Annotated in this window: 214 protein-coding genes, 3 tRNA genes, 1 pseudogene and 1 riboswitch (2 of these 219 only partly in view); of the genes and pseudogenes, 93 read left to right on the top strand and 125 right to left on the bottom strand. The window is 55.0% G+C overall.

Annotated features, from left to right (window positions below):
* The 7 genes from ETG88_RS01365 to hinT all read right to left on the bottom strand — a co-directional run.
* A protein-coding gene (locus ETG88_RS01365) for an NAD(P)/FAD-dependent oxidoreductase (RefSeq protein ID WP_100780570.1) crosses the window boundary here: on the bottom strand, positions 1–840 show its 5' portion. It extends 465 nt beyond the left edge of the window; the window shows 840 of its 1,305 coding nt (coding positions 1–840); it begins with the start codon at positions 838–840; the stop codon falls past the left edge of the window.
* Positions 841–1,077: 237 nt separating this feature from the next.
* Entirely contained in the window at positions 1,078–1,620 is a 543-nt protein-coding gene (gene ycfP / locus ETG88_RS01360; protein ID WP_107703870.1) for an alpha/beta hydrolase YcfP, read from the bottom strand.
* 35 nt (positions 1,621–1,655) lie between these two features.
* Positions 1,656–2,681 (bottom strand): beta-N-acetylhexosaminidase, encoded by a 1,026-nt coding sequence (gene nagZ, locus ETG88_RS01355; RefSeq protein ID WP_102103453.1) that lies wholly within the window; start codon positions 2,679–2,681, stop codon positions 1,656–1,658.
* Positions 2,682–2,692: 11 nt separating this feature from the next.
* Positions 2,693–3,517 (bottom strand): thiamine kinase, encoded by an 825-nt coding sequence (gene thiK / locus ETG88_RS01350; protein ID WP_129034388.1) that lies wholly within the window; start codon positions 3,515–3,517, stop codon positions 2,693–2,695.
* Positions 3,498–4,148 carry a penicillin-binding protein activator LpoB gene (gene lpoB / locus ETG88_RS01345; protein ID WP_100780574.1) on the bottom strand — a complete coding sequence of 217 codons (651 nt, stop codon included), beginning with the start codon at positions 4,146–4,148 and terminating at the stop codon, positions 3,498–3,500. Before lpoB ends, thiK begins: the two co-directional genes overlap by 20 nt.
* Before the next feature lie 10 nt (positions 4,149–4,158).
* Entirely contained in the window at positions 4,159–4,533 is a 375-nt protein-coding gene (locus tag ETG88_RS01340) for a YcfL family putative periplasmic lipoprotein (RefSeq protein ID WP_100780575.1), read from the bottom strand.
* A 1-nt stretch (position 4,534) separates the two neighbouring features.
* Complete coding sequence (gene hinT, locus ETG88_RS01335; protein ID WP_006809243.1) at positions 4,535–4,894, bottom strand: purine nucleoside phosphoramidase; 360 nt, start codon at positions 4,892–4,894, stop codon at positions 4,535–4,537.
* Positions 4,895–5,243: 349 nt separating this feature from the next.
* Here hinT and fhuE point away from each other — a divergent pair, with 349 nt between their 5' ends.
* A complete protein-coding gene (gene fhuE / locus ETG88_RS01330) occupies positions 5,244–7,454 on the top strand; it encodes a ferric-rhodotorulic acid/ferric-coprogen receptor FhuE (protein WP_129034387.1) in 2,211 nt (736 codons plus the stop codon).
* A 193-nt stretch (positions 7,455–7,647) separates the two neighbouring features.
* Here fhuE and ptsG read toward each other — a convergent pair whose 3' ends face one another.
* From ptsG to yceD, 14 genes are all read right to left on the bottom strand, one after another.
* The gene (gene ptsG, locus ETG88_RS01325) at positions 7,648–9,081 is read right to left on the bottom strand and encodes a PTS glucose transporter subunit IIBC (RefSeq protein ID WP_100780577.1); all 1,434 of its coding nucleotides are present in this window, start codon (positions 9,079–9,081) and stop codon (positions 7,648–7,650) included.
* Between the two features lie 297 nt (positions 9,082–9,378).
* Positions 9,379–10,173, bottom strand: coding sequence for a metal-dependent hydrolase (locus ETG88_RS01320; protein WP_123429098.1), 795 nt, complete (start codon positions 10,171–10,173; stop codon positions 9,379–9,381).
* Positions 10,174–10,183: 10 nt separating this feature from the next.
* Positions 10,184–11,188, bottom strand: a complete 1,005-nt coding sequence (holB, locus tag ETG88_RS01315; protein ID WP_129034386.1) for a DNA polymerase III subunit delta' — start codon at positions 11,186–11,188, stop codon at positions 10,184–10,186.
* Positions 11,185–11,826, bottom strand: coding sequence for a dTMP kinase (gene tmk, locus ETG88_RS01310; RefSeq protein WP_100780580.1), 642 nt, complete (start codon positions 11,824–11,826; stop codon positions 11,185–11,187). The genes holB and tmk overlap by 4 nt, the downstream gene beginning before the upstream one ends.
* Positions 11,816–12,838: a cell division protein YceG gene (gene yceG / locus ETG88_RS01305; protein ID WP_129034385.1), complete on the bottom strand. Its 1,023-nt coding sequence runs from the start codon at positions 12,836–12,838 to the stop codon at positions 11,816–11,818. The genes tmk and yceG overlap by 11 nt, the downstream gene beginning before the upstream one ends.
* Positions 12,839–12,840: 2 nt before the next feature.
* A complete protein-coding gene (gene pabC, locus ETG88_RS01300; protein ID WP_129034384.1) occupies positions 12,841–13,650 on the bottom strand; it encodes an aminodeoxychorismate lyase in 810 nt (269 codons plus the stop codon).
* A 123-nt stretch (positions 13,651–13,773) separates the two neighbouring features.
* Positions 13,774–15,015, bottom strand: coding sequence for a beta-ketoacyl-ACP synthase II (fabF, locus tag ETG88_RS01295; protein ID WP_100780583.1), 1,242 nt, complete (start codon positions 15,013–15,015; stop codon positions 13,774–13,776).
* Positions 15,016–15,106: 91 nt separating this feature from the next.
* A complete protein-coding gene (gene acpP / locus ETG88_RS01290; RefSeq protein ID WP_003857954.1) occupies positions 15,107–15,343 on the bottom strand; it encodes an acyl carrier protein in 237 nt (78 codons plus the stop codon).
* A 154-nt stretch (positions 15,344–15,497) separates the two neighbouring features.
* Positions 15,498–16,232 carry a 3-oxoacyl-ACP reductase FabG gene (gene fabG, locus ETG88_RS01285; RefSeq protein ID WP_100780584.1) on the bottom strand — a complete coding sequence of 245 codons (735 nt, stop codon included), beginning with the start codon at positions 16,230–16,232 and terminating at the stop codon, positions 15,498–15,500.
* A gap of 12 nt (positions 16,233–16,244) precedes the next feature.
* Positions 16,245–17,174, bottom strand: a complete 930-nt coding sequence (gene fabD, locus ETG88_RS01280) for an ACP S-malonyltransferase (protein WP_129034383.1) — start codon at positions 17,172–17,174, stop codon at positions 16,245–16,247.
* A gap of 13 nt (positions 17,175–17,187) precedes the next feature.
* Positions 17,188–18,141 (bottom strand): beta-ketoacyl-ACP synthase III, encoded by a 954-nt coding sequence (locus tag ETG88_RS01275; RefSeq protein WP_102105540.1) that lies wholly within the window; start codon positions 18,139–18,141, stop codon positions 17,188–17,190.
* A gap of 6 nt (positions 18,142–18,147) precedes the next feature.
* Positions 18,148–19,182, bottom strand: coding sequence for a phosphate acyltransferase PlsX (gene plsX, locus ETG88_RS01270; protein ID WP_206732569.1), 1,035 nt, complete (start codon positions 19,180–19,182; stop codon positions 18,148–18,150).
* Between the two features lie 132 nt (positions 19,183–19,314).
* Positions 19,315–19,488, bottom strand: a complete 174-nt coding sequence (rpmF, locus tag ETG88_RS01265) for a 50S ribosomal protein L32 (protein WP_071844907.1) — start codon at positions 19,486–19,488, stop codon at positions 19,315–19,317.
* Between the two features lie 16 nt (positions 19,489–19,504).
* Positions 19,505–20,026, bottom strand: a complete 522-nt coding sequence (gene yceD, locus ETG88_RS01260) for a 23S rRNA accumulation protein YceD (RefSeq protein ID WP_100780588.1) — start codon at positions 20,024–20,026, stop codon at positions 19,505–19,507.
* 140 nt (positions 20,027–20,166) lie between these two features.
* Between yceD and ETG88_RS01255 the strand changes: the two genes are divergently transcribed.
* Positions 20,167–20,751: a Maf family protein gene (locus ETG88_RS01255; RefSeq protein ID WP_100780589.1), complete on the top strand. Its 585-nt coding sequence runs from the start codon at positions 20,167–20,169 to the stop codon at positions 20,749–20,751.
* Between the two features lie 56 nt (positions 20,752–20,807).
* Here the strand turns inward: ETG88_RS01255 and rluC are convergent, their stop codons facing one another.
* Positions 20,808–21,755: a 23S rRNA pseudouridine(955/2504/2580) synthase RluC gene (gene rluC / locus ETG88_RS01250; protein WP_181827608.1), complete on the bottom strand. Its 948-nt coding sequence runs from the start codon at positions 21,753–21,755 to the stop codon at positions 20,808–20,810.
* Positions 21,756–22,325: 570 nt separating this feature from the next.
* On the opposite strand from rluC, the gene rne reads away from it, so the two are divergent.
* Positions 22,326–25,493 (top strand): ribonuclease E, encoded by a 3,168-nt coding sequence (gene rne / locus ETG88_RS01240; RefSeq protein WP_129034381.1) that lies wholly within the window; start codon positions 22,326–22,328, stop codon positions 25,491–25,493.
* Between the two features lie 53 nt (positions 25,494–25,546).
* Here the strand turns inward: rne and ETG88_RS01235 are convergent, their stop codons facing one another.
* Positions 25,547–26,521 carry a LysR family transcriptional regulator gene (locus ETG88_RS01235; RefSeq protein WP_420890800.1) on the bottom strand — a complete coding sequence of 325 codons (975 nt, stop codon included), beginning with the start codon at positions 26,519–26,521 and terminating at the stop codon, positions 25,547–25,549.
* 67 nt (positions 26,522–26,588) lie between these two features.
* Here ETG88_RS01235 and ETG88_RS01230 point away from each other — a divergent pair, with 67 nt between their 5' ends.
* Positions 26,589–27,803: an MFS transporter gene (locus ETG88_RS01230; RefSeq protein WP_129034379.1), complete on the top strand. Its 1,215-nt coding sequence runs from the start codon at positions 26,589–26,591 to the stop codon at positions 27,801–27,803.
* Between the two features lie 79 nt (positions 27,804–27,882).
* Here ETG88_RS01230 and flgL read toward each other — a convergent pair whose 3' ends face one another.
* The 11 genes from flgL to flgB form a co-directional block, all read right to left on the bottom strand.
* Positions 27,883–28,836, bottom strand: coding sequence for a flagellar hook-associated protein FlgL (gene flgL / locus ETG88_RS01225; protein ID WP_100780594.1), 954 nt, complete (start codon positions 28,834–28,836; stop codon positions 27,883–27,885).
* A 14-nt stretch (positions 28,837–28,850) separates the two neighbouring features.
* Positions 28,851–30,494: a flagellar hook-associated protein FlgK gene (gene flgK / locus ETG88_RS01220; RefSeq protein ID WP_129034378.1), complete on the bottom strand. Its 1,644-nt coding sequence runs from the start codon at positions 30,492–30,494 to the stop codon at positions 28,851–28,853.
* Between the two features lie 74 nt (positions 30,495–30,568).
* Positions 30,569–31,522, bottom strand: coding sequence for a flagellar assembly peptidoglycan hydrolase FlgJ (gene flgJ, locus ETG88_RS01215; RefSeq protein WP_100780596.1), 954 nt, complete (start codon positions 31,520–31,522; stop codon positions 30,569–30,571).
* Positions 31,522–32,619, bottom strand: coding sequence for a flagellar basal body P-ring protein FlgI (locus tag ETG88_RS01210; protein ID WP_100780597.1), 1,098 nt, complete (start codon positions 32,617–32,619; stop codon positions 31,522–31,524). Before ETG88_RS01210 ends, flgJ begins: the two co-directional genes overlap by 1 nt.
* A gap of 12 nt (positions 32,620–32,631) precedes the next feature.
* The gene (gene flgH / locus ETG88_RS01205) at positions 32,632–33,330 is read right to left on the bottom strand and encodes a flagellar basal body L-ring protein FlgH (RefSeq protein WP_100780598.1); all 699 of its coding nucleotides are present in this window, start codon (positions 33,328–33,330) and stop codon (positions 32,632–32,634) included.
* 55 nt (positions 33,331–33,385) lie between these two features.
* The gene (gene flgG / locus ETG88_RS01200; protein ID WP_064325681.1) at positions 33,386–34,168 is read right to left on the bottom strand and encodes a flagellar basal-body rod protein FlgG; all 783 of its coding nucleotides are present in this window, start codon (positions 34,166–34,168) and stop codon (positions 33,386–33,388) included.
* A gap of 11 nt (positions 34,169–34,179) precedes the next feature.
* Positions 34,180–34,935 (bottom strand): flagellar basal body rod protein FlgF, encoded by a 756-nt coding sequence (locus ETG88_RS01195; protein WP_100780599.1) that lies wholly within the window; start codon positions 34,933–34,935, stop codon positions 34,180–34,182.
* Between the two features lie 20 nt (positions 34,936–34,955).
* The gene (gene flgE / locus ETG88_RS01190) at positions 34,956–36,164 is read right to left on the bottom strand and encodes a flagellar hook protein FlgE (RefSeq protein WP_100780600.1); all 1,209 of its coding nucleotides are present in this window, start codon (positions 36,162–36,164) and stop codon (positions 34,956–34,958) included.
* A 26-nt stretch (positions 36,165–36,190) separates the two neighbouring features.
* Positions 36,191–36,901: a flagellar hook assembly protein FlgD gene (gene flgD / locus ETG88_RS01185; RefSeq protein ID WP_100780601.1), complete on the bottom strand. Its 711-nt coding sequence runs from the start codon at positions 36,899–36,901 to the stop codon at positions 36,191–36,193.
* 11 nt (positions 36,902–36,912) lie between these two features.
* Positions 36,913–37,317, bottom strand: coding sequence for a flagellar basal body rod protein FlgC (gene flgC, locus ETG88_RS01180; RefSeq protein ID WP_100780602.1), 405 nt, complete (start codon positions 37,315–37,317; stop codon positions 36,913–36,915).
* A 3-nt stretch (positions 37,318–37,320) separates the two neighbouring features.
* Positions 37,321–37,737: a flagellar basal body rod protein FlgB gene (gene flgB, locus ETG88_RS01175; protein WP_100780603.1), complete on the bottom strand. Its 417-nt coding sequence runs from the start codon at positions 37,735–37,737 to the stop codon at positions 37,321–37,323.
* Between the two features lie 158 nt (positions 37,738–37,895).
* Here flgB and flgA point away from each other — a divergent pair, with 158 nt between their 5' ends.
* The 3 genes from flgA (at position 37,896) to flgN (ending at position 39,368) form a co-directional block, all read left to right on the top strand.
* Positions 37,896–38,555, top strand: coding sequence for a flagellar basal body P-ring formation chaperone FlgA (gene flgA, locus ETG88_RS01170; protein WP_100780604.1), 660 nt, complete (start codon positions 37,896–37,898; stop codon positions 38,553–38,555).
* Between the two features lie 92 nt (positions 38,556–38,647).
* Positions 38,648–38,941, top strand: coding sequence for a flagellar biosynthesis anti-sigma factor FlgM (gene flgM / locus ETG88_RS01165; protein ID WP_100780605.1), 294 nt, complete (start codon positions 38,648–38,650; stop codon positions 38,939–38,941).
* Between the two features lie 4 nt (positions 38,942–38,945).
* A complete protein-coding gene (gene flgN / locus ETG88_RS01160; RefSeq protein WP_100780606.1) occupies positions 38,946–39,368 on the top strand; it encodes a flagella biosynthesis chaperone FlgN in 423 nt (140 codons plus the stop codon).
* 64 nt (positions 39,369–39,432) lie between these two features.
* On the opposite strand, the gene murJ is transcribed toward flgN, so the two are convergent.
* From murJ to rimJ, 4 genes are all read right to left on the bottom strand, one after another.
* Positions 39,433–40,968, bottom strand: a complete 1,536-nt coding sequence (murJ, locus tag ETG88_RS01155; RefSeq protein WP_107703883.1) for a murein biosynthesis integral membrane protein MurJ — start codon at positions 40,966–40,968, stop codon at positions 39,433–39,435.
* 120 nt (positions 40,969–41,088) lie between these two features.
* On the bottom strand, positions 41,089–42,012 hold the full coding sequence (locus ETG88_RS01150) for a Gfo/Idh/MocA family protein (protein ID WP_129034377.1): 924 nt from the start codon (positions 42,010–42,012) through the stop codon (positions 41,089–41,091).
* Positions 42,013–42,014: 2 nt separating this feature from the next.
* Entirely contained in the window at positions 42,015–42,665 is a 651-nt protein-coding gene (locus ETG88_RS01145; protein WP_100780609.1) for a YceH family protein, read from the bottom strand.
* A 9-nt stretch (positions 42,666–42,674) separates the two neighbouring features.
* Complete coding sequence (gene rimJ, locus ETG88_RS01140) at positions 42,675–43,259, bottom strand: ribosomal protein S5-alanine N-acetyltransferase (protein ID WP_100780610.1); 585 nt, start codon at positions 43,257–43,259, stop codon at positions 42,675–42,677.
* Positions 43,260–43,548: 289 nt separating this feature from the next.
* Between rimJ and mdtH the strand changes: the two genes are divergently transcribed.
* The 9 genes from mdtH (at position 43,549) to ETG88_RS01095 (ending at position 50,307) form a co-directional block, all read left to right on the top strand.
* Positions 43,549–44,757, top strand: a complete 1,209-nt coding sequence (mdtH, locus tag ETG88_RS01135) for a multidrug efflux MFS transporter MdtH (protein ID WP_100780611.1) — start codon at positions 43,549–43,551, stop codon at positions 44,755–44,757.
* 138 nt (positions 44,758–44,895) lie between these two features.
* Positions 44,896–45,456, top strand: coding sequence for a lipoprotein (locus tag ETG88_RS01130; protein ID WP_100780612.1), 561 nt, complete (start codon positions 44,896–44,898; stop codon positions 45,454–45,456).
* 141 nt (positions 45,457–45,597) lie between these two features.
* Positions 45,598–46,644 (top strand): dihydroorotase, encoded by a 1,047-nt coding sequence (pyrC, locus tag ETG88_RS01125; RefSeq protein WP_129034376.1) that lies wholly within the window; start codon positions 45,598–45,600, stop codon positions 46,642–46,644.
* A 74-nt stretch (positions 46,645–46,718) separates the two neighbouring features.
* A complete protein-coding gene (gene dinI / locus ETG88_RS01120; RefSeq protein WP_100780614.1) occupies positions 46,719–46,964 on the top strand; it encodes a DNA damage-inducible protein I in 246 nt (81 codons plus the stop codon).
* A 271-nt stretch (positions 46,965–47,235) separates the two neighbouring features.
* Positions 47,236–47,490 carry a biofilm formation regulator BssS gene (bssS, locus tag ETG88_RS01115; protein WP_095281565.1) on the top strand — a complete coding sequence of 85 codons (255 nt, stop codon included), beginning with the start codon at positions 47,236–47,238 and terminating at the stop codon, positions 47,488–47,490.
* 117 nt (positions 47,491–47,607) lie between these two features.
* Complete coding sequence (gene solA, locus ETG88_RS01110; protein WP_129034375.1) at positions 47,608–48,726, top strand: N-methyl-L-tryptophan oxidase; 1,119 nt, start codon at positions 47,608–47,610, stop codon at positions 48,724–48,726.
* Positions 48,727–48,785: 59 nt separating this feature from the next.
* On the top strand, positions 48,786–48,899 hold the full coding sequence (locus ETG88_RS01105) for a YceO family protein (protein ID WP_100780616.1): 114 nt from the start codon (positions 48,786–48,788) through the stop codon (positions 48,897–48,899).
* Positions 48,900–49,160: 261 nt separating this feature from the next.
* Entirely contained in the window at positions 49,161–49,727 is a 567-nt protein-coding gene (locus tag ETG88_RS01100; protein WP_102105598.1) for a cytochrome b, read from the top strand.
* A gap of 1 nt (position 49,728) precedes the next feature.
* On the top strand, positions 49,729–50,307 hold the full coding sequence (locus ETG88_RS01095; protein ID WP_102105551.1) for a YceI family protein: 579 nt from the start codon (positions 49,729–49,731) through the stop codon (positions 50,305–50,307).
* 41 nt (positions 50,308–50,348) lie between these two features.
* On the opposite strand, the gene trhO is transcribed toward ETG88_RS01095, so the two are convergent.
* On the bottom strand, positions 50,349–51,398 hold the full coding sequence (gene trhO / locus ETG88_RS01090) for an oxygen-dependent tRNA uridine(34) hydroxylase TrhO (RefSeq protein WP_100780618.1): 1,050 nt from the start codon (positions 51,396–51,398) through the stop codon (positions 50,349–50,351).
* Between the two features lie 220 nt (positions 51,399–51,618).
* On the opposite strand from trhO, the gene ETG88_RS01085 reads away from it, so the two are divergent.
* The 3 genes from ETG88_RS01085 (at position 51,619) to ETG88_RS01075 (ending at position 54,360) form a co-directional block, all read left to right on the top strand.
* Positions 51,619–52,545 (top strand): Kdo(2)-lipid IV(A) acyltransferase, encoded by a 927-nt coding sequence (locus ETG88_RS01085; RefSeq protein WP_102105553.1) that lies wholly within the window; start codon positions 51,619–51,621, stop codon positions 52,543–52,545.
* 127 nt (positions 52,546–52,672) lie between these two features.
* A complete protein-coding gene (mdtG, locus tag ETG88_RS01080) occupies positions 52,673–53,899 on the top strand; it encodes a multidrug efflux MFS transporter MdtG (protein WP_100780620.1) in 1,227 nt (408 codons plus the stop codon).
* A gap of 86 nt (positions 53,900–53,985) precedes the next feature.
* Positions 53,986–54,360, top strand: a complete 375-nt coding sequence (locus ETG88_RS01075; RefSeq protein ID WP_100780621.1) for a MysB family protein — start codon at positions 53,986–53,988, stop codon at positions 54,358–54,360.
* A gap of 6 nt (positions 54,361–54,366) precedes the next feature.
* Here ETG88_RS01075 and ETG88_RS01070 read toward each other — a convergent pair whose 3' ends face one another.
* The 3 genes from ETG88_RS01070 to mdoG are packed head-to-tail and all read right to left on the bottom strand — an operon-like array spanning position 54,367 to position 58,707.
* A complete protein-coding gene (locus ETG88_RS01070) occupies positions 54,367–54,594 on the bottom strand; it encodes a YceK/YidQ family lipoprotein (protein WP_100780622.1) in 228 nt (75 codons plus the stop codon).
* A 56-nt stretch (positions 54,595–54,650) separates the two neighbouring features.
* A complete protein-coding gene (gene mdoH, locus ETG88_RS01065) occupies positions 54,651–57,179 on the bottom strand; it encodes a glucans biosynthesis glucosyltransferase MdoH (protein ID WP_129034374.1) in 2,529 nt (842 codons plus the stop codon).
* Positions 57,172–58,707 (bottom strand): glucans biosynthesis protein MdoG, encoded by a 1,536-nt coding sequence (mdoG, locus tag ETG88_RS01060; RefSeq protein ID WP_100780903.1) that lies wholly within the window; start codon positions 58,705–58,707, stop codon positions 57,172–57,174. The genes mdoH and mdoG overlap by 8 nt, the downstream gene beginning before the upstream one ends.
* 272 nt (positions 58,708–58,979) lie before the next feature.
* On the opposite strand from mdoG, the gene mdoC reads away from it, so the two are divergent.
* Positions 58,980–60,134 (top strand): glucans biosynthesis protein MdoC, encoded by a 1,155-nt coding sequence (mdoC, locus tag ETG88_RS01050; RefSeq protein ID WP_129034373.1) that lies wholly within the window; start codon positions 58,980–58,982, stop codon positions 60,132–60,134.
* Between the two features lie 30 nt (positions 60,135–60,164).
* Here mdoC and ETG88_RS01045 read toward each other — a convergent pair whose 3' ends face one another.
* The 6 genes from ETG88_RS01045 to csgB all read right to left on the bottom strand — a co-directional run bounded on the left by ETG88_RS01045 (position 60,165) and on the right by csgB (position 64,003).
* A complete protein-coding gene (locus tag ETG88_RS01045; protein ID WP_164971750.1) occupies positions 60,165–61,649 on the bottom strand; it encodes a phospholipase D family protein in 1,485 nt (494 codons plus the stop codon).
* Positions 61,585–62,127 carry an O-acetyl-ADP-ribose deacetylase gene (gene ymdB / locus ETG88_RS01040; RefSeq protein WP_129034371.1) on the bottom strand — a complete coding sequence of 181 codons (543 nt, stop codon included), beginning with the start codon at positions 62,125–62,127 and terminating at the stop codon, positions 61,585–61,587. Before ymdB ends, ETG88_RS01045 begins: the two co-directional genes overlap by 65 nt.
* Before the next feature lie 108 nt (positions 62,128–62,235).
* Complete coding sequence (locus ETG88_RS01035) at positions 62,236–62,556, bottom strand: YmdA family protein (RefSeq protein ID WP_100780627.1); 321 nt, start codon at positions 62,554–62,556, stop codon at positions 62,236–62,238.
* A 114-nt stretch (positions 62,557–62,670) separates the two neighbouring features.
* The gene (gene csgC / locus ETG88_RS01030; protein WP_100780628.1) at positions 62,671–62,994 is read right to left on the bottom strand and encodes a curli assembly chaperone CsgC; all 324 of its coding nucleotides are present in this window, start codon (positions 62,992–62,994) and stop codon (positions 62,671–62,673) included.
* A 60-nt stretch (positions 62,995–63,054) separates the two neighbouring features.
* A complete protein-coding gene (gene csgA / locus ETG88_RS01025; RefSeq protein ID WP_100780629.1) occupies positions 63,055–63,507 on the bottom strand; it encodes a curli major subunit CsgA in 453 nt (150 codons plus the stop codon).
* 40 nt (positions 63,508–63,547) lie between these two features.
* On the bottom strand, positions 63,548–64,003 hold the full coding sequence (gene csgB / locus ETG88_RS01020) for a curli minor subunit CsgB (RefSeq protein WP_100780630.1): 456 nt from the start codon (positions 64,001–64,003) through the stop codon (positions 63,548–63,550).
* Positions 64,004–64,749: 746 nt separating this feature from the next.
* Here csgB and csgD point away from each other — a divergent pair.
* From csgD to csgG, 4 genes are read left to right on the top strand one after another with little or no spacing between them, the layout of a single operon-like run.
* A complete protein-coding gene (csgD, locus tag ETG88_RS01015; protein WP_100780631.1) occupies positions 64,750–65,400 on the top strand; it encodes a biofilm master transcriptional regulator CsgD in 651 nt (216 codons plus the stop codon).
* 4 nt (positions 65,401–65,404) lie between these two features.
* Positions 65,405–65,794: a curli production assembly/transport protein CsgE gene (gene csgE / locus ETG88_RS01010; RefSeq protein WP_100780632.1), complete on the top strand. Its 390-nt coding sequence runs from the start codon at positions 65,405–65,407 to the stop codon at positions 65,792–65,794.
* Between the two features lie 24 nt (positions 65,795–65,818).
* A complete protein-coding gene (gene csgF / locus ETG88_RS01005; RefSeq protein ID WP_102105558.1) occupies positions 65,819–66,235 on the top strand; it encodes a curli production assembly/transport protein CsgF in 417 nt (138 codons plus the stop codon).
* A gap of 26 nt (positions 66,236–66,261) precedes the next feature.
* A complete protein-coding gene (csgG, locus tag ETG88_RS01000) occupies positions 66,262–67,095 on the top strand; it encodes a curli production assembly/transport protein CsgG (protein WP_100780634.1) in 834 nt (277 codons plus the stop codon).
* Positions 67,096–67,140: 45 nt separating this feature from the next.
* On the opposite strand, the gene ETG88_RS00995 is transcribed toward csgG, so the two are convergent.
* The 4 genes from ETG88_RS00995 to ghrA form a co-directional block, all read right to left on the bottom strand.
* A complete protein-coding gene (locus ETG88_RS00995) occupies positions 67,141–67,626 on the bottom strand; it encodes a DUF1097 domain-containing protein (protein WP_206732568.1) in 486 nt (161 codons plus the stop codon).
* Between the two features lie 96 nt (positions 67,627–67,722).
* Entirely contained in the window at positions 67,723–68,277 is a 555-nt protein-coding gene (locus ETG88_RS00990; protein WP_129034370.1) for a TorD/DmsD family molecular chaperone, read from the bottom strand.
* 20 nt (positions 68,278–68,297) lie between these two features.
* Entirely contained in the window at positions 68,298–69,035 is a 738-nt protein-coding gene (locus tag ETG88_RS00985) for a phosphatase (RefSeq protein WP_100780637.1), read from the bottom strand.
* Positions 69,036–69,120: 85 nt separating this feature from the next.
* Complete coding sequence (gene ghrA, locus ETG88_RS00980; RefSeq protein ID WP_129034369.1) at positions 69,121–70,059, bottom strand: glyoxylate/hydroxypyruvate reductase GhrA; 939 nt, start codon at positions 70,057–70,059, stop codon at positions 69,121–69,123.
* 232 nt (positions 70,060–70,291) lie between these two features.
* Between ghrA and ETG88_RS00975 the strand changes: the two genes are divergently transcribed.
* Positions 70,292–70,379: transfer RNA gene (locus tag ETG88_RS00975), tRNA-Ser, on the top strand.
* 58 nt (positions 70,380–70,437) lie between these two features.
* Here ETG88_RS00975 and ETG88_RS00970 read toward each other — a convergent pair.
* The gene (locus tag ETG88_RS00970; protein ID WP_107703893.1) at positions 70,438–71,343 is read right to left on the bottom strand and encodes a LysR family transcriptional regulator; all 906 of its coding nucleotides are present in this window, start codon (positions 71,341–71,343) and stop codon (positions 70,438–70,440) included.
* A 111-nt stretch (positions 71,344–71,454) separates the two neighbouring features.
* Here ETG88_RS00970 and ETG88_RS00965 point away from each other — a divergent pair, with 111 nt between their 5' ends.
* Positions 71,455–72,315 (top strand): pirin family protein, encoded by an 861-nt coding sequence (locus tag ETG88_RS00965; protein ID WP_129034368.1) that lies wholly within the window; start codon positions 71,455–71,457, stop codon positions 72,313–72,315.
* A 131-nt stretch (positions 72,316–72,446) separates the two neighbouring features.
* Positions 72,447–72,534: transfer RNA gene (locus ETG88_RS00960), tRNA-Ser, on the top strand.
* 107 nt (positions 72,535–72,641) lie between these two features.
* On the opposite strand, the gene phoH is transcribed toward ETG88_RS00960, so the two are convergent.
* The 4 genes from phoH to efeU form a co-directional block, all read right to left on the bottom strand.
* Entirely contained in the window at positions 72,642–73,433 is a 792-nt protein-coding gene (gene phoH / locus ETG88_RS00955; protein ID WP_174348619.1) for a phosphate starvation-inducible protein PhoH, read from the bottom strand.
* Positions 73,434–73,931: 498 nt separating this feature from the next.
* Positions 73,932–75,215: an iron uptake transporter deferrochelatase/peroxidase subunit gene (efeB, locus tag ETG88_RS00950; protein ID WP_129034367.1), complete on the bottom strand. Its 1,284-nt coding sequence runs from the start codon at positions 75,213–75,215 to the stop codon at positions 73,932–73,934.
* 5 nt (positions 75,216–75,220) lie between these two features.
* On the bottom strand, positions 75,221–76,348 hold the full coding sequence (efeO, locus tag ETG88_RS00945; RefSeq protein ID WP_100780643.1) for an iron uptake system protein EfeO: 1,128 nt from the start codon (positions 76,346–76,348) through the stop codon (positions 75,221–75,223).
* Positions 76,349–76,392: 44 nt separating this feature from the next.
* Positions 76,393–77,226 carry an iron uptake transporter permease EfeU gene (efeU, locus tag ETG88_RS00940; RefSeq protein WP_129034366.1) on the bottom strand — a complete coding sequence of 278 codons (834 nt, stop codon included), beginning with the start codon at positions 77,224–77,226 and terminating at the stop codon, positions 76,393–76,395.
* A 251-nt stretch (positions 77,227–77,477) separates the two neighbouring features.
* On the opposite strand from efeU, the gene ETG88_RS00930 reads away from it, so the two are divergent.
* Together ETG88_RS00930 and ETG88_RS00925 are read left to right on the top strand one after the other, a co-directional pair.
* Positions 77,478–78,662 carry a NupC/NupG family nucleoside CNT transporter gene (locus tag ETG88_RS00930; protein ID WP_100780645.1) on the top strand — a complete coding sequence of 395 codons (1,185 nt, stop codon included), beginning with the start codon at positions 77,478–77,480 and terminating at the stop codon, positions 78,660–78,662.
* Positions 78,663–78,752: 90 nt separating this feature from the next.
* On the top strand, positions 78,753–79,172 hold the full coding sequence (locus tag ETG88_RS00925; RefSeq protein ID WP_129034365.1) for a DUF3574 domain-containing protein: 420 nt from the start codon (positions 78,753–78,755) through the stop codon (positions 79,170–79,172).
* A 57-nt stretch (positions 79,173–79,229) separates the two neighbouring features.
* Here the strand turns inward: ETG88_RS00925 and putP are convergent, their stop codons facing one another.
* A complete protein-coding gene (gene putP / locus ETG88_RS00920) occupies positions 79,230–80,738 on the bottom strand; it encodes a sodium/proline symporter PutP (protein ID WP_100780647.1) in 1,509 nt (502 codons plus the stop codon).
* A 424-nt stretch (positions 80,739–81,162) separates the two neighbouring features.
* Between putP and putA the strand changes: the two genes are divergently transcribed.
* Both putA and ETG88_RS00910 read left to right on the top strand, forming a co-directional pair.
* A complete protein-coding gene (gene putA, locus ETG88_RS00915; RefSeq protein ID WP_129034364.1) occupies positions 81,163–85,125 on the top strand; it encodes a trifunctional transcriptional regulator/proline dehydrogenase/L-glutamate gamma-semialdehyde dehydrogenase in 3,963 nt (1,320 codons plus the stop codon).
* Positions 85,126–85,195: 70 nt separating this feature from the next.
* Positions 85,196–85,591, top strand: coding sequence for a lysozyme inhibitor LprI family protein (locus ETG88_RS00910; RefSeq protein WP_100780649.1), 396 nt, complete (start codon positions 85,196–85,198; stop codon positions 85,589–85,591).
* On the opposite strand, the gene rutR is transcribed toward ETG88_RS00910, so the two are convergent.
* Positions 85,588–86,226 carry an HTH-type transcriptional regulator RutR gene (rutR, locus tag ETG88_RS00905; RefSeq protein WP_129034363.1) on the bottom strand — a complete coding sequence of 213 codons (639 nt, stop codon included), beginning with the start codon at positions 86,224–86,226 and terminating at the stop codon, positions 85,588–85,590. The genes ETG88_RS00910 and rutR overlap by 4 nt on opposite strands.
* Before the next feature lie 289 nt (positions 86,227–86,515).
* On the opposite strand from rutR, the gene rutA reads away from it, so the two are divergent.
* The 7 genes from rutA to rutG are packed head-to-tail and all read left to right on the top strand — an operon-like array spanning position 86,516 to position 91,959.
* Positions 86,516–87,607 (top strand): pyrimidine utilization protein A, encoded by a 1,092-nt coding sequence (gene rutA / locus ETG88_RS00900; RefSeq protein ID WP_129034362.1) that lies wholly within the window; start codon positions 86,516–86,518, stop codon positions 87,605–87,607.
* Positions 87,607–88,299 (top strand): pyrimidine utilization protein B, encoded by a 693-nt coding sequence (rutB, locus tag ETG88_RS00895; protein WP_129034361.1) that lies wholly within the window; start codon positions 87,607–87,609, stop codon positions 88,297–88,299. Before rutA ends, rutB begins: the two co-directional genes overlap by 1 nt.
* Before the next feature lie 11 nt (positions 88,300–88,310).
* Positions 88,311–88,697 (top strand): pyrimidine utilization protein C, encoded by a 387-nt coding sequence (rutC, locus tag ETG88_RS00890; protein ID WP_100780653.1) that lies wholly within the window; start codon positions 88,311–88,313, stop codon positions 88,695–88,697.
* 7 nt (positions 88,698–88,704) lie between these two features.
* The gene (gene rutD, locus ETG88_RS00885) at positions 88,705–89,505 is read left to right on the top strand and encodes a pyrimidine utilization protein D (RefSeq protein ID WP_129034360.1); all 801 of its coding nucleotides are present in this window, start codon (positions 88,705–88,707) and stop codon (positions 89,503–89,505) included.
* A gap of 9 nt (positions 89,506–89,514) precedes the next feature.
* Positions 89,515–90,105, top strand: coding sequence for a malonic semialdehyde reductase (locus ETG88_RS00880; protein ID WP_129034359.1), 591 nt, complete (start codon positions 89,515–89,517; stop codon positions 90,103–90,105).
* A gap of 9 nt (positions 90,106–90,114) precedes the next feature.
* Positions 90,115–90,609, top strand: coding sequence for an NADH-dependent FMN reductase RutF (gene rutF, locus ETG88_RS00875; RefSeq protein ID WP_100780656.1), 495 nt, complete (start codon positions 90,115–90,117; stop codon positions 90,607–90,609).
* A 21-nt stretch (positions 90,610–90,630) separates the two neighbouring features.
* Positions 90,631–91,959, top strand: a complete 1,329-nt coding sequence (gene rutG, locus ETG88_RS00870) for a pyrimidine utilization transport protein G (protein WP_102105575.1) — start codon at positions 90,631–90,633, stop codon at positions 91,957–91,959.
* Positions 91,960–92,052: 93 nt separating this feature from the next.
* Here the strand turns inward: rutG and ETG88_RS00865 are convergent, their stop codons facing one another.
* Both ETG88_RS00865 and ETG88_RS00860 read right to left on the bottom strand, forming a co-directional pair.
* Positions 92,053–92,958, bottom strand: coding sequence for a DMT family transporter (locus ETG88_RS00865; RefSeq protein WP_129034358.1), 906 nt, complete (start codon positions 92,956–92,958; stop codon positions 92,053–92,055).
* Positions 92,959–93,097: 139 nt separating this feature from the next.
* The gene (locus ETG88_RS00860; protein ID WP_100780659.1) at positions 93,098–93,274 is read right to left on the bottom strand and encodes a con-10 family general stress protein; all 177 of its coding nucleotides are present in this window, start codon (positions 93,272–93,274) and stop codon (positions 93,098–93,100) included.
* Positions 93,275–93,665: 391 nt separating this feature from the next.
* On the opposite strand from ETG88_RS00860, the gene wrbA reads away from it, so the two are divergent.
* On the top strand, positions 93,666–94,262 hold the full coding sequence (wrbA, locus tag ETG88_RS00855; RefSeq protein ID WP_100780660.1) for an NAD(P)H:quinone oxidoreductase: 597 nt from the start codon (positions 93,666–93,668) through the stop codon (positions 94,260–94,262).
* Positions 94,263–94,281: 19 nt separating this feature from the next.
* Positions 94,282–94,509 carry a YccJ family protein gene (locus ETG88_RS00850; protein ID WP_100780661.1) on the top strand — a complete coding sequence of 76 codons (228 nt, stop codon included), beginning with the start codon at positions 94,282–94,284 and terminating at the stop codon, positions 94,507–94,509.
* Between the two features lie 33 nt (positions 94,510–94,542).
* On the opposite strand, the gene agp is transcribed toward ETG88_RS00850, so the two are convergent.
* Positions 94,543–95,784 (bottom strand): bifunctional glucose-1-phosphatase/inositol phosphatase, encoded by a 1,242-nt coding sequence (agp, locus tag ETG88_RS00845; RefSeq protein ID WP_129034357.1) that lies wholly within the window; start codon positions 95,782–95,784, stop codon positions 94,543–94,545.
* 148 nt (positions 95,785–95,932) lie between these two features.
* On the opposite strand from agp, the gene ETG88_RS00840 reads away from it, so the two are divergent.
* Both ETG88_RS00840 and ETG88_RS00835 read left to right on the top strand, forming a co-directional pair.
* Positions 95,933–96,373, top strand: a complete 441-nt coding sequence (locus ETG88_RS00840; RefSeq protein WP_100780663.1) for a winged helix-turn-helix transcriptional regulator — start codon at positions 95,933–95,935, stop codon at positions 96,371–96,373.
* A gap of 158 nt (positions 96,374–96,531) precedes the next feature.
* Positions 96,532–97,326 carry an SDR family NAD(P)-dependent oxidoreductase gene (locus tag ETG88_RS00835; protein ID WP_129034356.1) on the top strand — a complete coding sequence of 265 codons (795 nt, stop codon included), beginning with the start codon at positions 96,532–96,534 and terminating at the stop codon, positions 97,324–97,326.
* 1 nt (position 97,327) lies between these two features.
* Here ETG88_RS00835 and ETG88_RS00830 read toward each other — a convergent pair whose 3' ends face one another.
* A complete protein-coding gene (locus ETG88_RS00830; RefSeq protein WP_100780665.1) occupies positions 97,328–97,687 on the bottom strand; it encodes a winged helix-turn-helix transcriptional regulator in 360 nt (119 codons plus the stop codon).
* Positions 97,688–97,787: 100 nt separating this feature from the next.
* Here ETG88_RS00830 and ETG88_RS00825 point away from each other — a divergent pair, with 100 nt between their 5' ends.
* Together ETG88_RS00825 and dgcJ are read left to right on the top strand one after the other, a co-directional pair.
* On the top strand, positions 97,788–98,537 hold the full coding sequence (locus ETG88_RS00825) for an SDR family oxidoreductase (RefSeq protein WP_129034355.1): 750 nt from the start codon (positions 97,788–97,790) through the stop codon (positions 98,535–98,537).
* Between the two features lie 146 nt (positions 98,538–98,683).
* A complete protein-coding gene (gene dgcJ, locus ETG88_RS00820) occupies positions 98,684–100,201 on the top strand; it encodes a diguanylate cyclase DgcJ (protein ID WP_233446105.1) in 1,518 nt (505 codons plus the stop codon).
* A 41-nt stretch (positions 100,202–100,242) separates the two neighbouring features.
* On the opposite strand, the gene ETG88_RS00815 is transcribed toward dgcJ, so the two are convergent.
* On the bottom strand, positions 100,243–100,764 hold the full coding sequence (locus tag ETG88_RS00815; protein ID WP_129034353.1) for a DedA family protein: 522 nt from the start codon (positions 100,762–100,764) through the stop codon (positions 100,243–100,245).
* Positions 100,765–100,922: 158 nt separating this feature from the next.
* Positions 100,923–101,092, top strand: a riboswitch (M-box (ykoK) riboswitch).
* Positions 101,093–101,152: 60 nt separating this feature from the next.
* Between ETG88_RS00815 and ETG88_RS00810 the strand changes: the two genes are divergently transcribed.
* The gene (locus ETG88_RS00810; RefSeq protein WP_129034352.1) at positions 101,153–102,154 is read left to right on the top strand and encodes a magnesium transporter; all 1,002 of its coding nucleotides are present in this window, start codon (positions 101,153–101,155) and stop codon (positions 102,152–102,154) included.
* A 257-nt stretch (positions 102,155–102,411) separates the two neighbouring features.
* On the opposite strand, the gene ETG88_RS00805 is transcribed toward ETG88_RS00810, so the two are convergent.
* Both ETG88_RS00805 and ETG88_RS00800 read right to left on the bottom strand, forming a co-directional pair.
* A tRNA-Ser gene (locus ETG88_RS00805) sits at positions 102,412–102,499 on the bottom strand.
* 145 nt (positions 102,500–102,644) lie between these two features.
* The gene (locus ETG88_RS00800; protein WP_107703911.1) at positions 102,645–104,273 is read right to left on the bottom strand and encodes an ABC transporter substrate-binding protein; all 1,629 of its coding nucleotides are present in this window, start codon (positions 104,271–104,273) and stop codon (positions 102,645–102,647) included.
* A gap of 266 nt (positions 104,274–104,539) precedes the next feature.
* On the opposite strand from ETG88_RS00800, the gene yccA reads away from it, so the two are divergent.
* Positions 104,540–105,199 (top strand): FtsH protease modulator YccA, encoded by a 660-nt coding sequence (gene yccA / locus ETG88_RS00790; protein WP_100780672.1) that lies wholly within the window; start codon positions 104,540–104,542, stop codon positions 105,197–105,199.
* Positions 105,200–105,286: 87 nt separating this feature from the next.
* Positions 105,287–105,616, top strand: coding sequence for a sulfurtransferase TusE (tusE, locus tag ETG88_RS00785; RefSeq protein ID WP_100780673.1), 330 nt, complete (start codon positions 105,287–105,289; stop codon positions 105,614–105,616).
* Here tusE and yccX read toward each other — a convergent pair.
* The gene (gene yccX / locus ETG88_RS00780) at positions 105,613–105,894 is read right to left on the bottom strand and encodes an acylphosphatase (RefSeq protein ID WP_100780674.1); all 282 of its coding nucleotides are present in this window, start codon (positions 105,892–105,894) and stop codon (positions 105,613–105,615) included. The two genes, tusE and yccX, sit on opposite strands and share 4 nt — an antisense overlap.
* A 94-nt stretch (positions 105,895–105,988) precedes the next feature.
* Here yccX and rlmI point away from each other — a divergent pair, with 94 nt between their 5' ends.
* A complete protein-coding gene (gene rlmI, locus ETG88_RS00775) occupies positions 105,989–107,179 on the top strand; it encodes a 23S rRNA (cytosine(1962)-C(5))-methyltransferase RlmI (protein ID WP_100780675.1) in 1,191 nt (396 codons plus the stop codon).
* Between the two features lie 60 nt (positions 107,180–107,239).
* Complete coding sequence (gene hspQ, locus ETG88_RS00770) at positions 107,240–107,557, top strand: heat shock protein HspQ (protein WP_100780676.1); 318 nt, start codon at positions 107,240–107,242, stop codon at positions 107,555–107,557.
* 35 nt (positions 107,558–107,592) lie between these two features.
* Here hspQ and ETG88_RS00765 read toward each other — a convergent pair whose 3' ends face one another.
* Complete coding sequence (locus ETG88_RS00765; RefSeq protein WP_100780677.1) at positions 107,593–108,006, bottom strand: CoA-binding protein; 414 nt, start codon at positions 108,004–108,006, stop codon at positions 107,593–107,595.
* 173 nt (positions 108,007–108,179) lie between these two features.
* Here ETG88_RS00765 and csgI point away from each other — a divergent pair, with 173 nt between their 5' ends.
* Complete coding sequence (gene csgI / locus ETG88_RS00760) at positions 108,180–108,842, top strand: curli synthesis inhibitor (protein WP_100780678.1); 663 nt, start codon at positions 108,180–108,182, stop codon at positions 108,840–108,842.
* A gap of 87 nt (positions 108,843–108,929) precedes the next feature.
* The gene (gene mgsA, locus ETG88_RS00755) at positions 108,930–109,388 is read left to right on the top strand and encodes a methylglyoxal synthase (protein ID WP_100780679.1); all 459 of its coding nucleotides are present in this window, start codon (positions 108,930–108,932) and stop codon (positions 109,386–109,388) included.
* Between the two features lie 42 nt (positions 109,389–109,430).
* On the opposite strand, the gene helD is transcribed toward mgsA, so the two are convergent.
* Entirely contained in the window at positions 109,431–111,485 is a 2,055-nt protein-coding gene (gene helD, locus ETG88_RS00750; RefSeq protein WP_129034351.1) for a DNA helicase IV, read from the bottom strand.
* Positions 111,486–111,608: 123 nt separating this feature from the next.
* On the opposite strand from helD, the gene ETG88_RS00745 reads away from it, so the two are divergent.
* Both ETG88_RS00745 and yccS read left to right on the top strand, forming a co-directional pair.
* A complete protein-coding gene (locus ETG88_RS00745) occupies positions 111,609–112,055 on the top strand; it encodes a YccF domain-containing protein (RefSeq protein ID WP_107703917.1) in 447 nt (148 codons plus the stop codon).
* 19 nt (positions 112,056–112,074) lie between these two features.
* Positions 112,075–114,237, top strand: a complete 2,163-nt coding sequence (yccS, locus tag ETG88_RS00740; RefSeq protein ID WP_129034350.1) for a YccS family putative transporter — start codon at positions 112,075–112,077, stop codon at positions 114,235–114,237.
* Here yccS and ETG88_RS00735 read toward each other — a convergent pair.
* Positions 114,194–114,820 (bottom strand): TfoX/Sxy family DNA transformation protein, encoded by a 627-nt coding sequence (locus ETG88_RS00735; protein WP_100780904.1) that lies wholly within the window; start codon positions 114,818–114,820, stop codon positions 114,194–114,196. The two genes, yccS and ETG88_RS00735, sit on opposite strands and share 44 nt — an antisense overlap.
* A 218-nt stretch (positions 114,821–115,038) precedes the next feature.
* On the opposite strand from ETG88_RS00735, the gene sulA reads away from it, so the two are divergent.
* Positions 115,039–115,548: an SOS-induced cell division inhibitor SulA gene (sulA, locus tag ETG88_RS00730; protein WP_129034349.1), complete on the top strand. Its 510-nt coding sequence runs from the start codon at positions 115,039–115,041 to the stop codon at positions 115,546–115,548.
* A gap of 357 nt (positions 115,549–115,905) precedes the next feature.
* Positions 115,906–116,961, top strand: coding sequence for a porin OmpA (gene ompA / locus ETG88_RS00720; protein WP_123429141.1), 1,056 nt, complete (start codon positions 115,906–115,908; stop codon positions 116,959–116,961).
* A gap of 63 nt (positions 116,962–117,024) precedes the next feature.
* Here ompA and matP read toward each other — a convergent pair whose 3' ends face one another.
* Positions 117,025–117,477, bottom strand: a complete 453-nt coding sequence (gene matP / locus ETG88_RS00715) for a macrodomain Ter protein MatP (protein WP_100780685.1) — start codon at positions 117,475–117,477, stop codon at positions 117,025–117,027.
* Positions 117,478–117,663: 186 nt separating this feature from the next.
* Between matP and ETG88_RS00710 the strand changes: the two genes are divergently transcribed.
* Both ETG88_RS00710 and fabA read left to right on the top strand, forming a co-directional pair.
* Positions 117,664–119,424 carry an AAA family ATPase gene (locus ETG88_RS00710; protein WP_129034348.1) on the top strand — a complete coding sequence of 587 codons (1,761 nt, stop codon included), beginning with the start codon at positions 117,664–117,666 and terminating at the stop codon, positions 119,422–119,424.
* Between the two features lie 68 nt (positions 119,425–119,492).
* The gene (gene fabA, locus ETG88_RS00705) at positions 119,493–120,011 is read left to right on the top strand and encodes a bifunctional 3-hydroxydecanoyl-ACP dehydratase/trans-2-decenoyl-ACP isomerase (RefSeq protein WP_064325594.1); all 519 of its coding nucleotides are present in this window, start codon (positions 119,493–119,495) and stop codon (positions 120,009–120,011) included.
* Positions 120,012–120,088: 77 nt separating this feature from the next.
* Here the strand turns inward: fabA and rmf are convergent, their stop codons facing one another.
* The 6 genes from rmf to rlmKL all read right to left on the bottom strand — a co-directional run bounded on the left by rmf (position 120,089) and on the right by rlmKL (position 128,014).
* Positions 120,089–120,256, bottom strand: a complete 168-nt coding sequence (gene rmf / locus ETG88_RS00700; RefSeq protein ID WP_100780687.1) for a ribosome modulation factor — start codon at positions 120,254–120,256, stop codon at positions 120,089–120,091.
* Positions 120,257–120,510: 254 nt separating this feature from the next.
* Positions 120,511–121,077 carry a membrane integrity-associated transporter subunit PqiC gene (pqiC, locus tag ETG88_RS00695; protein ID WP_129034347.1) on the bottom strand — a complete coding sequence of 189 codons (567 nt, stop codon included), beginning with the start codon at positions 121,075–121,077 and terminating at the stop codon, positions 120,511–120,513.
* A complete protein-coding gene (gene pqiB, locus ETG88_RS00690; RefSeq protein WP_129034346.1) occupies positions 121,077–122,714 on the bottom strand; it encodes an intermembrane transport protein PqiB in 1,638 nt (545 codons plus the stop codon). The genes pqiC and pqiB overlap by 1 nt, the downstream gene beginning before the upstream one ends.
* Positions 122,715–122,718: 4 nt before the next feature.
* Positions 122,719–123,972 carry a membrane integrity-associated transporter subunit PqiA gene (gene pqiA, locus ETG88_RS00685; RefSeq protein WP_100780690.1) on the bottom strand — a complete coding sequence of 418 codons (1,254 nt, stop codon included), beginning with the start codon at positions 123,970–123,972 and terminating at the stop codon, positions 122,719–122,721.
* 13 nt (positions 123,973–123,985) lie between these two features.
* The gene (locus ETG88_RS00680; protein WP_129034345.1) at positions 123,986–125,893 is read right to left on the bottom strand and encodes an ABC transporter ATP-binding protein; all 1,908 of its coding nucleotides are present in this window, start codon (positions 125,891–125,893) and stop codon (positions 123,986–123,988) included.
* Positions 125,894–125,905: 12 nt separating this feature from the next.
* Positions 125,906–128,014: a bifunctional 23S rRNA (guanine(2069)-N(7))-methyltransferase RlmK/23S rRNA (guanine(2445)-N(2))-methyltransferase RlmL gene (gene rlmKL, locus ETG88_RS00675; protein WP_107703922.1), complete on the bottom strand. Its 2,109-nt coding sequence runs from the start codon at positions 128,012–128,014 to the stop codon at positions 125,906–125,908.
* Between the two features lie 104 nt (positions 128,015–128,118).
* On the opposite strand from rlmKL, the gene ETG88_RS00670 reads away from it, so the two are divergent.
* On the top strand, positions 128,119–129,228 hold the full coding sequence (locus tag ETG88_RS00670) for a YcbX family protein (RefSeq protein WP_129034344.1): 1,110 nt from the start codon (positions 128,119–128,121) through the stop codon (positions 129,226–129,228).
* Here the strand turns inward: ETG88_RS00670 and zapC are convergent.
* Both zapC and pyrD read right to left on the bottom strand, forming a co-directional pair.
* A complete protein-coding gene (zapC, locus tag ETG88_RS00665) occupies positions 129,225–129,767 on the bottom strand; it encodes a cell division protein ZapC (protein ID WP_100780694.1) in 543 nt (180 codons plus the stop codon). The two genes, ETG88_RS00670 and zapC, sit on opposite strands and share 4 nt — an antisense overlap.
* Positions 129,768–129,932: 165 nt before the next feature.
* The gene (gene pyrD / locus ETG88_RS00660) at positions 129,933–130,943 is read right to left on the bottom strand and encodes a quinone-dependent dihydroorotate dehydrogenase (protein WP_102105596.1); all 1,011 of its coding nucleotides are present in this window, start codon (positions 130,941–130,943) and stop codon (positions 129,933–129,935) included.
* Positions 130,944–131,190: 247 nt separating this feature from the next.
* On the opposite strand from pyrD, the gene ssuE reads away from it, so the two are divergent.
* The 5 genes from ssuE to ssuB are packed head-to-tail and all read left to right on the top strand — an operon-like array spanning position 131,191 to position 135,417.
* The gene (gene ssuE / locus ETG88_RS00655) at positions 131,191–131,766 is read left to right on the top strand and encodes an NADPH-dependent FMN reductase (RefSeq protein WP_100780696.1); all 576 of its coding nucleotides are present in this window, start codon (positions 131,191–131,193) and stop codon (positions 131,764–131,766) included.
* Complete coding sequence (locus tag ETG88_RS00650) at positions 131,759–132,709, top strand: sulfonate ABC transporter substrate-binding protein (RefSeq protein WP_129034343.1); 951 nt, start codon at positions 131,759–131,761, stop codon at positions 132,707–132,709. Before ssuE ends, ETG88_RS00650 begins: the two co-directional genes overlap by 8 nt.
* Complete coding sequence (gene ssuD / locus ETG88_RS00645) at positions 132,706–133,851, top strand: FMNH2-dependent alkanesulfonate monooxygenase (RefSeq protein WP_129034342.1); 1,146 nt, start codon at positions 132,706–132,708, stop codon at positions 133,849–133,851. Before ETG88_RS00650 ends, ssuD begins: the two co-directional genes overlap by 4 nt.
* A 10-nt stretch (positions 133,852–133,861) precedes the next feature.
* On the top strand, positions 133,862–134,653 hold the full coding sequence (gene ssuC, locus ETG88_RS00640) for an aliphatic sulfonate ABC transporter permease SsuC (protein ID WP_100780699.1): 792 nt from the start codon (positions 133,862–133,864) through the stop codon (positions 134,651–134,653).
* On the top strand, positions 134,650–135,417 hold the full coding sequence (gene ssuB / locus ETG88_RS00635; RefSeq protein ID WP_100780700.1) for an aliphatic sulfonates ABC transporter ATP-binding protein: 768 nt from the start codon (positions 134,650–134,652) through the stop codon (positions 135,415–135,417). Before ssuC ends, ssuB begins: the two co-directional genes overlap by 4 nt.
* Before the next feature lie 109 nt (positions 135,418–135,526).
* On the opposite strand, the gene pepN is transcribed toward ssuB, so the two are convergent.
* Positions 135,527–138,139: an aminopeptidase N gene (gene pepN / locus ETG88_RS00630; RefSeq protein WP_129034341.1), complete on the bottom strand. Its 2,613-nt coding sequence runs from the start codon at positions 138,137–138,139 to the stop codon at positions 135,527–135,529.
* 265 nt (positions 138,140–138,404) lie between these two features.
* Between pepN and pncB the strand changes: the two genes are divergently transcribed.
* The 4 genes from pncB to ETG88_RS00610 all read left to right on the top strand — a co-directional run bounded on the left by pncB (position 138,405) and on the right by ETG88_RS00610 (position 144,234).
* Positions 138,405–139,607 (top strand): nicotinate phosphoribosyltransferase, encoded by a 1,203-nt coding sequence (pncB, locus tag ETG88_RS00625; RefSeq protein WP_129034340.1) that lies wholly within the window; start codon positions 138,405–138,407, stop codon positions 139,605–139,607.
* A gap of 164 nt (positions 139,608–139,771) precedes the next feature.
* Positions 139,772–141,172: an asparagine--tRNA ligase gene (gene asnS, locus ETG88_RS00620; protein ID WP_100776978.1), complete on the top strand. Its 1,401-nt coding sequence runs from the start codon at positions 139,772–139,774 to the stop codon at positions 141,170–141,172.
* Positions 141,173–141,778: 606 nt separating this feature from the next.
* On the top strand, positions 141,779–142,858 hold the full coding sequence (locus ETG88_RS00615) for a porin (RefSeq protein ID WP_100776981.1): 1,080 nt from the start codon (positions 141,779–141,781) through the stop codon (positions 142,856–142,858).
* 185 nt (positions 142,859–143,043) lie between these two features.
* Positions 143,044–144,234 carry an amino acid aminotransferase gene (locus ETG88_RS00610; RefSeq protein ID WP_100776982.1) on the top strand — a complete coding sequence of 397 codons (1,191 nt, stop codon included), beginning with the start codon at positions 143,044–143,046 and terminating at the stop codon, positions 144,232–144,234.
* Between the two features lie 57 nt (positions 144,235–144,291).
* Here ETG88_RS00610 and ETG88_RS00605 read toward each other — a convergent pair whose 3' ends face one another.
* The 7 genes from ETG88_RS00605 to cmoM form a co-directional block, all read right to left on the bottom strand.
* A complete protein-coding gene (locus ETG88_RS00605) occupies positions 144,292–144,939 on the bottom strand; it encodes an MBL fold metallo-hydrolase (RefSeq protein ID WP_100776983.1) in 648 nt (215 codons plus the stop codon).
* 15 nt (positions 144,940–144,954) lie between these two features.
* On the bottom strand, positions 144,955–145,506 hold the full coding sequence (mepK, locus tag ETG88_RS00600; protein ID WP_181827572.1) for a peptidoglycan L,D-endopeptidase MepK: 552 nt from the start codon (positions 145,504–145,506) through the stop codon (positions 144,955–144,957).
* Between the two features lie 175 nt (positions 145,507–145,681).
* The gene (gene ldtD / locus ETG88_RS00595; RefSeq protein WP_129034339.1) at positions 145,682–147,505 is read right to left on the bottom strand and encodes a L,D-transpeptidase; all 1,824 of its coding nucleotides are present in this window, start codon (positions 147,503–147,505) and stop codon (positions 145,682–145,684) included.
* A 180-nt stretch (positions 147,506–147,685) separates the two neighbouring features.
* Positions 147,686–152,134, bottom strand: a complete 4,449-nt coding sequence (gene mukB, locus ETG88_RS00590; RefSeq protein WP_100776986.1) for a chromosome partition protein MukB — start codon at positions 152,132–152,134, stop codon at positions 147,686–147,688.
* Entirely contained in the window at positions 152,134–152,838 is a 705-nt protein-coding gene (gene mukE / locus ETG88_RS00585) for a chromosome partition protein MukE (protein WP_100776987.1), read from the bottom strand. The genes mukB and mukE overlap by 1 nt, the downstream gene beginning before the upstream one ends.
* Positions 152,819–154,141, bottom strand: coding sequence for a chromosome partition protein MukF (mukF, locus tag ETG88_RS00580; RefSeq protein ID WP_100776988.1), 1,323 nt, complete (start codon positions 154,139–154,141; stop codon positions 152,819–152,821). The genes mukE and mukF overlap by 20 nt, the downstream gene beginning before the upstream one ends.
* Positions 154,142–154,144: 3 nt before the next feature.
* Entirely contained in the window at positions 154,145–154,924 is a 780-nt protein-coding gene (gene cmoM / locus ETG88_RS00575) for a tRNA uridine 5-oxyacetic acid(34) methyltransferase CmoM (protein ID WP_129034338.1), read from the bottom strand.
* Between the two features lie 124 nt (positions 154,925–155,048).
* On the opposite strand from cmoM, the gene elyC reads away from it, so the two are divergent.
* Entirely contained in the window at positions 155,049–155,828 is a 780-nt protein-coding gene (gene elyC / locus ETG88_RS00570; protein WP_129034337.1) for an envelope biogenesis factor ElyC, read from the top strand.
* Here elyC and ETG88_RS00565 read toward each other — a convergent pair.
* The 14 genes and pseudogenes from ETG88_RS00565 to ETG88_RS00500 form a co-directional block, all read right to left on the bottom strand.
* Complete coding sequence (locus ETG88_RS00565; protein WP_129034336.1) at positions 155,805–156,698, bottom strand: YcbJ family phosphotransferase; 894 nt, start codon at positions 156,696–156,698, stop codon at positions 155,805–155,807. The genes elyC and ETG88_RS00565 overlap by 24 nt on opposite strands.
* Positions 156,699–156,844: 146 nt before the next feature.
* Complete coding sequence (gene kdsB / locus ETG88_RS00560; protein ID WP_100776992.1) at positions 156,845–157,591, bottom strand: 3-deoxy-manno-octulosonate cytidylyltransferase; 747 nt, start codon at positions 157,589–157,591, stop codon at positions 156,845–156,847.
* On the bottom strand, positions 157,588–157,770 hold the full coding sequence (gene ycaR / locus ETG88_RS00555) for a protein YcaR (protein ID WP_129034335.1): 183 nt from the start codon (positions 157,768–157,770) through the stop codon (positions 157,588–157,590). The genes kdsB and ycaR overlap by 4 nt, the downstream gene beginning before the upstream one ends.
* Positions 157,771–157,815: 45 nt before the next feature.
* The gene (locus ETG88_RS00550) at positions 157,816–159,045 is read right to left on the bottom strand and encodes a winged helix-turn-helix domain-containing protein (protein WP_129034334.1); all 1,230 of its coding nucleotides are present in this window, start codon (positions 159,043–159,045) and stop codon (positions 157,816–157,818) included.
* A gap of 43 nt (positions 159,046–159,088) precedes the next feature.
* The gene (lpxK, locus tag ETG88_RS00545) at positions 159,089–160,066 is read right to left on the bottom strand and encodes a tetraacyldisaccharide 4'-kinase (RefSeq protein WP_129034333.1); all 978 of its coding nucleotides are present in this window, start codon (positions 160,064–160,066) and stop codon (positions 159,089–159,091) included.
* Positions 160,063–161,811 carry a lipid A ABC transporter ATP-binding protein/permease MsbA gene (gene msbA, locus ETG88_RS00540; protein WP_129034332.1) on the bottom strand — a complete coding sequence of 583 codons (1,749 nt, stop codon included), beginning with the start codon at positions 161,809–161,811 and terminating at the stop codon, positions 160,063–160,065. The genes lpxK and msbA overlap by 4 nt, the downstream gene beginning before the upstream one ends.
* 36 nt (positions 161,812–161,847) lie before the next feature.
* The gene (locus tag ETG88_RS00535; protein WP_129034331.1) at positions 161,848–164,112 is read right to left on the bottom strand and encodes a ComEC family protein; all 2,265 of its coding nucleotides are present in this window, start codon (positions 164,110–164,112) and stop codon (positions 161,848–161,850) included.
* Positions 164,113–164,326: 214 nt separating this feature from the next.
* Positions 164,327–164,614: an integration host factor subunit beta gene (gene ihfB / locus ETG88_RS00530; RefSeq protein WP_012016828.1), complete on the bottom strand. Its 288-nt coding sequence runs from the start codon at positions 164,612–164,614 to the stop codon at positions 164,327–164,329.
* 238 nt (positions 164,615–164,852) lie between these two features.
* Positions 164,853–166,526: a 30S ribosomal protein S1 gene (rpsA, locus tag ETG88_RS00525; RefSeq protein ID WP_100776997.1), complete on the bottom strand. Its 1,674-nt coding sequence runs from the start codon at positions 166,524–166,526 to the stop codon at positions 164,853–164,855.
* Between the two features lie 108 nt (positions 166,527–166,634).
* On the bottom strand, positions 166,635–167,318 hold the full coding sequence (cmk, locus tag ETG88_RS00520) for a (d)CMP kinase (protein ID WP_100776998.1): 684 nt from the start codon (positions 167,316–167,318) through the stop codon (positions 166,635–166,637).
* Between the two features lie 169 nt (positions 167,319–167,487).
* Positions 167,488–168,255: a metalloprotease LoiP gene (gene loiP, locus ETG88_RS00515; protein ID WP_100776999.1), complete on the bottom strand. Its 768-nt coding sequence runs from the start codon at positions 168,253–168,255 to the stop codon at positions 167,488–167,490.
* A gap of 154 nt (positions 168,256–168,409) precedes the next feature.
* Positions 168,410–169,693, bottom strand: a complete 1,284-nt coding sequence (gene aroA, locus ETG88_RS00510) for a 3-phosphoshikimate 1-carboxyvinyltransferase (protein ID WP_129034330.1) — start codon at positions 169,691–169,693, stop codon at positions 168,410–168,412.
* A gap of 70 nt (positions 169,694–169,763) precedes the next feature.
* Entirely contained in the window at positions 169,764–170,852 is a 1,089-nt protein-coding gene (gene serC / locus ETG88_RS00505; protein ID WP_129034329.1) for a 3-phosphoserine/phosphohydroxythreonine transaminase, read from the bottom strand.
* A gap of 162 nt (positions 170,853–171,014) precedes the next feature.
* A pseudogene (locus ETG88_RS00500) lies at positions 171,015–171,706 on the bottom strand (DUF421 domain-containing protein).
* Positions 171,707–171,844: 138 nt separating this feature from the next.
* Between ETG88_RS00500 and ycaO the strand changes: the two are divergent.
* The 4 genes from ycaO (at position 171,845) to pflA (ending at position 178,146) form a co-directional block, all read left to right on the top strand.
* Positions 171,845–173,605: a 30S ribosomal protein S12 methylthiotransferase accessory factor YcaO gene (gene ycaO, locus ETG88_RS00495; protein ID WP_100777003.1), complete on the top strand. Its 1,761-nt coding sequence runs from the start codon at positions 171,845–171,847 to the stop codon at positions 173,603–173,605.
* A 406-nt stretch (positions 173,606–174,011) separates the two neighbouring features.
* Positions 174,012–174,869, top strand: a complete 858-nt coding sequence (focA, locus tag ETG88_RS00490; protein ID WP_123429160.1) for a formate transporter FocA — start codon at positions 174,012–174,014, stop codon at positions 174,867–174,869.
* Positions 174,870–174,918: 49 nt separating this feature from the next.
* Positions 174,919–177,201: a formate C-acetyltransferase gene (gene pflB, locus ETG88_RS00485; RefSeq protein ID WP_100777005.1), complete on the top strand. Its 2,283-nt coding sequence runs from the start codon at positions 174,919–174,921 to the stop codon at positions 177,199–177,201.
* Positions 177,202–177,405: 204 nt separating this feature from the next.
* Complete coding sequence (gene pflA, locus ETG88_RS00480; protein WP_100777006.1) at positions 177,406–178,146, top strand: pyruvate formate lyase 1-activating protein; 741 nt, start codon at positions 177,406–177,408, stop codon at positions 178,144–178,146.
* Positions 178,147–178,197: 51 nt separating this feature from the next.
* Here the strand turns inward: pflA and ETG88_RS00475 are convergent, their stop codons facing one another.
* The 9 genes from ETG88_RS00475 to lrp all read right to left on the bottom strand — a co-directional run bounded on the left by ETG88_RS00475 (position 178,198) and on the right by lrp (position 191,708).
* The gene (locus ETG88_RS00475) at positions 178,198–179,346 is read right to left on the bottom strand and encodes an MFS transporter (protein WP_102105147.1); all 1,149 of its coding nucleotides are present in this window, start codon (positions 179,344–179,346) and stop codon (positions 178,198–178,200) included.
* Between the two features lie 272 nt (positions 179,347–179,618).
* Positions 179,619–180,482: a dimethyl sulfoxide reductase anchor subunit family protein gene (locus ETG88_RS00470; RefSeq protein WP_129034328.1), complete on the bottom strand. Its 864-nt coding sequence runs from the start codon at positions 180,480–180,482 to the stop codon at positions 179,619–179,621.
* Position 180,483: 1 nt separating this feature from the next.
* Entirely contained in the window at positions 180,484–181,101 is a 618-nt protein-coding gene (locus ETG88_RS00465; RefSeq protein WP_129034327.1) for a DMSO/selenate family reductase complex B subunit, read from the bottom strand.
* Between the two features lie 10 nt (positions 181,102–181,111).
* Entirely contained in the window at positions 181,112–183,556 is a 2,445-nt protein-coding gene (gene dmsA / locus ETG88_RS00460) for a dimethylsulfoxide reductase subunit A (protein WP_102105150.1), read from the bottom strand.
* A gap of 209 nt (positions 183,557–183,765) precedes the next feature.
* Positions 183,766–185,058: a serine--tRNA ligase gene (gene serS / locus ETG88_RS00455; protein WP_100777011.1), complete on the bottom strand. Its 1,293-nt coding sequence runs from the start codon at positions 185,056–185,058 to the stop codon at positions 183,766–183,768.
* Between the two features lie 91 nt (positions 185,059–185,149).
* The gene (gene rarA / locus ETG88_RS00450) at positions 185,150–186,493 is read right to left on the bottom strand and encodes a replication-associated recombination protein RarA (RefSeq protein WP_129034326.1); all 1,344 of its coding nucleotides are present in this window, start codon (positions 186,491–186,493) and stop codon (positions 185,150–185,152) included.
* 9 nt (positions 186,494–186,502) lie between these two features.
* Positions 186,503–187,117: an outer membrane lipoprotein periplasmic chaperone LolA gene (gene lolA / locus ETG88_RS00445; RefSeq protein WP_100777013.1), complete on the bottom strand. Its 615-nt coding sequence runs from the start codon at positions 187,115–187,117 to the stop codon at positions 186,503–186,505.
* A gap of 128 nt (positions 187,118–187,245) precedes the next feature.
* Positions 187,246–191,079 (bottom strand): DNA translocase FtsK, encoded by a 3,834-nt coding sequence (gene ftsK / locus ETG88_RS00440; protein WP_129034325.1) that lies wholly within the window; start codon positions 191,077–191,079, stop codon positions 187,246–187,248.
* A 134-nt stretch (positions 191,080–191,213) separates the two neighbouring features.
* Positions 191,214–191,708, bottom strand: coding sequence for a leucine-responsive transcriptional regulator Lrp (gene lrp / locus ETG88_RS00435; protein WP_000228473.1), 495 nt, complete (start codon positions 191,706–191,708; stop codon positions 191,214–191,216).
* 551 nt (positions 191,709–192,259) lie between these two features.
* Between lrp and trxB the strand changes: the two genes are divergently transcribed.
* The 5 genes from trxB (at position 192,260) to infA (ending at position 198,087) form a co-directional block, all read left to right on the top strand.
* Positions 192,260–193,228: a thioredoxin-disulfide reductase gene (gene trxB / locus ETG88_RS00430; RefSeq protein WP_181827557.1), complete on the top strand. Its 969-nt coding sequence runs from the start codon at positions 192,260–192,262 to the stop codon at positions 193,226–193,228.
* 113 nt (positions 193,229–193,341) lie between these two features.
* Entirely contained in the window at positions 193,342–195,108 is a 1,767-nt protein-coding gene (gene cydD, locus ETG88_RS00425) for a heme ABC transporter permease/ATP-binding protein CydD (RefSeq protein WP_129034324.1), read from the top strand.
* The gene (gene cydC, locus ETG88_RS00420; RefSeq protein WP_129034323.1) at positions 195,108–196,829 is read left to right on the top strand and encodes a heme ABC transporter ATP-binding protein/permease CydC; all 1,722 of its coding nucleotides are present in this window, start codon (positions 195,108–195,110) and stop codon (positions 196,827–196,829) included. Before cydD ends, cydC begins: the two co-directional genes overlap by 1 nt.
* A 46-nt stretch (positions 196,830–196,875) precedes the next feature.
* The gene (gene aat, locus ETG88_RS00415) at positions 196,876–197,580 is read left to right on the top strand and encodes a leucyl/phenylalanyl-tRNA--protein transferase (RefSeq protein WP_129034322.1); all 705 of its coding nucleotides are present in this window, start codon (positions 196,876–196,878) and stop codon (positions 197,578–197,580) included.
* Positions 197,581–197,868: 288 nt separating this feature from the next.
* A complete protein-coding gene (gene infA, locus ETG88_RS00410) occupies positions 197,869–198,087 on the top strand; it encodes a translation initiation factor IF-1 (protein ID WP_002211347.1) in 219 nt (72 codons plus the stop codon).
* A gap of 241 nt (positions 198,088–198,328) precedes the next feature.
* On the opposite strand, the gene clpA is transcribed toward infA, so the two are convergent.
* Positions 198,329–200,608 (bottom strand): ATP-dependent Clp protease ATP-binding subunit ClpA, encoded by a 2,280-nt coding sequence (clpA, locus tag ETG88_RS00405; protein WP_100777019.1) that lies wholly within the window; start codon positions 200,606–200,608, stop codon positions 198,329–198,331.
* A gap of 27 nt (positions 200,609–200,635) precedes the next feature.
* Positions 200,636–200,956 (bottom strand): ATP-dependent Clp protease adapter ClpS, encoded by a 321-nt coding sequence (gene clpS, locus ETG88_RS00400; RefSeq protein WP_025912927.1) that lies wholly within the window; start codon positions 200,954–200,956, stop codon positions 200,636–200,638.
* 320 nt (positions 200,957–201,276) lie between these two features.
* Here clpS and cspD point away from each other — a divergent pair, with 320 nt between their 5' ends.
* Positions 201,277–201,498 (top strand): cold shock-like protein CspD, encoded by a 222-nt coding sequence (cspD, locus tag ETG88_RS00395; protein ID WP_100777020.1) that lies wholly within the window; start codon positions 201,277–201,279, stop codon positions 201,496–201,498.
* Between the two features lie 104 nt (positions 201,499–201,602).
* Here the strand turns inward: cspD and macB are convergent, their stop codons facing one another.
* Together macB and macA are read right to left on the bottom strand one after the other, a co-directional pair.
* Positions 201,603–203,543 carry a macrolide ABC transporter ATP-binding protein/permease MacB gene (gene macB / locus ETG88_RS00390; protein ID WP_129034321.1) on the bottom strand — a complete coding sequence of 647 codons (1,941 nt, stop codon included), beginning with the start codon at positions 203,541–203,543 and terminating at the stop codon, positions 201,603–201,605.
* Positions 203,540–204,655, bottom strand: coding sequence for a macrolide transporter subunit MacA (macA, locus tag ETG88_RS00385; protein ID WP_100777022.1), 1,116 nt, complete (start codon positions 204,653–204,655; stop codon positions 203,540–203,542). Before macA ends, macB begins: the two co-directional genes overlap by 4 nt.
* 160 nt (positions 204,656–204,815) lie before the next feature.
* Between macA and ETG88_RS00380 the strand changes: the two genes are divergently transcribed.
* Positions 204,816–205,772, top strand: a complete 957-nt coding sequence (locus ETG88_RS00380; RefSeq protein WP_129034320.1) for a VirK/YbjX family protein — start codon at positions 204,816–204,818, stop codon at positions 205,770–205,772.
* Here ETG88_RS00380 and ETG88_RS00375 read toward each other — a convergent pair.
* The gene (locus ETG88_RS00375; protein WP_100777024.1) at positions 205,769–207,427 is read right to left on the bottom strand and encodes an ATP-dependent endonuclease; all 1,659 of its coding nucleotides are present in this window, start codon (positions 207,425–207,427) and stop codon (positions 205,769–205,771) included. The two genes, ETG88_RS00380 and ETG88_RS00375, sit on opposite strands and share 4 nt — an antisense overlap.
* A 366-nt stretch (positions 207,428–207,793) precedes the next feature.
* On the opposite strand from ETG88_RS00375, the gene aqpZ reads away from it, so the two are divergent.
* The 4 genes from aqpZ to hcr all read left to right on the top strand — a co-directional run bounded on the left by aqpZ (position 207,794) and on the right by hcr (position 212,342).
* Positions 207,794–208,495: an aquaporin Z gene (gene aqpZ / locus ETG88_RS00370; protein ID WP_256469555.1), complete on the top strand. Its 702-nt coding sequence runs from the start codon at positions 207,794–207,796 to the stop codon at positions 208,493–208,495.
* Positions 208,496–208,667: 172 nt separating this feature from the next.
* On the top strand, positions 208,668–209,567 hold the full coding sequence (locus ETG88_RS00365) for a LysO family transporter (protein ID WP_102105158.1): 900 nt from the start codon (positions 208,668–208,670) through the stop codon (positions 209,565–209,567).
* A 143-nt stretch (positions 209,568–209,710) separates the two neighbouring features.
* Positions 209,711–211,363 (top strand): hydroxylamine reductase, encoded by a 1,653-nt coding sequence (hcp, locus tag ETG88_RS00360; RefSeq protein WP_129034319.1) that lies wholly within the window; start codon positions 209,711–209,713, stop codon positions 211,361–211,363.
* Between the two features lie 10 nt (positions 211,364–211,373).
* Positions 211,374–212,342, top strand: coding sequence for an NADH oxidoreductase (gene hcr, locus ETG88_RS00355; protein ID WP_129034318.1), 969 nt, complete (start codon positions 211,374–211,376; stop codon positions 212,340–212,342).
* 104 nt (positions 212,343–212,446) lie between these two features.
* Here hcr and ETG88_RS00350 read toward each other — a convergent pair whose 3' ends face one another.
* A complete protein-coding gene (locus ETG88_RS00350) occupies positions 212,447–212,881 on the bottom strand; it encodes a DoxX family protein (RefSeq protein WP_129034317.1) in 435 nt (144 codons plus the stop codon).
* A gap of 152 nt (positions 212,882–213,033) precedes the next feature.
* Here ETG88_RS00350 and poxB point away from each other — a divergent pair, with 152 nt between their 5' ends.
* From poxB to ETG88_RS00330, 4 genes are all read left to right on the top strand, one after another.
* The gene (gene poxB / locus ETG88_RS00345) at positions 213,034–214,752 is read left to right on the top strand and encodes a ubiquinone-dependent pyruvate dehydrogenase (protein ID WP_129034316.1); all 1,719 of its coding nucleotides are present in this window, start codon (positions 213,034–213,036) and stop codon (positions 214,750–214,752) included.
* A 38-nt stretch (positions 214,753–214,790) separates the two neighbouring features.
* Complete coding sequence (gene ltaE, locus ETG88_RS00340; protein ID WP_129034315.1) at positions 214,791–215,792, top strand: low-specificity L-threonine aldolase; 1,002 nt, start codon at positions 214,791–214,793, stop codon at positions 215,790–215,792.
* 10 nt (positions 215,793–215,802) lie between these two features.
* Positions 215,803–217,239 (top strand): SDR family oxidoreductase, encoded by a 1,437-nt coding sequence (locus ETG88_RS00335; protein ID WP_129034314.1) that lies wholly within the window; start codon positions 215,803–215,805, stop codon positions 217,237–217,239.
* Between the two features lie 92 nt (positions 217,240–217,331).
* Positions 217,332–218,345, top strand: coding sequence for a 3-beta-hydroxysteroid dehydrogenase (locus ETG88_RS00330; protein WP_100777033.1), 1,014 nt, complete (start codon positions 217,332–217,334; stop codon positions 218,343–218,345).
* Here ETG88_RS00330 and ETG88_RS00325 read toward each other — a convergent pair whose 3' ends face one another.
* Together ETG88_RS00325 and ETG88_RS00320 are read right to left on the bottom strand one after the other, a co-directional pair.
* Positions 218,346–219,173, bottom strand: coding sequence for an N-acetylmuramoyl-L-alanine amidase (locus ETG88_RS00325; RefSeq protein ID WP_129034313.1), 828 nt, complete (start codon positions 219,171–219,173; stop codon positions 218,346–218,348).
* The gene (locus ETG88_RS00320) at positions 219,170–219,493 is read right to left on the bottom strand and encodes a heavy metal-binding domain-containing protein (protein WP_100777035.1); all 324 of its coding nucleotides are present in this window, start codon (positions 219,491–219,493) and stop codon (positions 219,170–219,172) included. The genes ETG88_RS00325 and ETG88_RS00320 overlap by 4 nt, the downstream gene beginning before the upstream one ends.
* Positions 219,494–219,722: 229 nt before the next feature.
* Here ETG88_RS00320 and ETG88_RS00315 point away from each other — a divergent pair, with 229 nt between their 5' ends.
* The 6 genes from ETG88_RS00315 to artJ all read left to right on the top strand — a co-directional run bounded on the left by ETG88_RS00315 (position 219,723) and on the right by artJ (position 224,232).
* On the top strand, positions 219,723–220,241 hold the full coding sequence (locus tag ETG88_RS00315; protein WP_100777036.1) for a lipoprotein: 519 nt from the start codon (positions 219,723–219,725) through the stop codon (positions 220,239–220,241).
* A 217-nt stretch (positions 220,242–220,458) separates the two neighbouring features.
* Positions 220,459–221,187 carry an arginine ABC transporter ATP-binding protein ArtP gene (artP, locus tag ETG88_RS00310; protein WP_100777037.1) on the top strand — a complete coding sequence of 243 codons (729 nt, stop codon included), beginning with the start codon at positions 220,459–220,461 and terminating at the stop codon, positions 221,185–221,187.
* A 19-nt stretch (positions 221,188–221,206) separates the two neighbouring features.
* Positions 221,207–221,938 carry an arginine ABC transporter substrate-binding protein ArtI gene (artI, locus tag ETG88_RS00305; RefSeq protein WP_129034312.1) on the top strand — a complete coding sequence of 244 codons (732 nt, stop codon included), beginning with the start codon at positions 221,207–221,209 and terminating at the stop codon, positions 221,936–221,938.
* A gap of 6 nt (positions 221,939–221,944) precedes the next feature.
* Positions 221,945–222,661, top strand: a complete 717-nt coding sequence (artQ, locus tag ETG88_RS00300) for an arginine ABC transporter permease ArtQ (protein ID WP_100777039.1) — start codon at positions 221,945–221,947, stop codon at positions 222,659–222,661.
* Positions 222,661–223,329, top strand: a complete 669-nt coding sequence (artM, locus tag ETG88_RS00295) for an arginine ABC transporter permease ArtM (RefSeq protein ID WP_100777040.1) — start codon at positions 222,661–222,663, stop codon at positions 223,327–223,329. The genes artQ and artM overlap by 1 nt, the downstream gene beginning before the upstream one ends.
* A 171-nt stretch (positions 223,330–223,500) precedes the next feature.
* A complete protein-coding gene (gene artJ / locus ETG88_RS00290) occupies positions 223,501–224,232 on the top strand; it encodes an arginine ABC transporter substrate-binding protein ArtJ (RefSeq protein ID WP_100777041.1) in 732 nt (243 codons plus the stop codon).
* Between the two features lie 46 nt (positions 224,233–224,278).
* On the opposite strand, the gene ETG88_RS00285 is transcribed toward artJ, so the two are convergent.
* From ETG88_RS00285 to potG, 7 genes are all read right to left on the bottom strand, one after another.
* Positions 224,279–225,751, bottom strand: a complete 1,473-nt coding sequence (locus ETG88_RS00285) for a sensor histidine kinase (RefSeq protein ID WP_129034311.1) — start codon at positions 225,749–225,751, stop codon at positions 224,279–224,281.
* Positions 225,735–226,442: a response regulator transcription factor gene (locus ETG88_RS00280; RefSeq protein WP_100777043.1), complete on the bottom strand. Its 708-nt coding sequence runs from the start codon at positions 226,440–226,442 to the stop codon at positions 225,735–225,737. The genes ETG88_RS00285 and ETG88_RS00280 overlap by 17 nt, the downstream gene beginning before the upstream one ends.
* Positions 226,443–226,569: 127 nt before the next feature.
* On the bottom strand, positions 226,570–227,697 hold the full coding sequence (gene rlmC / locus ETG88_RS00275) for a 23S rRNA (uracil(747)-C(5))-methyltransferase RlmC (RefSeq protein WP_129034310.1): 1,128 nt from the start codon (positions 227,695–227,697) through the stop codon (positions 226,570–226,572).
* Between the two features lie 40 nt (positions 227,698–227,737).
* A complete protein-coding gene (locus ETG88_RS00270) occupies positions 227,738–228,235 on the bottom strand; it encodes a YbjO family protein (protein WP_228483451.1) in 498 nt (165 codons plus the stop codon).
* 42 nt (positions 228,236–228,277) lie between these two features.
* Positions 228,278–229,123 (bottom strand): putrescine ABC transporter permease PotI, encoded by an 846-nt coding sequence (potI, locus tag ETG88_RS00265; protein WP_100777046.1) that lies wholly within the window; start codon positions 229,121–229,123, stop codon positions 228,278–228,280.
* On the bottom strand, positions 229,120–230,073 hold the full coding sequence (gene potH, locus ETG88_RS00260) for a putrescine ABC transporter permease PotH (protein ID WP_100777047.1): 954 nt from the start codon (positions 230,071–230,073) through the stop codon (positions 229,120–229,122). Before potH ends, potI begins: the two co-directional genes overlap by 4 nt.
* A gap of 9 nt (positions 230,074–230,082) precedes the next feature.
* A protein-coding gene (gene potG, locus ETG88_RS00255) for a putrescine ABC transporter ATP-binding subunit PotG (protein WP_100777048.1) crosses the window boundary here: on the bottom strand, positions 230,083–230,686 show its 3' portion. The gene runs 530 nt beyond the window's last position; only the last 604 of its 1,134 coding nucleotides appear in the window; its start codon lies off the right edge, out of view; its stop codon occupies positions 230,083–230,085.

The raw sequence follows: 230,686 nt of genomic DNA, 5'->3' as shown, positions 1-230,686 counted from the left end.
ATCAGGTGCTTTAATACCCGCCGCCCAGACCATCAGATCGGCCTGAATATACTCGCCGTCTTTGGTGTGCAGGCCGCCGGTATCGGCGCTGGTGACCATAGTTTGCGTCAGAACGCGCACGCCCATTTTGGTCAGCTCGTTATGCGCCGCGCCAGAAATACGGGGTGGCAGCGCAGGCAGAATGCGTTCACCCGCTTCGACCAGCGTCACGTTCAGCGCTTCGTTGGTCAGCCCTTTGTAACCGTAGCTGTGCAGCTGTTTCACCGCATTGTGCAGTTCCGCTGAAAGCTCAACGCCCGTCGCCCCGCCGCCGACAATCGCGATGTTCACTTTGCCGCTCGCACCGAGGTTGTTGGAGTATTTCAGGAACAGGTTCAGCATTTCCTGATGGAAACGACGTGCCTGATGCGGGTTATCCAGGAAGATGCAGTTTTCTTTCACGCCTGGCGTGTTGAAGTCGTTCGAGGTGCTTCCCAGCGCCATCACCAGCGTGTCGTACGGCAGCTTGCGCTCAGGCACCAGCAGCTCGCCTTTCTCGTCACGCAGCTCGGCCAGGGTGATGGTTTTGCTTTCGCGGTTGATATCCATCACGGAGCCCAGCTGGAACTGGAAATCGTGATTACGCGCATGCGCCAGATAGCTCAGGGCATCAACACCTTCGTCCAGTGAACCGGTGGCCACTTCATGCAGCAGCGGTTTCCACAGATGGCTGTGGTTACGATCGACCAGCGTAATTTTGGCTTTTTTGCCACGGCCCAGCTTTTTGCCGAGTTGCGTAGCCAGCTCCAGCCCACCTGCGCCGCCGCCTACAATTACTATCTTTTTCAATGGCGTAGTCAATGTGACCCCCTCAAATTATTAACCAATTGTTAATTAAAAGTTATGATAATAACCCTTAATTAACAACAGGTTACAGCACTGAAACCATTCAGGTGCATTGAGAATAACACGCCAGGCGCATTGGTCATACCAAAATTGATATGAATCAAGTTTTGATGATTTAAATTTGTACAATTGTAGCAAAAGACAAAGCCCGGCTCGCTTGCGCGGCCGGGCCTGGAGTCGTTCAGAGGGGGTTTAACCCAGGGTCTTGAAAGCTTTGATGCGCTGAAGATGCGGGGAGATATTTTTGAATTTGTGGGTCTGTTCTTCGTCCCAGACAATTTCATAATAGTGGTGCAGCAGCTCCGCCGCACGCTGGTTATCCAGCGCCTCGTCGTTGCGAGAGAGGATCGCCATGCAGCGGTCGCGGTTCTTCTCGCGGAAGTTACTGACGCATTTGGTGGCGATATCCACGTACTCTTCCGGGCGGTCGATCTTGCCTTCCATGTTCTCGTTAGGGAACAAATTCGGATTGAACACCACCTGGCGAATATCGCAGAGAAAGCCGATCCGCTCTGCCCAGTAGCCTCCGAGGCCCACACCGCAAATCAGCGGGCGATCGTCGACGTTGAGTTGCAGCATCTTGTCCACTTCTTTGAGCAGATGCGCCATATCGTGTTTCGGATGGCGCGTGCTGTAGCTAATCAGCCGCACGTCCGGGTCGATGAACTGCAGTTGCAGCACTTTCTCATGATTACCAGGACTGTTCGAATCAAAACCGTGCAAATAAATGATCATTGTTTCCTCACCACACGACGCCTTCCAGGAGGGGTTTATTGACCTGCTTTGTGTGCCTGCCAGCGCTCATTGAGTGCTTCAAGCTCAGCGTTCACCGTCTTCCAGCGAGCCGAGCTCATCAGCTCCTGACGGCTAAATGAACCTTTATGATACAATTGTGTAACACGTTCAGCATTGATCGGCGACAGGTTATCTAACACGCTAACCGCCCCTTTACGATTATTGCAGACCAGGATCATATCGCAACCCGCATCCAGAGACGCCTGACCGCGCTCGGCATAGCTGCCCATAATCGCAGCGCCTTCCATCGACAGATCGTCGGAGAAGATCACGCCGTTAAAGCCCAGCTCCTGACGTAACACGGTTTTCAGCCAGTGCGCAGAGCCGCTGGCCGGGCGCGGATCGACGTCGCTGTAAATCACATGCGCGGGCATGATGGCGTCGAGTTTGTTGTCAGTAATGAGCGAACGGAAAACGGACATATCTTTGGCGCGGATTTCCGCCTCAGGGCGCGGGTCGCGCGGTGTCTCTTTGTGGGAATCCGCCGTCACAGCGCCGTGCCCCGGGAAGTGTTTCCCGGTGGTTTTCATACCGGCGTCGTGCATTCCGTCGATAAAACGCGTTGCCATCGCCAGGGCGATCTGCGGATCTTCATGGTAAGAACGCTCGCCAATCGCCGCGCTGATGTGCCCGACATCCAGCACCGGCGCAAAGCTGATATCAATATCCATGGCGATCATTTCGCTCGCCATCAGCCAGCCTGCATCCTGCGCCAGCTTGCCGCCCTGCTCCGTTCCCAGCAGTGCAGCAAAAGATTGCGCCGCCGGCAGACGGGTAAAGCCCTCGCGAAAACGCTGGACGCGTCCGCCTTCCTGATCGACCGCCACCACCAGATGGTTACGGGACGCCGCACGGATCTGACGCACCAGCTCGCGCAGCTGCGCGGGATCGTGATAGTTGCGGGTAAACAGAATGAGCCCACCCACCAGCGGATGCGCCAGTATATCGCGCTCTTCCGCATCCAGTTCATACCCTTCGACATCCAACATTACTGGACCCACACGAACCTCTCTTATCCTTTAGTTTGTAACTGACGCCAGACGTCATCTGCCAGCGCGATAAATTGTTTGTCAGCCGATTGCTGAAAGCGTAATTCGAACCATCCGGCCATCATCATCAGTACCCAGGGCCGCCAGCGCTGCACCTGCTTTTTCAGTTGATGCGCATCGATGTTCGCCGTTTTGGCGTAGACATCGATAAACTCCTGGCGGGCGTTTTCCGTCGGCATCCATATGGACGCCAGCTCAAGCCCTACGTCGCCATCACCGGCATATTCCCAGTCGATCAGCCGCTCGCCTGCCGGCGTATGCACAATGTTTCCGGCATGAACGTCCATATGCAGCGGCACAAGCCGCAGGGGCTGCGGTTCGCCGCGCTGACGCAGACGTTTTAGCGTAGCCAGCCAGAACGGCGTGCGTCTGGCAGGATCGGCCCCTTGCCAGTAGGCATCGAGCAGCGGTAACAGGGTAATTCGCCAGCCCAGACGGGATTGCCGATGCAGATAATACAGCATGCCTGCGAGGGTTTGGGTATCAGGAAGCTCGCTTTTGATCTCGCCCACAAGATACTCCACCGCCATCCAGTCGCGATGAAAGCAGTGCGGCTTTGGCACCAGATCGGCAGGCAGACGGCATAAAGCGTGGTACTGACGGCGAAAACAGAAAGCAGGCCCGCTCGCATCGTGGCGCAGACGCAACACCAGACGGTGCTCGCCCTGTTCAATAATGCAACTCGCGCCGCTAAACCCGGCGTGGGTTTGCGGCGCGACAAGGCGATACTGAGGGAAGTAGCGCGAAACGATTGTTTCGCGCGTGACGTTATTGTTGTGTAACGGCACCTTTACCTGACCAGATAATCTCACCCGTTTGAACCAGCATCAGCTGCATTTGCAGGGCTGGCGTATTGACGTTGCCGGTGGCGTTGGAATAGAGCACATACTGCGCGCCAACGTTACGGGCGATACCAATCGCTTTGCTGCGCGAGCCCAGACTGTCCTGCGGTGACAGGCCCAGTTGCTGCTTCGCAACCGACAGTTGCTGCACGGAGACCAGTGTAAACTTGCCGTTATTCGCCAGCGCATTGCGCAGGGTTTCGGTAGCTTCACCGGCATTCAGCGAACCGTTGGTGCGGTTGTTCACGCTGTCCACCAGCAGCACGCTGCCTGCGGTAACACCCTGTGCTTGCAGCATTTTGCCGACCATCGGCTGCATCGCGCCGTTCCAGTCATAGTGGCGAACGCGTGGCGCAGGCTGCGAGGTTTGATCCGGATGTTCAATCGGCCCTGGCTGTTCAGGAATGGTTGGCACGGACGGCACCGTTGGAACCGGCTCCGTCGGGGTCACTGGCTGTTCAGTGCCCGGTTTGGCCTCATCAACGGGCGCGGGTTGCTGTTCCGTACGGGTGATACATCCCGACAGGAAGAGCGCAAAAGCGGTAACGAGCGCGTAACGGCCCAAATTCTTAATCAAGGTTCACCCCTTACAAATAAAGATAAAGTCTGACCTTATGCGCACCCAGATAATTAGCGCTGCCATAAAGCGTGACCGACGAATTCGCCGGAATAACGACGCTGCGCGGCGCTTCAAGTGGATGCATCTCGAGGCCTCTTACGTCATACCAGTAAAATCGATAGTGGACGGTGACAGGCTCATGTCGTTCGTTATAGAGCGTAGAGGACGCCGACGGCTGAATTTCACTGACCGTCAGCGACGGTGCTTCTGCGGTGATGCCCGCCGCCAGTACCGACGACTCCATCACCAGCGTCTGTTCGTCGCTGACCGGGATCGCGGGACGCGAGCTACAGCCCGCCATTACCATCGCCAGGAGCAGAACAGCGATACGCCCTCTTTGCATATTAAAGACCTTTATGCGCCAGCATCGGACCCAGCGGACGACCGCCCAGTAGATGCATATGAATATGATAAACTTCCTGCCCACCATGACGATTGCAGTTCATGATCAGACGGTATCCGTCTTCGGCAATCCCTTCCTGCTCAGCAATTTTCGCTGCTACCGTCAGCATACGGCCTAATGCCACTTCATGCTCAGTTTTCACGTCATTAACGGTCGGAATCAGAATATTGGGGATAATAAGGATGTGTGTCGGAGCCTGAGGCGAAATGTCGCGGAAAGCAGTGACCAGTTCATCCTGATACACGATATCCGACGGGATTTCACGGCGGATAATTTTACTGAAAATGGTTTCTTCAGCCATGACGTTTTCCTTTTTGGTTTAATCTGGCGTGGCGTGACCGGCAAAGGCTGACATACGGCAATTGCCCGTGACACAACACAAGAGTATGAGCGAGTTTCTCCTGTCCTTTCAACCTTATCCCGTTATTTCTTTCTTTAACGTCCAATGGATGGTCGCTGATTGACCATTCCCCCCCCGGAATGAACTGAAACATAATTTCAGTGGCAATGGTTACATCTGTTTACACGGTTAAATCAAATGCGTATATTTCGCATTTGCATTTTCATGCGCATTTTCAACATAGAAATGACCTCCGACCGTTATCGGGACTGGGGCAAAAAATTACCATTCACTCAGAAAGGGTTTGATAATGTCTTTCATTAATCACACCAGGGATGGGCAACGTCAGTCTGTCGCAACACCTTCGTTGCTGGCAGCCTGTATTGCTATGGCATTGATGCCGACCGCAAGTTTCGCTGAAACGAATCCAGAAGATACCGTTGTCGTTGACGGGGCTGATAACGCGCAAGACCAGAATAGCGCGCAGGATAAGGATTACAGCGTCAAAACCACCACGACCGGCACCAAATTACTGCTGGTTCCGCGTGATATTCCCCAGTCGGTCAGCGTCATGAGCCAGCAGCGTATGCAGGATCAGGAGCTGAACACCATTGGCGCGGTGCTGGATAATACCGTCGGTGTGAGTGCGTCTCGCATCGATACCAGCCGTACCAACTTCTATTCTCGCGGTTTCTTCATCAGCAACTTTGCCTATGAAGATATGCCCACTTTCCTCGATAACCGCTGGAATTTTGGTGATACCGCAGGCGACACGGCCATTTTCGACAAAATCGAAGTGGTGCGCGGCGCAGCCGGCCTGATGAGCGGAACGGGTAACCCATCCGCCTACGTCAATATGGTGCGTAAACACGCCGACAGCAAAGAGTTCAAAGGCAACGTCTCCGCCACCTACGGCAGCTGGGACAAACAGCGTTACGTGATGGATCTGCAGGCGCCGCTGACGGAATCCGGCAATGTGCGCGGGCGCGTGATCGCCGGTTACGAAGACCGCGACTCCTGGGTTGAACGTAACCATTACCGTAAGAAATTTGTCTCAGGGATCCTCGACGCAGACATTACGGACTCCACTACCCTCTCCCTGGGCTATGACTACCAGGAGAGCGAAGAGGACAGCCCGACCTGGGGCGGTTTCCCGTCCATGTTCAGCGATGGCAGCAAAACCGATTTCCGCCGCGGCTTTAACACGGCGGCCGACTGGACTTACTCCAACAACGACTCTACCAAGGTCTTCGCTAACCTGACGCAGCGCTTTGATAACGGCTGGGAAGCCAAAGTTAACGCCATGCATGCGGAAACCAATTTTGACAGCAAGCTGATGTACATCGACGGTTATCCGGATAAAACAACCGGTCTGTACGATGCCTCCAGCTGGTACGGTGCCTGGGGCGGCTGGAACCGGGGCGAACGTAAACAGGACTCTGTGGATGCGTTTGTGCGCGGCGGCTATGAGCTGCTGGGCCGTCAGCACGAAGTCATGTTTGGCGGCAGCTACAGCCGTCAGCGCAATAACTATGACAACTCCTATCCGGTTAACGATAACTATGGCCTGATGGATGTCGGCAGCATTTACGATTACAACGGCAAACTGGCTGACCCGAGCTGGTCCGGCTTCTCGCTCTATCAGCGCGATGTCATCCGCCAGAAATCAGTCTATGGCGCCACCCGCCTGTCACTGGCCGATCCGCTGCACCTGATCCTCGGCGCGCGTTACACCGAGTGGAGCGCGAAGTACAATCTGGAGCGTCAACCGAACGAAATCCGCAACGCGAAGTTCGATGACGTCACACCATACGCGGGCCTGATCTATGACATCGATGATACCTGGTCGGTCTACGGGAGCTATACCTCTATCTTCCAGCCTACGGGCCAGCGCGATATCAACAGCAAGTTTATCGATCCGACCACCGGTAAGAGCTATGAAGCCGGTGTGAAAGGCGACTGGTTCAACACCCGTCTGACCGCGACGGTTGCTGTCTTCCGTATCGAGCAGGACAACGTGGCCGTTAACACCGGAACGACCATCCCAGGCTCCGGCGGCCAGTCGGCGTATAAATCTGTAGATGGTACCGTCAGTAAAGGTATCGAATTCGAACTGAACGGCGCGTTGACCGATAACTGGCAGCTGACCTTCGGTGGAAGCCGGTACATTGCTGATGATGAGAATGGCGCCGCAGTAAACCCAGGCCAGCCGCGTACGTCACTGAAACTGTTTACGCGTTACCAGCTGCCCATGTTGCCTGAGCTGACCGTGGGCGGTGGCGCTCGCTGGCAGAACAAAACCTGGCAGGATATCGATAACGGCCCGAACGGCGTGAAGCAGATTACTCAGGACGGCTATACCGTGGTTGATCTCTTTACCCGCTATCAGGTCACCAAAAACTTCTCGGTTCAGGGCAACCTGAACAACGTGTTTGATGAAGAGTATTACGATTACCTGGGCACTTACGGTGTCTATGGCGCACCACGTAACTTCTCTGTGAGCGGAAGCTACAGTTTCTAAGTTCGCCGTGATTTTGCCGTGAATACGAAGGGAGCCGAAAGGCTCCCTTTTTTTATTCGGATAAACGTTGGGTGGTGCTTACTCTTACCCGATCTACACATCCCTTACGCCCGGTAAACGCAACGCCAGTGAGCGTAGGCTGGCCAATAAAAAAGGCAGCCATTCGGCTGCCTTAGTCTCCCCAGGTCACAACTTAGTTGCTGCGGATGTATTCATCCATTTCGGTTTTCAGGTTATCGGATTTAGTCCCGAAGATTGCCTGAACACCCGAACCTGCAACAACAACGCCCGCTGCGCCCAGTTTTTTCAGACCCTGCTGGTCAACTTTAGCCACGTCAGCAACGCTCACACGCAGACGAGTGATACACGCGTCCAGGTTAGTGATGTTTTCTTTGCCGCCGAATGCTGCAATCAGAGCAGGAGCCATTTCGCTGGTAGAGGTCGCTTTCGCATCGTCAGTAGAATCTTCACGACCTGGCGTTTTCAGGTCCAGTGCTTTGATCAGCACGCGGAAGATGGTGTAGTACGCCACCGCGTAGCACGCACCAACGATTGGGAACAGCCACAGTTTGCTGCTGTTACCGGACAGAACGATAAAGTCGATCAGACCGTGCGAGAAGGATGTACCGTCACGCATACCCAGCAGGATACAGATTGGGAATGCCAGGCCTGCCAGAATCGCGTGGATAACGTACAGGATCGGCGCAACGAACATGAAGGAGAACTCGATCGGCTCGGTGATACCGGTCAGGAACGAGGTCAGCGCTGCGGAGATCATGATACCGCCCACTTTTGCACGGTTCTCTGGTTTAGCAGAGTGCCAGATAGCAATCGCAGCAGCCGGCAGACCGTACATTTTGAACAGGAAGCCGCCAGACAGTTTGCCTGCAGTTGGGTCACCTGCCATGTAACGTGGGATATCACCGTGGAATACCTGACCTGCGGCGTTGGTGTATTCACCAATCTGCATCTGGAATGGAACGTTCCAGATGTGGTGCAGACCAAATGGTACCAGGCAGCGCTCAACGAAACCGTAGATACCGAACGCGACAACCGGGTTCTGGTAGGCAGCCCACTGAGAGAAGGTCTGGATAGCCGTACCAATCGGAGGCCAGATGAAGGACAGCACAACGCCCATGAAGATCGCAGCCAGACCAGAGATGATCGGTACGAAGCGCTTGCCCGCGAAGAAGCCCAGATACTCAGGCAGCTTGATGCGATAGAAGCGGTTAAACATGTAGGCTGCAATAGCACCGGAGATGATACCGCCGAGAACACCGGTATCCGCCAGGTGTTTCGCTGCGATCTCTTCAGCAGGTAAATGCAGAACCAGTGGCGCAACCACAGCCATGGTTTTCACCATGATGCCGTAAGCAACAACCGCAGCCAGAGCAGATACACCATCGTTATTGGTGAAGCCCAGAGCGACACCGATAGCGAAGATCAGCGGCATGTTAGCAAAAACAGAACCGCCTGCTTCGGCCATCACGTGTGAAACTACGGCTGGCAGCCAGCTGAAGTTTGCAGAACCGACGCCCAGCAGGATACCTGCGATAGGCAGTACGGATACTGGCAGCATCAGCGATTTACCGACCTTTTGCAGGTTAGCAAATGCATTCTTAAACATAATTGAGAGTGCTCCTGAGTATTTGTGCTTTTTTTACGCTTTCACGCATGGGCACGGGGGGAGAACCGCGCCGTGGACAGGACATCTAAGCGCCCTTTATTTATTACACAGAGTAAAATAAATCCCTGTGACTTTGTTTGACGGCTATCACGTTTCAGCCTAAGACGATCGAAAAACTTTCAGTAATTTACAAAAAGCATTTCCAGATATGTCTAAAAACACCGTCACCGCCCTAAATAAGGCGGTGAACTTTACTCGCTTTGTTTATTAATTACGAGCCTAAAAAAAACAGGTGTTTCAAACAGATTGCAGGCGGGCGGGGGCGATGTGGAACAAATTAGCGAAGTTTTCCGTGGTGGCACGTGCCAACGCTTCGAGGCTGACGCCCTTCAGGACGGCCATGTACTCGGCCACATCTCTCGTCATGGCTGGCTGGTTCTCTTTACCGCGATGCGGCACCGGTGCCAGATAAGGAGAATCTGTTTCCACCAGAATGCGGTCGAGAGGCACATAACGCGCGGCATCACGCAGTTGTTCAGCATTACGGAACGTCACGATCCCGGAAAACGAGATATAAAACCCTAAATCAAGCAGCTTGCCCGCTGTTTCTCTGTCTTCTGTGAAACAGTGTAGTACGCCACCGCAATCCGTCACCTTTTCTTCCTGCAGGATCGCCAGCGTATCGGCGCGTGCATCGCGGGTATGGACGATAACCGGCTTGTTCAGCTCGCGTCCGATGCGGATGTGGTTGCGAAAGGATGCCTGCTGGCGGGATTTCGTTTCCGGCGTGTAAAAATAGTCCAGCCCGGTTTCACCCATCGCGACCACGCCCTCTTCCGCTGCCATACGGCGCAGATCCTCTACGTTATACTCTTCATCCTGATTGAGCGGATGCACGCCACAGGAAAAGGCCACATTATCGCGCTCACCCACCAAATCGCGCATTGCGCGGTATCCCGGTAAAGTGGTGGCGACCGCCAGACAGAATTTCACATCGCGGGCGGCAGCTTTCGCCAGTACGTCGTCCACGTCTTTATGCAGTGATTGATAATCCAGGCCATCGAGATGGCAGTGTGAGTCGACTAAAAACATGATGTCTCTCTCAGAGATGGGAAGCAGGCAGCTGTGTGCCTGGTTGCAGGTAATGTTCCGTACGCAGTAACAGGTCCGTGAGTAACAGCTCGCGATTCACGCCGGTTACGGTTAAGAGTTGTTCGCGGCACACGCTGACGTCGTGGAAGATCGCACGCAGTATGGCCCCCGACAGCTGATTCGCCAGCGTATTGACCAGCGGCCAAACGTCGGTATTGCTCAGAAGCTGTGCGCCTTGCTGTAACTTGAGGGCGTCCAGTAGCAGGGATGCCAGCCACTGTAGCCGTGCGGGCGCGTGTTCGTGGTTCAGCGCGCCTAACAGACTTAGCCAGTCCCGGCTCTCCAGCGTGCCGCTCAGGGCATCGCAAAGCTGTACTCGCTGTGCCCAGGTCTCTTTTTGCAGCAGTTCGAGGGCGGCGGCAGGTGCGCCACTGCTCAGGCGCAGCGCGGTTAACGCTGCATCTTGTGACACCGTCACTTCCCGCTCAAGCCAGCTTAACGCCCATGATTCCTGGGGGGCGGCGAGGTGGTGAAGTCGGCAACGGCTGCGCAATGTGGCCAGTAATCGGCCCGGCTCACGGCAGGACATGAAGAACCAGGTGTTCACCGGCGGCTCTTCCAGCGTTTTGAGCAGCGCATTCGCGGCAGCTTCCGTCAGCAGCGCCGCATCCTTCAGCCAGACCACTTTCGCCCCGCCGAGACGGGCGTGCTCATACAGCTTTTCGCTGACTTCACGCACCGCATCAATCCCGAGCGAGCTTTTGCCCTTCTCCGGCTCCAGCGTGTAGTAGTCCGGGTGCGTCCCCGCCTGCATCAGCTGGCAGCCGCGGCATTTGCCACAGCTTTTACTGCCTTCCGGCTGCTGACACATCAGAAAACGCGTAATCGCATAAATCAGGGCGTCATCACCCATGCCGGGTAACGACTGAATCAGTAACGCATGATGCCCCCGACCGGACTGATAGCTGCTAATCAGCTGATCAAAGTGCGGACGCAGCCATGGGTACCATTTCATGCCTGCTGCTCCTGTACCCACGCAGTGACCGTTTCGCGGATCGAACGGGTGACATCCTCAAGGGATTGCGTCGCATCAATGGTACGAATCGAGCTGTCCTGCGCGGCCAGTTCGAGATAGCGCGCACGGGTGCGGTTAAAGAAATCCAGCGACTCTTGCTCAATACGATCCAGCTCACCGCGCGCGCGGGCGCGTTTCAGGCCCACGGCCGGGGTGACGTCCAGATACAACGTCAGATTGGGGCGGAAATCGCCCAGCACGGCATCGCGCAGCGTTGCAAGCATGGCCTGATCGATACCGCGTCCACCGCCCTGATAGGCCTGGGTTGAGAGATCGTGACGATCACCAATTACCCAGCGCCCTTCTGCCAGCGCCGGTTTGATCACCGTTTCGACCAGTTGCACGCGGGCGGCGTAAAACATCAGCACTTCGGCTTTATCGCAAATCACTTCGTCCCCGACGGATTTGATGTCCAGCACCAGGCTTCTCAGCTTCTCGGCAAGCACAGTCCCGCCCGGCTCGCGGGTGAAAACCATCTCCCCGATGCCCAGCTCTTTCAGTGTGTCGACCACCACGTTACGTGCGGTGGTTTTCCCGGCGCCTTCCAGCCCCTCTATGACGATGTAATTACTGCGCATTTTTTTCCTTAAGTGCCTTCAGATAGTCCTGAACAGAGCGATTATGGCTGGCAAGGTTGGTGTTAAAGGTATGTCCCCCTTTTCCGTCAGCCACAAAATAGAGATACGGTGTGTGTGCCGGATGTGCGGCGGCATCAAGTGATGCCTGGCTCGGCGTCGCGATTGGGCCTGGCGGCAAACCGCTAATCACGTAGGTATTATACGCCGTTGGCGTTTCCAGATCCTTACGGCTTATCTTCCCGGCGTAGTTCTCACCCATTCCGTAAATCACCGTCGGGTCCGTTTGCAGCCGCATGCCGATACGCATACGATTGATAAAGACCGATGCCACCTGATCGCGCTCGCTGGCGACGGCCGTCTCTTTTTCGACAATCGAGGCCATGGTGACAAACTGATTTTGATCTTTATACGGCAGACCTTCCGCGCGCCCTTCCCACGCTTTCTCAACGGCGGTAACCATTTTTTTGTGTGCGCGCTTGAGAATGGCGACGTCCGTAGTGCCTGCGGTATACATCCAGGTATCAGGCCAGAACCAGCCCTCCACCCACTCGGGGTGCTCGAGCTTCAGCACCTCGGCGACGGTCGCGTACTGGTCATCTTTCAGCGTATGGCTGATGTAGGGCGCATCGCGCAGCTGTTTGAGGTAGTCGCTCAGGCGCATGCCTTCGACGAATCGCAGCGGGAATTGCGCCTCTTTGCCGCTTTCCAGCAGTTCAAGCATTTCACGCACCGTCATGCCCGGCGTAAAGCGATAGGTCCCCGCTTTAAAATGCGAAAGCTCCGGCTCAAGACGCAGCAGCCACTCGAATACTCGTGGGCGGTTAATGATTTTATCGCCGTAAAGCTGATCGCCCAGCGCCAGGCGCCCGGTACCTGCTTTCAGCGTGAATACGGTCTCTTCTTTAATCAGAATGTGACTGTTCGCCATCTGACGAACTTTCCAGACTCCCACGCCGCCAGCGATAGCCATTACGACGATAAGGAGGAGGACAAAGCGCAACATTTTTTTCATGACTATCTTGTTTGCTCACACAGTGGGGCTAAAAACGAGTACAACTCACGCGACGACCATTGCTTCTGGGCATAAGCTCGAACCGGCACGACGGGCATTAACGCATTGCAGATGACGACCTCATCGGCATCCCGCAGTGCCTCTTCGCCTGCGTGAACTTCGACAACGCGAAAACCGGAGTGTGCCAGATGCTGCAAACAAAACTGTCGCATGATGCCATTCACACCGGCCTGATCCATCTTTGGCGTGAATACGTCATTACCCTGTCGCCACAGTAAATTGGCCGCACAGCATTCCGTAATGAGACCTTCGCTGTCAAGAACCAGCGCCTCATCGGCGTCTGACTGTTCAAGATGAGCGCGGATCAGCACCTGCTCAAGTCGGTTGAGATGTTTTATCCCTGCAAGCGAGGGGTTACGGCCCAGGCGAACCGGGCTGAGCGCCAGGCTGATGCCGTCGCGACGCCATATGTCGTAGTGCGCGGGATAAGTTGAAACAGAGAGGATTCGAGTGGGATTCAGGCAACTTGCCCCGCTGTAGCCGCGTCCGCCCGCCCCCCGGCTGATAATGACTTTCAGCACACCACGAGGGTTGCCTTTAGCCAGGTCGATCATTTCACGCTGAAGCTCTGCCCAGTGAGTGAACGGGATCAGCAACTTTTCGCAGGCCATTTGCAGACGCTGAAGATGTGCGGCGAGCAGACAGACCTCGCCTTCAGTAATGCGTGCCGTAGTGAAGCAGCCATCGCCAAACTGGGTCGCCCTGTCGCTCGCGGGAAGATAATCCTGCTGCTGGCCATTGATTAAGAACATGAAGGCTCCTTTTTCGTGACCCAATAGTTTGGCAGGATGAATAATGCAGGACAAGGGAAGAAAACCGAATAAAAAAGGCCCGACAAGCGGACCTTTTCATTTATCGCAACCGGGCAGCGGAACTTAGATCTTTTTGAAGATCAGAGAACCGTTGGTGCCACCGAAGCCGAAGGAGTTACACAGCGTGTACTCCAGACCGCTAACCTGGCGCGCTTCGTGTGGAACGAAGTCCAGATCGCAACCATCATCCGGGTTATCCAGGTTGATGGTCGGCGGAACAGCCTGATCGCGCAGGGCCAGGATGGAGTAGATGGACTCTACTGCACCTGCAGCACCCAGCAGGTGGCCGGTCATGGATTTGGTGGAACTGACCATAATACGGCTGGCAGCATCACCAAATACGGACTTAACGGCCTGAGCTTCTGCTTTATCGCCTGCAGGCGTCGAGGTGCCGTGGGCGTTAACATAGCCAATCTGGCCCGGCTCGAGACCCGCGTCGCGAATCGCGTTTACCATTGCCAGTGCCGCACCCGCGCCATCTTCCGGCGGAGAGGTCATGTGATAGGCATCGCTGCTCATGCCGAAACCAACGATTTCTGCATAAATTTTCGCGCCACGCTTTTTCGCGTGTTCGTACTCTTCAAGTACGATCATGCCAGCACCATCGCCAAGAACAAAACCATCACGGTCTTTGTCCCACGGACGGCTCGCAGCCTGGGGATTGTCGTTACGAGTAGACAGCGCGCGCGCCGCACCGAAACCACCAACGCCCAGCGGAGTACTGGCTTTTTCAGCACCACCGGCAACCATAGCGTCTGCATCACCATAAGCAATGATACGCGCGGCCTGACCGATGTTATGCACACCAGACGTACAGGCAGTTGCGATAGAAATGCTTGGGCCACGGAGGCCAAACATGATGGTCAAGTGACCAGCCACCATGTTAACAATCGTGGACGGAACGAAGAATGGGCTGATCTTACGCGGGCCACCATTCACCAGAGAGGTGTGGTTTTCCTCGATCAGGCCAAGGCCGCCAATCCCGGAGCCAATAGCGGCGCCAATGCGGGTTGCGTTCTCTTCCGTAATCTCAAGGCCAGAATCCTGCATGGCCTGAACGCCAGCGACAATTCCATATTGAATGAAGGCATCCATCTTGCGCTGTTCTTTGCGCGAGATGATCTCTTCACAGTTAAAATCCTTTACTAAGCCAGCAAATTTCGTTGCATAGGCGCTAGTATCGAAATGGTCGATTAGGCTGATGCCGCTCTGACCGGCAAGGAGAGCTTTCCAGGTGGACTCTACGGTATTGCCGACAGGAGACAACATGCCAAGTCCGGTCACAACTACACGACGCTTAGACACGTTTGTCCTCCAGGGAGGGATAAAAAAAAGGATTCGTGGGACTAAAAAAGATAAAACTCAGGCGGTCGAATGACCGCCTGGAGATGTTCACTTACGCCTGGTGACCGTTGATGTAATCAATGGCAGCCTGAACGGTGGTGATTTTCTCAGCTTCTTCGTCCGGAATCTCAGTATCAAACTCTTCTTCCAGAGCCATTACCAGCTCAACGGTGTCAAGAGAATCTGCGCCCAGGTCTTCAACGAAGGATGCGGAGTTCACAACTTCTTCCTGCTTAACGCCCAGCTGCTCGCCGATAATTTTCTTAACGCGTTCTTCGATAGTGCTCATACTCTTAAATTTCCTATCAAAACTCGCTTTCGCGATGGTTTTCGTAGTGTATAAAATGTTGAAAAATTTGCAACTAAATCCCGGCAGGTCTTACCACGATTTTACGTTATTTTGAGGCCATTCGCCCTAATAACGCAAATATTTTCGATCGTGGTTAAACCATGTACATCCCGCCGTTGACGTGGAGAGTCTCACCAGTGATGTAACTCGCTTCGTCAGAGGCTAAAAATGCAACCGCGCTGGCGATTTCCTGAGCGCCACCGAGGCGACCCGCAGGAACCTGCGCCAGAATACCCGCACGCTGATCGTCAGATAGCGCACGCGTCATGTCCGTTTCAATAAAGCCCGGAGCAACAACGTTTACAGTAATCCCGCGTGACGCGATTTCGCGCGCCAGCGATTTACTGAACCCAATCAGACCCGCTTTCGCCGCAGCGTAGTTGGCCTGACCAGCATTTCCCATGGTACCAACCACAGAACCGATAGTGATAATACGGCCATGACGCTTTTTCATCATAGCTCGCATTACCGCTTTTGACAGACGGAATACAGATGACAGGTTGGTTTCGATGATATCGTCCCACTCGTCGTCTTTCATTCGCATCAGTAAGTTGTCGCGAGTGATACCGGCATTATTTACCAGAATATCCACTTCGCCAAACTCTGCGCGAATATTTTCCAGAACAGATTCGATAGATGCAGCATCGGTCACATTCAGCATCAGACCTTTTCCGTTCGCACCTAAATAGTCGCTAATCGCCTGAGCGCCCTTCTCACTGGTAGCAGTACCAATGACTTTCGCGCCACGCGCGACCAGGGTCTCAGCAATTGCACGTCCGATACCGCGGCTTGCGCCCGTTACCAGCGCGATTTTTCCTTCAAAACTCATGGTAATCCTCTTTTATTGCGCGAGTGCCGCTGACAGGGCTTCTGGCTCATTAATGGCCGATGCCGTCAGGGTATCAACAATACGTTTGGTCAGGCCGGTCAGGACTTTACCCGGGCCTGCTTCATACAGGTGCTCAACGCCCTGTGCGGCCATAAACTCAACGGTTTTGGTCCATTGCACTGGGCTGTAAAGCTGACGAACCAGCGCATCGCGAATCGCTTCCGGCGCCGTTTCGCATTTCACATCAACGTTGTTCACAACCGGAACCGTTGGTGCGTTAAAAGTGATCTTTTGCAGCTCAGCCGCCAGTTTTTCAGCAGCCGGTTTCATCAATGCACAGTGAGACGGGACGCTCACCGGCAGTGGCAGTGCGCGCTTCGCGCCCGCCGCTTTACAGGCTGCGCCTGCGCGCTCAACGGCTTCTTTGTTGCCCGCAATGACAACCTGGCCCGGTGAGTTGAAGTTCACCGGTGAAACGACCTGCCCTTCGGCTGATTCTTCGCACGCTTTGGCAATCGAAGCATCATCCAGACCAATAATGGCGGACATCGCACCAGTCCCTTCCGGAACCGCTTCCTGCATGAATTTGCCACGCATTTCGACCAGACGCACGGCATCGGCAAAACCAATGACGCCCGCACATACCAGTGCAGAATATTCACCCAGGCTATGACCTGCCAGCATCGCAGGCGCTTTACCGCCCTGCTGCTGCCAGACACGCCACAACGCAACGGATGCGGTAAGCAATGCAGGCTGCGTCTGCCAGGTTTTATTCAGCTCTTCCGCCGGACCCTGCTGAGTCAGCGCCCAGAGATCGTAGCCCAGAGCGTCTGATGCTTCACGGAAAGTCGCTTCAATAATTGGGTACTGTGCCGCTAATTCAGACAACATCCCAACCGACTGAGAACCCTGACCCGGGAACACAAAAGCAAATTGCGTCATTTTTAATCCTTAATTAGAAACGAACCAGCGCGGAGCCCCAGGTGAAACCGCCACCAAAGGCTTCAAGCAAGACCAGTTGGCCTCGTTTAATTCGTCCATCGCGTACCGCTTCGTCAAACGCGCAGGGTACCGACGCCGCAGAGGTGTTGCCGTGACGATCGAGGGTCACAACAACGTTATCCATGGACATGCCCAGCTTTTTAGCCGTGGCGCTGATAATGCGCAGGTTCGCCTGATGCGGCACCAGCCAGTCCAGCGCAGAGCGCTCAAGATTGTTCGCTTCCAGCGTCTCATCGACGATGTGCGCCAGTTCCGTGACCGCAACCTTGAACACTTCATTGCCTGCCATGGTCAGGTAAATGGAGCTGTCCGGGTTCACGCGATCGGCGTTAGGCAGCGTCAGCAGCTCGCCATAGCGACCATCGGCATGTAAATGCGTCGAGATAATGCCCGGCTCTTCTGACTGACCTAACAGTACAGCGCCCGCACCATCACCAAAAATAATGATCGTTCCGCGATCTTCCGGGTTGCAGGTGCGTGCCAGCACGTCTGCACCAATCACCAGCGCATATTTCACCGCGCCAGACTTCACGTACTGATCGGCAACGCTCAGCGCATAGGTAAAACCTGCGCAGGCAGCTGCAACGTCAAACGCCGGGCAGCCTTTAATGCCGAGCTTGGCCTGAATCTCACAGGCTGCGCTTGGGAAGGCGTTAGGTGCTGACGTAGTCGCGACCACAATCAGACCGATCTCGTCTTTATCAATACCTGCCATTTCCAGCGCGCGAAGGCCCGCTTCATAGCCCATCGTGGTTACTGTTTCATCTGGACCGGCGATACGGCGTTCACGAATACCTGTGCGGGTGACAATCCACTCGTCAGACGTATCGACCATTTTTTCCAGATCGGCGTTGGTTCGCACTTGTTCAGGCAGAAAACTGCCGGTACCTAAAATCTTCGTATACATGTACGCTCAGTCACTTTTAGCTAATACAGATTCCAGGCGAGCGGCAATCCGCTGAGGGACTTGTCGCTGCACCGCCTGCACTGCCTGTTCAATCGCGACGGTAAAGGCTCGCTGATTGGCCGCACCATGACTCTTAATCACCGTGCCGCGCAATCCTAACAGACAGGCGCCATTATACTGGTCGGGGTTGAGGTGACTGAATCGCCGCGCCAGGCTTTTTTGTAACCAACGCTTTAATAAAATCAGCCACCAGGACCTTTTTTTGCCTTCGCCCTGCGATTTCAGCAAGGAAAGAAACATTCGAACCACCCCTTCCATCGTCTTTAACGTTACGTTGCCGGTAAACCCGTCACACACCAGAACATCGGTCTTTCCGGTCAATAATTCATTAGCTTCAAGATAGCCAATATAGTTGATTGACGGCATGGATTTTAGCAATTCTGCGGCATCACGGATGCTATCAAGACCCTTGGTCTCTTCTTCACCGATATTCAGCAACGCAACGCGGGGATTCACGATCCCCACAACTTCTTCTGCCAGCACCGAGCCCATAATGGCAAACTGGGCCAGCATCGTACTATCGCAATCGACGTTAGCGCCCAGATCGAGCACCACCGTTTTGCCCTTCTGCTGATGCGGCAACACCGTCACCAGCGCAGGACGCTCAATCCCCTCAATGGGCTTGAGCATTAATTTCGCCAGTCCCATCAGCGCACCGGTATTTCCGGCGCTGACGCAGGCCTCAGCCCGCCCTTCTTTTACCAGTTCCAGCGCAATTCGCATTGAGCTTCCGCGACTGTTGCGGATCGCATGCGAGGGCCGGGCATCACTGGCAATAACTGACTGCGCAGGGATAATCTGCAGACGTGAACGTTGTTCAAAGTCAGCTTTTGCAAGTAATGGCGTGATGGTGTCGGGATTGCCGACTAAAAGAAGTGTGAGTTGCGAATTAGAATTCAGTGCCTGCAATGCTGCAGGCACTGTCACGGAAGGCCCGAAATCTCCTCCCATGACATCTAACGCCAGGGTTAGACGTGTCAAGGTATCTTCGCTGCCCGGTTCGGTGTATCCCCCGCTTTCGCGGGGAATGCCTCACTAAGCTTCATCACGTTTACTCTTCGTCTTTCACGATGCAGGCGTCCCGCACGGTAAAATTCGTTGAGTAGCGCGTGATTACTTAGTGATTACCTTGCGGCCACGGTAGAAACCGTCGGCAGTCATGTGGTGACGCAGGTGTTTCTCACCAGAAGTCTTGTCTACAGACAGGCTGGTAACTGCAGTCAGCGCGTCATGGGAACGACGCATGCCACGTTTGGAACGGGTTGGTTTATTCTGTTGTACGGCCATGGACCTTACTCCTTAATTACTTACGCTTTAAGCTGGCTAATACGGCAAATGGGTTTGGTTTTTGCGCTTCATCAGGCAGTTCCCCAAAGACCATGTCCGCGTCGGACACTTCACAGTGTTCAGAATCATGCACCGGAACTACCGGCAAGGCGAGGATGATTTCATCTTCAACCACTGCCAGCAGATCGATTTCACCGAATTCGTTAACCTCAATCGGCTCATACGCTTCCGGGAGTGCTTCAGCCTGTTCGTCAGAACGAACCGGACTGAAACAATACGTTGTGTGAACATGACGTGTGAACGGTTTCCCGCAACGCTGGCATTCGAGCGTTACCGTGACCTTTGCATCACCGTTCAGAACGGCCAGGCGCTGGTTATCGATAGCGAACGACATGGAGCATTCCACATCAGTGTCCACACTGACCACAAACTCGGCGATACGTTCAGCCTGATCGGCGGTATAAATACCTTCGTAATCGAGGCGTTTTTGAGCCGTACGAACCGGGTCAAGAGTCAGGGGTAATTTTACCTTTTGCATAGGGCGCGCATATTAACTTTGTAACGTCATAGAGTCAAAGAAAAAGGCAACCAGGGCTGCCTTTTGCCAATTATTCGCACACATTGCGGCCTGTAGTTTAAAATGGCTGGCATCGATACGCTATATCTGGTGAAAAAAATATGCCAAATCTCGTGCTTGCTTCCACTTCGTCATACCGCCGCGCGTTGCTTGAAAAGCTGGGGATCCCGTTTGAATGTGCCGCCCCCGTCGCTGACGAAACGCCGCATCACGCTGAATCTCCGCGTCATCTGGTGTTACGTCTGGCACAGGAAAAAGCGCAAAGTCTGGCCGCTCGCTATCCCAACCATCTGATTATAGGCTCCGATCAGGTTTGTGTGCTTGACGGCGAAATCACGGGTAAACCTCACACCGAAGAGAACGCGCGCCTGCAGCTCATGAAAGCCCGAGGCACCATTGTTACCTTTTACACCGGCCTTGCGCTTTACAACTCCGCCACGGGCCATCTGCAAACGGAATGCGAACCCTTTGACGTTCACTTCCGCCACCTGAGCGATCAGGAGATTGAGGATTATGTGCGCAAAGAGCGCCCGCTTAATTGCGCAGGGAGCTTTAAAAGTGAAGGTCTGGGGATTGCGTTGTTTGAAAAGCTGGACGGGCGCGACCCAAATACGCTGGTCGGTTTGCCGCTGATTGCGTTATGCCAGATGCTCAGACGCGAGCACTTCAATCCGCTTTCTGCCTGATCGTAAACGGCCCTGTTTTGGTAAGCCGGGTAAGCGCAGCGCCACCCGGCCTATATTTAACCGCGCAACACTTTCAGACAGCGTTTCAGCTGGTCATCCAGCGGCGCTTCGACGCGCATCACTTCACCTGTGCCAGGATGGGTGAATTTCAAGGCCGCAGCGTGCAGGAAGAGACGCGACAGCCCCGTTCCGGCCAGCTGTTTATCAAACTCACGATCGCCGTAGCGGTCATCAAACGCAATGGGATGTCCGGCATGTTGCGTATGCACGCGGATCTGGTGGGTACGGCCGGTCACCGGGCTACAACGCACCAGTGTCGCAAACGCGTAACGCTCTTCTACTTTAAAGCGAGTTTCAGACGGTTTACCTTCGCTGTTCACCCGCACAATGCGCTCACCGCTTTGCAGAATGTTTTTCAGCAACGGTGCCTGCACCACTTTCACATGGGACTGCCACTGACCGCGCACCAGCGCCAGATAGTCTTTCTGCATGCCCTTTTCACGCAGCTGCTCGTGCAGCGAACGTAACGCCGAGCGTTTTTTGGCCACCAGCAACACACCAGAGGTATCGCGATCCAGACGGTGAACCAGCTCGAGGAAACGTGCTTCCGGGCGCAGGGCGCGAAGGCCTTCGATCACGCCAAAGCTCAAACCGCTGCCGCCGTGCACCGCTGTGCCGGAGGGTTTATTCAGCACCAGGATATGATCGTCTTCATAAAGGATAGCGTCAGTCAGCGCGGCGACTTTTTGCAGATGCGGCGAAACCGCCTCTTCTTCACGTTCAGCGACGCGCACCGGCGGAATACGCACTTCATCACCCGCTTCGAGTTTGTACTCAGGTTTCACGCGCTTTTTATTTACCCGCACCTCGCCTTTGCGCAAGATGCGATAAATCATACTTTTTGGCACGCCTTTCAACTGGGTGCGTAAAAAGTTATCGATTCGTTGCCCCGCTTCATCATCGGCGATAGCAACCATTTTTACGGATGGAGTCTCTGTTTTCATGGTTGGCGATTCTAAATATCGATACGCAATAGCGCCACTCATTTTTCTATGCTTATATTTACTTTTGCCCGGGCAGGTTTGTTCACGCGCAATCGATTTGGTGGTTATTAAACCAATCCTCTCGTTGAAGTGGAGAAACTGTGAGTAACCGGGTGATAAATGGTAAAAGTCATCTTGCTATAACCGGGTTAGCAATGGAATAATGAATCCGTTTTCCGTGTTAAATCCTGGTTAAGTAAGGATGTCGACGGAATGACCCATTTTGTCTGACCGATCATCCACGCAGCAATGGCGTAAGACGTATTGATCTTTCAGACAGTTAGCGGGCTGCGGGTTGCAGTACTTACCGGTAAATGGAATCTTCTCTGGAGAGTGTTCCCAGGCTGTTCCCCTGATAATTGCGCTGTATTTCCGTATGAAATACAGGCAACCGACACTTTGCGCCTCTTAAGCGAGCGACAACCGTGAGGTTGGCGACGTCAATAGTCACGAGGCCATCGGTTCAAACCCCGGAAAGCGTCACCTTGCCCGCAGCTTAGTCGTCAATGTAAGAATAATGAGTAAGTTACGATGAAAAGAATGTTAATCAACGCAACTCAGCAAGAAGAGTTGCGTGTCGCCCTCGTGGATGGGCAGCGTCTGTACGATCTGGATATCGAAAGTCCTGGACACGAACAGAAAAAAGCGAACATTTACAAAGGCAAAATCACCCGCATTGAACCAAGCCTTGAGGCCGCATTCGTCGATTACGGCGCTGAGCGTCACGGTTTCCTTCCTCTTAAAGAAATTGCCCGCGAATACTTCCCTGCCAATTACAACTCCCACGGTCGTCCGAACATCAAAGATGTGCTGCGCGAAGGCCAGGAAGTTATCGTTCAGATTGATAAAGAAGAGCGCGGCAACAAAGGCGCTGCGCTGACCACCTTTATCAGCCTGGCAGGCAGCTATCTGGTGCTGATGCCGAACAACCCGCGTGCGGGCGGTATCTCTCGCCGCATCGAAGGCGACGACCGTACCGAGCTAAAAGAAGCGCTGGCAAGCCTCGAACTGCCTGATGGCATGGGCCTTATCGTTCGTACCGCAGGCGTTGGCAAATCTGCCGAAGCGCTGCAGTGGGACTTAGGCTTCCGTCTGAAGCACTGGGAAGCTATCCAGAAAGCCGCAGAAAGCCGCCCGGCTCCGTTCCTGATTCACCAGGAAAGTAACGTTATCGTCCGTGCTTTCCGCGATTATCTGCGTCAGGACATCGGCGAAATTCTGATTGATAACCCGAAAGTGCTTGAGCTGGCTCGCCAGCACATCGCAGCACTGGGTCGTCCAGATTTCACCAGCAAAATTAAACTGTACACCGGTGAAATCCCGTTGTTCAGCCACTATCAGATTGAATCCCAGATTGAGTCCGCCTTCCAGCGTGAAGTGCGTCTGCCGTCCGGCGGTTCTATCGTTATCGACTCCACCGAAGCGCTGACCGCCATCGACATCAACTCCGCACGCGCAACCCGCGGCGGGGATATCGAAGAGACCGCCTTCAACACTAACCTTGAAGCCGCAGATGAAATTGCCCGTCAGCTTCGTCTGCGTGACCTGGGCGGCCTGATCGTTATCGACTTCATCGACATGACTCCGGTTCGCCATCAGCGCGCCGTTGAGAACCGTCTGCGTGAAGCGGTGCGCCAGGATCGTGCACGTATTCAGATCAGCCATATTTCTCGCTTTGGCCTGCTGGAGATGTCACGTCAGCGCCTGAGCCCGTCGCTGGGTGAATCAAGCCACCACGTCTGTCCGCGCTGTAGCGGTACGGGTACCGTGCGCGACAACGAATCTCTCTCCCTCTCTATTCTGCGCCTCATCGAAGAAGAAGCACTGAAAGAGAATACCAAAGAGGTTCACGCCATTGTTCCGGTGCCAATTGCCTCCTACCTGCTGAACGAAAAACGTGAAGCGGTGAGTGCCGTTGAAACCCGTCAGGGCGGCGTGCGCTGCATCATCGTACCAAACGATCAGATGCAGACCCCGCATTACTCCGTCCTGCGCGTGCGCAAAGGCGAAGAGACCAGCACCCTGAGCTACCTGCTGCCAAAACTGCATGAAGAAGAGATGGCGATGCCGTCTGATGCAGAACCGGCCGAGCGCAAGCTGCCAGAACAACCGGCGCTGGCGACCTTCATCATGCCAGAAGCCCCACCGGCGCCTGTTCAGGAAAAAGCGCCTGCGAAAGCCGCTGCACAGAAACCTGCGGAAACCAGTGATAAGCCTACTGAACCAGGTCTGCTGGGCCGCTTCTTCAGTGCGCTGAAGAAAATGTTCGCCGGTGAAGAGCCTCAGCCGGAGCAGCCAAAAGTTGCGCCGAAAGAAGAGAAACAAGAGCGCCCGCAGGATCGTCGTAAGCGTCAGAACAACCGCCGCGATCGTAACGATCGTGACCGTCGTGATAACCGCGATAATCGTGGCGACCGTGACAACCGTGGTGAGCGCGATAACCGTTCCGACAACAACGAAGGTCGTGAAGCGCGCGAAGATAATCGTCGCAACCGTCGCGAGAAGCCACAGCAGCAGAATGTGGAAGATCGCGAAATTCGCCAGCAGGCGGGCGATGAGTCTGAAAAAACCAGACAGCGTGACGAGCAGCAGCCACGTCGCGAACGCAACCGCCGTCGCAATGACGATAAACGTCAGGCGCAGCAGGAAGCGAAAGTTGTCAACACCGAAGCACCTGTTGAACAGGATGCCGATCAGGAAGAACGCGTTCAGGTGATGCCGCGCCGTAAGCAGCGTCAACTGTCGCAGAAAGTTCGCTTTGCATCTGAACAGGCCGAAGTGGCTACCGTTGCCGCCGCTGAACCGGTTGTTGAAACCGCTCAGAATACGCAGCTGGCGAAACTGGATCTGCCTGCGGTTGTCGATACGGTCTCTGAGCATGATGACAATGGCGAAGCGCGTGATAACAACGGTATGCCGCGTCGTTCCCGTCGCTCTCCGCGTCACCTGCGCGTGAGCGGTCAGCGTCGTCGTCGTTACCGTGACGAGCGTTACCCGACTCAGTCACCGATGCCTCTGACTGTCGCCTGTGCGTCACCAGAAATGGCGTCCGGCAAAGTCTGGATCCGCTACCCGGTTGCCCGTCCTCAGGAGCAGCAGGTTGAAGAGCAAAACGTCGCTGCAGAAGCCGTTGAGCCAATCGTTGCACCTGTAGCCGCTACCGAAGCCGCCGCGGTGGTCGTTGAAGAAGCACCGCAGATCGTGGCCGACGCCCAGCCCGTTGTTGACGTCGAGCCAGTCGCGGAACCTCAGCAGGTTGTGGAAACCGCTGAGATCGAGACAACTCATCCGGAAGTGATTGCCGCGCCTGTCGACGAGCAGCCTCAGTTCATTGCGCAAGAAGATGTTGTGGTGGCTGAACAGGTTGCAGAAGACGCAGAACCGGCTGCCGACGTGGTTGAAGAAGAGGTAGTGACTGAAGCGGTTGCTGAGCAACCTGTCGATGTTACTCCGGCTCCACAAGCACCGGCACCCGCTCCGGTTGTGAAACCAGAGCCTGCTGTCGCTGTCGTTGCTGAGCATCATCATGCAACCGCACCGATGACTCGCGCGCCAGCACCGGAATACGTGCCAGAAGCACCACGTCATAGCGACTGGGTACGCCCTGCGTTCGATTTCGACGGTCGTGGTTCTGCAGGTGGTCATAGCGCCACTCACCAGGCAACGGCTCCGGCGACTCGCCCGAATCCGGTTGAATAACCCGCCGTTCTGATGAAAAGCCGACCTTCGTGGTCGGCTTTTTTTTGGCTTTTTTACAGGAGGGGTTTTCGCATTCCGACGATTTGTGGCATCACCTCACGCATCATTTCCAGAAAACGCCTCAATCGTGCCGGGTAATAGCGCGACCACGGATAAACCAGGTGCACCGGCAGCGCAGCGGGTTGCCAGCCCGGCAAAAGAGGCACTAGCCTTCCCTCGCGGATGTCCTGTTCCACGGTCCAGCTCGAGACCACCGCCACGCCTAATCCATTCAACGCCATGGTGCGCGTTACATACAGGCTGTCAGTGCTCAGACGCGGCGAAATTGCCACTCGCGCAGGCTGCGGCGAAGCTCCGTCAAACAGCTCAATATGCTGATGATAAAAGGTATTGAGTGCAATCCAGGGAAGCGCCGTGAGATCGTCGGGGACCTCAGGCATGGCATGACGGGACAGTAGCTCGGGCGCCGCGACCACACAGCGCGGGACTTCGGCCAGCAGCACCGATACCGTATTAGGGTCGATCTCCGCCCCGACGCGGATCGCGCAGTCGATGTTATCACTCAGAAAATCCGCCGATCTGTCATATAGCATCCAGTCGACAGAAAGCTGCGGATAGCGCATTAAAAACTGGCTCAATGGTGCCAGAAGTTGTTCCTGCCCGAACGCATGGGGCGCCCGCACACGCAAGGTGCCGACAGGTTCATCTTCCGATTGCCCCACCTCATCCTCCAGCGCGAGCCAGCTGTCGATTACTTTTCTGGCATGCTGATAGCAGCGCTCGCCGTCATCGGTGAGCTTGGTGGCGTGGGTGGTGCGTAACAGCAAACGCACGCCGAGGAGGGTTTCCAGCGACTGCAGGCGTCGGCTGACGGTCGCCTGCGTGGTCCCCAGCTGCCGTGCTGCGGCAGAGAGCGATCCCGATTCCACGATACGCGCAAAGGTGCGCATCAGTTCCACTCTGTCTATACGCTCTGTTCGCTTCATGATTATTCTGATGATACGTTTAACGTATAACCGTTTTACCATCCCGCTGGCTACCGCCTCAAGCCTGAATGCACAAAAATAGTCTCACTCCATGAATGAGGTACATCAAATGAAAACTGCCCCCCTTACCCAGGCCACCAGCCGCTGGGTTATTTTTATCCTTGCCATTGGCGCCGGGTTTAGCGTTGCGTCCATCTATTATGCTCAGCCGCTGTTGCCGTTGATGGGCACCGATTTACACCTCAGTATCGAAGGGATGGGACTGGTGCCGACCCTGACGCAGACGGGCTACGCCCTTGGCATCCTTTTCCTGCTGCCGCTCGGCGACCGTCACGATCGCCGAACCTTAATTCTTGTTAAAAGCGCAGCACTGGCACTCTTTCTGCTGGGCTGTAGCCTGACCGGGCAGCTTCACTCGTTACTGCTGTCCAGTCTGCTTATTGGTATGGCGGCAACCATGGCGCAGGACATCGTCCCGGCGGCGGCTATTCTTGCTCCGGAAGGCAAACAGGGAAAAACCGTCGGGACGGTAATGACCGGCCTGCTGCTGGGTATTCTGCTGTCGCGTACTGTCAGCGGTGTGGTGGGTGAAGCGTTCGGCTGGCGGGTGATGTATCAACTTGCCGCCGTCAGTATCGCCATGATCGGTATGGTGATGTGGGCTGTGTTGCCGCGATTTGCGATTCACTCTACGCTCAGCTATCCGGCCCTGATGCGCTCGATGGAGCACCTGTGGCGCCGCTACCCGGCCCTGCGTCGTGCGGCGCTGGCCCAGGGTTTTCTCTCTATTGCCTTTAGCGCGTTCTGGTCAACGCTGGCGGTGATGCTGCTGGAACGCTACCACCTCGGTAGCGCGGTGGCTGGTGGATTTGGGATTGCCGGTGCCGCAGGTGCGCTGGCCGCCCCGCTGGCCGGAGGCCTGGCAGATAAACTCGGTGCGGGAAGAGTGACCCAACTGGGTGCCGCGCTGGTGACTATTTCGTTTGCGCTGATGTTTTTAATGCCCGCTTTGGGCAGCCACGGACAACTCGTTCTGATCGCGATTTCCGCGATCGGTTTTGACCTGGGGCTGCAGTCCAGCCTGGTCGCCCATCAGAACCTGGTCTATAGCCTCGAACCCCAGGCGCGTGGGCGGCTCAATGCGCTGCTGTTTACGGTGGTATTTATTGGGATGGCGCTCGGCTCGGCGCTGGGGAGCAAAGTGTACGCCCTGGCGGGCTGGCAAGGCGTAGTGATGCTGGCAACGGTGTGTGGTGCAGCGGCAGTGCTGATCCGCTTAATAGAAAGCGCGCGGCTGGTCAGCGTGCAGGCGCAAAATCGCTAAAAAAAAGCCCAATCCGGCACGCCGGGTTGGGCAGACAAAACATATCCAGTTTCAAGACATGTTCTAAAAGGTCAAAATGTTACTTGTTCAGCTGGAACAGAGACATCCCCTGCATATCACTGAACGCTTTATAAGAGGCCTGAAGTGCTGCTTGCTGCATGGTGTAAGACGAAATCGCCGCGTTCCAGTCCACGTCCACCAGATCGCTCATCTGCTGAGTCTGACCCAGCGCGCGGTCATCACCCAGTGCATCCAGCTTATCGAGTTCGTTCAGCTTGGTGCCAACATCAGCCAGGACGGTCAATACGTTGTTCTGCGTATTCTTAATACCCACCGCTGATGCCGTCACTATCTCCTTTTGGGCTTCAGCCGCAGCGGAATCATTGGCGACAGGCACCTTGAGTGCGGCTATAGCGTTATCAAGAATTTTGAACATATTGGTATCACCATAACCCCCACCCGGGATTTCTTGTGCATTGCTGGTGATACTTTCAAAAATCTGCTTACCCGTATGACTGACGTCCATATTTCTCGCGGAATCAACCTGCTGAGAGATAGGATCATCGCCGCCAGAATACGCACCGGTCGTAGAGTCAAACGGCGCGGATTCAGTTTTATAACCTGCGAAAATAAAGCGCCCATTGCCGTCGGTGGAGTTTGCCAGGTTCATCAACTGATCGCGGATACCCTGTAGATCAGTCGACAAAGAGAGACGGTCGTCGTCACTCAGCGTCCCGTTACCGGCATAAACCAGTTTTTCTTGTGCGCTGGTAATGGCCGTATTCACCTGGTTTAACACGTTATCTTCCAGGGACACTTTTTGCGTCGCAAACGTACGCGCGAGAGCGAACTGGCTATTCTGTGACTGGGCCTGAGACAGTACAACGGCCTGCGACGCGGCAATCGGATCGTCCGACGGACGGTTCACGCGTTTGCCGGTGGACATCTGCTCGCCATACCCCAGCCATTTGCTTTGGGACTCAGTGATCCCACGCATATTTTGCTGGTACATCATTTGGGTGCTAATACGCATCGTTCACCTCGGCCTTAGCGAATATTAATTAACGCATCAAAGAGCGTGCTGGCAGTCTGCAGAACCTGCGCATTCGCAAGGTAATACTGCTGGAAACGCTGCAAGTTGCCATACTCTTCGTCGAGGTTAACCCCGGAGATAGACTGCTGCTGATTGCTCAACTGCGTCACCACGTTGCTTTTGGTCGCTGCGCTGGTTTTCAGTGATGCAGTACTACTACCCACAGTACTGACCAGTGAGGCGTAAGAGTCGTTAAAGGTTTTATTACCCCCGACCACTTTGCTGCTTTGCAAAGCCACCAGCGCTTTCCCGTTGACGTTATCACTCTCACCGCCCGTCGCCGAACCTGCCATCGCCAGTTTGGATTCATCGCTGATCAGCAGATCCATGTTCACGATAGCGTCAACTACCGGTTTCACCGTAAAGCTGTCTTTCGTGGCTGCGCTACCGCTGACATTCACGGTGACCCCGTCAAACGTCATGTTGCCGCTGGCATCTGGCGTAGCCGTAAATGAGGTTTTGTCAGAACTACGGGTGACGGTCCAGTCAGTGCCGTTAAATTCAAGCTTATAATCCGTCGCCTGAACTTTAGAGCTGTCCGCGATAGTGGCCGTGACGGCCGCACCTGGCACGCTGTTTTTGCTATTGCCGGTCACCGCTGGAGAGCCGATATCGAACAATTTGCCGCCCGCATCACCATTGGCATCAAAGCCTTTCTCGTGCTGCTGGTTCATGGCGTCAGCAAACGAGAGCGCCAGCTGGTTCAGCGTATTACGCGCTTTATCCAGGTCTTCTGCGCGGAACGTTAACAGACCGCCCAGTGAGCCGGTGTTCAGCACCTTCTCGGGAATTTCGATATTACCGGCGAGGGAATCCACATACGCCACGGTGGTGCGCGCAGGATCGGCGCTCGACGGTACCGCCGCTAACTGGTTAGCCGTGCTGCCCTGAACCAGGGTGTAACCATTACCGAATGAGACGTTGTAGGTGCCGCCGTCCTGTACCGCGACCTCCACACCCACGATCTGGTTCAGTTCGCTCACCAGCTGATCGCGCTGATCGAGCAGATTGTTTGGGGAAGCCCCTGCGCCCACGCCGGTCAGACGTGAAATCTGATCGTTCAGATTCGCAATCTGTTTGGCATAGGAGTTAATCTGATCCACGCTGGTCGCAACCGCAGTATTTACCTGCTTGTCCTGATCGCGCAGGTACTGGTCGGTCGTTTTGAACTGATTGACCAGGCCATCCGCTTTGCCGAGAACAGTCTGGCGCGCCGCCGGATCTTCTGCGTTACTCACCAGTGTTTGCAGGCTGGTAAAGAAGCCCTGCAGCGTGGTGGACAGGGAGTTAGTGGTATCAGACAGCACATCGTCGATTTTCGACATCTGCTGATAACGCGTGGTCAGGCCGCTGCTCTGAGTCTGTGCTGCACGCAGCTGGTTGGTGATGAACGCATCATATTCGCGCTGTACGCCCGAAACATAAACACCATTGCCAACCCAACCACCGCCGGTCAATGTACTGTTCGCTGCACCCAGCACCGTGGTCTGACGGGTATACCCGGCCACGTTGTAACTGGAAATATTGTTGCTGACGGTGTTCAGTGCCGACTGTGCCGCACTGAGGCCACTCATAGCGCTGTTAATCAAACTGGACATTGAGGTTCCTTTTTAAACTTTCAGACACGAGTCCTGATTAGGATTATCGACATCGCGCGCGCAAACTTGAGTCCTTAGAACAGATTTTCGATATCGGTGCTGTAAGCCTTGCTGACTTTCTCACCCATCGCTTTAAGCTGTTGAATCATACCGGTCAGTTTGCGGGCATACTGCGGGTCGGTAGCGTAGCCTGCGTTCTGCAACGCCTGCGCCCCCTGCTCCGCCGTCGCGGCCTGCGTGACCGCAGCGTAGCGCGGATTGCGGCTCAACAACCCGACATAATCTGACAAGGCTTCAAGATAGGAGCTGTAAACGCGGAATTTTGCTTTGACCTTCACCGCCGCACCGTTTTCAAATTCGGTGGTGGTGATCTCCGTGGTCGGCCCTTTCCAGCCTGACGACGCTTTGACGCCAAAAATATTAAAGCTTGGTTCGCCGTTTTCACGGCGGATCTGACGCTGCCCCCAGCCGGATTCCAGCGCGGCCTGCGCCAGAATCAGGTGGTGAGGAACCCCACTCTGCTCACTGGCCAGACGCGCCGGGAGCGAAAGCTGAGCGAGGAAGTCTTTACTGTCGCCCGACAGCGGCTCATCGCTGCTGGCGGTCGGTTTCGGCATGGCTTTACGCACCATCTGCGTCAGCGCCTGGTTCTGATAACTGGTCACCGTTTCAAGATCAAACTTCATCGGCACCTGCTGGGTTTGCTCATCGGGCTGAACACCCTGCGCCGCCTGCATCTGTTTCACGATCATATCGGCGAGGCCAAGCCCCTTACCGGCGGTCATCTGCTGGGCAATCTGTTGGTCATACATGCTGGTGTAGAGTCGCGTCGAGTCGCTGCTGAACATGCCATCTTTCGGCAGCGCTTCTCGCATGCTTTTCAGCATCATCTGCACAAACATCCCTTCCACCTGGCGGGCAACCGGGCGGAGGTTCGCCGCCGGATCGGTGCCTGCTTTGGCTTTCAGATCATTGAGCGACTGGGCATCCCAGGCCGCACTTGCCATCAGTTTGCTATCGCCGAGCATCAGATGATTTCCAGTTTGGCGCGCAGGCATCCTGCACTTTGCATGGATTGCAGAATCGACATCAGATCCATCGGCGTCGCCCCCAGCGCGTTCAGCGCACGAACCACGTTGTTCAGGTTGGCGCTGGAGCGCACGCTTTGCAGCGAGCCGCCGCTCTGGCGCATATCAATCTGCGTCTGTGGCGTCACCACCGTCTGACCGCCACCAAACGGCGTATCCGGCTGGCTAACGTTAGCCGAGCGGTTCACGCTGATGGAGAGGTTGCCCTGCGCCACGGCGCAGCTGTCCAGCGTCACTTCGCGGTTCATCACCACGGACCCGGTACGGGAGTTGATGATCACTTTGGCATCCTGCAGCGGAACGTTGACTTCCATATTCTGGATATCCGCCAGCATGCGCACCTGGTTGCTGCTGCCCGTCGAGGTGCGGATCTGCACGGTACGTGCGTCAAGCGCCGTCGCGCTACCAAAACCACGGCTGCGGTTGATGGTATCGGCAATCTGCTGCGCCATAGTGAAGTCTTCATTATTCAGCTGCAGGTTGATGGTGTTCCCGGCGCCAAACTGCGTTGGCAGTTCACGTTCGATGATCGCCCCGTTGGTGATACGCCCGCCGTTCAGCTGGTTCACCTGCACGCTGCTGCCGCCCGCCGATGCACCCGCACCGCCGACCAGAATGTTACCCTGTGCAAGCGCGTAGACCTGGCTGTCCACCCCTTTTAACGGGGTCATCAGCAGCGTCCCGCCGCGCAGACTTTTGGCGTTACCCATTGACGAAACCACCACATCGATGGTTTGCCCCTGGCGCGCAAAGGCCGGGTAGGACGCGGTGATCATTACCGCCGCCACGTTTTTCAGCTGCATGTTGGTGCCCGTCGGGACGGTGATCCCGAGCTGGGACAGCATGTTGTTTAAACTCTGAGTGGTAAACGGCGTCTGGGTGGTCTGGTCGCCCGTTCCGTCCAGGCCAACCACCAGGCCATAGCCTATCAATGAGTTTTCACGTACGCCCTGTACACTGGTGAGATCGCGAATGCGGTCAGCCTGGGCGCAGGTTGCCACCAGGACCAACACCATTGCGAAGAGGGATTTAAACATAGGTCACCTCGCTTACATCGGCGATAAATTAAGGAAGAAGCGTTGCAGCCAGCCCATATTCTGCGCTTCGTTGATGTAGCCGTTGCCGACGTACTCAATGCGCGCATCCGCCACTTGGGTGGACGGTACGGTGTTGGTGCCACTGATGGTGCGAGGGTTAACCACACCGGAGAAGCGAATGAATTCAGTGCCCTGATTGATGGCGATCTGTTTTTCACCCACTACGTGTAAATTGCCATTCACCAGAACCTGGTCAACGGTCACCGTCAGCGTACCGCTGAAGGTGTTGCTGGCATTGGCGCCGCCTTTGCCGTTAAAGCTGTTACCGCCAGAGGCTTCCACATCGGCACGCGCATTGCCAAACAGGCCCTGCAGATAGCGTGGAACGGTATCGAAACCAAAGTTGGTTTTGCCGTCGCGGCTGGCATTCGCCGAGGAGCTTTTGCTCGCGCTGACGTTCTCCTGCAGCGCAATGGTCAGGGTATCGCCGACGTTACGCGGGCGACGGTCTTCGAACAGCGGTTGATAACCGTAGTTAATCGGCTGTGCGGACTGGAAAATGGAGCCGTTCACCACCGGCGTTGGGCCTGGAACGGGTTGGGCGGTAGTCGCACCCTCTACCAAAGGTTTTGACGGGATCAAGGCGCAACCGCTGAGGGTAACGGCCAGGACAGTCAGTATTGGATAACGAAACGCCGCGTTTTTTTGCATTGCCTTCATCTTCGAAAACAGGGAGCCGGTGCGGTTTACCGCACCGGACTACACCTTAGAGTTGCGTCAGTTTTTGCAGCATCTGGTCGGTCGTCGACACTGCTTTACTGTTAATTTCATACGCGCGCTGAACCTGGATCATGTTCACCAGCTCTTCCGCCACGTTGACGTTAGAGGTTTCAACATAGCCCTGATACAGCAGCCCGGAACCGTTCAGGCCCGGCGTACTTTCATTCGGCGCACCGGAGGACTGGGTTTCGGTGTAGAGGTTCTCACCAATGCTTTCCAGACCGGTATCGTTCATGAACGTCGTCAGGTTCAGTTGTCCAACCTGAACAGGCGCGGCCTGCCCTTGCTGGGTCACGCTGACCACACCGTCACGTCCGATGGTAATGCTCAGGGCGTTAGCCGGAATGGTGATCGCAGGCTGAACCTGGAAACCACCGGCAGTCACCAGCTGACCATTCTGATCCACCTGGAACGAGCCATCGCGGGTGTAGGCTGAGGTTCCGTCAGGCAGCTGCACCTGGAAGAAACCCTGGCCTTTGATTGCCACGTCTTTGCTGTTGTTGGTCTGGGACAGGTTGCCCTGGCTGTGCAGACGTTCGGTCGCAACCGGACGCACACCCGTACCAATCTGCAGCCCTGACGGCAGCGTGGTCTGCTCGGACGACTGCGCGCCCGGCTGACGAATGGTTTGATAAAGCAAATCTTCGAACACGGCACGCTGACGCTTAAAACCATTGGTGCTGACGTTCGCCAGGTTGTTGGCGATGACATCCATATTGGTTTGCTGCGCGTCGAGACCCGTTTTCGCGATCCATAAAGAGCTGATCATAAGAAATCCTGTTAACTCATAGACAGCAGTTGGTTAGCACGGCCGGCGTTTTCATCCACGCTTGTGATAACCTTCATTTGCATTTCGAAACGTCGGGCGCTGGCGATCATATCGGTCATGGCTGCAACCGGTTTGACGTTACTGCCTTCCAGCACGCCGGACATCACGCGAATGCTTGGGTCAGCCTGCAAGGTCGGGCCACGCGTTGCCTGTGCTGCCTGGCTCAGACGGAACATCCCGTCATCGCCGCGCGTCACTTCATTACCTTCCGCTTTGACCAGCTTCAGTCGACCGACCGGGGCAATGGTGTTCGCCGGATCACCGGGGTTCAGGGCCGAAATGGTCCCGTCCGCCGCGATGGTGATTTCCGAGCCTTCCGGCACCGTAATCGGACCCGCTTCGCCAATCACCGGATGCCCCTGAATGGTCATCTGACCGTTGGCATCCACCTGGATATTACCGTTGCGGGTATAGCCTTCTGAGCCATCAGCCGTTTGCACCGCCAGCCAACCGTCCTGCTGGAGTGCAACGTCCAGCGGACGCGAGGTGTAATCCATCTGACCAGGCGTCATATCGGCACCCGGCGTTGAGGCGATAACCAGCGTACGCGTTGGCAGCGACAGCCCTTCCACCGGCACAGCGCGTAGCGCATTCAGCTGTGCACGAAAGCCCGGTGTTGAGGCGTTCGCCAGGTTACTGGCGGTCACAGCCTGCTGATTCATCGTCTGGCTGGCTGCGCCCATCGCGGTATATATTGCGTGATCCATTACATCATCCCGTTAGACGATTAACGCAGGTTGACCAGCGTGTTGAGGATCTGGTCCTGAGTTTTGATGGTCTGCGCGTTCGACTGATAGTTACGCTGCGCGACAATCATGTTAACCAGTTCTTTACTCAGATCGACGTTGGATGCTTCCAGCGCGCCGTTGGTCAGCGTACCGAAGTTACCGGAACCGGCGGTGCCGAGCAGCGCCACGCCAGAGGACTGAGTGGAAGACCAGACGTTATCGCCTTCGGATTTCAGACCTTCGTTGTTGGCGAAGTTCGCCAGCACGATCTGGCCCAGAACCTGGGTCTGTTCGTTGGAGTAGTTACCCACGACAGTGCCGTCATCGTTGATCTGGTAGCTCACCAGGTCGCCCGGCTTGTAACCGTTCTGGTTAGTCGCCACGATGTTGTTCGCACCGGTGTTCTGCTGCATGGAGTTGGTGAAACTCATCGCGAAGGTTGCAGGGGTTGCGCCCGGCATGGTCGCGGTGGTGATGTTGACCTGGCCACCGCCTGTCAGCACGCCGCTAGCGTTAAAGGTCAGCGTGGTGGCCAGAGACGGGGTGCTGCCCGCCACGCTGCCATCCTGCGCATAGACTTTCCAGCTGTTCGCAGCGGTGTCTTTGACGTAGAACAGGTTCATGTTGTGCGCATTACCCTGGCTGTCAAAGACCGTCACGGTCCCTTTTTTGTTATAAGAATCGACGTTTGTCGGGTCGAACGGTGTCACCGTCGGCGTCGCATCAGTGGAGTTCAGGTTGATCTGCTGAGACGCGGTGGTGGTGGACTTCGCCGCCATCAGCGTGTTCGGAATTGAGATCGCCTGTGGGTTCGCACCGGTCTGTACCGTTGGCGGTGTGCCCGCAACCGGATAGCCCGTCAGCTGCAGACCCTGCATGTTGACCAGGTTACGGTTTTCGTCGAGTTTGAACTGACCGTTACGGCTGTAAAAAACAGAACCGTTTTCATCGACCATACGGAAGAAACCGTTCTGGCTGATGGCCACATCCAGCCCACGGCCGGTGTTAGTGGTGGTGCCATCGGTAAAGTCCTGGGTAATACCCGCAACTTTAACGCCCAGACCCACTTTGGAACCGGCGAACATATCTGCGAAAGATGCTGTGCCAGATTTAAAACCGTAGGTCGCGGAGTTGGCAATGTTGTTGCCAATGACGTCCAGGTTGGTGGCCGCAGCATTCAGGCCGCTGACCGCTTGAGAAAAGGCCATGACTTACTCCTGATAAGTGTTAAGGCTTAAATAATCTGCCGAACTTCGTCGAGCGTGGTGGTCCCAGAAGTACCCAAATCCAGTTTGTTACCATCAGAGCCGCGAATCACCCCCTGCACCAGAGCGAATTGCAGCGGCTGAGCCACCAGCTGAGTCGTCCCGTTGCTGGCAGAAATCGCCACTTTGTAAGAACCGTTCGGTGCCGTTGTGCCATCCGTCAGGCTGCCATCCCAGGTAAAGGTATGAACGCCCGCTTTCAGCTCACCAATGTCGATCGTGCGCACCACAACACCGTCTTTGTTGGTGATGGTGGCGGTGACTTTATCGGCCGGTTGCTGCAACTCAACGCCAAATGGCGTGGTCGTGGTGGTACTGCTTCCGTCGGTGGTGCTGGTCCCTGCCAGGATAGTGGTCCCTGGGATCATCACACCGTGGCCAATGAGATTGGCGGCCTGCAAAGACTGGCTGTTGTCGATTTGACCGGAAACGGAACCCAGCGTGGTATTGAGCTTTTCGATGCCGCTCACGGTACTGATCTGCGCAAGCTGCGTGGTCAGTTCGTTGTTCTGCATCGGGTTCGTTGGGTCCTGGTTTTTCAGCTGCGCAACCAGTAACGTCAAAAAGCTGCCCTGTAGATCGGCAGCACTGTTACCGGTCAGCGAGCTGGAGCCAGTGGCCCCACTGGTGCTGGCGACGCCGGAGTTGGTCGGGTCATTCACATTGACGGCGATGGACATTCGTGTCTCCTTTACTGGCCGAGAGTGAGCGTTTTGAGCATCATGCTCTTCACGGTATTGAGCACTTCAACGTTCGCCTGATAGCTGCGCGACGCTGACATGGTGTTCACCATTTCGCCGACCACATCGACGTTTGGCATTTTCACGTAGCCGCTCGCATCCGCCAGCGGGTTGCCTGGCTCATACACCAGTTTGTCCGGAGCCTGGCTCTCAACCACATCGGCCACTTTCACGCCGCCGGTTGCCGCGCCCGGCGCAGCATTGACCTGAAAGACCACCTGTTTGGCGCGATAGGGTTGACCATCGGGTCCGGTCACGCTGTCGGCGTTCGCCATGTTACTGGCGGCGACGTTCAGACGCTGAGACTGCGCGGTCAGGGCTGAACCCGCGATATCAAAAATATTCAGTAAGGCCATGAATTAGTTGCCCCCCTGCAGGACGCTCTGCATGCTTTTAATCTGTCCACCGAGCACGGTTAGCCCCATCTGATACTGCAGGCTGTTATCGGCAAACTGGGTGCGCTCCCGGTCCATATCGACGGTGTTACCGTCCAGGGATGGCTGGTCAGGAATGCGATAAAGTAAATCGGTGGACGGCGCAGTCATCGCCTGAGCGGGAATGTGGCGTGAAGAGGTCAGCGCAAGGGCAACACCCGTCCCTTCGGCCCGACCACGCTCCATCACTTTTTTAAGCTCAGTAGAAAAATCAATATCGCGCGCCTGAAACCCTGGGGTGTCGGCATTCGCGATATTGGCGGCCAGGATCTCCTGCCGCTGGGCGCGCAGATTCAGCGCTTCCTGTTGAAAACGTAACGCGGCGTCGAGTTTATCGAGCATGTCTCCTCCGCTGATGGCGAAATTTCAGCATGTAGCTTAAATCTCAACCCGTCTTCCTTATCGAAGGAATAAACGCAAAATGCGTCGCTATTTGTTGCGTTGATGGGAAAGCCTTAGGGGTAGAATCCTGTTAAATCCAGGAACCGCGGGAAAGTGAGATGCTGACGTTCAAAAATGGCCTTGCCGTTACCTTACTGCTGTTCAGTACCCAGTCTTCAGCGCTGGGGCTGAATGTGTTGCTGACCGCTTTTTTTGCTGAGCGTCTGGCGGGGTTAAGCGATGAGGTCAAAGTCGATATTCGAACGCAGCCGAATCTCCTGCCCACTTGCGAACAACCCTCGTTCAGCATCAGCGGCGGTGCCCGGCTGTGGGGTAATGTGAACGTGCTGGCCCGCTGCAATAATGAGAAACGCTTTTTGCAGGTTATGGTTCAGGCGACAGGCAACTATGTTGTCGCCGCTCAGCCCATCGCACGCGGCAGCGTTTTACAGCCCGCTCATGTAGAATTAAAGCGCGGACGCCTGGATCAACTTCCGCCGCGCACCATGCTGGATATTAACCAGGCACAGGATTCGGTGAGCCTGCGCGATCTGGCGCCAGGGCAAGCCATCCAGCTGTCGATGCTGCGTCAGGCGTGGCGCATTAAAGCCGGACAGCGCGTGATGGTGGTGGCGAACGGAGATGGCTTTAGCATTAATAGCGAAGGCCAGGCGCTGAACAACGCTGCCGTCGCCCAAAACGCACGCGTTAGGATGTCTTCAGGTCAGGTGGTTAGCGGAACCGTCGGTTCTGATGGGAATATTCTGATTAACCTATAATCTTTTTAAAGATATCGCGGCAGCTGCCGATAAATAATCATCAGATGATTATATCAGGCGCCAACGCCGCGAACCTCTATGAGGACAACACTATGAGCATTGATCGTACATCGCCCCTGAAGCCGGTTAGCACTGTACAACCTCGCGAAACGAACGACGCGCCAGCCCTTAAAGCGCGTCTGGAAAAATCGTCCACGGCCAACAGCACCAGCGTCACGTTAAGTGATGCACAGTCAAAACTGATGCAGCCAGGCACGAACGATATCAATATGGAACGCGTCGAAGCGCTGAAAACCGCGATTCGTAACGGCGAACTGAAAATGGACACCAGCAAAATTGCTGATGCGCTGATTAACGAAACGCAGAACTTCCTTCAGAGTAAATAACCGTATGAGTCGACTGTCAGAAATATTGGATCAAATGACGGTAGTCCTGAACGATCTGAAGACGGTGATGGATGCCGAGCAACAACAGTTATCCGCAGGCTATGTCAGCGGCAGCGCACTGCAGCGCATTACTGAAGATAAAAGCTCGCTGCTGGCTACCCTGGACTATCTGGAGCAGCAGCGCCGCGCGGAGCAAGATCCACGTCGCAGCGCCAACGACGATATCGTCGAGCGCTGGCAGACCATCACAGAAAAAACGCAGCACCTTCGCGATCTCAACCAGCACAACGGCTGGCTGTTAGAGGGGCAAATTGAACGCAACCAGCAGGCGCTTGAGGTGTTAAAACCTCATCAGGAGCCGGGGCTGTATGGCGCCAATGGCCAGACATCCAGCTCACGCGGTGGCGGGAAGAAGATTTCGATTTAACGCTTCAGTGAAGAGATGAAGTGGGAAACGGGGAGCACCCTTTGGTGAACTCCCCTTTAGTCGTTTATGCCGTCCGGCGAGCGAACTCTTTCACCTTAAAGCCGAGCACCGCAAGTGTAGCGAAGTAGGCAATAATCCCTACGACCACAACAGCCATCAGGCGCAGCAGACGATACGGCATGGTGCCCAGGGACCATTCCGGCATCACATACATCATCCCGACCAGCGCCGCCGCCATCACCACCACCGCAATCACCAGACGCACCAGGAAACTCATCCAGCCCGGCTGCGGGGTGAAAATCTTCTGCTTACGCAGCTGCCAGTAGAGCAGCCCGGCGTTCAGGCACGCCCCCAGACCAATCGACAGCGACAGACCCGCGTGCTTCAGTGGCCCGATAAACGCGAGGTTCATCAGCTGGGTCATCACCAGCGTCACAATCGCAATCTTGACCGGCGTTTTGATGTCCTGACGCGAATAAAAGCCCGGCGCCAGCACTTTCACCACAATCAGCCCCATCAGGCCGACGGAATACGCCACCAGCGCGCGCTGGGTCATTAATGCATCGAACGCGTTGAATTTGCCGTACTGGAATAATGAAACCGTTAAGGGTTTCGCCAGAATCCCCAGCGCCACGGCGCTTGGCAGCGCCAGCAGGAAGCACAGGCGTAAACCCCAGTCCATCAGGCGACAATATTCATCATGATTGCCGCTGGCAAAGCTTCGCGACAACGACGGCAGCAGAATCGTCCCCAGCGCCACGCCCAGCACCCCGGACGGGAACTCCATTAAGCGGTCGGCGTAGTACATCCACGACACGGAACCTGACACCAGGAAGGAGGCGAAAATGGTGTTAATAATCAGGGAAATCTGGCTCACGGACACGCCGAGGATCGCCGGACCCATCTGCTTGATCACGCGCATGGCACCCGCATCGCGGAAGTTAATGCGCGGGAGCACCAGCATGCCGATCTTTTTCAGATGCGGAAGCTGATAAGCGAGCTGCAGCACACCGCCGACGGTGACCGCCCACGCCAGCGCCAGCACCGGCGGATGGAAGTGCGGTGCCGCAAACAGGGCAAAACCGATCATGCTCACGTTTAAAAACGTCGGTGCAAACGCCGGAACGGAGAAGCGGTTCCAGGTGTTGAGGATCGCCCCGACCAGCGACGCCAGCGAAATCAGCAGAATATAAGGAAAGGTAATGCGCAGAAGCTGCGTCGTCAGGGCGAATTTATCCGCCGTGTCGGCAAAGCCCGGCGCGGTCACCATAATCACCCACGGCGCGGCCAGCATCCCGATCACCGTGACAATCGCCAGAGCCAGTGTCAGCAGGCCCGAAACATAGGAGACAAACACGCGGGTCGCGTCTTCGCCCTGCTTGCTTTTGTATTCCGCCAGAATCGGCACGAACGCCTGGGAGAACGCCCCTTCGGCGAAAATTCGGCGCAGTAAGTTCGGCAGTTTGAACGCCACAAAGAAGGCGTCAGTCGCCATCCCCGCGCCAAACACTCTCGCCACAATCGCATCGCGCGCGAAACCCAGTACGCGAGAAAACATGGTCATCGAGCTGACTGCTGCCAGCGATTTTAATAAGTTCATTAACGTGAATTTCCACAACCACACGGCAAAACGCCTGCATAGCAGGCGTGAAAAGTGCGCTTAGTCTACCCGTATTTAAGCGAATTACTATCCGCAGATGTTACAGGGGTTAAACAGTTCCTACTCGCTCATCGCCTCGCGCCAGAGCTTTTCAATGACGCGTTGCGCCAGAATCGCCTGTTCGCCCGATGTTTCAGGAACCGTCTGATTTTGCACGCACTCGATGAAGTGACGCGCACAACCGGCGAACCCGCGCTGCTCCAGCGTGCTTTGCCAGCCAGGGATTGGCCGCGTTACCACCCCGCTCCCTTTTTCCTCACGCCATTCGCGCATATCGGTCACATCAATGAGTGCGCCGTCGGTGATCGCCTGCACGGATTCGCGCTGACTTCCCGCACGACGATGCATGCTAGTGGTCACCTGAATTGTGTCCACCGCGAAATGGTGTTCGGCATACACCATCTCCCCCTGATCGTTGGTTTGCAGGGTGCCGCTTTTCAGTTGTGCATTACCGTTGGTCAGCCACAGGGCCGTATCGACCACATGCAGATAATCATCCAGCAGCGTAAAACGCAGATCGTTCGGGCCAATGCTGTCGGTGCGATGCTTATCCATGCGCAGCGATGCCGCCGCGCCAAGCCGGGATTTGAGATCCTGATACAGCGGCGAGAACCGGCGATTGAACCCGACCATCAGCGTCAGATTTTTGCGCGCCGCCAGCTCAATCAGACGCTCGGCGTCCTGCACATTCTCGGCCAGCGGTTTATCGACACAAACGTGAACACCGGCATTGAGCAATTCGCTCACCACCTGATAGTGCGTCGCGGTCGAGGTATGAACGAATACCGCGTCACAGTCGCGCGCCAGATCCACCATGGAGGCAGCATAAGGAATTCGCCAGGTATCGCAGATTCGCTGCGCTTTTTCCCGCGTCGGGGACCATGCGGTTTGCAGCGTCCAGTCAGTCGCCGCGCCCAGAACCGGCAGCCAGGCTTTCTGCGCGATCCCGCCGAGGCCGACCACGCCAATGCGTAATGTTGTCACCGTTAGTCTCCTAAATGCGCCAGCAGGGAGTCGAGGCGCTGCTTGAGTTCCGCCACTTCGTTTTCCAACGCGTCGACCCGCGCGGCAAGACTCTCGTCCTCGGCGGGCGAAACCGCTTCTACCACATTGATGAGGGTTTCAACGTCGCCACTGAAAAGATGCATATATCGGCTTTCGCGTTTGCCCGGCTCACGCGCCAGGCGCAGCACAAACGGGCCATCTTCGCGGGAGGCGAGATTTTCCAGCGTCTGTTCCACTTCCTGCATATCACTGAATTCATGCATTCGTGCGGCGCGGGAACGTAATTCACCCGGCGTTTGCGCCCCGCGCAGCAGCAAGGTGGTGATCACCGCCACTTCGGCGCTGTTCAGTTTCAGATCGCCAAATTCGGAATTGCAAAAACGTTGTTCATATTTAGTGACGCGGTTGCCAAACCCACTGACGGTGCGCAGATAGTGGCGTTTAACCAGCGCATCCAGTTGCTCTTGTACCTCGTGCTCGCTCAGGTTAAGCACCGGCTCACGGTTGGTTTTCTGGTTACAGGCCAGCGTCACCGCATTGACCGACAGGGGATATTGCTCTGGCGTCGTGACCTGTTTTTCCAGCAGGCAGCCAATCACCCGCGCTTCTGTGGCAGTTAACTGATATTTCATGGGTGCTCCTTAGCGACCTGCGGTCCATTCTTTGGTGGTTAACGCCGTCAGCACGTGGTCGCGCCACTCGCCGTCGATCAACAGATAATCTTTCGCGTAGCCTTCTTTTTCAAACCCAAGCCGCGCCAGCAAATCGCCGCTACGCTGATTGTGCGGCATATAGTTAGCCATAATGCGGTGGATGTGCTGAGAACGCTGCATATAGCGGATCGCGCTGGTCAGGGCTTCAAACATCAGCCCTTGGCCCTGCCATTTCTGGCCGATGGAGTAGCCGAGGTAACAGGCGTGAAACGATCCGCGTACCACGTTCGAGAAATTGGCGATCCCGATGATCTCTTTCTCTTCCGGGTCGAGCAACGCGAAATAATAGGCACTGCCCTGCTTGTGGAATTCGGCAATCATACTCAGGCGAGCCTGCCAGCCGGAGGGATAGCAGTGGCTTTCATCCCGAACGGGTTCCCAGGGCTTTAAAAACTGGCGATTCTCGGCGTAATAATCCGCCAGACGCCAGGCATCACGCTCATGCACCAGACGAACAACCAGTCTGTCTGTTGTCAGGCGCACTTTTGGCACGTTACTGCGATAGCCAAACATCGTTACCACTCCTTCCCGTTACTTCTGCTCTACCTGTTAGCTTTACTATACCTGCGCCGGTGCTTTCTGTGAAAACAGTGACATACCCTTTTTCACAGATTTCACAAAATTCGATTAAAAAGCTGAATCAAACCACCCTTTTGATAAAAAAATATTGTCGCTGGCGGTGTGGGAAAACGCCTCACAACCACGCAGAATATTAGCGTGCTCATCTTTTCCTACACTTAAGCCTTCAGACTGCCTTTTCGGGGCCGTCAGCAGGATGACGTGATTTTTCCCTGGAGGGAAAATGTCTCGCGTATCGCAAGCCCGGAGCCTGGGCAAATATTTTCTGCTCGTCGATAACATGCTGGTCGTGCTCGGCTTTTTTGTCGTCTTCCCACTGATCTCCATTCGCTTTGTCGATCAAATGGGCTGGGCGGCATTAATGGTCGGAATTGCCCTGGGCTTGCGTCAGTTTGTCCAGCAGGGACTTGGCGTGTTTGGCGGTGCGATTGCCGACCGCTTCGGCGCAAAACCGATGATTGTCACCGGCATGCTGCTGCGGGCCGCCGGATTTGCCACCATGGGCATCGCGCACGATCCCTGGCTGCTGTGGTTCTCCTGTTTCCTCTCCGGGATTGGCGGCACGCTGTTTGATCCGCCGCGTACCGCGCTGGTCGTGAAACTGATTCGCCCACAGCATCGCGGGCGTTTTTTCTCGCTGCTGATGATGCAGGATAGCGCCGGTGCGGTGGTCGGCGCCCTGCTCGGCAGCTGGCTGTTGCAGTATGATTTCCGTCTGGTGTGCGCCACCGGCGCGGTGCTGTTTATCCTCTGCGCGGCATTTAACGCTTGGCTGCTGCCCGCCTGGAAACTCTCAACGGTGAAAGCCCCCGTGCGCGAGGGGCTGGGCCGCGTGTTGGCCGATAAACGCTTCGTTACCTACGTGCTGACGCTGACGGGCTATTACATGCTGGCGGTGCAGGTAATGCTGATGCTGCCCATTATGGTTAACGATATTGCCGGTTCGCCTGCGGCCGTCAAATGGATGTACGCCATCGAAGCCTGTCTGTCGCTGACCCTGCTCTACCCAATCGCGCGCTGGAGCGAAAAACGTTTCCGCCTTGAGCATCGCCTGATGGCGGGCCTGCTGCTGATGACGTTAAGCATGATGCCGATTGGTCTGGTCGGCACTCTGCAACAGCTCTTTATTCTGATCTGCACTTTCTACATCGGGTCGATCATTGCCGAACCGGCGCGTGAAACCCTCAGCGCCGGGCTTGCCGATCCGCGTGCACGCGGCAGCTACATGGGCTTTAGCCGACTGGGGCTGGCCTTTGGCGGTGCGCTCGGATACGCCGGAGGCGGCTGGTTGTTCGATGCAGGGAAAGCGCTCAATCAACCGGAATTGCCGTGGGTGATGTTGGGCGTTGTAGGCTTTATCACCCTCATCGCCCTGTGGTGGCAGTTCAGCCCGAAACGCAGCGCGAGCGGTATGCTCGAACCCGGGGCCTGATGGTCTGAGCACGTATTCCGACGGGCGGAAGGTCCACTTTCGCCCCCGAATATCAGGTTTTTCTGCTGGTAACTGGTATACCCCCCTGACATACTGAGGCGTCAGGACAAGAGCGCCGACATCATGTTGAGGAACCCCATGAAAAAGATTGTCATTGCTGCTGCGTTAGTTATCAGCGGCCTGCTGGTCGGTTGTAACCAGCTTACGCAATACAGCGTTAGTGAGCAGGAAATTAATCAGGCGCTGGAAAAACACAATAACTTCTCCAAAGATATCGGTGTGCCCGGCGTTGCCGATGCCCATATCGTACTCAATCAACTCGTCAGCCAGATTGGCCGCGAAGAGCCGAATAAAGTCACGCTCTCCGGCGACGCCAAACTGGATATGAACTCCCTGTTTGGCAGCCAGAAAGCGAACATTAAGCTGAAACTGAAAGCGCTGCCGGTCTTTAACAAAGAGAAAGGGGCCATCTATCTTCAGGAAATGGAGATCGTGGATGCCGAAGTGACGCCGGAGAAAATGAAACCGGTGCTGCAAACCCTGATGCCGTATCTGAACCAGTCGCTGCGGAACTATTTCAATCAGCAGCCTGCCTATGTGCTGAGCGAGGACAGAAGCAAAGGTGAAGCGCTGGCGAAGAAATACGCCAAGGGGATTGAAGTGAAACCGGGTGAAATTATCATCCCGTTTACGAATTAACCGAGAGGGCGCCGTGTGCGCCCTTTTTTTACACTGCTATTTAACGGAAATGTGTGCAAACGAAAACGTTTCCCCTTATGATTTGTGTCCGGCAAAAACAGCCATCCTTATGACTGATTCCTGATAAGCCGGAGCATATCAATGACTGCACATCCCCAGGTTCTGAAAATCCGCCGCCCTGACGACTGGCATATCCATCTGCGCGATGGCGACATGCTGAAAACCGTTGTCCCTTACACCAGCGAAATCTATGGCCGCGCGATTGTCATGCCTAACCTGGTTCCACCAGTCACCACCGTTGATGCCGCAATTGCCTACCGTCAGCGCATTCTCGACGCCGTTCCGGCAGGCCATGATTTTACCCCGCTGATGACCTGCTACCTCACCGATTCGCTCGACCCGAACGAAGTCGAACGCGGCTTTAATGAAGGCGTGTTTACTGCCGCCAAACTCTACCCGGCCAATGCCACCACCAACTCCAGCCACGGTGTGACCAGCACGGATGCCATTATGCCGGTCCTGGAACGCATGGAAAAACTGGGCATGCCGCTGCTTATCCACGGCGAAGTGACGCACCCCGATATCGATATTTTTGACCGTGAAGCGCGCTTTATCGAGACCGTGATGGAACCGCTGCGCCAGCGTCTGCAGGGGCTAAAAGTGGTTTTTGAGCACATCACTACCAAAGATGCTGCCGAGTATGTGCGCGACGGCAACGATCTGCTCGCCGCGACAATCACCCCTCAGCACCTGATGTTCAACCGTAACCACATGCTGGTCGGCGGTGTGCGCCCTCACCTGTACTGCCTGCCGATCCTCAAGCGCAATATCCACCAGCAGGCGCTGCGTGAACTCGTTGCCAGCGGTTTTAGCCGCGCCTTCCTCGGAACCGACTCCGCCCCGCACGCGCGTCACCGTAAAGAGGCCAGCTGCGGCTGTGCGGGCTGTTTCAACGCCCCAACGGCGCTGGCCAGCTACGCCACGGTATTTGAAGAGATGGGCGCGCTGGAGCACTTCGAAGCCTTCTGTTCCCTGAACGGCCCGCGCTTCTACGGCCTGCCGGTGAATGAAACCTTTATCGAGCTGGAACGCAAACAGAGCCAGGTCGTCGATACTATCGCCCTGACAGACGACACGCTGATCCCGTTCCTGGCCGGTGAAACCGTTAACTGGACGGTTAAACAGTAATTTTTTATCGCCCCCTGTTGTAAGTTCAATATAATACCTGTATAAATAAACAGTATATTACACAGGGGGCAATTATGCGTATCGAAGTGACTATCGCCAAAACAACCACTTTGCCTGCTGGCGCGCTGGATGCGCTGGCCGGAGAACTCTCCCGTCGCATCAACAGCACGTTCCCCGATCAGGAAGGGGCTGTCACCGTCCGTTACGCCTCCGCGAACAATCTTTCCGTCCTCGGTGGGGCAAAAGAGGATAAAGATCGCATTAGCGAAATCCTGCAAGAAACCTGGGAAAGCGCCGACGACTGGTTCATCACCGATTAATTCAAACTCCCTCATTGTCATTTTTTGCCGGGTCGCCCCGGCTTTTTTTATGCCGATTAAATAAGTTCAAATTAATTGCGTATCTTCTTAAAAAAACGTGAATAAGATGGCGTTTTATTGTTCAAACAATCCTAAAAAGCAGAAATTTAGGTTGCCGCCTGTTTATTTTTCCCTTCATATCCCTTATTTATTGATATACTGAAGTTGCTTCAGAAAAACACGCATTGAACCTCACAGTCGTTGTCTTCTCACACGTATTACGGGGGTTATGATGGAAAAGAATAATGAAGTCATCCAGACTCATCCACTTGTCGGATGGGACATCAGTACCGTAGACAGCTACGATGCGCTGATGCTGCGTTTGCACTACCAGACCCCGAATCAGCCTAGCCGTGAAGAAGCGGAAGTTGGACAGACACTGTGGCTGACCACAGATGTCGCCCGTCAGTTTATTTCTATTTTAGAGGCAGGTATTGCCAAAATAGAGTCTGGCGACTACCAGGAAAATGAGTATCGTCGGCATTAATTTTATGCCCTACATTCACTCAACAGGCACCTAAGGGGTGCCTCATTTATTTCTCCCTTGAATAAGCCTTTCATCTTATTTACTCTGCAAACTTAAGTCCTGGTTTAAGAGATTCTCATGAAATACGACTTGATTATTTTAGGCAGCGGCTCCGTAGGCTCTGCTGCGGGTTATTACGCAACTCTTGCTGGCCTGAACGTGCTGATGATTGATTCCCACCTTCCTCCGCATGCTGAGGGGAGCCATCACGGCGACACCCGCCTCATCCGCCATGCCTATGGCGAAGGCGAGCGCTACGTTCCGCTGGTACTGAGGGCGCAACAACTCTGGGATGAATTATCAGCCCTGACCGAAGATAAAATTTTCGAGCGCACGGGCGTGGTGAACCTGGGTCCTGCGCACTCGGAATTCCTGGCGAACGTGGAGCACAGTGCCCGCGAATTCAATCTCGACGTAGAACGCCTCGACGCCACCGCCGTCATGAAACGCTGGCCAGAGATCACGGTTCCCGAGGATTACATCGGACTCTTTGAAGCCAGCTCCGGCGTACTGCATTGTGAAACCGCCATCAAAACCTGGGTCTCCCTCGCGGAAAAAGCGGGTTGCGCCCAGCTCTTTAACTGCCCGGTCACGGCAATCCAGCACAATGACGACGGTGTTACCGTTGAGACACCGGAAGGGCCTTATACCGCCTCCCGCCTGCTGGTCAGTGCCGGAACATGGGTCACGAAACTGATGCCTGAGCTGCCGGTTCAGCCGGTGCGTAAAGTCTTCTCCTGGTTCCAGGCCGACGGGCGTTTCAGCACCCAGAATAAATTCCCGGCCTTTACCGGCGAGCTGCCGAATGGCGATCAGTTTTACGGCTTCCCGTCTGAAAAAGACGCGCTCAAGATTGGTAAGCATAACGGCGGGCAGATCATCTCCTCCCCGGAGGAGCGCAAAGCGTTCGGTGCTTTGCCGGGCGATGGTTCCGAGGCGTTCAACTTCCTGCGTAATGTGCTGCCAGGCGTCGGCGGGCTGCTGTACGGTGCCGCCTGTACGTACGACAACACCCCGGATGAAGATTTCATTATCGATACGCTTCCGGGCCACGACAATACGCTGCTGATCACCGGGCTAAGCGGACACGGGTTTAAATTCGCCTCTGTGCTGGGTGAAATCGCCGCGCAGTTTGCGCAGGGTATCACTCCGCAGTTTGATCTGGCCCCCTTCTCTCTCGCGCGTTTTGGCGGATAATCCTCTTTTCAGGCTCCGACCCGTCGGGGCCTTTCTCTTTATATCGTCGGACAGAGATAATGCGCAGGATCTTTGATTATCTGGTAAACAATATTCGCGAGCATTTGATGCTCTATATTTTTCTATGGTCAATGCTTGCCATCATCGATGTTATTTATATTGTATTTTTCTGAAAAGACACGCTGACGATAATTGACAATACTTTATATTATCTTAATCTGGCCGCAAATATTTTGATTGCCACACAACCCCAGAAAACCCTTTCCCACCTAAGAACAGCCACTTAAGCACGAATGAATTGAATCAGAATCGCGTTACACAATCAAAAATATTGAAATAAAAAAATGAATATTCCTAATGCTTAAATATCAGTTGCAATAAACCTTTTCACAGGCCATTTTTACCCTTCAAATTAATTAGGGATGGTCATCATTATGCAGCTGCGTAATTCTTCTGCACGCTATGGAATAATATCCATGTGCTTGCACTGGTTAATTGCTCTCGCGGTTTATGGCATGTTCGGCTTAGGGTTGTGGATGGTGACGCTTAGCTATTACGACGGCTGGTATCACCAGGCGCCTGAACTGCACAAAAGCATTGGCATCCTGTTGATGATGAGCCTGGTGGTTCGTATTGTCTGGCGTCACATTTCCCCTCCTCCACCGGCGCTAAAAAGCTACAGCAAATTGACGCGACTGAGCGCCATCGCCGCTCACATCGCCCTGTATGGCCTGCTGTTTGCCATTTTGATTAGCGGGTATCTGATTTCGACCGCCGATGGTAAACCGATCAGCGTCTTTGGTCTCTTTGAGGTTCCGGCTACCCTGGCGGATGCCGGTTCCCAGGCCGATTTGGCGGGCCAGGTGCATCTCTGGCTTGCCTGGGGTGTCGTGATTTTATCTGTCCTGCACGGCCTTGCGGCCCTTAAACATCATTTCATCGATAAAGACGCCACGCTCAAGCGCATGCTGGGCCGATCGTCTGTAGACTCTGGAGCATAAAATGAAAAAACACCTGCTGGGTATCGCGTTAGGTTCTTTGGTATTTGTCACAGGCTCCGCCGTGGCCGCTGATTACAAAATTGATAAAGAGGGCCAGCACGCCTTCGTGAATTTCCGTATTCAGCATCTGGGCTACAGCTGGCTGTATGGCACCTTTAAAGATTTCGACGGCACTTTTACCTTTGACGAGAAAAATCCCGCCGCCGATAAAGTGAATGTGACCATCAATACCAACAGCCTCGATACCAACCACGCAGAGCGTGATAAACATCTGCGCAGCGCGGATTTCCTCAACGTGGCGAAATTCCCGCAGGCGACATTTACCTCAACGGAAGTGAAAAAGGACGGAGATGATCTGGATATCACCGGCAATCTGACCCTGAACGGCGTGACGAAACCTGTCACCCTCGATGCGAAACTCATTGGTCAGGGGGATGATCCGTGGGGCGGCAAACGCGCTGGCTTTGAGGCTGAGGGTAAAATCCGTCTGAAAGATTTCAACATCACCACCGATTTAGGCCCGGCATCGCAGGAAGTGGATCTGATTATTTCCGTGGAAGGCGTGCAGCAGAAGTCCTGATAAAAAAAATCCCGGCCGCATTTTGCGCCGGGATTTCTTATTTATTCCGGGTCAGGGATGCCCAGTTTGGTATTCAGACGACCACGCGATTTATTGAAAATCTTGTTGCCGTTTTCTCGCCCTGCGCGACGGCGGCGCTGCTCTTCTTCAGGCAGTACGCTCTCTTCGCTACACAGCTCGCTACAGCAGCCTCTAAACTTCTCGGCACAGCTCGGACACTGAATAAACAGCAGATGGCAGCCATCATTTTTGCAGTTGGTGTGGGTGTCACACGGCGTACCGCACTGATGACAGTGCGCGATCACATCTTCGGAGATGCGCTCGCCCATACGCTCGTCAAAGACGAAGTTCTTACCGATAAAACGCACCGGCAGGCCCTGCTCACGCGCGCGACGGGCGTACTCAATAATCCCGCCTTCGATATGCCAGACTTTATTGAAACCGCTGTGTTTCATAAAGGCGCTGGCTTTTTCACAGCGAATTCCGCCGGTGCAGTACATCACAATTTTTTTATCTTTGTGTTCCTGCATCATCTCCACGGCTTTCGGCAGCTGCTCGCGGAATGTGTCCGCCGGGATTTCCAGCGCGTTTTCGAAATGGCCTACTTCATATTCGTAGTGGTTGCGCATATCGATAAACACGGCATCAGGATCGTCCAGCATGGCGTTCACTTCTGCCGCTTTCAGATATTCGCCGACATCAGCGGCGTTGAACGTCGGATCGTCGATGCCGTCGGCCACGATGCGCTCACGCACTTTCATGCGCAGCACCCAGAAGGATTTCCCGTCATCATCGAGGGCAACGTTCAAACGAACATTGTTGAGAGCGGGATCAAAACCATAAAGAAAATCGCGGAAGGCGTTTACTTTACTTTCTGGCACGCTGATCTGCGCGTTGATCCCTTCATGAGCCAGATAAACGCGGCCAAACACCTTTAGCGCCTCGAAAGCTTTATAGAGTGCGTCGCGGGTGACCTGCGGCTCTTCAATGGTAAAATATTTGTAGAATGAGATGGTTACACGCGCTTCGGTTTCCGCAAGCATGCGTGCTTTCAAGGTCTCATTCGAAATGCGGTTGTGTAACACTGGCATGGTGTACGGTTCCTGCAATCGTTAAGAGAAAGAAAATCGGCGGCATCATATAGCATACAATGAGAATTTACATCCCCACATTTTGCGCTACATTTCCCTCATCCAGAAAATAAAGTAGCAACAATTGCTGCAAAAGCGTTCATTTGGCGCCCTTTCGTTTTGGTTATGTATTTAAAAAATGCGAGAATGCTGGCATAAGGACGAAAAAGACAGGAAAGACATGACCCGATTACCTCAGTTTTCAACGGCGTTGCTTCATCCACGTTACTGGCCAACCTGGGCCGGCATCGGCCTTTTATGGTTGCTGGTGCAACTTCCCTATCCGGTGATCTATCGCATCGGTTGCGGTCTCGGTCATCTCGCTCAGCGCTTTATGAAACGACGCGTCAAGATTGCGAACCGCAATCTGGAACTTTGTTTTCCAGACATGGGCGAACAGGAACGCGAGCGGATGCTGCGCAAGAATTTCGAATCTGTCGGCATGGGTCTGATGGAAACCGGAATGGCCTGGTTCTGGCCCGATAAACGTATGGCGCGCTGGTTTGACGTGACCGGAACAGGCATGGAGCCAGTGCATACCCTGCAGGCGGAAAAAACCGGCGTGCTGCTGATTGGCATTCACTTCCTGACGCTCGAAATAGGCGCAAGGATGTTTGGCATGCAGGCTCCCGGCATCGGCGTCTATCGCCCGAACGATAATCCGGTGATCGATCTTCTGCAAACCTGGGGCCGTATGCGCTCCAATAAGAGCATGATTGACCGTAAAGACCTCAAAGGGATGATCCGCGCGCTGAAAAACGGCGAAGTCATCTGGTATGCCCCTGACCACGATTACGGCAAGCAATCCAGCGTGTTCGTCCCTTTCTTTGCCGTTCAGGAAACGGCGACCACCACCGGTACCTGGATGCTGGCCCGTATGTCTAAAGCCGCCGTTGTGCCATTTGTTCCGCGTCGTAAACCTGACGGAAAAGGCTACGAGCTGATGATGCTTGAGCCAGAGCGCACGCCGCCGCTGGATGATGCAGAAACCACGGCCCGTTGGATGAACGGCATCATTGAGCAATGCATCATGCACGCGCCGGAGCAGTATATGTGGCTGCATCGCCGCTTCAAGACACGCCCACAAGGCATGCCTTCCCGCTACTAACTAACCTCCTTGCGGTCGTTCAGGCCGCATCGCTTTTAGCTTTAAAAGCCCTTCGCATTGCAGCAATCATCCCCCAGGCGCATAATTAGCAAGCTTACTATCGTCTTTTATCGCAATGCGGAATGCTATGTCGCCCTCAGATGCCCCCATAAACTGGAAACGTAACCTCGTCGTGGCCTGGCTCGGCTGTTTTTTAACCGGAGCCGGATTTAGCCTGGTGATGCCTTTCCTGCCGCTGTATGTCGAGCAACTCGGCGTGACGGGCCATAGCGCACTGAATATGTGGTCCGGTCTGGTTTTCAGTATCACTTTCCTTTTCTCAGCCATTGCCTCCCCTTTCTGGGGCGGGCTTGCCGACCGCAAGGGGCGCAAGATCATGCTGTTGCGTTCTGCGCTCGGGATGGCGATTATCATGGTACTGATGGGGATGGCGCAGAATATCTGGCAGTTCCTGATTTTGCGTGCGCTGCTGGGCCTGTTAGGTGGATTTGTCCCTAACGCTAACGCCCTTATCGCCACGCAAATTCCTCGCCATAAAAGCGGTTGGGCGCTCGGCACCTTATCGACCGGCGGCGTCAGTGGCGCACTGTTAGGTCCGCTCGCCGGGGGGCTGATGGCCGATACCTACGGATTGCGTCCCGTGTTTTTCATCACCGCCAGCGTGCTCTTTGCCTGCTTCCTGCTGACGGCGTTCTTTATTCGCGAAAACTTCACGCCGGTGTCGAAAAAAGAGATGCTGCATGCGCGCGATGTTATTGGCTCGCTGAAAAATCCGAAACTGGTGTTGAGCCTGTTCGTGACGACGATGATTATCCAGGTGGCGACCGGATCGATCGCCCCGATTTTGACGCTGTACGTGCGCGAACTGGCCGGGAATGTCAGCAATATCGCGTTTATCAGCGGCATGATTGCCTCCGTGCCGGGCGTTGCAGCGCTGCTGAGCGCACCGCGTCTCGGGAAGCTCGGCGATCGTATCGGCCCGGAGAAGATCCTGATTGCCGCGCTGGTGATCTCGGTTCTGCTGCTGATCCCGATGTCCTTCGTCCAAACGCCGTGGCAACTCGGCGTGCTGCGCTTTTTACTGGGCGCCGCTGACGGCGCACTGCTTCCGGCAGTGCAAACCCTGCTGGTCTACAATTCGACAAACCAAATCGCCGGGCGAATCTTCAGCTATAACCAGTCATTTCGCGATATTGGTAACGTCACCGGCCCACTGGTCGGCGCCGGGATCTCCGCCAGCTTTGGCTTCCGCGCGGTCTTTATTGTGACGGCAAGCGTCGTACTGTTTAATGCCATTTACTCCTGGTGGAGCCTGGCCCGCGCCTCGCGGCCTGCCCTTAATGCATCCTCCTGACAACTTATTGCCCCATTCATACTTGCAAAATCAGAGAATCAGCTATTCTTTCCCTGAACACCACTGCGAATCACAGGGAGAAACCGATGACCATGTATGCCACGCTGGAAGAAGCGATTGATGCCGCCCGTGAAGAGTTCCTCGCCGACAACACCAACGTCGAGGAAGAAGATGCGGACATCCAACAACTCAATATCCAAAAATATGTCCTGCAGGATGGCGATATCATGTGGCAGGCCGAATTCTTTGCAGACGAGGGGGAAGACGGTGAATGCCTGCCCGTGCTGAGTGGTCAAGCAGCTCAGGCGGTGTTCGACGGTGATTATGAAGAGATCGAACTGCGTCAGGAGTGGCAGGAAGAAAACACCCTCCATGAATGGGATGAGGGTGAGTTTCAGCTTGAGCCGCCGCTGGATACCGAAGAGGGGCAAACCGCAGCGGATGAGTGGGACGAGCGTTAATCAGCCCTATTCGTAAGGGCCATGCTGGGCGTCGATGGGCAGTAACAGCGTGTCGAACACCAGCGAGAACGGCAGATCGATAATCGTGACATAACGCCATGCGGAGTCACGAACGTCCCATTGCACTCCGGGATAATACTGGTTGCCATGGCCCTGACCGGGAATGGTACGGCTGATAATGCTGCCGCAGCCGCTCAGCAGCAGCGCCATCATCACCACGATGAGTATTCGCATTCAAACCTCATATAAAAAAATACCGGCCTTGGCCGGTATTTTTATTTTCGTTCGGCTTACTTCGCCTTCAGGGCCAGCGGGTTCAGCTTTATCGTCGAGTAGTAGTTCACCCACGAAGAGTATCTCTCCGGAGAGGACCATACGCGGTAGTGCAAACGCGCCATCGTCACAGGATCGCTTAACAGCACCAGACGGCGGTCGCGGTTCAATTTTTCCGGCGTTTCGTTGAGCGCCTGCTCGATGTGGCGATCGCGGGCGATCTCCAGCACCTGGCTTGCACGGTGACGCGCCGTTGCCATTGCGGTGGCCAGGGCGTTAAACGACGGGTTAAACACCGCGTGAATAAAGCCATCGTCCAGCGAGCGACTGCGGTTCATTGCCAGATACTTGTCGGTATCCACCAGCACCTGCGGCGGGGAGTACTCTTCCGGGATCAGGAACAGTTTCCAGCGTTTGGTACGTAACCCCACCGTAGAACGGCTGGAAATCACGGAGACAAACGGCGACAGGATCAGCGAGAACACAATCGGCGCCAGCCAGAACAGGAAGCGTAAATCTAGCCACGCCATTCCGGCAGCCCACACCAGACCCAGCAGCATCTGCGAGCCATGACGCATAAAGGCTTCGCTCCACGGCGTGGAGTCATCATCACGCTGCGGCGAGTTCCAGACCACTTCCCAACCGAGGAACGCGCTGACCACAAACACCGTGTGGAACAACATACGTACCGGGGCCAGCAGCACGGAGAACAGCACTTCGAGCAGCAGGGAAAGCGTCACGCGACAGAAGCCACCAAACTCTTTCGAGCCTTTGCACCAGATAAGAATGATACTCAGCAGCTTAGGCAGGAACAGCAGCACCATGGTTGACGCAAACAGCGCAATCGCCAGTTCAGGACGCCACTGCGGCCACACCGGGAACAGCTGGCGCGGTTGCAGGAAGTACTGCGGTTCGGTCAGGGCATGGACAACCTGAAGTGCGGTCGACAGGGCCAGGAACATAAACCACAGCGGCGCAGACAGATAAGACATTACCCCCGTCAGGAACACGGCGCGGTGAACCGGGTGCATCCCTTTGACCAGGAACAGACGGAAGTTCATCAGGTTGCCGTGACACCAGCGGCGGTCACGCTTTAACTCATCCAGCAGGTTCGGCGGCAGTTCTTCATAGGAGCCAGGCAGATCGTAGGCAATCCACACGCCCCAGCCTGCGCGGCGCATCAGCGCAGCTTCCACGAAGTCGTGAGACAAAATGGAACCCGCAAACGAGCCTTCGCCCGGCAGCGGTGCCAGCGCACAGTGTTCGATGAACGGCTGCACACGAATAATGGCGTTGTGGCCCCAGTAGTGGGATTCACCTAGCTGCCAGAAGTGCAAACCGGCGGTAAATAGCGGACCGTAAACGCGGGTAGCAAACTGCTGACAGCGCGCATACAGCGTGTCCATACCGGAGGCTTTCGGCGATGACTGAATGATCCCGGCGTTCGGGTTCGCTTCCATCAGGCGCACCAGGCCAGTCAGACACTCACCGGTCATCACGGAGTCGGCGTCCAGCACCACCATGTAGCTGTACTGATTACCCCAGCGGCGGCAGAAGTCATCGATGTTACCGCTTTTACGCTTCACACGACGACGGCGGCGACGGTAGAAAATCTGCCCTTCGCCCTGCACTTCCGCGATGAGTTCCATCCACGCTTTTTGCTCAGCCACGCAGATGTCCGGGTTGTAGCTGTCGCTCAGGATGTAGACGTCAAAATGCTCGGCGTTGCCGGTCGCCTTTACAGACTCCCAGGTCGCGCGCAGACCCGCGAATACGCGGTCAACGTCTTCGTTACAGATAGGCATGATCAGCGCAGTGCGGTGCTCGGGATTTAAGGCTTCATCCCCGACCGTCGACGCTGAAATGCTGTATTTGTCACGCCCCATCAGCAGTTGCAGGAAGCCCATCAGCGCGGTCCAGAAACCGGCGGAGACCCAGCAGAACAACACCGCAAACAGCAGGAGGATCCCGCTTTGCAGAATGTACGGCAGGAGCTGCATGAAGGAGACCCACAGATCCTGTCCTACCATGTCGGCCGGATTGATCAGCGTCCAGCCCTGATAAGGCAGGATGGTTTTCATGTACCAGGTGGCGACCACGGTCTGTGCCAGGGTCAGAACCAGCAGGGTGTAACGACGAAGGGTGCCGACGGTACGCCACTTCTGCTCAGACGCCTGCTGTTCTTTGGTCAGGCGAGACAAATAGCGCGGCGCCACATCGCGACCGCGAAGACGATCCCAGAAGCGGCCCACCGGGTTGGTGCGCCACGGGTCCGGGAACATGGAAGAGCGCGTCGCTTTCGGCATAGCCTGCAGCTGGGTGCGTCCCTCATCGTCTTTAACCAGCTGCCCTTCTGCCAGCGAATCCGGCCAGGCCTGCTCCAGACGCGCCTTGACGGAACCCAGTGGCGTATCGTCATCACGGGTAAATTCGTGATGCTCGCCATCCAGCGCGGTATGAACCGCGCGGATGTCGCTCTTAGGCAGCGCCGCTTTCTCAATATCTGTCAGCGGCATGGCATCGATATATTCAGATGTATTATTCATTGGCAGGTAGCTGATAGCTCCAGGTTTCACTCAGCGGCTGATCGGCATTGACCAGCGCAGCGCGCATTTCAGTGGTCTGTTTAGGATCTTTCACTTTTACGCGCAGGGTTAAACGCCACCCTTTAGTTACCGGGTTGTAACGCACGGTGCTCTCAACGATTTCACCATTGTCACCGATGCTGGTTTGCGCCGTGACGGGCGTATCCGGCGTCAGTTTTTTCATATCCTGACCGGCGAAGTCGACCACAAACGCCACGGTACCATCAGGCTGGCGAATGAGATTAGACTGCTTCACATCGCCCGTTGAGCGACGCGTCTGCATCACATACGCGTTGTCCGGCGCATGCAGTTTGTCTTCATCGCGGCTGAAGGTGATGGTGTACTTGAAGTTCATCTCTTTGCCGGCTTCCGGCAGCTGATCCGGCGTCCAGTAAGCGACGATGTTGTCGTTGGTTTCATCGTTGGTTGGAATTTCAACCAGCTCGACTTTCCCTTTACCCCAGTCCCCTTTCGGTGTGACCCAGGCGCTTGGACGCAGATCGTAACGATCGTCGAGATCTTCAAAGCGAGAGAACTGACGACCGCGCTGGAGAAGACCAAAGCCCTGCGGGTTTTCCATCGCAAAGCTGCTGACCGCCAGGTGTTTCGGGTTGTTCAGCGGACGCCAGATCCACTCGCCGTTACCCGCAAGAATAGACAGGCCGTTGGAGTCGTGCAGTTCCGGGCGGAAGTTGGTCGCAGGAGACGGCTGGTTCGGCCCGAACAGGAACATACTGGTTAGTGGCGCAACGCCCAGTTTGCCCACTTTGTCGCGCAGGTAAACTTTGGACTGAACGTCGATAACCGAGTCACGACCTGGAATGATCACAAAACGGTAGGCACCGGTTGCACGCGGGGAGTCCAGCAGTGCGTAGATAGTCAGGCGTTTGTCCGTCGGTTTTGGACGCTCGATCCAGAACTCACGAAAACGCGGGAATTCTTCACCAGACGGCAGCGCCGTGTCGATTGCCAGACCACGCGCAGAGAGACCGTAAACCTGGCCGGAACCAATCACGCGAAAATAGCTGGCCCCCAGCATGCTGACAATTTCGTCGTTTTTATCTTTGCTGTTGATGGGGTAAAGCACTTTAAAGCCTGCAAATCCCAGGTCTTTAACGGTGTCTTTATCGTGTTTCACATCGCCAAAATTAAAATAATCCGGGTTGTATTTGATCTTACGCACCGCAGTAGCCGTCACCTCATTGATGGCAACCGGGGTGTCGAAATACATACCCTGATGATAAAACTCAAGCTTGAACGGGGTTTTAATGTTGTTCCAGTACGCTTTATCGTGATTGAACTGGATCTGCTGATAGTCCGCATATTTCATGTCGCGGAAAACGGAGGGCAGGTTACTTTTTGGCGCCTCATAGCCTTTGTCGGCCAGCGATTTTGCCTGTTTTGCGACATCATCGATGGAAAAAGACCATGCAGAAGAGGTATACAGTGACAACAATACTGCTGCACCTAACCAACGCATTTTCATCATTTGTGGTTTATGTTTCATAATAAGTAAGCACTTCCCCCTTTGTGTGCTTAATTCGATCCGATCCATTTTACTGGAAATTCAGGCAATCCGACAACATTATCACTGCTTTGTTCAGCGGCTGGCTCATGGATTAAGCAACGAGAAGAACCCACTCTTCACTTTGCGTGCTTATCCTGGAGACAGGGTGTCGGTCTTGGTGTAGGGTTGGCTTCGAATGTAACCACTATTAGCCTTATGGATAAGGCGAAAAGTCTGAGAATGCACAAAGTTATATGACCACTGTACCTGTACAACGTGAATATTTCCTCGACTCGATCCGGGCATGGCTGATGCTATTGGGGATCCCATTTCACATCTCACTGATTTACTCCAGCCACACCTGGCACGTTAACAGTATAGAGCCCTCATGGTGGCTGACACTGTTTAACGATTTTATTCACTCCTTCCGCATGCAGGTGTTCTTCGTCATTTCTGGCTATTTCTCCTACATGCTGTTTTTGCGCTATCCGATGAAGCGCTGGTGGAAAGTGCGCGTCGAGCGCGTCGGCATTCCGATGTTGACCGCCATCCCGCTGCTGACACTGCCCCAGTTCATCATGTTGCAGTACGTAAAAGGCAAAGCGGATAACTGGCAAAACCTGTCGCTGTATGAAAAATACAACACCCTGGTCTGGGAGCTGGTTTCGCACCTGTGGTTCCTGCTGGTGCTGGTGGTGATGACGACCGTGAGCCTGTGGATTTTCAGCAAGTTGCGCCGCCATCTTAGCCGACATCACGAATCGCATTTCCCCCACCTCACCTATGGCAAGCTCTCTCTGCTATTCCTGGTGCTGGGTATCGCTTACGGCGCGATTCGCCGTATTCTGTTTTTGGTTTATCCGCCAGTACTGAGCGATGGGCTGTTTAACTTCGTCGTGATGCAAACCCTGTTCTACATCCCCTTCTTTATGCTGGGTGCGCTGGCGTTCATCTCGCCGAAGCTCAAAGCGCTGTTCACCACGCCATCTCCATGGTGCGCCGTCGGTTCAGCCCTCGCCTTTGCGGCCTATCTGCTCAATCAGCGTTATGGGAGTGGCGATGCGTGGATGTACGAAACAGAAAGCGTGATTACGATGCTGCTGGGGCTGTGGATGGTGAACGTGGTGTTTGCGCTGGGGCATCGCCTGCTGAACTTTAAATCCGCGCGGGTGACCTATTTCGTCAACGCGTCGCTGTTTATCTATCTGGTTCACCACCCGCTGACGCTCTTTTTTGGTGCATATATCACCCCGCACATTCGTTCTAACGCATTAGGCTTTTTCACCGGTCTGGTGTTTGTGGTGGGGATTGCCATCCTGCTGTACGAAATTCATCTGCGAATTCCCCTGCTGCGTTTCCTGTTTTCCGGTAAACCGCAAAACAAAGCGGAGAGCGTCAAAGCCGCTTAACGCCCCTGTCGCGCCGGGCTTCCGGCGCGTCTACAGTAGCCATTCCACCGGCAGCCACCAGGCGAGCCGCACCAGCACCCGCTGCCAGAAGCGCGTTTTCGGCTCTTTCTTGAGGACAATCTCCTCGCCCTCTTTTTGCTCCACCCAGTTTAAACGCCCGAATTTATCCAGCCGGATTTGCCACGCCTCATGCTGACGACTTTTCAGAAAACGTCGGTGGATCAGGCGCGCCAGGGTTTCGCTTTCAATGACAAACCCCATTTCGGTGTTAAGCATCGTCGAGCGCGGATCAAAATTCAGCGAGCCGATAAACACTTTTTCGTTGTCAATGCTGAAGGTTTTAGCATGTAAGCTAGAGCCGGAATTCCCGGTCAGGCCGCGATCCCGAAGGCCTGGGACAAAATCCTGCGTCGGTTTCAGTTCGTAGAGTTCAATCCCATGACGCAACAGTTTTTTGCGCCAGCGGGCATACCCCGCATGCACCACCGCCACGTCGTTTGCCGCCAGAGAATTGGTAAGAATCGCGATTTTGACGCCCTTGCGCACCATTTGCAGCAGTAGCGCGACGCCGGCGCGTGTAGGAACAAAATAGGACGAGATAATATCGATCTGTTCAACCGGCGAGCCCATGACATCCAGCAGACGCTGCGGCAGCAGGGAATGACGTTTCGCCCGCCCTAGCCCCTTACGCGGATCATCGCTGAGCAGACGGGTTTTCGCCCAGATAAGCGGCAGATTGCGCGCTTCAAGCCGGGTGATGAACTGGCTAGATTCGAGTTTATCCAGGTACCGCTGGGTAATGTCATTCTGATACCACTCTTCCGGCGTATGGAGACGCATTTCAATCTCCTCCTCCGACAGCTCAAGCACCTGCTTCAGGGGCGAGACGCAGGCGCTGTTCCAGTAGCGTTCGAAATCGTCCGTGACATCCGCCACCACAGGCCCGATGGCCATCACATCCAGATCGGAAAAGAGCGGCGCCTCCCCTGCCCCAAAATAGGCATCCCCGACATTTCGGCCCCCCACAATCGTCGCTTCACCGTCGACGGTGAAACTTTTATTGTGCATTCGGCGGTTAAGTCGGGCGAAATCGGTGAGATAACCCAGCGCGCGCAGGGTGCGGAAAGAGAAAGGGTTAAACAGCCGGACGTCGATATTGGGATGGGAATCGAGCAAGCGCAGGATAGCATCCAGTCCCTGCGTATTGTTGTCGTCAAGCAAGAGCCTGACCCGCACGCCGCGCGATGCCGCAGCGAGTAGCACGGAAAACAGCAGACGCCCCGACATATCGTCTTCCCAGATGTAGTACTGCACATCCAGCGTCTTCTCGGCCATTTCCGCAAGCCTGTAGCGGCAGGCAAACGCGTCCAGGCTGTCATCCAGAGGAAGCAGCCCACACATCCCCGGATGTTCGGCATTGACGGGCGCGATAGCACGCCCGAGTCGCGTGTTATGCGTCGAGATCCTCTCCTCGCTGGGTAAGGAGTCGTTGGTAAAGTCGGGCATTTTCGTCATCATAGCAAACAAAGTATACCCGTTCCGGTAACGGCTTGCGGGTGAGATAGTCTGAAACCGTCGTCACCGCGATGGCCGCCGCAGCAGCCTTGGGAAAACCGTAGACACCGGTGCTGATCGCCGGGAAGGCGATAGTTTGATAGCCATTGGCGGCCGCCAGACGCAGACAATTCAGATAGGCATCTTCCAGGCTTCGCGCCTCATGATGCTCTCCGCCCTGCCAGACCGGGCCTACCGCGTGAATAACTGCTTTGGCAGGCAGATCGCCTGCAATCGTAATCACCGCATGTCCTGGCGCTAACTCACCCTGCTGCTGACGAACAATTTTACAGGCTTCCAGCAGCTGTGGCCCGGCGGCACGATGAATGGCACCGTCGACGCCGCCACCGCCCATCAGGGATGGATTGGCGGCATTGACAATGACATCAACGTGCTGCGTGGTGATGTCCCCGAGGACAACTTCAATGTGCGGTCTCATATCTAACCCTCTACTACCGATCTCTTTGTTAAGTGTATAGCAGCGGTCAGTTGGGAAGAAGTAATTGATAAGAAAAGCCCTCCGGTCGTGAAACGGGAGGGCTCAGGCCTAGCGATAGTTGACTAACAACACTGCCAACGTTTTTTCCGGATTGATATATTTCATACTTACCGTGGCGACATCTGGGTAAGGGTTATGTCCCCGCAGGGCATCACCGTAACTTACCTGGGTGGTTTGCACGCGTCCTTCGTGCGGGCATGACAACGCAAACTGATTATGCTGTGGTGAAATCTCACACGGGTCTTCCACAATCGACCCGTTAAAATGAATCACACCGCCGTTAACCGTGGTTGCAGCTAATGCTGGAGTCAGTGCCGATAAAACAACAATACCTGCTGAAATAATACTTTTTACTATGGACGCTGCCATGGTTGGCTCCTCAATGAGAAATCATCCTTGAGGGGTCACGCATTCCTTATTCAAATCATAGAAACATTCATTGGGAACCGCCAAATTATCCAATATATTGATTTCGTGAATATTTCATTCAGAACCCGGCCATTGTTGCGATAAATGAAGCGATTGCCCGTCAGAGACATTAACGACAATTCTCACGGAATCTTTAGGGTTAATATTCAGACTCAGACGGGTTAAATCGATCGGTTGATTCGCGGGAATAGAGAGGGTGCTGCGCTGACTAGACGTACTTTGCCCCCCAAGCCCTTCCCGAGATGAAATAATTTGCACCTGACATACGCAGGGTTCAGTCAAAATAACCTGAGGAATGATGGTGGTCATATCCCCGTCGTGGGTGGTTTTAAAGGTGATCTGGCTCGAGAGCGCAGCAAGGAGTAATAAGGTGTGCATGATAAACTCCCGAAAAAAAACAGGGCAAATGCCCTGTTTTTTTGTAGTACAGATTCGAAATTAATACTGATGCGCAGTCGCGTTGTTGCCGAAGCCAACCTGATGCACAGTTACAGTTGACCCGGAAGCGGTCTGGTCCACTGCCGCGCCGTTGCCGCCGCCGAACTGTTTAACACTGATGGTGGAGTCTTTACTGTTCCACTGATCGAGGGTTGCGCTGTTACCAAAGCCTTTCTGCAGCAGGTCAATGGAACTGTCATCAGAACCTTGTCCTACATCAGCACCGTTACCGCCGCCGTGCTGAGTAATCGTCAGGTCAGAATTTTTAGCGTCAGTTTGCAAGGCAACAGCTGAGTTGCCGCCACCGTACTGGTAAATGCTCAGAGTTGAGTTCGGGCCGCTATTACCGCCACCCCAACCACCACCGCCGCCGCCATATTGTGGAACCGCACCAGCCAGAGCACTGCCAGAAACTACGATTGCTGCAATTGCTGCCACTTTGAAAAGTTTCATGGTAAACCCCCATCGGATTGATTTAAGTCGTCGTAAATAGTCAGCGTTGGATAACGCGAATTGCCATTTGCGACTGTCTCTGTACTACAACTGCTGTTTTTTGCGTACCATACTGGGTAATATTCGCTTTGTTACCCGAGCCTTTCTGGATAATCATCGCGGTATTACCAAAAGCCCCTTGCTTAATACTCGCATCATTGCCGTTACCGGACTGATCGATATAAGCGAGGTTATAAGTCCCTGATTGATCAACTTTCGCTCGGTTGTTCCCGCCATCCTGAGAAACAACGGACAGTAATTTAGAACCGCCCTGGCGAACGTCAGCATTATTACCTGAACCTTGTTGACCAATAATGGCTGCCTGATTATATGAAGACTTGCTTAATTCATTAATCGCGAAGTTATATTCCGAGACTGCCAAATCCGGACCTGCCGCGATCGCTAACCCAGGCGCACCCAGTAATGTAAACATCATAAATAACGTTCTGTTTTTCATGTTGTCACCTGGACCTGGTAATAAATAAATGGCTTGGTGTTAACGCGATTCGTTTTTTGTTAACGCCGCGTTACGATGAAGAGTATGTCTACCGAAACAATTTAAATATCTCACCCGCGAGTGTTATTTTTATTTAATGGGTCACCTCAAAGTATTAATTAATGCCAAAATTACCAGTCGGCAGCGTAAGTTAGTTTTTTAAATATTATTTTGACAGCCTGTTTGCGCTTCGTTAAGGAAGCGCTTATCGCCCCCGTCGCGTCTGCCCTTCGCGCTTCGCCGACAACATTCCGCGACACCTCTGTCACAAGACGTACGATTTCTTAAGAGCTTTCTGTTAGCATGCAAAGTCTTAGATTTTTCATCTCACTCATACCTGTTACGAGCAAACACAAAATAATCAATTGATATTAAAATCAACTGATTGCAATAATTTGTATGATTTTTAAAATGTGTGCAGCATTATTATCATGTACAACTTTTTTATCATTACTGAACTTTTAAAGCGCCTTAAATTCACAAATTAATATTGATTTTTACATTATGTTACACCATTAACACTTGATTTAAAAATCGTAATAGCTAGATTGAAATCAGCAGTACGAATTATTTTTAATATTTACCTCCTCCTGGAGGTTATGGTCTGATTCTACACACAGCAGTGCAACATCTGTCAGTACTTCTGGTGTCCCCCGAATATATCGGGGGACAGCTGCCAGGTGTTATAAAAAAAGTGGGGTTTCATCATGTTTAATGAAGTCCATAGTTTACATGGTCATACATTACTGTTGATCACAAAGCCTTCTTTACAAGCGACAGCCTTATTACAACATTTGAAGCAGTCTCTGTCATTGAACGGGAAATTGCACAATATTCAACGTTCTTATGATGATATTGCTCCTGGCAGCATCATTCTCTTCGATATGATGGAAGCTGATAAAAAGCTTATCCATTACTGGCAAGATAACTTAAGCAGGAAAAACAATAATATCCGCGTGTTATTATTGAATACACCTGATGAGTATCCTTTCCGGGATATTGAAAGCTGGCCGCATATCAACGGCGTCTTTTACGTCACTGAAGACGAGACGCGTGTGGTGGAAGGGTTACAGGGTATTTTGCGTGGAGAGTGTTACTTTTCACAAAAACTGGCCAGCTACCTCATCACTCACTCCGGAAATTATCGCTATAACAGTTCAGAGTCGGCTTTGCTGACGCATCGCGAAAAAGAGATTCTGAATAAATTACGCATTGGTTCTTCAAATATTGAAATCGCCCGTTCGTTATTTATCAGCGAAAATACAGTGAAGACACATCTCTATAATCTTTTCAAGAAGATAGCTGTTAAAAACAGGACTCAGGCTGTTTCATGGGCAAACGATAACCTCAGGCGTTAATAACATGAAACGCACGTCGAGTTGGATCGCGGCAGTCGGCTTTCTGCTCGCTGCCGGAAATCTTCACGCTGTTGAAGTGGAAGTGCCCGGATTATTAACTGACCACACCGTCTCATCTATCGGCCACGATTTTTATCGGGCATTTAGCGACAAATGGGAAAGTGATTATCCTGGCAACTTAACAATCAATGAGCGGCCCAGTGCTCGATGGGGAAGCTGGATCACCATAACGGTTAATCAGGACGTGGTGTACCAGACATTTTTATTCCCAACGAAAAGAGACTTTGACAAAAACATCAGTTTTGCACTGGCACAAACTGAAGAAGCGGTAAATCGTCTGCAAATCGATAAGGCTCTGCTGAGCACTGGCGATTTAGCAAAAGATGAATTCTAGCGATATTAATCTCCGGAGGCTGTAATGCGTCTCGCACACACAGTGATTTCGTTAATGCTGATTGCACCGTTAAGCTGGGCCGGGAATATGACTTTCCAGTTCCGTAACCCAAACTTTGGTGGCAATCCAAATAACGGGGCTTTTATGCTCAATGAAGCCCAGGCCCAAAACTCCTATAAAGACCCCAGCTATAACGATGATTTTGGTATTGAAACACCGTCTGCACTGGATAACTTCACTCAGGCTATTCAGTCGCAAATATTAGGTGGCTTGCTCACGAATATTAATACCGGCAAACCAGGCCGCATGGTGACCAACGATTTTATTGTCGATATAGCCAATAAAGACGGGCAACTGCAGCTGAATGTGACCGACCGGAAAACGGGCAAAACGTCCACCATTCAGGTATCGGGTCTCGCAACCGATTCAACTGATTTTTAAACAACCACGAAATAAGGACAACAATCATGCAGCGCTTACTGATTCTTGTTGCAGTGTGCTTATTGAGCGGTTGTTTAACTGCTCCACCTAAAGAAGCCGCTAAACCCACGCTGATGCCCCGGGCGCAAAGCTATCGCGACCTGACGCATCTGCCGGCACCGACCGGTAAGATATTTGTCTCGGTTTATAATATTCAGGATGAAACGGGCCAGTTCAAACCGTATCCGGCAAGTAACTTCTCGACGGCTGTTCCACAAAGTGCCACCGCCATGCTGGTGACTGCGCTCAAGGATTCACGCTGGTTTATTCCTCTGGAACGCCAGGGGCTGCAAAACCTGCTGAACGAACGCAAAATCATTCGTGCGGCTCAGGAAAACGGCACCGTTGAGGTTAATAACCGCGTACCGTTGCAGTCGCTGGTTGCCGCAAACGTTATGGTTGAAGGCTCGATTATCGGCTACGAAAGTAACGTGAAATCGGGCGGTGTCGGGGCGCGTTATTTCGGTATTGGGGCGGACACGCAGTACCAGCTCGACCAGATTGCCGTCAACCTGCGCGTGGTTAACGTGAGCACCGGTGAAGTGCTATCATCGGTCACCACCAGCAAAACGATTCTCTCCTATGAAGTTCAGGCCGGTGTCTTCCGCTTCATCGACTACCAGCGTCTGCTGGAAGGTGAAATCGGCTACACCTCGAATGAACCGGTGATGATGTGTCTGATGTCGGCCATCGAAACAGGGGTTATTTTCCTGATTAACGACGGGATCGATCGTGGACTGTGGGATCTGCAGAATAAAAATGACGTGAAAAATGAGGTCCTGGTGAAATACCGCGAAATGTCGGTGCCTCCAGAATCCTGATTCAGAAAGCACAACGAAAAAGCGAGGCGCTAAGGCCTCGCTTTTTTATTTGCTCAATACCGTGCCGTTTTCCTGCGCCCGCTCTCGCCGGGCCGCCAGCCACAGCCCGCTGTTTTTCATCGCGTAGCCAAACACCAGTCCCAGAAGGAGCGACGGGATAATCATTTTCCAGTCGCCCTGCCCGGCAAAGGTCGCGCATGCGCCAATGAAAGTTCCAGGAACAAAAGAGAGCAGCAGGTGTTTTGCCTGAATGCACATCAAAAAAGCCACCACGCCAGTCATCATATAGCCGACGATCTCAAGATGCGGCGCAAGCGCGCTGCCGTGCATGATTATCAATGCCCAGACAACGCCGCTCATCATGGTGCAGCCCGAGATAAACAGCCCTTTCAGTCCGCCCTGCGGACAGGCGAAGTAGGCGGTACAGCCGAGGAAACCCGCCCAGCTGAGCAGTCCCAAAGACACGGCAACCCATCCCCAGATTCCGGAGAGGATCCCTGTCGTAATGGCAATGGAAAGTAATATATTCATGGCGCGCATCTTATCAGATACGCGCCAGTGAAATGAGATCACGAGCACATTTTGTTCAAATCAAAATGTATCGTTACATTGAATATGTGATTTAAATCACTCTTCGTTCTCTTCCTGTAATTCGTCCCACATGGCCGAGATCGCTTCACGGGTCAGCGGTGCCAAGGTGCGCCAGAAAGGAGACGTGGCGTGGGCTTCAATCTTACCGAGGAAAGCACCGCACCAGGGGAGAATGTAATCGCCAAAAAGCGTTTCCAGAGCTTCGCTTTCATCGTCACCGGCGTGATCTTCAATCCACGAGGCCGCCAGCAGCAGCGTGCCGATATGGTCGGCAGGCGCATCGCTCAGGGGCATACCGCGCTCGGAGAGGAACGCGCGCACTTCAGATTCCGTCGCCCCCTCTTCCCAGGAAGAGCGATACGGAGAAACGCGCCCCTCTTCGCCCACAAACAGGGCGTTATAATCCGCCGAAATCTGCTGCATATCGCAGCTCTTTTGCAGGCGTTTCAGTAGCTCGTCCTGCTCCAGCGGCCAGTTGTCCGCGAGCTTACCTTCGCGAATCAGCGTAAAGAGCGGAACCAGCAGCGGATCTTGCGGCTGGCGATAGTACAAGGTGCCCAGTACGCGGCAAAGGATTGAAAACTCGTTCATTTATTTATTCCATGACTGTATTAAAGTTCAGCAAATTCAGCGATCGGTGGCATGCCACGCGATTCGAGGAAATCCAGCATCCGACGCGGGGTAACGTTAAGAATACGCTCTTCCGGGAACCCGACTTCATCTAACACTTTCCGGCACTCGCCAAATTCCCCCAGCGTAAAGGCGGTGTGGGAATCAGAGCCCAGCGCCACCATTCCGCCAGCATCACGCACCGCCGCCGCCACTGCACGACAGTTGGCTTCACTGCCAATGCGCGAGTGGGTAAAGGAGGAGTTATTGATTTCCAGTGCCACGCGGTGTTTTGCCGCCGCCTGGGCGACCGCCTGAATGTCGATTGGGAATTTCGGGTTGCCAGGGTGGCTGATAATGTGGACGTTGCCGCTGGCAATCGTCGCGATCATCGCCTGAGTGTGGGTCTCTTTATCCTGAGGAGCAAACACCGGTTCATGAAAACCGGCGATAATCAGATCCAGAGAGGTCAGCATCGGGCCAGTACAGTCGATCTCGCCGTCCGTGTTTTTAATGTTCGCCTCGATGCCGCGCAGTATCCCGACGCCATCCACCAGACGAGGCCAGATGCGCATATTTACAAAGTGCCAGTAGTGCGGCGCATCAGCCATATCCGGGCCGTGATCGGTGATCGCAAAAAGCGTAATCCCTCTCAGTTTGGCTTGCGCGATGTAGTCATGAAGGGTGCTGTACGCGTGGGTGCTGGCGACGGTGTGCATATGCAGGTCTACGGGATACATCTCTCTCTCCTCTGATGTTTTACCCCAAGGATAGCAGGTATACCCGGCGAATATCAGCAAAAACCCGGCAAAAGCCGGGTTGCGGTTAGTAGCCTCGCTGCCTGTCGACCTGTCCGGTCGCGGCTTTCCCCTGCTCCAGCAGCGCTATCGTGCGGGCAATGTAATCCACGGCTTCTGCCGGGCGGGTGACTGCGGCAATATGCGGCGTCATCGCCACGCGCGGATGCGCCCACAGCGGGCTCTCTTCCGGCAACGGTTCACGGCTGTAGACATCCAGCATCGCCCCTTTCAGCTTACCGCTGTCGAGCGCTTTAAGCAGATCCGCTTCCACCAGATGCACGCCGCGCGCCAGGTTCATCACATAGCTTTGATCCGGCAGTTGGTTCAGCAGATCCTGATTGATAATCCCGACCGTCTCTGCCGTATTTGGCAGCAGGTTGATCAGCACGCGCGTCCCTTTCAGGAAGGCTGGCAGTTCGTCATGACCGGCAAAGCTCTCCACGCCAGGATACGTCTTGCGCGTGCGACTCCAGCAGCGCAGCGGGAATCCCCACGGCGCGAGGGCTTCAGCCACTTTTGAACCCAGCACGCCCGCACCCAACAGCCCGACGGTAAAATCTTCGCGCTGATAATCGGCTAACGGTTCCCAGCGCGATTGCTGCTTCAGCGCATGATAGTCGTCAAAACGGCGGAACCAGTGCAGAACCTGGCTCACCGCGTATTCCTGCATTTGCTGGCCCATACCGGTATCTTCGAGGCGGAACAGGGGAATATGTTCTGGCAACATTTCCGGATGCGCTTTTAATTTGCTCAGGATGGAATCCACGCCCGCGCCGAGGGCAAAGACCGCTTTCAGATTGCGCCCCTGCAACATCTCCACCGGCGGATGCCAGACGAGCGCATAATCCGCATGTTCGTTGTCGCCCCGCTTCCATTCACGCACGCGCGCGCCCGGAATGGCTGTCGACAGCGCCTTAATCCAGTAAGGGGTATCAAACGTCGGGTGGTAAAAGATGATATCCATAAATGACTCCTGCTTTTTATTGCGATGTTTTATATGTGTTTTCAAGAGGATTATCAGGATAACAAATATTGCGCAGGGTGTGTTGATGATAAAAAAAGCGCTTTCAGCACATTCAGGAATCACATTGCTGAAACTTTATCTAAACACGCCAAATAACTGAAAAAGTTGATTGACGGCGATGCCCCTTTTACTTACATTAGCGCCCGTCCCAGCAACAACGGGATGACAATACGGTGAGGTGTCCGAGTGGCTGAAGGAGCACGCCTGGAAAGTGTGTATACGGCAACGTATCGAGGGTTCGAACCCCTCTCTCACCGCCATATTTGAAGAAGAGCTCGCATGAAAATGCGGGCTTTTTTTTTCGTCTGTCGTTTGGGTCTACTCTTCGACAATCCGCGCGTATTCTTCGGCCAGAAAATCCACCAGCGTGCGCACAGAAGGCAACAGTCCGCGCCGCGAAGGATACACGGCGTGAATGACTTCCCGCTGCGGCTCCCACTCGCTCAGTACCCTGACCAGCTCACCGCGCGCCAGCTGCTCCTTGACCATTAAAACAGGCAACTGGACCACGCCGACGCCAGCCGATGCCGCTTCGCGCAGCGCCAGCATATCGGAGGTGATATAACGCGGCGTAAAGTGGATCTCCGCCTTCGCGCCCGCAGGCCCGGTCAGCGCCCATTTGTGAACCTGCTTGCCCGCCCCCATGCTCAGTCCGGGCCACTGGCTGAGTTCAGCAGGCGCTGTCGGTGTACCCAGCCGTTCAATCAGCTGCGGGCTCGCCACTAGACAGTGACCGCGATCGGCGAGCACACGCAAGACCAGATCGCTATCGTCAAAAGGCCGTGGCCTTACGCGAATTGCCACATCAATCCCCTCCGCCACCACATCCACGCGCCGGTTGGTGGCTTCCAGCTGCAGATTCACGCCCGGATAGCGGACCATAAATCGCGCCAGCATCGGGCCAATATGGACATGCAGCAGCGTAACCGGACAGGTTATGCGCACCATTCCGCGCGGCTCTGCCTGTAGAGCGGCGACGGCCTCCTGCGCCGCCTCGGCTTCGACCAGCATCGCTTTGCAGTGCTGATAAAAGGTATGGCCGATGTCGGTGACCGTAAACTGCCGCGTGGTGCGCTGTATTAATCGCACGCCCAGCCGCTCCTCAAGCTGCGCAATACGACGGCTGAGGCGGGATTTTGGTAAATCACAGGCCCGCCCTGCTGCGGCAAATCCGCCGTGGTCCACCACTTTCACAAACCACGCAAAATCATTGAGATCCTGCATTTCGCCTCCATCGTCCTGTTTATGGAACAGTGAGTATTAATTTCACACTCTACCGGGTTATTAATGTCGAATATAAGCTAATACACATCAACCGAACAGCAGGAGAAAAACATGAAACAGGTTACTGGCGTCTATACCGCACCGCGTCCCCACTGGGTGGGCGACGGTTTCCCGGTACGCTCAATGTTCTCTTACCAGACTCACGGCGAAGCCCTCAGCCCTTTCCTGCTGCTGGACTATGCAGGCCCGCACGTCTTCCCCGGCGACGGCGTGAAACGCGGTGTGGGTGAGCATCCCCATCGCGGCTTTGAAACGGTGACCATTGTCTATTCCGGCGACGTAGAGCATCGCGATTCAACCGGTAAAGGTGGCGTAATTGGTCCGGGCGATGTGCAATGGATGACAGCCGGTGCGGGCATTTTGCATGAAGAGTTTCACGCCGATGCCTTCTCGCGCCAGGGCGGTGAGCTGAAGATGATGCAGCTGTGGGTCAACCTTCCGGCGAAGCACAAAATGGCCACTCCGGGCTACCAGAGCATCACCAAAGCGGCGATCCCGGTCGTGGCGCTGCCCGATAACAGCGGCGAGCTGCGGGTGATTGCCGGTCAGTATGGCGATACACAAGGTCCAGCGCACACCTTCTCGCCCCTCAACGTATGGGACATTGCCCTGCATCAGGGCGGTCACCTGAGCCTGAACCAGCCGAATGGCTGGAGCACGGCGCTGGTGGTGGTCGAAGGCAGCATCACAGTGAATGGCACCACCGAAGCCGGTGAAGCCCAGCTGGTGGTGCTGAGCCAGAGCGGGGATAAACTGCACCTTGAGGCCACCCGTGACGCAAAAGTGCTGCTGATGTCCGGCGAGCCGTTAAACGAGCCGATTGTCGGTTACGGTCCGTTCGTGATGAACACCAAAACCGAAATCGCAGAGGCGATCGGTGATTTTAATTCCGGTCGTTTTGGTCAGATGTGAGCGTAAACCGGCAGAGGTGATTATTGCTTAACCGAACAGCCACTCGGGCATAAAATTTGCTTGACCGTTTTAGCGCAACTCCCTATAGTAGCGCCCCGTTGCCCCTGAGAGGTCAGGCAGCGAAACAATACGGTGAGGTGTCCGAGTGGCTGAAGGAGCACGCCTGGAAAGTGTGTATACGGCAACGTATCGAGGGTTCGAACCCCTCTCTCACCGCCATATTTAGAGAAGAGCTCGCATGAAAATGCGGGCTTTTTTTTCGTCTGTCGTTTGGGTTCCCCAGAAAGCAAAGCCCGGTTGCCCGGGCTTTGTCATCAGCAGCAAATTCAGTCGTAAGCAAGCAGTGCGCGCTGGCACAGAACCGAGCGTACGCAATCATCTTTGTTGAAACGCACCACCCCAACCATGTCATCTTCCACAAAACGTGCCAGCGCATCGCTCAGGCCCGATTTGACACCCGACGGCAGGTCGCACTGGGTGATATCGCCGTTGACGATAACGGTCACGTTTTCCCCGAGGCGCGTTAAAAACATCTTCATTTGCGCTGCGGTCACGTTCTGAGCCTCGTCGAGAATGACGACCGCATTTTCAAATGTACGTCCGCGCATATAGGCGAACGGCGCGATTTCCACCTTACCAATCTCTGGTCGCAGGCAGTACTGCATAAAAGAAGCCCCCAGGCGTTTCACCAGCACGTCATAGACAGGCCGGAAATACGGGGCGAACTTCTCTGACATATCGCCGGGCAAGAAGCCGAGATCTTCATCGGCCTGCAATACCGGACGGGTGACGATAATTCTGTCCACATCCTTATGAATCAGAGCCTCCGCCGCCTTGGCAGCACTTATCCACGTTTTCCCGCATCCGGCTTCACCGGTTGCGAAGATCAGCTGTTTACTCTCGATAGCATTCAGGTAGTGCGCCTGAGCTTCATTGCGGGCGGCAATTGGGGAGTTATCACGGCTGTCTCGCGCCATGCCAATTGCTTCTACGCCGCCACTCATCTGCACAAGCGAGGTGACCGACTCTTCTTCACGCTGTTTATGGCTACGTGAATCCCGTCTCAGCACACGTTTTGCTTCGCGACGAGCTTTGATCACTGCTTTTTGTCTTCCCATGGATAGCACCTTGAGTTGTTGGTATTCATCACACGCGCCGTTGGCGGCGCGATTATGCGCACGAACATCTGAGGTTTGGCTTCCTTGTAAGCCCTTGCTTGCCTTTTGGAATGACGATGCAAAACGGCTACGCGCACCGTTCTGCACGCCGGATAAGTTCTTTTGAGGTATTGGGGAGGAGAATTTTGTGGTGAAGAAATCGCTGCCGGAGTCAGAGCCTCCGCGCCGGGTGCTGCGGTTGTTATGTTTAACTTGTCCAGTACAGGACCCAACCATTCGCGATCTCCATAGTGAATCGTTATCACTGCCGGGAACTACCGCTGTCTTATATTAAGTACATCAGGATTTATCACAAATGCAACATCTTTTTTACCTGAACGCAACTTTTTCAGACTCGCCCTGCAGCTGAGTTCAGTCTTATACAGAAATATGACAGAAATATAACAGTGAGGGTCATAGGAAAAAATAATCTCCCCGCGCGGGTGGCGGGGAGAATAATCAGGCTTCGATCAGCCCTTGTGCGAGATACGCGGTGTTATCGCGCACGCCCGGCAGAGCAAAGAAATAGCCGCCGCCGATAGGTTTTATGTACTCTTCCAGCGCCTCGCCGTTTAACCGCTTCTGCACGGTTAAAAAGCCCTTCTCCAGATCGTGCTGATAGCAGACAAACAGTAGGCCCATATCCAGCTGCCCGGAGTTGGTCACCCCCAGCGAATAGCTGTAGCCGCGACGCATCATCAGGCTGGACTGGGTTTCCGGCGTTCGCGGGTTCGCCAGACGAATATGGCTGTCGAGCGCGATGGTATCGCCGTCCGGATCTTTTGCGTAATCCGGCACATCGTGTTCGTTATTCATGCCCAGCGGCGCACCGCTCTGCTTGTCACGACCGAAAATGGTTTGCTGCTCTTTCAGCGGCGTGCGATCCCAGAACTCCACGTGGAACTGGATAATACGCACCGCCTGATAAGTGCCGCCCACCGCCCACGCCGGTTCGCCCTGATCCGCCGTGGTCCAGACCACGTTTTTCATCAGGGCCGCATCGCGGCTGTCCGGGTTGGCCGTTCCGTCTTTAAAGCCGAGCAGGTTGACCGGCGTCTCTTTTCCCTGGCTGCGCGCCGCGTGATCGGAGATAAACCCTTCCCGCTTCCAGCGCACGCTGAGCAGATCCGGCGTGTGCTTGATGATATCGCGCAGGGCGTGGATCACCGTATCCTGGGTGTTAGCGCAGATCTGGATCAGCAGATCGCCATGACAGAGCGCGGCGTCGAGAGAATCATTCGGAAAACGCGTCATCTTTTGCAGCGTTTTCGGTTTCTGTTTCTCAAGCCCGTAGCGGGTGTCAAACAGCGACTCGCCAACGGAAACCGTGACCGTCAGGTTATCCGGGGCGATAAACGGCCCCAGAATACCCGAATCCATCGGCGGCATCCGCGGGTTCGGCGTTTCCGGCGCCGGGCCCCCTGCCGTCAGAAACGCAATCCGCTTCGTCAGCAAACGGAACAGACGTTCCAGATCCGCTTTATCGCTCGCCAGCGAATCAAACGCCACCACCATCATCGCCGCCTGCTGTGGCGTCAGGATCCCGGCCTGATGTTCACCGTAGAACGGCTGCGTCTCCATGCGCGCATTCGGGGAGAGGGTTCCCGGCGCGCTTTGCGGTTTGGCCGCATGCGCCACCGGGCACCCCCCCGCCAGAGCGAGCGCGCCGCCAAGCGCCCCCACCCCTTTTAACAATCGACGGCGCGACGGTTCTGCGACGTCGATTTCGTGATGTTTACTCATAATGCTTAGTCCAGACCCAGTACGCCACGCAGCTGTGCCAGATCTTCCGCCAGCGTTGTGATTGGCCCTTTCAGCGCATTCCGGTCGGCGTCCGTCAATTTGTCGTAAGTCTCATACCCGTCTTTGGTACGGTACTTCGCCAGAATGGTATTCACTTTCTTGAAGTTGGCATCCACTTTCGCCAGCAGTTCGCTGTTGTCTTTCTGCAGCTGCGGACGCAGCAGGTCTACAATCTTCTGCGCGCCGTCAACGTTCGCCTGGAAGTCCCACAGGTCGGTGTGGCTGTAACGATCTTCTTCGCCACTGATTTTGCTGGCCGCCACTTCTTCAATCAGGCCAGCCGCGCCGCCCACCACTTTTGACGGCGGGAAAGCCAGCTCGCTAATGCGTTTTTGCAGATCCAGCACGTCGGTATTCAGCTGCTCCGCGTACTTCTCCATCCCTTTGGTGGAGTTGTCGCCAAACAGCGCTTTCTCCAGACGGTGGAAGCCGGTGAATTTCGGATCGGCGGCTTTCTGCTCGTAATCATCTTCACGGGCGTCGATGCTGCCGTCGAGGTCAGAGAACAGCTCGGCAATCGGTTCGATACGCTCGTAGTGCTGACGCGTTGGCGCGTACAGAGATTTGGCTTTCTCGATATCACCCGCTTTTACCGCGTCGGTAAAGGCTTTAGTACCGGCAACCAGGTCGGCGGTCTCTTTGGTCACGTAGGCTTTATAGGCGGTGATCGCCTCGCCCAGACTCAGCAGCGCTTCGCCTTTCGCCGCATCCGCCGTGGCTTCGCCTTTGACGATCAGCTTGCCTTTCGGGTTGGTCAGCAGGCCGCAGGTCATGTCATATTCGCCCGGCTGCAGGTTAGCCGTCATTTTCTGGGTAAAGCCTGGCGCGATGTTTTCACGCTCTTCCACCACCATCACGCCTTTGAGGATTTCCCACTCCAGCGCCTTCTGGCTATGGTTCTGAATGATAAACTGGGTTTTACCGCTGTTGACCGTGATGGTCATCGGCTCACACTGTTTATCGTTCACAGTGACTTTCACCTGTGGAACATCTGCCGCGCCCGCTGAGAATGCATATGCAAACAGCGCTGCCACACCTGCCTGTAATGCAGTACGTCGAAATTGAATTGCCATGACCCTTCCCTTTCTAAAAGTATGTATAAACAACACGAAGCACTTCAGGGCGCAGTACGCGACGGCTGAGTACTGGGGCGTGATGGCATAAAGAACAGCACCAGCGCCGGAATGAGATAGATGAAATACATCGCCACTTCGCTGACGCTCGGCGTTTCCTGATAGCCGAAGATGCCTTCGAGCAGGGTGCCGGTCAGAGAGTGGGTGGAGAGCGTATTACTGAAATCGAACGCAACGTCCTGGAAGTGGTTCCACAGGCCCGCCTCGTGGAAGGCGCGAATCGCCCCTGCCGCCAGCCCGGCGGCGACCAACAGAATGAACAGGCTGGTCCATTTGAAGAACGCGCCAAGGTTCAGGCGAATGCCGCCCCAGTAGAGCATGAATCCCAGCACAATCGCGGTGGCGAGCCCCAGCATCGCGCCGAGCGGCGGCCAGATCCCTACGTCCTGCTGGAACGCCGCCAGCAGGAAGAAGACTGACTCCAGCCCTTCGCGGGCGACGGCGAAAAAGACCATCCCAATCAGCGCCCAGCCGTGGTGGTTGCCTTTTTCCAGCGCATGATCGACCGCCTGCTCCAGCTGCACTTTAACGTTACGCGACACTTTGCGCATCCAGAACACCATCCAGGTGAGGATCACCACGGCGATCACCGCCACGATCCCTTCGAACAGCTCCTGCTCTTTTTGCGGGAATTCACCAGTGGTTTCGTTAATCAGGATCCCGAGACCTAAACAGAGTGCGGCGGCGAGAATAACGCCAATCCACATCACACCAATCCAGCGGCCGCGCTGGGTGCGCTTCAGGTAGCTGGCAATCAGACTGACAATTAAGGCCGCTTCAAGCCCTTCACGTAACATAATGAGAAATGGAACAAACATGCCGACACCTTAAATGTTTATCGCGGTCAACTGGTGCAAAGAAAGGTAAATAACTGTGATAGTGATTATCATTACGGCAGAAAGAAAAACAAGCGAATTGTGTCAGGTTTTGATGACCAGTTGTAAATCCATCGCCGGTTAATAGTTACGATCGTTACCGTTATGTATATAACTTATAACGTAAATGCCCATTTACGGTTCCCGTGCCCTATGGCTAAATAAGCGCTTCGTTTACCTGCTGAAAATTCAAAATGTATAACTTTGTTCATTTCCTGCTGGCGCTGGTCATTATTCTTGCGCTCGCCTGGCTGGTGAGTTTCGACCGCCGAAAAATTCGTATTCGTTATGTTTTACAGCTTATTGTGATTGAAATTGCGCTGGCGTTCTTTTTCCTGCACGCCGAAAGCGGTCTCTTCGTGATTAAATATGTCTCCGGTTTCTTTGAATCCCTGCTGAAATTTGCCGCGGAGGGCACCAATTTTGTCTTTGGCGGAATGGGTGAAAAAGGGCTGGCGTTCATTTTCCTCGGCGTGTTGTGTCCGATTATCTTTATTTCTGCCCTGATCGGTATTCTTCAGCACTGGCGAATTCTGCCGATTTTTATTCGTCTGATCGGCACCCTGCTGTCAAAACTGAATGGCATGGGCAAGCTGGAATCCTTTAACGCCGTCAGCTCACTCATTCTCGGCCAGTCGGAAAACTTCATTGCTTACAAAGGGGTGCTCGGCGATCTCTCGTCTCGTCGCCTGTTCACCATGGCGGCGACGGCGATGTCCACCGTTTCCCTGTCGATCGTCGGCGCTTATATGACCATGCTCGATGCGAAATTCGTGGTCGCGGCGCTGATCCTCAATATGTTCAGCACTTTTATTATTCTGTCGGTCATTAACCCGGCAAGCCCAGAAGCCGAGCCGGAAATCAAACTGGAAAAACTGCACGAATCCCAGAGCTTCTTTGAGATGCTGGGCGAGTATATTCTGGCCGGTTTTAAAGTGGCGATGATTATTCTGGCGATGCTGATTGGCTTTATTGCCCTTATTAGCGCCGTCAACGCCCTCTTCTCCAGCCTGTTTGGAATGAGCTTCCAGCAGATCCTTGGTTATGTGTTTTATCCGCTGGCGTGGCTGGTGGGCATACCCCTGAGTGATGCGCTGAACGCGGGCAGTATTATGGCGACCAAACTGGTGGCGAATGAATTTGTGGCGATGATTGAGCTGCAAAAAATTGCCGGTCAAATGACACCGCGCGGGCTGGGCATTCTCTCTATCTTCCTGGTGTCGTTCGCCAACTTTGCCTCTATCGGCATCGTGGCCGGGGCGATCAAAGGGCTGAACGAGAAGCAAGGCAACGTGGTATCTCGCTTTGGTCTGCGTCTGGTGTATGGCGCGACGCTGGTGAGTTTGCTGTCGGCAAGTTTTGCGGGGCTGGTGCTTTAACACCGTTGTCGAACAGATGATATGCAGGCCGGGTCAGCGTTAGCGCCACCCGGCTTTTTCTTGCAACAATAACAATGAGGATAGCGAACAATGACCATCAAAACAGGGCTTATGGTTGCCGCACTTTTCATGCTGGCCGGCTGCAACGCCCCCTCGCATACGACTCCTGACGCCACCTGCAAAGTGGATAACCAGATGCAGCAAACCACGCTCTATTTCGGTCTGAATCGTCCGGCGGGTGCCGCCATCACCGGGCAGGAGTGGCAGCAGTTTGTCGATCAGGACGTAACGCCGCGTTTTCGCGATGGCTTAACGGTGTTTGATGCGCGCGGACAATGGCTGGGCAATGACGGGAAAGTGGCGCGTGAGCCAAGTAAAGCGTTAATGCTGATCCACGGAAAAGATGCTCAGAGCGAGAGCAATATCGAAGCATTACGCGGGATCTACAAATCACGGTTTGCACAGGAGTCAGTGATGCGCGTTGATCAGCCGGTCTGCGTGCAGTTCTGACAGAAAAAAAGCCGGGCGGCGACGACGCCTTACCCGGCTTTGAACACCTGTTAACGCTTATTCAGGCTGTAACTTTACCGGCGGTGCCGTGTGGTAATGCGCATCCGCTTCGGCAAAACGTTCCTGCATAGCCGCCGACGGCGCTTTCCCCAGCAGGCTGAACACCACAATCCCGATGCTGCCGAAGATAAAGCCTGGAATGATTTCATACAGGCCCAGCCACGCGAACTGTTTCCAGACGATAACCGTCACCGCACCGATAATCATCCCCGCCAGCGCACCGTTTCGGGTCATGCGTGACCAGAGTACCGAGAACAGCACCACCGGACCAAAGGCCGCACCGAAGCCCGCCCAGGCGTAGCTCACCAGGCCCAGCACGCGGTTTTCCGGGTTTGCGGCCAGCGCGATAGAGACCAGCGCCACCGCCAGCACCATAAAGCGTCCGACCCACACCAGCTCTTTCTGGCTCGCACCTTTACGCAGGAAGGCCTTGTACAGATCTTCTGTAATGGCGCTTGAGCAGACCAGCAGCTGACAGCTCAGAGTCGACATCACCGCCGCCAGAATCGCCGACAGTAAAATCCCGGCAATCCACGGGTTAAACAGAATCTGCGCCAGCTCGATAAACACGCGCTCGGCGTTCTGGTTCACCGCCCCCGCCTGCGCCGGGTTGTTATTGAAGTACGCAATGCCGAAGAAGCCGACCGCGACCGCACCCGCCAGGCACAGGATCATCCACGTCATACTGATACGACGCGCATGCACGATGCTGTGGTGAGAATCCGCCGCCATGAAACGCGCCAGAATGTGCGGCTGGCCGAAGTAGCCCAGGCCCCAGCCCATCAGTGAGATGATGGCCACGAAGTTCAGCCCTTTGAGCATATCGATGTTTTCAATGCTCTTTTGCTTGATCACTTCCAGCGAATCGCCAAACCCGCCGACGGTGATAATCACAATCACCGGGGTCAGGATCAGGGCGAAAATCATCAGGCTCGCCTGCACGGTATCCGTCCAGCTGACGGCCAGGAAGCCACCGACGAAGGTGTAAAGGATGGTGGCTGCAGCACCGGCCCACAGTGCGGTTTCATAGCTCATGCCGAAAGTGCTTTCGAACAGACGAGCCCCGGCGACAATCCCGGACGCACAGTAGATGGTGAAGAACAGCAGGATCACCAGCGCGGAGATAATACGCAGCACGCGGCTTTTATCTTCGAAACGGCTGGTGAAATAGTCCGGAAGCGTCAGCGCGTTGTTGTTCACTTCGGTGTGAACACGCAAACGACCGGCCACCAGTTTCCAGTTAATCCATGCCCCGATACACAGGCCGATGGCAATCCAGCTTTCGGAAATCCCGGAGATGAAAATCGCGCCCGGTAACCCCATCAGCAGCCAGCCGCTCATGTCGGATGCGCCCGCTGACAGCGCGGTCACAAAGGGCCCTAAACTACGCCCACCTAAAATATAGTCGTCAAAGTTTTTGGTCGAACGCCATGCAATAAACCCTATCAGGATCATGCCAAAAATATAAACGAGAAATGTCACCAGCATCGGTGTGCTAATAGCCATTTAAAATCTCCAAAAATATCGAGCGACAGCCGTCCGGGCTGCCTTATTATTCGATTATCGGAACGTGATAATCATGAGTGTATTTCGGTTGGGCGCGCGTATCCTGCCGTAAGCGCTCCACATGCACAAATGATTTAACACTGCATTTACATCAAATTCATCCCTGGATTTATAGGTCTTTCGTATAGGTTGCACTCGCTCACGCTTTTACGGGTTGCACCTTTTAAAAGTGTTAAGTGCCGCATAAAAACGGGCCTCACACGCAGAATCTCATCGTATTTACCAGCTTACTTATCGTTAACAATCCATTCATTTTTCAGCTTGCAGTCCAGGTCACATTTAACACGGTTGCACAAAGTTGCAACATGGTGGATATTTCACGCTAACGAACGAACATCACTAAAGATCAACAGGAGTTACTGGCATGGGCATGACCACCATGGGGGTTAAGCTGGATGACGCGACCCGCGAACGGATTAAGAGCGCTGCAACCCGCATTGACCGCACGCCGCACTGGCTGATTAAACAGGCCATTTTTAATTATCTGGAACGTCTGGAAAATGAAGACGACTTACCGGAACTGCCTGCCCTGCTGGCGGGTGCCGCCAACGAAAGCGAAGACGCCGCCGCCATCGCCGAAGAGAACCACCAGCCGTTCCTCGACTTTGCCGAGCAGATCCTGCCGCAGTCCGTGAGCCGCGCCGCGATCACCGCCGCTTATCGTCGCGCCGAAACCGACGCCGTGCCGATGCTGCTGGAGCAGGCCCGTCTGCCGGAGCCGATTGCGTCCCAGGCGCACAGCCTGGCATATCAGCTCGCCGACAAACTGCGTAATCAGAAATCCGCCAGTGGCCGCGCCGGTATGGTGCAGGGGCTGCTGCAGGAGTTCTCCCTCTCCTCGCTGGAAGGCGTGGCGCTGATGTGCCTCGCGGAAGCGCTGCTGCGTATTCCGGACAAAGCCACGCGCGATGCCTTAATCCGCGACAAAATCAGCAACGGTAACTGGCACTCGCACATTGGCCGCAGCCCGTCGCTGTTCGTCAACGCTGCCACCTGGGGCCTGCTGTTTACCGGCAAACTGGTCTCCACCCATAACGAAGCCAACCTTTCCCGCTCCCTGAACCGCATTATCGGTAAGAGCGGCGAACCGCTGATCCGCAAAGGCGTGGACATGGCGATGCGTTTGATGGGCGAGCAGTTCGTCACCGGTGAAACCATCTCCGAAGCGCTGGCCAATGCCCGCAAGCTGGAAGATAAAGGCTTCCGCTACTCTTACGACATGCTCGGTGAAGCGGCCCTGACCGCCGCCGATGCCCAGGCTTATATGGTTTCGTACCAGCAGGCGATCCACGCGATTGGTAAAGCCTCGAACGGGCGCGGCATTTACGAAGGGCCGGGGATTTCCATCAAGCTCTCTGCCCTGCACCCACGCTACAGCCGCGCTCAGTACGACCGCGTTATGGATGAACTCTACCCGCGCCTGAAATCCCTGACTCTGCTGGCGCGCCAGTACGATATCGGGATTAATATCGATGCCGAAGAGGCCGACCGCCTGGAGATCTCCCTCGATCTGCTGGAAAAACTGTGCTTCGAGCCAGAGCTGGCGGGCTGGAACGGTATCGGCTTCGTCATTCAGGCCTATCAGAAACGCTGTCCGTTTGTGATTGATTATCTGATTGACCTCGCCTCCCGCAGCCGCCGTCGCCTGATGATCCGTCTGGTGAAAGGCGCGTACTGGGACAGCGAAATCAAGCGTGCGCAGATGGACGGGCTGGAAGGCTATCCGGTCTACACCCGTAAGGTCTATACCGACGTTTCTTACCTCGCCTGTGCGAAAAAACTGCTCAACGTGCCGAACCTGATTTACCCGCAGTTCGCCACCCACAACGCCCATACGCTGGCGGCGATCTACAGCCTGGCCGGGCAAAACTACTATCCGGGCCAGTACGAGTTCCAGTGCCTGCACGGCATGGGTGAACCGCTGTACGAACAGGTCACCGGTAAAGTGGCAGAAGGCAAACTGAACCGACCGTGCCGTATCTATGCTCCGGTTGGCACACACGAAACGCTGCTTGCCTATCTGGTGCGTCGTCTGCTGGAAAACGGCGCGAACACCTCCTTCGTCAACCGTATTGCCGATACCACACTGCCGCTCGATGAACTGGTTGCCGATCCGGTGCAGGCCGTGGAAAAAATGGCAGCGCAGGAGGGCCAGCTCGGCCTGCCGCATCCGAAAATTGCCCTGCCGCGTGAACTGTACGGCAGCGATCGCACCAACTCAGCGGGTCTGGACCTGGCGAACGAACACCGTCTGGCGTCCCTCTCCTCCGCCCTGCTCAATAGCGCCCTGCAGAAATGGCAGGCGAAGCCGATTCTCGAACAGCCCGTTGACGCAGGCGACATGCAGCCGGTGATCAACCCGGCCGAACCGAAAGATATTGTCGGTTTTGCCCGCGAAGCCACCGCCCAGGAAGTCGAGCTGGCGCTGGGAAATGCCGTCAATAATGCGCCAATCTGGTTCGCAACGCCGCCGCAGGAGCGTGCCGCGATCCTCGAACGCGCCGCCGTGCTGATGGAAGGCCAGATGCAACAGCTGATTGGCATCCTGGTGCGCGAAGCCGGGAAAACCTTCAGCAACACCATCGCCGAAGTGCGCGAAGCGGTCGACTTCCTGCACTACTACGCCGGTCAGGTACGCAACGACTTCGATAATGAAACTCACCGCCCGCTGGGTCCGGTGGTCTGTATCAGCCCGTGGAACTTCCCGCTGGCGATCTTCACCGGCCAGATTGCTGCCGCGCTTGCCGCTGGTAACAGCGTGCTGGCGAAACCCGCTGAACAGACGCCGCTGATTGCCGCTCAGGGTATTCAGATCTTGCTCGAAGCCGGTGTTCCGGCAGGCGTGGTACAGCTTCTGCCGGGGCGCGGTGAAACCGTCGGCGCTCAGCTGACGTCTGACAACCGCGTGCGCGGTGTGATGTTTACCGGTTCCACGGAAGTGGCAACGCTGCTGCAACGCAACATCGCCACCCGTCTCGATCCGCAGGGGCGTCCGACGCCACTGATCGCCGAAACGGGCGGGATGAACGCGATGATCGTCGACTCCTCCGCCCTGACCGAGCAGGTGGTGGTGGACGTGCTGGCCTCGGCCTTCGACAGCGCCGGACAACGTTGCTCCGCCCTGCGCGTGCTTTGTCTGCAGGATGATATCGCCGACCACACGCTGAAAATGCTGCGCGGTGCGATGGCAGAATGCCGGATGGGTAACCCAGGCCGACTGACCACTGACATTGGCCCGGTGATTGACGCCGAAGCCAAAGCCAATATCGAACAGCACATTCAGGCGATGCGCGCCAAAGGTCGTCCGGTCTTCCAGGCGGTTCGCGAGAACAGCGAAGACGCCCGCGAATGGAACACCGGCACCTTTATTGCACCGACGCTGATTGAGCTTTCCAGCTTTGACGAGCTGAAAAAAGAGGTCTTCGGCCCGGTGCTGCACGTGGTGCGCTACAGCCGCAACAACCTCGAGGCGCTGGTCGATCAGATTAACGCCTCAGGCTACGGTCTAACCCTCGGCGTGCATACCCGTATCGACGAAACCATCGCTCAGGTGACGGGCAGCGCCAAAGTCGGCAACCTCTACGTCAACCGCAACATGGTGGGCGCGGTGGTCGGCGTGCAACCGTTCGGCGGCGAAGGCTTGTCCGGCACCGGTCCGAAAGCCGGTGGCCCGCTCTACCTGTATCGTCTGCTGGCGAACCGTCCGGAGAACGCCCTCGGCGTGACCCTGGCGCGTCAGGATGCGGAACGTCCGGTGGATGCGCAACTGAAAACGCTGCTGACTCAGCCGCTGGAGGCGCTAACCAAATGGGCGGAAAAACGCCCGGAACTGCACGCCCTGTGCCAGCAGTATGGCGAACAGGCGCAGGCCGGTACTCAGCGTCTGCTGCCCGGCCCAACCGGTGAGCGCAACACCTGGACGCTGATGCCGCGCGAGCGCGTGCTGTGTATTGCCGACAACGAACAGGATGCGCTGGTCCAGCTGGCTGCCGCTGCGGCAGCGGGCTGTGAAGTGCTGTGGCCGGAGGATGGTCTGCACCGCGATCTCGCCAAACAGCTGCCGAAAGAGGTGTCTGCGCGCATCACCTTCGCGAAACCGGACGTGATCACCACACAGGCCTTCGACGCCGTGATTTACCACGGCGATTCCGATCAGCTGCGTGAGCTGTGCGAGCAAGTAGCGGCGCGCGACGGCGCGATTGTGTCGGTGCAGGGCTTCGCACGCGGTGAAACCAATTTGCTGCTGGAGCGTCTGTACGTTGAGCACTCTCTTAGCGTCAACACGGCGGCCGCAGGCGGTAACGCCAGCCTGATGACAATCGGCTAATCGTATAGCTACAATGAACCCGTAGGCCGGATAAGCGTAGCGCGTCCGGCTTTTTTATACGGAGGGTAAAATGAAACGAGTATTGATTGCCGGCGCGGTATTGCTCTTCAGCGCTAACGCGCTGGCGGATGAGTGTGCCAGTGCGACCACCCAGACCGATCTGAACACCTGCACCGCCCAGCAATATCAGGCGGCAGATAAAAAACTGAATCAGACGTACCAGGCCGTGATGAAGCGTGCTGCCGTGCCCCAGCGTGATTTACTGAAAAAGGCCCAGCAGGCGTGGATTGGACTGCGTGATGCCGACTGCGCCTTTGCCGGTTCCGGCACCGAAGGCGGCAGCATCCAGCCGATGATCATTAATCAGTGCATGACGGAAAAAACCGTCGAGCGCGAGGCGTTTCTGGCCTCGCTGATGCAGTGCGAAGAAGGCGATTTGAGCTGCCCGCTGCCGCCAGGCAATTAACGCAGGCGAATCCCTTCAATAATCAGACGCTGCACGTTATCCACCGCACTCTGGAAAAACGCTTCATCCTGGAGCGTTTTTCCGGTCACGGCTTCAACCTGGCTGGCAAAGTCAGCGTAGTGTTGGGTCGAGGCCCAAATCATGAAAATCAGGTGCTGCGGATCGATTGGCGCCAGCTTTCCGCTCGCCACCCAGCCCGCAATGATGGCCGATTTGTCGTCGATCAGCTGCTTTAAATCCCCCGTCAGTTCCGCCTGCAACAGCGGCGCACCTTGCAGCATCTCCATGCAGAACAGCTTCGACGCCTGCGGATGGTCGCGGGAGACCTCCAGCTTGAGGCGAATGTACTCTTTGATCGCCACTAGCGGCGCCAGTTCTTCGCGAAACGCTTTCAGCGGCGCCAGCCAGATATCGAGAATTTGCTGCAGAACGGCGACATAGAGCGCTTCTTTCGACGGGTAGTAGTAGAGCAGATTGGTTTTCGACACGCCGGACAGCTCCGCCACCTGCTCCAGACGCGTGCCGTGAATGCCGAACCGGGAAAAGGTCTCCAGTGCGGCTTTCAGAATGGCCTGCTTCTTGGCGCTCACCGCCCGCGAACGTTTACCTGCTGTTTGCACTGCGCCTTGTGTCATGCCTGCTCTCCTTGTTGATGTGCGTTCAGCATAGCAAAACCCCTCGCTTCTCACGACATTCTGCACCTCAATCGCGCATAACTGCCTGATTTGTGTGCATCGCTTTTGACCAGTTAGTCCACTTTTACCGGCATCTTTTTAACAACCATCAGTTAACACACTAATAACAAAGCCATTTTCAAAACTGGCATTCCCTTTGCAAAACCTATCTCACGAGGCTGAACAGGAAATGCAGGATGCAGCGCCACGTCTGACTTTCACCCCACACTGAGTTGAAGAGAGGTTCGTGATGAAAATTGGCGTATTCGTCCCTATCGGCAATAACGGCTGGCTAATCTCCTCCCACGCGCCGCAGTACATGCCGACCTTCGAGCTGAACAAAGCCATTGTGCAAAAGGCGGAGCATTACCATTTCGATTTTGCGCTCTCGATGATTAAGCTGCGCGGTTTCGGCGGTAAAACCGAATTCTGGGATCACAATCTGGAGTCCTTCACCCTGATGGCGGGCCTGGCGGCGGTGACCTCACGCATTCAGATTTACGCGACGGCCGCCACCCTCACCCTGCCCCCGGCGATTGTGGCGCGAATGGCGTCGACCATTGACTCTATCTCCGGCGGTCGTTTCGGCGTGAATCTGGTGACCGGCTGGCAAAAACCGGAATACGAGCAGATGGGGCTGTGGCCGGGCGATGAGTATTTCTCGCGCCGCTATGACTATCTCACCGAGTACGTGCAGGTCCTGCGCGATCTGTGGGGCACCGGCAAGAGCGATTTCAAGGGCGATTACTTCACCATGAACGACTGCCGCGTCAGCCCGCAGCCCTCCACGCCGATGAAAGTGATCTGCGCCGGACAAAGCGACGCAGGCATGGCGTTCTCGGCGCAGCACGCAGATTTCAACTTCTGCTTCGGCAAAGGCGTCAACACCCCGGCCGCCTTCGCGCCGACTGCAGCGCGGATGAAAGAAGCGGCGGAAGTGACCGGGCGCGAGGTCGGTTCTTATGTGCTGTTTATGGTGATCGCCGACGAAACCGACGAGGCCGCGCGGGCGAAATGGGAGCATTACAAAGCCGGTGCCGATGAAGAAGCCCTGAGCTGGTTGACGGAACAGAGCCAAAAAGACACGCGTTCCGGATCGGACACCAACGTGCGCCAGATGGCGGACCCGACCTCCGCGGTCAACATCAACATGGGCACGCTGGTCGGCTCTTACGCCAATGTGGCGCGAATGCTTGATGAAGTTGCCAGCGTGCCCGGTGCCGAAGGCGTGTTGCTGACCTTCGACGATTTCCTTACCGGCGTGGAAACCTTTGGCGAGCGCATTCAGCCGCTAATGCAGTGCCGCACACATATTCCCGCCGTCACCAGGGAGGTCGCGTAATGACGACGTTACATGCACGCCCGGAAGCCATCACCTTTGCGCCTGAGCATAGCGCGCTGATCGTGGTGGATATGCAAAACGCCTACGCAAGCCAGGGCGGTTATCTGGATCTGGCCGGATTTGACGTCTCGGCCACCCGTCCGGTAATCGACAATATCAACACCGCCGTTGCCGCCGCCCGCGCGGCGGGCATGCTGATTATCTGGTTCCAGAACGGCTGGGACGATCAGTACGTGGAAGCCGGTGGCCCCGGTTCGCCTAACTTCCACAAATCCAACGCGCTGAAAACCATGCGCAAGCAGCCGGAGCTGCAGGGAAAACTGCTGGCAAAAGGGGGCTGGGATTACCAGCTGGTGGATGAACTGGTGCCGCAGCCCGGCGATATCGTGCTGCCCAAACCGCGTTACAGCGGCTTTTTCAATACCCCGCTCGACAGCCTGCTGCGCAGTCGAGGCATTCGCCATCTGGTCTTCACCGGGATCGCCACCAACGTCTGCGTGGAATCGACCCTGCGCGACGGCTTTTTCCTTGAGTATTTCGGCGTGGTGCTGTCAGACGCAACGCACCAGGCCGGGCCGGAGTTCGCGCAGCAGGCCGCCCTGTTCAATATCGAAACCTTTTTTGGCTGGGTCAGCACCGTCGCCGAGTTTTGCGATGCCATCTCTCCGCCATCGTTAGCCCGTATCGCCTGAGGAGCCACACTATGCCGAAATCCGTGATCATTCCCGCAGGCACCAGCACGCCGATTGCGCCCTTTGTACCCGGCACGCTCGCCGACGGCGTGGTGTATGTCTCCGGCACGCTGCCGTTTGATAAGCACAACAACGTGGTCTATCCCGACGACCCAAAGGCGCAAACCCGCCACGTTCTCGAGACCATCAGGAGCGTTATCGAAACGGCGGGTGGAACGATGGAGGACGTTACCTTCAACAGCATTTTTATCACCGACTGGAAAAACTACGCCGCGATTAACGAAATTTACGCCGAGTTTTTCCCCGGCGACAAACCGGCACGGTTCTGTATCCAGTGCGGACTGGTAAAGCCCGAGGCGCTGGTCGAAATCGCCACCGTTGCGCATATCGGAAAATGAGGTTGCCATGAAAATATCCGTTTCACCGCCCCCGTACGCCGGTGCGCCGGTGGTGGTTCTCATTGCCGGGCTGGGTGGCGCGGGTGGCTACTGGCTGCCGCAGCTGGCAGTGCTGGAGCAAGAGTATCAGGTGGTGTGCTACGACCAGCGTGGGACCGGGAATAATCCCGAGGCGTTGCCCGAGGGCTATTCTCTCGCGCAGATGGCGCAGGAGCTGTATCTGGCGCTGACAGAGGCAGGCATTCCGCGCTTTTGCGTGGTGGGACACGCGCTGGGGGCGCTGGTCGGCCTGCAGTTAGCTCTCGATCACCCTGAGGCGCTCACCGCGCTGGTGTCCGTCAACGGCTGGCTAACGTTAAACGCCCATACCCGCCGCTGCTTTCAGATCCGCGAGCGGCTGCTGCATGCGGGCGGCGCGCAGGCCTGGGTAGAGGCGCAGCCCCTGTTTCTCTACCCCGCAGACTGGATGGCGGCCCGTGGCCCGCGCATGGAGGCCGAAGAGGCCCTTGCGCTCGCCCATTTCCAGGGGAAAGCGAATCTGCTGCGTCGGCTTCAGGCCCTGAAACAGGCGGATTTTAGCCGGGATGCGGCGCGGATTCGTTGCCCGGTGCAGGTGATCTGCTCCGCAGACGATCTGCTGGTGCCCGCCGTCTGTTCGTCTGCGCTGCACGCCGCGCTGCCCCACAGCGAAAAAGTGGTGATGCGCCAGGGCGGACACGCCTGCAACGTCACCGATCCCGATACGTTTAATACGCTATTGCTGAACGGGCTTGCCAGCCTGCTGCATACGCGTGAAAAAGTGCTATAAGGAGCCGCCATGAGCGAAGCCATCAACCCGAGCGCGCTGACAACGCTCTTTACCGACGCCCGAACGCACAACGGCTGGCAGGATATTCCGGTCAGCGATGAGACGCTGCGTGAGATTTACGACCTGATGAAATGGGGACCGACCTCCGCCAACTGCTCCCCCGCGCGGATCGTGTTTGTTCGCACGGCCGAAGGCAAAGAAAAACTGGCGCCGGCCCTCTCCAGCGGCAATCTGGCAAAAACCCTTGCCGCCCCCGTCACGGCGATCGTGGCGTGGGACAGCGAATTTTATGAGCGTTTACCTGAACTGTTCCCCCACGGCGATGCCCGCAGCTGGTTTACCACCAGCCCGGAACTCGCCCAGGAGACGGCGTTTCGCAACAGCTCCCTGCAGGCGGCCTATCTGATCTTCGCCTGTCGCTCTCTGGGGCTGGATACCGGGCCAATGTCCGGCTTTGATCCGCAAAAAGTGGATGCAGCCTTTTTCACCGGCACCGGTCTGAAAAGCAATCTGCTGATCAATATCGGGTATGGCGATGCGAGCAAAGTCTATGCCCGACTGCCGCGTCTGACCTTTGAAGATGCCTGCGGGCTGGCGTAAGGAGCAAACATGAGCGTACCGGATCAACAAACCTTTCGCGACGCGATGGCCTGCGTCGGCGCGGCGGTGAATATCATTACCACCGATGGCCCTGCCGGACAGGCGGGATTTACCGCCAGCGCCGTGTGCAGCGTGACCGACTCTCCGCCGACGCTGCTGGTGTGCCTGAATCGTGGCGCGTCCGTCTGGCCGACGTTTAGCGAAAACCGCACCTTGTGCGTCAATACCCTCTGCGCCGGACAAGAGCCGCTGTCTAACCTGTTCGGCGGGAAAACGCCGATGGCGGAACGCTTCGCGGCGGCAAACTGGCAGACCGGTGAAACGGGCTGCCCACGGCTGGAGGAGGCTCTGGCGTCGTTTGACTGCCGCATCAGCCAGGTGGTCAGCGTCGGTACCCACGACATTCTGTTTTGCGACATTGTCTCCATTACCCGCCACCCCGCGCCGCAGGGACTGGTGTGGTTTGATCGCGGCTATCACGCACTCCTGCGACCCGCCTGTTAACCCTCCTTAAGGAGACAGCTCATGGCCTTGTTCAGTTTTCCCCACTGGCAGTTAACCTCGACCTCCACTGAACGCGGCGTGGTCGCGCCGGATGAGAGGCTTCCCGTCCTACCCACCGTGGTGATGGGGGTTCAGCATGCGGTCGCTATGTTTGGCGCGACGGTGCTGATGCCCATTCTGATGGGGCTTGATCCGAATCTGTCGATCCTGATGTCGGGGATTGGCACGCTGCTGTTCTTTTTCATCACCGGCGGGCGCGTGCCGAGCTATCTTGGCTCAAGTGCCGCTTTTGTCGGTGTGGTGATCGCCGCCACGGGCTATAACGGCCAGGGCATCAACCCCAATCTTAGTATCGCCCTCGGCGGCATTATCGCCTGCGGGTTTATCTACACCCTGATTGGGCTGGTGGTGATGAAGGTCGGCACCCGCTGGATCGAACGCCTGATGCCGCCGGTCGTGACCGGGGCGGTGGTGATGGCGATTGGCCTGAATCTCGCGCCTATCGCGGTGAAAAGCGTCTCCGGCTCGTCTTTTGATAGCTGGATGGCGGCGGTGACGGTGCTGTGCATTGGTCTGGTCGCGGTATTTACCCGAGGAATGATTCAGCGGCTGTTGATCCTGGTGGGGCTGATCGCGGCCTGCCTGGTGTATGCCCTGATGACCAGCGTGCTGGGGCTGGGTAAACCGGTCGATTTTACGCTGGTGCAAAACGCCGCCTGGTTTGGTCTGCCGCACCTCACCTCCCCCACCTTTAGCGGACAGGCGATGATGCTTATCGCGCCGGTCGCGGTGATTCTGGTGGCGGAAAACTTAGGCCATCTCAAAGCGGTCGCTGGAATGACCGGGCGTACCATGGACCCGTACATGGGGCGCGCGTTCGTGGGTGACGGGCTGGCCACGATGCTCTCTGGCGCCGTGGGCGGCAGCGGCGTGACGACATACGCGGAGAATATCGGCGTGATGGCGGTGACCAAGGTTTACTCCACGCTGGTGTTTGTCGCCGCGGCGGTGATTGCCCTGCTGCTGGGCTTTTCTCCGAAATTCGGGGCGCTGATCCACACCATTCCGGCGCCGGTGATTGGCGGAGCGTCGATTGTGGTGTTTGGTCTGATTGCCGTGGCAGGCGCTCGCATCTGGGTGCAGAACCGTGTGGATCTCAACCAGAACGGCAACCTGATTATGGTCGCCGTAACGCTGGTGCTCGGTGCAGGGGATTTCGCACTGACGCTCGGCGGCTTTACTCTGGGCGGGATTGGGACGGCGACCTTTGGCGCGATTTTACTGAATGCGCTGTTGAGTCGGCGCACGGCTGAGGTTACTCAGGCTGAAGTGGTGCGTCAGGATTCCTGACAGAAGGTTTGTGCCGGGTAATGGCGCGTCGCCTTACCCGGCACAGGATAGCGCTGGCAGAGTGAATGGCCGCGCTTCAGGTACAATAGCGCGTTATTCGAGGGTCAGATCGGCCGCTTCACGGCGTCTCTTTTTTAGCTTTAACTCACTGACCAGCACACCCAGCACGATAAACGCCGCACCTAACAGCGCCAGCAGTGGCAGGCGTTCGCCCACCAGACGGCCAAAAATACCGGCCCAGACCGGTTCACCGGTGTAGATGACGGTGGCGCGCGTGGGCGAAACGCTGCGCTGCGCCCAGTTCATTGTCACCTGAATAATGGCGCTGAAAATTCCCAGACCGAGCGCCACAACCACCAGCCCGGTGGACATCGGCGGCACCGATTCGCCCGCAGGCACCATCGCGATAAAGGCCACTATTGAGGCTGTTGCCAGCTGCACGACGGTCACCCGTTTAACGTCGACCTTTCCGGCCCAGGCGCTGATCAGAATAATTTCCGCCGCGATCGCCACTGCGCCAATCAGCGTAATGATTTCGCCCGGCCCCATCGCCAGCAGGTTGTCACCCGGTCCTGCAAGCAGGATCAGGCCAATAAACGCCAGCACGATACCGATGCAGGACATCAGCCCCGGCATTCTGCCCAGACACAGCCACTGCAGCAGCGGCACCAGCGGAACATACATCGCGGTAATAAACGCCGATTTGCTGCTGGGGATCGTCTGTAAACCCCAGGTTTGCAGGCTGTAGCCCATCGCGATAGCAACGCCAATCGCCACTCCAGCCTGTAGCTCTTTCAGGGTCAGACCGCGCAGGGTTTTTAGTGAAATCAGCGCCACCGCAATCGCCGCCGTGGCAAAACGCAGCCCGACGAAGAAAAAGGGATCGCTGAGCGTCACCGCGTATTGCACCGCGAGGAACGTACCGCCCCAGAACATGGTGATCAGAATCAGGATCGCTTCCTGGGGTTTGATGGAAAAGGCGTAACGAGAGGAGGACATGAGCTACCTGCAACAAGAGTCAATCCGCTAGTGTGCGATGGCTTTGGTTACAGTTCAATGTCATGAAACGAAAAAACCGCCGGGGAAACCCGGCGGCAGGGGGATATTTCAGGTTGGGTGACACTGAAATGGGGAGACGCTAACTCTTATTACTGCTCCCATGACTGTTTTTGCCCCCTTTTTTGCCAGCTTCAGATGCACGCTGCGGGTCATTCTTGAAGTTGCCCCCGCTCTGCTGGCCACCTTTACGACCTGCTTCTGATGCTCTGTCACGGTCTTCAGCGAAATTACCTGACCCACCACGATGGTTTGCCATCTCGAACCTCCAGAATATGAAACATTAGACATCATACTGCATTCAGTAAAAGAGGATTCTTTCACCTGACGACACAAGGTCAGTGCCTTTGTCTGCGTCGCGTGAAACTAAGCTTAGTGGAATGAGCCGATCCAGCCAGTAAACGGTAATATTCTGCAACATGAAATCAGCCATTCGTGTGAGATCGCGAAAGCGAGACCAATAAGCTCCTCTTATCATTCAGGAAACGCGATTTCTTAAAAATGTTTCATTTTGCTACAAGGAATCGTCTTAGATATCTTGTTATAAATCAAAGAAATGGCTTTCAGGTTTGCAGTCTGGCCGTGGCGTCTTATCTTTAAAAGAACGCAGCGATTCGCTGCCAGAAACCACAATCGAGGAGTGATGCAAGATGGCAAAAGTTCTGGTGCTCTATTATTCCATGTATGGACACATTGAAACCATGGCTCATGCGGTGGCGGAAGGCGCAAGTAAAGTGGATGGTGTTGAGGTCGTGGTAAAACGCGTACCGGAAACCATGAACGCCGAGGCGTTTCTAAAAGCAGGCGGTAAAACACAGAATGCGCCGCAGGCAACCCCGCAAGAGCTGGCCGACTATGACGCCATCATCTTTGGTACCCCAACGCGCTTTGGCAACATGTCCGGGCAGATGCGTACCTTCCTGGATCAGACCGGCGGGCTGTGGGCGTCTGGCGCACTGTACGGCAAACTGGCCAGCGTCTTTAGCTCAACCGGGACCGGCGGCGGGCAGGAGCAGACGATCACCTCCACCTGGACTACCCTTGCCCATCACGGGATGGTGATTGTGCCGATTGGCTACGGTGCGCAAGAATTGTTTGATGTTTCACAGGTGCGCGGCGGGACACCGTACGGGGCGACCACCATTGCTGGCGGCGACGGTTCGCGTCAGCCAAGCCAGGAAGAGCTGGCCATCGCCCGTTATCAGGGTGAGCACGTCGCGGGCCTCGCGAAAAAACTGAACGGTTAACCTCAACAGGAGGACAAGCATGCCAACTCAACAATCCAAAGCTCATCACGTCGGTGAGTGGGCAAGTTTACGCAATACCTCTCCAGAAATTGCCGAGGCGATCTTTGAAGTCGCGGAATATGACGAGAAGCTGGCGGAGAAAATCTGGGAGGACGGGAGCGATGAAGTGCTGGTCCGTGCCTTCGACAAAACAGACAAAGACTCGCTCTTCTGGGGCGAGCAAACCATCGAACGTAAAAACGTCTGACCGTTGCCCCCCGCCGAAGCGGGGGGTTTTTACTTATTTCGCCGCGTCGTTCATCAGCGTATTAAATTTATCAATCGGGCAGAAACCGTTGGTATCCACCGGACAGTCTTTCAGTTCGAGCGTCACACGCTGCGCCGGAGATTTCAGCGACAGCACATCGGCGTTTCGCAACTGCTCTGAGCTTTGATAGACATACTCAATTTTCATCAGGTCACGATTCGCACTCTTATCATGCCAGCGTTGGAAAACAATTTTCCCGCCAATCGGCGTGCGTTCGTGCTGGTCATGCAGCTGATAAGGTTTGAAATCCAGCGCCGTCAGCAGCGATGCGATGTTGGAGTCATGCCCCACCAGCACGGTGATTTTCGGTGCTTTCGCCTGATCGGTGACCAGTGCCTTATCGATATATTTCACCAGCGGTTTGGCGACGTTTCGCGCCACTTCCGTGGAGGTGAAAAGAGAATCCTGATAGCCATTTTTCAGCTGTGACAGGACACGCCACTGCTGGTCCGTCTTGATTTCGCCCCACGCCACCTGATCCAGCGGGAAGCCTTCGTAATACTGCAGCGTAAAGGCATCCACCAGCGAGTTGCCCACTTTAAGCGGACCAGAGACGCTCGGCTCTTTTTCATAATCGGCGGTGAAGGTGTCTTTGGCCTCGGTCAGAGAGCACTCTTTTTTCTCTTTGCAGGACGGGGAATCCGTGTATTTGGTGATCTGCTCCAGCAGCTTGTAGCTCTCATCCAGCTTCATGCCCTGGCGCTCGGTCTCCATCGCTTTGATCGCTTTTTCGCGGAACTCCGGCGAATTATCAGTGATCACCGGGTTAAAGGTCGGGTCCATGGTGCCCATTTTTTCCTGATGATGCACCGGCACATCACAGCCAGGGAAAGCCCCGGTGATAAAGAACTGCGCGGTCGCGACGGTACGTTGCAGACTGTTGGCATAGGTATAGACCGCATCAGCCGGTGGGCATTCGCCAGTGGTCACCATCCCCTGCTCCGCCAGCCATTCACGCATGTAATGGCCCATATAGACTTCGAGCACGCCGCCTTTGGTGGTGAGCTGCCCGCCCGGCACCTCCCATTCCGGCCATTTGCCCGGCGTGGACTGCTCCAGCACGCTGCCGTTATTCGCCAGCGGCGCGCGCAGGTTGTGGCGGCTCATGATCAAAACCTGCTGCAACTGATAGCCTTCCGGGGCCGGTTGCGCCTGAACGCCAGAGGTCATTGTTACGGTGCCAGCCACTGCAATAGCGAGTAGTGTTTTTCTCATCCCTTGTTCCTCACGTATTATTATCGTCGATATGATTGTGACAGATTGATGACATATTTCCGGGAACCATTTCTCAAACTGATAGTTATCTCTTTTTACGCGGGCGAAAAAAGGTTTTATAATAAAACTATCAACCTCAGGAGTGACTGTGAAACGAACCCGTCTTGAAGAGAGTACCTGCCCCGTCGCCCGTTCGCTCGATATTATCGGCGACTGGTGGTCGCTGCTGATTGTGCGCGACGCCCTGCGCGGGCTGAAGCGCTTTGGGGAGTTTCAGAAAAGCCTCGGCATCGCCAAAAATATGCTTGCCACGCGCCTCAAGCTGCTGGTGGAAGAAGAGATTCTGGTGTTGCAGCCCGCCTCCGACGGCAGCGCCTGGCAGGAGTATGTCCTGACCGAAAAAGGCCGTGCCCTGCAGACAGTGCTGGTGGCGTTGTCACAGTGGGGCAATGAATTTCTGTTTGCGGAAAATGAGCTGGGAAGCGTGCTGGTGGATGCCGAACATCGTCAGCCGCTGCGTAAGCTGGCGCTTATCGCGCACGATGGCCGCGAACTGACGCCGGACGAGGTGGTCCCAAAGCTCCCTTAGCCCTTATTTTCAATACATTAGCCGTACCTTCGCCCTCCTTCTGACCGCAGAATAAAAATAATCTCCGCAAATTGGTTGCATTATAAAACCAAATATCTCACAGTTGATTCAGTTTCATATTGAAACCATTAATCCACTCCGCTTTGAGGTAACACGCAATGACAACTCAACACTCGACCGCGTTGATCACAGGGGCATCATCCGGTATTGGCGCGGTGTACGCCGATCGTTTCGCTGCGCGGGGCATCAACCTGGTGCTGGTCGCCCGCCGGGAAGATCGTCTGAACGCGCTGGCATCGCAACTGCGTGAACGCTATAGCGTTAACGTCGAGATTCTGGTTGCTGACCTGACACAAGAGACGGGGATCCGCGCCGTCGAAGAAGTGCTGCACAGTAATAACGCCATCGACACGCTGGTCAATAATGCAGGCACGGCGCAAATGGCACCGTTCCTCGCCAGTGATGCCGCCTCGCATCAGGCCATCAATACTCTCAACACGACTGCGCTGATGCGTTTGACGCTCGCGGTTCTTCCACGTCTGGCGGAAAACCGTCGCGGTACGCTGATCAATATCGCCTCGGTGCTGTCGATCCACGCCCGTGCGGGCAGCGCGCTCTATAGCGCCACCAAAGCGTGGGTGCTCAACTTTACGCGCGGATTGCAGGAAGAGTTTGCCGACAGCGGCGTGCGGATTCAGGCGGTGTTACCTGCCGCCACCGCGACTGAAATCTGGGAAATTTCGGGTGTCTCGATGAACGATCTGCCGGAAGGATCGGTGATGACCACCGACAATATGGTCGATGCGGCACTCGCCGGGCTGGATCAGGGTGAACTGATTACTATCCCGCCAATGCACGATGTGCAGCTGTGGGAGGACTATGAAGAGGCGCGTCTGGCCCTCTTCAACAGCGCGCGCACCGGCGTCCCGGCCCCACGTTATTTCAGTCGTTAAACTAGCGCTCCAGCTGGTCGCCGTACTCCCGCATCCAGGCGGCCAGCGGAGAGAGCGCGCTCTGCAGCGTCAACCCTAACGCCGTGATCTGATACTCCACCCGCGGCGGGATTTCCGGATAAATGGTGCGCGACACCAGCCCACGCTGTTCAAATAATCGCAGCTGTTTGGTCAGCTCTTTTTGTGTGATGGGGGCGGCGGCGCGCAGCAAATCGCCAAAACGCACCGGGCTGTTCAGCACAATCAAACGATAGAGAATGGGGATTGCCCATTTGCCCGAAATCAAATTCACAAACTGCGTCATCGGACAGGATTCCGTCGCAGAATTTTTTTCGCAGGTTAGTTCGCCTGTTTGCGCCATAGCACACCCTTCGCCTCATTAGTATCCAAATGGTACCTGGTTTCTTTTGGATACTAACGTTTCTATAGTGCTTTCTCCAGTGACATTTCAGGAGATAACCATGGGTCGTTTAGCAGGTAAATATACGCTTATTACAGGGGGTACCAGCGGCATCGGTCTGGCGACAGCACAGGCGTTCATCGCCGAAGGAGCACACGTCGCGGTGACCGGACGTAACCCGGACACTCTGGCCGAGGCCCAGCGCGTGCTGGGGGACAACGCCTGGGTGATCGCCACCGACGCGGGGAAAATTGCGGAACAGAAACAGCTGGCAGATACCCTCGCCGCACGCTGGCCGCGACTGGATGCGGTGTTTATCAACGCCGGTGATGTGACGCACGGGCTGCTGGAAGAGTGGCGCGAAGAGGCGTGGGATCGGTTGATGGGCATTAACCTCAAAGGCCCGTTCTTTCTGGTGCAGGCCCTGCTGCCGCTGTTGAATAATCCCTCTTCGGTGATCCTGTGCGGCTCGGTGAGCGCGCGGATCGGCTTACCCACCAGCAGCGTGTACGCGGCCAGTAAGGCAGGTCTGCTGTCGCTGGCGCGGACGCTTTCAGCGGAACTTCTGCCACGTGGCATTCGCGTGAATGGCTTAAGCCCTGGTCCGGTAGAAACCCCGGCGCTGAACAAACTGGGGCTGAGCGCAGAGGCACAGAAAGCGCTGCAGGGGGATATCGCAAGCCTGGTCCCACTTGGGCGTATGGGTACGCCGCAGGAACTGGCGAAAGCGGCGCTCTATCTCGCGTCCGATGAGTCCAGCTATACCGTGGGAATCGACCTGCTGGTGGATGGCGGAACCGGGAGTCTGTAATTTCACAGGCGCGATATAGCGGAATTCGTGCCGGTATATTGCGCCTGGTTTAATAAGCATTCAAATATAACTTCACTGAATAATAGTCTGTTTCAATGTTATACTTACGAATAGTCTTAGGTGGTATTGCAAAGGAATTAACCTTCTTGTCACAACGTAAATATATCACTGCAACGATAATTATCATTGCCTGCACAACGTCAATATTCGCAACGTTAATTTCACATGAAGTAAAGAATCTTCATGGTTATATGGGTTACATTGCCGAGAATGGGAAATCGGCCCTTTTCCATGAAGAATTTATTAATGAGGATATCGCCTATCGTTTATCTCGCGCGTTTTCTAAACAAGCGGCCTCAGGCGTGAATACTAAAGAAAAAGCCAAATCGCTCTGCAAGAATGTTGAAACTGTTGGCGAGATCAAAGGCTTTAATCTGGTGGCGAGAACGACCATTCTTCTGGAGGGGACCCTTCAGACGCGAAATACCGCCTGCGAAGCCTGGGGGCAGGATGTACTCGCCCTGCCCGTCATTAATATGACGGAGACAGTTGCCTCGTCAAAGTACACTTTTTCCAACTATACGGGCTACGCGTTTAATAGCACCCGATATTATATTGACCTCGTAAACAACTATATTTACATCAACCATCTGGTGAACACGTTTGACTACACCTTTGGTAACTGGCTGGTGGCCGACGGGGACAGAATCAATCTCGCAAACAACCCGAACACCATTACGATAGATGATAACGCGCTGGAAGACCTGATCCAGGGCGAAAATATTGTGACGCACATTTATAAAGATGCCTATACCAGACGAAATATTATTAGCATGATCAAGCCGGTATTTTTTGATGGAAAAATAAAAGGTCTGCTGATCACCGACATTAATATTCACGATCTGGCCACATCGTTTATTACTCCTGACCGCCCAATATTGTGGAAATTCCTCTCCCTGTATGTCACGGATAATACCACCGGGGGGAATATCATTTTCCATAAACCGATCCTTAGGTCGCTGGATCTGATTAATTATAAAGATGAAATGACGCAGTACTATACCCTGCACGTTAAGCTCGATGCGATTTACGTGGTGATTTTGACTTTCTGGCTGGTGCTGCTTTACGTCCTGGCTACCGTGATGCTGCTGCGCTATGCCCGCAAACAGTTTATCCGCCAGAAATTACTCTCCCGCGACAATATTACCGATGTGTTAACCGGGCTGTATAACCGCAAAGTGATCACGCCAGAACTCAACCAAAAAATTCAGTTACTGGTGGAGAGAGATATTCCCGTCACGGTGATTGCTATAGATAGCGATGGACTCAAAAGAATCAATGACACATTAGGTCATCATATGGGCGATAAGGCGATTCAGTCCCTGGGGCTGGCGCTGGCTCAGTCGATTCGCAAAAGCGATTACGGAATCCGGCTCGGCGGCGACGAGTTTTGTTTAATTCTGATCGACAATAATATTGACCGCTCCCGGGATATGATTGCGCGCATACAAGGTTATTTGCAGACCATTGATACGGAAAAAATGGTGGCGTTCTCCTGGGGGAGTTACCAGATGCGCGAGGGTGATACTCTGGAGGAGGCAATGCTGAAGGCGGACGCGCTGCTATATCAGCATAAACGGACCAAATACGCAGATCGCCAGTAAGCGGATGATGTGGCTGGAAAGCGTGTGATCCGCGTGAACGGCTAAAGCCCCCCGGGAGAAAACCCGGCGCTGATGCCGATCACCGCGCCGACATACAGCGCCGCCCAAACGGCGGCAGAGATCAGGCTCACTGCGTAAACCTTCCCGACATTCACTCTGAGCATCCCCGCCGCCAGCGGTACGATGTAGCGCAGCACCGCCAGAAAACGGGCAGTGAATAATACTGCCACGCTGTTTTTCTCTAACTGATGCTGGATGCGTAAAAAGCGATCGGCATGTTTTGCACTCAGGCGCATCATCATCCGCGTATTGCCCATGAACTGCCCCAGATGGTAATTCAACACTGAGCCGCACGTCGCACCCATCACCACGGCAAGCCAGGCTAGCGCGGGCGAAAGCGTTGTCTGACTGACGGTAATCCCACCAAGCAACATTAGCGACGCGGGCGGAAGAATGGAGGAGACAAACACCGTTGATTTGCAGAACGCCATTACCGCCAGCAAGGCGAACAATTGCGCCGGATAGTGTGCAAAATGATTAAGCAAATTATTGAGCCATTCCATCGCAGCGCCTCTTTAGAAAGGGGAATCTGCTATTTAAAATGAAATGAATTAAATAAAACCTCAACGCGGATTAAATATATTTAACCTAAACCGTTCGTCAACATTATTGATATTTTAAAGCAGCATTTAAAAACTGGCGTATTATCCCTACCGCTTTACTACGATCTCGTTATGGCGAGGCTCCTGTACAAATACACGTTATCGCTCTGGTGGTTTCGAGAGAAACTACACAGGGTAAAACAGGCACTGTCGAATCAAGGCTTTGTCAGTATAACTTCCCTTAGGGGATACGGTGTACAGTGCTGAACCCAGGACGTGGGGATCTCCTCTTCGACATGCCCTGTCTTGCTCGCCCCTGAGAGATAATTATATTCAAAGGGAATTCACTATGTCTTACACCATCCATAATTCACTTCCGGCATTTAACGACAGCGCCATCGCGCAATATATGAATACGGATTTTATTGTCCTCGACGCATCATTATGTGTCGCGCTGGCGCGTGAACATTTCTTCGCACAATTAAAAGATGACGATATTCCAACGCATATTTTTATTGAAAATAATGGCCGATTGGCCGGAATGATTTCGGTCAGAGCGTTATTACAGGAAGCCAATACCGTTCAGGCCGTGAGCGCGCTGATGGTCTCTCAGTTTTTGCAGGTTAAACCCGACGATGAGCGTGCAGAAGTGGCTGCCCTGCTGAGCCATGCCGGTGTTGACGTGGTACCGGTGGTCACCCACGGGAAACTGGTGGGTTGTCTCACCGAGCGTGAAATTGCGCATTTGCTGGAAGATGACGTGACGGAAGATGCGCAGCGCCAGGGGGCAACGCTGCCTCTGGAGCGGCCTTACCTCGAAACCAGCGCCGTGCAGCTATGGAAAAAACGTGCCGTCTGGCTATTGCTGCTGTTCGTCGCAGAGGCCTACACCAGCACTGTGCTTCAGCATTTTGAAGATGCTCTCGAATCCGCGATCGCCCTGGCGTTCTTTATTCCGTTGCTCATTGGCACCGGCGGCAACAGCGGCACGCAGATTACCTCCACGCTGGTCCGTGCAATGGCGCTGGGTGAAGTTGGGCTGAAAGACCTGGGACGCGTGCTGCGTAAAGAGATGACCACCTCGGTGATGATTGCCGTTACGCTCGGGCTGGCAGGCTGTGTGCGCGCCTGGATGATGGGCATTGGAATGGACATTACGCTTATCGTGAGCTTGACGCTGGTGTGCATCACCCTCTGGAGCGCCATTGTCTCGTCAGTGATCCCAATGGTGCTAAAACGCTGCGGCATCGACCCTGCAGTGGTTTCCGCGCCGTTTATCGCCACCTTTATCGACGGAACAGGCCTGATTATCTATTTCAAAATCGCGCAGTACACGCTGGGTCTGGAGTGAAAGGCGCCTAGCCTAAACCAAAGCCTCGCGAGAGCCGGGAATGCGCCCCCGGCTCTCGCAACATCTTCGACGTGCAGTGATCAACATTCCCATCATTCAACCACATCGGTAACGTCCCGCCCTTCATCGGGCTAAAACTCTCCTTTCCGTGCGCTGCTGGCAATGCCTGTACAGGCTTTGGATTGAGCCAAAGAAGATTCTGATGAAAAGAGAGCAAAAAAAAGGGGTTACCTTTCGGTAACCCCTTTTTTCGTATTTGGCGGAAGCGTAGAGATTCGAACTCTAGAACCCTTTCGGGTCGCCGGTTTTCAAGACCGGTGCCTTCAACCGCTCGGCCACGCTTCCGGTATGGGGCGCACTATAAACACCTCCGTACTTCGTGTAAAGCATCAATGTGTTCGTTTGCTTCAAAAATAGCCAAAACGATGTTAATCGGTTGAAATAACAACGCATTGACTATTTTGTCAGCACAAAATAGCCCATTTACGGCTTAATGCTTTTTGATGTACATGTCCTTCGTGAAGTAATAACCCAGTTTATCCGGCGTAAATCCACCCACCCATGGCTTAATTAAATGCGTACGGACGTAGTGATACACCGGAATAGCGGGCACATCCTGGCCCAACAGGTCTTCCGCCTGCTGGTAGAACTTGCCGCGCTCCTCGGTGGTTTTGGCTTTCGCCGCATCCACCAGCGCCTTGTCATAGGCCGGGTTGCTGTACTGGCTGGTATTTTCGCTGTCGCCGGTGCGGAAATTGTTCAGGAAGGTCGCGGCGTCATCGTAGTCGGCAATCCAGGCGTAGCGCACGGCATCGAAATTGTGCGTGTGCATGGTATCCAGCATGGTTTTCCACTCCTGGTTTTGCAGCTTCGCTTCCACGCCGAGATTTTTCTTCCACATGGAGCTGGCGGCGATGGCGATACGCTGATGGGATTCCGACGTGTTATAGAGCAAATTGAAACTGAGCGGATGGCTGTCGTTGAATCCCGCTTCGCTGAGCAGTTTTTTCGCCTCTGCGATGCGTTTGTCGATTGGCCAGCTCGCGTACTCTGGCGCCTTAAGTTTCACGCCGCCGATGTCCGGCTGACTGATCACCCACGCCGGGCGCTGCCCCTGCCCTAATACTTTCTCGGCAATAATGTCCTTATCCAGGGCCATGTTTAACGCTTTACGCACCCGCACGTCGTTGAACGGCGGTCGGGTGGTGTTGAATTCGTAGTAATAGGTGGCAAGCTGCGGGGAGACATCCAGTTCTGCGCCCAGCGTTTTCTTCAACTGGGCAAACTGGTTGATGGGCACCGTATAGACGATATCAATTTCACCCGCTTTGTAGCGGTTCACGTCCGAGGCTTCAGAGGTGATCGGCAGATACGTCACTTTATTGATCACCGTGTGGGCGTTATCCCAGTAGCGCGGGTTACGCTCAGCAACGATACGTTCGTTGACCACCCACTGTGAGAGTTTGTACGCGCCGCTGCTGACAAAGTGCTCGGGCTTGGTCCATTTGTCGCCGAAGCGGCTTATCAGCACTTTATCGACCGGCACCAGCGACGGGTGCGCCAGCATGGCGAGGAACGCCGCATTCGGCTGTGTCAGCGTCACTTCGAGGGTGGTGTCGTTAATCGCCTTCACGCCCAGCGTGTCGGGCTTTTGCTTCCCCTGCGCGATATCGGTCGCATTCACAATATGCATGTTGCCAGGGTAGCTGGCGTAGGGTGACGCGGTGTTAGGATCAACCAGACGCTGCCAGCTCCAGACAATATCCTGAGCGGTAATCGCAGAGCCGTCACTCCAGGTGATGCCAGGGCGCAAGTGGAAGGTCCAGACGGTGTTGTCTTTATTTTCCCATTTCTCTGCCAGGCGCGGCTGAATTTCCCCCGCCGGTGAGACACTCACCAGCCCTTCGAACAAATCACTGATAATATTGAATTCGACATCGCTTTCGACTTTGTGGGGATCGAGCGATGCCGGCTCGCTGCCGTTATTCCTGACCAGTTCCTGTTTCTCTGCCAGCTGCGTTCCTGCTGGTACACTGGCCGCCCAGGCCGTTGTGCTGGCGCACAAGATCCCTGCCGTCAGTAAAGAGAGTGTAAAGTGAGTGCGTGATGCTGATTTCATTGTTTCGCCTTATTGTGGGTTTTTGACGATGCGTATTCACTCTTAGCGCTCAAAGATAAATAAGGCAATATTTTTCAGTAACCTATAAGATGTTGATCTGATTAAATTCGTCAAACCGATATTCATTCTGTTGAAATGGATTTCTTTGAAACAAAGCACCAATGCAGGCCCTAAGGTGCTGAGTAAAGATGGGTAAAACCACTTTGTAACTGGCAAGACCTTTCTTATTCTTGCCGTTAATTACATCTGTCATAAGAGAGTGACTCATGGATCGTATTATTAGTTCTTCACGCGACCGCACATCGCTACTCAGCACCCACAAAGTGCTGCGCAATACCTATTTCATGCTCAGCCTGACCCTGGCGTTTTCCGCCATTACCGCAACGGCCAGCACCGTGCTGATGTTGCCGTCTCCGGGCCTGATTCTGACGCTGGTGGGCATGTATGGTCTGATGTTCCTGACCTATAAAACCGCTGACAAACCGATTGGTATTCTGTCTGCGTTCGCTTTCACTGGCTTCCTGGGTTATATCCTGGGACCAATCCTCAACGCCTATCTGTCTGCGGGCATGGGTGATGTGATTGGCATGGCGCTGGGTGGTACGGCACTGGTGTTCTTCTGCTGCTCCGCTTACGTCCTGACGACCCGTAAAGACATGTCTTTCCTCGGCGGAATGCTGATGGCGGGTATCGTGATTGTACTGGTCGGCATGGTGGCAAACATCTTCCTGCAGCTGCCTGCCCTGCACCTGGCGATTAGCGCGGTGTTCATCCTGATCTCCTCCGGGGCGATCCTGTATGAAACCAGCAACATCATTCATGGCGGCGAAACGAACTACATTCGTGCTACCGTGAGCCTGTATGTGTCGCTGTACAATATCTTCGTCAGCCTGTTGAGCATCCTGGGCTTCGCCAGCCGCGATTAACAGACAGTGCGTCGAAACAAGCCCCGCTTATGCGGGGCTTTGTTTTTTGGTACACTGCGCGGGTTTTCGATTGACGTGTGAATGACTATGTTGAGCTTTGAAGGTAAAGAGATAGAAACCGATAACGACGGCTATCTGAAAGAGAGCAGCCAGTGGAGCGAAGGCCTTGCCGAGGTGATTGCCGAGAAAGAGGCTATTACCCTGACGCCGGAGCACTGGGAAGTGGTGCGCTTTGTGCGCGACTTCTATCTGGAATTCAACACCTCTCCCGCCATCCGTATGCTGGTGAAGGCGATGGCCAACAAGTTTGGCGAAGAGAAAGGCAATAGCCGCTATCTGTATCGCCTGTTCCCGAAAGGGCCAGCGAAACAGGCGACCAAAATCGCCGGTTTGCCCAAGCCCGTGAAGTGTATTTAATAGCGAATACCGAAATCCACATAGTCGCGGCCGGGTTGATGCGGTTCGGTTAAAACCTTTTCAACCCGTGCGCTACGTGGCCCGCCCGCTTTCAGCCAGGCGACCAGTTTTTCGACTTGCTCAGCGTCGCCACAGGCCACCACTTCCACGCTGCCGTCATCCATATTGCGCGCATAGCCCGTCAGCCCAAGCTGTAACGCTTCGCGCTGCGTACTGTAGCGAAACCCGACGCCCTGAACGGTGCCGTGAACCCAGGCGATTGTGCAGACTTTTGACATCATCGTTCCCCTTAATCCTGTCTGGCGCGTTGCATTTCCCCACTGAACTCGGGAAAATGGCCGCCAATTCATTGAATCAACAGAATAGCAAATTATGAGTGTACGTTTAGTGTTAGCCAAAGGGCGCGAGAAATCATTATTGCGCCGTCATCCCTGGGTGTTTTCTGGTGCCGTTGCCCGCATGGAAGGGAAAGCCAGCCTCGGTGAAACCATCGATATTGTTGACCATCAGGGGAAATGGTTAGCGCGCGGCGCATACTCGCCTGCTTCTCAGATCCGTGCGCGCGTCTGGAGCTTTGATAAAGACGAAACCATCGATATCGCCTTCTTCACCCGCCGTTTACAGCAGGCGCAGGAGTGGCGTGACTGGCTGGCGAAACGTGACGGGCTGGACAGCTATCGACTGATTGCCGGCGAGTCCGACGGTCTGCCGGGCGTGACCATCGACCGCTTCGGCAACTTTCTGGTGCTTCAGCTCCTGAGCGCAGGCGCAGAGTATCAGCGCGCCGCGTTAATCAGTGCCCTGCAGGGCCTTTACCCTGACTGCGCTATTTACGATCGCAGCGATGTCGCGGTGCGTAAAAAAGAGGGGATGGAGCTGACGCAAGGTCCGGTCACCGGTGAACTGCCGCCTGCCCTGCTGCCTATTGAAGAGCATGGTATGAAGCTGTACGTCGACATCCAGGGTGGCCATAAAACCGGCTATTACCTCGATCAGCGCGACAGCCGCCTGGCGACGCGCCAGTACGTTGCGAATAAACGCGTGCTGAACTGCTTCTCCTACACCGGCGGATTTGCCGTTTCGGCACTGATGGGCGGGTGCAGCCAGGTGGTCAGCGTCGACACCTCGCAGGAAGCGCTGGACGTGGCAAAACAGAACGTTGAGCTGAACAAGCTGGATCTGAGCAAAGCCGAATTTGTCCGCGATGACGTGTTCAAACTGCTGCGCAAATACCGCGATCAGGGGGAGAAATTCGATGTCATCGTGATGGACCCGCCGAAGTTCGTGGAAAACAAAAGCCAGCTGATGGGCGCCTGCCGTGGCTATAAAGACATCAACATGCTTGCCATTCAGTTGCTCAATCCAGGCGGCATTTTGCTGACCTTCTCCTGCTCAGGCCTGATGACCACCGATTTATTTCAGAAACTGATCGCAGATGCCGCTGTAGATGCGGGCCGTGATGTACAATTTATAGAGCAGTTCCGTCAGGCGGCCGATCACCCGGTGATCGCTACCTACCCGGAAGGGCTGTATCTGAAAGGGTTTGCCTGTCGCGTCATGTAGCTTGAAAAGTGGAATGTTGCCCATACATCGGATGTAAGTAACATTTCCCGGGAGGTGACTATGATTGCCAGCAAATACGGTATCGGCCAGCAGGTGCGCCACTCCCTGTTAGGGTATCTGGGTGTGGTGGTGGATATTGACCCGGAATACTCCCTTGATGAACCGTCAGCGGATGAGCTGGCGGTAAACGCCGAGCTTCGCGCCGCGCCCTGGTACCATGTGGTTATGGAAGACGACGATGGCCAGCCGGTTCACACTTATCTCGCCGAAGCGCAGTTAAGCAGTGAGCTGCAAAAGGAACATCCGGAGCAGCCTTCAATGGATGAACTGGCCCAGACCATCCGCAAACAGCTCCAGGCCCCGCGCCTGCGGAACTAACCTGAAAAAAGCCCGAATCGCTCGGGCTTTTTTTATTACTTCGCCAGACCCAGACGCGGAATATCAATCGCCGGGCAGCGATCCATCACCACGTTTAATCCCGCATCACGCGCCAGCACGGCCGCCTGTTCGTTAATTACGCCCAGCTGCATCCACAAGGTTTTCGCGCCTATGGCAATCGCCTCTTGCGCCACACCCCAGGCCGCCTCGGAGTTACGAAACACATCCACCATATCCACCTTTTCAGGCACATCCGCAAGGGTGGCGTACCCCTGCTGCCCCAGCAGAGTTTTACCCGCGACCTTCGGTGAAACGGGGATGACGTGATAGCCCTGGTCGAGAAGATATTTCATCACCCGATAGCTCGGGCGATCGGGTTTATCACTGGCGCCCACCAGCGCGATGGTATGGGTTGAGGTCAGAATGCCGACAATATCGTTCTCTTTCATAATGTTTCTCCTGGCTTTTTTTTAAGTGTACGTCAAAGCACATCAGGCAACCATTCATCCCATACATCTGTATGAGGGCAAAACCCGGGAATATGTCTATATGTTAGTAAACGTGTTTATCGAAAAATTTAGATACATTATTACGACGAAAGAATTTTCGACAGGAGCATCCTATGAAGACCGGCATTGCCTCTGCTGTGATTGCATTATTGATGCCGGTCTGCGTATATGCCACGACGCTGCGATTATCTACCGACATCGATCTGCTGGTGCTGGACGGTAAAAAAGTGTCCAGCTCGCTCCTGCGCGGTGCCGACAGCATTGAGCTGGATAACGGGCCGCACCAGATCGTCTTTCGCGTCGAAAAAAACATTCGCCTCTCCAATCACGAACAACGTCTCTATATCTCCCCGCCGCTGGTGGTGAGCTTCAACACGCAGAAGATCAGTCAGGTTAATTTTAATCTACCGCGGCTGGAAACGGAAAAAGAGTCCGATGCTTTTGAGGCCGCACCGAAACTGGAATTGCTCGACGGCGATGCGATGCCCATTCCGGTGAAACTGGATATTCTCGCCCTCACCAAAACGCCGAAGGGGCTGGATTACGAAGCGGATACGGAGCGCTATAACAAAGCGGGTAAAACGGCGTCACTGCCGAAATTTGCAACCATGATGGCGGATGACAGCACGCTGCTGTCCGGCGTTTCGGAGCTGGACGTTATTCCACCGCAGTCGCAGACGCTTACCGAGCAGCGCCTCAAATTCTGGTTCCAGCAGGCCGATCCCGACACCCGCACGCGATTTTTACAGTGGGCAAAGCAACAACCTTCGTCTTAAGCCGCATTTTTTTGCCCTTTCTCTTGCAGCCTCAGGCGGTTCCCGTCATCGTGTAGCCAGTTAACCTGAACCTGACGGAAAGAGATTATGGAACTGACGACACGTACCCTGCCAGAGCGCAAACACATTGCTCTGGTCGCGCACGATCACTGCAAAAAAATGCTGCTGAACTGGGTTCAGCGCCACCAGGCGTTGCTTGAAAAGCACACCCTTTCGGCAACGGGCACCACCGGTAATCTGATCCAACGTGAAACCGGATTAAACGTGAACGCCATGCTGAGCGGCCCCATGGGCGGCGACCAGCAGGTGGGCGCGCAGATTTCGGAAGGGAAAATTGATGTGCTGATTTTCTTCTGGGACCCGCTGAACGCGGTGCCGCACGATCCGGATGTGAAGGCCTTGCTGCGCCTGGCCACCGTCTGGAATATCCCGGTCGCCACTAACCTCTCTACGGCGGACTTTATCATTGAGTCACCGCAGTTCAACGCGCCGATTGAGATCCTGATTCCGGATTATCCGCGCTATCTGGCTGAGCGCTTGAAGTAAGTGTTTGCCGGGCGGCGGCTCCGCCTGTCCCGGCTTTTACCCTTAAGGCTTCTTCGCCACCGGCACATCGATATTCTTCAGAATCTCCACGAAGCGTGAGGGTTCGTCTTTGTTAAACAGCAGCCAGACGCGATGCCGTGCGCGGGTGATGGCCACATACAGAAGACGTCGCTCTTCTGCATCCGGGAAATCCTCTACCACAGGCAACAGCGCCTGTTCCATCACCGATTCCCGAGCCGGTGCCGGGAAGCCGTCACTCCCCTCCTGCAGCCCAAGTACAATCACGTAATCTGCCTGTTGCCCTTTGCTGGCATGGATGGTCATGAAATCGAGCGTGAGCTTAGGCCAGCGCGTGGCGGCTTTCTCGAGGATCGCCGGTTTCAGATGGTGATAACGCGCCAGCACCAAAATCCGTTCCTCGGCTTTGACATACCCACTCATCTTATCCAGCAAGGGTTCCAGCTGATCCTGGGGCAACAGCGTCACCGCTTTTTTATCCCCGGCGGAGAGACTGTTCAGCGGTTTCACCAGCTGATGGGGGTTCTGCTGAATAAAGCGGTTGGCGATTTCGCCGATGCGCGAGTTAAAACGGTACGTGGTATCGAGATCGCTGCGGTCACCCTCGCCAAAATAGTGGTGGAACGCCGTGGTCAGCGACAGCTGTGCGCCGCTAAAGCGGTAAATTGCCTGCCAGTCATCGCCCACCGCGAAGAGTGAGGTGTGTTTGTTTTGCGCGCGCAGCGCCGCCAGCAGCGCCGCACGCTGCGGGGAGATATCCTGAAACTCGTCCACCAGAATATGCTTCCACGGACTCACGAAACGCCCTTTTTCGAGGATGATAATCGCCTGATGAATCAGACCCGAGAAATCCACAGCATTCTCTTCTTTCAGCGCTGATTTCCAGGCTTTGAGAAGCGGAGCCAGCAGTTTGACACGTTTGGAAAACAGCGCCCGCACCTCTTCTGGCGCATTCTCAATCATCTCCGCTTGCGAGCCGCCGTGCATGCGCATCAGGCTCACCCAGCGATCGAGGCGCGAACCGAGACGGCGCGCCAGTTTCTCATCCTGCCAGAAGCTGCCTTCCGGCACAGTCCAGTTCAACTCTTCTTCCAGCCACTGCCGCCACCCTTTTGCTTGCGCCTTTTTCTCACTGCATTGCTGTTGCCAGGTGGTGACAAACAGCGACAGCCTGGCCTGGGTGTCGTTTTCCAGCTGACTGATAACCGGCACTTTTTTGCTGCCCTGCTGAATAATATGCAGTGCCAGCGCATGGAAGGTTCGCGCGCTGATATCACGCGTGTGCAAACGTTCCTGAATGCGCTCATCCATCTCCTGCGCCGCCTTGCGGCCAAAGGCCAGGAGCAAAATCTGATCTGCCGTTGCTTCACCCCGTGCGAGCAACCATCCGGCTCGCGCCACCAGCACAGAGGTCTTACCGCTGCCCGCGCCCGCAAGTACCAACAGCGAGTGTTCTCCGTTCACCACCGCACGCGCCTGAGCCGGATTCAGCGGCGACGATTCGATATTTTTGAAAAACCCAGCGTGCTGGGTCAGCATCTCATCCGTCCAGGCCTGGTTGTGCGCCAGTCGGCTTCGATCGATATCCGTCAGCCATGCTTTGCATTTGCGCCACGGTTCGCGGCAATTTTCAAACTCATCAAGACGAGAAACAGGCAGTGGCAGCGCGGTCAGCGCCTGCTGAATGCGCTGCTGCATCCCCGCCGTCTGGGCGCGGGTCAGCCATTTTTTTTGCTCCTGACTCTGAGCGATATCCGCCAAAACCTGCTGCAATACCTGCTCGGCCACCTGACTCATCTCTGTGCTCCACTGCTGCCAGAGGGTATTCAGATGATGATGAAAGCGCTGAGTTTCAGCCCATTCCGTACCGTGCAGACGCACGACTTTATCGGCAGGCAGGACGAACTCCAGCTCGCCCCACACCAGGCCGCGCTTGCAGTGAATGGCCAGCAACTGATTGAATGGAATAAGATATTCGTGGCGTTCGCCGGAAACTTTCACCCCGGCGTTAAGAAGGACAACCTTGTCGTACGGATGTTGCGCCAGGCGCTTGCCTAATGATGTTGCTTTTAGTTCCATGTCCAGCCTGATCCACGAAGTGATAGTTTGCTCATTAGTTTAACCGCCAGTTTTCAGGTGCTCCAGCCTAAAAAAACGTTACAATCATCAGGCTTTAATCATATCGAAAGGAAGTGAGGGTTTATGCGTACCGTTCTGAATATTTTGAATTTTGTCCTTGGCGGTTTTGCCACCACTCTTTCCTGGCTTTTCGCCACTCTGGTCAGCATCGTGCTGATCTTCACGCTTCCCCTGACGCGTTCGTGCTGGGAGATCACCAAACTCTCCCTGGTGCCCTACGGAAATGAAGCGGTTCACGTTGATGAACTCAACCCGGACAGCAAAAGTGTGCTGATGAATACGGGCGGCACGCTGCTTAATATTTTATGGCTGATCTTCTTTGGCTGGTGGTTGTGCCTGATGCACATCGCGGTCGGGATTACCCAGTGTATTACGATTATTGGTATCCCGGTCGGTATCGCCAACTTCAAGATTGCCGCGATTGCGCTCTGGCCCGTCGGTCGCCGCGTGGTTCCCGTGGAAGTCGCCCGGGCCGCACGCGAAGCCAATGCCCGTCGTCGTTTTCAGTAAATAAGGATACGCCGCCTTTATGCTAAGCCCTTTGCTTCGCAGATACACATGGAACAGTGCCTGGCTCTATAACGTCAGGATTTTTATCGCGCTTTGCGGTGCGGCTGCCGTGCCGTGGTGGCTGGGTGAGATTAAACTCACGATCCCACTCACTCTGGGCGTGGTAGCCGGAGCACTGGCCGATCTGGACGACCGTCTGGCCGGGCGGCTGCGTAACCTGGTGATTACGCTGATCTGCTTTTTCATCGCCTCCGCGTCTGTAGAACTACTTTTCCCGTGGCCCTGGCTGTTTGCCCTTGGGCTGATGATCTCGACCAGCGGTTTTATTTTGCTGGGCGGGCTGGGGCAACGCTACGCCACCATTGCCTTTGGCGCGTTGCTGATTGCGATCTATACCATGCTGGGCGTTTCCCTTTACGACCAGTGGTATCAGCAGCCCCTGCTGCTGTTGGTAGGCGCAATCTGGTATAACCTGCTGACCTTAACCGGGCACCTTATCTTTCCGATTCGCCCCTTGCAGGATAATCTCGCCCGCAGCTACGAGCAGCTGGCGCACTACCTGGAACTGAAATCCAGGCTCTTCGATCCCGACATTGAAGATGAGAGCCAGGCGCCGCTTTACGATCTGGCGCTGGCTAACGGCCAGTTGGTTACCACGCTGAATCAAACCAAAGCCTCTCTGCTGACGCGTCTTCGTGGCGATCGCGGCCAGCGCGGCACGCGGCAAACGCTGCATTACTACTTCGTCGCCCAGGATATACATGAGCGCGCCAGCTCATCGCATATCCAGTACGCCGCGCTGCGCGAGAAGTTTCGCTATAGCGACGTGATGTTCCGCTTCCAGCGGATGCTGTCGATGCAGTCTCAGGCCTGCCAGCAACTTGCGCGATCGATTCTGCTGCGAACCCCCTACCAGCATGACCCTCGCTTCGAGCGTGCGTTCAGCCATCTTGATGCGGCGCTCGATCGGGTGCAGGCCAGCGGCACATCGCCAGAACAGATGAAAGCGCTGGGGTTCTTGCTCAGCAATTTACGCGCCATCGATGCGCAGCTCGCGACAATTCAGTCTGAACAGGCGCTGTCAGCGCCGGGTAGCGAGGTCGAAAATCAGCTTGCCGATGACAGTCCGCACGGCTTCGCGGACATGTGGCTGCGGTTAAGCCGCAACTTCACGCCGGAATCGGCGCTGTTCCGCCATGCCGTAAGAATGTCTGCTGTGCTGTGCGTCGGTTACGCCTTTATCCAGATAACCGGCCTGCATCACGGCTACTGGATTTTGCTCACCAGTCTGTTTGTTTGCCAGCCGAACTATAACGCCACCCGCCATCGACTGGCGCTACGCGTGATCGGCACGCTGGTCGGCGTCGCAATCGGCCTGCCGGTGCTGTACTTTGTTCCTTCCGTTGAAGGGCAACTGATCCTGATAGTCATTACGGGCGTGCTGTTCTTCGCCTTCCGTAATGTTCAGTATGCCCATGCCACCATGTTTATTACCCTGCTGGTGCTGCTGTGCTTTAACCTGCTGGGCGAAGGGTTCGAAGTCGCCCTGCCACGCGTCATCGATACGTTGATAGGCTGCGCGATTGCCTGGGCCGCTGTCAGTTTTATCTGGCCGGACTGGCGTTTTCGCAATCTGCCACGCGCCCTGGATCTCGCCATGAATGCGAACTGTCGCTATCTGGATGCGATCCTTGAGCAATATCATCAGGGCCGCGATAACCGTCTGGCGTATCGCATTGCCCGACGGGATGCCCATAACCGCGATGCAGAACTGGCGTCGGTGGTGTCAAACATGTCAACGGAGCCGCGTGCTACCGCAGAAATCCGGGAAGTCGCCTTTCGTCTGCTGTGTCTGAACCACACCTTCACCAGTTACATTTCAACGTTGGGCGCGCATCGTGAGCAGCTAACCGATCCAAACATCCTCGCACTGTTGGATGACGCGGTATGTTACGTTGACGATGCTCTCCATCATCGTCCCGCAGACGAACCGCGCGTGCAGAGTGCCATAGACGAACTGAGCCAGCGTATTGCGCATTGCGATCCTGGTACGGATAACAAGGCGCCACTCATACTCCAACAAATCGGTCTGCTCATTGCACTTCTGCCCGAAATCTGCCGGTTGCAGCAGCAGATTGCTACCTATCGGAATGACTATCCGGCAGTACAGGAAGCGCATTAAACCACTCCGTTAGCTCCCGGCGTCTGACCGTCGGGAGCGCAGCTTCATGCGTTCCTTCTATTGCCCCTGCCAGCGCAAACAACACTCTGATCCCCAGGTTCTTATTTCTGGCCCTGATTTTCAGCCAGCACTCCTCTGCCCCTAGCGCCCTCAGCATGGTTTCACTGGTGACGCCAGCTTCGCAGAGAAGCACTTCAATCTGAAACGTCAGGTTGGGCAAATCTTTGAGTCGCCGCCTCTGATGCCGTAGAGAGCGCTCCTGACGGGCGGCTTCAAGTGCAAAACTGGAAAGTTGCAATAGCCTTTCCCTGTCCTGCCATAGCCCGTCATCCACCCGGTAATAGTTCAGCAGTACAGGCCTGCCCCGTTTCAACAGAGTTAAAAATGAAGAGGACTGTTTTACACAGTACTGAGCGCTTTGTTCACAGGCTCGCAGGTAAAGCTCGCCATCAGAGACCATCGCAAACACGGCTTCATTCACCGCCAGGGTATAACCGCCGAAAAGGGCACGATGATGGATTTCACCCAACGGAGAGAGGTATTCCTGGGACTTATAGATCCGTTCATAAGATATCTTTTTCATGATATTCACCATATAAATCAAACATTAACGATGTGTTTTTCTTACTACCGGATCCGTTAGCAGGAAAATAGAAAACTTATTGTCACTCGGCAAGATTATTTTGCAGGACACGCCAATATCGAACCAATTTTGCGAGACGCTTTCCGAAAATGAGGTTGATCTTTAGTCGCACAGGGGTTACTGTATATTCATACAGTAACTACAGGGCTGGAATGATTATGCACACTTCAGACTATGCAAATCGCTTAACCTCTTTTTCTTCTTCCGCGGGTAAGGGCGCGCAGAAAACCTCCGGGCGTGTTTCTACCGGTTTGATCAGTGAAATCGTATATCGTGAAGACCAGCCCTTGATGACGCAACTGCTTTTATTGCCGCTTTTACAACAACTTGGTCAGCAGTCACGCTGGCAGCTGTGGTTAACCCCGCAGCAGAAATTGAGCCGCGAATGGGTGCAGTCGGCGGGCCTGCCGCTCACCAAAATGATGCAAAGCAGCCTGGTTTCGCCATGTCATACGGTTGATTCGATGGTTCGCGCTTTGCGCACCGGAAATTACAGTGTGGTAATCGGTTGGTTGTCAGAGGAATTGACGGAGGAAGAGCATTTTCGTCTGGCTGAAGCTGCTGAAGAAGGTGATGCGATCGGGTTCATTATGCGCCCAATTCGTCTTGATTCTCTCGGCAGAGGACACCTGTCCGGGCTAAAAATTCACTCTAATTTGTATCATTGAGTAAATTTAAGAGTATTCCTGGAACTTTTTTTGACAGTCGTAAGTGCAAATAGTTCCCTGACTAAAAACTTCGTCAACGCTTGTCTGGCGCGGTTTCCGTTAATTTTACTGCATAAAATACTCGCAAAAAATGTTAAATATTTTGTATACGGAACTTTTTTTTTTCATATGCCTGACAGAGTTCACACTTGTAAGTTTTCAACTACGTTGTAGACTTTACATCGCCAGGGGTGCTCGGTCTAAGCCGAAGATATCGGTAGAGTTACTAGTTTGAGCTCGCCCCCCGGTGAAGGATTTAACCGTGATTTCTCGACGAGATCTTCATGGCGATTTTTGGATGATAACGAGGCGCAAAAAATGAAAAAGACAGCTATCGCGATTGCAGTGGCACTGGCTGGCTTCGCTACCGTAGCGCAGGCCGCTCCGAAAGATAATACCTGGTATGCAGGTGGCAAACTGGGCTGGTCTCAGTTCCACGACACTGGCTGGTACAACAGCTCCCTGAACAACGATGGCCCAACTCACGAAAGCCAGCTCGGTGCAGGTGCGTTTGGTGGCTATCAGGTTAACCCGTATGTTGGCTTTGAAATGGGTTACGACTGGTTAGGTCGTATGCCATACAAAGGCGACAACGTTAACGGCGCATTCAAAGCTCAAGGCGTACAGCTGACCGCTAAACTGGGTTACCCAGTGACTGACGATCTGGACGTTTATACTCGTCTGGGCGGCATGGTATGGCGCGCTGACTCCAGCAATAGCGTTGCTGGCGACGACCACGACACTGGTGTTTCTCCAGTATTCGCTGGTGGTGTAGAGTGGGCAATGACCCGTGACATCGCTACCCGTCTGGAATACCAGTGGGTTAACAACATCGGCGACGGTAACACCGTTGGCGTTCGTCCTGACAACGGCATGCTGAGCGTAGGTGTTTCCTACCGTTTCGGCCAGCAGGAAGATGCAGCTCCGATCGTTGCTCCAGCTCCGGCTCCAGCTCCAGAAGTACAGACCAAGCACTTCACTCTGAAGTCTGACGTTCTGTTCAACTTCAACAAAGCAACTCTGAAACCAGAAGGTCAGCAGGCACTGGATCAGCTGTACACCCAGCTGAGCAACCTCGACCCTAAAGATGGTTCTGTAGTTGTTCTGGGCTTCACCGACCGTATCGGTTCTGACGCATACAACCAGAACCTGTCAGAGAAACGTGCTCAGTCTGTAGTTGATTACCTGGTATCTAAAGGTATCCCAGCTAACAAGATCTCCCCACGTGGTATGGGCGAATCTAACCCAGTGACTGGCAATACCTGTGACAACGTGAAAGCTCGCGCTGCACTGATCGACTGCCTGGCACCAGATCGTCGCGTTGAGATCGAAGTTAAAGGTATCAAAGACGTTGTAACTCAGCCTGCGGCATAAGTTATCGTCTTATAAAAAAACCCCGCTATGCGGGGTTTTTTATTGGCTAAAGAAAATGAGAAACTATTTTTTACCCAGCATCGCCTGAAGGTCATTTTTAAGCGTAGACATCTGGCTCGCGTATTTCTCTTTATGCTCCGCATCTTCAATGAGCTGCACGATCGTTTCCGATAAGGTTTTCCCGCGCCGTTGAGCAAGCCCCGCTAATCGCTGCCAGACCATAAACTCCAGGTCGATAGACTTCTTACGCGTGTGCTGATGCTCCGCGTTGAAATGGCGTTTGCGGCGCGCACGAATGGTCTGCTTCATGCGGTTTAGCAGAGCAGGATTGATGTGTTTCTCGATCCAGCCGTTGACCTGCACGGGCTCATTTTCGAGGGTCAGCAATAAATCTACCGCTTCTTTTGCAGCACTGGCTTCGATGTAGCAGGTGATCAGCTCGCCTTCTCGATGCTTTTTGACCAGATACTTCCATTTCCAGCCGCTTTCGAGATTTTCCAGTTGTTGATATTTCATCGCGATCTCAGTGTTACCTCGTAACTATGTTCAGAATATCAGTTTTTTGGCAATCTGCTGAAAAGAAATCATACCCAGTGACCCCTTACCGCGCATTCCCCGCCTGAAATCCCTAATACCACGTGGGAATGGGTCAAGGCTTGCGGTATAATCCACCGTTTTACATCTAACTAAAAAACATCAACTTTGACCATTACGAAACTAGCATGGCGTGACCTGGTTCCTGATACTGAGAGCTATCAGGAACTGTTTGCACAGCCAGACCTCGCAAAAGAACACGACTTCATCCTTAGCGATACGCAACCGCGTTTACATTACGCGCTTGAGCAGACGTTAAGCCCATGGACAACCTCCCCCTTCATGTTACTGAAGGCGCCAGAAGAAGCTGAATACCTGGCTCTGATGGCCGATGCCGTGCGTCAATTGCAACCAGAAACGGACACCGTTTTTGGCGGACAATATCGTATCGTGGGAAGTGATGTCACTTTCGAACCCGCCACGCAGGCTGATGATAATTTTGCCGCTACAGGCGAGGTCATTACCGCCGAGTGGGCCGAAGCGGAGCAATTGTTTGGCTGTCTTCGTCACTTTAACGGTCAGCTCAGTATCCAGCCGGGACTGGTGCACAAAGCCAATGGCGGTGTCCTGATCATCTCTCTGCGAACGCTGCTTGCACAGCCGTTGCTGTGGATGCGTCTGAAGAACATTGTGGCGCATCAGCGTTTCGACTGGATTGCCTATGATGAGTCCCGCCCGCTGCCTGTCGCTATTCCATCGATGCCCCTGTCACTGAAAGTAATTTTGACAGGCGATCGTGAGTCTCTGGCGGATTTTCAGGAGATGGAGCCGGAACTTGCCGATCAGGCCGTTTACACCGAATTTGAAGATAACATCCAGATCGCCGATGCAGACGACGTGACGCAATGGTGCCAATGGGTGCTGGCCGTCGCGGCACGTTATGCTCTTCCGATCCCTGCCACAGATGCCTGGACAGGTCTTATTCGTGAAGCCGCACGTGATACGGGCGATCAGGAAACCCTGCCGCTCTGTCCGCTGTGGATCAGCAAACAACTGCGCGAAACGGGCGTCATTAGCGGGCCGGGTACTTTTACCGGTGAGCAGTTCGCCCAGATGCTGGCACAGCGCGAATGGCGGGAAGGGTATCTCGCGGATCGTATGCAGGATGAAATCCTGCTGGAACAGATCCTCGTGGAAACCGAAGGCGAGCGTGTGGGGCAAATCAACGCCCTGTCGGTCATTGAGTTCCCTGGTCATCCGCGTGCCTTTGGCGAGCCTTCACGTATCAGCTGCGTCATCCACATTGGCGACGGCGAATTTACTGACGTTGAGCGCAAAGCCGAGCTGGGCGGCAACATTCATGCTAAAGGCATGATGATTATGCAGGCCTTCCTGATGTCACAGCTTCAGCTTGAGCAACAGCTGCCCTTCTCCGCCTCACTGACCTTTGAGCAGTCTTACAGTGAAGTGGACGGCGACAGCGCGTCTATGGCCGAGCTTTGTGCTGTTATCAGTGCGCTTGCGGATGTGCCGGTTAACCAGAGCATTGCTATCACCGGCTCTGTCGATCAGTTTGGTCGCGCTCAGCCGGTTGGCGGCCTGAATGAGAAAATCGAAGGCTTCTTCTCTATTTGCCAGCAGCGTGGATTGAGTGGCAAACAGGGCGTGATTATTCCTGCGCCAAACGCACGCCATCTGAGCCTGAGCCAGGCGGTACTGGATGCGGTGGATGCAGAGCAATTCAGTATCTGGGCCATCGACGATGTCACGGATGCGCTACCCTTACTGACAAATCAGGTCTGGGATGGCGAAGTGCAAACAACGCTGATGCAAACTATCCAGGAGCGTATCGCTCAGGCGATGCAACAGGATGCTCGTCATCGTTATCCATGGCCGTTACGCTGGTTAAGCTGGTTTAGCCCGAACTGATCGGACTTGTTCAGCGTACACGTGTTAGCTATCCTGCGTGCTTCACTAAAATAAGGCTTACTGAGAACATGGTAGATAAACGCGAATCCTATACAAAAGAAGATCTTCTTGCCTCTGGTCGTGGTGAACTGTTCGGCGCTAAAGGCCCGCAGTTACCGGCACCTAGCATGCTGATGATGGACCGTGTCGTGAAAATGACCGAAACCGGCGGCAACTTTGACAAGGGTTACGTGGAAGCGGAACTCGATATCAATCCAGACCTGTGGTTCTTCGGTTGCCACTTTATCGGCGATCCGGTAATGCCTGGCTGTTTAGGCCTGGATGCGATGTGGCAGTTGGTTGGCTTCTATCTCGGCTGGCTGGGCGGCGAAGGCAAAGGCCGCGCGCTGGGCGTGGGTGAAGTGAAATTCACCGGTCAGGTTCTGCCTTCCGCGAAGAAAGTTACCTACCGTATTCACTTCAAACGCATCGTGAACCGTCGTCTGGTGATGGGTCTGGCAGACGGCGAAGTGCTGGTTGATGGCCGTGTGATCTATACCGCCAGTGACCTGAAAGTCGGTCTGTTCCAGGACACTTCCGCGTTCTGATTTTGCTTAAGTCGGTCTTAAGCAACTAAGGCGAAACCTCCGCATGGCGGAGGTTTCTGTTTTTTAAAGAGACGTTATCAAGCAAGAAGTACCCTGTCTCCGATGGCTTCTCGCCAGCCTCCCAGCCATTGTGACCTTTGATTTATCGTCTGATAAGGACACATTTCTTTTGAGCGTCCAGCGATGCCAGCCTGATAACCACGTTGATGAGCCCTTTCCAGGCGATCTCGTTTCTGTCTCTTCATGCCTCGTTTCCCTCATTCTTTGGTCTGGTGGAAAGAAAACAGTGTATGCAAAACGTGCAAACACAGATAACGAATAACCCGAATCACGCCATGCGTCAATGCGCAAAATTCACGCCAGTGTCATATTTGTGAGCTACACAGAAGATCATTTGTACAAAAATTGTGAGCTGGAACAAGTAACAGCCTGAACAAAAACCGAAAAAAAAGCCGCCATCAGCGAAACGCGGATGGCGGCTTAACATCATGAATTTTGCTTATGGCAGGCGAGAAATCTCCTGGGCGATGCTGGCAGATTCCTGTGCCCAGCCCTGGGCCAGGGCTTTCACCATAGCGTCGTAACCATCCTCCTGCTGTTTCAGCTCAAGATGGAACGGGCGCTTAATCAGCTGCCCCTGATGGTTCAGCAGCCACTCACCGCTGATCACTACCTTGCCATCGTAGCGTCCATGGAAACCCGTCACATTGACGTTGAGGGTATCCTGGTCGCTGCCCAGAGGCTGTGAGGCAACAACCCATCCCGGAAGCTGGCTGCTCAGGTTCGCCACCAGCGTATTGCGCAGCTGTTGATCCAGCGGGCTGGCCCACAGATTGTTATTCGCAATTACATACTGCACGTCGCTGGTCTGATACACCACGCCGTTGCCGGCGAGGGAATCCGGGATCGTGACCTGCTCAACCCACAGCAGGCGATGCCCCTGGCTGGCGCTGCTTTGCCCGCCCGTCTGAGCCCCCATCGGCAACTGGTAGTAACTCTTGGTATCGCTTCCTGAACTACAGGCCGTTAAAACCAGTGCTCCGACGATTAATAGCCATTTTTTCATTATTTTGCCCTCTTCGGCTCAGGATCTTTTTTGTCCTTCGCTTCAAATACCAGCGCGTTGCTCTTCTCATTCAGCGTTTTCAGAACCGGCTGCAGTTCGCGCAGGACCTGATCCAGGCGCTGCATATCCGCTACCATCTTGTTATACGCCGCCGAACCTGGCTGGAAGCCTTGCATACTGCGGTTAAGCTCACGCAGCGTTTTCTGCATATCCTGCGGAAGCTGCTGCATCGACTGGTTAGCCGTAATTTTGTTGATGTTATCCAGAGTGGTTTGCAGACGACGCATCGTGGCCTGGCTTTCCGTCAGGCTGTTGGTCGCTTGCTCAAGCATTGGATTCAACGGCAGGTTGTTAATCTTATCCAGAGTCTCCATCAGGCGCTGCTGGATCTGCGCCAGACCGCTGCTGACGGTTGGGATAATGGTATAACCACCGAATTCACGCGCACCGGTAATCGCTGGCGCTTTCGGATAAAAGTCCATATCCACATACAGGGCGCCCGTCACCAGGTTGCCGGTTTTCAGCGAGCCACGTAACCCGCGACTCAACAGCTGATTAATATGCGTACCGATATCCTGGTTCTGACCAATCTGGGCCAGTAACCGTTCTGGTTCAATGCGAATCAACACTGGGATACGATAGTCGTCATCCAGTACCTGATTCAGACCCGGCACAAAGTACGGCACCTGACCTACTGTACCCAGGCGGATACCGCGGAATTCTACCGGCGCACCTGGCTGCAGGCCGCGAACAGAGTCCTTGAAGAACATCAGATAGTCGACATGATCGGTATAGAGCGCATCCTGAATGCTTTTCTGATCGTCAAACAGTCTGAACGCGGTTTTCGGCGCGACCGGCTGCCCCAGATCAATTCCCTCAGGCACATCAAAACTCACCCCGCCGCCAAACAGCGTGGTCAGAGAACCCATCTCTACGCGCATCCCCGCCGACGTCAGATCCACCGCGATACCGCTGTCTTTCCAGAAGCGTACGTTGCTGGTCACCAGACGGTCGTTTGGCGCATTGATAAACAGCTGATAGCTGATAGTGCGTTTTTGCGCATCGAAGGTACTGGTTTCCACCGAGCCCACGCGGTAACCACGGAACAGCACCGGATCGCCAGGGCTGAGCTGCCCCGCTTTCTTGCTGTCGAGGGTCACGCGAATACCTTTCGCGTCTGGCGGCGCAAGCGGCGGTGCATCCAGCAGTTGATAATGTCCAGGCTGGCTGCCCTTCGCGCCGGGCTGAAGCTCAATGTAAGCCCCGGAAAGCAGCGTACCCAGGCCGCTGATCCCTTCGCGTCCTACCTGCGGTTTGACCACCCAGAAGACGGAATCGCCATGCAGCAGCTTCTCCATGCCGGAATGAAGGCGCGCTTTGATTTCAACGTGCGTGAGATCGTCAGTCAGCGTCGCACTCTCGACGACACCCACGTCAACGCTGCGGCTCTTGATGGTGGTTTTGCCCCCTTCAATGCCTTCGGCGTTAGTCGTGATCAGCGTCACTTCCGGCCCTTGATGGCTGTAATGATAAAACAGGATCCAGGCTCCGATCAGCGCTGTGACGATGGGGAAGATCCACACCGGCGACCAGTTCTTGACCTTCTGCACTTTCGCCTCTCCACTCTTATTTTCCATGCTTTCACTCTTCCTCATGGCTTGACTCTGGCTCACGATCCCAGGATAAACGCGGATCGAAAGTCAGGGCCGCAAACATCGTCATGACAACGACCAACGCAAACATCAGCGCGCCCATAGCGGGATAAATACTCATCAGTCCACCCATGCGCACCAGCGCGGAGAGAACGGCAATCACAAACACGTCGATCATTGACCAACGGCCAACAAATTCGACGACTTCATAAATCAGATGCATGCGTTCGCTGTCGCGCTTTCCATGGCCTTTGGCATCCCAGCACAGCCAGGCAATCGCGATCATCTTTAAGGTGGGAACCATAATACTGGCAATGAAAATCACCATCGCCACCGGATAAGATCCCTCGCCCCACAGCAACACCACCCCGGCCAGGATCGTCGAAGGCATTTTATCTCCCAGCAGATCGGTGATCATGATGGGTAAAATATTGGCCGGCAGATAAAGCATGATGGAGGTGACCAGTAAGGCCATCGTCCATTGCAGACTGTTTTTGCGCCGCACATGCCCCTTGGTGCCACAACGCGGGCACTCTTCCACATCAGCAGGCAGAATGGCGGTGCAGCACGTACAGGAGCGTAATCCCTGGCGAATCCCGGGCACGCCCACTTTAACCGTCTGGTTTAGCGTTGGCGCAGGCGCAATATCATCCCAGGCCCAGCGACGGTCGACGCACTGGAAGGCGCGCAGCTGTAGCATGCAGTACAGACACCAGGGAACAAAACTGCTGCCGATGCCGACGTCGCCATAGGCCATCAGCTTCACAAAACTGACCAGAATCCCCGCGAGGAAAATCTCCGCCATCCCCCAGCTTTTCAGCTGGAAAAGAATTCGGGCAAGCAGGATTTTGACTTTAATGGGCATCCGGACGCGGTTTACCAGCAGTAAAATCACGACCAGACAAAACGCCGGAACGATTTGCACAAAGAGAAGAAAGAAGGTACCAAGGCTGGCGTAATCTTCCGAGAACATGACGCCTGGGATCTCCAGCAAATTGACTTCGCTGGTCATCCCGCCGACTTTCATATAGATGAACGGAAAAAGATTCGAGAGCAGCAGCATAAACAGTGCCGCAAGCGCATAAGCAGTGGGACGCTGCCTTGGCGCGTCCCACTCTGTCGTCAGCGTTGCCCCACAACGGGGGCATGCCGCCTTATGTCCGTGACCCATCTCAGGCAGCGCCACGAGCATATCGCATTGCGAGCATAAAATATGCCGGTCGGCATGGTGCTGATCACACATCGGGTATCCCTGTTTATGCGCCGTTTTTGAGTGCCTCAAGGTACTCCCAGCGCTCAAATGCCTCTTCCAGCGCCTTTTCGGCCTGGGAAAGCTCTGCCAATATTTTCTGAGTATAGTCGTGTGGCTGGCTAAAGAAGGATGCATCAGCAACTTGAGCCTGTAATGATTCCAGTTGCGTTTCCAGCTCTTCAAGACGCTGCGGCAACCCTTCCAGTTCGCGCTGCAGGTTATAGCTCATTTTAACCGTCGGCTTTTTGACAGTTTCTGCTTTTGCGACAGACGGTTGCGAGCCCGTTTTAGATTTGGACTGTTTATGCGCCAAGGATTGCGCCTGTTGCCCACGCGCGTCCTGATAACCGCCCACATACTGACCAATACGACCTTCGCCTTCAAAAATCCAGCATTCGGTGACGGTGTTGTCCACAAACTGACGGTCGTGGCTCACCAGCATCACGGTGCCTTGATAGCCGTCGATCAGCTCTTCGAGCAGTTCCAGGGTTTCGACATCCAGATCGTTCGTCGGTTCATCGAGAATCAACAGGTTGCTGGGTTTCAGGAACAAACGCGCCAGCAGAAGTCGGTTACGTTCCCCACCGGAGAGCGCGCGAACAGGCGTCATGGCGCGTTTTGGATGGAACAGGAAGTCCTGCAGATAGCCCAGCACATGGCGCGGTTTCCCGTTAACCATCACCTCTTGCTTGCCCTCTGCCAGGTTATCCATCACCGTTCTTTCAGGATCAAGCTCAGTACGGTGCTGATCGAAATAGGCCACTTCCAGTTTGGTCCCGCAGTGAACACGGCCGCTGTCAGCCTGTAACTGGCCGAGCATCAGTTTCAGTAGCGTGGATTTACCGCAGCCGTTCGGGCCGATCAGCGCAATTTTATCGCCGCGCTGAACCTGCGCGGAGAAATCGGTCACCAGCACTTTGCCGTCGACCTGGTAGTTCACGTTTTCCATTTCGAAGACAATTTTGCCGGAACGAGAGGCCTCTTCGACCTGCATCTTCGCGCTGCCCATCACTTCACGGCGCTGGCTGCGTTCGTTACGCATCGCTTTCAGCGCACGCACGCGGCCTTCGTTACGCGTACGACGTGCTTTGATGCCCTGACGGATCCACACCTCTTCCTGCGCCAGTTTGCGATCAAACTCGGCGTTTTGCAGCTCTTCAACGCGCAGGTTCTCTTCTTTTTCCAGCAGATAAGTGTCGTAATCGCCCGGATACGTGACCAGCTTGCCACGATCGAGATCGACAATACGGGTGGCCATATTGCGGATAAACGAACGGTCGTGCGAGATAAAGATAATGGTGCCATTGAAGGTTTTCAGGAACCCTTCCAGCCAGTCGATGGTTTCGATATCCAGGTGGTTCGTCGGTTCATCGAGCAGTAGCACTTTTGGCCCGCAGACCAGTGCGCGGCCCAGCGCCGCTTTACGCAGCCAGCCACCAGACAGAGAAGCCAGCGCCATATCGGCCTCAAGGCCAAGCTGCTCCAGCACTTCATTGATGCGGTCTTCCAGCTGCCACAGGCCGTGGTGATCCAGCAAATCCTGCAGGCGCGCCATCTCGTTGAGGTTTTTTTCGCTCGGATCGGTCATCACCAGATGCGAAATATCGTGATACCCCTTCAGGTATTCGGCCTGCTCGGAGATCCCTTCGGCGACAAAATCATAGACGCTGCCCGCGACGTTGCGCGGCGGATCCTGTTGCAGACGAGAAACGATCAGATCCTGCTCATAGACGATACGCCCATCGTCCAGGCCCTGCTCACGGTTGAGGATCTTCATCAGCGTGGATTTACCCGCGCCGTTACGGCCCACCAGACAGACGCGTTCGTTGTCTTCGATGTGCAATTCTGTATCGTCGAGAAGTGGCGCATCGCTGAAGGACAGCCATGCGCCGTGCATGCTAATTAATGACATTTAAATTTCCTTTCAGACTGCGGTAATTAACCAGCAGTTGTGAATTTGACGGTTACGGGCGAAGTCCTGAGACAGCGTTTTTTGACTGATTTCTTGTGCTTTCAGCCCCAGTTTTTCCAGCCCGTCATTGTCCATGCGGAAGCCGCGTTTGTTGTTCGAGAACATAATGGTGCCGCCTTTACGCAGCAGACGTTTCAGGTCGGTCATCAGACGCAGGTGATCGCGCTGAACGTCGAAGGTGTCTTCCATACGCTTGGAGTTGGAGAAGGTCGGCGGATCGATGAAGATCAGATCGAACTGTTCATCCGTATCGCGCAGCCAGCCCAGTACATCGGCCTGCAGCAGACGATGCTGACGACCGGTCAGGCCGTTGAGACGCAGGTTGCGCTCCGCCCACTCCAGATAGGTACGCGACATGTCTACCGTGGTGGTGCTACGCGCACCGCCCAGGCCCGCATGAACGCTGGCGCTGCCGGTATAAGCGAACAGGTTCAGGAAGTCTTTCCCTTTGCTCATCTGGCCCAGCATACGACGCGCAATACGGTGATCGAGGAACAGACCGGTGTCGAGATAGTCTGTCAGGTTCACCCACAGGCGCGCATTGTATTCGCCCACCTCGATAAAGTCGCCCTTATCGCCCATTTTCTGATACTGATTGGTCCCTTTCTGACGCTCACGGGTCTTCAGGACCAGTTTGTTCGGCGCAATGCCCATCACGCCAATTGTCGCCGCGATGATGTCCAGCAAACGCTGGCGCGCTTTTTGGGCATCAATGGTTTTCGGCGCAGCGTATTCCTGCACCACGACCCAGTCCGCATAGCGGTCTACCGCAACGTTATATTCCGGCAAATCGGCATCGTAAATGCGATAGCATTCAATGCCTTCCTGTTTCGCCCATTTTTCGAATTTCTTCAGATTCTTACGCAGACGGTTAGCGTAGTCTTCTGCCACCGTTGATGGCTTGCTGTCGCCATCTTTCTCGGTCAGATGGTAGTTTTTCTGTACGCAGTCCAGCGGGCCGTTTTTAGCTTTGAACTGACGCTCGGCGCGGAGCTGGAGGCAGCTTAGCAGCTCAGGAGAACCGCTAAACAGCGACAGATTCCAGCCGCCGAAATAATCTTTCATGGTGCGACCGAGCAGGCTGTGCAGCGCAATCAGTGCCGGTTCGCTATCGAGACGTTCGCCGTACGGCGGGTTACTGATCACCGTACCGTAAGGGCCTTTCGGCAGCGGGTTGGTTAACTGGGAGACGTCTTTCACCTCGAAGTCGATCAGTTCGCCGATACCAGCGCGGCGGGCGTTGCTGCGCGCGCGTTCAATTACGCGAGCGTCGCTGTCCGAGCCGTAGAAACGGGAAGTGTAATCAGCCAGGCCTTTACGTGCACGGACCTGTGCTTCGGCTTTGACCTCTTTCCAGATGGCGTCGTCATGCTGTGCCCAGCCGCTAAAGCCCCACTGCCCGCGATGCAATCCTGGCGCGCGGTCGGTGGCCAGCATGGCCGCTTCAATCAGCAAGGTGCCGGAACCGCACATTGGGTCGATCATCGGCGTGCCCGGCAGCCAGCCAGAGCGCATCACAATGGCCGCAGCCAGGTTTTCTTTGATCGGCGCAATACCGGCGCGATCGCGGTAACCGCGCTGGTGCAGGCCTTCGCCGCAGAGATCCAGAGAAATATTGGCGGTCTCTTTATTGAGCCACACGTTGATGCGCAGATCGGGATTTTCACGATCGACGTTCGGGCGCTCAAGATTTTTACGCGTGAAGCTGTCGACGATGGCGTCTTTCACCTTCAGTGCACCGTACTGGCTATTACGGATTTCGTCGTTCAGCCCGCTGAAATGCACGGCAAAGGTCGCACCCGGGGCGAAAATCTCTGTCCAGTCGATCGCTTGCACGCCGAGATACAGATCAAGGTCGCTGTAGACCTTGCAGGCACCCAGCGGCAACATGATGCGCGACGCCAGGCGACTCCACATCAGGCTCTGGTAAATAAGCCGTGTGTCGCCCTCAAAGTGGACACCACCCTGAACCACCTGACACTCAAGCGCGCCAAGGCTTTCCAGTTCAGTTTTTAACAGCTCTTCCAGCCCACGGGCCGTACTGGCAAACAGAGAATTCATATCGTCACTTATTACTCGTAGAAAATTGCTGCGCATTATAGCTAATATGCGCTCTATGTCATAAAGTTGAAGGCTTATTTTCAAATCGTTCGAGGGCGTGAACAGTGGCGACGTTATCCAGGCTTTTTATTCATCCGGTCAAATCCATGCGTGGTATTGGCCTGACCCACGCGCTTGCTGACGTCAGCGGCTTTGCCTTCGATCGCATATTTATGATTACCGAACCGGACGGCACCTTCATCACCGCCCGCCAGTTCCCGCAGATGGTGCGTTTTATCCCGGCTCCGCTGCACGACGGCCTGCATTTGACGGCGCCGGATGGCTCAAGCGTGATTGCACGCTTTACTGATTTTGCCCCCGTTGATGCCCCGACAGAAGTGTGGGGTAACCATTTCACCGCCCGCATCGCCCCGGATGAGATTAACACCTGGCTGAGCGGTTTCTTCTCCCGCGCGGTGCAGCTGCGCTGGGTCGGCCCGGAGCTTACGCGCCGCGTGAAGCGTTTCGAAGCCGTTCCCCTCTCCTTTGCCGACGGTTTCCCCTATCTGCTGACGAATGACGCCTCCCTGCGCGATCTGCAAAACCGCTGTTCCGCCAGCGTGCAGATGGAGCAGTTCCGCCCGAATCTGGTCGTGACGGGCGCACAGGCCTGGGAAGAAGATACCTGGAAAGTGATCCGTATCGGCAGCGTGATCTTTGATGTGGTGAAACCGTGCAGCCGCTGCATTTTCACCACTATCAGCCCGGAAAAAGGGCAAAAACACCCTTCCGGCGAGCCGCTGAAAACATTGCAGTCTTTCCGCACCGCACAGGATAACGGCGATGTCGATTTTGGTCAGAACCTGATCCCACGCTCCAGCGGCGTGATTCGCGTCGGCGACGAGATTGAGATCCTCGCAACGGGTCCTGCCCGAGTTTACGGCCCAGGGCCGGAAGAAGAAGCGCTTGAAGCTGAAACGCAGCCTGTCACAAAGGTGACGCTTCAGTGGGAGGGGCAAACGTTACAGGGGAATAATCAGCAGGTACTGCTTGAACAGCTGGAACAAGCGGGGATCCGCGTGCCCTATTCGTGTCGTGCGGGGATCTGTGGAAGCTGTCGCATCACTCTGGTCGATGGCGAAGTGACGGCACTCAAGAAATCAGCCGTAAGCGAAGATGGTACCATTCTGTGCTGTAGCTGCATTCCGAAAACGTCGTTGCAGCTAGAGCGCTAAACAGCCTGTTCGAGGCTAAAGGAATCCATACGCAGTTGCGGTTTAAGCCGGTCGTTCATCACTTTAATCGCATCACCCAATTGCATTGTGCGCCCGGCAATCACCACGCCGGGTTGCGCCAGCAAACAGAGCGCGGCGTTTTCGCCCGGCTCAACCACCAGCAAACTCACCTCTTCCGAAGTATCGCTGAGATTGACGCAGGCCGCATCGCCGGTGACCGGGGACCATGCTTGACCATGAGCGAGGAAGTGCCAGCTTTTTGGCATCTGCGGTTTCAGGAAGCGAATCGCCACCAGCGCATTCAGCACCAGCTCGGCACGCTGCTCTTTAGAGAGAATAAGATCGCGGCATTTCTCTTCAAAAGAGAAAAACAGGGCTGCATCGTCAACACAAAAGCCTGACGGTGCAAACGCATCCGGGGTCAGCATTCGGCGAGCAAAACGAGAGCGAAATAACATACCATTGGCTAAATCGAGCATCATTCGATCGTGCTCTTCGCAAAAATACCAGCGCCAGTTATCGTCAGGTTTTATTCGCATTTTCCTCTCCTTCCCCACAACGTCCTGTTCTTAAAATGTCCAAATTATCGCTTCGTTTATAACATCAATAATAAAAGACCATAATGTCTAAATAAGCAACAAAGACGGAATATAAAACAACCAGGGCTGGAAATAAAGCCCTGGTTGTCTGATATGGAGAAAAGATTAGATATGATTAACGATTTCTTTTATCAATTGTGGGCCTTTAAAAATAAAGCCGGAATAGATTTGCACCAGTGAGGCACCTGCCGCCATCTTCTCGCGAGCCGCGATGACAGAGTCGATCCCGCCCACGCCGATGATCGGTAAGCGACCTTTTAATTCCGCCGACAAGGCACGAATAATTTCGGTGCTTTTTAATTGTACCGGCCGACCACTTAAGCCACCCATTTCGTCGCAGTTTTTCATTCCCTGCACGAGGGCGCGATCGAGCGTAGTATTGGTGGCAATAACACCATCAATATTATGGCGAACCAAACTGTCGGCAACCTGGATCAATTCTTCGACAGAAAGATCCGGGGCGATCTTAACCGCGATCGGAACATATTTATGATGGGTCGCCTGGAGTTCATTCTGTTTATTTTTAATCGCACTTAACAGATCGTCCAGCGCTTCACCATATTGCAGCGTACGCAAACCAGGGGTATTTGGCGAAGAGATATTTATCGCGATATAACCGGCATAGGCATAGACTTTTTCCATACAAATCAGATAGTCATCTTTACCCTGCTCAACCGGCGTATCTTTATTTTTCCCGATATTAATTCCCAGCACACCGTCAAAATGGGCTTTTTTAACGTTCTCTACCAGATGATCAACACCGTGGTTATTGAAGCCCATCCGGTTGATCAAACCTTCTGCTTCAACCAGGCGGAACAGGCGCGGCTTGTCGTTCCCATCCTGCGCGCGCGGCGTCACGGTGCCCACTTCGATGGAGCCAAACCCCATCGCGCCAAGGGCGTCAATGCACTCACCATTTTTGTCGAGACCTGCTGCCAGACCCAGTGGGTTCTTAAACGTCAGGCCCATGCACTGGACAGGTTTTTCCTGCACTTTCTGGCGCACCAGCGCCTCAAGAGGCGTTCCTGTAATGCGGCGTAACTGCTGGAATGTCAATTCATGAGCGCGCTCTGGATCGAGCTGAAAAAGGGCTTTACGAACGAAGGGGTAGTACATGAACTCTCCTGGATTCCGGTATGCAAACCGGACACGGATTATCAGCGATCGCGCCAGGAAAGGGAATTGACCTGTGGCAAAAAATCATCGTAAAGCGCAATCGTTTTCCTTTCTGCCTCTTTCTTATGCAATTTTCGGCATTTTAATTTCAGATAAATCATTTAGTGGAATAACCCTGCAATGTCACACTCGTGAAAATTGTTATGAATATTAGATAAAAGCAAACAAATAGTTATAAGGAGCAAACATGCGCGTCATCACGTTGGCCGGAAGTCCGCGTTTCCCTTCTCGCTCCAGCGCCCTGCTGGAATACGCCCGCGAACAGCTCAACTCGCTGAACGTCGAGGTGTGCCACTGGAACTTGCAAAACTTTGAGCCGGAAGATCTTCTTTATGCCCGCTTCGACAGCCCGGCATTACAGGCGCTGATCGAACAGCTCAAAGGAGCCGACGGTCTGATCGTGGCGACACCGATCTATAAAGCCTCTTTCTCAGGCGCGCTGAAAACCCTGCTCGATCTCCTGCCTGAACGTGCGCTGGAGGGAAAAGTGGTTCTGCCACTGGCGACCGGCGGCACCGTTGCGCACATGCTGGCGGTGGATTACGCCCTCAAGCCAGTCCTGAATGCGCTTAAAGCCCAGGAGATCCTGCACGGGGTGTTTGCCGATGACTCTCAGGTGATCGATTACCAGCATAAACCGCAGTTCACCCCGAACCTGCACCTGCGCCTTGATAGCGCGCTGGAAACCTTCTGGCAGGCGTTGCATCGTCGCGATGTGCAAGCCCCCGCCTTTGGCCGTCTGAAAGGAGTCGCCCATGTTTAAATATCTTCTGACCGCCCTGTTCGCTGTTTCTGCGCTTGCGCAGGCGGCGGAACCGGCGCCTGAAAGCCTACGTATCGGATACCAGAAAGGCAGCGTCAGCATGGTGCTGGCGAAAAGCCATCAGCTGCTGGAGAAGCGCTATCCGGACACCAAATTCTCCTGGATCGAGTTCCCGGCCGGGCCGCAGATGCTGGAGGCGCTGAACGTCGGCAGTATTGATTTGGGCAGTACCGGCGACATCCCTCCTATTTTTGCGCAAGCTGCCGGAGCGGATCTGGTTTATGTCGGCGTCGAGCCGCCAAAGCCGAAAGCGGAAGTGATTCTGGTGCCTGAAAACAGCCCGATCAAAACCGTCGCCGATCTGAAAGGCCACAAAGTCGCCTTCCAGAAAGGTTCAAGCTCCCACAACCTGCTCTTGCGCGCCCTTCAACAGGCGGGTCTGACGTTCAAGGATATTCAGCCTGTCTACTTAACCCCGGCGGATGCCCGCGCGGCGTTCCAGCAAAATAATGTTGATGCCTGGGCGATCTGGGACCCGTACTACTCTGCCGCCTTATTGCAGGGCGGCGTTCGGGTGCTGAAAGATGGCGAAACACTGAAACAGACCGGTTCGTTCTATCTTGCCGCACGTCCGTATGCGGAAAAGAACGGCCACTTTGTTCAGGGTGTGCTGCAGACCTTTAGCGAGGCGGATGCGCTGACTCAGAGTCAGCGTCAGGAAAGCATCGCCCTGCTCGCCAAAACCATGGGCCTGCCGGAGCCGGTGATCGCCAGCTATCTGGATCATCGCCCGACAACGGTGATTAAACCCGTCGACGCGAAAACCGCTGTCCTGCAGCAGCAAACCGCAGATCTGTTCTACGAGAACCGTCTCGTGCCGAAAAAAATCGATATTCGCGACCGTATCTGGCAACCCTCTGACAAAGAAGGATCGAAATCATGAGTCTGAATCTGTTCTGGTTTTTACCGACCCACGGTGATGGGCATTATCTTGGCACCGAAGAGGGTGCGCGCCCGGTGGATTACGGCTATCTGCAGCAAATCGCGCAGGCCGCCGACAGAATCGGTTTTACCGGCGTGCTGATCCCGACAGGGCGCTCCTGCGAGGATGCATGGCTGGTGGCCGCTTCGATGATACCGGTCACGCAGCGCCTGAAATTCCTGGTGGCTCTGCGCCCGAGCGTGGTCTCCCCAACCGTTGCCGCCCGTCAGGCCGCGACGCTGGATCGCCTTTCCAATGGCCGCGCCCTGTTTAACCTGGTGACCGGCAGCGATCCGCGGGAGCTGGCCGCCGACGGCGTGTTCCTCGATCACACGGAGCGCTACGAGGCTTCTGCGGAATTTACCCGCGTCTGGCGCCGTCTGCTGGAGGGCGAAACCGTCACCTACGAGGGCAAACATATCCACGTTCGCGATGCGAAACTGCTGTTTGCGCCGGTGCAACAGCCGCGTCCCCCACTCTACTTTGGCGGATCGTCAGATGTCGCGCAGGATCTGGCTGCTGAACAGGTTGATCTCTATCTGACCTGGGGCGAACCGCCTGAGCTGGTGAAAGAAAAAATTGAGCAGGTGCGCGCCAAAGCCGCCGCGCATGGGCGCAAAGTACGCTTCGGCATCCGCCTGCACGTCATTGTGCGAGAAACGAACGCCGAAGCCTGGCAGGCCGCCGACCGTCTGATTTCTCATCTGGACGATGACACCATTGCCAAAGCGCAGGCAGCCTTTGCGAAGACTGATTCCGTAGGACAGCACCGGATGGCCTCCCTGCATAAAGGCAACAAGGACAATCTCGAAATCAGCCCGAATCTGTGGGCTGGTGTTGGCCTGGTTCGCGGCGGCGCAGGCACGGCGCTGGTGGGCGATGGCCCTACGGTCGCGGCGCGGATCAACGAGTATGCCGATCTGGGTATCGACAGCTTTATCTTGTCTGGCTATCCGCATCTGGAAGAAGCATACAAAGTCGGCGAGCTGCTGTTCCCGCATCTGGATGTGGCAATCCCGGAAATCCCGCAGCCGCGTGCGCTCCAGCTTCAGGGCGAAGCCGTAGCGAATGAGTTTATCCCGCGAAAAGTCGCGCAGAGCTAACGAGGTACGTATGGCAAATCCATCCCAAAAATGGCTGCTGCGTCTGGCCCCCTGGTTTCTGCCCGTCGGCATTGTGATTGTCTGGCAAATCGCCTCGTCCGTGGGATGGTTGTCGAGCCGCATTCTGCCCTCTCCGGAGGGCGTGGTGGAGGCGTTCTGGTCGCTCAGTTCGAGCGGTGAGCTGTGGCAGCATCTGGCGATCAGCTCCTGGCGTGCGCTAATAGGCTTTTCCATCGGCGGATCGATTGGCCTGACGCTGGGGCTTATCAGCGGCCTCTCCCGCTGGGGCGAGCGTTTGCTGGATACGTCAATTCAGATGCTGCGTAACGTCCCGCATTTAGCGTTAATCCCGCTGGTAATTCTGTGGTTTGGCATCGACGAGAGCGCCAAGATTTTCCTGGTGGCCCTCGGCACGCTGTTCCCGATTTACATCAACACTTGGCACGGCATTCGTAATATCGACCGTGGCCTGGTGGAGATGGCGCGCAGTTACGGATTGTCCGGCTTTGCGCTGTTTGTCCACGTGATCCTGCCGGGCGCGCTGCCGTCGATTATGGTCGGCGTGCGTTTCGCCCTCGGTCTGATGTGGTTGACGCTGATTGTGGCGGAGACCATCTCGGCCAACTCCGGGATCGGCTATCTGGCGATGAACGCCCGCGAATTTCTGCAAACCGACGTGGTGGTGGTGGCCATCATTCTTTACGCCCTGCTCGGCAAACTCGCCGACGTCAGCGCCCAGTGGCTTGAGCGTAGCTGGCTGCGCTGGAACCCGGCCTATTCCACGAAGGAGGCAAACGCATGAATACGGCTCGTTTAACCCAAGGGACGCCGCTGCTGCTTAACGGCGTCACCAAACGCTACGGCGATAACACTATCCTGAACGCGCTGGATCTGCATGTCCCTGCCGGACAATTTGTTGCGGTTGTCGGGCGCAGCGGCGGGGGCAAAAGCACCCTGCTGCGCCTGCTTGCCGGGCTGGAGGCACCGAACGGCGGGGAATTGCTGGCGGGCAATACGCCGTTGGCGGATATTCAGGACGATACCCGCATGATGTTTCAGGATGCGCGCCTGCTGCCGTGGAAAACGGTTATCGACAACGTGGGGCTGGGGCTGAAAGGTAACTGGCGGGATAACGCACGTCAGGCGCTGCGCGCCGTCGGCCTCGAAAACCGTGCGGACGAGTGGCCTGCTGCCCTCTCCGGCGGCCAAAAACAGCGTGTGGCACTGGCACGCGCGTTGATCCACCGGCCAGGCCTGCTGCTGCTGGACGAACCGCTCGGGGCGCTTGATGCCCTGACGCGCATTGAAATGCAGGATCTGATCGCTTCCCTGTGGCAGGAGCACGGTTTTACCGTGCTCCTGGTGACGCATGATGTGAGCGAGGCCGTGGCGATGGCGGATCGAGTGCTGCTAATTGAAGAAGGCAAAATCGGCCTGGATCTGGCGGTGGATATTCCCCGTCCACGGCGGCTCGGTTCTGTACGACTGGCAGAACTGGAAGCAGAAGTGCTGGAGAGAGTGATGAAGCGTGGGGCAACTGAAGAGAAGGCCCGGCGTCATGGATAAAGAAGGCAGTGCCTGACAGCCTCTCATACAAGAAACGGTTAAACCCATAAAAAACGGCAACTTGCGTTGCCGTTTTGTTTTTACTTAACAGTGCTACCTGGCATTAACGTCAGGCCAGCGCCTTCGTAATCTTCTCGAACAGATCGCCCGACAGATTTTCCAGCCCTTTTAACTGCTCAAGGGCAGCACGCATTTTCGCCTGACGCGCTGCGTCGTAGCGTTTCAGGCGGATCAGCGGCTCAATCAGACGCGATGCCACCTGCGGGTTACGGCTGTTAAGCTCAGTCAGCATTTCCACCATAAACTGATAACCGCTGCCGTCTTCCGCATGGAAGGCCGCCGGGTTGCTGCTGGCAAACGCGCCAATCAGGGAACGCACGCGGTTCGGGTTGCTCATGGTGAAAGAGCGGTGTTTGAGCAGATGGCGTACCTTGTTCAGCACATCCGCCGCCGGGCTGGTGGCTTGCAGGATAAACCATTTATCCATCACCAGGCCGTCCTGATGCCACTTATCATCGTACTCTTGCATCAGCGCATCACGGCACGGCAGCTCTGCCGCCACGCTTGCCGCCAGGGCCGCTAAGGCGTCGGTCATGTTATCGGCTTCGTGATACTGCTTACTGACAAGCGTGTTCGCCAGTTCTGTTTCACCAAATGCCAGATAGCGCAGACAGGTGTTACGCAGGGAACGCTTGCCGATATCCGCGTGTTCCACACGGTATTCGTCGAGCTTGTTGGCGTTATAAATGGCCAGGAATTCATCGGCCAGTTCGGTCGCCAGCGTGCGGGTCAGGGCTTCACGCACGGCGGTAATGGCGATGGGATCGATAATCTCAAACAGCTCGGCGATTTCGCTCGCGGACGGCAGCGTCAGGATCTCTGCGGCCAGCGCCGGATCGATTTTCTCATCCAGCAGAATGGCGCGGAACGCATCGGCAACGTGAACCGGGAGCGACAGCGGCTGACCCTGTTGGTGACGGTTCACGTTCAGTTTGATGTAGGTCGCCAGCAGACTCTGCGCCGCATCCCAGCGGGAGAAATCGTTGCGCGCATGACGCATCAGGAAGGTGAGCTGCTGATCGCTCCACTTATATTCCAGTTTCACCGGTGCGGAGAATTCGCACAGCAGCGCCGGAACCGGCTGGAAGTAAACGTTATCAAAGATAAAGGTCTGTTCTGCCTGGGTCACGTTCAGCACGTGATGCACCGGATGACCGCCCTTCTGCAGCGGGATCACGTTGCCTTCGTTATCGTACAGCTCGATGCTAAACGGAATGTGCAGCGGGTGCTTCTCTTCCTGCTCAGCTGTCGGCGGCGTGCGCTGGCTGATGGTCAGGGTGTACTGTTCGGTTTCCGGATTGTAGTCATCTTTAACGCTGACAATCGGCGTACCGGCCTGGCTGTACCAGCGGCGGAAATGCGACAGGTCGACGTTGGACGCATCTTCCATCGCCTGCACGAAATCGTCGCACGTCGCCGCGCTACCGTCGTGGCGTTCGAAATAGAGTTGCATCCCTTTCTGGAAGTTCTCTTCGCCGAGCAGGGTGTGGATCATACGTATGATTTCAGAACCTTTCTCGTACACCGTCAGGGTGTAGAAGTTGTTCATCTCAATCACTTTATCAGGGCGAATCGGGTGCGCCATTGGGCTGGCGTCTTCGGCAAACTGCAGGCCGCGCATGGTGCGCACATTGCTGATGCGGTTGACGGCGCGTGATCCCAGATCGGAGCTAAACTCCTGATCGCGGAACACGGTCAGGCCCTCTTTCAGGCTCAGCTGGAACCAGTCGCGGCAGGTGACGCGGTTCCCGGTCCAGTTGTGGAAATACTCATGACCAATCACGCGTTCGATATCGAGGTAATCTTTATCGGTGGCGGTGTCGGTACGGGCCAGCACATATTTGGAGTTAAAGACGTTCAGGCCTTTGTTCTCCATCGCGCCCATATTAAAGAAGTCGACGGCGACGATCATATAGATGTCGAGATCGTACTCCAGGCCGAAACGCTCTTCGTCCCACTTCATAGAGTTAATCAGGGACGTCATCGCCCACGGCGCGCGGTCAAGGTTGCCACGATCGACAAACAGCTCCAGCGCGACGTCGCGGCCGGAACGGGTTTTGAAGGTATCGCGCAGCACGTCGAAATCACCCGCGACCAGGGCAAACAGGTAGCAAGGTTTCGGGAACGGATCCTGCCACTGTGTCCAGTGACGGCCATTTTCCAGCTCGCCCTGCCCCACACGGTTACCGTTGGAGAGCAGATACGGATAACGCTTTTTATCGGCAATGATTTTGGTGGTGAAACGCGCCAGAACGTCCGGGCGGTCCAGATACCAGGTAATATGGCGGAAACCTTCGGCTTCGCACTGGGTGCAAAGCGCCACGCCTGACTGATACAGGCCTTCCAGCGCCGTATTGGACGCCGGGCTGATTTCAGTCACGATGCGCAGGGAGAAACGCTCTGGCAGATTGTTGATGACCAGCTGGTTCTCTTCTTCTTTATAGTCAGACCAGGCTTCGTCGTTCACGTGGACTGAGACCAGCGTCAGGTCTTCGCCATCGAGACGCAGCGGAACAGCCGTCGCACTTTGGCGTGTGACCTGGCTTACGGCCGTGACAACGGTTTTGGTGGCATCCAGGTCAAAAGTCAGATCGATATCGCTAATCAGGTAATCCGGCGCACGGTAGTCGTGGCGGTATTTGGCTTGTGGCTGTTGTGTCATAGAAAACCTTATGCATCGTTTGTCGAATAACGAATCCAGTCTATTCCTGTTGTGTAAAACGCGCTACGCAGAATGTTCATCTTTTCAGGCGGAAAAACCATTTTTGCTACATTTGTATAACACGGGGCACGAAATGCCCTCGACCATAACGGCAGCTTATGTTGTGATCGGGGTTCAATAAATCGCTAAACAAGGTATACTCCAGCGGTTTCAATAGTTGTTTATTGTACTAAACGCTCCCGTGAGAGGATGCTACTGCGCACCTATGACTCAATTCGCTTCCCCTGTTCTGCATACACTGCTGGATACCGATGCGTATAAACTGCATATGCAGCAAGCCGTTTTTCACCATTACTATGATGTAGAGGTAGCGGCTGAATTCCGCTGCCGCGGTGATGACCTGCTCGGTATTTACGCTGATACCATCCGTGAACAGGTCGATGCCATGCAGCATCTGACTCTTCAGGACGACGAATACCAGTGGCTCTCTGGCCTCCCCTTCTTCAAAGCCGACTATCTCAACTGGCTGCGCGATTTCCGCTACAACCCCGAACAGGTTACCGTCACCAACAATAATGGCAGGCTGCACATTCGCCTCGCCGGCCCGTGGCGTGAAGTGATCATGTGGGAAGTGCCGCTGCTGGCGGTGATTAGCGAGATTGTGCACCGCTACCGTTCACCCGAAGCGAGCGTTGAACAGGCGCTGGTGACGCTGGAAAGCAAGCTGGTTGATTTCCACCAGATGACAGAATCGATTGATATGTCCCGTTTCCGACTGATGGATTTCGGCACGCGCCGTCGCTTCTCCCGCGAAGTGCAGCAGGCGATTGTGGAACGTTTGCAGCAAGAGCCGTGGTTTGTCGGAACCAGCAACTATGATTTGGCGCGTCGCCGTAATCTGACGCCGATGGGCACACAGGCTCACGAGTGGTTCCAGGCGCATCAGCAGATAAGCCCCGATCTTGCCACCAGCCAGCGCGCGGCGCTCGCCGCATGGCTTGATGAGTATCCGGATCAGCTGGGTATTGCCCTCACCGACTGTATTACCATGGATGCATTCCTGCGCGATTTCGGCCCGGAATTTGCCAATCGCTATCAGGGTCTGCGCCATGACTCCGGGGATCCGGTTGAATGGGGTGAGAAAGCAATCGCCCATTATCAGAAGCTCGGCATCGATCCGCTCACCAAAGTATTGGTCTTCTCCGACAATCTGGATCTGACAAAAGCGGTCGACCTTTACCGTCAGTTCTCCTCCAGGGTTAACCTTAGCTTCGGCATCGGTACCCGCCTGACGTGCGATATCCCGCAGGTAAAACCGCTGAATATCGTTATCAAACTGGTGGAATGTAACGGCAAGCCGGTCGCCAAGCTTTCTGACAGCCCGGGTAAAACCATCTGCCATGATAAAGCGTTCGTGCGCGCACTGCGTAAAGCCTTCGATCTGCCACAGATTAAGAAAGCCAGTTAATCCTCTTCAGGGGGGCTTATCGGCCCCCCGTCCAAATTTTTACTAATTTCTCTCTTTTCTCTGCGAAATCTGCTTGTCTGATGGCGGATGCCAGGTAACATAGATATCCCCCTATAAGGGTGAACAAGTGTCTATTTTTTCCGACTATTAACAGAGAGAATATTATGAGCGTTGTGCCTGTAGCCGACGTACTCCAGGGCCGCGTCGCCGTTGACCAAGAAGTCACCGTGCGCGGATGGGTGCGTACTCGCCGAGATTCTAAAGCTGGCATCTCCTTCCTTGCCGTCTATGACGGTTCCTGCTTTGATCCTGTACAGGCCGTTATTAATAATTCTCTGCCCAATTACAATGACGAAGTTCTGCGCCTGACCACCGGCTGTTCCGTTATCGTGACGGGTGTCGTGGTTGCGTCTCCAGGCCAGGGCCAGAGCTTCGAAATCCAGGCGACGTCTGTTGAAGTAACCGGCTGGGTTGAAGATCCAGACACCTATCCAATGGCGGCAAAACGCCACAGCATCGAATATCTGCGTGAAGTGGCTCACCTGCGCCCGCGTACCAACATGATTGGTGCCGTCGCACGCGTTCGTCACACGCTGGCGCAAGCGCTGCACCGCTTCTTCGACGAGCAGGGTTACTTCTGGGTCTCCACGCCGCTGATCACCGCGTCCGATACCGAAGGTGCGGGCGAAATGTTCCGCGTTTCTACGCTGGATCTGGAAAATCTGCCGCGCACACCAGAAGGCAAAGTGGATTTCGACCAGGACTTCTTCGGTAAAGAGGCGTTCCTGACCGTATCCGGCCAGCTTAACGGCGAAACTTATGCCTGCGCCCTGTCAAAAATCTACACCTTCGGCCCAACCTTCCGTGCTGAAAACTCCAACACCAGCCGCCACCTGGCAGAGTTCTGGATGCTGGAGCCTGAAGTGGCGTTTGCCGATCTGAATGACGCGGCCGCCCTGGCAGAAGCGATGCTGAAGTATGTCTTCAAAGCGGTTCTGGAAGAGCGCGCAGACGACATGAAATTCTTCGCAGAGCGTGTCGACAGCGATGCGGTTGCCCGTCTGGAGCGTTTCGTCTCTGCGGACTTCGCGCAGGTCGATTACACCGACGCGGTAGCGATCCTGGAAAAATGCGGTGAGAAATTCGAGAACCCGGTTTACTGGGGCGTGGATTTATCTTCTGAACACGAACGTTACCTGGCTGAGAAACACTTCAAAGCACCGGTGGTCGTGAAAAACTATCCGAAAGACATTAAGGCCTTCTACATGCGCCTTAACGAAGACGGTAAGACCGTTGCGGCGATGGATGTGCTGGCGCCGGGCATCGGTGAAATCATCGGTGGCTCTCAGCGTGAAGAGCGTCTGGACGTACTGGACGCGCGTATGGAAGAGATGGGTCTTAATCCAGCGGATTACAGCTGGTATCGCGACCTGCGCCGTTACGGTACAGTGCCACACTCAGGCTTCGGTCTGGGCTTTGAACGTCTGATTGCATACGTCACCGGCGTTCAGAACGTGCGTGACGTGATTCCATTCCCACGTACTCCGCGTAACGCCAGTTTCTAATCCTCACAATTAATAACGGCCAGCAACTGCTGGCCGTTATTTTATTCTGTACTGTCAGTTTATGTCAGTTGAAAGTCAGTATCTTCAAAGTGCAACCCCGCCAAATATTCCACCTGTTACGTTTTATTTCCATGAAATATCTACGAACAAAAAATAAACCACATTCTTATTGCGCCTTATTACCTTTGCGTGCTTTAGCACAAAAAATACCCACTTACACAGCCCTCTGGATGGCTAATGTATACAATAAGAAAAAGTGCATTGTTTAACTTCTGTTGATACGAAAAGCCTTTATCAAAATTAAATATAAGCAATTCATATATATAGGAATGGGTTAGTGTTTTTATTCAGCAATCAGTTCCGAAATTTGAGGTGCTTCACAAAGTTCCGAATAATACACATTTAGTTACACATAATTTCTTTTTGTTACTCAATCTTTATCTTTGTAGCACTTTCAGGCTAGCGAAACGGTTATATGAATGGAAAGATGCCTGTCAGATACATAAAGACACCAAACTCTCATCAATAGTTCCGGAAATATTTATTGACAGAATTTATTGTGGGCAGTGGCGAGTGTCATAAAAAAACCAATGAGGGTAATAAATAATGATGAAGCGCAATATCCTGGCAGTGGTTATCCCTGCCCTGCTGGTAGCCGGTGCAGCAAACGCTGCAGAAATCTATAACAAAAACGGCAACAAACTGGACTTCTACGGTAAGGCTGTAGGTGAACACCAGTGGACTACCAACGGTGACTCTAACAACAATGACACCACCTATGCCCGTATCGGCTTCAAAGGTGAAACCCAGGTTAATGACCAGCTGACCGGTTACGGTCAGTGGGAATACAACATGGATGCTTCCGCACAGGAAGGCGCTCAGGGTACTAAAACCCGTCTGGCATTCGCTGGTCTGAAAGGCGGCGACTACGGTTCATTCGATTACGGCCGTAACTACGGTGCGTTCTACGATGCACTGGCATCTACCGATATGTTCGTTATCTGGGGTGGCGACTCCCTGGCAGCAACAGACAACTTCATGACTGGCCGTAGCACCGGTCTGGCAACTTACCGTAACTCCAACTTCTTCGGTCTGGTTGACGGTCTGAACCTGGGTCTGCAATACCAGGGTAAAAACGAATCTGGTCACACCCCAGCTCGTCAGAACGGCGACGGCGGCAGCTACTCTCTGGGTTATGACTTCGCTGAAGGCTTCAACGTAACTGCAGCGTACACCAACTCTGACCGTTCTTCTGATCAGTCTGCTGACGGCAAAGGTAAACGCGCTGAAGGTTGGGCAACTTCTGTTAAATACGATGCGAACAACCTGTACGCATCTGTTATGTACGGCGAATCCCGTAACATGACCCGCGAAAACGACGACGAATTCGCAAACAAAACTCAGAACATTGAAGCAGTAGTACAGTACCAGTTCGACTTCGGCCTGCGTCCATCCCTGGGCTACGTACAGTCTAAAGGTAAAAACCTGAGCGACCGTAACGGCTTCGCTGGTGGCGACGCTGACCTGGTTAAATATATTGAGCTGGGTACCTGGTACTACTTCAACAAGAACATGAACGTATACGCGGCTTACCGCTTCAACCTGCTGGACGATAACAGCTACACCCGTGCGGTGAGTCTGTCTACCGACGACCAGGCTGGTGTTGGTATCGTTTACCAGTTCTAATAAGCAGCCCTCTCTGCTAAATGCCTTAAAAACAGGACTTCGGTCCTGTTTTTTTTATGGCTGAAAGCAAAAAGTAGCGACTTTTGAAAAGGCGCACGCTTTTCGTCGCAAACGGTTGGCATTTTGTAAATCTACCGTTAACCTGATAGCGGATTTCACTTCTGTAATCACAATGGAACCTCGTCATGTTTGAGAACATTACCGCCGCCCCTGCCGACCCTATTCTGGGCCTGGCCGATCTGTTTCGTGCCGATGACCGCCCTGGAAAAATCAACCTGGGTATTGGTGTCTATAAAGATGAAACCGGCAAGACTCCGGTCCTGACCAGCGTTAAAAAAGCTGAGCAGTATCTGCTGGAAAACGAAAACACCAAAAACTACCTCGGTATCGACGGTATCCCGGAATTTGGTCGCTGCACTCAGGAGCTGCTGTTTGGAAAAGGCAGCACGATTGTTAGCGATAAGCGTGCCCGCACAGCCCAGACGCCAGGCGGTACCGGCGCATTACGCGTCGCGGCGGATTTCCTCGCGAAAAACACCGCTGTGAAGCGCGTTTGGGTGAGCAACCCAAGCTGGCCGAACCACAAGAGCGTGTTTAACTCTGCGGGGCTGGAAGTGCGTGAATATGCATATTATGACGCGGCAAACCATACGCTCGACTTTGACGGCCTGCTCTCCAGCCTGAACGAAGCACAGGCGGGTGACGTGGTGCTGTTCCATGGCTGCTGCCACAACCCAACCGGTATCGATCCGACGCTGGAACAGTGGGAACAGCTGGCAAAACTGTCAGTAGAAAAGGGCTGGCTGCCGCTCTTCGACTTCGCCTACCAGGGCTTTGCTCGCGGTCTGGAAGAAGATGCAGAGGGCCTGCGCGCCTTTGCCGCTGTTCATCAGGAACTGATCGTCGCCAGCTCCTATTCCAAGAACTTTGGTCTGTACAATGAGCGTGTTGGCGCCTGTACGCTGGTGGCGGCCGATGAGCAAACCGTTGATCGTGCGTTCAGCCAGATGAAATCGGTGATTCGTGCTAACTACTCCAACCCACCAGCACACGGTGCGTCTGTCGTAGCGACCATCCTCAGCAATGACGCCCTGCGCGCCATCTGGGAACAAGAGCTGAACGACATGCGTCAACGCATCCAGCGCATGCGTCTGCTGTTTGTGAACACGCTGGCAGAAAAAGGGGCGGATCGTGACTTCAGCTTCATCATCAAACAGAACGGGATGTTCTCGTTTAGCGGCCTGACCAAAGAACAGGTTCTGCGTCTGCGTGAAGAGTTTGGTGTGTATGCTGTCGCTTCTGGACGTGTGAACGTCGCGGGAATGACGCCAGACAACATGGCACCGCTGTGCGAAGCGATTGTCGCTGTGCTGTAAAATCCGTATTCAGTACGCACAAAAAAGCCTGCTGATAGCAGGCTTTTTTAATGGGGTTTACCAGACAGGCATTTCATCCTGCAGGAACGGGTTATGCACCCGCTCATATCCCAGCGTCGACAGTGGGCCATGGCCTGGAATAAACGTCACATCATCACCCAACGGCAATAACTTCTGTTTAATCGACTGGATCAACTGACCGTGGTCGCCGCGCGGGAAGTCGCTGCGTCCTACGCCGCCTTTGAAAATCACGTCACCCGAGACGAGCAAACGCGATTGATCGTCAAAGAAGACGATGTGCCCCGGCGTATGGCCCGGGCAATGCAACACCTGTAGCGTCACGTTTCCGACGTTAACGCTCTCGCCTTCATTCAGCCAGCGATCGGGCGTCAGAGGCTGACACTCATCGAGACCAAACATACGGCTTTGGGCAGGCAAGCCCTGCAGCCAGAACTCATCTTCTTTTTCCGGTCCAATGACTGGCACACCGTAATGTTGTGCCAGCTCTGCCGCAGCCCCCACATGGTCGAGGTGACCATGGGTCAGCAAAATCTGCATCAGCGTCACGCCGGACGCGTCGACTTCCTGCTTGATCTTCTCAGCATCTCCGCCGGGATCGACAAGCGCGGCCAGTTTGGTTTGTTCACACCAGATTAATGAACAGTTCTGGGCGAACGCAGTCACCGGAATAATACGATAGTTCATACTGCTCCTTCATTATTACCAGTGCCGTGTTGGCCCGGTATCAATATGCACAAAGTTGCTACGTGGATAATATCCTACACCACCTGCGCGCATAGATAACGCAGCTTTGCGAATATTGGCTAATGAAACGCCTTCAATATGAAAGTCCATCGCCTGTCCTTTAGTGTGATAGCTTTTTTTGGCTACCCCACGGCTATGGGCGCGCAGTTCGTTATTGGTATCAATAGAGCGATAACCGGAAACGAGCTGCACCGGCTTGCGGGTGCCGAGCAGGCCCTGGAGGCGGAAAAGCTGATCAAATAATCCTGGGTCGATGGCTTTTATTTTATTCGCGCGGTAATCACGGAAAAAATGGTTGAGTCTTGCTAATTCATCCTGAATATAGCCTCTGCCATCGAAAAACTCCGCTTTTAACGTCTCACCAGTGTGAAGATTGTTGAGCGTCAAAATACGCGGACGTGGTGTCGAGAGGGTGGCAAATGCTGGCGTCGGTAAGATGGCCGCTGCGCCCAGCGCAACACCACCTAACGCCAGCAGCTTGCGGCGATTAGCGTCAAATTTGTCCATGATAATCAGGTCTACAGGTCAATGTTATCGTAAATATGCTTAGCGCACGAAGGGCACCATAACCGCCAGAACAGCCAACGTCAAGGCACCCAACCCCAGTAGATACGGGGCTTACAGCGATATAGCCCCTTCTCTACCATAACTTACGACAATCATTTTTCCCGAACTACTTCATTTACCTGATTAATTGTTCGGCTTTTGGCAAAATTTGTGCGCCAGATCGCGCGGTGAGATCGTAATTGTAAATATCTGTACGATATTGGGTACGTCCATCAGCACCAACAAACGCCGTCAGATAGTAAAGATTGACCGGAATGTTTTGTCGAATATTCACGTAGCGCGTATTCCCTTCTTTCAGCGCATCGGATATCCGCGTGTTGTTCCAGCCTGCGTCACCCAACAACATATTCGCCAGTTCAGACGCTTTATTTACGCGAACACAGCCGGAACTGAGCGCGCGCGTATCTTTCTGGAACAGGTTGTGGTTGGGCGTGTCGTGCAGATAGATTGCATCGGAACTTGGCATATTAAATTTATAGCGGCCAAGCGAGTTACGCTCACCCGGAGCCTGCTGGAAGCGGAAAGGCAGGTTTGACGCCGTAATCGTCGACCAGTCGACCTGATACGGGTCAATTGCCTGATTGCTGTTCCAGCCGCGCATCACCGTATAACCGTGGCGTTCGAGATAACCCGGGTCATTCCACAACTTCGGCAGAATATCTTTGCGCGCAAGCGTCGGCGGGACGTTCCACGGCGGATTCACCACCACGTTGTTCAGCGCGCTGCTCATCATCGGCGTTTTACGATCCGGTCGTCCGACAATGACTCTGGAGGCCAGCACTTCGCTGCCATTCTGATAATAAACCAGCGAATAGGCCGGTATGTTCACCATAATTCCGTTGGAAAGAGTTCCTGGAAGCAGGCGTAAACGCTGAATATTCAGGGCCAGTACGCCTGCGCGCTGCGCCGGTGAGACATTCAGCCAGTCGCGCGTTGACTGTCCAATGACCCCGTCAGCCCCCAGGCCCTGAGCCGTCTGGAACGCTTTTACTGCAGCAACCAGTTCACGGTCATAGGCAGCAGGTTTATCGGCCGGAACGGCAGATTTTTTCTTCTGTACAGGCGCTGATGGGCTGACCACCACGCTTTGCGGATCATCCCCCGGCAGCGCAATTTTCGGCCCTGAATCGGCCTCACCAGAGCGGCGAAGAATTTCGCGCAGCGCAGGAACATCACTGCTCCACTGTCCTGGACGCAGTGTAGTGGTGCCACGCAGCTGCGGCCACGGGCGCGTATCCGCCACCAGTTGCAGCAACGACTGATGCATGGTGGCATATTGCGGATGGGCCGGTGCCAGACTGGCAATAAAGCGCAGAAGCGTGCCCTTATCCAGCGACACTTGCCACTGGTTGATCACAGAGAGTGCGGGTGTCGCCAGCTTGTAGGGTTTTTCGCTGTACAGCCAGCGATTGCCATTGACCGGAATACCCGCCACAAACTGCAGATAGCCCATCATGGCATCGGAAAGAACCACGTCGCGCGCCATCCCCGTCACCGTCGGGTCAGTCAAAAGCTCAACCCACGCGGTAAACTGCGGCTGGAAACCGGCGATAGCCACTTCCGCCAGCTGCTGCTGGAAAGCACGTACCGCATCGCGATCGTCCCACATCGGTTTCATCGCGCGCGCGGCATACAGTAAGGTCAGCTGATTAAGGTAGGCGGGCGTGTAGCCGGACGGCAGTCCTGATTGCAGCTGCTGGCGCACGGCTTGCGTATCCACATCCGCAGGCAGCGTTTTGATACCTGCCATAATGGCGGTCGCGGAAGATTGTTCCAGTGGTTGCAGCAGCGAAGTGGGCTGTGCGCCCATCGTCGCCGAACTGTCGACAGGAACCACTTCAGGCTCATCAGCCTGGGCATTAAACAGTGGAGCGAATATTAACGTCAGGCACACACTGAGTGCGGATAGCTGACGACCATGAGTTTTCTTTAGCAACATCCCTTGCCCCCTGTTTGCTTTACGACCTGCCCACAACACCGGGGCTTTTCTTCAGTATAGAAAGGCATAGACGCTACTGCCTTGCCTTATGTAAAGAAGTTTAAAGATAACGCAGCCCTGAGCGCAAGTTAAGCAAATAAAAAGGGCAGCACCTGTGTGCCGCCCTTTTTATCAAACGCGTTAAGACGCGTCAGCCGTACCCGGTAACGACTCCGGCGGCTGCGGCGCAAAACCGCGCAGCCCCACGACGTGAACATGTTCGGTATTATTAAACACTTTACGCACCAGTTTGTACGTCGTGCCTTTTTCCGGACTGATGTTCTCAGGTGCCGCAATAATCAGCTGCATATCCAGACGGTCGCACAGCTCAAACAGCGTTGCGATTGAACGGGCATCCAGACGCGCGGCCTCATCGAGGAACAGCAGGCGACACGGCGAGATATCCTTGCCACGCAGGCGGCGCGCTTCATCTTCCCAGCTCTGCACGACCATCACCAGAATCGACATCCCGGTACCGATCGCTTCGCCGGTAGAAAGTGCGCCGGATTCTGCACGCAGCCAGCCGTCAGAACCACGGTTAACTTCAACTTCCATTTCCAGATAGTTACGGTAATCCAGCAGCTCTTCACCAATGGTTTGCGGCGTACGCTGGCCCATATCAATCTGCGGATTCAGGCGCTGATACAGTTTCGCCAGCGCTTCGGAGAAGCTGAGACGGTTGCTGTTGAACAGATCCTGATGCTGCTCGTGCTGCTCAGAGAGCACATCCAACAGAGTGGCGTGCGCTTCACGGACGTTAACGTTCAGACGAACGCTGTTCACCTGGCCAAACGACACGCTCTGCAGACCCTGGTTGAGCATCCGGATACGGTTCTGCTCGCGCTGGATCGTTTTGCGAATAATGTTCGCCACGCTGCGAGAGCTGATGGCCAGCTTCTGTTCGCGGGAGGTCAGCTCTTCTGTCAGGCGACCCAGTTCGATCTCCATCTGTTCGATCGCTTCGACCGGATCGTCCGTGCGAATGATGTCCTGGCGAATACGTTCACGCAGGTGCTGATAAACCGCCACGAAGAACTGAATTTTGCGCTCAGGACGTTTTGGATCTTCAGACATACGCAGCACATCGCGCAGATGTTCGTTATCCGCCACCGCAAGACGCAGAGCACCCAACGCTTTATCCGACATCGAACGCAGCTCATCGCCAGAGAGATAGGCCAGCTCGCGACGGTGCAGACGACGCTCGACGCCATTGTCTTTCACCATGCGCATCACCGCACACCAGCCCGCCTTGGCGGTCACGACCTGCTCGCGCATCTCGTGGTAATCGCGTTCCAGCTTACGCAGGCGACGGGTCAGGTTATCCATCTCCGCTTCGCACAGTGTCAGGGCTTTTTCCAGCTGGTGACGGCGTGAACGGTTGTTGCTCAGCTGGCTGTGCAACTCATCGCGGCGAATGCGTGCACGCTCTTCCGCCCCGCTGTCCGCGCGAACGCCGATATCCTGCAATTCTTTATGCAGATCGGTGAGCAGCTCTTTCTTGGTGTCGAAGGAGCTTTTCAGCGATGCCAGCACCTGATTGTACTGACTCAGCTGTGCGGCGTGGCTGCGCAGCGCATCACGGCTGCGGCTACGTTCTGCTTCTGCCTGCTCCAGACGCTGGCGCAGTTTTTCGTTCAAATCACTGTTGCCACTCAGCATTTCTGCCGAGTCGCTATAACCAAAGTGCGCGCGACGCTGCACCACTTCGGTCAGTGCAAACGCCTGCTGGCGCGCATCACGCTGCACCTGCTGGGAGTACGCATAATCTTCTTTCAGCTGTTCATACTGTTCCGGATCGCTTTGCAGAACCGACAGCACAGGCTCCAGTTTCGCGAGCTGATTGCCGTGCTGCTGGACGAAGCGTGCGGCTTCCTGAGCTTCATCCAGGCGTTCCTGAATTTCATCCACGCGATCGGCGAGGGTTTCGTCACCCAGCAGATTCAGACGCGGCAGGATACGGTTCAGGGCTGCAACGCCCTCTTTCGCCTGTTCAAACTGTACGCGGCTCTGCTGATTATCATTTTCATGATTGCTCAGGGCGCGCTCAAGTTCGCCACGACGGGTATTGAGTTTGCGGATCTCGGCTTCTGGATCCGGCTCAAAGGCAACTGCAACGTGGCTGCCGATAAAGCGGCTGAAGGCCTGGTGCAAACGCTGGGTTTTCTGCACGTCAAACGACAGGGTCGCGAAGCGTTCAGATAGGGTTTCACGTTCGGCATGCAGGTTTTCGATGCGGTTTTCACGCGCGGCGCGGCCAAAGATCGGCAGCGTCGGGAAGCGAGAATAACGCCACTGGCGATCGGCAACTTTCACGACCACCGCTTTTTCCAGCTCATCGACGCTGAACACGCTGTCATCGAAGGACTGCGGATCCCCTTCGATCAAATAGAGATCTTCCGGACACTCTTCCAGCCCTTCCAGCTGATCGGCAATCAGCGATAAATCCGGCACGACGATCGCATGACGGGACGGGCCATACAGCGCAGAGTAATACGGCGCATCTTCAAGGCTGACGTCGTCGTAAATTTCGGACAGCAGCACGCCACCAAAACGTTCCGCCAGCGCATTAAGACGCGAATCTTCCGCGCCGCCTGGCTGACTTAAACGTTCAATCTCTTCATCGACGGCATTTTTACGCGCGCCGATTTCGTCACGCTCAACAATGGCTTCGCGCTCGCGCTCAAGCAGCTGTTGCAGGTATTCGGTTACTTCTGAGCTAGACTCGAACTCTTCACCACACTGCTCGCTCAGCTGGTTCAGGCTGCTTTGCGCGGCCAGCCAGACTGGCGCACGTCGCAGCAGCGTCTGAGTGCGCGACTGCAGCTGTTCCAGCTCCTGGCGCAGGACCATGCGCTGCTCGCTGGCGCTGGAGACGCTGTCAGACAGAGACGCGATACGCGCTTCCAGTTCCTGATGCAGCGTTTCCAGATCGTCGATATCGACATGCTTACCCTGGCGCTTGCAGAATTCGGCCAGCAGGCGTTCCGCCTCTTGCTGTTCACGCAGACGCTGTTCCAGCTCGTTCAGACGCATACGCAGCGGCTGAACCTGCTCCGCCAGATGGCGCTGATTGACTCCATCGCGCAGCAAGTCGCGCGCCACTTCCCAGGCATCACTGCGCGCCAGCGGGCCGTTGATCGCCGCAACCAGCTGATATGCCTGTTCGAACTGACTGTGCGCGGCCTGCGCCACGCTCATTTTCTGATCGAGGGAGAGCAATTTCTCCGTCGCTTCCTGTTCTTTTGCCTGGAAGGTCTCCAGCCACTCGTCGGCACTATCCGGTGTTAAATCCGGGAGGTGGCACAGCTCTTTCGCGCGTTGCAGCGCCTGTAATGCCTGGGTGTACTGGATGGCGCGGGTTTGCTGAACATCGAGAGCCTGCTGGTAGTCGGCCAGCTGGTTTTTCAGCTCATCCACTTCCAGCTCGGCGGCCTCGGCGCGCGCCTCTTTCTCTTCCTGCATATCGGCGGCTTCTGCCACCACTTCGTTTTGCTCTTCGAGACGGATCTGCAGCTCATCGAGATCGGCTTCGTAGCGCTCGATTTTCTCCTGCTGGCGCAGGGCAGTTTGCACCAGATTCAGATGATCGCTGGCCGCCTGATAATCGGCTTCCAGATCGCCTTCGGCACCGTTGTGTTCGCCCAGCTCGCGGGCCATCTCAACGTGTTTGTACTGCTCAGCCACCAGCTGCTTGCGAGAGGTAAACAGCTCGCGGCGGTACTCCAGCGCTTTATCCAGATGAATGCGACGCTCGTTGGCGTGACGCATGTAGTCCGCCGCCACGTAGTTGGTCGCTTCGCTGATCAGATGTTTGAACAGGTCGCGGTCAGACTGGGTAACGCGAATCGCTTCCAGCGTCATGCGGTTTTCACGCAGCGCCGCTTCCATGTCCTGGAAGGCTTTGCGCACGCCGCTGTTTTCCGGCAACAGGTAGTCGCGCAGGGAGCGGGTGATGGCGCTGGAAATCCCGCCGTACAGGGAGGCTTCAATCAGGCGATAGTATTTGCTGCGGTCCGACGCGGTGCGCAGACGACGCGCCACAACGCCCAGATCAAACATCAGCGAGTGATAATCAGTGATCGAGTTGAACTGTTTAAACTGGACGCCTTCAATCGCTTCGAGCTTTTCTTTCAGTTCATTCAGCGGCAGCACGCGCGCCTGACGATCGTTAAGGGTTTCCGTCAGCAGTGACGTCGGTTGAACCGACGTTGGCAGCCCCTGGATGGCGAAAGGTTTGATGTCGACTTTACGGTCGCGGCCCGCAATTTGTTGCAGGCGCACACCGACCACCACACGCTGGTGGCGGGAGTTGATCACATCCAGCACTGAATAACAGACGCCCGCCTTCAGCTTACCGTGCAGACCTTTATCGCGAGACCCGCTCGTCGCGCCCGCTTCGGTGGTGTTACGGAAGTGAAGCAGCGTCAAATCAGGGATCAGCGCCGTGACGAACGCCGCCATGGTGGTGGATTTACCCGCCCCGTTACCGCCGGAGAGCGTGGTGACCAGCTCATCCAGATCGAAGGTTCGGGCAAAGAAACCGTTCCAGTTAACCAGCGTTAGCGAACGAAATTTACCGCGTTCAATCATTACTCTTCCTCCCCGCTATCCGGCTGACTCTCTTCATTCTCATCATTGAGCTGCAAATTATTTTCGATAGGCATGGCTTCACCGTCGCGGATCATGCGCAGCTGCGCTTCACGCGGGTCATCGCCAGTGCGCACATCAGCGCCAAAGCGGAACACGGATTCGGTAATGCGGAATTTGCTGCTGTCGTGGCCCATAAACCAGACCATCCCCAGACGGCGCAGGCGGTTCAGGGAAGAGCGGACTTTTTCCTGTAACTTCTGGCGGTCAAGATCCGACCCGGTGGAGCGGTTGTTCACAAGCTTAAGCAGCTTGCCTTCGTCTGCGAGGCTCAACAGCTCGTCATACAGCTCTTGCTGAGTGAAGATGCCTTCGTTGGCCAGACGTTCCGGGCTGAGGTAGAGATAGCAAAGAATTTTGCCCACCATCATGTCCAGCTCAGACAGCACAGAGCGTGGGATCAGCGTCGTGGAGCGCGGGCGCAGGTAGAAAAAGCCTTCTGGCGCGCGGATCAACTCAACGTTGTAACGGGCATAAAACTCTTCCAGATACTCCTGGAAGTCCATCAGAAAAGCGTGATTATCCAGCTCGTCAAGACCAATGTGACGACCGGCACGCAGCTGGCTGTCCAGCGCCGGAAATAACGGATTTGCCAGCGCCTGGGCCAGTTTAACTGGCATCACTTGTTCAATATTTGTCAATGACATGCGCCTGTACCTTGGCTCCGTAATCGTTAATCGGCTGCCACTTCGGCGGCAGTCCGGTGAAATCTGCTTGCGCGACGCCCAGGCGAACGGCCTGATCGACGACGATGCGGGCGATATCAAAATGGCGCGCACGCGGGTATTGCACCAGATAGTCGCGCACCACGAGGCCGAGATCCAGCGGCACTTGTCTGGTTTTGTAGACGGCCAGCTGTTCTTCGATCATCGCGGCAAGTTGCTCACGAATTTCGTTGAATTCTTCAAACTCCAGATCCGGCGGCAGTTCGCCGGTGACCTCTTCGTCACGCAGCGCCATCTCTTCGTCGCGCATATCCAGCAGACGATCGGCGTTGGCGTAGGTCAGCGCCCATGGCGCATCGAAATAGCTTTGTACCGACTGACGCAGACGCTGGGCGAACACGCGGTTCTTGTCCATGTCGATGGCGGTACGGATGAATTTATGCACGTGGCGGTCATAGCCGATCCACAGATCGATCGACTGCTGGCCCCAGCTGATAATACGGTCGAGTTTGCTTTGCAAATCGAAGACCAGGCGATCGACAAAATGCAGATCGTCATGCGCCAGCGTCGCATCCTGGATGCGCAGCAGATTCGCCTGGAGTTTATCCCCTGCAGCTTCCAGCGTGTCCTGCAATTCACGCAGGGTTCCGGAAGTTTCAGACAAAAGCAGTTCACAGCTTGAGATCGCCGCACGCCAGTCTTTATTCAGCAGCTGCGCGATATCGTCTTTCACCTGCTGCTGCTGCTCGTCCATCAGACGCTGGGTGAGATCGATACTGTCGAAAATTTCGGCCACCGAGTATTTCAGCGGCGCGTAGACATTTCGATGCCAGTGGAATTCATCCCCATTTTCGTCCGCAGCATCCGCCGCCCGTTTAAGCTCGCCCGCCACGATCGACAGCTGCATAGAGAGGCGCAGCGTGGAGAATTCGCGCTGACGGATGTAATAGTCCGTAATGCCGATGCCCAGCGGTGTCAGACGATAGATGGCGTTTCCTTCCGCCTGCTCGCTTGTAAAGCGGTTCAGCAGACGTTGACGCACCATCTCGTTGATCGCGTTGTTGGCACGCACGCTAATGGTTTCGCTGGTTTGCTCAAACGCATCACTGACATGGCGGAACGCATCCACCAGTTCACCCTCGCTCATCTCTCCATCCAGACGTTCGCCGTTAAGCGTAGCGACCGCCAGCAGGAAAGAGAGCCTGTCTACCGGCAGCGAGATGGAGAAATCGTTTTTCCTGGCCCAGGCAACCAGTTCGGGGACTGTCTGGGAAAATTCACTCATAAATTATCCTTGCTTCTGCGGCTTGCGCGCGATGACGTGAATATATCGCCCAAGACTGATAAAGGGTTCCTGACGGCAATACCGCGTTTCTATTTCTGTTAAAGCGTCAAGACAGTCATGCTGTTTTTGTTTATCGCGCAGATAATCATGAAAAACCCTGACGCCCGTTTTCCCGGTGATCTCCCACCCCATCTCTTCCAGCCAGCCATAGACCTGCTGCGGATCGCGTGGAAAATCCGGCGAAAGCGTGCGCCGTTTCTTTTTATACATGCCCTGTTGCACATAGCCGAAATTGCCCACCAGCACGTTACGCATCAGCAGGCCGTTAGCATTGTAGAACATCAGCGACAACGCGCCGCTGGGGGTGAGCACAGACCACAGAGTTTTTAACATTTCCTGAGGTTCGGCGACCCATTCCAGCACAGCATGAAACAATATCAGATCAACCTGAGTTTCCAAATGCTGCGCAATGTCCTGAGCGGCGCAATGTATAAAATGCATGTTGTCGCTCACACCTTTCTCTTCTGCCGCGCGTTTCGCACGCGCCACCATTTCAGCAGAAAGATCGCAAAGCGTGACGTGATGGCCGCGCTGCGCCATTAAAATGGCCGTCTGACCTTCACCGCCGCCCGCATCCAGTACCCGCAACTTTCGGTCACCAAAGGTGGCCAGCACGTTGTCCAGATCCTGCCAGAGGATCGTCTGACGTAACTGCCCCTTGGTAGTGCCGTAAATGTTCCGCGAAAACTTTTCCGCGATGTCATCAAAATTGCGATCCCGCATTGGGAGAGTTCCATCCGCTAGCAGCAAAACCGCTATTTTGTCACACCCGCGCGGAGAATGAACCTCTCTGGTGTAATATCGCGTGTAATCACCTGCTGTATGGTTAAAAAAGGAACCAAAAAGGATGCTTTTTACCCTAAAGAAATACATTGGAGGGATGATGCTTCCTCTCCCTCTCCTGCTGATGTTCATTGCGCTCGGGCTGCTGCTGGTGTGGTTCACCCGTTTTCAGCGAAGTGGCAAAATCGTGATCACCACCGGCTGGCTGGCGCTACTGCTGTTAAGCCTGCAACCGGTGGCGGACAGGTTGTTGCGCCCCATTGAAAACACGTACCCGACGTGGCAGGGAAATCAGAAAGTGGAGTACATCGTGGTGTTGGGCGGCGGTTATACCTGGGACGATAAATGGGCGCCCAGTTCCAACCTGATTAACAACAGTTTGCCGCGCCTCAATGAAGGGATCCGTCTGTGGCTGAGCAATCCGAGATCGAAAATGATCTTTACGGGTGCCGCCGCTAAAACGAATCCGGTCAGCACCGCAGAAGCTGGGGCGCGGGTGGCAGAATCGCTCGGCGTGCCGCGCTCGGCGATTATTACCCTCGATAGCCCTAAAGATACGGAAGAAGAGGCCGCTGCCGTGAAACAGGCTATCGGCGATGCGCCTTTCCTGCTGGTGACGTCCGCCTCGCATCTGCCGCGAGCGATGATTTTCTTTGAACATGCCGGATTGCATCCCCTGCCCGCACCGGCGAATCAGCTGGCGATCGACGCGCCGCTCAATCCCTGGGAGCGCGTGATCCCGTCGCCGGTCTGGCTGATGCACAGCGATCGCGTCGGGTATGAATCCCTCGGACGACTCTGGCAGTGGCTCAAAGGCTCGTCAGGCGAGCCAGGGCAGGAGTGATTTTGTAGCCATATCGAAGTTTGCGCGGTTAAAACGCCCGGTATTAACGAGCTGCGCGACTTCATCCCACAACAGATACAGCCAGCGGCGCCAGAGGAAAGATTCCGAGACTGGCGCTCGCTGCAGATAGTGCCACATTAAGCTCTCTGCCAGCGCGCTTTCGCCTAAGCGGAACAGTTCATATTCGCGCGGTGCCCACAGCATAATCCCCGGCCCCACCATCGCCAGAAGCTGATCGCTTCGGGCGTCTTTCAGCATGCTGCGCAGGGTAAAGTTGCCATGAACCAGCACGCAGTTATCGTTAAAGCCCTCAAACATCGTCGGCAAACATTCGCGGGTGCGGAATAAAATACGCTTATCCTGCATGCTCAGGCCGGTATTGTTGAACTGGTTGAGGGTTCCCCAGAGCACTTCGACCCGCTGGCGATACCACAGTGGCCAAAGGTTTTCCTGGGTGCTGTCTACCGGCCCGACCAGCCCACGGCTGTCCTGTCGGTGCCAGGACAGTAGCCCTTCGACGATTTGATCTTTAAGCTGCTCCCAACGATCCGGTGTTCTTGCGGGCGCTTCGACCGGGACACCGCGCAGGCGCTCAATCAGCAGCACATCCGGGCCGGGATGTTCTTCGTGGGTCATAACCCCATACACCGTCGGCATCCGCACCGTCCCGCTACGTGCCAGCATCGACATTTTCCAGGCCAACTGCCTGGCTACGCCGGGGGAGGTAAAGCTTCTCGCCATTAACGGCATGGGATTTCCGTTACTGTCGTACAGCGACCACAGGGAAGTGTCCGCTTTCTCACTCACGCACTCCAGCCGACTGAGTTTCTCACCCAGCAGGTGGCTCAGCTCAGCACGCAACTGTTCCATATGAGATTACCCCCATCAAAACTACTGCTTTCATAATGAGCGTGTAGCTGACAGATGTCACCCTTATGAGATCAATTTGAACGTAGAAAAATGCGATAAAAACGAGGCGGTAGAACATCCCCCCAGAACGGGGGGATGCGGGAGATTTATTTCAGTTCCGCGCGTACGCGTTCGAGATCTTCCTGGGTATCGACGCCGGTTCCAGGCACTTCCTGTGCAACAGCCACATGGATTTTTTCGCCGTACCACAGCACGCGCAGCTGCTCGAGCATTTCGATGTGCTCCAGCGGGCTTGGTGCCCAGGTCACGTAGCGGCGAATAAAGCCCGCCCGGTAGCCGTAAATGCCCAAATGACGCAGGAAAGTATCGCCAATCGCCTCTTTGGACTGCGCAAAACGATCGCGATCCCAGGGAATAGTCGCACGGGAGAAATAGAGCGCGTAACCTTCCGCGTCCATCACCACTTTGACGGCATTGGGGTTAAACGCTTCTTCCGCGTGGTGAATCGGCACGGCCAGTGTTGCCATTCCGACCTGGCGCTGCGCGAGGTTTTCCGCGACCTGGCGGATAATCACCGCCGGGATCATCGGCTCATCGCCCTGCACGTTAACGATTACCGTGTCATCGCTGAAACCGCATTTTTCGACGACTTCGGCAAGCCTTTCGGTACCGGACTGGTGATCCGCGCGCGTCATGCACACTTCGCCGCCCGCCGCTTCGACCGCACGTGCAACCTCTTCATGATCCGTGGCGACAATCACGCGCTCAGCACCCGATTCACGTGCTCGCTCGAGAACGTGAACAATCATCGGCTTACCGTTAATATCGACCAGCGGTTTGCCCGGTAAACGGGTTGATGCGAATCGTGCCGGAATGATGACAACAAAACTCATGGTCTGCTCTCTTCTGCCGTCAGCGTACGGGCTTCGGTTTCCAGCAGGACAGGAATGCCGTCACGAAACGGGAAAGCCAGATTATCCAGTTTGCAAATCAGCTCTTGCTTATCCTGGCTGTAATACAGTTTGCCGTTGCACACCGGGCAGGCAATAATCTCAAGTAAACGGTGATCCATAGTTCCTCCGTATAGGTAATCGCTAAAGCTTACCACATTCCTTTTTCAGGCTATGTCTATTTCCCAGCCACTCCGACAGCCCTCAAATAACCCGTCCGGCAGTTGTCCCAGAGTGATTTGTCGGGCCTGCTGCCAGATGGCGAATTCGTTAAGTGCCAACGTGAGACCTTTTTCAAGCGTTGCACTGACTTTAACGCCCGCTTCCAGATACAACGCAATGACTTCCAGCACGCCTGTTTTGCGGTGCATTTTCGCGTCCATCCGTCCGACCAACCGCCCCTTATGCAGCAGCGGTAAGACGAAATAGCCGAACTGACGTTTCGGCGCGGGCGTGTAACATTCGAGGCGATAGATAAAATCAAACAGCTGTTCTGCGCGTTTACGATCCCAGACCACCGGGTCGAACGGCGACAATACGGCGCTATGCGTCGCGGTCAGCTTATCGGCCTGAGCCTGCGGCAGAAGTGGGAGGAGATCGGCATGGAGCCACATTTCCCCCAGCGTTTCGACCTCGACGCGCACAACGCGTTGGTTTTCCTGCCAGCGTTCAAGCAGCGGTTTCAGCGCCGGCTGACGCAGACGATAGTAATCCGCCAGCCACTGTGGCCGAAAAATCCCCAGGCTACGGGCACTGTTTTCCAGCATGATCGCTTCGGCAGCGGTTTGGTCCAGCAGATCGCGTTCGTCGTCCCAGTGCGGCATCACCCGGTGGGTAAGATCGTACACGCGCTGAAAATTACGTCGCTCCACCACCATGACTTTTCCCGAGGTAAACAGCCCCTCCAGATGACGCTTATGCGGTTTCCACTCCCACCAGCCGCTCGTGCCTTTACGCGGATGTTCGAAATCGGCAGAACGCACCGGGCCGTTGTCCTGAATATGCGCAATCATCTGGTCGATTTCGTCGGCATTTTCATGCATCCATTCCTTCCGATACTTCCAGCCCATGTTCTCCGGCGCGAGCATGCGATGGCGCACCAGCCCGAAATCGGTACGCGGCAGAAAACAGGCTTCATGCGCCCAGTATTCCATCAGATCGCCCTGGCTTAGCGCATCATCCAGCCACTGAGCCGGATAATTCCCAAGGCGGCTAAAAAGCACCAGATAGGGACTGCGGGCAACAATATTAATGGTGTCGATTTGCAGCAGGGACATGCGCTGGATTGCAGAGAGAATATCGGCAGGCTGTGCGCGACGGCGGGGCTTTTTCAGTAGACCTTGCGCGGCAAGATGCAAATGGCGGGCGGCGCTAAGTGAGAGTTGCGGTAGTGACATGCGTTTTCCTGTAAGTCATCGCGCTACCAGAACCGCATTCGACTTAGCGCACCAGCGCTATCAGTTCCTGGAGCAGGCGTTCTGGCTGTTCGCCGCTGAGCTGTGCATCAACGGGCAGATACCACCAGTTGGCTTTGGCAAAGGCGCGGCATTTAACGGCGTCTTTTTCGGTCATGATCAGATTCTGGTGAGAAGTCGCCAGAGGTTCAACGCTCTCCAGCGTCAGCGCCTGATGGTCGGCGAGAGGAATTCGATTTTCAAGCTTTGCTCCGCCGCTTTCCAGGGTGGCAAAAAAACGCGGAGGATGACCGATACCGGCCATGGCGACCAGACAAGGCAACGCGGTTATGTCCCGCTGTTCACCGGTCAGCAGATTAACCGCCTGTCCGGGCTTTAAGGCCATCGGGATTTCGCCAGCCCGTGCTTCGCCGCCATTCACAATAACGGCATCGACGGAGCGCAGACGAGACGCACGTTCGCGCATTGGCCCGGCAGGTAACCACCAGCCGTTGCCGAAACGACGCTCACCGTCAATCACCACGATCTCTTTGTCTCGCGCAAGGGCGTAATGCTGTAAGCCGTCGTCGGTGATGATAATTTGCAGCGGATGTTCGGCCAGCAATGCCTGAACGGCTTCGCTGCGATTAGGAGAGATAGCGACAGGCGCGCCGGTACGCTGAAAGATCAATACCGGTTCGTCTCCGGCCTGTGCCGTGGTGGTCTGAGAGGTCAGGAGCAGTGGATACTGCTCGGCTTTTCCACCGTAACCCCGTGAGACCACGCCGACACGCACACCCCGTTTTGTCAGCTGTTCCACCAGCCAGATCACAACGGGCGTTTTACCGTTGCCGCCGGCGGTAAGATTCCCGACGACCACAACCGGCACCGGTGCTCGCCAGGCTTTTTTCAGCCCCAGGCGATAGCACAAACGGATGATGCCGCTCACCAGGCCGTATAGCCAGGAGAGCGGCAACAGCAGTAGCCAGAGAGGTGATTCCCCGGACCAGATGCGTGCAATCATGCGCCAAACTGCATTTTATGAAGCTGAGCGTAAACGCCGCGATGCTCAAGGAGATCCGCATGACTTCCGCGTTCAACGATCACACCGTCTTCCACAACCACGATTTCATCCGCCTGCTCGATAGTCGACAGACGGTGCGCAATCACCAGCGAGGTACGGTTTTTCTGCAGTTCATCCAGTGCCGACTGAATGGCGCGTTCAGACTCGGTATCGAGTGCAGAAGTGGCTTCGTCGAGGATAAGAATCGGGCTGTCACGCAGCAGCGCACGGGCAATCGCAATACGCTGGCGCTGGCCACCGGAAAGCAGCACGCCGTTTTCGCCGATTACGGTATCAAGACCGTTATCCATCTTATTGATGAAGTCCATCGCGTAGGCCATACGCGCGGCGTTTTCGATGGCTTCACGGCTGTACTCTTCGGTACGGGCGTAAGCAATGTTGTTGGCGACCGTATCGTTGAACAGATGAACGTTCTGCGAGACGAGCGCGACCTGATTACGCAGTGACTGCAGAGTATATTCCCGCAGATCGTGACCATCGAGGAGAATTTCGCCTTCGTCGATGTCGTAGAAACGGGTCATCAGGCTGGCAATGGTCGATTTACCTGAACCAGAGCGGCCCACCAGCGCAACCGTTTTACCAGCCGGAATGTTCAGGTTGATATTACGCAGCGCAGGCGTTTCGCGGCCTGGGTAAGTAAAGGTCACATTACGGAATTCAACGTCACCGTTGGCGCGATCGATCACGCGTTTGCCTTCGTCTTTTTCCTGTTCCGTATCCAGAATGCTAAACAGCGTCTGGCAGGCGGCCATACCGCGCTGGAACTGGGCGTTGACGTTCGTCAGGGATTTCAGCGGACGCATCAGTGCAATCATCGACGAGAAGACCACGGTGATGGTACCAGCGGTTAAGGTCTCCATGACGCTTGGGAAGCTCGCGGCATACAGTACAAATGCCAGCGCCAGAGAGGCAATCAGCTGAATGATCGGATCGGAGATGGAAGAGGCCGAAACCATTTTCATCCCTTGCAGACGCATTTTGTTGCTGACCTTATCAAAGCGCTTGGTCTCGACATTTTGACCGCCAAAAATAAGCACTTCTTTGTGGCCTTTCAGCATCTGCTCTGCGCTGGTGGTCACCTGCCCCATGGTGTTCTGCATGTTTTTACTGATGTTGCGGAAACGCTTGGAGACGACGCGGATAGCGATCGAGACAATTGGCGCCAGCACGATGAGAATGATCGACAGCTGCCAGCTGTAGTAGAACATCATGATAAACAGGCCGATGATCGATGCGCCTTCACGCACTACGGTAATCAGTGCGCTGGACGATGACGACGCAACCTGCTCAGAATCGTAGGTGATGCGCGACAGCAAGGTCCCGGTGGACTGTTTGTCAAAGAAGGAGACCGGCATGCCCATCATATGGCTGAACAGTCGACGGCGCATGGTCATGACCACTTTTCCCGATACCCAGGAAATACAGTAGCTGGAGATATAGCTGGTGACGCCGCGTAAGATCATCAGTCCGATAACCACCAGAGGCATCCATAGCAACACTGAGCGATCCGTTTTACCAAAACCGTCGTCCAGTAACGGTTTGAGGAGCGATAGCATGAAGGTATCACTTGCTGCGTTGAGGATTAACGCGACACCCGCCACGATCAGACCTGTTTTGAAGGGTGCAATCATCGGCCATAGTCGGCGGAAGGTCTGCCACGTGGAGAGATCTTTGTCGTTATGCATTCAAAAAACCAGCATTTGTTGAAATAGCCGCATATTCTACCCGTTATCGACGGGCGCGCCAAACCACTGATGATACCAACGAGGTAAAAGTTGATCTCGTAAGCGTCGGATTTGCCAGCCATGTGGCGAAAAACGTACCGATATTTGCCCAGATTGCGGTGTATCGAGCCAAGAATAGCCCTCCTTTTTGTAGCGTCGAACGACTTTTGCTGACGGAAAATGCCATGCGTTGTAACGTGCCGCAGAGGCCAAAGCGACCTTCCCTTCCACGCGCTGAATGAGCGTCTGCGATGACGAGGTATTACTCCCATGGTGCGGCACCTGGATAAGTGTAGACGTTAGATATTGCCAACGATGACTTAACATCAGTTGCTCGGCTTTTGCCTCAATGTCGCCGGTGAGTAATACGCTGTGCTCACCGTCGTCAATTTTCACTACGCACGAGCGGTTATTTCCCTGCACCTGATACCCTTTCGGCGGCCAATGCGCTGTAAAGGTCAGGCCCTGCCACTGCCATTGCTCGCCACGAAAACAGGGCTGATGTCCGCCCCAGTCGAGCGGACTTCTTATCCATATTGACGGCCATGCTTTTTGCAGAGAGTGTAATCCGCCAATATGGTCCATGTGTTCATGACTGAGAATCACCCCTTCTGGCGTCAGATGGTGCCAGCGCAGCCAGGGGATAATTTGCTGTTGTGCACTGTCGCCCCCCGGCCAGGCTAAGCCGGTATCATACAAAATCGCCCTTCCCTGTCGCTCAACTACCATGGCCAGTCCCTGACCGATATCCAGCATATGCACCGTCCAGCCCTCGGTTTTCTGAGAGCGCCACAAGGGAAACGTCAGCAATACGCTTAATGCAAGACAGACTGCGGGGACTGACCGCCAGGCACGTAAACGCCATGCCATCACGGTAATCCACGGGAGGCAGGTGACGGCGAGCCAGCGCTCATCAATATCAATCCAGCCGTCCGGTAATTTTTTTAGCAATCCAAAAAGCAGATCCAGCGATTTATCAGCCAGAAACCAGACCTTGATTTCCAATACATTCAACGCACAAAGATGCAGCAACATTCCGGCCAGGATCAAGGGGACGGATATGAATGTAACCAGCGGCACGGCAAAGAGATTCGCGATTACAGAAGAAAGACTCATGCCATGAAAAATGCTGACCTGTAGCGGCAGTAGTAAAAACAGCATCCCAAGTTGCAAATCCAACAGTGCTGGCAGAGGTTTTAACCACCGCGGAAGTTGCCATTTTGGCAGGGGCAGCCACTGATACCAGAAAATAAGGGTCGCAACGGCAAAGGCGGAGAGTGCCAGGCTTTGTGAAAGTACGGCCAATGGATCGATAAACAGGATCGCCGCGACACAACATAACCAGACCTGCCACGGTGACCATTGCCGTCCACTCAGACGCAGCAATGCCATCACGGTAAGAGAGACGACAGTCCGTAAGGCTGGCGGCTGCATTCCTGTAAGCCAGGCGTAAAACGCCGCGAAGCAGACTCCAGCAAGTAGTGGTGTGCGCCAGTTAATCCAGTGGCATGGGAGTAAAAATTGAAGTCCACGAACGATGAGCCAGACAATTGATGCCGCAAGCGCAATGTGCAAACCCGAGATCGCCATCAGGTGCAAAGTCCCGGTCTCACGCATCAATTTTTTCACGTCTTGTGAGACTGCCAGACGCTCCCCCATTCCCAACCCAAGAATGACAGAACCCCATGTATAAGATGTGAGCGTTGAGGTAAGAGATGTGAGATAGCGGGAGCGCAGGCTGCACGTGGTATCAATCGCCTCGGCATGAGTGAAGCGACCGGTCAGAGGCTGATGCGAAGCAAGCGCATAGCGCTGCGAATCAAAACCGCCTTCGTTAAGCTCACCATGCACCGCGCGAAGATGCAGCGTCACCGCCCAGCGTTGCCCTGCACAGACCGCCTGCGGCAAGTAATTTCCGTAGAGCGTGACACCTGTCGTCGAAAACCAGGGCTTGCCGCCAAGGCTGACAATCCTGGCCTGATGGGTGGTGGCGCCATCTGTACCTGTGATGACGATTTCTGCCTGCTGTGGCCCGGCCGTCAGGTTTTGCATCGGCCATACGCACTCCAGCGCCGCTAAGACTCCCCAGGCAAAAAATATCAGCCATAGCCCCGCATACCGCAGATAAACCAGACGTTGCAGTGCCAGCAGGATGCCAACTGCAATGCACACCCAGACGACTGGCAAACCGGGGAGCGAAGGCAGCCAAAGTAATGGCACGATAGCTGAAATTAAACATGCACTGATGACTGGAATACCCACACACACCTCCCTGTTTAGGGACAGTTTGCTGTATGGCGTTGGGCGAGTCAGGCATGAAAATACGCGGTTGCAGCCATTGCCGAAGAGAATCTTTCGGGTTGCAGAAACAGCCATGCTGAGTTGCAGCGCTGCTTCAGATATTTAAAAATAGATAAGAAAAAAGCACCCGAAGGTGCTTTCTTTTGAAAAACCCAGTTCGCCCGAAGGCTAAAACTCAGTTTCCGTAAATATTGGCGCGATCGCGCAGTTCTTTACCCGGCTTAAAGTGCGGAACGTATTTGCCTTCCAGGTCGACTTTATCACCAGTCTTCGGGTTACGCCCGGTTCGTGGAGCACGATAATGCAGAGAGAAACTACCGAAACCGCGGATTTCAATGCGCTCGCCTTGTGCAAGAGTCGAGGCCATATGCTCTAGCATCTCTTTCACTGCATCTTCCACTGCTTTTGCGGGGATGTGCGATTGTTGGCTGGCAAGTCTTTCAATCAATTCTGACTTGGTCATGATTCCTCCGGTTCCTTCAAACCAATTAGCTGAACAGCTTATTAAACAAGGGCGGCCGTAGCCGCCCTTTGTTATTGATTACAGAACGAATCCTGCAATCTGTCAAGTCTGCTCGTCATCCTTCGAGCGGTCACTGCGTTAACTTCGCCTGTTCCACCCCAGTCATTTACTTGAGTAAGTGGCTGGGGCTCTCAGGTTCGTTGCCTTGTTACCGCCCAAACGATTTAGAGAACTTGAATTACTCGCCTTTAGCTGCTTTGAAAGCTTCAGCCATTGCGTTGTTAGAGAAACCTGCATCTTCCTGTTTGTTAACAGTTGCGATTGCATCTTTCTCATCAGCTTCGTCTTTAGCACGAACAGACAGGCTGATTGCACGGTTCTTACGGTCAACACCGGTGAATTTAGCTTCAACGTCGTCGCCAACGCTCAGAACCAGAGTTGCATCTTCAACGCGGTCACGTGAAGCTTCAGAAGCGCGCAGGTAACCTTCAACGCCGTCAGCCAGTTCTACGGTTGCGCCTTTAGCGTCAACTGCAGTCACTTTACCGTTTACGATTGCGCCTTTCTTGTTCAGTGCAACCCAGTTGTTGAACGGATCTTCTGCGAGCTGTTTAACGCCCAGAGAGATACGCTCACGTTCTGCGTCAACCTGCAGAACAACTGCAGCGATTTCGTCGCCTTTTTTGTATTCACGTACTGCTTCTTCGCCTGCAACGTTCCAGGAGATGTCAGACAGGTGAACCAGGCCGTCGATGCCGCCGTCCAGGCCGATGAAGATACCGAAGTCAGTGATAGACTTGATTTTACCTTCAACACGGTCGCCCTTGTTGTGGGTTTCCGCGAACTGCTGCCATGGGTTGTTTTTGCACTGTTTCAGGCCCAGGGAGATACGACGACGTTCTTCGTCGATATCCAGAACCATCACTTCCACTACATCACCAACGTTAACAACTTTGGATGGGTGGATGTTTTTGTTGGTCCAGTCCATTTCGGAAACGTGCACCAGGCCTTCAACGCCTTCTTCGATTTCAACGAAGCAGCCGTAGTCGGTCAGGTTGGTAACGCGACCAGTCAGTTTAGTACCTTCTGGGTAACGTTTAGCGATAGCGACCCATGGATCTTCGCCCAGCTGTTTCAGGCCCAGGGATACACGAGTGCGCTCGCGGTCGAACTTCAGCACTTTAACAGTGATTTCGTCGCCAACGTTCACGATTTCGCTTGGGTGTTTAACGCGTTTCCACGCCATGTCGGTGATGTGCAGCAGGCCATCAACACCACCCAGATCAACGAATGCACCGTAGTCAGTGAGGTTCTTAACGATACCTTTAACTTCCATGCCTTCCTGCAGGTTTTCCAGCAGCTGATCGCGCTCTGCGCTGTTCTCGGATTCGATAACGGCACGACGAGAAACAACAACGTTGTTACGCTTCTGGTCCAGCTTGATTACTTTGAACTCAAGCTCTTTGCCTTCCAGGTGCAGCGTGTCGCGAACCGGACGAACGTCTACCAGAGAACCTGGCAGGAACGCGCGAATACCGTTCAGCTCAACAGTGAAGCCACCTTTAACTTTGCCGTTGATAACACCGACTACAGTTTCAGCTTCTTCGTAAGCTTTTTCCAGCGTGATCCAAGCTTCGTGACGTTTAGCTTTCTCACGGGACAGCAGAGTTTCACCGAAGCCGTCTTCTACTGCATCCAGTGCAACGTCAACTTCGTCACCAACCTGGATTTCCAGCTCGCCCTGGGCGTTTTTGAACTGCTCTGCCGGAATGGCAGACTCAGATTTCAGACCGGCGTCAACCAGTACGATATCTTTGTCGATAGCAACAACAACACCACGAACGATGGAACCCGGACGGGTTTCGATTGTTTTTAAGGATTCTTCAAATAGTTGAGCAAAAGATTCAGTCATGTTTAATCTTCAGGTTAATATAACGTCCACCTGGCTCCATGCCGGATGGGGTTGTTTCACATACCCACCGTCAATCCATTGCAGCGGGGCACTACGAATCTGTCGCGATTAAGCGAGTGCCAATTTCTGGCGCGCGTATTGTAACGCTTTTTCAATCACTTGCTCAATAGTTAATCGGGTAGAATCGAGCACTAAGGCATCGTCTGCCGGAACAAGTGGCGCTACAGCACGATTACGATCGCGGTCATCGCGCTCTTTTATCTCGGATAAAAGGCGATCAAAGTTAACACTAAAGCCCTTTTCCTGCAACTGAAGCATACGACGTTGCGCGCGTTCTTCCGAGGAAGCGTCAAGGAAAATTTTCACCGGCGCATCAGGAAACACCACCGTTCCCATGTCACGACCATCCGCAATCAGGCCCGGCGCTTCGCGGAAGGCGCGCTGACGACGTAAGAGCGCTTCACGAACGCGCGGGAACGCCGCCACCTGCGAAGCCGCATTTGCCACTTCCTGGGTGCGGATTTCACCGCTCACGTCTTCCCCTTCAAGGATGACTTCAAGATTGCCGTTGGTGGACACAAAGCGGACATCCAGGTGCGCAGCCAGAGGCACCAGCGCCTCTTCAGAAGCCATGTCCACATGATGATGCAACGCCGCTAACGCCAGTACGCGATAGATCGCGCCCGAATCTAAAAGATGCCATTGCAATGCTTCCGCCATCGCTTTGCACAAGGTGCCTTTACCCGCACCGCTTGGCCCATCAATGGTAATTACCGGGGCAATTGCTGTCATCGTTCTCTCCTTCATTAAAGGCGTCAGTTACATAAACGCCGCGCATTATACGCGCCATTGCCCGCAACCGTTAATGTTGCTTGCAAATAACGGAATGTTTGAAGGTGAGTGTAGAAGAAATAGGCATCAAAGGACGGACTGGCGTAAAACCAGCCCGTAAGTCAAAGCGTTACTTCTTATCTGCCGCAATACGGTCGCGGATATGCTGCGCACGTTCTGTCGATGGCGGATGAGAATCAAACAAGGATTTTGCGTGGGCGCTGTCGAGGGCAGCCAGTTTATCGAAACTGCTGGCTAAACCCGCGGTGCTGATTTTACGTTTTTTGAGCAAATCGTAAGAGAAATCATCTGCCTCAGACTCCTGACTGCGCGAGAATGCAGAATTTATCGCCCCTTCCGCAATATCACCTAACTGGGACTGCGTGAGCTGAGACGCCACCCCGCTGGTTGCCGAAACAGCATCGCGAGCGGCAACAGTCGCATAGGCCGTCTGCATCGCTTTACGGGAATGGCCCAGCGCCACGTGCCCCAGCTCATGGCCTAACACCCCTTCGACCTCGTTGTCCGTCATCATATCCATCAGACTGCTGTACACACGAACACAGCCATTCGCCATTGCCCAGGCGTTGATGTCGCTGGTCAAATAGACCTTATAGTTAACCGGCGTGCCGTTAATAGTGTTCCCGAGCGCCTTCGCTATTTTATTGATGCGCTTAGTATATTTGCTTGAAGCGCCCGCAATCTCATTTTGGCTGTCCAGTTCTTTACAGCCGCCGTTGGCGATGGCTTTCGCATCAGCGTCAGAGAGCGTCGCGGCTTTATAGGCCGACATACCGGCGCTCGCGATCCCGTTAGGATCGACGCCGTTCATATTTTTACAGCCAGCAAGAAGCGTAGCGGCAATGGCCAGAGATAAAAGCAGTTTACGATTTTTCATATCTATCTTCCGTTGATTAACTTATTGAAAAATTATGGGTTAACCCACAACGTTCACGGGAAGATAGCACTCCACGATGTCATGAAAAAAGTTTGAAACGGGACATAAAAAAAGCCGACTCGTAGTCGACTTTTTCGTCTCATCCAGGGAAGAATCAGGCAAGTGTGCTAATGCGCGCCAGCTGTTCGAAATAGTCCGGGAACGTTTTTGCGGTGCATTTCGGGTCCAGAATTGTCACTGGCGTATCGGACAAGGCCACCAGCGAGAAACACATCGCCATACGGTGATCGTTGTATGTCCCGATCTCTGCAACCTGCAGTTTGGCTGGTGGCGTCACGCGAATGTAGTCTTCGCCCTCTTCCACTTCAGCGCCCACTTTACGCAGCTCCGTCGCCATCGCAAACAGGCGGTCCGTCTCTTTTACGCGCCAGTTATAGATATTACGTAGCGTTGTGGTGCCTTTGGCAAACAGTGCTGCTGTAGCAATGGTCATCGCCGCATCAGGAATATGGTTCATGTCCATATCGACCGCGTTCAGCTCACCGCGGGTACAGGCAATAAAATCATCGCCCCAGGTGATGACGGCGCCCATTTTTTCCAGCACATCGGCAAAGCGAATGTCGCCCTGAACACTGTTACGCCCGATACCGGTGACTTTCACCGTGCCGCCTTTAATCGCACCGGCAGCGAGGAAATAGGAGGCGGATGATGCATCCCCTTCCACCAGATAGTGGCCCGGCGACTGATACTGTTGCGCACCACGCACCACGAAGCGCTGATACGCCTGGTTTTCCACCTCGACGCCAAACGTCTTCATCAGATGCAGGGTGATATCAATGTAGGGTTTGGAAACCAGATCCCCTTTGATGGTGATCACCGTATCTTGAGATGCCAGCGGTGCCGTCATCAGCAGCGCCGTCAGGAACTGGCTGGAAACGCTACCGTCTACCGCTACGTCGCCGCCCGTAAATCCACCGCGAAGACGCAGTGGTGGGTAATTTTCCTGCTCCAGATAGTCAATCTGCGCGCCGCCCTGACGCAGGGCATCCACCAGATGACCGATCGGACGCTCTTTCATGCGTGGCTCGCCGGTCAGCACAACATTGTTGCTGCCCAGGCACAGCGCTGCCGCCAGAGGGCGCATTGCCGTACCCGCGTTGCCGAGAAACAGCTCCAGCTCGTCGACAGTTTGCAGCGCACCGCCGTTGCCCGTCACTTCACAACGCGTACGATCGGCTGACAGCGTGTACTGAACACCTAACGCGTTCAGCGCATTCAGCATATGGCGAACGTCGTCACTATCCAGCAGGTTAGTGAGAACAGTGGTGCCATTTGCCAGAGCAGCCAGCAGCAGGGCGCGGTTCGAGACACTTTTTGAACCAGGCAGATTAATGGTGCCATCTACCCGCGCGATCGGTTGTAACGTCAGGGATTCCATGAAACTTAACTCTCAAATCAACATAATAAAAACCCCGCAGCGAGGCTACGGGGGTGAAAAACTCGCGCAATTAACCGTGGCGACGTTCGAAGTCGGCCATAAAATCAGTCAGCGCTTTGACGCCTTCCAGCGGCATCGCATTGTAGATGGAAGCACGCATGCCGCCGACCACGCGGTGGCCTTTCAGGGCATGCAGACCCGCCGCGAAGGACTCTTCGAGGAACAGCTTATCAAGATTGCTGTCAGCCAACTGGAACGGCACGTTCATGCGAGAACGATTCGCGCTGGCCACGTCGTTGCGATAGAAGCCGCTGCCATCAATCGCGCTGTACAGAAGGGTCGCTTTTTGCTGATTGATCTTATCCATCTTCGCCACACCGCCATTTTTCTTCAACCATTTGAAGACAAGGCCAGAAAGATACCAGGCGAAGGTCGGCGGGGTGTTAAACATGGAGTCGTTATCATTCAGAACGGTATAGTCCAGAATCGACGGGCAGGCCTGGTGCGCTTTGCCCAGCAGATCTTCGCGGACAATCACTAACGTTAAACCAGCCGGGCCAATGTTCTTCTGCGCGCCAGCATAAATCACGCCGTAGCGGCTGACATCCAGCGGGCCAGAGAGAATGGTTGAGGATAAATCAGCCGTGACAACGACGTTGTCGCCAAAGTTTGGCTCTTCGTGAATGGCGATGCCGTCGATAGTCTCGTTCGGGCAGTAGTGAAGATAGGCCGCGTCGCTGGACAGCTGCCATTCACTCATCGGCTTCACGCCGCGCAGGCCATCAACAGTGATTTTGGCGTCGATAACATTCGGGGTGCAGTATTTTTTGGCTTCTTTCACTGCGCTGGCTGCCCAGTAGCCGGCATCAACGTAGTCTGCGGTGGTTTTGTCGCCGAGCAGATTCAGCGGGATGCCGGCAAACTGACCGCGCCCGCCGCCGTGGCAGAACAATACTTTGTAGTTCGAGGGAATATTCAGCAGATCGCGAAAATCTTTTTCTGCCTCTTCCGCCACCTGGATAAACTCTTTTCCACGATGGCTAATTTCCATCACCGATGTACCGAGACCCTGCCAGTCGCAAAGCTCCTGCTGAGCCTGTTTAAGCACATCCGCCGGTAGCATTGCCGGACCTGAACTGAAATTAAAGACCTGAGCCATTTACCCTCACCACGCTAAAAGCCATAAGTTATAACTGTGGATATCGGTTTTATCATTCAGTGACACGCGCCGCAATGTCTAAAACTTATGACCGGGAAAATGTGTCCCCGCTCACACAAAACAATCTGCCAGCGCGTTGTCACAAAACCGACAAATTGGCTGTCAGGTGACGCGTTTAGCCCGGCTCACCTTCGTCCATACTGGATTCGCACAGCGAGGGCAAAGTTGATGATCGCCCGGCTGCATCGTCAGAACATGGCTACAGCGTCGACAGGCGTACTCTCCTGCCTCCGGGACGGTGGTAAAGCGTTCAACGTATTCATCCGGCAAATGCATAAACCCGGTTTCACGTCATCGTCGTCATAGTAGTAGACGCTAATCTGCCCGTTCGTTTCCATGATCGCCAGCCGCACCTGGCCCAGCTGTTCCACGCTGTTTAAGCGCAGCTCCATGAAAAACTCAAATTCAGTCATGTTGGCGCTGCGCACCTTCTCCCAGGCCAGTTGCCCCTCTTCGACAATCACCACCGGCTTGCCTTCCAGCAGATCCTCGATTTTTTCGCTTTTCGACATCAGCCACATCACCAGCCGATAGAGCAAGCCCAGCGTGACAAAAACGATCAACACCGGAATCATCGGCACATCGTCATAAAACGCGACGTCACCGGCCGCAGAGCCGAGTGTCAGAATGATCAGGACTTCAAACAGCGACATCTGCCTTACGCCGCGCCGCCCTGTGATTTTGAGAAACAGAAACACCAGAATAAAGGTGTAGAGGCTGCGCAAAGCCACTTCCCCTAAGAACTCAAGCGGGACTTTGTCGAACGCCATCCGCTGAAGATCGAACGCTTTCATTTTTATTCGCCTTAACAGTAAGTTACTGCTGATAAGCATAGCTGAGTCTTTTATTTTCGCTCTTCTCCTCGCGAAGATAGCGCCTGCCACGCAAAACCCGTATCATTGCGCGCTTTACGTACGATAAAAGTGATCGCTATGACTCAAACATTTATCCCCGGCAAAGACGCCGCTCTGGAAGATTCCATCGCTCGCTTCCAGCAGAAACTGACCGACCTGGGTTTTAATATCGAAGAAGCCTCCTGGCTCAACCCGGTACCTCACGTCTGGTCTGTCCATATTCGCGACACCGACTGTGCGTTGTGCTTTACCAACGGTAAAGGCGCCACCAAAAAAGCGGCTCTGGCATCTGCCCTGGGTGAGTATTTTGAGCGCCTGTCCACCAACTACTTCTTCGCTGATTTCTGGCTGGGCGAAACCATCGCCAACGGCCCGTTCGTGCACTACCCGAACGAAAAGTGGTTCCCGCTGACGGAAGATGACACGCTGCCGGAAGGCATTCTGGATGCACGTCTGCGCAAGTTCTACGATCCGGATAACGAACTGACCGCCGGTATGCTGGTCGATCTGCAGTCCGGTAACGACGAGCGTGGTATTTGCGCCCTGCCGTTTACCCGTCAGTCTGACGATCACACTGTTTATATCCCGATGAACATCGTCGGCAACCTGTACGTGTCCAATGGCATGTCCGCAGGTAACACCCGTAACGAAGCCCGCGTACAGGGGCTGTCCGAGGTGTTTGAGCGTCATATCAAAAACCGTATTATCGCCGAGTCCATCAGCCTGCCGGAAATTCCGAGCGAGGTGCTGGCGCGCTATCCGGGGGTGGTGGAATCTATCGCTAAATTGGAAGCAGAAGGTTTCCCAATCTTTGCTTACGACGGCTCTCTGGGCGGTAAATACCCGGTAATCTGCGTGGTGCTGTTCAACCCGGCGAACGGCACTTGCTTCGCGTCGTTTGGCGCCCACCCTGACTTCGGCGTGGCGCTGGAACGTACCGTTACCGAGTTGCTTCAGGGCCGTAGCCTGAAAGATCTTGACGTCTTTACCCCACCAACGTTTGACGACGAAGAAGTGGGCGAACACACCAACCTCGAAACGCACTTCATCGATTCCAGCGGTTTGATCTCCTGGGATATGTTCAAGCAGGACGCCGACTATGAATTCGTGGACTGGAGTTTCTCCGGCACCACGGAAGAAGAGTTCGCCACGCTGATGGCAATCTTCAAAGCAGAAGATAAAGAAGTGTACATCGCCGATTACGAGCACCTGAGCGTCTACGCTTGCCGTATTATCGTGCCAGGCATGTCCGACATCTATCCGGCAGAAGATCTGTGGCTTGCCAACAACAGCATGGGCAGCCATCTGCGCGAAACGCTGCTGGCTCTGCCGGGTAGCGAGTGGGAAAAAGAGGATTATCTGAACCTGATCGCCCAACTGGACGACGAAGGCCACGACGATCTTACCCGCGTACGCGAACTGCTGGGCCTGGCAACCGGCAAAGACAATGGCTGGTACACCCTGCGTGTGGGCGAGCTGAAATCCATGCTGGCCCTGGCCGGTGGCGATCTGGATCAGGCTCTGGCCTGGACGGAATGGACCATTGAGTACAACCAGTCGGTCTTCAGCCCGGAGCGCGCTAACTATTATCGTTGCCTGCAAACCCTGCTACTCCTGTCTCAGGAAGAGGATCGTCAGCCGCTGCAATATCTCAATGCGTTCGTGCGTATGTACGGTGCCGACGCTGTTGAAGCCGCCAGCGCCGCACTGAGCGGTGAAGCGCCGTTCTATGGCCTTCAGGCTGTCGATAGCGATCTGAAAGCCTTCCCGGCCCATCAGTCACTGCTCAGAGCTTACGAAAAACTGCAGCGCGCGAAAGCGGCCTACTGGTCAAAATAAGCGCACATAGCATTACAGACAGTAGGCGTATTTCCACGTCTGGGCTATATTACTGGGCAATTTCATTGCCCCGTTTTTTTATTTCTTTTGCAATGAATTTTGATTGTAATAATAAAGTTAATTACAGGTAAATATAATTATGCTTACCTGGGCTTTACTGTTACTTTTTAGGGTAATTACTCCATTTTAATTAACTGCTTCGGGAGAGGTTACAGGAAATAATTCAACTCTTTTCATAACTTTTAAAATTTATTTTTATACGGATAATCAAAAACTTACTCCGCATTTGTTGCAAAACCACGCGCTTTGCGGGCCTATAAGCCAGGCGAGATATGATCTATATCAATTTCTCTTCTATAATGCTTTGTTAGTATCTCGTCGCCGACTTAATAAAGAGAGAGTTAGTGTGAAAGCTGACAACCCTTTTGATCTATTACTCCCAGCTGCGATGGCCAAAGTTGCCGAAGAAGCGGGTGTCTATAAAGCAACGAAACACCCGATGACGACGTTCTATCTGGCGATTACCGCTGGTGTGTTCATCTCCATCGCCTTCGTCTTCTACATCACTGCGACAACCGGTACTGCTGCGATGCCTTTCGGTATTGCGAAACTGATTGGCGGTATCTGTTTCTCACTGGGCTTGATTCTGTGCGTCATTTGCGGCGCCGACCTCTTTACCTCAACGGTGCTTATCGTGGTGGCAAAAGCGAGCGGAAGAATCACCTGGGGTCAGCTGGCGCGCAACTGGATTAATGTCTACGTTGGCAACCTGATTGGCTGTTTGCTCTTTGTACTGCTTATGTGGTTATCCGGCGAGTATATGACCGCCAACGGTGGCTGGGGACTCAACGTCCTGCAAACCGCTGACCACAAAATGCATCACACCTTTATCGAAGCCGTCGCTCTCGGCATCCTCGCAAACCTGATGGTCTGCCTGGCAGTCTGGATGAGCTACTCTGGCCGCAGCCTGATGGACAAAGCCATGATTATGGTTCTGCCGGTTGCGATGTTCGTTGCCAGCGGCTTTGAGCACAGTATCGCAAACATGTTTATGATCCCGATGGGTATCGTAATCCGCAACTTTGCGAGCCCGGAGTTCTGGACTGCAGTTGGTTCAACCCCGGAAAGTTTCTCTCACCTGACTATTATGAACTTCATCACAGATAACCTGATCCCTGTCACTATTGGGAACATTATCGGTGGGGGTCTGCTGGTTGGGTTGACATACTGGGTCATTTACCTGCGTGGCGACAATCATCATTGATGGTTTCTCAGGCAGTAAAGAAAAATCCACTTAAGAAGGTAGGTATCACATGTCCGAGCTTAATGAAAAGTTAGCCACAGCCTGGGAAGGTTTTGCGAAAGGTGACTGGCAGAAAGAAGTCAACGTACGTGACTTCATTCAGAAAAACTATACCCCGTATGAAGGTGACGAATCCTTCCTGGCTGGTGCTACTGACGCAACAACCAAGCTGTGGGACAATGTTATGGAAGGCGTCAAACTGGAAAACCGCACTCACGCGCCAGTTGATTTCGATACTTCCGTTGCCTCTACCATCACTTCTCACGACGCTGGCTACATCAACAAAGCCCTTGAGAAAATCGTTGGTCTGCAGACTGAAAAACCACTGAAACGTGCGATTATCCCGTTCGGTGGCATCAAAATGGTTGAAGGTTCTTGCAAAGCGTACAATCGCGAGCTGGACCCAATGCTGAAGAAAATCTTCACCGACTACCGCAAAACTCACAACCAGGGCGTGTTTGACGTTTACACCAAAGACATCCTGAACTGCCGTAAATCCGGTGTTCTGACTGGTCTGCCAGATGCGTATGGCCGTGGCCGTATCATCGGTGACTACCGTCGCGTTGCACTGTACGGTATCGACTTCCTGCTGAAAGACAAATACGCACAGTTCCTGTCACTGCAATCTGACCTGGAAAACGGCGTAAACCTGGAAGCGACTATCCGTCTGCGTGAAGAGATCTCTGAACAGCACCGTGCGCTGGGTCAGATCAAAGAAATGGCTGCTAAATATGGCTGCGATATCTCTGGTCCTGCTACCAACGCTCAGGAAGCTATCCAGTGGACTTACTTCGGCTACCTGGCTGCTGTTAAGTCTCAGAACGGCGCAGCAATGTCCTTCGGTCGCGTATCCACCTTCCTGGATGCTTACATCGAACGTGACATCAAAGCAGGCAAAATCACCGAGCAAGACGCACAGGAAATGATTGACCACCTGGTCATGAAACTGCGTATGGTTCGCTTCCTGCGTACCCCAGAATATGATGAGCTGTTCTCCGGTGACCCAATCTGGGCAACTGAATCTATCGGTGGTATGGGCGTTGATGGCCGTACTCTGGTAACCAAAAACAGCTTCCGTTTCCTGAACACCCTGTACACCATGGGCCCGTCTCCGGAACCGAACATCACTGTTCTGTGGTCAGAAAAACTGCCTCTGAACTTCAAGAAATTCGCTGCTAAAGTCTCCATCGATACCTCTTCTCTGCAATACGAGAACGATGATCTGATGCGTCCTGACTTCAACAACGACGACTACGCTATCGCTTGCTGCGTAAGCCCAATGGTTGTTGGTAAGCAAATGCAGTTCTTCGGTGCTCGTGCTAACCTCGCGAAAACCATGCTGTATGCAATCAACGGCGGCGTTGATGAAAAACTGAAAATCCAGGTTGGTCCTAAATCTGAACCAATCAAAGGCGACGTTCTGAACTTCGACGAAGTAATGGACCGCATGGATCACTTCATGGACTGGCTGGCTAAGCAGTATGTCACCGCCCTGAACATCATCCACTACATGCACGACAAGTACAGCTACGAAGCTTCTCTGATGGCTCTGCACGACCGTGACGTGGTTCGCACCATGGCATGTGGTATCGCAGGTCTGTCCGTTGCAGCTGACTCCCTGTCTGCTATCAAATATGCGAAAGTTAAACCAATTCGTGACGAAGATGGTCTGGCGACTGACTTTGAAATCGAAGGCGAATACCCGCAGTTTGGTAACAACGACTCTCGTGTCGATGACATGGCCGTTGACCTGGTTGAACGTTTCATGAAGAAAATTCAGAAACTGACTACCTACCGCAACGCTATCCCGACTCAGTCTGTTCTGACCATCACTTCTAACGTTGTGTACGGTAAGAAAACCGGTAACACCCCAGACGGTCGTCGCGCTGGCGCTCCATTCGGTCCAGGTGCTAACCCAATGCACGGTCGTGACCAGAAAGGTGCAGTTGCCTCTCTGACTTCCGTTGCTAAACTGCCGTTTGCTTACGCGAAAGATGGTATTTCTTATACCTTCTCCATCGTGCCAAATGCGCTGGGTAAAGACGACGAAGTGCGTAAAACCAACCTGGCAGGTCTGATGGACGGTTACTTCCATCACGAATCGTCCATCGAAGGTGGTCAGCACTTGAACGTGAACGTGATGAACCGTGAAATGCTGCTCGACGCGATGGAAAACCCGGAAAAATATCCGCAGTTGACCATTCGTGTATCTGGCTACGCAGTACGTTTTAACTCCCTGACTAAAGAACAGCAGCAGGACGTTATCACCCGTACTTTCACTCAATCCATCTAACTGGAATTGACTGAAATCACGCAGTAAAAAGCGTACAATAAAGGCTCCACGTCAGTGGGGCCTTTTTAACACCCTCTCCACACCAGTCTCTTTTGTCCGCTATCTATATACTTAATGGATAACAGCCAAAACAGACTCGACATAGCCGATGAGCTATGCACATAAACAGGTCCCGGACGGACCGAATCTGGAGATATCACCGCAATGTCAACTATTGGTCGCATTCACTCCTTTGAATCCTGTGGCACCGTCGACGGCCCAGGCATCCGCTTTATTACCTTCTTCCAGGGCTGCCTGATGCGCTGCCTGTACTGCCACAACCGCGACACCTGGGACACCCACGGTGGCAAAGAGATCACCGTTGAAGAGCTGATGAAAGAAGTGGTCACCTATCGCCACTTTATGAATGCATCCGGTGGCGGCGTGACGGCCTCAGGTGGCGAAGCAATCCTGCAGGCTGAATTCGTTCGCGACTGGTTCCGTGCCTGCCGCAAAGAAGGTATTCACACTTGCCTGGACACTAACGGTTTTGTCCGTCGCTACGATCCGGTGATTGATGAACTGCTTGAAGTGACCGATCTGGTGATGCTCGATCTGAAACAGATGAACGATGAGATCCACCAGAATCTGGTTGGCGTCTCGAACCACCGTACTCTGGAATTTGCCAAATACATTGCCGATAAAGGAATCAAAACCTGGATCCGCTATGTGGTTGTTCCGGGTTGGTCAGATGATGATGACTCCGCGCATCGCCTCGGCGAATTTACTCGCGACATGGGCAATGTCGAGAAAATCGAGCTGCTGCCCTATCACGAGCTGGGCAAACACAAGTGGGTGGCGATGGGCGAAGAATACAAACTCGACGGCGTTAAACCGCCTAAGAAAGAGACGATGGAACGCGTCAAAGGCATTCTCGAACAGTATGGTCACAAAGTGATGTACTAAAAGAGGTCTGAATGACAAAAGCCCGGGCAATGTGCACCGGGCTTTTTTTTATCAGGCATGCGCCACTGGCGTCGGATGCTCCCCTGCTTTTCGCAGCAGCATCAGGAGATAGATAAACGACACGCTGGCAATCATGATAAACAGCAGATTATCGGAATAGCTCTGCATCAGCATGGACGTAAACGTCGGACCCAGCAGGCTGCCGATGGTATAGCTCAGAAGCAGTGCCTGATTCATCGCCACCAGCTGGTGATGCTCGACTTTTTCACAGGCCCAGGCCATCGCTACCGGATAGAGCGTAAAGCCCGCAGCGCCCAGGATAAACAGCGCCGGGGCCATCGCCGCGTTGCTCAGCATCGCCAGACAGCCCATGATCACCACGAAAACCTGCACGCGCAGCACCAGCAGACGACCAAATTTATCGGCCAGTTTACCGATAGGCCATTGCCCCACGATGCCCGCGCTGACCATCACAGCCATCCAGAAACCAATACCGGAATCACTTACACCTTTATGATTCAGGTAGAGCGGCATCAGGCCGTACAGCGAGCCGAGTACAATCCCGGAGATAATACAGCCGTTGATACCCAGGCGTGCATGACGCAATCTGAGCATCGGCCAGACTTGCGTCGCTTCCTGATGTTCGCTGCCCTGGTTCACAATTCGGGTAAAGAGCAGAGGCAGAATCGCCGCCAGCACCATACCGGTTACCCACGGCAGGACGCTCATCAAATCGGTAGGCAGTTTGCTGATCATCAACTGACCCAGCACCGTCCCCACGTAATAGACCATCATGTACGCCGCCAGTAAGCGGCCACGATTGCGGGATGTCCCACTGCACATCAATGCGCTTTCCACCACCACCCAGATCATCGCGCAGCCGACGCCAGCGATAAAACGGAAGCTCATCCAACTCCAGAATCCGACCATCACGCCCAGACCAACGCAACCGGCCGCAAAGATCAGCGAGGCCAGGTAATAACTGCGGTTGAACCCGAAGCGTTTGATCAGTTTACCGGTCAGCAAAGTACCCAGCAGATTACCGGTAAAATAGGATGAGCTGACCATACCCACCTGCCATGTCGGAAGGTTTTCATGGGCGAGCCAAAGCGGGACGAGCGTATTTAATACCGCTATCGCCAGGGTCAACAAAAGCAGGCCACAGAGCAAGAGCAGCACTGGGCGGGTGTAGGTGGTCATGGATTTTAACCGTGAGGAAGTAAAGATTCGAGCGCATCATGCCACCGGCAAAAACAAAGTCAATCCATGCAGTTAGCGGCCTCGCACTATTTGTTCGCTGTCGATTTAAAAAATTCATCCTCCGTGCGCAGCCAATACAATGCGTAATAATTATCTGATTGTTTTTATTAATCTCTGAGGCAAATTAACGGCCGCGCTCAGTTGAAAAATTTCATGATAGAAAATAAAAAAGCCGGAGCAATTGCCCCGGCTCGATATAACCAAATGATCGTTTAACTGGCAACAGCCATACCTACCGTCATATGCAGACCGTAGAACACACCGCGACCAATCAGCTCCCCTGCCAGTACCAGCACGAAGGCCAGAGACAGCAGCGGAACGGCCGGTTGATACCCTTTCACCTGCGGGATCACCCAGCAGGCCAGAGCCGCAACCAGCAGTGCGATACGCCAGGCCATCAGCGAACCGTAATCCGGAACCAGCGCCGACGCTTGCTGAATAGAGCTATGGATAGCCGCCAGCTCAGCGCCCTGCATCAGCGCAACCATTGCACTGATCACCAACGCCAGCAGTGATACCGCCGGCAGAAGGCGCATTGCCCAACCATCGACACCCGCCACGCGCAGCAGCAGAAAGCCCAGCAGCGGACCACCAATAAACATGGTCAGGAAGAAGCTCATTGGTGTCCAGACGCTGTACCAGGTAGGAACGGTATCGATGGTGTTATAGACGCGTACCATCATCCAGACAAATACGACCCCAAGCAACATGGTCACGATCAGCCACACTCCCCGCAGCCCTGACGGTAACTTCTTCAGTGCTGCCAGCAGCCAGCCAAGACCACCGACAGCAAAGAAGATCGCCCCACTCGCAATTTCATTACTGAGCGAAGAGGCGCCGATACGGTTCAGGGAGTTAAATGCGCGCAGCGGGGAGCCGAGGTGGAGCGTGGAGGCGATAAAGCCAATCCCCATCAGCACCCACAGGCCGAACATACCCAGTATCAGACGCTGTTGCTGCTCAGCGCGTAAATCACCTTTTAGCAATGCCAGAGCGAGGACAATAAACCCGCCCACCACGCACTGTCCGAAGACGGTGAAAATCATCAACGGCCATTCATGCCATCCACTTCCCATCTCACACCTCCTTCGGATTGGCCAGGTAGCCGGTGGTATCACCCGTCGGACGGCTATTGGCATTCGGTTTAATAACGATACTTGGCTTCGTGAAGTGCGCAGACGGCAGCGGCGCGACAGCGGCAAGCTGACCGTGTTTCTGACGCAGCTCTTCAATCGGGCCAAAGTCCAGCGCGCGCAGCGGGCAGGACTCCACGCAGATTGGCTTTTTACCGTCTGCGACGCGGGTGTGGCAGCCGTCGCACTTGGTCATGTGACCTTTCGCAGCGTTGTACTGCGGCGCGCCGTATGGGCAGGCCATATGGCAGTAGCGGCAGCCGATGCAGACATCTTCGTCCACCACCACAAAACCGTCGTCACGCTTGTGCATCGCGCCGCTTGGGCACACTTTGGTACACGCGGGATCTTCGCAGTGGTTACAGGCGATCGACAGATAGTAGGCAAACACGTTCTGATTCCAGACGCCGTTGTCCTCCTGCCAGTCGCCGCCTGCGTATTCGTAGATACGGCGGAAGCTGACATCAGGAGTTAAGTCTTTGTAATCTTTACACGCCAGCTCGCAGGTTTTGCAACCGGTGCAACGACTGGAATCAATGAAAAATCCATACTGGGTAGTCATCGGTTACTCCTTATACCTTTTCAACCTGAACGAGGTTCGTGTGGGACGGATTGCCTTTCGCCAGAGGCGACGGGCGCTGCGTAGTCAGCACGTTAATGCTGCCAGCCTGATCGATGCGATTGGCATCCGGGTTGTACCAGGCCCCTTCCCCCAGCGCGACCACGCCTGGCATCATACGTGGCGTCACTTTCGCCTCGATATGCACCTCACCGCGATCGTTAAAGATACGAATGCGATCGCCATTGGCAATGCCACGTTTCTGCGCATCCATCGGGTTCATCCACATCTCCTGACGGCACGACGCTTTCAGCACATCGACGTTGCCATAGGTAGAGTGAACGCGCGATTTATAGTGGAAACCGGTGAGCTGCAGTGGGTATTTGGCGATGAGCGGATCGTTATAGTTCTCAAAACCAGGGGTGTAGATCGGCAATGGATCGATGACATCCCCTTCTGGCAGCTCCCAGCTGGCGGCAATTTTTGCCAGTGCTTCAGAGTAAATCTCGATTTTGCCAGACGGCGTAGTCAGTGGATTCGCCTGCGGATCTTCGCGGAACGCTTTATAAGCCACATGATGCCCTTGCGGATCGCGCTGTTTGAACATCCCTTGCTTACGGAAGGTGTCAAAATCAGGCAGTTCAGGCATCGCCTTGCGGGAGAGTTCATACAGATGACGCATCCATCCTTCCTGAGTACGGCCTTCCGTGAACTGCTGCTCAACGCCGAGACGTTTAGCCAGTTCCGTGGTCATCTCGTAGATGGTTTTGCATTCAAAGCGCGGTTTAATTGCCTGGTCGGCAAAGATGACGTACGACATGTTGCCGCAGGAGGCATCCAGCGCGAAGTCCATCTGCTCAGAGGCGGTGCAGTCCGGCAGCAGTATATCGGCATATTTCGCCGACGAGGTCATATGGCAGTCGATCACCACAATCATCTCGCATTTTTTGTCATCCTGAAGGATGTCATGCGTGCGGTTGATATCTGAATGCTGGTTAATAATGCAGTTACCGGCATAGTTCCAGATCATCTTGATCGGCACATCCAGTTTATCTTTGCCGCGCACACCGTCACGCAGGGCCGTCATTTCTGGGCCGCGTTCAATCGCATCGGTCCACATAAACATGGAGATACTGGTCTGCACCGGGTTTTCCAGCGTTGGCATACGTTCGAATGGCAAAGAATAAGAGCCTTCACGCGCGCCGGAGTTACCGCCGTGGATGCCGACGTTGCCCGTTAAAATTGAGAGCATCGAAATCGCGCGAGTGGCAATTTCACCGTTCGCATGACGCTGCGGGCCCCAGCCTTGGCTGATATAGGCCGGTTTCGCCGAGCCAATTTCACGCGCCAGTTGCACAATACGCTCAACGGGAATGCCTGTGATGGTGGATGCCCATTGCGGCGTTTTCGCCACGCCATCGCTGCCCTGTCCAAGGATATACGCCTTGTAATGACCGTTAGCCGGGGCGCTGGCTGGCAAGGTTTTCTCGTCATACCCGACACAGTATTTGTCGAGGAATGGCTGATCGACGAGATTCTCTGTGATCATCACCCACGCCAGCGCATTCACCAGCGCCGCATCGGTACCGGGGCGAATCGGGATCCATTCATCTTCACGACCGGCGCCGGTATCCGTATAGCGCGGATCGACGATGATCATCCGGGCATTAGATTTTGCGCGCGCCTGCTCGAGGTAATAGGTCACCCCACCGCCGCTCATACGCGTTTCACCCGGATTGTTGCCGAACAGAACCACCAGTTTGCTGTTTTCGATATCGGACGGGCTGTTGCCGTCGGCCCAGCCGCCGTAGGTGTAATTCAGCCCTTCGGCGATTTGCGCAGAGGAGTAATCACCGTAGTGATTGAGATAACCGCCGCAGCAGTTCATCAGACGGGCAATCAGCGTTTTTCCCGGTGGCCATGAGCGAGTCAGGGTGCCACCGAGCGTGCCGGTACCGTAGTTCAGGTAGATGGATTCGTTACCGTGCTCTTTGATCAGTCGCTGCATATTCCCGGCGATGGTATCAAAGGCCTCTTCCCAGCTGATGCGCTCAAACTTCCCTTCACCGCGTTTGCCCACGCGTTTCATTGGATATTTGAGGCGATCCGGATTGTAAACACGACGACGCATCGAGCGACCACGCAGGCAGGCACGAACCTGATGTAACCCTTCGTAGTTATCATCCCCGGTGTTGTCGGTTTCGACATATTTGATTTCACCATCGACAACGTGCATCCGCAGCGGGCAACGGCTGCCACAGTTGACGGTACAGGCGCTCCAGACCACTTTATCCGGGGCACTCAGCGGCGCGATAGCTTCAGCCGCGGTTGCCATCCGTGAAAAAGGGAGAGTGAACGCGCTGCTGGCAACGGCCAGGCCACCAATCGCCGTCGTTTTGACTAACCCGCGACGACTCACCTCGGCAGCCAGAAGAGCATCAGGCGCTTTGATTTTCATAGAAACTCACTTTGGTTGCTCACAAATAAATAAAGGTGCGGCACACGCCGCTATATAGTTTTTTATATAACGATTTGATTCGTTATTAGATTTTTATGCTAATAATGAGTGAGGTGAGTATTACTACTTTAGGAGGATAAGTTATTGTCTGGAGTCAAAACGCAGGCATAAAAAAAGCGCCATCAGGCGCTTTTTTGTTTTAGGGCAAATCAACCGATGTACTGCTGGCCTTTCATGTACGGGCGCAGCACTTCAGGGATCTCAATACGGCCGTCTGCCTGCTGGTAGTTTTCCAGCACCGCAACCAGCGTACGGCCCACAGCCAGACCAGAACCGTTCAGGGTATGAACCAGACGGGTTTTCTTGTCAGATTTGCTGCGGCAACGCGCCTGCATGCGACGCGCCTGGAAATCCCAGACGTTAGAGCAGGAGGAGATTTCGCGGTAGGTGTTCTGCGCAGGGACCCAAACTTCCAGGTCATAGGTTTTACAGGCACCAAAGCCCATATCACCCGAGCACAGCGCCATACGACGGTACGGCAGACCCAGCAGTTCAAGCACTTTCTCTGCATGGCCGGTCATCTCTTCCAGCGCATCCATCGACTCTTCCGGGCGAACAATCTGAACCATCTCGACTTTGTCGAACTGGTGCATACGAATCAGACCACGGGTGTCACGACCGTAGGAACCCGCTTCAGAACGGAAGCACGGAGAGTGTGCAGTCAGTTTGATTGGCAGATCGTCTTCGTCGATGATTTCATCGCGAACAAGGTTGGTCAGCGGCACTTCAGCTGTTGGGATCAACGCATAGTTGCTGCTGTCTGCTTCTTCGTCCAGCGGACGAGTGTGGAACAGATCGCCTGCAAATTTCGGCAACTGGCCAGTACCGTACAACGTATCGTGGTTAACCAGATACGGAACGTAGGTTTCGCTGTAGCCATGCTGCTCGGTGTGCAAATCCAGCATGAACTGCGCCAGCGCACGGTGCAGATGCGCGATCTGGCCTTTCATCACCACAAAGCGAGAACCGGTCAGTTTCACCGCAGCGGCAAAATCCAGACCCGCATGCATTTCACCGAGGGTGACATGATCGCGCACATCGAAGTCGAATTCACGCGGGGTACCCCAGCGTTTCACTTCAACGTTATCATTTTCGTCTTTGCCGACAGGAACGCTATCGTCAGGAATGTTCGGGATCGCCAGCGCGATATCACGAATTTCGGTCTGAAGAACATCCAGTTCAGCTTTCGCCTGATCCAGCTCTTCACCCAGTTTGTTCACTTCCAGACGCAATGGCTCAATGTCTTCCCCGCGTGCTTTCGCCTGGCCGATGGATTTCGATCGAGAGTTACGCTCAGCCTGCAGATTTTCAGTTTGTACCTGCAGAACTTTACGACGCTCTTCAAGAGCGCGCAGCTTATCTACATCCAGCTTAAAGCCCCGGCGTGCCAGTTTTTCAGCGACTGCGTCTGGCTCGTTACGCAGCAGATTGGGATCGAGCATGCTTATCCTGTGCTTATCGAATTAAATGAGGAAAAGTGACCACAGCCTGCGGTCACAGGGATACATTGCCAACATTACCGCAACGATCGCGCTAACGGTAGCGTTTTATAGGGCTATTTTGATCCTGTCCGGTAAGCCAGGCGAGCTTTTCGCCAATCTTGCCTTCAAGACCTCTGTTAGTCGGGCGATAATAGCGCGTTTGTGCCATTTCCTGCGGGAAATATTCCTCCCCGGCGGCATAGGCGTTCGGCTCATCGTGGGCATAGCGATATTCCTGACCGTAACCCATCTCTTTCATGAGTTTGGTCGGCGCATTACGCAGATGCACCGGCACATCATAGTCCGGCCGATCGCGAGCATCGGACATCGCTGCTTTAAACGCGGTGTAGACAGCATTACTTTTCGGTGCACAGGCCAGATAGACAATCGCCTGGGCGATGGCGCGCTCGCCCTCCGCCGGCCCTACGCGGGTAAAACAGTCCCAGGCAGAAATCGCCACCTGCATGGCGCGCGGATCGGCATTACCGACATCTTCGGATGCAATCGCCAGACAGCGGCGCGCGACGTAGAGCGGATCGCCACCGGCGGTAATAATGCGCGCATACCAGTAGAGCGCAGCATCTGGCGCACTGCCTCGTACGGATTTGTGTAACGCCGAAATGAGATCGTAAAAACGATCGCCTTTGTTGTCGAAACGCGCGCTGCGCTCTCCGGCAATTTCGGTCAGTAACTCTGCCTTCAGCACCCGCTTCCCGGATGCGTCCAGCTCGGCCATATCGGCCATCATTTCCAGCGTATTTAATGCCCGGCGCGCATCGCCATTGACCAGTTCGGCAATCGCTCGACGCGTGTCATCCGGCAGAACGATATCCTGTCCGCCGTAGCCGCGCGATTTGTCTTCCATCGCCTGAGTCAGTACCTGCTCGATATCGTCCGTGGTGAGCGATTTCAGCAGGTAGACGCGCGCACGCGACAGCAGCGCCGAGTTGAGTTCAAAAGAGGGGTTTTCGGTGGTCGCACCGATAAAAAAGATCGTGCCATCTTCAATGTGCGGCAGAAACGCATCCTGCTGGCTCTTATTGAAACGATGGACTTCATCGACAAACAGGATCGTACGACGACCGGCATTGCGGTTTTGACGGGCGCGCTCAATGGCTTCGCGAATCTCTTTCACGCCTGATGTGACGGCAGAAAGGCGCTCAACGTCCGCATCTGCATAGCGAGCAATCACTTCGGCCAGCGTAGTTTTGCCCGTACCGGGAGGCCCCCAGAGGATCATCGAGTGCAGATGCCCGGCTTCGATAGCGCGCGGCAACGGTTTCCCGGCAGCGAGCAGATGCTGCTGGCCTATGTACTGCGCTAAATTTTCTGGCCGCATACGCGCGGCCAGAGGTTGAAACGCATTGTCAGAAAAATCGAGCGACAGGTTGCCCACTCACGCCTCTTACTTATTGCGTTGATCGTCCACCGTTACGCCCTGCGGCGGGGTAAAGGTGAATTTCGATGCGTCAATAGCGCCATTTTGCTGAGACTTGAGCTGGTAGCTGCTGCGCTGCTCATCCTGCTCAACGGCGCTGAATTGATTGATAGTCCCGTTGCTGCTCACATTAATGGTGAACTGCTTGAGGTTGCCGTTATTGCCTTTCGGCGTCAGTACAAAATCATCGCCATTCTGTTTGATGTTGTACTGCTGCCAGTCGCTGGTCTGATTACGGGCGATGAGCATGAACGGCGTATTGCTGGTCGCGTCTTTCAGCAACGTTGCCGTCGCCTGCTCCACAAACGGATTGTAGAACCACAGGGTTTTGCCATCGGAAACCAGAATACTTTCATCCGGTTGCGTCATGTGCCAGTTAAACAGATTAGGACGTTTCACCCAGAGATCGCCCTGACCTTCCTGCACCGCATTACCGCTACCATCCGTCACTTTCTGCGTGAAGCTGGCATGGAAGCTGCTGACTTTATCCAGGCGGCTTTTAAGGTCGCTTGCGGCATCAGCCCAGACGCTGCTGGCAACAAAGCTGGTCAGTAGTGCTCCGACGATTGCGATTTTTTTCATTATTAATCCTTAAAATTCGTCATCCCCGAATGGGGTTCAGTCCTCTATTCTGGACCTGCCCACAGGCAGGCGACAGAAGAAAATGCTTAATTTTTGCTGATTTACCGATCTTTGCATTCGGCGCCAGATTACTCGAACGGCGGTGGTGCCAGCACTTCGCGGTTACCGTTGTGCCCCTGCTCGCTCACTATGCCCTGCGCTTCCATCTGTTCGATGATGCGTGCGGCACGGTTGTAACCGATGCGGAACTGACGCTGTACGCCCGAGATTGAGGCTTTACGTTTTTCCGTCACAAAGTTAACTGCCTGGTCGAATAACGGGTCCAACTCTTCCGCACCGTCAAAACCGCCACCGCCGCTCTCGCTTTCACTTTCAGAGGTGATGCCGTCAATGTACTGAGGACGACCGCGCGCTTTCCAGTCCTGGACCACGGCGTGGACTTCCTGGTCACGCACGAAAGCACCGTGAACACGTACTGGCGTCGTGGAGTTAGGGCCGGAAAAGAGCATATCACCCATGCCAAGCAGCGATTCTGCACCGGCCTGATCGAGGATGGTACGGGAGTCGATTTTGCTCGAAACGGTGAAGGCGATACGCGTTGGAATGTTCGCTTTAATCAGACCGGTGATGACATCAACGGATGGACGCTGCGTCGCGAGCACCAGGTGAATACCTGCCGCACGCGCTTTCTGCGCCAGTCGGGCGATCAGCTCTTCCACTTTCTTGCCTACGGTCATCATCAGGTCGGCAAATTCATCCACCAGCACCACAATATACGGCAGTTTTTCCAGAACCGGATGCTGGGCATCCATGCTGTCGCCCGGCTTCCAGTATGGGTCCGGGATCGGACGACCCATGCGCGCGGCTTCAGCAATTTTATCGTTATAACCGGCAAGATTACGCACGCCCAGAGCCGACATCAGCTTGTAGCGGCGTTCCATCTCATTGACGCTCCAGCGCAGTGCGTTGGCGGCATCTTTCATATCGGTTACAACTTCGGTGAGCAGATGCGGAATGCCTTCATAGACAGACAGTTCCAGCATTTTCGGGTCGATCATGATGAAACGCACATCTTCCGGCTGCGCTTTGTACAGCATGCTCAGGATCATGGCGTTTACACCCACGGATTTACCGGAACCCGTGGTCCCTGCAACCAGCAGATGCGGCATTTTCGCCAGATCGGCCACCACAGGCTCGCCCGCGATATCTTTGCCCAGCACCACGGTGAGTGGCGACGGATTATCGCGGAACTTGGCGTTATCCAGCACTTCGCGCAGATAAACGGTATGGCGTTTCTTGTTCGGCAGTTCCAGGCCCACGTACGGTTTGCCTGGAATGACTTCTACCACGCGCACAGCCACGGTTGACAGTGAGCGTGCCAGATCGCGTGACAGGTTAGAAATACGTGCCGCTTTAACACCAGGTGCCAGATTTAACTCGAAGCGCGTAATGACCGGGCCTGGTGAATAGTTCACAACATCCGCTTTGATACGGAAATCGGCAAGACGTGTTTCAACCAGACGCGCCATTTGCTCCAGCGCGAAGGTATCCACCGGCTCAACTTCCGTCGGCGGAGAGGTTAAGAGATCCAGCGACGGCAGCGGCGTAGTCGGTCGTTGCACAGGACGGCTGTCACCATTGCGCATCAGCAGCGGGTGAATCAGGCTCTCCTGCGGCTGTGCGACAGGTTGCTGCGGTTGCGCGTATTGCGGTGGTGCAGCAACGGGCTGCTGCGGCTGCGCATATTGCGGTGGTACAGCGACTGGCTGCTGCGGTTGTGCATATTGCGGTGGCGCAGCAACGGGCTGCTGCGGCTGCGCATATTGCGGTGGTACAGCGACTGGCTGCTGCGGTTGCGCATACTGCTGTGGAGCGGCAGGTTGTGGAACGTGCGCAGGCTGAGCAGGCGCATAGTGCTGACGCGGCGGTTCGGCTTCCGGCATAACACTCGGCGTAAACAGCGGTTCACTCGGCGTGTCATCCACCAAATCTTTCATTGGTGAGAATTCAAAATCTGACAGAGAGAAAGGATTCGCATTGGCTGGCTGTTCGCCAGAATAACGCTGCTCCTGCGAGGCGGCAAACTGACGAGCCAGCTCCGCTTCGGCGGCTTCATCTTCGTCGTCCTGAACACCCGGCTGATACTCTTCGCCGTAGCGCTGATGTTGCTGAGCAGCAAACTGGCGGGCCAGTTCGTCCTGCTGCATTTCGTCGGCATCATCCATGTCATCAGGATCGCGCGCTTTTTCCTCAGCCATACGCTGGGAAGGCAGTTTAATCCCGTAGGACGCCAGCTCGCGACGGGTCGGAACGCGCACGCGATTGGGACGTGGCAACTGCGGACCGATACCCTCTTTAACCTGCGGACGCGGCGCGCCGCCCGTAGCCAGACTGAACACTGGTGCGGTAGCCGCAGCTGTCGCTGCCGCAGAGGCAGTCGCTTGCTTGATACCAGCCGCAACAGGTGCCACGGACGCGGTCGGGTCGAGATCGGGTGTACCAAAGGACGCAGGCGACGCAGAAGGTGTGACAACAGGCTCACTCACTGGCTCCGGCACAGGCTGATACCAGGCCGCAAGCTGCTCGCGTTCACGGGCACGCTTCTCTTCCACTTCTTCAAAATAGTACATCGGTGGACGAGCAGGTTTGACCTCTTCCACTTCAACCTGCGGCTCGACGACGGGCTCAGGCGTGTATTCCTGATAAGTCTGAACCTGAGGCTCAGCATACTGCGGATAAGTTTCTGGTTCGTAAACTGGCTCTGGCTGATACGGCTGCTGCCATTGTTCTTGCGGCTGCACCTCTTGCGGCTGAACGGGCACGTAGCTTTCTGGCTCAGGGGCAATGGTGGGTTCTGGCGTGTGAACGCCTGGCGCCGTTTGCCAGTCGACTACAGGCTGCTGCATTGCAGGCTCGGGTGTCTGCACCGGCGCAGCAGGCATGACAGCTTCGACAGGTGCGGCATAGGCTTGCGCAGCCGTCGTCGCAACAGCCGCAGCGGCAACAGGTGCCGTAACGGAATGACCGTTTAACAGCGGATCGTATTCATCGAAATCACCCGGCGTCGCCCGATTGCCGGAGAACAGCACGTCATCCGGATCGGCAGCAACACCGCCCGCGCTATAGGAGATCTGCTCGTCATCATCCATGCGTTTGCCGGAGAAGAGTGCAGCGTCCGTTTTACGCGCCACAGGATTGGTGAATTTGTCTGCGATGCGTTTACGACGCGCCAGAGCACCACGCATAATGCGCGTACGGCGAGATTCAGTACGATTAGCGGATGACGTCTCTTCTTCATAGTCGTCATCTTCGTATTCTTCTTCATCCACCCAGGTGTCGTCACGACGGGTGCGATTACTGGCGAAAGTCAGAATATTGAGGATAAAACCGCCAAGTTTCTCGGCGATGCTCACCCACGACCAGCCGGTAAAAAGGGTAAGCCCGGCGGCCCAGATACAGAGCAGCGTAATGGTGCCACCACTGCTGTGAAGCATAGGCTTAAGCGCCGTGCTCAGCAGGCTGCCAATCACGCCACCGGAGGCGAAATACCAGATATCATCGGCGTTAATCGCGGCTAGCCCACAGGACGTGAGAATGAGCGCCAGCGCGCCAATCAAACGCAGCGAAACGGCAAAATAGTCGATGTACTCTTCGTTCTGACGGTGACGCCAGGCAAACCAGCACCCGCCGACGATAATGATCGGAATGGTGTAGGCCATCACGCCAAACACGAAGAACAGCGTGTCCGCCAGCCATGCGCCAGGCACCCCGCCCAAATTATGGATCGGTTCATGCCATGCCGTTTGTGACCAGCTGGGATCGGAAGGATTGAAACTGAGTAAGGCGGCCATCAACCAGACGGCAAAAAGGGCAACAAGAATCAGTAACGCCTCAAGGAGTCGGCGCCCGCTGCTTAACTTCGTTAACGTGACTTCTTTGTCTTCAGTATATTCCTGGCTCAAAAAAGGCTCTCCAGGTACCAGGCATTTCCTGCCTGTTTGCTAAAACGGACAACAGCGCCGGGATACCCGGCACTGTTGCTGTATGGATTAACAGGAGTGTAATCAAATTACGCTGATTTTGCACCTGTTCCGTATTAGCGCGTCTTAATAACCAGACGATTGCTCTGTTTGACCTCTTCCATCACCACATAGGTGCGGGTGTCATTCACGCCAGGCAGTCGCAGCAGGGTTTCACCCAGCAGTTTACGATAGGCTGACATGTCCGGTACACGGGTCTTCAACAGGTAGTCGAAATCACCAGAAACCAGATGACACTCTTGAATTTCTTCAAGTTTTTGCACTGCGGTGTTAAATTGTTCAAACACATCCGGCGCGCCACGATTCAGAGTAATCTCAACAAATACCAGAAGTGAGGCATCCAGATAATGCGGGTTCAACAGAGCCGTATAGCCCTGAATAAAACCCTGTCTTTCCAGTCGGCGCACACGCTCAAGGCATGGCGTCGGAGAAAGTCCCACACGTTTTGAAAGCTCGACGTTGGAAATACGCCCATCCTTTTGCAATTCATTCAGAATGTTACGATCGATACGGTCGAGATCTTTGCCAGGGCGCTTCTTGCTATCTACCATTATTATTGTCTCTCTGTATTCCTTCCCTACTCCTGCCTGGACCCTGTGCACATCACTGTTCAGAGCCTGTACCCGTTGCTTATCACATCGCCTTTTATAATTTGTACGCGATGCAGATTCGGGTTCTACGGTGAGAAGACCGTTGCCAGAAGGCTGTCACCGACATCACGCATGGCATCTGTCCACACCATGCGTAGATTTCACTGACCCGGTAAAAATGGCGTTTCCGTGCATGTCTATGCGACACAACGTTAGCGCGGCTTTTTTTTCTTCCTTCAATGTTTTCGCAAAAGCGCAGGGGATTGTCAAAGCAAAACATCGTTTTTTAGTACAACATGCCAGTTATTCATTGCGACCGGGTATTAATCCTCATTCTGACGCCGTATAAACGACCGTTTTTCACCGATAGTGTGATGTTATTACGCCCAAAAAGGCCGCCTCATCGTCCCCGGCTATTACACAAATCGTTTACAAAATTGCTGTGCTCTTTTTTTAAGGCAACAAATTCCCTACAATCCGAGCAAATGTCTGCCAACAACAATGGGGATCTCATGGGCACGGCTAAACACAGTAAGCTGCTAATCCTTGGTTCTGGACCTGCGGGATACACCGCAGCGGTCTATGCTGCACGCGCTAACCTGCACCCGGTGTTAATCACCGGCATGGAAAAAGGCGGTCAGTTGACCACCACAACTGAAGTGGAAAACTGGCCAGGCGATCCGAACGACCTGACCGGGCCGCTGCTGATGGAACGTATGCACGAGCATGCCATCAAATTCGAAACCGAAATCCTGTTCGATCACATCAACAAGGTTGATCTGCAAAACCGTCCGTTCCGTCTGACGGGCGACAGCGGCGAGTACACCTGCGATGCGCTGATTATCGCAACCGGAGCGTCCGCGCGTTATCTCGGTCTGCCGTCCGAAGAGGCGTTCAAAGGCCGTGGCGTCTCTGCCTGTGCCACCTGTGACGGTTTCTTCTATCGTAACCAGAAAGTGGCGGTGATCGGCGGCGGTAACACCGCGGTTGAAGAAGCGCTTTATCTGGCAAACATTGCCTCTGAAGTGCATCTGATCCACCGTCGTGACACCTTCCGCGCGGAAAAAATCCTCATCAAACGTTTGATGGATAAAGTGGAGAGCGGCAACATCGTGCTGCACACCCACCGCACGCTGGAAGAAGTCACTGGCGATCAGATGGGCGTTGCTGGCCTGCGTCTGCGTGATACGCAAAACAGCGACAACATTGAGTCTCTGGAAGTGGCAGGTCTGTTTGTGGCTATCGGCCACAGCCCGAACACCGCTATCTTCGACGGTCAGCTGGAGCTGGAAAACGGCTACATCAAAGTGCAGTCTGGTATTCACGGCAACGCGACCCAAACCAGCATCCCAGGCGTCTTCGCCGCAGGCGACGTGATGGACCATATTTACCGTCAGGCAATCACCTCCGCAGGCACCGGCTGTATGGCTGCACTGGATGCGGAACGCTACCTGGATGGGCTGGCTGAATTAAGTAAATAATCTTTACAAGTCAGTAACAAACGTAAATAAAGGCGGCCACTGGTCGCCTTTATTTTTTCCCACGTGTAACATGCGGTTGTCTAATTTCTTATAACTCACCTGCAAAGCGCGTAATGGAAAAAACCCGTCAACAAGAGTTAACTCGCTGGCTTAAACAGCAAAGCGTTATTTCCCGCCGCTGGCTGACTATTTCCCGTCTTTTGGGTCTTATCAGCGGTTTGTTGATTGTTGCCCAGGCATGGCTGCTGGCCCGCATTCTTAACCATATGATTATGGAGAACATTCCGCGCGAGGCATTATTGATGCCGTTTGTCGTGCTGGTGCTGGTCTTTGTTCTTCGCGCCTGGGTGGTCTGGCTGCGCGAGCGTGTGGGCTTCCACGCCGGACAAAATATTCGCTACGAAATCCGCCGTAAGGTTCTGGATCGTCTCCAGGAAGCAGGCCCGGCCTGGATTCAGGGCAAACCAGCCGGTAGCTGGGCGACACTGATCCTTGAACAGATCGACGATATGCACGACTACTATGCCCGCTATCTGCCCCAGATGGCGCTGGCAGTCTGTGTTCCGCTGCTGATCGTGCTCGCGATTTTCCCCTCTAACTGGGTGGCGGCGTTGATTCTGCTCGGCACCGCGCCGCTGATCCCGATGTTCATGGCGATGGTCGGCATGGGCGCGGCAGATGCCAACCGCCGTAACTTCCTCGCGCTGGGTCGCCTGAGCGGGCATTTCCTCGACCGCCTGCGCGGAATGGAGACGTTGCGCGTCTTTGGTCGTGGCGAAGCCGAAATCGATAATATCCGTCTCGCCTCACAGGACTTCCGTCAGCGCACCATGGAAGTGCTGCGTCTGGCGTTCCTCTCCTCCGGCGTGCTGGAGTTCTTCACCTCGCTGTCCATTGCGCTGGTCGCGGTTTACTTTGGGTTCTCCTACCTTGGCGCGCTGGATTTTGGCCACTACGGCACTGCGGTAACGCTGTCAGCCGGTTTCCTCGCCCTGATCCTGGCGCCTGAGTTCTTCCAGCCGCTGCGCGATCTGGGAACGTTTTATCACGCCAAAGCGCAGGCCGTGGGCGCAGCTGACAGCCTGAAAACCTTCCTTGAAACGCCGCTGGCACACCCGGAGCGTGGAGATATCACGCTCAACAGCAAAGAGCCGATCACCGTTCACGCCGAAGATTTTTCTATCCTGTCGCCGGAAGGCAAAGTATTGGCCGGGCCGCTCAACTTTACACTCTCGGCGGGCCAGCGCGTGGTGCTGGTTGGCATCAGCGGCTCGGGGAAAAGCTCGTTGCTGAATACGTTATCCGGCTTTATGGCGTATACCGGCTCGCTGCAGATCAACGGAACGGAACTGCGCTCGCTTGAGCCTGATGCCTGGCGTAGGCAACTGAGCTGGGTGGGACAAAACCCACAGCTGCCAGCCGCGACGCTTCGCGCAAACGTCCTGCTGGCCCGCCCCGACGCCCGGGAAGATGAGCTGCAATCGGTGCTCGACCGCGCCTGGGTCAGCGAGTTTCTGCCGCTGCTGCCAAACGGCGTGGATACTGTTGTCGGCGATCAGGCTGCAGGACTCTCCGTCGGCCAGGCCCAGCGTATCGCCGTAGCGCGCGCATTGCTGAATCCAAGCCAGTTAATGCTGCTCGACGAACCTGCCGCAAGCCTTGACGCCCACAGTGAACAGCGCGTCATGCAGGCGCTGAATGATGCCTCTCGCCAGCAAACGACGCTGATGGTCACGCACCAGCTCGAAGGTATTGCCGACTGGGATCAGATTTGGGTAATGGAAAACGGGCGTATTGTCGAACAAGGTGATTACGCCACGCTCGCCGCCGCGCAGGGGCCATTTGCCTCTCTGCTGGCTAATCGTCAGGAGGATATTTAATGCGCGCCCTGCTGCCGTACCTCGCATTGTATAAACGCCATAAATGGATGCTGACGCTGGGCATTGTGCTGGCTATCGTCACCCTGCTGGCCAGTATCGGATTATTAACACTCTCTGGCTGGTTCCTGTCGGCTTCTGCCGTCGCGGGCGTTGCCGGACTCTACAGTTTTAACTACATGCTGCCCGCTGCGGGCGTGCGCGGGACTGCGATTGCCCGTACCGCCGGGCGCTATTTTGAGCGTTTGGTCAGCCATGATGCCACCTTCCGCGTTCTGCAACACCTGCGTATTTTCACCTTCAGCAAGCTTCTGCCCCTCTCCCCTGCCGGGCTGGCGCGTTTTCGTCAGGGCGAACTGCTGAACCGCGTGGTGGCCGATGTCGATACGCTGGATCATCTCTATCTGCGCGTGATCTCCCCGCTGGTTGGCGCGTTTGTGGTGATCGTGACCGTCACGCTGGGCCTTTGTGTGCTCGACGTGCCTATCGCCCTCACCCTGGGCGGTATTATGCTGCTCACGCTGCTCCTGCTGCCGCCGCTGTTTTATCGTGCGGGGAAATCCACGGGTGAAAATCTGACCCGTCTGCGCGGCGACTACCGCCAGCAGCTCACATCCTGGCTGCAAGGCCAGGCAGAACTGACGATTTTCGGCGCCAGCCGCCGCTACCGCGCTCAGATGGAAAGTACGGAGCTGAGCTGGCACGAAGCCCAGCGCCGACAGTCCGAGCTAACGGCGCTGTCCCAGGCGGTGATGATGCTGATCGGCGGTGTTGCGGTGATTGCGATGCTGTGGATGGCATCAGGCGGCGTGGGCGGAAATACGCAGCCCGGCGCGCTGATCGCCCTGTTTGTCTTCTGTGCGCTGGCAGCCTTTGAAGCACTCGCGCCGGTAACCGGCGCGTTCCAGCACCTCGGCCAGGTGATTGCCTCGGCGGTGCGCATTACCCAGATTACCAAACAGAAACCGGAAGTGGCGTTCACCGCACAGCACGATGCGGCTCCTCAGTCCGTGGCGCTGCAGCTGAAAGACGTGACGTTTGCCTACGACGGGCAGGCGCAAAACGCGCTCGATGGCATCAGCCTGACAGTTCCGGCCGGCAAGCACGTTGCCGTGCTCGGCAGAACCGGCTGCGGTAAATCGACACTGCTGCAATTACTGACCCGCGCCTGGGACCCGAGTCGGGGCGAAATTCGCTTTAACGACACACCGCTTACGGAATTTAGCGAGCCCGCCCTGCGTAAGGCTGTCAGCGTAGTTCCGCAGCGCGTGCATCTGTTTAGCGCCACGCTGCGCGATAACCTGCTGCTGGCGTCGCCGCAAGCCTCTGACAGCGACTTAAGCGCCGTGCTGGAACAGGTCGGCCTGCAGAAACTGCTCGAGGATGACGGCTTAAACAGCTGGCTCGGAGAGGGAGGTCGTCAGCTTTCGGGTGGAGAGTTACGTCGTCTGGCGGTAGCACGTGCTCTGTTGCATGACGCGCCGCTGATGCTCCTGGATGAACCGACGGAAGGTCTGGACGCCACAACAGAAAGCCAAATCCTTGATTTACTGGCGCAAGTCATGAAAAACAAAACCGTGCTGATGGTGACACACCGTCTGCGCGGACTGGCGAATTTTGACCAAATAATTGTAATGGACAACGGGCAAATTATTGAGCAAGGTAGTCACGCAGAGCTGTTGGCGAAACAGGGTCGCTATTACCAGTTTAAACAACGTCTGTAGACTATATTTGAACCGATCCTAACTCGCGTATTGGAGTTTCGCAGTCATGCGCCTGGTCCAGCTTTCTCGTCATAATATTGCGTTCCCTTCGCCAGAGGGAGCGCTACGTGAACCCAATGGGCTACTGGCGCTTGGCGGTGATTTAAGCCCGGCACGTCTGCTGATGGCCTACCAGCGCGGCATTTTTCCCTGGTTCTCACCCGGCGATCCGATTCTTTGGTGGTCGCCCGACCCCCGCGCAGTGCTGCTGCCCGCGCAGTTTCACCTGAGTCGCAGCATGAAACGCTTCCATGCGAAATCCCCGTATCGGGTGACGCTCAATCACGCGTTCGGGCAGGTGATCGAAGGGTGTGCCCGCGATCGTCATGAAGGCACCTGGATCACGCACGACATTATCGACGCTTATCATCGCTTACATGAACTGGGCCACGCCCACTCCATCGAAGTGTGGGAAAACGAGGCGCTAGTTGGCGGCATGTACGGCGTGGCGCAGGGCACCTTGTTTTGCGGTGAGTCGATGTTCAGCCGCGCCATTAACGCTTCCAAAACGGCCCTGCTGGTCTTTTGCCAGGAGTTCTCTCTGCGCGGTGGTCAACTGGTCGATTGTCAGGTGTTGAACGAGCACACCGCCTCGCTAGGCGCCGTTGAAATATCACGTCGACATTATCTGGAACAGCTGGATGCCATGCGTTTGCAGAAGCTGCCACAGAAGTTTTGGGTTCCCAGAACGCTCTTTATCTCTCAGGCATAAATGTTTTCCGCCCATTTCCGATGAGGAGTGTTATAATTGGTGCCGCAGAGTAGGTTCAGCCTGTTGCCCCGCCGCCGTTTGGGAATCCTTCGCACCAGATAACGTCCTTGCGTTTATCCTGTCGCCTCCCCTTTACGAATGCGCTTCTCGTACGGTTATACCGTGACGACTGGGCAATACGCCGAAACTGTTTTGTTGCGTTTTAAACGCGCAATTCTTTACTTAATTGATGAATTTCGGCATTATCTTGCCGGTTCAAAACTTGGTAGTGATACCCCAGAGGATTAGATGGCCAAAGAAGACAATATTGAAATGCAGGGTACCGTACTTGATACGTTACCTAACACCATGTTCCGCGTAGAACTGGAAAACGGTCACGTGGTAACCGCGCACATCTCCGGTAAAATGCGCAAGAACTACATCCGTATCCTGACGGGCGACAAAGTGACTGTTGAGCTGACCCCGTACGACCTGAGCAAAGGCCGCATTGTCTTCCGTAGTCGCTAATTGTTTTCGCCAGTAAAGGCGTAGAGATATTTAAAAAGGTCGGGGAATCCCCGGCCTTTTTTATTTCCGCTATAAACCGGGCCAGGCCGAAAATCTATTACCGTCAGAGACCTCGCCAACGCCTGCGTTATATCCGAACCGGTCACATGCAACAGCCTGACGCGTCCAACATGCATCCCCCCGTAAATGACAGACATAAAAAAACCGGGCTTTCACCCGGCTTTTATTTACGCGATATAACTCAGTGTGCCGCTTCTGGCTTATGCTTCTGCGCACTCTGGAAGTCGTACGTCAACTCCCCTTTCGCCTGATCCAGCGCCACGGTCACCTGTCCGCCATCCACCAGTGAACCAAACAGCAGTTCGTTGGCCAGCGGTTTTTTCAGGTTGTCCTGAATGGCTCGCGCCATCGGACGTGCGCCCATCGCACGGTCGTAGCCTTTCTCGGCCAGCCAGTTGCGGGCCTCCTGACTCACTTCCAGCGATACGCCTTTCTGATCCAGCTGGACCTGCAGCTCGACGATGAACTTGTCCACCACCTGATGGATCACCTCGGTAGACAGGTGATCGAACCAGATAATGTTGTCCAGACGGTTACGGAACTCTGGCGTAAAGATCTTCTTGATCTCTTCCATCGCATCGGTGCTGTTATCCTGGTGGATCAGGCCGATAGATTTGCGTTCCGTTTCACGCACACCGGCGTTGGTGGTCATCACCAGCACCACGTTGCGGAAGTCCGCTTTGCGCCCGTTGTTGTCGGTCAGCGTCCCGTTGTCCATCACCTGAAGCAGGATGTTGAACACGTCCGGGTGCGCTTTCTCGATCTCATCGAGCAGCAGAACCGCGTGCGGATGCTTGATCACCGCATCGGTGAGCAGGCCGCCCTGGTCAAAGCCCACGTATCCTGGAGGCGCACCAATCAAACGGCTGACGGTGTGGCGTTCCATGTACTCGGACATATCAAAGCGCAGCAGCTCAATGCCCAACGCTTTAGACAGCTGCACCGTTACCTCGGTTTTCCCGACACCGGTTGGACCGGCAAACAGGAAAGAGCCGACCGGTTTATGGTCGTGTCCCAGCCCGGCACGGGCCATCTTGATGGCTTCGGTTAAGGCCTCAATGGCTTTATCCTGGCCAAACACCAGCATTTTCAGGCGGTCGCCGAGGTTTCTCAAGGTATCGCGGTCGCTCTGAGAGACACTCTTCTCAGGGATACGCGCGATGCGAGCTACCACGGATTCAATGTCCGCCACATTGACGGTTTTCTTGCGTTTGCTGGCCGGCATCAGACGCGCACGCGCGCCCGCTTCGTCGATCACGTCAATCGCTTTATCCGGCAGATGACGGTCGTTGATGTATTTCACCGCCAGCTCTACCGCCGCACGCACCGCTTTGGCGGTGTAACGCACGTCGTGGTGCGCTTCGTACTTCGGTTTCAGGCCGTTAATAATCTGCACCGTTTCCTCAACGGACGGCTCAGTAATATCAATTTTCTGGAAGCGGCGCGCCAGCGCACGGTCCTTCTCGAAGATATTGCTGAATTCCTGATAGGTGGTCGACCCCATTACGCGGATCTTGCCGCTGGAGAGCAGCGGTTTGATCAGGTTAGCCGCATCCACCTGGCCGCCAGACGCCGCACCTGCGCCGATGATGGTGTGAATTTCATCGATAAACAGAATGCTGCTGGTGTCTTGCTCCAGCTGTTTCAGCAAGGCTTTGAAGCGTTTTTCGAAATCACCGCGATATTTGGTGCCCGCCAGCAGGGAACCGATATCCAGCGAGTAGATGGTGCAATCGGCCATCACTTCTGGAACATCGCCCTGCACAATACGCCAGGCCAGCCCTTCAGCAATCGCGGTTTTACCCACGCCCGATTCCCCCACCAGCAGCGGGTTGTTCTTACGACGACGGCACAGGACCTGAATCGCGCGTTCCAGCTCTTTATCGCGGCCAATCAGCGGGTCGATCCCACCGACGCGAGCAAGCTGGTTAAGATTGGTGGTGAAGTTTTCCATACGATCCTCCCCGCCTGCTTGCTCTTCATTATTATTGACCTGATTGCTGGAATCCGACGCCTGATTAGGCTCGTCTTTTCGCGTTCCGTGAGAGATAAAGTTCACCACGTCGAGTCGGCTGACTTCGTGTTTACGCAGCAGGTACGCAGCTTGCGACTCCTGCTCGCTAAAGATGGCAACCAGCACATTTGCGCCAGTCACTTCGCTACGGCCAGAGGACTGGACGTGGAACACCGCACGCTGCAGCACGCGCTGGAAGCTGAGCGTCGGCTGAGTGTCGCGCTCCTCTTCGCTGACGGGCAGCACCGGTGTCGTTTGTTCGATGAAGGCTTCGAGTTCCTGACGTAACGCCACCAGGTCCACGGAGCAGGCTTCCAGCGCTTCGCGGGCGGATGGGTTGCTGAGCAGTGCAAGCAGCAGGTGCTCAACGGTCATAAACTCATGACGGTGCTCACGCGCTCTGGCGAAAGCCATGTTTAAACTGAGTTCCAGTTCTTGATTGAGCATAGGCACCTCCCCCAATTTTATGCCTTTTCAGGCTTTTTCCAGCGTACACAGCAACGGATGCTCGTTCTCCCTTGCATACTCGTTCACCATCGCCACTTTGGTTTCGGCTACTTCGGCAGTAAAAATGCCGCAGATGGCTTTGCCGCGATAGTGAACGGTGAGCATCAATTGCGTTGCACGTTCAACATCATAAGAAAAGAACTTTTGTAGCACGTCAATAACAAATTCCATCGGCGTGTAATCATCGTTCATTAACATAACTTTATACATAGATGGCGGTTTTAGCGCGTCGCGCACTTTGTCTTCCGCCAGCTGGTCAAAATCCAGCCAGTCGTTCGTCTTACCCATTGTCAGTCGTCATCATCGGTTACGGTTTCCGGCAGAACATTTTTCGCTGACAGGCATTGATACATATTCTGAATCTACCTCAGATATCAGATAACAAACATCTATTACTGCCATCCGCGATGTCTGTCACATTCCCGTCAATAGCGTTAACTGCTTCAAATTTTGGTTGATTATTGTCCCAACTCCAGCGCCTGACACTTGACGATAAGGCTGGTTTATCTAAATTGTACAAGCGTGAGTTGGCGAGGTTTTGAACAGCCCCCACTCCACCACCGGTTCATTCCATCTTACTTAATAAGATATACGAAGGATGTCGAAGCATGGAAATGGGTACTGTTAAGTGGTTCAACAACGCCAAAGGGTTCGGGTTCATCTGCCCTGAAGGCGGCGGCGAAGATATCTTCGCTCACTATTCCACCATTCAGATGGATGGATACAGAACACTAAAAGCCGGACAGTCGGTTCGGTTTGATGTTCACCAGGGGCCAAAAGGCAATCATGCCAGTGTCATTGTGCCCATTGAAGCAGAAGCTGTCGCTTAGCCCTCTGATTCATTGTGTACATCCTGTCGGCAAAATGCCAGCCCGATCGGCTGGCATTTTTATTTCCAGCACCGGTCGCGCGACGGCGCGTAACCCGGTAAAACTCACTCGCGAGCCAACGCATCCACCGGATCGAGCCGCGCCGCATTGCGCGCCGGTAACCAGCCAAACAGCACGCCCGTCGCCGTCGAACATAAAAACGCCGTCAGCAGCGCAAAGGGTGAGAAACCGATCTCCCAGCCCGGTAAAAACAGCTGCAACGTAAAGGCGATCAGCATCGAAAGCGTGATACCAAAGGCACCGCCCACCAGACAAACCAGCACCGCTTCAATCAAAAACTGTTGCAGCACATCGCTTGCCCGCGCGCCAACCGCCATGCGAATGCCAATCTCGCGCGTGCGCTCCGTCACCGAAACCAGCATGATATTCATCACCCCGATCCCACCGACGACCAGCGAAATTACCGCCACCAGCGTCAGGAACATCTGAAGAGTACGTGTGGTCTTTTCCGCCGTTTTCAAGACGCCGTCCATATTCCAGGTGAAGAAATCTTTCTTCCCGTGGCGCAGGGTGAGCAGTCGTTCGATCTGCTGTTCGGCCTGAGTGCTGTCGTAACCCTCTTTCACCCGCACGGTGATGGAGTTAAGCCACGACTGCCCCATGATACGCCCGGAAATGGTGGTGTACGGCAGCCAGACGCGCAGGATCTTACTGCTGCCAAACATCGACTGCTTCTCTTCCGCCACGCCAATCACCGTCGCGGGCATGTTACCGACCAGAATCACTTCACCGACGACGTTGGTTTTATTCGGGAACAGCTGACGACGCGAGTTGTCGTCCAGCACCACCACCTGCGCGCGGCCCGCAAGCTGCTCGGCGTTAAAGGTTGCGCCCTGGCTGAAGGTCATCCCGTAGACGTTAAAATAGTCACCGCTCACACCGTTGGCGCTGGCCGCTACGTCAATATTGCCATAGCGCAGACGCAGGTTTTGCGATACCGCTGGGGTGGCCGAGTTCACCCACGGCTGTTTTTGCAGCGCCACCAGATCGTCATACTTCAGCGCCTGCTGGTTTTGCGGTTCATCGTCACCAAAATCTTTACCCGGATAGACATCGATGGTGTTGGTCCCGATGGCGCGGATATCCGCCAGCACCAGCTGTTTCGCCGCATCGCCCACCACCACAATCGATACCACCGATGCAATGCCGATGATAATGCCGAGCATGGTCAGCAATGTGCGCATTTTGTTCGCCACCATCGCCAGCCAGGCCATGGTTAACGCCTCGCGGAATCCGCTGACAAACTGCCCCCAGCCCGTCGGCGGCGGCAGGATCGTTTTCTGCACACCGACGTGATTTTTCTTCGCTGGCGGGTTGCTTATCAGCTCACCGTCGTGAATTTCAATGATTCTCTCCGCCTGCGCCGCCACCTGCGGATCGTGGGTGACGATAATCACCGTATGCCCCTGCTCGCGCAGTTGGTGCAGGATCGCCATCACCTCTTCCCCGGAATGGCTGTCCAGCGCGCCCGTCGGTTCATCGGCCAGAATCACCTGCCCGCCGTTCATCAGCGCGCGGGCAATACTCACGCGCTGCTGCTGGCCGCCAGAGAGCTGCGACGGCTGATAATCGACACGCTCGGCCAGACCCAGACGCGTCAGCAGCGCATGGGCGCGCTCAAGGCGCTTCTTACGTTCCACACCGGCATACACCGCCGGGACTTCCACGTTTTGCGCCGCCGTCAGATGCGAAAGCAGATGGTATCGCTGGAAGATAAAACCGAAGTGTTCACGGCGCAGTTTGGCCAGCGCATCGCTGTCGAGGGTGGAAATATCCGTCCCCGCCACGCGATAGGTGCCGCTGGTTGGTTTATCCAGGCAGCCGAGAATGTTCATCAGGGTGGATTTTCCTGAGCCGGACGCCCCGACGATCGCCACCATCTCCCCGGCTTCGACGCGCAGAGTGATGCCCTTCAGCACCTCCACCGCCCCCTCCCCGGAAGGATAGCTGCGGCGGATATCGTTCAGTTCAAGCAGTGCCGTCATTTCGCGGCCCCGGACTGGCTTTCACCCGTCACCACTTCGTCGCCCTCTTCGAGTCCTTTGACGATCACGACGTCCGTATCATTACGCTCGCCAATCTCCACCTCGCGCTCGCGGGTTTCGCCGTTACGCAGCACTTTCACTTTGTAGCGGTTGTTGCCTGCCGGTTCGCCCAGCGCCGCCAGCGGGACGGTCAGCACATCTTTCACGCCCGTCAGCTGAATATGCACCTGCGCGGTCATATCCAGACGCAGCACGCCTTTTGGGTTTGGCACTTCAAAGCGGGCATAGTAGAAAATCGCGTCATTAACCTTCTCCGGCGTCGGCAGAATATCCTTCAGCACGCCCTCATAGCGGGTATTCGGATCGCCTAGCACCGTGAACCAGGCTTTCTGGCCGGGCTTGAGGTGGATAACGTCAGCCTCGGAAACCTGCGCTTTTACCAGCATGGTGCCCATATCCGCCAGCGTCAGGATGTTTGGCGCCTGCTGAGCGGCGATAACCGTCTGGCCCTGCAGGGTGGTGATTTGCGTCACTTCCCCGGCCATCGGTGCCACGATACGGGTGTAATCGAGGTTAGTTTTGGCCGTATCCAGGGAGGCCTGGTTGCGTTTGATTTGCGCGTCAATGGTGCCAATCTGCGCCTGTTTTACCGCCAGTTCCGTCGTCGCGGTATCCAGATCCTGACGGGAAACGGCCTGCGTTTTTGCCAGCGCCTGCTGACGTCCAAGCGTCACCTGCGCCAGCTTGCGCTCGGCTTCGGCCTGGCTGCGCTGGGCGCGTAATTCCATAAGCGTGGCTTCTACTTCGCGGATCTGGTTTTCTGCCTGCTCAGGATCGATCACCCCCAGCAGCTGACCTTTTTTCACTTTGTCGCCAATCTCAACCGACAGCGTTTTAAGCTGACCGCTGACCTGCGCACCGACGTCGACTTTTCGCAGAGCGTCCAGCTTACCGGTTGCCAGCACGCTTTGTTGCAGCTCGCCCGGCCGCACAATCAGCGTCTGGTACTGCGGCACAGGTGCGTTGAGGACCTGCCACAGCCAGTATCCGCCCACCAGCACGACGACGGCCAACAGTAAAAACAGCTTCCTGCGTTTTCCCTTGAGATTCATAAATATTCCAAATAAATGTTCTGGCAATTATAAATGTCGATTCTATCTAAACTGTTCCTCAACGAAACCCCCGTTTTTTTATCTCTCACCTCATTTGTTGACGAGATGTTGATTAAATGGCTGCTGAAATAGAGATCTCATCCAGAAGCCAGGAATAATCATGTCTTCCATCGCCGATCTACCTTCTTCACAGCCGTCGCAGCCAAAATCAGGCTGGCAGCTTTTCCAGAGCCTTGCATCAGGCGAATTAACACCGGGGCTTGCGTGGCAGAACCCCTCCTATCGGCGTAAATTCATGCTGCGTTCGCTGGCGGCACCGTTCAGCACTGCGCGCCTGCTGGCAAGCCTGGCAAAACAACCGCGATTAATGCAAATGTTGAAAGTGCAGCCTGGGCTGCCGTGCCGTCTGCACCGCCCATGGCTTTCAGTAGACATGAGCCGTCAGCGCGCGCTCGAGGCGCTGAACTGGCACTACCAGACCATGAGCAAAACCCTTCCGGCATCGCTGATGAACGGGTATTTATCCAAACAAGGTGTCACCCTGTTAACGCTGACCGGCAAAGACGAACGCCAGTTTACGATCCGCCTGTGTGCCGATGCGTTCCTCGATAAAGAGGGCGAAGCGACGCTGGCCTTCTGCGATCACCAGAATACGGTGTTGGCCGAGATGACCTTCACCCTGTGTCAGCTCGACGGGAAAACCACCCTGTTTATCGGCGGCCTGCAAGGAGCAAAAGCTTTTGTGCCTCACGAGCTGATCCAGGGTGCAACCAAAGCCTGTCATGGCCTGTTCCCGAAACGTCTGCTGGTGGAAGCCGCCATGACGCTGGGCACCGCGTTCCCGGTGGAGCAGATTTTGGCCGTCAGCAACGCCACGCATATCTATCGCAGCTGGCGCTATCGTAAGAAAAAAGAGGGCAAACTGCTGGCGGATTACGACAGTTTCTGGCGCTCAATGAGTGGCGAACCGCTGGCGAGCGGTCACTTCCAGCTACCGCTCGAGATGGCGCGCAAACCGATGGAAGAGATCGCGAGCAAAAAACGCTCCGAGTACCGTCGCCGTTATGAACTGCTGGATAGCCTGATCGAGCAGATCAATCAGGCAGCCCGCCGCTAGTCAGCTTTCCCGCGTGCCAGCCACAGCACGCGGGAGAACATTTTACGCAGTAATGTCGGCACCGCCTCGACCCCTCTCCGTCCTGCTTCCGCCGACACTTCAATAGCCAGATCCGGCTTCGATGAGCGATGAATCGCTTTGGCGATCACCCGTCGCATATTCATCGGCACGCCCGGCGGGATCATGGCCACGCGGTGAAACACATCGTCGAACCCCTGACGATACATAAAGTGTTCCATATCCATCGCCGGTAATTCCGTGAGGTGCTCCCGCTCCTCTTCCCGGTTGTTGTTCAGCAAACCGCGTACGGTACTGGCATATTTTTTCCCGGCCTCATCGCCATCCACCAGCACATGCCATTCGATCCCCATCCGGCGGGCAAATTTGATCAGCGGTTTTAATCCCGACTGGGCAAACTCAATGACTTTGATCCCTTCGGCGTCGAAATGGTGTCCACACTGACGCGCCAGTTCGTTGATCACCCAGGTCTCCGTTTCCCCCTCAACCAACAGCCAGCAGCGGGCAAACAGCGACGACGCACGGTTAAAGCGGATATGAAATGCGATACGGCGGCCATCTTCCGGATTTAATCCCCCTGGTCCCAAGCGAAACGCGGTGACGCGCGAGGATTCACGCACCAGACGGCAGACATGCTCCACCGGCGTCAGAGAGAGCAATTCCCCGGAGTTAGTGGTCGTGATGCGCTGAAGGGGCAGCAGATTCAGGAGATGCCAGGCCACCGACAGCATGATCGGATGCAGCCGCGTTTCAGGATCTTCCACCAGCAATAAAGGACGCGCGTCGCGGTCCAGCCGCACCGACCCTTTCGCCTGCAGCAGCGTGGAAAACAGCCCCAGCAGGATCACCCGATGCGCGCGCCCACCGGGTTTGTCGATCATACGGTTGATGATATCCAGATAGCGCCAGCTGCGCTGCTCATCGTGAGAGCGCCTGCGCATCAGCCGGTGGCGGGTTTGTGTCGTTCCCTGTTCGGAAAAGTAGTGTTCCAGCAACTGCACCATCGCCGACAGCCCCTGGCGAATCTGCCCGTCCGTGAGATTTTGCGGACGCGCCACCAGCTCGCGCGCCAGAAAATCCAGCTCGCGGGCGGTGACTTCAACGTCGGGCAAATTAGGCACCGAGCCGTTGCGGATCCGGCGCATAAAGCGCGCATCCCGCAGGCGCAGCACCGGCATCAGGCGCACAAGATGGGCGGCCTGAGCGTCAATATCCTCCAGCGGAATAGGCTGCCCGCGGGCATCCATAAACCCGCGCAGGGTCATCACACTCTCATCTTCCGCCAGCTCGCCTTCCAGGCGATAAAAGATACGCTGATAGCCATCATCGGAGGGCGTCCAGCAGGGAGAAAGTGGCCGATAGCGGCGAACGCGATGACGACCGGGCTCCAGCTCGCGAAAGGTCAAAACGATATGCAGATGGTGCTCGCGCCCCTGAATATCCCCCGGCGGAAACCAAAAGTCCTCCCGAACGAAGCTGTAAAGGTCTGCCTCCGGCGAAAGCAGCAGGGTCAGCGCATCCAGAAGGCTGGATTTACCCCAGGCGTTTTCACCGATCAGCACGTTGTTCTGTTCCAGCATTAACGATAAACGGTTAATGCCGCGAAACCCGACGATCTCCACACGTTCGAGAAACATAATGCCCCCTGAAATGCTCACTTTTTCCTTCAAGTTATCAGCAGTATAGCGGCAGGCGGTGTGACAGGACACATTAAGATCGACGGATTATTTCAGGACGGAGCCTAAAATTCAGAATTTACACCACGACTTTCGTTTGAAACATATTTTCCGGCATAAGATACTTCGCATTCCGAATTGGACTATGCTTTAAATCCATCCAGTCCGAACAAGGATTAACATCACATTGCCATAAATCAAATTAAACAGATTTATTTAACTGGCGAAGGGGTGTTGTTGGTTTTTAAAATAATGGCTCTTTGAGTCGTCATCCCTTTTAGGCGATTTAGTAGCCCGCGCGCAGGACCGCGTGCGGAAATTAACGAGGTGGTTATGTTTAGAAAATTAGCGGCAGAATGCTTTGGTACATTCTGGCTGGTGTTTGGTGGTTGCGGTAGCGCCGTTCTGGCTGCGGCATTCCCGGAATTAGGTATTGGTTTTGCAGGCGTGGCATTAGCCTTTGGCTTAACCGTATTAACGATGGCATTTGCTGTCGGCCATATTTCCGGCGGGCATTTTAACCCGGCCGTGACATTAGGCCTGTGGGCTGGCGGTCGTTTTCCGGCGAAAGACGTGATTGGCTATATTGTGGCTCAGGTGGTTGGCGGCATTATTGCGGCAGCGGTCCTGTACGTTGTGGCCAGCGGTAAAGCGGGCTTCGACGCGGCGGCAAGCGGTTTTGCCTCTAACGGCTATGGCGAACACTCACCGGGCGGCTTCTCTATGCTGTCTGCGATTGTTATTGAAATCGTCCTGACCGCGGGCTTCCTGCTGGTGATCCACGGTGCCACTGACAAACACGCACCCGCCGGTTTTGCCCCTATTGCTATCGGCCTCGCGCTGACCCTGATTCACCTGATCAGCATTCCGGTAACGAACACCTCCGTGAACCCTGCGCGCAGCACCGCAGTGGCGATCTTCCAGGGTGGCTGGGCGCTGCAGCAGCTGTGGCTGTTCTGGGTAATGCCGATTGTCGGCGGTATCCTCGGCGGGCTGCTGTATCGTACGCTGCTGGAAAAACGCGACTGAGTGTACGGCTGTGATGCCGGGTGGCACGTCGCGACCCCGGCTAACAGGTGCAGTCATCCAGGCCGGGTAAGGCGTCGCCGCCGCCCGGCCTTTATTTTGTACTTTGACTGGCAGACCGGAATTGGGTAGTGTCACTGGCGCTATTCAGACACACAAAAGGACCCGGCTGTTCATGTTTTCAGGACTCTTAATCATTCTGCTGCCGCTGGTAGTGGGCTATCTTATTCCCCTCCATCATGAGTCGGCATTAAAACTCATTAATCGCTTCCTCAGCTGGATTGTCTACGTCATCCTGTTTTTTATGGGAATAAGCCTCGCGTTCCTGGACAACTTGGCCGCTAATTTACTTTCTATTCTCCATTATTCTGTTGTTACTATTGTGGTGATTCTGCTGTGTAATATTGCGGCGCTATTTTGGCTTGAGCGCGCATTGCCATGGAAAAACCATCATCAACAGGAAAAATTACCCTCGCGAATTGCCATGGCGCTGGAGTCATTAAAACTGTGCGGCGTGGTAGTGCTCGGCTTTTTGCTTGGCCTGACCGGTTTAGCGTTTTTACAACACGCCACCGAAGCCAGCGAATATACCCTGATCTTCCTGTTATTCCTGATCGGTATTCAATTACGCAATAACGGCATGACGCTGAAACAGATTGTGCTCAATCGACGCGGAATGATTATCGCGGTGGTCGTGGTGGGCAGTTCGCTGATTGGCGGCGTGATTAACGCATTTATTCTCGACCTGCCGCTGAAAACCGGGCTGGCGATGGCCTCCGGTTTTGGCTGGTATTCGCTGTCAGGGATTTTAATGACCGAATCCTTTGGCCCGGTGATTGGCAGCGCGTCGTTCTTTAACGATCTGGGCCGCGAGCTGATCGCCATTATGCTCATTCCGGGGCTGGTGCGTAAAAGCCGCTCCACAGCGGTTGGCCTGTGCGGTGCGACGTCGATGGACTTTACCCTGCCCGTTCTGCAGCGTTCCGGCGGGCTGGAACTGGTTCCTGCCGCCATCGTCCATGGCTTTATTTTGAGCCTGCTGGTGCCGATTCTGATGGCGCTGTTCACCGCATAATACCTCTCTGGCGGTAGGCTTCTGCCGCCAAAATTGCGTTAAATCAATCTCCCTTTACTTTGTAGAAGAAAGACCTTTTCTCTGTCCGGTCACAGGCATAACCTTAAACATGTATCTAAAATATAACTTTAACAGGTGTGATTATGTTTTGTGTGCAATGTGAACAAACCATCCGTACCCCAGCTGGCAACGGCTGCTCCTACGCGCAGGGCATGTGCGGTAAAACCGCAGAAACGTCTGACCTGCAGGATCTGCTGATTGCAGCCCTGCAAGGCCTCTCCGCCTGGGCGGTAAAAGCGCGTGAATATGGCATTATCGACCACGACATCGACAACTTCGCGCCGCGCGCATTCTTCTCCACGCTGACTAACGTCAACTTCGACTCTCCTCGCATCGTGGGCTACGCGCGCGAAGCCATTGCCCTGCGTGAAGCGTTGAAAACACAAAGCCTGAGCGTGGACGCGAACGCCGCCGTCGATAACCCTATGGCTGGGCTGCAACTGGTGAGCGACGATCTGGGCGAACTGCAGCGTCAGGCGGCGGAATTCACCCCGAACAAAGACAAAGCGGCGATTGGCGAGAACATTCTCGGCCTGCGTCTGCTGTGCCTGTACGGCCTGAAAGGTGCGGCGGCCTATATGGAACACGCCCACGTTCTGGGTCAGTACGACAACGACATTTATGCCCAGTACCACAAAATCATGGCGTGGCTCGGCACCTGGCCTTCCGACATGAACGCCCTGCTGGAGTGTTCAATGGAAATCGGCCAGATGAACTTCAAAGTGATGAGCATTCTGGATGCGGGTGAAACCAGCACCTACGGCCATCCGACGCCGACTCAGGTCAACGTCAAAGCCACTGCCGGGAAATGCATTCTGATCTCCGGCCACGACCTGAAAGATCTCTACAACCTGCTGCAACAGACCGAAGGCACGGGTGTGAATGTCTACACCCACGGCGAAATGCTGCCTGCCCACGGCTACCCGGAACTGCGTAAATTTAAGCACCTTGTCGGCAACTACGGCAGCGGCTGGCAGAACCAGCAGGTGGAGTTCGCCCGCTTCCCTGGCCCTGTCGTCATGACCTCCAACTGCATCATCGATCCGACCGTTGGTGCTTATGATGACCGTATCTGGACGCGCAGCATCGTCGGCTGGCCGGGCGTAAGCCACCTCGAAGGCGATGATTTCACCCCCGTCATCACCCAGGCGCAGCAGATGGCAGGCTTCCCGTTCAGCGAAATTGAACACCTGATCACCGTCGGCTTCGGCCGCGAAACCCTGCTGGGGGCGGCGGATTCCCTGATCGACCTGGTGAGCAGCGAAAAACTGCGTCACATCTTCCTGGTCGGCGGCTGTGACGGCGCGCGCGGCGAACGTAACTACTTCACCGATTTCGCCACCAGCGTGCCGCAGGACTGCCTGATCCTGACCCTGGCGTGCGGGAAATACCGCTTCAACAAACTGGACTTCGGCGATATCGAAGGCCTGCCGCGTCTGATTGATGCCGGTCAGTGTAACGATGCCTATTCGGCGATCATTCTGGCGGTGACGCTGGCCGAGAAACTGGGCTGCGGCGTGAACGATCTGCCGCTGTCACTGGTGCTCTCCTGGTTCGAACAAAAAGCGATCGTGATCCTGCTGACGCTGCTGTCGCTGGGCGTCACCAATATCGTGACCGGCCCGACGGCACCGGGCTTCCTGACCCCGGATCTGCTGGCGGTGCTGAACGAAAAATTTGGTCTGCGTTCCGTGACCACCGTAGAAGAAGACATGCAGCAACTGCTGAGCGCGTAAGGAGTTTTTCATGACGATGCCAACCTCACAATGCCCGTGGCGGATGCAGGTTCATCACATCCATCAGGAGACGCCGGATGTGTGGACGCTGTCGCTGTTGTGCCATGATTTTTACCCCTATCGCGCCGGACAGTATGCGCTGGTGAGTGTACGCAATTCTGCGGACACACTGCGCGCCTACACCCTGTCCTCGACGCCGGGCGTCAGTGAGTACATCACGCTCACCGTGCGTCGGATCGATGACGGTGCAGGTTCACAGTGGCTGACGAACGAAGTGAAGCGCGGGGATTATCTCTGGCTCTCCGACGCCCTGGGGGATTTCGTCTGCGACGATAAAGCTGACGATAAATTCCTGATGCTGGCGGCGGGCTGCGGCGTGACGCCGGTGATGTCGATGCGTCGCTGGCTGGCGAAGAACCGCCCGCAGGCTGACGTACAGGTGATTTTCAGCGTCCGTTCACCCGAGGATGTCATTTTCGCCGACGAGTGGCGCAATTATCCGGTCACCCTGGTCGCAGAGAATAACGCGACTCACGGATTTGTCGCGGGCCGTCTGAGCCGCGAACTGCTGCAAAGCGTGCCAGATATCGCCTCGCGCACCGTGATGACCTGCGGCCCAGCGCCGTATATGGAAATCGTGGAGAACGAGGTGAAAGCGCTCGGCGTGACCCGCTTCTTTAAGGAGCAGTTCTTCACGCCAGTGGCCGAAGCCGCCACCAGCGGGGTGAAATTCACTAAACTGCAGCCTGCGCAGGCCTTCTTCGGCCGCGTCGGTACCACGCTGCTGGAAGCGCTGGAGAGCAATAATGTTCCGGTCGTTGCGGCCTGTCGCGCGGGCGTGTGCGGGTGCTGTAAAACGAAAGTGGTTTCTGGCGACTACACCGTGAGCAGTACGATGACGCTGACGGATGCGGAAATTGCCGAGGGTTACGTGCTGGCCTGTTCTTGTCATCCGCAAGGTGATTTGGTTCTGGCATAAACTGTGCACCATATACTGTGCACACTATGCCGGGCAGCTTTGCGGTTGCCCGGCCGACCCTCTTCAGGCCCGGTAGATATCAGGCTACCGGGCTTTTTTTATTCTCAACGCCAGGCCGGATCGCGCGCCAGTGAATAACGCCCTGCCCCCATAAAGGCCACGGCCAGTGCGCCAATGAAGAAATAGACCAGACTTTCAATCGCCCATGCGCCTACCGCATCCAGCGCAAAGGTTTTGCCGGTGCCGACCATCAGCCAGGCAACGATCATCGTAAACGCCAGCACCAGCGCCGCCGGACGGGTCAGGATCCCCAGCACAATCAGAACCGGTGCCACCACTTCACCAATCAAAACGCCATAAGCGATAAATCCCGGCAGCCCTTTTTCCACCAGCATGCCGCTGATAAACCCCACGCCGCCAAACAGCTTGTGTAAACCGTGAAACAGCATCAACCCGCCGACCGCCAGACGTAATAACAATTTGCCAAAATCTTCATGCGTTAGCGTTCTATTAACAGCAATTAACAATGATTTAACCATCTGAAATGATTCCTGTTTTCACCCTGTAGGCCATCAGAATATGACGAAAGGTTGTACAAAGAAATTCACTATTAATCAGGGGGATTAAACGGGCATAACGCCCAGTTTCTTCTAAGCTTGTAAGCGTTATCACAAAACGGAGATGGACAACCATGAAACAGACCGTAGCGGCCTACGTAGCAAAAACCCTGGAACAAGCTGGCGTCAAACGCATCTGGGGCGTCACCGGCGATTCTCTCAACGGCTTAAGCGACAGCCTCAACCGAATGGGCACCATTGACTGGATGCCGACGCGCCACGAAGAGGTGGCGGCCTTTGCCGCAGGCGCGGAAGCGCAGCTGACGGGCGAGCTGGCGGTATGCGCGGGTTCGTGCGGGCCGGGCAACCTGCATCTGATTAACGGTCTTTTCGACTGTCACCGTAATCACGTCCCGGTACTGGCGATTGCGGCGCATATTCCGTCGAGCGAAATTGGCAGCGGCTATTTTCAGGAGACGCATCCCCAGGAGCTGTTCCGTGAATGTAGCCACTACTGCGAGCTGGTTTCCACACCGGAGCAGATCCCGCAGGTCATGGCGATCGCCATGCGCAAGGCGATCCTCAACCGCGGCGTGTCGGTGGTGGTTCTGCCGGGCGACGTCGCGCTCAAAGCCGCGCCCGAAGGGGCCAGCACCCACTGGTATCAAGCCCCGCAGCCGGTGGTAACGCCTGCGGAAGAGGAGCTGAAAAAGCTGGCGCAGCTGCTGCGCTACTCCAGCAATATCGCGCTGCTGTGCGGCAGCGGCTGTGCGGGCGCGCATAAAGAGTTAGTCGAATTTGCCGGGAAAATAAAAGCCCCCATCGTTCACGCGCTGCGCGGCAAAGAGCATGTGGAATACGATAACCCGTACGATGTCGGTATGACCGGCCTGATTGGTTTCTCGTCCGGGTTCCACACCATGATGAACGCCGACACCCTGGTGCTGCTCGGCACCCAGTTCCCGTACCGGGCGTTCTATCCGAGCGACGCAAAAATCATTCAGATCGACATCAATCCCGGCAGCATTGGCGCGCACAGTAAGGTTGATATGGCGCTGGTGGGCGATATCAAAGCCACGCTTGCCGCCCTGCTGCCGCATCTGGAAGAGAAAACCGACCGGAAGTTCCTCGACAAAGCCCTGACCGACTACCGTGACGCGCGCAAAGGGCTGGACGATCTCGCCAAACCGAGCGACAAAGCCATTCACCCGCAGTACCTTGCGCAGCAGATCAGCCATTTCGCCAGCGACGACGCCATCTTTACCTGCGACGTGGGCACCCCCACCGTCTGGGCGGCGCGCTATCTGAAAATGAACGGGAAACGCCGGCTGATCGGTTCTTTCAACCACGGCTCGATGGCAAACGCAATGCCGCAGGCGCTGGGGGCACAAGCCACTGCACCGGAGCGTCAGGTGGTGGCCATGTGTGGCGACGGCGGGTTCAGCATGCTGATGGGCGATTTCCTCTCCGTCGTGCAGATGAAACTCCCGGTTAAAATCGTGGTGTTCAACAACAGCGTGTTAGGTTTTGTGGCGATGGAGATGAAAGCCGGGGGCTATCTGACGGACGGCACCGAATTGCATGACACCAATTTCGCGAAGATCGCCGAAGCCTGCGGGATTCCCGGTATTCGCGTGGAAAAAGCCGCGGACGTGGATGAAGCCCTGCAGCGCGCCTTCTCCATCGACGGCCCGGTGCTGGTGGATGTGGTCGTTGCCAAAGAGGAGCTGGCGATCCCGCCGCAGATCAAACTGGAGCAGGCGAAAGGCTTTAGCCTGTATATGTTGCGCGCCATTATCAGCGGGCGCGGCGACGAAGTGATCGAACTGGCAAAAACCAACTGGCTCAGGTAAAACATCTCACATCACCTTTAAAACTATAGGGATGTGAAATGATAGACCTGCGCAGTGATACCGTAACCCGTCCGAGCCGCGCCATGCTCGAAGAGATGATGGCCGCCCCGGTCGGGGATGACGTTTACGGTGACGATCCCACCGTAAACGAACTTCAGCGCTACGCCGCCGAATTAAGCGGTAAAGAGGCGGCGCTGTTCCTGCCAACCGGCACCCAGGCGAACCTGGTGGCGCTGCTGAGCCACTGCGAACGCGGCGAAGAGTATATCGTCGGCCAGGGTGCCCATAACTACCTGTATGAAGCCGGTGGCGCTGCGGTGCTCGGCAGTATTCAGCCGCAGCCCATTGATGCCGCGCCCGATGGCTCCCTGCCGTTAGACAAAGTCGCCGCCAAAATCAAAGCCGACGATATTCACTTTGCCCGCACCAAACTCCTGAGTCTGGAAAATACCCACAACGGCAAAGTGCTGCCGCGCGAGTATCTGAAGGCCGCATGGGAGTTTACTCGCAAGCGCAAATTGGGTCTGCACGTCGACGGCGCGCGTATTTTTAACGCCGTCGTCGAGTATGGCTGCGAGCTGAAAGAGATCGCCCAGTATTGCGATTCGTTCACCATTTGCCTCTCCAAAGGGCTGGGGACGCCGGTCGGCTCACTGCTGGTCGGCAATGCGGACTATATCAAGCGCGCCAACCGCTGGCGTAAAATGACCGGCGGCGGCATGCGTCAGGCCGGAATTCTGGCGGCAGCGGGGCTGTACGCGCTTAAACATAACGTTGCCCGTCTGCAAGACGATCACGATAACGCGGCATGGATGGCGGCGCAGCTGCGCGAGATCGGCGCGGATGTGATGCGTCACGACACCAATATGCTGTTTGTTCGCGTTGGCGAAGAGAACGCGGCGGCGCTGGGTGAGTATATGAAAGCGCACGGCGTGCTGATGAACGCCTCGCCGGTTGTGCGTCTGGTGATGCATCTCGACGTGAGCCGCGAGCAGCTGGCGGAAGTGGTAAAACACTGGCAGGCCTTTTTACAGCGTTAAGGAGCACAACGTGCCGCAACGTATTCTGGTGCTCGGTGCCAGCGGTTATATCGGTCAGCATCTGACGACGGCGCTCAGCCAGCACGGACATCAGGTGCTGGCGGCGGCACGTAATGTGGAACGGCTGCAAAAACTCGCGCTGCCCAACGTCACCTGTCACACGGTGGATCTTAACTGGCCAAAAGAGCTACCGACGCTGCTGGAAGGCGTCGATACGCTCTATTATCTGGTACACAGCATGGGCGAAGGCGGTGACTTTATCGCCCATGAGCGTCAGGTGGCGCTGAACGTACGTGACGCGCTGCTGCAAACGCCGGTAAAGCAGATTATTTTTCTCAGTTCCTTACAGGCTCCTGAACACGAGCAATCGGACCACCTGCGCGCCAGGCAGCTGACGGGGGAAATGCTCCGTAGTGCGGGGATCCCACTGACGGAACTGCGGGCGGGCATTATTGTCGGGGCGGGTTCTGCCGCCTTCGAAGTGATGCGCGATATGGTCTATAACCTGCCGGTGCTCACGCCGCCACGCTGGGTGCGCTCACGCACCACGCCGATTGCGCTGGAAAACCTGCTGCACTATCTGGTCGAACTGCTGAATCATCCGACGGAAAGCCATCGCGTGCTGGAAGCCGCCGGGCCAGAGGTGCTGAGCTATCAGGAGCAGTTCGAACACTTTATGACCGTCAGCGGCCGTCGTCGCTGGCTGGTGCCCGTCCCCTTCCCGACCCGCTGGATTTCGGTGTGGTTTTTGAATGTCATCACCTCCGTTCCACCCACAACCGCCAAAGCGCTGATTCAGGGGCTGAAGCACGATCTGCTGGCCGACGACCGCGAGCTGCGGGCGCTGATTCCACAAAATCTGATCCGCTTTGACGATGCGGTACGCCACACCCTCAAAGAAGAAGAGGAGCTGATGAACTCCAGCGACTGGGGTTATGACGCTCAGGCCTTTGCCCGCTGGCGGCCAGAATACGGCTATTACCCGAAACAGGCCGGTTGCACGGTGAAAACAACCGCCAGCCTGGCGGCGCTGTGGGAGGTGATCAACCAGATCGGCGGCAAAGAGCGCTATTTCTTTGGCAATATTCTCTGGGAAACGCGCGGGATGATGGATCTGCTGGTCGGGCATAAACTGGCAAAAGGCCGCCCTGCGCACCCATACTTGCAGACGGGCGACAGCGTGGACAGCTGGAAGGTGATCATCGTTGAGCCGGAAAAACAGCTGGCGCTATTGTTTGGTATGAAAGCGCCGGGTCTGGGCCGACTCTGCTTTACCCTAAAAGACAAAGGCGATCACCGGGAGCTGGACGTTCGCGCCTGGTGGCATCCGCACGGAATGCCAGGGTTGTTTTACTGGCTGTTCATGATCCCGGCGCACCTGTTTATCTTCCGGGGGATGGCAAAGCGTATTGCGCATCTTGCAGAAGGAATCACGGAAAAAGTCTGATTTAAACTCTGATTCTTTCACCTTTCCCATTGCATCGTGACGTAATTCACGGAAGAATGCGCACGAAATTCTTTTCAACACAGTGGATAGATATGAAGGTACTGGTTACCGGCGCCACCAGCGGCTTAGGCCGAAATGCGGTCGAGTTTTTGCGTCAGAAAGGCATCAGCGTCAGAGCCACCGGTCGCAACGAAGCGATGGGTAAACTCCTGCAAAAAATGGGCGCGGAATTCATCCACGCCGATCTGACAGAGCTGGTGTCTTCGCAGGCCAAAGTCATGCTCGCCGGAATCGATACACTGTGGCACTGCTCCAGCTTTACCTCTCCCTGGGGAACGCAGCAGGCGTTCGACCTGGCTAACGTTCGCGCCACTCGCCGCCTCGGTGAATGGGCCGTCGCCTGGGGCGTACGCAACTTTGTGCATATCTCCTCCCCGTCGCTCTATTTTGATTATCACCACCATCGCGATATTCAGGAAGATTTCCGCCCGGCGCGTTTCGCCTGTGAGTTTGCGCGCAGCAAAGCGGCCAGCGAAGAGGTGATCGATCTGCTGGCGCAGTCAAACCCGCACACCCGTTTCACCGTTCTGCGTCCACAGAGCCTGTTTGGGCCGCACGACAAAGTGTTTATCCCGCGTCTGGCGCAGATGATGCACCACTACGGCAGCGTGCTGCTGCCGCGCGGCGGCGATGCGCTGGTGGATATGACCTACTACGAGAACGCGATCCACGCCATGTGGCTGGCCAGTCAGTCCGAGTGCGATCATCTGGTGTCCGGCCGCGCCTACAACATCACCAACGGCGAGCCGCAGACGCTGCGTAGCATCGTCCAGCGCCTGATCGATGAGCTGAACATTCACTGCCGCATTCGTTCTGTGCCCTACCCGATGCTGGACATGATCGCCCGCAGCATGGAGCGCTTTGGCAATAAATCGGCGAAAGAGCCGGCGCTGACCCACTACGGCGTGTCAAAGCTGAACTTCGATTTTACGCTGGATACCACGCGCGCTGAAACCGAGCTGGGTTATCAGCCCATCGTCACGCTGGATGAAGGGATCGTGCGCACAGCAGCCTGGCTGCGCGACCACGGCAAACTGCACCGGTAATTATCCCTGGCCGTATTTCTCTAACAACGCGCTGGCAATCGCCAGCGTTTCTGCATCGGCAATGCCGTTCCACAGCTGGGGACGGTAGTGCATCTGGAAGACCATAATCACCCGTTTTTGCTGCGCCTCGGTGCTGTTCTCCGGCACGTCATAGCCGTAGCGCGCCAGCAGGTCGAGCAACGCTGCCGTCTCTACGCGCTCATACTTCGACTTTCCGTTGAGATAAAACGTCACGCGGGCGGGATCGGGCCAGGCACCAATGCCCTGCTGTGCCAGCTGCTGCCAGGGAAACAGCGGGCCGGGATCGTCTTTACGCTGCGGGGCAATATCCGAATGGGCCACCACGTTTTCCGGTTTGATGTCGTAGCGGGCAATAATGTCTTTGGCGAGGGGAATAAGCGCCGCGATTTGCGCCGGTTCAAACGGGGTGAAGATTTTCTCGCCGTTCGACTTTTGCCAGCCACGGTTTTCCAGCTCAATACCAATCGAGGTATCGTTGATGCGGTTCGTTCCGCGCCAGAAACTGATCCCCGCGTGCCAGGCTAAATCCTTCTCCGGCACCAGCTGCCAGATGCGCGGTTTGCCGGACGGCTCAGGCGGTCTGGCCGGAATCAGATAGTGGGAGCTGACGTTTTTGTCCGTGAGCGTCGCAAGTGAGCTGTCAAAATCATCGGCGGTATAATGAATGACCAGCACTTTGATCCGCGGATACGCCGCCTGCGCCTGATGCCGCGTGTCCAGCTCGTAGGCCCCTTTATCGATAATCCCTTTCTCTGCGCAGCCTGACAGCAACACCGCCAGCAGGAGCGTGGACCACAAACGTTTCATCGGCGCGTTTTCACCGCCGTACCGCTGACGCTCACCATCAGCATGCTGGCGTCTTTGCCGACCGTTTCGTAGTCGATATCAATGCCCACAACGGCATCCGCGCCCAGGGATTTGGCCTGCTCGCCCAGCTCTTTAAACGCGATTTCCCGCGCTTTCCGCAGCTCTTTCTCATAGGCACCCGAACGCCCACCGACGATATCGCGGATCCCGGCAAAAAAGTCGCGGAAGATGTTCGCGCCAAGGATGGCTTCACCGGTGACAACGCCGCAATACTCGACAATCGGCTGTCCTTCCAGAGTCGGGGTGGTGGAAAATTGCATGTTTATCTCCTTCAATACTCAAAATAGTCACGTAGTCACAAGGCAGCACGTGAGAGAATCCCCCGTAGCTGACGTGAGTCAGTGAACGGGTGAACGAACGCGTTAAATGCATCGGCATGCGGAAGTATGACGATTATTTAACGTTCAATGCGTTAGCGGATTAACTCAGCCGCATTATCGGTTCGTTACGCTATTATTGAAAGGATAGTTAATCATTAAGGAAATCAACATGCGCTATTCTGCTTTGACGCTTTTAGTGCCGTGCGCGCTGCTGCTCAGCGCCTGCACCACCACGGTGACACCGGCTTTTAAGGATATCGGGACACGCAGCGGTCCGTGCATTGACGGCGGCCCGGATGCCGTGGCTCAACAGTTCTATGATTACCGCATTTCGCATCGCAGCAGCGATCTCACCGCTCTGCGCCCGTACCTGAGTGACAACCTGGCGAAACTGCTTAACGATGCCTCGCGCGATCCGCAGCACAACGCGCTGCTGAAATCCGATCCGTTCTCCAGCCGCACCACGCTGCCTGACCGCGCAGACGTCTCCAGCGCCTCTACCATCCCGAACACCGATGCGCGCAACATCCCGCTGCGAGTCAAACTGACGCAAGGCAGCCAGACCTGGCAGGATGAAGTGCTGATGATCCGTGAGGGCCAGTGCTGGGCCATCGACGACGTGCGCTACATCGGCGGCAGCGTCCACGCCCCTGCCGGTACGCTTCGCCAGTCGATAGAGAATCGTTAGTTCAAAAAAGTTTCCCCCGTAAAATGTGCGGCATTTCGAGAGGAATGCCGACATTTATTCTCACCCCCTATGCCCTTCGCTATTTTGTGCTATGTTTAAACGTGAATACGGTTTATATTTAACTTTTAACGCATAAATATTGCATAACTATTCTGTCAACGGTACTATCTGCGGCCTCAATTGCTATAGATTGCCTGGATGAGTAAAGACTGCCCCGATGAGTATTCAACTAAACGGCATTAACTGCTTCTACGGCGCACACCAGGCGCTGTTCGACATCACGCTGAACTGCCCAGAGGGCGAAACGCTGGTTTTGCTCGGCCCAAGCGGTGCGGGCAAAAGCTCACTGCTGCGCGTCCTCAATCTGCTTGAAATGCCACGTTCCGGCACGCTCGCGATTGCCGGAAATCATTTCGATTTCGCCAAAGCCCCTTCTGATAAAGCGATCCGCGATCTGCGTCAGAACGTCGGCATGGTGTTTCAGCAATACAATCTCTGGCCGCACCTCACCGTGCAGCAAAACCTGATTGAAGCGCCCTGCCGCGTGCTGGGTTTAAGCAAAGATCAGGCCCTCGCCCGCGCTGAAAAGCTGCTCGAACGTCTGCGCTTAAAACCTTACAGCGATCGCTATCCGCTGCACCTGTCCGGTGGACAGCAACAGCGTGTCGCCATTGCCCGTGCGCTGATGATGGAGCCGCAGGTACTGCTGTTCGATGAGCCTACCGCCGCGCTGGACCCGGAAATTACCGCCCAGATCGTCAGCATCATCCGCGAGCTGGCCGAAACCAATATCACACAGGTGATTGTGACCCATGAAGTGGAAGTGGCGCGCAAAACCGCCAGCCGCGTGGTGTACATGGAAAACGGTCATATTGTTGAACAAGGTGATGCGAGCTGCTTTACCGCCCCGCAAACCGACGCCTTTAAAAACTATTTATCTCACTGATGTGTTAGGGAAAATGACAATGAAAAAAGTACTGATTGCCGCGCTGCTTGCCAGCGTCAGCCTTTCCGCTACCGCAGCACAGACGATTCGTTTTGCCATGGAAGCGTCTTACCCTCCGTTTGAATCCATGGATGCCAGCAATAAGATCGTGGGCTTCGATGTGGATCTGGCGAACGCGCTGTGTAAAGAGATCGACGCCACCTGCACCTTTACCAACCAGGCGTTCGACAGCCTGATCCCAAGCCTGAAGTTCCGTCGTTTCGACGCGGTGATTTCCGGAATGGACATCACGCCAGAACGTGAAAAACAGGTGCTGTTCACTCAGCCGTACTATGAAAACTCGGCCCTGTTCGTCGGTCAGAAAGGCAAAATTGCGGATATCGCCGCGCTGAAAGGCAAAAAAGTCGGTATGCAGAACGGCTCTACGCACCAGAAATTCATCACCGATAAGCACCCGGAAATCACCGTTGTGCCTTACGACAGCTACATGAACGCCAAGCTGGATATGCAGAATGGTCGTATTGATGCCGTATTCGGTGACACTGCCGTGGTCACCGAGTGGCTGAAAGCCGATCCGAAACTGGCCGCTATCGGTGACAAAGTGACGGACAAAGATTACTTCGGTACCGGTCTGGGCATCGCTGTTCGTCAGGGCAACACTCACCTGCAGCAGAAGCTCAATACTGCGCTGGATAAAGTGAAAAAAGACGGCACGTACGAAACCATCTATTCCAAATGGTTCCAGAAGTAAGATCTGATGAACGAAATTTTTCCTTTAGCAAGTGCCGCCGGGATGACCGTCGGCCTTGCCGTTTGCGCACTCATTATCGGCCTTGTGCTGGCGATGTTCTTTGCGGTGTGGGAGTCAGCCAAATGGCGCCCGGTCGCATGGGCGGGCTCAGCGCTGGTGACGGTTCTGCGCGGGCTGCCGGAAATCCTGGTGGTTCTGTTTATCTATTTCGGCTCCTCACAGCTGCTGCTAACGCTGTCGGACGGCTTTACCCTTAACCTCGGCTTTGCGCAGATCCCGGTGCAGATGCAGATTGAAAACTTTGACGTCAGCCCGTTCCTGTGCGGCGTGATTGCCCTTTCTCTGCTCTACTCCGCCTATGCGTCCCAGACGCTGCGCGGCGCGCTGAAAGCGGTGCCCGTGGGTCAGTGGGAATCCGGCCAGGCGCTGGGCTTATCGAAAGCCGCCATTTTCTTCCGCCTGGTGATGCCGCAGATGTGGCGGCATGCCCTGCCGGGTTTGGGCAACCAGTGGCTGGTGCTGTTGAAAGACACCGCGCTGGTGAGCCTGATTAGTGTGAACGATTTAATGCTGCAAACTAAAAGCATCGCCACCCGCACCCAGGAGCCTTTCACCTGGTATATCGTTGCGGCGGCTATCTACCTGGTGATCACGTTGCTGAGCCAATACGTTCTCAAACGTATTGATCTGCGCGCAACGCGTTTTGAACGGAGACCAGGCTGATGCTTGAGTATTTACCTGAGCTGATGAAAGGGCTGCACACCAGCCTGACGCTGACCGTGGCATCTATCGTGGTGGCGCTGATTCTGGCCCTCTTTTTCACCATCGTTCTGACGCTGAAAACGCCGGTGCTGGTGTGGGTGGTTCGCGCCTATATCACACTGTTTACCGGTACGCCGCTGCTGGTGCAGATCTTCCTGATTTACTACGGACCGGGCCAGTTCCCGTCGCTGCAGAACTACCCTGTTATCTGGCATCTGCTGTCTGAACCCTGGCTGTGCGCGCTGATTGCGCTCTCCCTGAACAGCGCGGCGTATACCACTCAACTGTTTTATGGTGCGATTCGCGCCATTCCGGAAGGCCAGTGGCAGTCCTGCGGGGCGCTGGGCATGAGCAAGAAAGACACGCTGGCGATCCTGCTGCCATATGCGTTCAAACGCGCGCTCTCTTCCTACTCCAACGAAGTGGTGCTGGTGTTTAAAAGTACCTCTCTGGCTTACACCATTACGCTGATGGAAGTCATGGGCCACGGCCAGCTATTGTACGGACGCACCTATGATGTGATGGTCTTTGGCGCAGCCGGTCTGGTTTACCTGGTGGTGAACGGCCTGCTGACCCTGCTGATGCGTCTTATCGAGAACAAAGCGCTGGCCTTTGAGCGTCGAAACTAACTGCATAATCACTGCATCACGAAAACGGGTAAGTCTAACGACTGCCCGTTTTTTTATTTCAAAAAAAAATACTTAATCATAAATATTGCATACAAATTCATTAACTGGCATTGTACATCCATGCCGCAGACACGGCGCATAATGACAAGATTGACAGACGGGAGCATTCAAATGAAAAAGTTAGTTCTGGCTGCATTACTGGCAACATTCGCCGCAGGCGCATCGGCTGCAGATAAAATCAATTTCGGCGTTTCAGCGACCTATCCGCCGTTCGAATCGCTGGATGCCAGCAACCAGATCGTGGGTTTTGATATCGACCTCGCCAAAGCGCTGTGCAAACAGATGCAGGCCGACTGCACATTCACTAACCACGCGTTCGACAGCCTGATCCCGTCTCTGAAATTCAAAAAATATGACGCGGTGATTTCCGGTATGGACATCACGCCAGAGCGTAGCAAGCAGGTCTCCTTTACCGACCCGTACTACGCCAACTCCGCTGTGGTGATTGCGAAGAAAGGGGCTTACACCTCTTTTGATCAGCTGAAAGGCAAACGCATCGGGATGGAAAACGGCACCACGCACCAGAAATACCTGCAGGATAAGCATCCGGAAGTGAAAACCGTGGCCTATGACAGCTACCAGAACGCGATCATCGACCTGAAAAATGGCCGTATTGACGGGGTCTTTGGCGATACGGCGGTGGTGAACGAGTGGCTGAAAACCAATCCACAGCTGGGTACCGCGACCGAGAAAGTGACCGATCCGCAGTATTTCGGCACCGGTCTGGGTATCGCTGTACGACCGGATAACAAAGCCCTGCTGGAAAAACTGAACGGCGCGCTGAAAGCGATTAAAACTGACGGGACTTACCAGAAAATTAGCGACCAGTGGTTCCCGCAGTAATTTTAAAATGATATTGCCGGGTGGCGGTTGCGCCGCCCGGTTTTTCTTAAAGCGGCACAAAAAAGCGGAATGTCGCCCCCGGTTCAGAATCCAGCAGACTGATCCCGCCCCCATGTAGCTCCAGCATCTTTTTCACGATTAACAGCCCTAACCCACCGCGATTCTCCCGCGACGCCTGTTGGCTTAACGCCGAGGGACGCTGGAACAATTCTTCGCGCAACGACGCCTCAATGCCCGGCCCGCTGTCGGTCACTTCTACCTGCAGCTGTTCGTTCTCCTGCCACACGGAGAGCCGGATATCGCCGCCCGACGGTGTATGACGCACGGCGTTATCCAGCAGATTCGTCACTACCCGCTCGATCATCGACACATCGGCAAACACCAGCGGCAGCGGCCCCGGCACGTCGATATGCAGCCGAAGCTGGCGCGTCTGGGCGGTCAGTTCGAATTTTTGTGCCACGTCAGAGATCAGTTCCGCCATCGCAAAACGCTCGCGCTGCGGCTTGATGCCGCCGTGCTCCAGCCGGGCCAGCTCAAACAGCTGCTGCGAGAGATGACGCACTTTTTGCCCCTGTCTGAGGGCCGTCGCCAGATACTGCTGATGCTGCGCGGCGCTCAGGGTGGCGGATTTCAGCGACAGGGTTTCCAGATAGCCCAGCAATGACGTCAGCGGCGTGCGTAAATCGTGAGAGATATTGGCGATAAATTCCCGGCGCTGCCGGTCGCTGTCGGCCAGCCGGTCCCACTGCGCGGTGATCTGGCGCGCCAGCTCGATAAACGTATTACGCAGTTGCGTCACTTCATCCGCCGAGCCTGGCACCGGCGTTTGCGCTGCCAGCTGTTTAATGGCGCTGATACTGTCCTGCTCCAGTCCGGACACTTCCGCCGTCACCCTTTTTACCGGCCGCGTGACCCAGTACCAGACCAGTCCTCCCGCCAGCAGGGCAAAGCCCGCCACCAGCAGCAGAGACCACATTACCGTGCTCCAGAGCGTCTTGTGCCACGCCATATCCGCCAGAGCGTTAAACTCCTCGCCCTGCAGGATAATATACAGATAGCCGCGCAGCTCCCCGTCCTGGCGCAGCGGCGTTACGCTAAACACTTTCTGTTTATCCAGGCTGCGCGGATCGTCACCGTACACCGGCCAGCTGGTGCCACTAAGAGAGGTTTGCAGCGGCGCGATGGCGATTTTTTGCCGCTTAATATGGCCCGGCGGTGCGGCGTCGGCCAGCAGATCGCCATCGGGTGAGATCACGTACAGTTCAACGCTGGGATTAAAGGTCATCAGCCGATCAAACAGCGGTTTCAGGCGGCTGCGATCAACGCCCCCTTCGGCGTCCAGCACCGGCTCGCGCTGAAGGATCTGCTGCGCCAGACTGCTGGAAAGACGCTGCACCATGGCGTTACCGTACTGTTTGCTGGCGTAGAGCTGCACCACACAGGCCACGGTGGCACAGAGGATCAGCAGCAGGATAAACAGCAGCGTCAGCCGCTGACTGAGGCTAAGACGTCGCATCATGGTTCAGTTCCGCAAATTTGTACCCTTTGCCCCAGACGGTGCGAATAATTTCCGGCTCGGCGGCATCTTTTTCGATTTTGATCCGCAGGCGGTTAATGTGGGTGTTAACGGTGTGCTCGTAGCCTTCGTGCTGATAACCCCAGACCTGTTCCAGCAGCGCGAGCCGCGAAAAGACCTCGCCGGGGTGACGGGCAAAAAACCAGAGCAACTCGAATTCGCGTGGCGTGAGATCCACCTCTTTGCCGTGCAGACGCACGCTGCGGGCGAGCGGATCGAGCGTTAGCCCGTGCGCGACAATCGTGCCGCTGGTCTGCGCCTGCCCCATCGCCTGCTGGCGGCGAAACAGGGCTTTGATACGGGCGATCAGCTCCTGGACGGAGAAGGGTTTGGCCAGGTAATCGTCGGCGCCGGTTTCAAGCCCGGTGATGCGGTCGGTTTCACTGCTGCGGGCGCTGATGATGATAATCGGCAGATAGCGGGTAAGCTGGCGGATGCGGCGGCAGATCTCCAGGCCGTCCACGTTCGGGAGCATCAGATCGAGGATCACCGCGTCCCAGTGGGTGCGGTCGAGCAACTGCAATGCCCGCGCGCCGTCCGCTTCGTGCGTGATCGCATAGCCTTCGTCTTCGAGGTTTAATCGCAGCAGTGACGCGATATCGCTGTCGTCTTCCACCAGCAGGATGTGCTTCATCGGTAAGCCTTACTTCATCGTGAATAGTTCAAGCTTACCTGATTTTAGGGCGTGGAAGAGTTCACATTTTGTTGAAGATTGTGCGGGAGGGGGTCGGGCGGCGCTGCGCTGACCCGACTTATCTTTTTTATCTGCGAGTCAGCAGCGTCAACACTTCATAGTGCGCCGTATGCGGGAACATATCGAAAAGCTGTACCCGCTCGACACGATAGCCCGACAGCATCGCGATATCTTTGGCCATGGTCTGCGCGTTGCAGCTGGAGTAGATAAGGGATTTTGGCGCCATCTGGCTCAGGTATTCGCAGAGAGCTTTACCGATGCCGCGACGCGGAGGGTTCACCAGCACCAGGTCCGGGACGCTGCCCTGCCCCGTGGCAAACTGCGTGGAGTCCAGCGCCTGGAAATGGAGATCCGTTAAGCCCAGCTCGGCGGCAGACTGCTTCGCGCAGGCAATCGCCTCGGCGGAGATCTCGATCCCGGTCAATTTCATGTTCGGCGTCGCACAGTGCAGGCCAAACCCGCCAACCCCGCAGAAGAGATCCCACATGTGATCGATATTTAACGCCTGCACCCAGTCACGCGCCGTGGCGTACAGTCGGCTGGCAACCACCGGGTTGGTCTGGAAGAAACTGTGTGGGCGGATCCACAACGGCACGCCGTTGAAATTCTCAGCCAGCGCCTGCTGTTCAGTGAAGAAGATCTCTTTCTCCCCTTCCATGATCGCCATATGCACCGGCTGAATGTTCGCGGTAATCAGCTTCAGCTGCGGCAGCTGCTGTTGCAGCCAGGGGAGCGCTGCGCGCAGTTGTTCAAGCTTGGTTTCAGAGCGCAGCACGAAGCGCAGCATCATCCCACCGTCGAGCTGGCTTTCCGTCAGCAGGAGATATTTCAGCTCACCGCGCTGGCGGGCGACGTTGTAAGGCGTCAAACCGGCGCGGGCGATAAAGGGTTTCAGCGCGGCAAACACCGGCTCAAAGGAGGCGGGATAGAGCGGACATTCCGTGAGATCTTCCGGCGTACCGTCGCGATGCAGCATGCCGAGCAGCGGCCTTTCGACGCTACCGCTGACCACCATTTTGGCTTTATTGCGAAAGCCCTGCTCCGGTCCACTGACGGGCGCGCACCACTCCGCGACCGGATGTTCAGCAAGCAGCTGCTGGAGATCGGCCATTTTGGCGGTAAGTTGCTGGGAAACCGGCTGTTCTATCCACTGACAGGAGCGGCAGCGACCGGCGTCATAAAGTGCGCACTGCATAGGAAAACCTCATTGTTCGCGAGGGCAGCGATTATACACATTATTGCAGGCGGAAGAACCGTCGGCTGGATGCCGGGACAAACAGCAGGAACAGTACCAACAGATCAGGCAATTTCTGCATCACCAGTGAACGGAAAATTTCCCGTTTCGACTCCCCGGCAATACTGAACAGCTCAGGGTAGCCGTATCCAATCGAGGCGGCCCACAAATACCCCGTGGCGATCACCTGAGTCAGCAAGTAGACCCAGCGCGCCCAGTTACGCCCTTTCGCCAGGGAAAAGGCACAGTAAATCTCGACGAACACCAGCACCAGGCTTGCGAAAAAGACCAGCGTCAGATTCCATGTCTGCACGCTGCGATGGATAAACTCGACCACGCCCCGCACGCCGAGCATGTTAAACACCATCAGCAAATCCAGGCAGCGAATCAGAATAATGGCGAGCGCAGCTACCTGCACCAGTGCAGGTACATTGAGGCGCGCATGCGAATGTCGTGATTTGGTAAACAGTCCCAATGTTTTTACTTCCCTGAAAAACAGTGCCGCGACAGGCGCGGCACTTCATTGAGAATTTTAAATGCTTCAGCCGCGTCTTGCACGCTGGATATCACGCACACGCTGTTTTTCCGCCCGCGCCATCAGATACCAGGCGATAAAACCGACAATACCCACCACACCGAGGATGATCGACGCCAGGGCGTTGATCTCCGGGTTAACGCCCATTCGCACGCTGGAGAAGACCAGCATCGGCAGCGTGGTCGCCCCAGGCCCGGAGACGAAGCTGGCGATCACCAGATCGTCCAGAGACAGGGTAAACGCCAGCAGCCAGCCGGAAATCACCGCAGGCATGATCATCGGAAGCGTAATGATGAAGAAGACCTTCAGCGGCGTTGCGCCGAGATCCATCGCCGCCTCTTCGATGGAGTGATCCAGTTCGCGCAGGCGGGACGAAATCACCACAGCCACATAGGCGGTACAGAAAGTTACATGCGCCAGCCAGATCGTCAGCATGCCGCGATCTGCCGGCCAGCCGATGGCGTGCGCCAGCGCGACAAACAGCAGCAGCAGCGACAGACCGGTAATCACATCAGGCATGACCAGCGGCGCGGTGATCATAAAGGCAAAGCCGTTCGAGCCACGGAAGCGACCAAAACGCACCATCACCATCGCTGCAATCGTGCCGAGAATCGACGCCATGGTCGCCGCACAGGCGGCGATGGTCAGACTCAGCCCCACCGCGCTCATCATCGCGTCGTCGCGGAACAGTTCCCCGTACCAGCGCGTCGACCAGCCCGCCCAGACTGTCACCAGTTTGGAGCTGTTAAATGAGTAGATGACCAGCATCAGCATCGGCGCGTAGAGGAAGGTAAAGCCTAGCACCAGAATCACAATTCGCCACGGGGAGCGCACCACCGGTAAGTTGTTCATCCGTGATCTCCCATCTGTTTTTGCTGATGTTTGTGGAACCACATGATCGGCACGATCAGCAGAAGCAACATCACAATCGCCACCGCTGATGCCACCGGCCAGTCGCGGTTATTGAAGAACTCCTGCCACAGCACGCGGCCAATCATGATGCTGTCCGGGCCGCCCAGCAGTTCCGGGATCACGAACTCGCCCACCGCCGGAATAAAGACCAGCATAGACCCCGCAATAATCCCGCCTTTGGTCAGCGGCACAATCACCTGGAAGAAGGTTTTCAGCGGACGCGCGCCGAGATCCAGCGAAGCTTCCACCAGTGAGTAGTCAATCCGCGTCAGCGCCGTGTAAATCGGCAGCACCATAAACGGCAGATAGGCGTACACAATCCCGATATAGACCGCCAGATTGGTGTGCAAAATCGTCAGCGGCTGATCGATAACGCCGAGCCACATCAGGACATTATTCAGCACCCCGTTGTTTTTCAGAATGCCCATCCAGGCATACACGCGGATCAGGAACGATGTCCACGACGGCAAAATCACCAGCAGCAGCAGAATGTTCCGCGTCGAGGGTTTGCTGTGCGCCACCGCCCAGGCGAGCGGATAGCCCATCGCCAGACAGCAGATCGTCGAGATCGCCGCCACCTGCAGCGACTGCAGATAAGCTTCAAAATAGAGCGGATCGTCTGTGAGCTGAAGAAAATTCCCGAGATTAAGGGTGATCGACAGCTGGCCGTCGGCCCACTCCATCAGATTGGTGTACGGCGGGATCGCGCGCGCCATCTCCGCGAGGCTGATTTTAAAGACGATCAAAAACGGCAGCAGGAACAGCAGGATCAGCCATACGTACGGCATGGCAATCACCAGCTTACGACCATGCGCCATCTGCATGCGCGTCAGCCACTGCGCGAAACCGCCCGATTTTTGCACGCGGGCCGGTGGTTCAAGTGTATTCATGGCCACTCCTTATACCGTCAGCACAACGCAGCTGTCCGCATCCCAGCACAGGCGAACTTCGTCGCCCCAGGTCGGCAGCCCCTTACGGTAGCGGTGTTCATTCTGCAACTGGGCGCTGATCATCTGCCCGCTTTTGAGGCGCACGTGATAGATCGAGAGATCGCCCAGATAGGCAATATGGACCACTTCGCCGACGGCAAAGTTATAGCCATCCGCAGGCGGCTCTTCACAGAGCATGATTTTTTCCGGGCGCAGCGCCACGTAGACCGGGACGTTGTCGACAATCGACGCGTCCGGATCGACTTTGAGCGGATGCACCAGCCCCGGCGAGTCAATCACCAGGCCGTCCTCCTGACGATCCTTCAGCAGCCCTTCGAAGACGTTGACCGAGCCAATAAACTCGGCGCTGTAGCGGGTGGTCGGATGCTCATAAATCTCTTCCGGCTCGCCGATTTGCACGAACTTGCCGCGATTCATGATCGCGATGCGTCCGGCCATGGTCATCGCCTCTTCCTGATCGTGGGTGACCATCACGCAGGTCGCGCCGACGCGCTCAAGGATATCCACCACTTCGAGCTGCATGCGGTCGCGCAGTTTTTTATCGAGCGCCCCC

It is taken from the genome of Lelliottia nimipressuralis, from assembly GCF_004115925.1.
Lineage (GTDB): Bacteria > Pseudomonadota > Gammaproteobacteria > Enterobacterales > Enterobacteriaceae > Enterobacter > Enterobacter nimipressuralis.
This window is presented reverse-complemented; position numbering and strand designations above follow the sequence as displayed.

Excerpts from the sequence above, each read along its gene's own strand:
- ycfP (WP_107703870.1), bottom strand. The coding sequence starts at position 1,620 with ATGATCATTTATTTGCACGGTTTTGATTCGAACAGTCCTGGTAATCAT.
- ETG88_RS01340 (WP_100780575.1), bottom strand. The coding sequence starts at position 4,533 with ATGCAAAGAGGGCGTATCGCTGTTCTGCTCCTGGCGATGGTAATGGCG.
- hinT (WP_006809243.1), bottom strand. The coding sequence starts at position 4,894 with ATGGCTGAAGAAACCATTTTCAGTAAAATTATCCGCCGTGAAATCCCG.
- fhuE (WP_129034387.1), top strand. The coding sequence starts at position 5,244 with ATGTCTTTCATTAATCACACCAGGGATGGGCAACGTCAGTCTGTCGCA.
- ptsG (WP_100780577.1), bottom strand. The coding sequence starts at position 9,081 with ATGTTTAAGAATGCATTTGCTAACCTGCAAAAGGTCGGTAAATCGCTG.
- ETG88_RS01320 (WP_123429098.1), bottom strand. The coding sequence starts at position 10,173 with ATGTTTTTAGTCGACTCACACTGCCATCTCGATGGCCTGGATTATCAA.
- holB (WP_129034386.1), bottom strand. The coding sequence starts at position 11,188 with ATGAAATGGTACCCATGGCTGCGTCCGCACTTTGATCAGCTGATTAGC.
- tmk (WP_100780580.1), bottom strand. The coding sequence starts at position 11,826 with ATGCGCAGTAATTACATCGTCATAGAGGGGCTGGAAGGCGCCGGGAAA.
- yceG (WP_129034385.1), bottom strand. The coding sequence starts at position 12,838 with ATGAAAAAAATGTTGCGCTTTGTCCTCCTCCTTATCGTCGTAATGGCT.
- pabC (WP_129034384.1), bottom strand. The coding sequence starts at position 13,650 with ATGTTCTTAATCAATGGCCAGCAGCAGGATTATCTTCCCGCGAGCGAC.
- acpP (WP_003857954.1), bottom strand. The coding sequence starts at position 15,343 with ATGAGCACTATCGAAGAACGCGTTAAGAAAATTATCGGCGAGCAGCTG.
- fabG (WP_100780584.1), bottom strand. The coding sequence starts at position 16,232 with ATGAGTTTTGAAGGAAAAATCGCGCTGGTAACGGGCGCAAGCCGCGGT.
- fabD (WP_129034383.1), bottom strand. The coding sequence starts at position 17,174 with ATGACGCAATTTGCTTTTGTGTTCCCGGGTCAGGGTTCTCAGTCGGTT.
- ETG88_RS01275 (WP_102105540.1), bottom strand. The coding sequence starts at position 18,141 with ATGTATACGAAGATTTTAGGTACCGGCAGTTTTCTGCCTGAACAAGTG.
- rpmF (WP_071844907.1), bottom strand. The coding sequence starts at position 19,488 with ATGGCCGTACAACAGAATAAACCAACCCGTTCCAAACGTGGCATGCGT.
- yceD (WP_100780588.1), bottom strand. The coding sequence starts at position 20,026 with ATGCAAAAGGTAAAATTACCCCTGACTCTTGACCCGGTTCGTACGGCT.
- ETG88_RS01255 (WP_100780589.1), top strand. The coding sequence starts at position 20,167 with ATGCCAAATCTCGTGCTTGCTTCCACTTCGTCATACCGCCGCGCGTTG.
- rluC (WP_181827608.1), bottom strand. The coding sequence starts at position 21,755 with ATGAAAACAGAGACTCCATCCGTAAAAATGGTTGCTATCGCCGATGAT.
- rne (WP_129034381.1), top strand. The coding sequence starts at position 22,326 with ATGAAAAGAATGTTAATCAACGCAACTCAGCAAGAAGAGTTGCGTGTC.
- ETG88_RS01235 (WP_420890800.1), bottom strand. The coding sequence starts at position 26,521 with ATGGTAAAACGGTTATACGTTAAACGTATCATCAGAATAATCATGAAG.
- ETG88_RS01230 (WP_129034379.1), top strand. The coding sequence starts at position 26,589 with ATGAAAACTGCCCCCCTTACCCAGGCCACCAGCCGCTGGGTTATTTTT.
- flgL (WP_100780594.1), bottom strand. The coding sequence starts at position 28,836 with ATGCGTATTAGCACCCAAATGATGTACCAGCAAAATATGCGTGGGATC.
- flgK (WP_129034378.1), bottom strand. The coding sequence starts at position 30,494 with ATGTCCAGTTTGATTAACAGCGCTATGAGTGGCCTCAGTGCGGCACAG.
- flgJ (WP_100780596.1), bottom strand. The coding sequence starts at position 31,522 with ATGCTCGGCGATAGCAAACTGATGGCAAGTGCGGCCTGGGATGCCCAG.
- ETG88_RS01210 (WP_100780597.1), bottom strand. The coding sequence starts at position 32,619 with ATGTTTAAATCCCTCTTCGCAATGGTGTTGGTCCTGGTGGCAACCTGC.
- flgH (WP_100780598.1), bottom strand. The coding sequence starts at position 33,330 with ATGCAAAAAAACGCGGCGTTTCGTTATCCAATACTGACTGTCCTGGCC.
- flgG (WP_064325681.1), bottom strand. The coding sequence starts at position 34,168 with ATGATCAGCTCTTTATGGATCGCGAAAACGGGTCTCGACGCGCAGCAA.
- ETG88_RS01195 (WP_100780599.1), bottom strand. The coding sequence starts at position 34,935 with ATGGATCACGCAATATATACCGCGATGGGCGCAGCCAGCCAGACGATG.
- flgE (WP_100780600.1), bottom strand. The coding sequence starts at position 36,164 with ATGGCCTTTTCTCAAGCGGTCAGCGGCCTGAATGCTGCGGCCACCAAC.
- flgD (WP_100780601.1), bottom strand. The coding sequence starts at position 36,901 with ATGTCCATCGCCGTCAATGTGAATGACCCGACCAACTCCGGCGTCGCC.
- flgC (WP_100780602.1), bottom strand. The coding sequence starts at position 37,317 with ATGGCCTTACTGAATATTTTTGATATCGCGGGTTCAGCCCTGACCGCG.
- flgB (WP_100780603.1), bottom strand. The coding sequence starts at position 37,737 with ATGCTCGATAAACTCGACGCCGCGTTACGTTTTCAACAGGAAGCGCTG.
- flgA (WP_100780604.1), top strand. The coding sequence starts at position 37,896 with ATGCTGACGTTCAAAAATGGCCTTGCCGTTACCTTACTGCTGTTCAGT.
- flgM (WP_100780605.1), top strand. The coding sequence starts at position 38,648 with ATGAGCATTGATCGTACATCGCCCCTGAAGCCGGTTAGCACTGTACAA.
- flgN (WP_100780606.1), top strand. The coding sequence starts at position 38,946 with ATGAGTCGACTGTCAGAAATATTGGATCAAATGACGGTAGTCCTGAAC.
- murJ (WP_107703883.1), bottom strand. The coding sequence starts at position 40,968 with ATGAACTTATTAAAATCGCTGGCAGCAGTCAGCTCGATGACCATGTTT.
- ETG88_RS01145 (WP_100780609.1), bottom strand. The coding sequence starts at position 42,665 with ATGAAATATCAGTTAACTGCCACAGAAGCGCGGGTGATTGGCTGCCTG.
- rimJ (WP_100780610.1), bottom strand. The coding sequence starts at position 43,259 with ATGTTTGGCTATCGCAGTAACGTGCCAAAAGTGCGCCTGACAACAGAC.
- mdtH (WP_100780611.1), top strand. The coding sequence starts at position 43,549 with ATGTCTCGCGTATCGCAAGCCCGGAGCCTGGGCAAATATTTTCTGCTC.
- ETG88_RS01130 (WP_100780612.1), top strand. The coding sequence starts at position 44,896 with ATGAAAAAGATTGTCATTGCTGCTGCGTTAGTTATCAGCGGCCTGCTG.
- pyrC (WP_129034376.1), top strand. The coding sequence starts at position 45,598 with ATGACTGCACATCCCCAGGTTCTGAAAATCCGCCGCCCTGACGACTGG.
- dinI (WP_100780614.1), top strand. The coding sequence starts at position 46,719 with ATGCGTATCGAAGTGACTATCGCCAAAACAACCACTTTGCCTGCTGGC.
- bssS (WP_095281565.1), top strand. The coding sequence starts at position 47,236 with ATGGAAAAGAATAATGAAGTCATCCAGACTCATCCACTTGTCGGATGG.
- solA (WP_129034375.1), top strand. The coding sequence starts at position 47,608 with ATGAAATACGACTTGATTATTTTAGGCAGCGGCTCCGTAGGCTCTGCT.
- ETG88_RS01105 (WP_100780616.1), top strand. The coding sequence starts at position 48,786 with ATGCGCAGGATCTTTGATTATCTGGTAAACAATATTCGCGAGCATTTG.
- ETG88_RS01100 (WP_102105598.1), top strand. The coding sequence starts at position 49,161 with ATGCAGCTGCGTAATTCTTCTGCACGCTATGGAATAATATCCATGTGC.
- ETG88_RS01095 (WP_102105551.1), top strand. The coding sequence starts at position 49,729 with ATGAAAAAACACCTGCTGGGTATCGCGTTAGGTTCTTTGGTATTTGTC.
- trhO (WP_100780618.1), bottom strand. The coding sequence starts at position 51,398 with ATGCCAGTGTTACACAACCGCATTTCGAATGAGACCTTGAAAGCACGC.
- ETG88_RS01085 (WP_102105553.1), top strand. The coding sequence starts at position 51,619 with ATGACCCGATTACCTCAGTTTTCAACGGCGTTGCTTCATCCACGTTAC.
- mdtG (WP_100780620.1), top strand. The coding sequence starts at position 52,673 with ATGTCGCCCTCAGATGCCCCCATAAACTGGAAACGTAACCTCGTCGTG.
- ETG88_RS01075 (WP_100780621.1), top strand. The coding sequence starts at position 53,986 with ATGACCATGTATGCCACGCTGGAAGAAGCGATTGATGCCGCCCGTGAA.
- ETG88_RS01070 (WP_100780622.1), bottom strand. The coding sequence starts at position 54,594 with ATGCGAATACTCATCGTGGTGATGATGGCGCTGCTGCTGAGCGGCTGC.
- mdoH (WP_129034374.1), bottom strand. The coding sequence starts at position 57,179 with ATGAATAATACATCTGAATATATCGATGCCATGCCGCTGACAGATATT.
- mdoG (WP_100780903.1), bottom strand. The coding sequence starts at position 58,707 with ATGATGAAAATGCGTTGGTTAGGTGCAGCAGTATTGTTGTCACTGTAT.
- mdoC (WP_129034373.1), top strand. The coding sequence starts at position 58,980 with ATGACCACTGTACCTGTACAACGTGAATATTTCCTCGACTCGATCCGG.
- ETG88_RS01045 (WP_164971750.1), bottom strand. The coding sequence starts at position 61,649 with ATGACGAAAATGCCCGACTTTACCAACGACTCCTTACCCAGCGAGGAG.
- ymdB (WP_129034371.1), bottom strand. The coding sequence starts at position 62,127 with ATGAGACCGCACATTGAAGTTGTCCTCGGGGACATCACCACGCAGCAC.
- ETG88_RS01035 (WP_100780627.1), bottom strand. The coding sequence starts at position 62,556 with ATGGCAGCGTCCATAGTAAAAAGTATTATTTCAGCAGGTATTGTTGTT.
- csgC (WP_100780628.1), bottom strand. The coding sequence starts at position 62,994 with ATGCACACCTTATTACTCCTTGCTGCGCTCTCGAGCCAGATCACCTTT.
- csgA (WP_100780629.1), bottom strand. The coding sequence starts at position 63,507 with ATGAAACTTTTCAAAGTGGCAGCAATTGCAGCAATCGTAGTTTCTGGC.
- csgB (WP_100780630.1), bottom strand. The coding sequence starts at position 64,003 with ATGAAAAACAGAACGTTATTTATGATGTTTACATTACTGGGTGCGCCT.
- csgD (WP_100780631.1), top strand. The coding sequence starts at position 64,750 with ATGTTTAATGAAGTCCATAGTTTACATGGTCATACATTACTGTTGATC.
- csgE (WP_100780632.1), top strand. The coding sequence starts at position 65,405 with ATGAAACGCACGTCGAGTTGGATCGCGGCAGTCGGCTTTCTGCTCGCT.
- csgF (WP_102105558.1), top strand. The coding sequence starts at position 65,819 with ATGCGTCTCGCACACACAGTGATTTCGTTAATGCTGATTGCACCGTTA.
- csgG (WP_100780634.1), top strand. The coding sequence starts at position 66,262 with ATGCAGCGCTTACTGATTCTTGTTGCAGTGTGCTTATTGAGCGGTTGT.
- ETG88_RS00995 (WP_206732568.1), bottom strand. The coding sequence starts at position 67,626 with ATGAATATATTACTTTCCATTGCCATTACGACAGGGATCCTCTCCGGA.
- ETG88_RS00990 (WP_129034370.1), bottom strand. The coding sequence starts at position 68,277 with ATGAACGAGTTTTCAATCCTTTGCCGCGTACTGGGCACCTTGTACTAT.
- ETG88_RS00985 (WP_100780637.1), bottom strand. The coding sequence starts at position 69,035 with ATGTATCCCGTAGACCTGCATATGCACACCGTCGCCAGCACCCACGCG.
- ghrA (WP_129034369.1), bottom strand. The coding sequence starts at position 70,059 with ATGGATATCATCTTTTACCACCCGACGTTTGATACCCCTTACTGGATT.
- ETG88_RS00970 (WP_107703893.1), bottom strand. The coding sequence starts at position 71,343 with ATGCAGGATCTCAATGATTTTGCGTGGTTTGTGAAAGTGGTGGACCAC.
- ETG88_RS00965 (WP_129034368.1), top strand. The coding sequence starts at position 71,455 with ATGAAACAGGTTACTGGCGTCTATACCGCACCGCGTCCCCACTGGGTG.
- phoH (WP_174348619.1), bottom strand. The coding sequence starts at position 73,433 with ATGGGAAGACAAAAAGCAGTGATCAAAGCTCGTCGCGAAGCAAAACGT.
- efeB (WP_129034367.1), bottom strand. The coding sequence starts at position 75,215 with ATGAGTAAACATCACGAAATCGACGTCGCAGAACCGTCGCGCCGTCGA.
- efeO (WP_100780643.1), bottom strand. The coding sequence starts at position 76,348 with ATGGCAATTCAATTTCGACGTACTGCATTACAGGCAGGTGTGGCAGCG.
- efeU (WP_129034366.1), bottom strand. The coding sequence starts at position 77,226 with ATGTTTGTTCCATTTCTCATTATGTTACGTGAAGGGCTTGAAGCGGCC.
- ETG88_RS00930 (WP_100780645.1), top strand. The coding sequence starts at position 77,478 with ATGTATAACTTTGTTCATTTCCTGCTGGCGCTGGTCATTATTCTTGCG.
- ETG88_RS00925 (WP_129034365.1), top strand. The coding sequence starts at position 78,753 with ATGACCATCAAAACAGGGCTTATGGTTGCCGCACTTTTCATGCTGGCC.
- putP (WP_100780647.1), bottom strand. The coding sequence starts at position 80,738 with ATGGCTATTAGCACACCGATGCTGGTGACATTTCTCGTTTATATTTTT.
- putA (WP_129034364.1), top strand. The coding sequence starts at position 81,163 with ATGGGCATGACCACCATGGGGGTTAAGCTGGATGACGCGACCCGCGAA.
- ETG88_RS00910 (WP_100780649.1), top strand. The coding sequence starts at position 85,196 with ATGAAACGAGTATTGATTGCCGGCGCGGTATTGCTCTTCAGCGCTAAC.
- rutR (WP_129034363.1), bottom strand. The coding sequence starts at position 86,226 with ATGACACAAGGCGCAGTGCAAACAGCAGGTAAACGTTCGCGGGCGGTG.
- rutA (WP_129034362.1), top strand. The coding sequence starts at position 86,516 with ATGAAAATTGGCGTATTCGTCCCTATCGGCAATAACGGCTGGCTAATC.
- rutB (WP_129034361.1), top strand. The coding sequence starts at position 87,607 with ATGACGACGTTACATGCACGCCCGGAAGCCATCACCTTTGCGCCTGAG.
- rutC (WP_100780653.1), top strand. The coding sequence starts at position 88,311 with ATGCCGAAATCCGTGATCATTCCCGCAGGCACCAGCACGCCGATTGCG.
- rutD (WP_129034360.1), top strand. The coding sequence starts at position 88,705 with ATGAAAATATCCGTTTCACCGCCCCCGTACGCCGGTGCGCCGGTGGTG.
- ETG88_RS00880 (WP_129034359.1), top strand. The coding sequence starts at position 89,515 with ATGAGCGAAGCCATCAACCCGAGCGCGCTGACAACGCTCTTTACCGAC.
- rutF (WP_100780656.1), top strand. The coding sequence starts at position 90,115 with ATGAGCGTACCGGATCAACAAACCTTTCGCGACGCGATGGCCTGCGTC.
- rutG (WP_102105575.1), top strand. The coding sequence starts at position 90,631 with ATGGCCTTGTTCAGTTTTCCCCACTGGCAGTTAACCTCGACCTCCACT.
- ETG88_RS00865 (WP_129034358.1), bottom strand. The coding sequence starts at position 92,958 with ATGTCCTCCTCTCGTTACGCCTTTTCCATCAAACCCCAGGAAGCGATC.
- ETG88_RS00860 (WP_100780659.1), bottom strand. The coding sequence starts at position 93,274 with ATGGCAAACCATCGTGGTGGGTCAGGTAATTTCGCTGAAGACCGTGAC.
- wrbA (WP_100780660.1), top strand. The coding sequence starts at position 93,666 with ATGGCAAAAGTTCTGGTGCTCTATTATTCCATGTATGGACACATTGAA.
- ETG88_RS00850 (WP_100780661.1), top strand. The coding sequence starts at position 94,282 with ATGCCAACTCAACAATCCAAAGCTCATCACGTCGGTGAGTGGGCAAGT.
- agp (WP_129034357.1), bottom strand. The coding sequence starts at position 95,784 with ATGAGAAAAACACTACTCGCTATTGCAGTGGCTGGCACCGTAACAATG.
- ETG88_RS00835 (WP_129034356.1), top strand. The coding sequence starts at position 96,532 with ATGACAACTCAACACTCGACCGCGTTGATCACAGGGGCATCATCCGGT.
- ETG88_RS00830 (WP_100780665.1), bottom strand. The coding sequence starts at position 97,687 with ATGGCGCAAACAGGCGAACTAACCTGCGAAAAAAATTCTGCGACGGAA.
- ETG88_RS00825 (WP_129034355.1), top strand. The coding sequence starts at position 97,788 with ATGGGTCGTTTAGCAGGTAAATATACGCTTATTACAGGGGGTACCAGC.
- ETG88_RS00815 (WP_129034353.1), bottom strand. The coding sequence starts at position 100,764 with ATGGAATGGCTCAATAATTTGCTTAATCATTTTGCACACTATCCGGCG.
- ETG88_RS00810 (WP_129034352.1), top strand. The coding sequence starts at position 101,153 with ATGTCTTACACCATCCATAATTCACTTCCGGCATTTAACGACAGCGCC.
- ETG88_RS00800 (WP_107703911.1), bottom strand. The coding sequence starts at position 104,273 with ATGAAATCAGCATCACGCACTCACTTTACACTCTCTTTACTGACGGCA.
- yccA (WP_100780672.1), top strand. The coding sequence starts at position 104,540 with ATGGATCGTATTATTAGTTCTTCACGCGACCGCACATCGCTACTCAGC.
- tusE (WP_100780673.1), top strand. The coding sequence starts at position 105,287 with ATGTTGAGCTTTGAAGGTAAAGAGATAGAAACCGATAACGACGGCTAT.
- yccX (WP_100780674.1), bottom strand. The coding sequence starts at position 105,894 with ATGTCAAAAGTCTGCACAATCGCCTGGGTTCACGGCACCGTTCAGGGC.
- rlmI (WP_100780675.1), top strand. The coding sequence starts at position 105,989 with ATGAGTGTACGTTTAGTGTTAGCCAAAGGGCGCGAGAAATCATTATTG.
- hspQ (WP_100780676.1), top strand. The coding sequence starts at position 107,240 with ATGATTGCCAGCAAATACGGTATCGGCCAGCAGGTGCGCCACTCCCTG.
- ETG88_RS00765 (WP_100780677.1), bottom strand. The coding sequence starts at position 108,006 with ATGAAAGAGAACGATATTGTCGGCATTCTGACCTCAACCCATACCATC.
- csgI (WP_100780678.1), top strand. The coding sequence starts at position 108,180 with ATGAAGACCGGCATTGCCTCTGCTGTGATTGCATTATTGATGCCGGTC.
- mgsA (WP_100780679.1), top strand. The coding sequence starts at position 108,930 with ATGGAACTGACGACACGTACCCTGCCAGAGCGCAAACACATTGCTCTG.
- helD (WP_129034351.1), bottom strand. The coding sequence starts at position 111,485 with ATGGAACTAAAAGCAACATCATTAGGCAAGCGCCTGGCGCAACATCCG.
- ETG88_RS00745 (WP_107703917.1), top strand. The coding sequence starts at position 111,609 with ATGCGTACCGTTCTGAATATTTTGAATTTTGTCCTTGGCGGTTTTGCC.
- yccS (WP_129034350.1), top strand. The coding sequence starts at position 112,075 with ATGCTAAGCCCTTTGCTTCGCAGATACACATGGAACAGTGCCTGGCTC.
- ETG88_RS00735 (WP_100780904.1), bottom strand. The coding sequence starts at position 114,820 with ATGAAAAAGATATCTTATGAACGGATCTATAAGTCCCAGGAATACCTC.
- sulA (WP_129034349.1), top strand. The coding sequence starts at position 115,039 with ATGCACACTTCAGACTATGCAAATCGCTTAACCTCTTTTTCTTCTTCC.
- ompA (WP_123429141.1), top strand. The coding sequence starts at position 115,906 with ATGAAAAAGACAGCTATCGCGATTGCAGTGGCACTGGCTGGCTTCGCT.
- matP (WP_100780685.1), bottom strand. The coding sequence starts at position 117,477 with ATGAAATATCAACAACTGGAAAATCTCGAAAGCGGCTGGAAATGGAAG.
- fabA (WP_064325594.1), top strand. The coding sequence starts at position 119,493 with ATGGTAGATAAACGCGAATCCTATACAAAAGAAGATCTTCTTGCCTCT.
- rmf (WP_100780687.1), bottom strand. The coding sequence starts at position 120,256 with ATGAAGAGACAGAAACGAGATCGCCTGGAAAGGGCTCATCAACGTGGT.
- pqiC (WP_129034347.1), bottom strand. The coding sequence starts at position 121,077 with ATGAAAAAATGGCTATTAATCGTCGGAGCACTGGTTTTAACGGCCTGT.
- pqiB (WP_129034346.1), bottom strand. The coding sequence starts at position 122,714 with ATGGAAAATAAGAGTGGAGAGGCGAAAGTGCAGAAGGTCAAGAACTGG.
- pqiA (WP_100780690.1), bottom strand. The coding sequence starts at position 123,972 with ATGTGTGATCAGCACCATGCCGACCGGCATATTTTATGCTCGCAATGC.
- ETG88_RS00680 (WP_129034345.1), bottom strand. The coding sequence starts at position 125,893 with ATGTCATTAATTAGCATGCACGGCGCATGGCTGTCCTTCAGCGATGCG.
- rlmKL (WP_107703922.1), bottom strand. The coding sequence starts at position 128,014 with ATGAATTCTCTGTTTGCCAGTACGGCCCGTGGGCTGGAAGAGCTGTTA.
- zapC (WP_100780694.1), bottom strand. The coding sequence starts at position 129,767 with ATGCGAATAAAACCTGACGATAACTGGCGCTGGTATTTTTGCGAAGAG.
- pyrD (WP_102105596.1), bottom strand. The coding sequence starts at position 130,943 with ATGTACTACCCCTTCGTTCGTAAAGCCCTTTTTCAGCTCGATCCAGAG.
- ssuE (WP_100780696.1), top strand. The coding sequence starts at position 131,191 with ATGCGCGTCATCACGTTGGCCGGAAGTCCGCGTTTCCCTTCTCGCTCC.
- ETG88_RS00650 (WP_129034343.1), top strand. The coding sequence starts at position 131,759 with ATGTTTAAATATCTTCTGACCGCCCTGTTCGCTGTTTCTGCGCTTGCG.
- ssuD (WP_129034342.1), top strand. The coding sequence starts at position 132,706 with ATGAGTCTGAATCTGTTCTGGTTTTTACCGACCCACGGTGATGGGCAT.
- ssuC (WP_100780699.1), top strand. The coding sequence starts at position 133,862 with ATGGCAAATCCATCCCAAAAATGGCTGCTGCGTCTGGCCCCCTGGTTT.
- ssuB (WP_100780700.1), top strand. The coding sequence starts at position 134,650 with ATGAATACGGCTCGTTTAACCCAAGGGACGCCGCTGCTGCTTAACGGC.
- pepN (WP_129034341.1), bottom strand. The coding sequence starts at position 138,139 with ATGACACAACAGCCACAAGCCAAATACCGCCACGACTACCGTGCGCCG.
- pncB (WP_129034340.1), top strand. The coding sequence starts at position 138,405 with ATGACTCAATTCGCTTCCCCTGTTCTGCATACACTGCTGGATACCGAT.
- asnS (WP_100776978.1), top strand. The coding sequence starts at position 139,772 with ATGAGCGTTGTGCCTGTAGCCGACGTACTCCAGGGCCGCGTCGCCGTT.
- ETG88_RS00615 (WP_100776981.1), top strand. The coding sequence starts at position 141,779 with ATGATGAAGCGCAATATCCTGGCAGTGGTTATCCCTGCCCTGCTGGTA.
- ETG88_RS00610 (WP_100776982.1), top strand. The coding sequence starts at position 143,044 with ATGTTTGAGAACATTACCGCCGCCCCTGCCGACCCTATTCTGGGCCTG.
- ETG88_RS00605 (WP_100776983.1), bottom strand. The coding sequence starts at position 144,939 with ATGAACTATCGTATTATTCCGGTGACTGCGTTCGCCCAGAACTGTTCA.
- mepK (WP_181827572.1), bottom strand. The coding sequence starts at position 145,506 with ATGGACAAATTTGACGCTAATCGCCGCAAGCTGCTGGCGTTAGGTGGT.
- ldtD (WP_129034339.1), bottom strand. The coding sequence starts at position 147,505 with ATGTTGCTAAAGAAAACTCATGGTCGTCAGCTATCCGCACTCAGTGTG.
- mukB (WP_100776986.1), bottom strand. The coding sequence starts at position 152,134 with ATGATTGAACGCGGTAAATTTCGTTCGCTAACGCTGGTTAACTGGAAC.
- mukE (WP_100776987.1), bottom strand. The coding sequence starts at position 152,838 with ATGTCATTGACAAATATTGAACAAGTGATGCCAGTTAAACTGGCCCAG.
- mukF (WP_100776988.1), bottom strand. The coding sequence starts at position 154,141 with ATGAGTGAATTTTCCCAGACAGTCCCCGAACTGGTTGCCTGGGCCAGG.
- cmoM (WP_129034338.1), bottom strand. The coding sequence starts at position 154,924 with ATGCGGGATCGCAATTTTGATGACATCGCGGAAAAGTTTTCGCGGAAC.
- elyC (WP_129034337.1), top strand. The coding sequence starts at position 155,049 with ATGCTTTTTACCCTAAAGAAATACATTGGAGGGATGATGCTTCCTCTC.
- ETG88_RS00565 (WP_129034336.1), bottom strand. The coding sequence starts at position 156,698 with ATGGAACAGTTGCGTGCTGAGCTGAGCCACCTGCTGGGTGAGAAACTC.
- kdsB (WP_100776992.1), bottom strand. The coding sequence starts at position 157,591 with ATGAGTTTTGTTGTCATCATTCCGGCACGATTCGCATCAACCCGTTTA.
- ycaR (WP_129034335.1), bottom strand. The coding sequence starts at position 157,770 with ATGGATCACCGTTTACTTGAGATTATTGCCTGCCCGGTGTGCAACGGC.
- ETG88_RS00550 (WP_129034334.1), bottom strand. The coding sequence starts at position 159,045 with ATGTCACTACCGCAACTCTCACTTAGCGCCGCCCGCCATTTGCATCTT.
- lpxK (WP_129034333.1), bottom strand. The coding sequence starts at position 160,066 with ATGATTGCACGCATCTGGTCCGGGGAATCACCTCTCTGGCTACTGCTG.
- msbA (WP_129034332.1), bottom strand. The coding sequence starts at position 161,811 with ATGCATAACGACAAAGATCTCTCCACGTGGCAGACCTTCCGCCGACTA.
- ihfB (WP_012016828.1), bottom strand. The coding sequence starts at position 164,614 with ATGACCAAGTCAGAATTGATTGAAAGACTTGCCAGCCAACAATCGCAC.
- rpsA (WP_100776997.1), bottom strand. The coding sequence starts at position 166,526 with ATGACTGAATCTTTTGCTCAACTATTTGAAGAATCCTTAAAAACAATC.
- cmk (WP_100776998.1), bottom strand. The coding sequence starts at position 167,318 with ATGACAGCAATTGCCCCGGTAATTACCATTGATGGGCCAAGCGGTGCG.
- loiP (WP_100776999.1), bottom strand. The coding sequence starts at position 168,255 with ATGAAAAATCGTAAACTGCTTTTATCTCTGGCCATTGCCGCTACGCTT.
- aroA (WP_129034330.1), bottom strand. The coding sequence starts at position 169,693 with ATGGAATCCCTGACGTTACAACCGATCGCGCGGGTAGATGGCACCATT.
- serC (WP_129034329.1), bottom strand. The coding sequence starts at position 170,852 with ATGGCTCAGGTCTTTAATTTCAGTTCAGGTCCGGCAATGCTACCGGCG.
- ycaO (WP_100777003.1), top strand. The coding sequence starts at position 171,845 with ATGACTCAAACATTTATCCCCGGCAAAGACGCCGCTCTGGAAGATTCC.
- pflB (WP_100777005.1), top strand. The coding sequence starts at position 174,919 with ATGTCCGAGCTTAATGAAAAGTTAGCCACAGCCTGGGAAGGTTTTGCG.
- pflA (WP_100777006.1), top strand. The coding sequence starts at position 177,406 with ATGTCAACTATTGGTCGCATTCACTCCTTTGAATCCTGTGGCACCGTC.
- ETG88_RS00475 (WP_102105147.1), bottom strand. The coding sequence starts at position 179,346 with ATGACCACCTACACCCGCCCAGTGCTGCTCTTGCTCTGTGGCCTGCTT.
- ETG88_RS00470 (WP_129034328.1), bottom strand. The coding sequence starts at position 180,482 with ATGGGAAGTGGATGGCATGAATGGCCGTTGATGATTTTCACCGTCTTC.
- ETG88_RS00465 (WP_129034327.1), bottom strand. The coding sequence starts at position 181,101 with ATGACTACCCAGTATGGATTTTTCATTGATTCCAGTCGTTGCACCGGT.
- dmsA (WP_102105150.1), bottom strand. The coding sequence starts at position 183,556 with ATGAAAATCAAAGCGCCTGATGCTCTTCTGGCTGCCGAGGTGAGTCGT.
- serS (WP_100777011.1), bottom strand. The coding sequence starts at position 185,058 with ATGCTCGATCCCAATCTGCTGCGTAACGAGCCAGACGCAGTCGCTGAA.
- lolA (WP_100777013.1), bottom strand. The coding sequence starts at position 187,117 with ATGAAAAAAATCGCAATCGTCGGAGCACTACTGACCAGCTTTGTTGCC.
- lrp (WP_000228473.1), bottom strand. The coding sequence starts at position 191,708 with ATGGTAGATAGCAAGAAGCGCCCTGGCAAAGATCTCGACCGTATCGAT.
- trxB (WP_181827557.1), top strand. The coding sequence starts at position 192,260 with ATGGGCACGGCTAAACACAGTAAGCTGCTAATCCTTGGTTCTGGACCT.
- cydD (WP_129034324.1), top strand. The coding sequence starts at position 193,342 with ATGGAAAAAACCCGTCAACAAGAGTTAACTCGCTGGCTTAAACAGCAA.
- cydC (WP_129034323.1), top strand. The coding sequence starts at position 195,108 with ATGCGCGCCCTGCTGCCGTACCTCGCATTGTATAAACGCCATAAATGG.
- aat (WP_129034322.1), top strand. The coding sequence starts at position 196,876 with ATGCGCCTGGTCCAGCTTTCTCGTCATAATATTGCGTTCCCTTCGCCA.
- infA (WP_002211347.1), top strand. The coding sequence starts at position 197,869 with ATGGCCAAAGAAGACAATATTGAAATGCAGGGTACCGTACTTGATACG.
- clpA (WP_100777019.1), bottom strand. The coding sequence starts at position 200,608 with ATGCTCAATCAAGAACTGGAACTCAGTTTAAACATGGCTTTCGCCAGA.
- clpS (WP_025912927.1), bottom strand. The coding sequence starts at position 200,956 with ATGGGTAAGACGAACGACTGGCTGGATTTTGACCAGCTGGCGGAAGAC.
- cspD (WP_100777020.1), top strand. The coding sequence starts at position 201,277 with ATGGAAATGGGTACTGTTAAGTGGTTCAACAACGCCAAAGGGTTCGGG.
- macB (WP_129034321.1), bottom strand. The coding sequence starts at position 203,543 with ATGACGGCACTGCTTGAACTGAACGATATCCGCCGCAGCTATCCTTCC.
- macA (WP_100777022.1), bottom strand. The coding sequence starts at position 204,655 with ATGAATCTCAAGGGAAAACGCAGGAAGCTGTTTTTACTGTTGGCCGTC.
- ETG88_RS00380 (WP_129034320.1), top strand. The coding sequence starts at position 204,816 with ATGTCTTCCATCGCCGATCTACCTTCTTCACAGCCGTCGCAGCCAAAA.
- ETG88_RS00375 (WP_100777024.1), bottom strand. The coding sequence starts at position 207,427 with ATGTTTCTCGAACGTGTGGAGATCGTCGGGTTTCGCGGCATTAACCGT.
- ETG88_RS00365 (WP_102105158.1), top strand. The coding sequence starts at position 208,668 with ATGTTTTCAGGACTCTTAATCATTCTGCTGCCGCTGGTAGTGGGCTAT.
- hcp (WP_129034319.1), top strand. The coding sequence starts at position 209,711 with ATGTTTTGTGTGCAATGTGAACAAACCATCCGTACCCCAGCTGGCAAC.
- hcr (WP_129034318.1), top strand. The coding sequence starts at position 211,374 with ATGACGATGCCAACCTCACAATGCCCGTGGCGGATGCAGGTTCATCAC.
- ETG88_RS00350 (WP_129034317.1), bottom strand. The coding sequence starts at position 212,881 with ATGGTTAAATCATTGTTAATTGCTGTTAATAGAACGCTAACGCATGAA.
- poxB (WP_129034316.1), top strand. The coding sequence starts at position 213,034 with ATGAAACAGACCGTAGCGGCCTACGTAGCAAAAACCCTGGAACAAGCT.
- ltaE (WP_129034315.1), top strand. The coding sequence starts at position 214,791 with ATGATAGACCTGCGCAGTGATACCGTAACCCGTCCGAGCCGCGCCATG.
- ETG88_RS00330 (WP_100777033.1), top strand. The coding sequence starts at position 217,332 with ATGAAGGTACTGGTTACCGGCGCCACCAGCGGCTTAGGCCGAAATGCG.
- ETG88_RS00325 (WP_129034313.1), bottom strand. The coding sequence starts at position 219,173 with ATGAAACGTTTGTGGTCCACGCTCCTGCTGGCGGTGTTGCTGTCAGGC.
- ETG88_RS00320 (WP_100777035.1), bottom strand. The coding sequence starts at position 219,493 with ATGCAATTTTCCACCACCCCGACTCTGGAAGGACAGCCGATTGTCGAG.
- ETG88_RS00315 (WP_100777036.1), top strand. The coding sequence starts at position 219,723 with ATGCGCTATTCTGCTTTGACGCTTTTAGTGCCGTGCGCGCTGCTGCTC.
- artP (WP_100777037.1), top strand. The coding sequence starts at position 220,459 with ATGAGTATTCAACTAAACGGCATTAACTGCTTCTACGGCGCACACCAG.
- artI (WP_129034312.1), top strand. The coding sequence starts at position 221,207 with ATGAAAAAAGTACTGATTGCCGCGCTGCTTGCCAGCGTCAGCCTTTCC.
- artQ (WP_100777039.1), top strand. The coding sequence starts at position 221,945 with ATGAACGAAATTTTTCCTTTAGCAAGTGCCGCCGGGATGACCGTCGGC.
- artM (WP_100777040.1), top strand. The coding sequence starts at position 222,661 with ATGCTTGAGTATTTACCTGAGCTGATGAAAGGGCTGCACACCAGCCTG.
- artJ (WP_100777041.1), top strand. The coding sequence starts at position 223,501 with ATGAAAAAGTTAGTTCTGGCTGCATTACTGGCAACATTCGCCGCAGGC.
- ETG88_RS00285 (WP_129034311.1), bottom strand. The coding sequence starts at position 225,751 with ATGATGCGACGTCTTAGCCTCAGTCAGCGGCTGACGCTGCTGTTTATC.
- ETG88_RS00280 (WP_100777043.1), bottom strand. The coding sequence starts at position 226,442 with ATGAAGCACATCCTGCTGGTGGAAGACGACAGCGATATCGCGTCACTG.
- rlmC (WP_129034310.1), bottom strand. The coding sequence starts at position 227,697 with ATGCAGTGCGCACTTTATGACGCCGGTCGCTGCCGCTCCTGTCAGTGG.
- potI (WP_100777046.1), bottom strand. The coding sequence starts at position 229,123 with ATGAACAACTTACCGGTGGTGCGCTCCCCGTGGCGAATTGTGATTCTG.
- potH (WP_100777047.1), bottom strand. The coding sequence starts at position 230,073 with ATGAATACACTTGAACCACCGGCCCGCGTGCAAAAATCGGGCGGTTTC.